Below are 230,686 nucleotides of genomic sequence, written 5' to 3'. Positions count from 1 at the left end.
CGCCGTCCTCTTACGCGAAAACAGCCGTCGTCACAACTCGCAAATCATCTTCTCCAACGATGAAGGCAAAACCTGGACCGCCCCCTGTGATCTTCCCGGTTCTCTCAACGGCGATCGCCACACCGGAAAATACGATCCCATCAGCGGTCGGCTGCTGATTTCCTTTCGCAGTAAAACTCCCAAAGGTCATACCGCTCCCACCGAAGGAGACTGGGTTGCCTGGGTCGGCACCTACGACGATCTTGTTAACGGCAAAGAAGGACAGTACCATGTGCGTCTAAAAGACAACACCAAAGGCGCCGACTGTGCCTACCCCGGCGTTGAAGTTCTCCCTGATGGTACTTTCATCCTCACCACCTACGGCCATTGGGAAAAAGGCAAAGCCCCATACATTCTCAGCGTACGTTTGAAACTTTCTGATATCGGCGCGATCTGGGCTAAGTCTCTTTAATCTCTTCATCCTCATCCGTTTCCACAACCAGAGTCTGAGCAGGGTCCACCCAGAGAGAGGCCACCCCCGCGATGAGGAACGCAATCGCACACGTCACAAAAGCCATGTTCCAGTGATGTTCCTCGCCAATCACCGCGATCATTAAGGAAGGAGCCACCGCCGCCCCCAGATTTCCCCACATATTTCCCCAGCCCAGAACCGACCCCACATGTTTGCCGGCAATGTCCTGATTGAAGGCCCACATTGCGGGCGAACCAAAATCAGTCGAAAACGCGACGATCGAAAACATGACTACCGCGGTCCAGGGAGAGATCTCCAGCAGACACACCAGATACGCGGCCATCGCCGTAAAACGGGAGATCGCAATCGGCAAAACGCGGCTCCAACGCAAGCTGATGCGTTTCATCAACCAGTCCGTCACTTTTCCACCAGACAATGTTCCAAACCAGCCCACCGCCAGTGCGATCGTGATCATCTTCCCGCGCTCTTCCAAAGGAACCTGATACGCCTCATCCAAGTAGCGCGGCAACCAGGTCACCAGAAACAGCCAACCCACGTTTGTGCAGAATTGCGATAGAGACAGTAGCCAAAGACTCTTATTCGCTGTGATTGCCTTGAAAGGAATTCCGCCGATCTGCTTGGAATGATCTTTGTCCTCTTCCAGACGCCCATCCTCAATCAGCTCCAGTTCCTGCTTGGAACAGGAGGGATGGGCACGGGGATAATCACGAATCACCCACCAGAACATCGCCGCGATCAGGATACCGACGACGCCATACGTCATCATCATTTTCCGCCAGCCTTTTCCCTGTACTTTACGTACATCGGAATAATAGCGGGCTTCAAACAACAGGCGGTTCAATCGGGAGGACTGCTCCAGACTCATTTCCCCGGGGTTCACATTCAATAATTGTTCCGCTTGCTGGTTCAGTTTCAATCCTGCATACTCTTGCGGGTGATACAGTGACTCTTTCTGTAAGATGGAATTCAGTTTCGCTATAAATTCCTCTTCCTCAGCGGTCCCCGTTTTCATGTCTGGATCGTCAACTGCCACTTTCAGATATGCTCTATCTCCCGGTGTCAGCTGTTCGTAGATCTTCGTTTCAAATTCCTGTTTTTCATTTACCCGCTCCAGGAAAGTCTCTGCCAGATTGTGTGGATTCATAATATCCCCGGACTTGAGATCCGAGGATTCTGACATCGGCACGAACAGGATAATCAGAAACGCGGTCAACACCGGCGCCAGTGCGCCACCAATCCGTCCACCGACGGTGACCATACTGCTGGCAAACCCGCGTTCCGTTAAAGGCATCCACTTGCTGACGATATTGGCACTCGTGGGATAGGCGCCGGCCTGGCTCAATCCAAACCCCAGACGAAATATTAACAGCATGATGAAGCCGGTCGCAAATCCTGTCATAGCCGTGAACAGAGACCACATCAGAATATAGAGCGTCAACATTTTCCGCGCCCCAAAACGGTCGCTGAACCAGCCGGAAGGGACCTGACACAATGCATAGGAAACAAAGAATGAACCGAGCAGGATGCCAATTTGATGATCGGTCAAACCCAGCTCATCTTTGATAAAGACCTCGGCGAAGGAAATACAGAATCGATCCAGATACAACAGAATCGCCATCAGCATGCAGGCAAAAATCACGCGATAACGCACGTACGATTTGGTCGGTTCCACACTGGCCATAAGTCTCTCAACTTTCCTTCAGGGTCGGTGAGCAAATTTTGATGCAGCAGTATAACAGCATACTGATATGAAAACGAGCGCCAACTCAAACCGACGGGAACCACGAAACAAATCGCGGTGCACAGCCGCTGAACTTACTTCCCGATCAACAGCTTGACAGGATGCTGACTCGAAATAAGCTATGCGGAGATAACGTCGGGCGCGCGAGACATAACATTCTTGCTTAATTTATCGCCCTCTGTTTTCAGCAGTTAGCTCAATTGTTTCAAATTGCTACACAAGCAGAGAAATCGATGGTAAACCCGTTTTCGACATTCGTTTGACTCAACAATGATAGAGTATACTCAAATTCGCCGCTCGCTATAGTTCACTCTATTCACCTCGCATGTTCGCTCGTTATCAAACGCCTTCGCAGTACATTCTATGGACATCATGAATGGTTTAAAGGACTTCATGAACGCTTCATAAGCGATCAAAGGGATGTAAATTCGGAACAGTACAAACTGAACTGGTCTCGAATTCTAATTTTGCTTACTATTTCGATGGTTCGAATCAAAGAATGTCCGCCCACCAAACGGAAAGGCTCCGGCATGCATCGTATTTGTCAGTATTTCCTGCTCTCCTCACTCGTATGGTCTATTGCCGACAATCTCGTATCTGCAGCAGAAACGCATCCTCTCACGATCGAGGAAATCAACCAGACCTGGAACCAGCGCCGCGAACGGCTGCAGGCGATGGAATTGAAACTCTCAGCCGATGTCACTTCCAATAAGCTCTCATTCATGAAATCCACATTCGATGATGAAGATGTATTGTTGACAGAAGCAGAAACACTTCGATACATGAAAGAAAAAATCACTTACCGAATGCAATATGCACTGCTGCTTGATTTACCTCGATTTCGCTGCCGGTTATGGGGACGCCGTCCTCTCCCTCAGTTAAAACAGATGTATAATCATGATCACACCAGGGTAACCGATGGCAAAACCGCAGTGAGTTCTTTTTTGTTTGAGGGAACTTCCCACATCACCATTCTCAATGATCCGAAATCACTGACGATCTCCCGCATTACGAATCTTGCCCCCTTGCGCTGGTCTCTACTGGCCGGGGATCCCATAGCTGGAACAACTCTCACCAGTTTCACTCCCCGTTCTCAGACGGAACAGATTCAGGGAATCGATTGTACGGTCTTGGAGAAATCAGACTCACGCGGACTCAAACGTTTGTGGGTGGCTCCCCGGGATCATGAGTGTGTCGTGATGAAATATGTACAACAAAGATCTGGTAAAACAGTCGTGGCTTATCAGTTTCAGTACGATCACAATGCCAACTTTGGCCGCATCCCCCAATCGTGGGACATCAAATGCTTTTATCAGAATCACCCACACTTTAGGTATGGCTGCAAAATCACAGTTGATTCCTTCAACTCAAAAGCAACCATCCCGTCAGAAGAGTTTGAGTTTGCGCTTCCCCTGGGGGCTCGTGTAACGGATTTACGTTTGCGGGATCCCAAAGGGGGAGAATTCAGTTTTGTCGTTCAACCTGATCAATAATATTTCTTAAAAAAGTGAGAAAAGTCTCACCATGCACACCAGAGCCGCCGTACTCTACGAAATGGAAAAACCGACTCCCTACGCCGAGACAAAACCGCTGGTTGTCGAAGAAGTCAAGCTCGCCGATCCCGGGCCGGGGGAAGTCCTCGTTGAAATGGCGGGCGCTGGTTTGTGTCATTCCGATCTCTCGACCATCGACGGCTCGCGTCCCCGCGTAATGCCGATGGTTATGGGACACGAAGCCAGCGGCATCGTCCGCGAAGTCGGCCCCGGGGTCCATGATTTAAAACCCGATGACCACGTCGTGTTCTCGTTCGTTCCCCTCTGTGGTCATTGTCTGCCCTGCGCCACCGGTCGTCCGGCGTTATGTGAACCCGGCGCCCAGGCCAACATCGCCGGCACCTTGCTCTCCGGCCGTCGTCCCTTCAGCAGTCTGTCCGGTCAGGAAATCAACCACCACCTCGGCGTCGCCGCCTTTGCCGAACACACGGTCGTTGCCCAGGAATCGCTGATCAAGATCGATTCGCAACTCCCCCTCAGCACCGCCGCCCTGTTTGGCTGCGCCGTGATGACCGGCGTCGGGGCCGTCGTCAATACCGCGAAAGTGGAACCCGGCTCCAGCGTCGCCGTCTTCGGTCTGGGTGGTGTCGGCTTAAGTACCATCATGGGTGCCCGCGCCGCCGGTGCCGAAACGATCTTCGCCATCGATCTGCTGCCCGAAAAACTCGAACACGCTGCGCAGGCAGGGGCAACACACCTGATTAACGCCGGTGAAGAAGACCCGGTGACCATGATCAAAGACATTACCAACGGCGTGGATTATGCCTTCGAAAGCGTGGGCAACGAACTGGTCCTGCAACAGGCCTACGCTGCTACCAAACGGGGCGGCACCACCATCACGATCGGGCTGCCGCATCCGAACAAAATGTTCTCGATCCCCGCCGTCAGTCTGGTCGCCGAAGAACGCACCATCAAAGGCTCCTACATGGGTTCGGCCGTTCCCCGTCGGGACCTGCCTCGATTCATCGCCATGTACGAAGCCGGTCTGCTCCCCGTCGATCAACTCCTCTCACGCACGATCCAACTCGACGAAATCAACGCCGCCTTCGACGCCCTCGCCACCGGTGCCGCAGTCCGGCAGGTCGTCACGTTTGAGAAATAAACAGGGAACGCCCTTCTAGATCAGTCAGTCGAATACGCGGGCGCAAGAATTTGCCACACCACCTCCGCCATATTCTGATGGCCTGCCTGCGAAAGATGAATACTGTCCAGCGTCGCACCTCCGCCAGCGATGATCGACAGAAACACCCGCTTCGGTACCAGTTTGACACCATGTTTCCGCGCCAGCGCACGCTGAATGCGGCCAAACTCATGATAAAACGGCGGCAGCGGCAGTTCCAGCATTACCAGCTGACGGCCCGGCGATGTCAGTTCGGATAACAGTGCATCCAGATTTTTTTCAAACTGCGCCGTCGTCGTCGAACCCAGAAGATCATTCCCGCCAATTTCCAGCAAAACCAGCGGCGATTCAATTTCGGTCTCCATCACCCGCTTCCGGGCTGCGCTAACCGTGTCCCCGACATGCGACAGGTCCTGCACCGCGATGCCGTGCGTCCGCTCCAGAATCCGCGGCCATGTTTCGGTCGCTTCATCTCCCAGACCGGCGGTCACCGAATCCCCAATCACCGTCAAACTGCGCGATGCGGCCGGCTTCACTCCCGGCGTCAGATGAGAAGGCACCTCCAGCAACAGACCAACAAGCCACACACCAATTACTGCATAAGCTGCCGCACGACGCGATTTCTTCACGAAACCGGAACAGAGCCAGACCAGCGTGACCACTCCCATAATCCCATACAACCACCAGGGCAGGGGAGTCGAAGAAACCGCCGCTGCGATCACTCCCAACAGGAACGAAAGCACCATCAACCGCCGTGCGAGGCGATGCTCACGCAACGACAACAGGGCCGCGAGGATGATCAACGCGACTCCCGTAAAGAAAGCCTGCCCCGAGGCAATGTGATAGACAATCGGATTCACTCGCGATTCCTAACTCTTGTAACCATATAAAGCCACTTTAGAAAGCGTTAACAAGTTTATCATTGATAGTCACACATCATCATCTCGCTGTAATGTACCATAATCTCGGCGGCGTACTAGGGTCGTTTCGACGAACTCTTGCTCATCCGATTTTGAAACGACTGTTTCCGCTCCCATTGGCACTGAAGCAATCAACGTCGAATTGATCACGCGGCGTTTGGATTCATCGGGAGTCCTTACCGTCGCCGTATGCAACGTGCCTTGCCAGACCGGTTTTTCCATCGAAAAGGGAGCGAAAGAATTATTGATACAGACAATCTGATAGTCGGTTTCAGAAAAGCAGGGGACCCGCGTCGTATAAGGGCGCAATATCTCGTATCCCGACTGAAACATCGGGTTATGCTTCGCCAGAAATTCTTGTGGCGTCAGCTCCATCTCAAATGCACATTTCGAGTAGTCAGAAATTTCAAACACACTCGCCACTTCGCTCGGCTCGTAACCCAGCATCAGAAAACATTCCTCAGGGCCACTATCCAGGTGCGGCTTCGTCGAAGTCTGCTGATCAAAGCGTCCCAGAGAAAGATAGTGGAATGTCTTTCCCGCGTCTGCTTCATGAATCGCCGCCATCTCCTGCTTGAGATCCACCATGATCCGTCGAAAGGTATGCGAATCGAGTGCCGACCCCAGATTCACCAGACAAAATCCCGGCTCGTGAAAATCGGTCCGACAAGTCCGTCGATAGACTTCCCGCGACAAAGCAGAAAGATCCAGAGATTCCGGATTCAGACAAATGGAATCCGCGGGCCATTCCAGGAAATCATCTTTCATCGCATTCTCTTTCTGTTCAATTTCGAGCAGCACGTTGAGCCACGCCTATCATATCACGATTTCACTCAAAAATGCCGCTCAGATTTACGAAATTCGAACTCAACTCCTATCTCATAGACCCAAGTCAGATTCAATGGTTCTGAAGCAGGGAAAAATTCTTCGAAAATAAGCAAAAGGGGTAGGCCCGAATGCAATTCGGGCCGAGCGCAGCGAGCAGGAGGTGACAGAATAACGACTCGATCCAGGAAAATCGGTCTTACAGCAATTGACTCCCATTGTAAAAATCGAGTTTCGCATGTTGTTACAAACCAGCAAGCATCATCCAAACCTCCTGTTGTCTATGACAACACCGAATTTCATTCGGTGCCACCCGAGGTCTATTTTACAATTCTATCACAACAAAAATTCGGCGCCCGGGGTGGCACTGGTGGCTTGCCACCAGTGAATGATCTATCGCTTTCCTAATCCGCAAAAAATCTAATCGTCACGCTCATCTATTCGTTTTTGTCTCTGTCCTGAAGATATTGACGATAGCTTTCTTCCCGATATCGTGTCACTTCATCCATGACCTCTTGAAAGGCCCCCTCACCAAAGGTCCGATCGATATACTCGCTCGTGATCTTGTTATACCCTCGCTCATAGGCGCGTTGCGATTCAGTTGAGATACATCCGACATGCTGTACGGTCACCTGGAATCGCTCTGCCATCAGGCGCGTAAGCAACTCCCCCCAGCTACCGCGGGTCCCCCAATACAATCGTGGACACCCCTGAGCAACATCCAGTTCACTCTGTCGTTTTCCCTGTTTATAAGCATCAGTCTCTGCTTCCATCGCGTTTTCTCCTTTTCTTTCAGTGACAACCGTAGCTACGCCTGCTAATATTTAAGTTACTTTATATATTAGCGTCCTCGTTCGAATTCCTTCCCCGTCAAGAGTGGGTCCATGCCGCAACTGTTTTGGAAACCGTTCACGCCATTACTACTAGTCTTCGGTCTGGCCGGCATGCTTTGCCCCCCGATATCGACCACAACGGCTGAGGAAAAAGCGAAACAGGAACGCATCGAATTCAATCGTGACATCCGTCCGATCCTCTCGGAAAAGTGTCTGCACTGTCACGGCCCCGATCCCGCCACCCGCGAAGCCGATCTGCAACTCGATGATCCGGCAGATGTAACAAAACCCCGCGACGGGTATACGATTATCAATCTCAAACAACCAGCCAGCAGCGAACTGCTCAAACGGCTGTTGACCACCGATGCCGACCTCAAAATGCCTCCCGTCGATTCGGGGAAAGAAATTTCTTCGCAGCAAATCGCACTCATCCAGCGCTGGATCGAACAGGGGGCCGAATACCAGCAACACTGGTCCTTCATCCCACCGCGCCGGTTGGAGCTTCCTGCAGTCAAAAAGCAAAGTTGGCCCCAGTCTCCCATCGACCGTTTTGTTCTCACCCGTCTGGAACGGGAAGGCCTCAAACCGTCACCCCGTGCCGACAAAGCCACACTTTGCCGCCGTCTTTCGCTCGATCTGACCGGCCTGCCACCGACACTCGCAGAGCTGGAACTATTTCTCAATGATGATTCGCCGAATGCGTATGAAAAACTGGTCGACCGTCTGCTCGCGTCCCCGCATTTTGGCGAGCACCGCGCCCGCTACTGGCTCGACGCCGCCCGCTACGCCGATACCAGCGGTTATTTCACCGACGACGAATGGCAAATGTGGCGCTGGCGGGACTGGGTCATCAACGCCTTCAACGACAACAAACCCTTCGATCAATTCACCATCGAACAACTGGCCGGCGATCTGCTGCCGAACCCGACGCAAGACCAGCTCATCGCCACCGGCTTCAATCGCAATCATATGACCACACAGGAAACCGGGATCATCGATGAAGAATACCGCGTTGAGTACGTCGTCGATCGTCTCGACACCACATCCACCGTCTGGATGGGCCTGACGATGGGCTGTGCCCGCTGTCACGATCACAAATACGATCCCATTTCCCAGAAAGAGTTCTATCAACTCTTCGCCTTCTTCAATAACACACCGGAAACCGGCAACACCAGAACCGCGGGCAACGCAAAGCCGCTTCTGAAAATCCCCTCAGAACAGTATCTCGCACGAGAACAACAGCTCAAAGATCAAGTGGCAGCGCTGGAGCAGCAACATAAACAACGCGAACAGGAACTGGCAAAACAGCAGCAGGAATGGGAACAACGCGTGCTCAATGACCTCACGCCTCCTGCACATGATCAGTTGCTGCTACATTACCCGCTCGACGATTTCATTCAAAACGAGGCTTTTAAACCAGTAGGTGAAGTCAAAACGATCCCCGCCTTCATCGGGAAGGGTGTGAAATTCGATGGCACCACGTTGCTCGAAAGCAGCGCGCCACTCGCACTGGATCGTGAGACGCCGTTTACCATCACCGCCTGGATCAACCCCGCATCCAGTGGGCCTTCCTGCCTGCTCTCTAAAAATGACGACCGCAATCAACTCCGCGGCTTCGACATTATGCTCCGCAAAGGAAAACTCGCTGTCCACCTGATTCACAAATGGAACAGCAACGCGATTCAGGTCGTCACCGACGAAATGATCAAAACCGGACAATGGCAACATCTGCTCGTCACTTATGACGGCTCATCCACCGCTGCGGGAATTCGCATCTATCTGAACGGCGCGCCGTTGACCACTTCCACAACCTATGACAGCTTGACCGGCAGCATCACGGTTGACGAACCATTCCGCATCGGCCGCCGCAGCACCAGTGCCTTTTATAAAGGATCGATTGATGACGTGCGAATATATCAGCGCACACTTTCAGCAGACCAGGCCCGCCAGCTTGCCGACTTTCAATTCCTGAGCAACACACTTTCCATCCCCGCTGAAAAACGAACCAATCAGCAACAACAGGCACTACGCAACTATTTCCTCAACACCGCCGCCCCTCAGGAATTTCGCACAGCAGAACGCGACCTGCAAACCATGCGCAGCAAACTTTCTGCACACCAGAAAAACATCCCCACCTCGATGATCATGCAGGAAAACGAAACACCCCGCGAGACCTTTGTCCTCCTGCGCGGCGTCTACAACAAGCACGGCGAACAGGTCACCCCCAGCGTTCCTGCCGCCTTGCCTGAGTTGCACGGTGATCTTCCCGCCAACCGACTCGGTTTCGCCCGCTGGCTGGTCAGCCTTCAACATCCACTGACAGCCCGCGTTTATGTGAACCGGCTCTGGCAACAGATGTTCGGCGTTGGTCTGGTCAAAACGGTCGGCGATTTCGGCTCACAGGGAGAATGGCCCAGCCATCCCGAACTGCTCGACTGGCTGGCCGTCGAATTCCAGGAAAGCGGCTGGGATGTGAAGCACCTCATCAAACAGATCGTCCTCTCCGCGACCTATCAGCAATCTTCCCGCGGCACCGACGAATTATTCGAACGCGATCCGGAAAACCGCCTTCTGGCCCGCGGCCCGCGGTTCCGCCTCGACGCCGAAACCGTCCGCGATAACGCACTCCAGATCAGCGGTCTGCTTGTCTTAAAGCAGGGGGGACCGAGTGTCAAACCGTATCAACCCGCCGGTCTCTGGGAAGCGGTCTCCTATGACGGCAACGTCACTTATCAACAGTCTACCGGCGACGGATTGTACCGCCGCAGTCTGTATACGTTCTGGAAACGTCAGAGTCCGCCCCCCGGTCTGATGGCTTTCGACGCCCCGACGCGCGAAACCTGCACGGTCAATCGCCCCCGGACGAACACGCCGCTCCAGGCACTGGTCTTGATGAATGACCCGACTTACCTCGAAGCCGCCCGCGTCCTCGCAAAACGAACGTTAAAAAAATATTCCACAGAACCCGAACGTATTCAGTTCGCGTTCCGCGCCACCACCAGCCGCACGCCCGACAAATTTGAACAGAACGTCCTAAACGAAATTTTAATTCAACAATTACATATGTTTCAAAACAATCCTGCAGCAGCCGAGAAACTGCTCCAGGTTGGCGATGCGTCTGTAGCTAAAACCATTTCCCCAGCTGAACTGGCGGCCTGGACGATTGTCACCAGCACGATTCTCAATATGGACGAAACCGTCACCAAACAGTAGTCAACGACCAGCAACAGGAATCCGCATGCAACTCGATCTGACCGCACTCCAACAGGAATTCACCCGCCGGCAGTTCTTCCGCCAGAACGCGACCGGCATCGGTGCTGCTGCGCTGGGCTCTCTGTTGAATCCCGGTCTCTTCGCCAATAAAACCCAGTCGAACAACGCTTCCACACAGCCGTCACATTTTCCGGGCAAAGCCAAGCGGGTGATCTATCTCTTCATGCACGGCGGCCCGTCGCAGATGGAACTCTTCGACTATAAACCCCGCCTGAAAGTGCTCAATTCGACGTCACTCCCTGATTCTGTTCGCGGCGATCAGCGGCTGACCGGCATGACGGCGAACCAGAAATCGTTCCCCATCGCCGCCCCCAATCAATTCCGCTTCCAGCAGCATGGCGAGAGCGGCACCTGGGTCAGCGACGCACTGCCACACTTTTCTAAAGTGATCGACGACGTCTGCGTGATCAAATCGATGCACACCGAAGCCATTAATCACGATCCCGCCGTCACGCTGATGCAGACCGGTCACCAGCAACCGGGCCGCCCCAGTTTCGGCGCCTGGTCGAGTTACGGCTTAGGCAGCGAAAACCAGAACTTGCCTGCGTTCGTCGTGCTCATCTCACACGGCAGTGCCTCCCGGCCCGCCGATCCCTTATACGCCCGCTTGTGGGGCACCGGTTTTCTGCCTTCGAATCATCAGGGGGTCAATTTCCGCAAGAGCGGCGACCCCGTGCTCTATCTCTCGAATCCGCCCGGTATCGACGCCGCCAGTCGCCGCCGCATGCTGGATGGGTTAAACCAGCTCAACCAGCGGCAGTTCGAAACGTACCGCGACCCCGAAATCCGCACCCGCATCAAGCAATACGAAATGGCGTATCGCATGCAGACCTCGGTTCCCGATCTGACCGACCTCTCTGCAGAGACCGACCAGACTTTTCAGTTGTACGGCGAAGCCTCCCACAAACCGGGCACGTACGCCGCGAATTGTCTGTTAGCCCGCCGAATGGCAGAGCGGGGCGTGCGGTTCATTCAACTCTACCACCGCGGCTGGGACCAGCATTATAACTTGCCCAGCGACCTCCGCCTGCAGTGCGGCGACATCGATCAACCCACCGCAGGCTTACTCACTGACCTCAAACAACGCGGCTTATTAGACGATACCCTGATTGTCTGGGGAGGCGAATTCGGTCGTACGATCTACAGCCAGGGTACCCTCACCAGCACCGATTACGGCCGCGACCATCATGGCCGCTGTTTCACGATGTGGCTGGCCGGCGGCGGCATTAAGCCGGGGCTTTCCTACGGAGCGACCGACGATTTCTGTTACAACATCGCCGAAAACCCGGTCCACATCCATGACTTGAATGCCACACTCCTGCATTGTATGGGCCTCAACCACGAACGCCTGATCTATAAACACCAGGGCCGCGACTACCGCCTGACCGACGTGCACGGGACCGTGATTGAGAAAATCCTCGCCTGAAAGATTTGCAAATCTGTATCTGCAAATGTAGGGGTCGCCCCATGTGTCGACCCCTGGTGTCGATGAGTTTTTTTGCAAGCGGTGGAATGATTGCTTTGCCCCAATCGAACGAGTATTCATTCACAAAACCTACAGGCGGGCTGACACATGGGTCAGCCCCTACGCATCATTAACCATTCTGTTGTGACCAATCAAGGACATTCCCTGACAGTTTCCCGTTGTCTCACGACAACACCGAATTGCATTCGGTGCTACCCGAAGGCTTTCTCAAAATCGATGTAATTCAATATAGGTCGCGATTTTCCGCACCAGTTTCTCCGCGGACTTCGTTTTCGCGACCACAATGTAACCTGACCAGAAATCCCATTCCAGGCCGATGACTTTTCTCTGGAGCCGGAACTCCTGAAACAGTTCATCCGGGCCAACCACCAGTTCCCCCACGGGTTCCAGCTGAAACTGATTCACAACGATTTGTGTAATCTTTTGATACGAGTCGGCTTCGATCTGAAAAAATTCAACCGTCAGTCGCTGGCTGGCATCCCGGTGTTTATGCATGGAGATTCTCTGGAATAATTCTGATTTTCTCAGGTCAAATTACCAGTCCGGATGCGTCTCATGAAGCCAAACGTGAACAATGTGATCTCGTTGCGTTTCCAGATTCTGGTCTTCCACGGGAAATTGTCCAATTTTTACAGGAGGGCTGCCTGCGACAATACAGAAGACCCCCATCACCAGATATGGTAACACAATATAGAAAAACAAGTCCGCCCAGTATAAATCCCCCATCAGCATTCCAGTAATCCAGATGAGCGCTGGAAAATAATGCACAATTTTCAATAACGTAGGAGTCCCTTGCATCTGTGCCGCTGCCAGGTTTTTTAACTTCTGGATATCATCCTCATTTCGAAACCGGGGGATTTCATTTTTAAATCTGAGGTATTGAGAATGTAAGTAAATCAGATACGGCATCACCAGAACAATGGGAGCCAACATGCCCCCGATCATTATTTCACGCATCAACGACTCCACTAAGCATTTTCAAAAGTTGAGAAGGGTTTACCTAATCGGCTTAAAAAACCATAAAATTACTCAGGCTCAATCACCACCGCGGTACCATAACATAGGACTTCGGTCGCCGAGCCTTTGCTGACGACTTCCGAGGCATCGTAACGCAAGCCCACAATCGCATTCGCCCCCAGTTCCCGAGCGTGCTCCAACAGTAAATCATAGGCCTGCTGCCGCGCCTGCTCGCACATCTGGGTGTAGGCACCAATCCGACCTCCCACAATATTTTTCAAGCCACCCATAAATCCCTGTGCGATCGTGGGTGCCCGCACAATGATCCCGCGGACCACTCCCTTGTACTCTTTGATCTGGTAGCCCTCAATTGTAAACGTCGTCGTAACCGGCATGCTCATGGGGGTTCTTTCTGATTCAGACTTTTATTTCAAGCTAACAAATCCAAGGTCACATTTTAGTGATCGAGCTTATCTAAGTACTCTTGAGATGCTGATGCCACCTGGTTGAATGTAACCTCGAATGGTTTCTCATTGATTTTGACTAATTCGTTTCGCTTGAGCCATTCCAACCCTTTCTCGGCAGACTGAAATAGTCCCCCTTTTGACTGGTAGGCACGCTCAATACTTTCGAGAAAACCAGAAGTGAGCCGGATTTGATTCTCATTACAAGTAATCACGCCATGCTGTGCCAGTTTTGTCAACGCCGTTGAGAGTTCTTGCTCTGTGGGAATGGCATGATTAAGTGCATCCGCTGCGCCAATAATGTCACTGAGTGCGCCGTCCGTTTTTTGGTTCGCTGCATAAACTGACATCAAGATCCAGCCATCGGTCCAGGTCCAAATCTGACTCATGATTCTGATTCCTCATTAGCTTTAGGCGGGAAACGTATCGTGTTGATATACTCGCGCATGATTGGTGGCAGTTTAATTATTTCGTCGGATACCATAAAGCTAACATGCCACCATTCACCATCCCGATCAATGTAGAGATCATAGATAGATTGTGCCGGATCATCGAATGAACCTTTACTTGTGACGATCAATCTTTCATAAGCTGGAAATCCCTGAATATTGACCTGTTTAAATTCCGAGAGATCTTCATTTTCATGTGGAGATGAGTCTATCCAAATAGAAAGATAAGATGGACGTCGCCGAAGTCTACATCGAGGCCAAATAAGCAACGAGTGGAATTTTGCCCACTCCTTACCATGCTTAATTTCCCAATTTGGCGGTAAAATTATAGATGGCCGTGCGGGATAGGTGAATCGATTTTCCTCACGCGGTGCTGTCACGGGAATCATTCTACCATTTGGTCCGTTGGGATCACGTATCTGCATCAATGCAGGAACCAGAACTGCGATCAATATCACACTGATCAACACGACCACCAGAAATTCGATCTTCGTGAACCCGTTTGACTTCATCACGATAAACAGCTTTCTGTTCTACATTGAATGATGTTTCCGATTTAGACATAAAAAGCTCACCGTGAAAATATCTGCCGTTTCCAGAAAGGCCAGGCTGTATTGAGGATCCCTGCGACCGTTAGTGCAATCGTCGTATGCAGAAAGAGAAAGAAGACTTTCCAGATCAATGGCTGGCCCCCGAAATACACGATCACGAGGGGGAAATCGTAGCGGGAATTCGAAAGCATTGCGTCTGTATCAAAAGAACAGAGCGGGATCATACAAATCAGGCCAAATACCAGACTGAACCAGAACCAGAACAGGGGAATGCGAACGTTGCCCAGTGATGCCAGAACCATCCCTGCCAGGACTGCGCTCCACATGACCAGTTCATGCGACTGTTGCAGCCGAAAAAAACCGCTGATAAACGAGCCCATCACATAACCGGCAGTACAACCAGTGATCAGACGCAGCAGAAAAAACACCGCTGATTTGAATTTCGGAGTCGGTTTATCTTTCTCAACACCCATGCTTTCGTCTCCTGGATCAGGCAGCTATCCCTGAGAAAGGGCTCAGACTTCTTCTCAAAAGACGAAATCGATGAAAACAATACCCCCCCAATAACATCAGCAGCGCAAAGGGAATGAGTAAGGAACAACGGAATGACCAGACGAAAGAGTCGTTGTCAAATCGAATGAAGTTGAAGTCGATTCCAGGTATATCCATCCCATAAACTCTGGTCGCAGTCGGCTCCAACAATGTGGAATTTTTTACAGATTCGATCATCTCCAGATTTGCCACGTGATCGCAGAAAGTCACAGCTCCCTGACGCGTAAAAGTTTGAACAATGGCACGTTGTTTACCGAACGAAAGCCCCAACATCTCTGAATCTGACAACAACGAAACAGACCAGAAAAGCAGGCAAACCAGTGAAAATACAATACAAAACAGACTGCACCACTCAAGAAAGACGCGTTTCATAAGTCACCTCGTCTGTGCTACTTTCACTTGATTTATCCTACCCAACGGAAACAGCGTATATCCTATCAGAAACTGAACATAGGATCAAAGGGATTCTTTCAGAGAAGAAAACGGTTCAGACCGCGTTCTCCCTCATAAAAAGCCATCATCTGTATTTAAAATACTATAAACCGCCCTTAGTTTACATTGTCACCAATATCATATATGATCGGCGAGACTGAAATCCGACCGAGGGACACCGATGCAGATTTTGACACTTACTAATTACATCAAAGCCGATCTGATATCCCGGTTGTCGCGCGCCGAGTTGCCGCCGGAATCGTTGACGCTGGCTGCGCTCTCGGATCATTACCAGGTAAGTGTCACCCCCATTTATCATGCCATCAATGAGCTGATCGAAGCGGGCTATCTCTACCGCGAAAAGAACCGGCGGTTGTACGTTAATCAGGACAAGATTGGCGACGCTCAGACCGCGGCTCAGTCTCATCAACCCGCACCACCCGAAGATCATTTCAAACGGATCACCGACGACCTGCTCGCGATGAGCCTGAACGGGGAATCGCTGTTTCTGCGCGAAGCAGCTTCCGCGAAGAAATACGGCATCAGCCGCACCAGTCTGCGGAACATATTCAATCGGCTGGCCGGCGATGGCGTGCTGGAACATGTGCCGCGGCGGGGCTGGAAGCTGCGGTCCTTCAATCAGCATGATCTCGACGCCTTTATCGAAGTCCGTGTCGGCCTGGAACTGAAGGCCCTTGATCTGGCAAAGGGGCGTCTAGACAGACAGGTGCTGGAAAAGATTCTCGCCGGAAATCAGGTGCCGGAAACTGTTGAGGAACCGCTGCAGATCGATAACAGCCTGCACGAATATCTGATCAAACAATCGGACAATTATTACATCATCAGCTTCTTCGATCGGCATGGCCGTTATTTTGATCTGCTGTTTCTCTGGGAATCGAATGATCGAAAAGCCGCGATCCAGGAGATCCAGCAGCATCAGCGCATCCTGAACGCACTGCTGAATGAAGACTGGAAGCTGGCCCGCAAAGAACTCGAACTGCATCTGCGCAGCAATCACCCGGTGCTCTCGCAATTGAAACGCTGAAGTCGTTTATTCTTCTTTCTGATGCGTCACGGTAACTGTGCTGCTGATGCCACCGCGAGGCGTGAACTCGGCTCGCAATTCGATCCAGCGGGGATCGGTGACAGCGACCAGATCATCCAGAATGCGGTTGGTCACGTCTTCATAAAACGCACCGACGTTGCGGTAGCTCTGTAGATACATTTTCAACGACTTGAGTTCGAAACAGACCGCATCCGGAATATAGGTGATGATCAATGTACCGAAATCAGGCTGGCCCGTCTTGGGACAGACAGAGGTGAACTCCGGGCAGACCGTTTCCATGACGTAATCACGGTTCGGGTGTGGGTTCTCAAACGTTTCCAGCAGATCGCGGGGAGATTCGGTTTCGCTCATGGTCGTATGTTTCTGTTTCAATTAGCGGTGCGTGACAAACTTGTGACCGTGTTCTATAAGGATTCCGCGGCCCGTTCAAGCACCAGCACGACAATTTGCCTCAAAACAGATCAAATCTTGATAAAGATTCGCTGCAGATACATCCACAGACAGATCAGCCACAGCACAAACAGGACCGTCGCGGAAATCGCGATCGGAGCGTAAGGACAATCCGTGCTGAACAGCGAGCCCGCCACCGACCAGCCCGTCGCTTCATCCAAGGTTGTCAAATGAATCTTGAGCGATTTCTGAACCCAGGGTCGAATCAACTGGGCCATACAGTACATGGCAATCGAATTCATGCCGACCACGACAAACGGAAAGGCCCACTTCTTATAGCCTTTGACGTCAATGATCCAGTAGAAGACCGCCAGGAACCAGAAGGCCCAGCCCGCACTGAAGATGGCCCAGCCGGGAGACCAGATCCGTTTGACTATCGGCACCAGATGCCATTCCCACTGTTCGATATTCACTGGCCAGATCGATGTATCAAGCAGCATGGATATCACAAAGCAGACGAGTCCCGCCTGCAGCAGCCATTTGACTTTCATCTTCTCCATGCGATTCGAAATCAGGAGTTGCCCCGCCATTAGACCAAACAGCATCGTCGCAATCGACGGAATGAAGTTCAGCGTCTGATAGCCGCCGTTATTCACCCAGAATTTCTGATCCCGGAACGGTTCTTCATAACGGGGGAATTGATTCAGTAATTGACGATCAACGGCGGCCGCCGCGTTGGTGTGTTTATTCCAGGCACTGCCAATCCCTTCAAACTGTGACCATTCGGCTGCGTCTTTGTGTTTGACTTCCGTGAGATAGGCTTTCACCGCCGCCAGTTCCTCTTCAACGGGCATGTACTGATAGAAAAAGAACCAGTAGCCGCCCAGAATCGTGACCACGCCGATGAGTTGCGTTACAAACGAACGGTTCACATAAAAGAAGACCACCAGATACCCCAGGCCGATCTGGCACAAGACATTCGCAAACGTAAAGTTGGTCTGTGGGCTGTATTGGGACGACAAAAAGACGCCCAATGCCACCAGCAGCACGGCCCGAAAGATCGCATGCCCCCAGATGCGGAGTGTGGAGTCACCCTTTTCTTTCCGTTTTCGGACCGAGAAGGGCATCGAGACGCCGACCATGAACATGAATGACGGTTGAATGAGATCCCAGAACGCGGTCCCCGTCCATTCCACATGACTCAGTTGATAGGACAATGTCTGCCAGAGGGTTTTCCACGACGATTCCCACTGCGTCCCGTTATATTGATCGAGAATTTCCGGTGAATTGCGCATCGCGCTCGCAATCGCCAGACCGCCGGACGCCATTGCCAGCATCACAAATCCGCGATAGGCGTCCAGTGAAACCAACCGCTGGTTCGAGTTTGGCTTCTTTTTCTGTTCCTGTTTTTCCCCCGTTTCCAGGGGAGGCGTGATCGGTTTTTCAGGGATCTTCTGCAACGGGATCGTTTCCGGATTTTGCGAGCTTGAATCGGGAGTATTTTGCGACATCTGATTTACCGATGATGAAAGAAAAGCTAAGGTATCAAAAGAAACATGCCTGCTGTGGGCACGAAAAGCCTGCTGTTATGGTACTCTGTTTGCGTTTCAGAGTAAAACACCAATCAAAGTCGATTTATCTATATTTTTTCGGGAATGCGTTCATGACAATTCTGGTGACGGGGGGAGCAGGTTATATCGGCTCCCATTGTGTGCGGCAGCTGATCGACTCCGGGCAGAAGGTCTGTGTGATCGATAATCTCTCCCGCGGCCATCGCTGTGCCGTCCCGGCGCAAGCGTCCTTTTTTCAACTCGATCTGCTTGAGACCGAAGCGTTGACCGACATTATGAAGTCCCAGCGGATCGAAAAAGTGATCCACTTCGCGGCCCTCGCTTATGTCGGGGAATCGGTGGCCGAACCGCTGCCGTACTACACCAACAATACAGCTGGCACGATTTCACTGTTACGCGCCATGCGGCAGTCTCGGGTTAGTCAGATCGTTTTCAGTTCATCCTGTGCCACGTATGGCATCCCCGTACAGATTCCGGTCACCGAAGCGAGTCCACAGCGTCCCATCAATCCTTATGGCTGGTCAAAGCTGTTCATAGAACAAATCCTCAAAGACTGTGCACACAGCTATCCCAACTTCAGTTTCATCGGCCTGCGTTACTTTAACGTCGCCGGCTGCAGTGAAGATGGCTCACTGGGTGAAGATCACCGTCCCGAAACACATCTGATTCCCAACTGCCTGAATACCGCACTTGGAAAACAGACGCAGGTCACCGTTCTGGGTAACGATTATCCCACTGCCGACGGCACCTGTATTCGTGATTATATTCACGTCGACGATATCTGTGCCGCGCATCTATTGGCGCTCGATGCACTCACCACGGAGTCACAGAAGTTTTATAACATCGGCCTCGGCAATGGTTTTTCAGTGCTCGACGTAATTAAGACAGCAGAGCAGGTGACCGGCGTAGAAATTCCGATTGAGTATCAACCCCGTCGTCCCGGCGATCCACCGGTATTAGCGGCTTCGAACGAAAAAATCACTCGCGAACTCGGCTGGTCTCCGAAATACACATCCCTGGAAGCGATCATTCAAACCGCCTGGAACTGGTTTCGTGATCATCCGCAAGGTTATCAAACTGAGACATCAGATTGACACGTTCCTGTATCATATTGCCGAAAAAATAACGGCAGGTTACACCCAAGCATAACCTGCCGCGATCAGCAGTTTCAGACAGCGGTTGCCGTCCGTTCTTCTTTACGACTCGATAGACTCGTCTCCACAACAGGAGTTCCCGCAAACACAAACGCCTGTTGCTCAGTGGTATCACCAGTCTGTTCTTGTTCAAATCGTACAACAACCCGTTGCTGCTCGAAAGAAAGCATTAACGTGGTTCCTTTTTCCAGAGACTGCGAGTTAATCACATCGGCAATCACCGGCGTGACATATCGCTCAATCGTCCGTCGCAAGAACCGCGCTCCGAAATACGGGTCGTAACCTTTTCGCGCCAACCAGTCCAGAATCGCCCGGTCGGGTTGAATGGTTAGCTTATGACGTTTCAAACCAATCCGATCCTGTAGCAGACGCAATTCACAGGCGGCAATTTTCCGAATATCGCTAGCAATCAACGCATGGAAATAGACAATCTCATCGAACCGATTCAAAAACTCGAATCGAAAATGATCGACAAGCTGACGGTGAACCGCCAGTTCCATTTCCTGACGGGAAGCAGCACCTTCAGAAAATCCGATCAGGCTTTTCCGATACAGTTCCGCACCCGCATTCGTCGTGGCGATGATTACCGTAGAACGGCAGGAGACCGACTCTCCTGTTCCATTGATGAAACAACCTTCATCGATCAACTGCATGAAACGATCCAGCACCGAAGGGGCACATTTTTCGAATTCATCCAGCAACAATACCGTAAACGACTGGCCCTGCAGACGCTGTGTCAGCAATCCCTGTCGCTTGGATAATGCGTATTCATCCGGATCGCCAAACAATAACCCCGCCGAATGTTCCGACTGAAAATCCGCCATATTCAGTCGCACCATGCTTTCGGACCGTCCCAGTAAGTACTCAGACAGCTTCTGCGCAATGTGCGTTTTTCCCACACCGGTGGGACCGGTAAACAGGAACGCCCCTAAAGGACGGCGAATATCACTCAACCCCGCTTTGACCGTACCAATCATCCGCACCACGGCATCTACCGCCTGATCCTGGCCCAATACAACCCGCGCAAACTGTTCGCGCACCTGCACCAGATCCAGTTTCTGCCTCGGATCGATTAACGACAGAGGCACCTTATAAACCTGATGAAACCGGTTGATCACATCCTGGCTATTCACTTTCCGCGCTTTGCTGCGCACGACCTGAACCTGTTTCAACAGATCCAAGACCTTGCGAGGCATGTTCAGTCGCGAAAGAAACCGGTGTGTCAACAGCAGCGCTTCATCCTGAGCCGATTCAGTAATCTTTACCCGCTCAGTCTGTAACTGACACTGTGACCATTGACGGACAATTGTCCGCGCCGTTGCTAAATCGGGTTCTTCCACCTTGAGCGCGACAAAGTGACTCTCCAGTTCCGGATAGTTTTCAAACATCGCTTCCACACTGTTCCGATTTCCCTCGGCCAGTAACGGTCGCTCTGTCTGATAGGCGTACGCTTGCAGCAATGGTTGCAGATAGTAATCGTTCATGATTTCCGCATCAGCGAAGAAGGGAACGATTTTTTCATCCGTCTCCAGCAGCAGCTCCAGCAGCTTCTGAAATTCGCCCCGCAGTTGATCTTCTTTTTTCAGGCTTGCCAACACCCGACGAAAAGAAAGTTTCAAAATGCGCGTTTCTTTCAAAATCTCCGGTCCTTCACCGGCGACGGACAGTGCCACCAGTTTCTGGAACACAGACGATTTCCCCACACCCGACCCACCATACAGAATGGGAAAGCGGCCTGCATTCAGCACGTCACTCACATCAGAGACCAGATCGTCCATCAGAAAGACGGGAGAGAGTGTTCCCGTCTCCGCTTCTTTGGTCAGATCCCGTTCCCGCCATTGCTTGAGAACGGTCTGCAGATTTTTTGTCTGTTTCGACATCAAAGTTCTCCTCGGTTCCGGTCTCCTGATGAATAATTGATAAAACTTCTTCAGCCCAGAAAACCAGACCGCTGAAAAAGATACGAGTTCCCTGATTGACGAACTTCTCACAATCGGGGTTCGCCTGGCCGCCTTGAATTCTTCAAAAATAGCAACATTCTCGCCTGAATTCTGCGATTCACTACTTACAGATGAACTGCGAATTGAGAGAAAACCGTCCTGATTGCTGACAACAGTCTCGGGCACTGGTACAATAATTAGCATTGTTAATGAACGACTCTCCTCAGTATCCCACCACCAAATCCAACAGGGCCAAATACAACAGGATTAACGATGACTCAGAAACCCCACCAAATATTAGTTCTCGCTCTAACATTAATCGCACTCTTGATTCAAACAGGCGGCTCTCAAGCAGCAAATCCTGTTCAGGACCGCCGCAAGGTCATTGGCACGACAGCAGCAGATGAGCGTCTGTCTGACTATTTCCATCACCACACCATGCGACTGGCCAATCGCAGTCTGAAGAACATTAAAGATCTTAAGACGTGGGAACAGAAACGAGTTCAATATCGCAAACAGCTCTTCGAAATGCTGGGGCTTTCGCCACTCCCACCGAAAACCGATTTAAAACCAGAGATCACCAACAGCCTCACCAGCGACGGCTTCATTGTCGAAAACATCACGTTTCAGTCACGTCCCGGTCTGTATGTGACCGGAAACTTGTACCGTCCGCTCAAGCAAGAAGGGAAAGTCCCCGCAATTCTGTATGTTTGCGGTCACGGCGGGGTCAAGAAAAACGGCATCATCTACGGCAACAAGGTGCACTACCAGCATCACGGAGAATGGTTCGCACGCAACGGTTATGTCTGTCTCACGATTGATACATTGCAACTGGGCGAAATCGAAGGCCTGCATCATGGTACCTACCGCGAAGGAATGTGGTGGTGGCTTTCACGCGGTTACACACCGGCCGGCGTGGAAGCCTGGAACTGCATTCGAGCGTTGGATTATCTGCAGTCCCGTCCTGAAGTGGATGGAGGCAAACTGGGTGTCACCGGTCGCTCGGGTGGCGGTGCTTACAGCTGGTGGATTGCCGCGCTCGACGAACGTATCAAAGCCGCCGTCCCGGTTGCCGGCATTACCAATCTTAAAAATCATGTGATCGACGGAGCCGTAGAAGGGCACTGCGATTGTATGTTTATGGTTAACACCTACCAGTGGGATTACGCCCAGGTCGCTGCACTCGTTGCACCAAGGCCGCTTTTGATTTCCAATACCGACAAAGACAGCATCTTTCCGCTGGATGGCGTGGTCGACGTGTATAATAAAACAATGAAAATATACGAACTGTATGGCGTGCCGGAAAATCTGGGCCTGCAGATCACAGAAGGGCCGCACAAAGATACGCAGGAACTGCGAATCCATGCCTTCCGCTGGTTCAACCACTTCCTTAAAGGCGACGATTCATTGATCGAGATGGCAGCGACGAAGTTCCACACGCCAGAAGAACTCAAAGTCTTCAAAACGCTGCCGGAAGACCAGAAAAACGCCAAAATCCAGGAAACCTTCGTCAAACAGGCGAAAGCCAAAGTCCCCGAAGATTCCGCCCAGTGGCATCAGATGCGGGAACAATGGAAAGATCAGCTAATGAAGAAATCGTTCCGAGGCTGGCTTAAGAAAAACGATTCGAAAACCAAAACAAAAATAGAAACGGCAACCAGAGACGGCCTCACGCTGCAAACCATTTCGTTTGACAGTCAGAAACATGTTCCCTTGAAACTGTTTGTCGTGATGCCCGAAACCACCAAAATGCCCCAGCAGGTTGAATTAGCCGTCTTGAATCAATCAGAATGGGACACCTGGCTGAAAGAATTAGCGTCTGTGTTTCCCGGAATGGAATCTACAACGCCGCTTTCTGCCCAAGGCGAGAAACTGTTTCAGGAACTCCGTAAAAACGTACTGGAAAACCAGACAGCCATCGCTTATTTCACTCCCCGTGGCGTGGGACTGGATGCCTGGAACCCGGCTGAGCGCAAGCAGACCCAAATCCGACGACGTTTTTATCTGCTTGGTCAATCATTAGAAGGCATGCAAATCTGGGACGTCCGCCGGGCGATTCAGGAACTGCAGGCCCAACCGGAATTTTCAAAATCAGATCTGAGGCTGACGGGTACCGGCCAGGCAGCCGCAGTCTGTCTGTATGCTTCTCTGTTTGAAAAGAACATCAGCGAACTCGACCTGACCGGCATGCCGGCGTCTCATCAGAATGGTCCCGCATTGTTGAATGTTCTCCGTTTCCTGGATCTGCCGCAGGCACTCGCGATGGCTGCCAGCCGGTCACGGGTGAAATTGAATCAAGCGAACCCCAAAGACTGGGCCTATACGTCACAAGTCGGCCAGAAGATGGGTTGGGACGAAAAACAACTCCAGATCAGGAAGTAATCAACCGAATCCACAAACGAGCCGACATCGGCTTCTGCTCCAGCGTTTGCTCATTCTCGTCGTTCAGCTATAATCAAAGCAGGTTCCCGGTCAGTCTACCGGGGCCGTCTGCGATATACGACTTTCCTTTATTATTGAACAAGGTGACCCGACGTGAACCGTCCTCCACATACTTCTGCGCCTCAACCTGATCCGACTCCCAACATGACCGAAGGCTGGCACTGCCTGCATTTGTACTACCGCGTTGATCAGGGAATCCTGAATCAAATCGACCAAAGCACACGTGCCGCCGGCCGCGAAGAACTTGCTGCTATTCTTGATCCAGAGCACGATAACGCCCCCATTCGCATCCAGACGTCCATTGTTTCCGGCCATAAAGCCGATCTGCAGGTGTTGATCATGGACACTGATCCGATCAAGATCGACAGCATTCAACAGGCCATCCGCTCTTGCGGCCTTGGCCCCGCACTCATTCCCACTTATTCGTTTGTTTCGATTACCGAAATTTCTGAGTACGTGCCGACTCTGGATCAGTATGCCGCCAAATTGAAGCAGGAAGGCACCGATCCGGAAAGCCCCGCGTTTCAAGCCAAACTCAAAGCCTACGAAGGGCGTCTGCCTGCGATGAATCAACAGCGGATCTACCCGGAATTCCCGGACTTTCCCGTCTGTACGTTCTACCCGATGAATAAATCACGCGTCCCGGGTGCGAACTGGTATATGGAGCAGTTCAGCAATCGATACAGCATGATGGCCGAGCACGGTTTGAGCGGCATGAAGTTCGCCGGTCGCGTCGTCCAGGTGATCACCGCTTCAACGGGCTTTGATGACTGGGAATGGGGCGTCACCTTATGGGGCAGGGCACCAGAGCCGATCAAAGAAATCGTTTACACCATGCGATTTGATAAAGCGTCGGCCAAGTATGCGGAATTCGGACCGTTCTATTTGAGCTATATCATGTCCCCACAAGAAGCAATCGCCCATCTCAAACTCTGATCGTTCGAGAAGGGCGATTTTTTGCTCATTCAATTTATTAAAAACGCGATCGCTTAGCGGCGAAAGCGGTAATCGGTGTTCTTGTCACTGAATTCCGTTGTTGCCAGTTCTGATTTCAGATTGATATCAGTGAAAGAGTAGGATTCAATCAGAGTTTTCTCATCCAGTTCTTCGGCCGAGGCACTGGCCAGACCATCTTCTGGCCAGCCAAAGCCGCGAACAAAAATCGGCAGACAGGTTTTGTGATCGATATAGATCACTGACTTACGATAGGATGGTGACTCTTTGGCGTTCGCGAAATGGGCAATGAAACAGTAGCAGTCTTTGCCGTCAAACTTCTGATTCGGCAGCATCACACATTCGGTATTGAGATTTTCATCGAGATCCTTTTTGCGAAAATCGATGATTGTTTCCGCCAGCGCTTTAATGCCAGCCTTGGTGATCGGATAGCGAGACTCCTGCATGGCCAGTGAGCCGTGAGGGTCCAGTTTCAAGGTTGGCATCAAGCGACCTTTCAGCCCTCCCATTTTCACCAGCATCTTTTCTTCGTTCTGCCCATCGACATATAACAGTTCCTGGCCTTTATCGCCGACAACCCATTTCATATACACGCTGAAGGGTTTGTGGCGACATTTGAAGTTGATCACCTGATTTTCTGTTAATGAACCGCCGACATATTCCTGCTTTGAAAACGTTGCGGTGTAATCGGGAACGGTCTCTAGATAACGGCAACCTTTTTCCAGCAGCAACATATTCATCAACAATGCCATTCGGCCAGTTAAGGTACCGTTCTGCTGAGGCGTTTGTGACGTTGCGGAATTCGCTTTGTCACCGGGCTTAGGCTGCGACAATTCCGTCGGCTTATAGGCGATGACCGGAATGGGAACCGGCTTTGTCGCAACAATTGCCATATCATTGGGGTCGGCGTCGGCAGGAGAGGGGTCATAACTGAAATACAGAATCCCGATGGCTGCGGAAAAGATCGCGGACGCCAGCATATTTGAAAAATGGTGTTGTGATCTAATTTTTAGCATGCGCATCATGCGGTACCGTTCCTTTTCGATAAGAAAATGCAAGGCACCGTCTTGTCTGAAGTGAATCCTGATAACAGAATCCATTCATCCGTGAAAAGACGTAAACCGGGCTTGCCCGTCGTGGTGATATGATGTGGCCAGCACACGAAAATCCCTTGGTGCGTCTGACGGATGTTTGTTTCCATATAATTAATTTGCTCTCATCTATCTGAAACGGAACGATCGGCGATCGAACGTTCCCACCTTTTTCAAACACGGAGAACAATTGGCTCACTGAGTTTTATTGATCAATCCAATACGTTTTTCTAATTCAACCTCACTGTTGAATAGGTATTGTGAAAAATTCAGGGTAGCTATGACTAAAAATTCGTCATTTCCATTAGCCCGAAATGAGAGAATCTGATGCCAGCTTTTAATCAGATCACTTCTCATTTCGATCCGGGTTCAGATTAGATCAAACCCGCATTCTCAACCTATTTTGCCAGATCGTAATTTTCCCAGTCTTCAATGAGATGTCTCCCCGGAAATCCACTCCAGACGAGAGATCTCCCGTCTTGGTTTTCTTTTTCTAAGCCACTTTTCTATAATTACTTAAGATGAATACCTTCAGAACGAGGCGTGAAAACATCGGTCACCTTTGATTTGAAACTGCGTAAAATGACCATTCTTCCAACAGAAAAGGGCAGCAAAATGGCTTTCGATCGGCGCTCCTTCCTCCAATACTCCAGTGCTGCCCTGTTCAGCGGCGCACTGACACAATTTGCCTCCGCGGGGGCCTCCTCACAAAGAAAAATGAAATTGGATCTCTCCTGTGGACGAATCGGCGTCCGCGCCGATCAAAAACAGGCCATAGATTACGCACACAAATACGGCTTCGAAGCAGTGGTCCCCGATGCCGGATATCTGGGAAAACTCTCTGACAATGAGTTGGCCGACCTCAAAGCCGACATGAAATCGAAAAACCTGGTTTTCAGTGCCGCTGGTATGCCTGTTGATTTTCGGAATGACGAATCGAAATTTCAACAGGGGCTCAAAGCACTTCCCGCGTCTTCAGCCGCATTGCAACGGGCGGGTGTCACACGCACCGGAACCTGGCTGATGCCCACCCATGCCGAGCTCACTTATAACGCCAATTTTAAGCGACATGCACGTCGGCTGAAAGAAGTCACACGGATCCTCGCCGATCACGGCCTGCGTTTTGGTATGGAATATGTCGGCCCAAAAACACTCTGGTCGAGCAAAAAATTTCCCTTCATTCACACCATGCCGGAAACGAAAGAGCTGATCGCCGCAATCGATGTGAAAGGTGTCGGACTGATACTCGACAGCTGGCACTGGTACACCGCTCATGAGACCAAAGATGATTTACTCACGCTCACCAATGACGATATCGTTGCCGTCGATTTGAACGACGCACCTGCGAGACTGGAAATCGACGAACAGATCGATCAGAAACGGGAACTGCCTATGGCGACCGGCGTGATTAACCTCGACACATTTTTAAACACGCTCAACAGCATCGGCTATGATGGTCCCGTTCGGGCGGAACCCTTCAATGCGGCTCTGAGAAAGCTGCCCGCAGACCAGGCAGTAGCTGCGACATCGACCGCGATGAAGAAAGCATTCGCGTTAATCAATTAAGCGACTATTTTTTCGCGAGCGAAATTTCAATCGTCACTGGCGTTCCACGGGGAGGAATCTTGTCCTGATTGGCTTCAAACAGCAGGTTTCCTTCCCCTGACGCGGAACTCGCAATATTGACGTCAATGATTGCGGTCGGAAAATTCGCGACACAAATCAGGTCGCCACTTTCGGCATGATAATATTTCTCACCCGTCATTTCGTCGACTGAAAAACCACTGCCGGCAAAGATCCAGTCTGCCTTCATCAGACGAGGCTGAGTCTCTTTATAGAATTTATTGATTGCGTCCCGAAACTCAGCATCGCGCGTCATTGACAGAAAGTCATCCCGCTCTTTTTTCGTCATCTGGCCGAACCAGATCAGTTCCTTGTATTTCTCGTCATACCGGAGCTCGCTCTTTTTATCGATCACTACTCCTTCCGGCAGCTTCTCTAACTTGGCAGAAAAATACCGGTTTGTCGCCGTACGTACCCAACTCTGGGCTGGCTCGCGGTGTAACTTTCCCTCTTTATCCTTCCACTGCAGGTAGATATTCAGTTTTTGTCCCTGAGGTGGCTGAAACTTTGGTGAAAACCGAACTGGCGAACCGACTTTCGCCCCAATCGCCAGTAAGCCGGCATGAATGGCTTTCGCCGGTGAGTCAATGGAAAGAATCGATTCGTGCTCTTTGGTCTGCTTTTTACAACAGAGCATCTCCAGCACGCCTTCCTGTAGACAGACCTTTGTCTTTAACAGCAGCCGCTTGCCTTCCAGATCCAGCAGCACGGTCTTTTGTTTGTTCAAAGGGACCAGGCCTTCGTCACTTTTTTTGGTTTCCGTTTTGGAATCAGTACTGGTTTTCTCTGTTGTTTCTGACTTCGGTTTGACCGGATCCACGGCAGAAAGCACTTGCCCTGCCAGTAACACGACAGTCAAAGTGAAGAGTGATAAGAGAGAGAAAGTTTGCCGATTCATAAATTTGTCCCATGTCATTAAGGGTCTGGAAAGCCCATCTGTTCTATACTGTTATTTTAGGTACTTCGATTTAAAAGTCTGCCCTGATTCAATAAGTTTTATGAGATCGGACGGGAAGAGTTCAAATCAGCTAACCAGTCAACGTAATCGATCACGATCTGCTCCCGATTTGGCTCAAATTCGAGCGTATGACGCGCTTCGGGATAGTGAATCAGCTGTTTTTGATCGGCGGCAATCCGCTTGAAACAGGCCTCCGTCGCCGCATTATCAATAATTTGATCCCGCCCCGCCAACTGGAACAACGTCGGACAGGAAATCTGACCAACTGCCTCGTCGACCATTCGGTCCAACGCCCGGTTCGCCTGCAGAAACGAAACCGTCACATCGCGTAATGCCAACGAATCCGTTCTAATAAAGTCCTGATATGCGGCTTCGCCCGTAAATAACGCAGGATCATTTAACGGAATCTCAACCCGTTTTTGTTTAATCCCCAATTGCGCCGCCAGTTTCAATTGAAACTTCTGAATAGGGGTCGGCTTGACCTTTGCTTTAATACCAGGGTACAGCAGTGCCAAACCATCAATCAGGTCAGGTCGTTGTGCCGCGATAATCACAGCCAGCTTGCCTCCCCAGCTCATGGCCTGCAAAATAATCGGACGCGGTTGCTGCGAAAGTTTCTGCTGATAGCGAATGCGCGTCAGTAACTGCACCACATCCTGCACGAGACGTCGCCAGTGCACAACATGCCCGCGCTGATTCTGATTCAGCCCCGAACCACGGCGGTCAAAAAAACAGACGCGATATCCCGCATCGCAAAGTTGACCGCAGGAATAGTCATACCAGCCGGAATGACTTTGAATCCCGTGCAGCACAACCAGCGTTGCTCGCAGCGGCTCCTCGACAGGTGACCAGACGCGTCCCTGCAGAAGATAGTTATCAGACGCCACAAATTCCTCAATCGCGGGTTCGCTCATGAATTCAAACCAGCATCGTTTCTAACACACGGGCATAACAACCAAACGTCCCCTGATCGAACAACACAAACCGGACCAGTTCCAGCGGGGTGGATGATTCCAGTTTCAACGCCACCGTGCGCAGCGCCACCTCCGCCGCCAGATCTACCGGATAACGATAGACTCCCGTACTGATCGAAGGGAAAGCCAGACTGCGGCACTGATGTTTTTCCGCCAATGCGAGGCACGTTTCGTAAGCTGACTGCAACTGTTCACGTTCTTTTTTGCCACCCCCTTGCCAGATAGGCCCGACGGCGTGAAAGACATACTGGGCCGCCATATTCCCCGCAGAGGTCTCAACGGCACTTCCCGTGGGACATCCATCCGGATAACGCCGCTCTAGCTCTTCCAGAACTGCGGGGCCGCCGGCATCATGAATCGCACCGTCCACGCCTCCGCCGACCGCCAGCATTGAATTGGCTGCATTAACGATTGCATCCACTTCTTGACGGGTAATATCTCCCAGAACCAGCTCAATCCGCCCGGATCCAAACTGTACGATCATCGGTTTTCGATCTATGATATGAAAAATTCAACCACTCAGAACCAGACATTGGCCTGTTTCTCGCAGTATAAAATACGATAGACTTTGTTCAAAGAGCGAACTCACTACATTTCCCAGCAACGATTGCGAATTATTCTACCGTGATAAAAGTCAGCCTTCTCATTCCGACACTGGACCAGTCCGGCGCAGAAAAACAGCTTGCCTTGCTAGCCACCTCGTTACCCCGTGATGAATTTGAAGTACAGGTCATCGCACTCACACGGGGTGGCCCTTATGAAAACCTGCTTAAAGAACACAATATTCCGGTCACGATCCTGAATAAGCGTTTCAAATTTGATCCACTCGCCTACCGCGCGCTGAAGAAAACGTTACAGAAACAACAGCCTGATATTCTACATACCTGGCTGTTCGCTGCGAATTCCTATGGCAGAATGGCCGTCAAACGACTGGCTGCTTCACAGAAAATCCCCAAAGTGATCGTGTCCGAACGCTGCGTCGACTCCTGGAAAAGTAACTGGCAGCACAATGTCGACCGCCGTTTACTGCCTCAGACTTCACTCCTCGTCGGCAATTCGCAGGGAGTCGTTGATTTTTATCGCGAGAAAGGTGTTCCCAATTCCATTCTCCGCGTCGTCTGTAACGGCATTCCCATTCCCGACACCAGTGTTTGTGAAGCCACGCGAAATCAATTATTCCAGGAACACGATATTCCCGAAAATGCAAGGCTGATCGCCTTTGTGGGACGTCTCGCCAGACAGAAGCGGATCGAAGACCTGCTCTGGGCCTTACAACTGGTCCGGCAGATGGATGAAAATATTATTCTGCTCCTCGTCGGCGACGGTCCCGAACGGGCCAAACTCGAAGAACTAACGCGGCAATATACTATCACCCCCAATGTCCGCTTTCTCGGTCATCGGCCCGATGTCAATAAACTCTTTCCCCTCTTCGAGCTGTTTCTACTCGCCAGTGATTTCGAGGGGCAGTCGAACAGTATCATGGAAGCGATGTCGTACGGAATCCCCGTCGTTGCCAGCGACATACCGCCCAACCGTGAACTGGTGATCCACGGTGAAACCGGATTTTTGACGTCCGTCGGCGATTGCACCGGCTTTGCGCAATATACAGAGCGCATCCTGGCCGACCCGGAACTGGCAAAACAACTGGGAACTGCGGCACAAAAACGAATGCAAGAGGAATTCAGTGTCGATAAAATGGTAAAAGGGTACGCCACCCTTTATCATGAAGTGCTCAAATAATCTAAGCCGCTTTCTGCTGCCCAGAAACTTCAATCAGAATCTTCGATCAGAGATAGAACCTGTTTCATGTGTGGAATTACCGGAATCGCGTGGACCGCGCGGGAGAAAAACATTTCGCCTCGTATACTGCGGCGCATGACTGATGTGCTGTCACATCGAGGCCCCGATGATTCCGGCGGTTACCACTCGGACATGCCCGGCAAATCCTTTCTGCTGAACGATCCAAATACCACCGCCGATTTCCAGCCCGTATCCGACATTGGTGCGGCACTCGGACATCGTCGGCTTTCCATCATCGACCTGGGAACCGGTCACCAACCGTTGTCCAACGAAGACGGCTCCGTCTGGATCGCCTTCAACGGCGAAATTTACAACTACCAGGAATTACGTAAGGAGCTCATCCAGCAGGGGCACCAATTCAAAACCGAATCTGATACCGAAGTCATCGTGCATCTCTATGAAGAGCAGGGTGCCGCGTGCGTAGAACGTCTACGCGGCATGTTCGCGTTTGCCATCTGGGACGAACGCCGCCAGCGACTGTTTCTGGCACGCGACCGTATCGGACAGAAACCCCTTTTCTATCGCGAAACAGCCGACTCGCTCAGTTTCGCCAGTGAATTGAAATCATTACTGCAACTCCCGGACGCCGGCAGAACCGTCGATCCGCATGCCATCGATCTGTTTCTCGCCTATCAATATGTGCCACATCCCTGGTCCATTCTGAAAGGATATCAGAAACTCCCGCCAGCGCACCTCGCCATTTATGAAGAGGGGAAACTTACTGTCGAACGCTACTGGAAGCCGCCGTACGAGCACCCGGCTTCCAACCCGCAGTTTCCATTCAAAACATCCCAGCAATGGTCAGACGCACTCCGCGAAACACTCACTGAGTCCGTCAAAATTCGCATGCGCAGCGATGTCCCGTTAGGCGCCTTTCTTTCTGGCGGCATCGATTCCACGATCATCGCCGGCCTCATGCAGAGTATGTCTGATCGCCCCGTGCATACGTTTTCAATCGGCTTCCCCGTGAAACAATTCGATGAACGCAGCTACGCGCGGGAAGCCGCCAAGATGCTGGGAACCGACCATCACGAATATGTCGTGGAACCTGAGGCGCTGGAAATGCTGCCGCGACTTGCCTGGCATTACGACGAACCCTTCGCCGACAGCAGCGCCATTCCCACAATGTACCTCTCCCAGGTTACGCGGCAGGAAGTGACCGTCTCACTATCAGGAGACGGCGGCGACGAACTCTTCGCCGGCTACGATCGCTATCGCGCGGTCGCACTCTCCCAGTGGTTCGATCGCCTGCCGACCGTGATGAGAAAAATGATGACGGCTTCCATCTGGCAAAAACTTCCGGCGTCGGTCGAACAAAAATCATTCCGCCGCCGCGTCAAACGTTTTCTCGCGGGTCTCGCTGTTCCCCCGGAACGACGCTATCTGAAATGGGTCGGCATTTTTGACACCGAACGTCGGCACGAAATGTATGCGCCCGAATTCCGGGAACAGTTAAATACATTCGACGCCGATCAGTTTCTGCTGGACGCCTATCAGCTCTGTCCCGATCGTGATTTTGTCACCCGCACCACAGCCACCGATGTCCTGACGTATCTGCCCTGTGATATTCTGACGAAAGTCGACATCGCCAGCATGGCTCACAGCCTCGAATGCCGCAGCCCGTTTCTCGACCATCATGTCGCAGAACTCGCCGCAGCCATGCCCCTCAATCTCAAAATGCATAAAGGCCGAGGCAAACAAATTCTTACGGACACCTTTTCCGATCTGCTCCCCGAATCAATTCAGACGCGCAAAAAAATGGGCTTCGGCGTGCCTCTCAATCATTGGTTCCGCAATGAACTCAAACCGCTGTTGTTTGATGTACTCATGAGCCAGCGTGCCCGGGATCGACAGATTTTTAATCCCGCTGCCGTCGAACAACTCATCAGCGAGCATCTGAAATTGCAATGGGATCACAGCGCCCGCCTCTGGTCACTCCTCGTTTTGGAAATGTGGTTCCAGACCTTCCTCGATCCGGCATCCATTCCCGATCATTTCCCCGAAACCGTACTCACATAAACGGGTGACGACCATTCCCGGCAATTCATACTTGAGCTTTCTCTCTCCATCGGCGAAAATATCGACTGATGTTGATTAGTTGATTTCCCAGGATCATAACCCGCCTGATAGCCCGCCAAGATGAGTTGACAATGCCTTCCATTCTCCGCCTGCTGACACTGATGTTGTTCTTCGCTCCTGCAGTTCTCCTGGCTGGAGAACCAGATCAGGACACAAAGAAATACAACACCCAATACGAGGAATGGCCGCAATGGCGCGGCCCGCGCGGCGATGGAACCTGGAATGGTCCCCCGATCAAAACAGAGTGGCCCGAAGCGGGTTTGAAAAAAATCTGGGAGCAGGAAATCGGCGGCGGCTATGGCGGAATTACGGTTGCCAAACGCCGACTCTTTGTCATGGATCGGCCGGCGGCCTCGAATGAGGAACAGAAAAAGGCCGCGGGAATACACAGCCATCGGGTCAAACGCAAACCAGTGGAACGCGTTCTCTGTCTCGATGCGATCACCGGAAAACAACTTTGGGTCCATGATTATCCCTGTGATTACAATAAGCTCGATTACGGCAATGGACCGCGGGCCGCTCCCACAGTGCGGGATGATTTTGTCTTTACGCTGGGAACAATGGGTGATGCCTTCTGCCTTTCCGCAAAGACAGGCAAGGTCGTCTGGCACAAACAGCTTGTCAAAGACTTCGGCGGCAAAGTCCCGCAATGGGGTTACGCGGCCGCCCCATATCTCATAGGCGAACTCGTCATCCTGATGCCCGGCGGCAAAGAGCAGGGGACCGCGATCATCGCCCTCGATCGAACAACAGGTGAGGAACGCTGGCGTTCGATTAAAGATAGTGCCGGTTACGCAACACCACTCTTAATTCACCATCAGGGTCACGATCAACTCATCGTCTGGTCTCCCAATCATGTCCACAGTGTTGTCCCGCAAACCGGGAAACATCTCTGGTCGATCCCCTATAAGGTCACCTACGGTGTGGCGATTGCCAGTCCGATTGAAAAAGAGGGGCTGATCTTTGTCGCCGGTTACTGGGAAGGTTCCAAAGCCATTCAGCTCGGCAAACAACCCGAACAGGCTGAACTGAAATGGGAAGACCGCCGCACGCTACGCGGACTGATGTCCCAACCACTCTACCGCGATGGCTATGCTTATCTGCTGGACAAACAATTCGGTCTGACCTGCTTTGAATACGCCACCGGAAAAAAGATCTGGGATGATGACAACAAAATGACCCCTGGAAACAGCAGAAATCCACAGGCAACGCTCGTCTGGCTCAATCAGTCAGCGCGGGCTCTAATCCTCAATTCCGAGGGAGATCTGATTCTGGCCGAATTAACTCCTGAAGGCTACAAAGAACTAACCCGCACCAATCTGATCAGCGAGACCTGGGCACATCCGGCATATGCGGAAACCCGCATTTATGCACGCAGCAATACCAGATTAGTCGCTTATGAACTGCCAGTCGACAAAGCGATTGGTGAATCCCCATAAAAGCAAACAGGCTGACCTGTAAAGTTCTTTGCCAAGTCGATAAAATACCGCTTAGCGTGTCTCCGGTTTAATCGTGGCGCCTGGGTTGAGTCTGGCCTATGGTGAATTCGGGGGCGTGCTGGCGTTTCACGCGGGTCGCCTTGCGTTTTTACTCGACGCGAATATTTTATCTTATTCATTTTCATCTGAAACGTTTTACTTAATATGAATTCAACATCGGAAAACCAATCCGAGGATGCCGGTTCAGGGACCGAGTTATTAGGACCGGAAATCTGGAATTTACCTAATCTGATCACCCTTAGCCGCCTGGTGCTGTCGCTGGTCCTGTTTGTGATGATCTACCTGGAAGGCTGGTGGAAAACCTCCGCCGCCCTGTTCATTCTCGCCGCGGCAACAGACTTCCTGGACGGCTATTTCGCACGAAAATACAATCAGGTCACGACTCTGGGCCGTATCCTCGACCCGTTCGTGGATAAAATCATCATCTGCGGGGCGTTTATTTTTCTGCTGGAACGCGGTCCTGCAACCGGCATCAATGCCTGGTTTGTGCTGATTATCATCGGTCGCGAAATGTTTATCACCAGTCTACGCGGCTTTCTCGAACGTCATGGACGCGACTTCTCTGCCAGTTGGAGCGGAAAAATCAAAATGGGCGTTCAGTGCGTTGCCGTCGTTTTGAGTCTGCTCTCATTGAGTCTGGAATCTCCCTTTAATACATCTGCCTTTATCCTTCTCAGGGATATTTCGATCTGGTCGGCTGCTTTGATTACATTATACAGCGGCATCGATTACGTATTCCGAGCAGCCCAAATGCTTCGACAGGCACCGCTCCGATAAACATCATGCGAAAGTACTGAATTCGGACATCTGATTTCAAGAGATAGACCAGGATAGAAAATTCTCCGAAATCGACGGAAAATCCCACTCATTTTTGTCAATCTTGCAGTATAAAATACGAATATCCGATCATTCGACTCTCATTTTTTAGATCTGGACTTATGTCTGACGAAAATATCCCTCAACCGCCCTCTGACAATATCATTATTGTGCAGCCGAGCGACTACCAGACTGAGGCCAATGATTTTTCTCATACCAGGCCCGTTCAACCAGTTCCCGCACGCGTACCACGCAGTCGCGTTCCGCTGGTTCTGTTCATATTCACCTGTTTAAGTACGATGATCGTGGGCGGCTCGAATCATCAACCCTTTATTCCCACTCCCCATGGTTTTTGGGATCTGTACGGTTTCATTCAACACGTTGGCTGGTCCACTTTTCTCACTAATGGATTTTCGTACGCCGGCCCGGTCATGCTGATTCTACTGTCCCATGAAATGGGGCACTACCTGCAATCAAAGCGTTATCATATCCCCGCTACGCGACCGCTGTTTATCCCCATGCCCATCAGTCCCTTTGGTACGATGGGCGCTGTGATCCTGCAACGGGGCGGCATCGCAAACCGCAAACAGATGTTCGACATCGCCGTCTCCGGACCGCTTGCCGGGCTCGTCTTCGCCATTCCGTTTGCCTATTGGGGCGTGCTGAATTCTGAAGTCATCACTGTTACCAACCAGGCGGGAACATACAGCTATGGAGAGCCTTTAATCCTGCAATGGATGGTTGAACTGGTCCACGGACCACTGGCAGAAAATCAGGATGTGCTGCTGAACCCCATGCTGTTCGCCGGCTGGGTCGGCATCTTCATCACCGCCTTAAACCTGCTCCCCATAGGCCAACTCGACGGAGGCCACATTCTTTACACCATGCTCGGCCCAAAAGCGAATCTCATCGCGCGACTGTTTCTGAGCGTGGGGATCATCTATATGATCTATTCCAACGATTACGGCTACTCATTGATCATCCTGTTGCTGGTCTTCTTCGGCATCACACACCCGCCGACCGCCGATGATTCCGTTCCGCTCGGCCCCATGCGAATTCTGATTGGCTGCCTGACCCTGGCTTTTTTCGTCATCGGGTTCACGATCACGCCAATCATTATTCATTAAATCAGTTGTGGTGAAGTGAACGCAGACCTATTTGATCTTCTCCAGGATCTGCTCTGCACGAAAGACAATTTCCAGGTCCTTATTTTTCGTCGCTTTTTGCAGTTGAACCTGGGCGGCTTTCCCGTATTCTTCAAGTTTTTTCTGCGCTTCATTCCGCTTCTCCCACTTGGGATCACCAAGCTGCACAATCAGTTGATCAATGCGTTTGAGCAATGCTGGGTCCGCATCCAACAGAATCACAATCGCCGTCCTGCGTACGACATCAGGAAAAGGCGTAATCTCCAATGGCAGGATTTTGTCGAGATAGCTTTCATCCATACAATAGACGATCGTCGCCTGATCTTCGCGGAACGCATGCTGTCCCAGAATTTTCAGGACATGTGTAATTTCAGGCTGTCCTAAATCCAGTGTCTCTAGCTTTTTCTCCCATTCCGCCAACACCTGTTCCCGCGAAAGAGGCGCTGCACTCTGGAACGGCACATCAACTGGTGGGGCCTTCCGGAGCGACGGAGTCGCTGATTTCTCTGCCGCTTTGGCTGCCGGAACGCTCACACTTGGCAAGACTCCTACTTCTTTTAACTTATTCCCCAAAGCCGCCAACTGCTTCGCTTTTTCTTTCGCCTGTTCCACTTTCGCTTTCTTCGTCAGGCTTTCATCCGATAAGGGGTCGCCTTTTTTAGTGCTCGCAGCTTCAGTTGGCTTGGCAACAGGCTTTTTTTCTGTTTTTTCAGGGCTGGGAACCAGGTCAACCGTCGCCAGTCTCCAGTCCGTTTTCTTGTCAGTCGGTTGCACCACCGTTACATTTTTGAGTGGAAACGCTTCTTGATTCTGAATTTGAAATCCGTCTTTCGTATGGCTCAATGTGATGCGCGGCGTATGATTGAGTTCCACATCATACAAAATAAAACGTTCGCATTTATCAATCCCTTTTACAAACAGGCGGTCCGCGGTTTGCAAATGGCTGAGCCAGTGCGACTCTGGAATCTGCATACTAAGCGTGTTCTCTTTTGATAAATTCTGAGCGCGCCAGTAGATCCGCTTTGATTGAATCCGTGCTGTAGGCCAATGTGACAAAAAGCGGCCGGAAGGAAATTCCACCAGCACATCAATATCTTTTACAGGCGGCCCTTCGAAGGTGATTAACCCCAGCGGGGCAGGCTGATCACTTTCACTTGCATCCGCACTCAACCTGCGCGACAACATATAGCCGGGCGTTGTCGAACGAAACAGGGCCGCATCGTTCAGCTTCTTGCCATGCGCTGAAACCAGAAATACGCTGACATCCCGCACGATCAAACGAGGCGCTGTTGGATCCTTTTGCTCTCCCGCGGTCAGATCGGGCATAAAAAACAGACCAACGAGACAACAGGCAAACACCAAGAGACTGCTGAGACGCCCGCGGAACCGCCCTGGGAAAATTGCATTCTGTTGAAATTGAGATCGACGTTGTCTTGTCATAGCAGAACCAAACCAATTCATATTACTTATCTTCATTCCGTTTTATTCGCCGTCAGTTCTTTTGGTGCGGCTCGAATCAATCGGGGATTGCCCCAGACAAAACGGTCGCCCACATCCTGACCTTTTCCAAAATCCACAATCAGAGTCAACGTCTGGCAACCTGTGACATCCAGATCTAAAGGTGCCTGCTTGGTCGTACTGGTAAATTCCGGTTGTTCATAAAGTGTTTTCCCGTCCGCAACGACTTTTACAGCCACGTTGCCAAGCTGTCCCGTTTCTGCTTGCAGCCCGGGAACCGTATAAAATTTTTCAAAATTCTTGTCTAGCGTATAAACCAGTTCTGTTTTCGAATGCACGCACAGCCCCTTCGAAAAGACCTGAGTCCCCACCTTGAGAGGTTTGCCGGCAAAAGACTGATTGACCCGATACGGATACAGCTGATTAAAAAAAGGAACTTGTGTCACCGTCTCAGGAGTCAGTTCGGTCAGCGCAACGGATCGGGCATTAACCGTTTTCACGGTCGCCAGATAGTCTCGTCTGAGTGTCAGTGATCCCCCCCAAGGCATCTTGACTAACACGGACGCTCCTTGATCTAACTGCACTTCACCTGGAATATGAGTGCCACCAATCAGCCCGACCAGACTCTGTAACGCCATGTTTGACTTTGTCTTGATACGCTTTTTATGTAGCACCAGACCTACCACACGATCCAGGTTCACTTCCCGTTGTTGTCCCTGATATTGAAACAGCAGACTGGTTTCATTCATCCCTACGACTTCACCAGTCACCCGCTGAATATTTCCGTCTTTTGTCGAAACATAGGCAGAATCTTCTGTCGCAGGCTCTCCCTTCCGATCCGGCTGTTTTGCTTTTTTCGGATCGGTCTGAATCTTCCATATTTCATGGAGCGATTCTGGTTTTAACGAGACCTCAACCGTTTTTTCAGCCGCCAGTATACTGAAGACAGCGCGCTCCTGATTCCACTCCTTGATATTTCCCAGGAGTTCACCCTGTTGTGAAAATGTCACTCGCCAGCCTGATTTTTGAATTGGCTTTGCCTGTTTGTACAGTTCCCGAGGGTAAGCCCCCACAAATAACTTGAATTTGCTGTTCTTATCTGTCTCGACTGAAAACGTATACTCTCCATCCCGCGGAATTTTGATGACACCTTCATACACAATCCCAAAATAGATCGCGCTTCTGCGGGTCAGCATCGCCAAACGAGGACTCGTCCCATATTTCTTGACGGGAATATATTTCAATTCATAAATGGAATTGACTTCCTGCGGTGGACTCCATTCCATCAATCGATAGGCAACCGCGCTTTCAGGTTTCTTGAGATTGATCGGCAACCGGTAGCCCTCTTTATCAACCTTATATTCCTGGGATGAAATCGCACGGACTTCTGTATTGACGCGAAACAACATCTCTTTCGGAATTTCAGCACTCTTCATGCTCGGACCCGAAAGAGTAATCTTCAGCTTAGCCAGTCCCGTCGTGTGATAGTAGGGGAATGAGAAACGATGAAACCCCTTCCGTAGTTTCACCTTGCCGGTTCGTGGGCCCGTCGCATAACTGGCCTTCTCTCCGTCGATCACGAGCTGACTTAAGTCCTGTGATAATGTCGGGGGAATAAACTGATACGAAGTCACATCAAACAGACTGACTTTCTGCGAAGTCTTGCCGGTTTGAATCGTCATCACGTTCGAGTCAATCGCACGAATTGTCCCTGTGATTTTTTTGCCGTCATACAGCGTGACCTCATCCGCGAAATTCACAGCGCAAACCAGCAGACTCAGTCCGCAGATCATCGCAGAGAGAAAAAACGTTCGTGTTGTGACAGCCATCTTCAAATGCTTCATCTTATTTTTGTTTCTCAGAAGTTGTTTGATTCTTTTCCACGCCTTGATTGCGGGCTAAACGACGAAAATAGTCAGCCAGAATATCTTCATACCCGGGAGGAAATCCTTCCGTACGAGACTGCAGAATTTTCTCGCGCTGCTTGGGGGTCAGGTCAGCCCAGTTGCGGCCTTTTTTGTCCGGTGCCCGTAATTTCCCCTGACCGCCGGGACCTTTTCCCAGTGTCGACTGATTCGCGGCCCGGGTCGGATTCCCACCTGCTGCTCCGCCTCCACTCTTACACTGCTTTTCCAGCATCTCCACCAGCAGATCCAGCCGCGAAATGATCCGTGGCTGTGTTGTTTTGACCGGTTGCTTCGTTTGTCCTTGATCAAAATCCGTAATGACGGACTTCACATCGGTCTGAATATTTTTAAACGGATCTTCCAGCCACGCGTCATCACGGATCATCGACAAATGATCTTTCTTTCCTGGAACTGTGATCGGTGCACCTTTCCCCGGCACAGCCTGAGGCTTGACGGCTTCAATGGCACTTTCCTTTGCCGGCGAGGCTTCCGTTTCTGCCCCATTGACGTGCTGTATGAGCAGCCCCGAAAGAATCTCTCCACAGGCAATCAAAACCAGAAATACGATTAGCATCGGTATTTTAAATGAGATACGTTTCATTATTCCCCTCCTGTCAGACAATCAGGACAGGTCATACTGTGTAACCGGGCGGTGATCGTATCGATCTCTCTTTGTCGCGTCGTCAGTAAATTAATCCGTTCCTGCAACGCCGTTTCCGAGATCTGCTTTTTATCGATCTGCTGATCTAATCTCTCTGTCCGTTGATGTACCGAATACTGCATCCAACGCAGCATTTTGACTTCGGCCAGCAATTTATTCCGATTACCTTTACAACCTTTACATTGACCGCCCCCTTGTTTATTCGAAGGCCGCGACGCTTCGATCATCGCATCCAATAGCGCCTGCAGATCTTTTTCAATCTGCCGTTGATCGTTGATCATCTCTTTGTCGGCTTTACTGTGCAGCAATCCTTCATTGACAAATTCCATCTGTTCCTGAACGGCTCCCAGTGCGATCGGCAGTACCAGGCTGAACTGAGTCAATTCACAAAGCTCAATCGCTTCCATACAGAGACCGATGATTTTTTCTTCCGACACCGACAAGCGTCTGACCGCTGCCAATGCCTGTTTCTGCTTCTGTGCCACACGGTCCTGCAGTTTGGTCGTCACATCTCGAATCTGCTTCTGCTGTGTGATCATATCCTGCAACTGGTCCATCACCCGCTGACGCACCAATGCCTCGACTTCACTGCGAAGCTGATCTTCCAGTTTTTTCGTTTCCAGCTGCGCTTTGCTGAGTTGCTCGATCGCTTTTTTCTGGTTCTTGGAGGCGGGCTTCGGCTTGGATGCTCCCAGGCTTTTGCAAGCGCCCCCCATACATTTACCGGCTCCCGCCAGCGAATTGCAGATCCCCTTGGAACCGGCGCCAAACTCGCGCAACTGCTGTTCCAGATTTTCAGCCGATTTCTGATTGCGTTGTTCGCTCGTTTCCAGTGCCTTCAGCTCTTCTTTGTTTCCTTCTTTCTTTTGCTGGTCCAGCGTACTGGAAAGCTGCAGCTCTTCCTTTTTGAGCAACTTATTCAAGGTCTCGCGCGAGTTAATCAGTTTCCGCAGTTGCTCCAGCTTCAGCTCCAGACCAATATCTGCTGTCAACAACAGTTTTTTCAACTCTTCCAGCAGGACCAGAATTTCTTTCTGTTCCTTGTTGGCCTGATCCAGCTTCAGATTGTCCAGCATCTTTGAAGCTTCGCCCATCCGGTCCAAAATCAGCTGTTCGCGTGCTTTGCGCAAGCCTAACAAGAGCCGTGCCGCATCTTCAGGCTGCGATTCCTGAATCAGTTTCGACAGCCGAAACATGCGTTCTTCCAGTTCCTGCATGTGGGCTTTGGCTTTGTCCTGCTCGAACTGAATCCGTTTTTGAGGCGCAATCTTCTCCGCTGATTTGCCTGCTTCTTTCGAGACAGTCTCTGTTTTATCTGCGGCATTCGCCGATAAGAGCAGTGTTGAACAGGCCACGAAGAACGCGAGTCCCATCACAGTCACGATTTGCCTTTTGTGCATTTCCCTCACCTCCATAACAGGGGGTCATTGAAACCAACGGCTGGTTTCACAAATTAATTATCGAAAATGGAATCGACCTGTTTCTTCTTAAGTTCTTCGGTCTTTTCTTTGACGAGTTGTTCTAATTTAATCACGGCGTTCAATTGGTTCACGACATCAATAAAGCTGTCCCACTGTGCCATGTTATTTAAGATTTTATCTAACGACTCCAATATCTGATCCTGACGCGATGTAATCTGCTCCATCGGGTCAGGGGACTCACTTCGTAATGTTTCCAGTGACTGCCTTTGCTGCTCCATTTCCCGCTGATGCAGACTTTCCAAAGGCTTGAGTACAGATTGTTCGATCAACTGGTATGTCTCTTCCCCTCCCAGTTTGTTCAATTTCATTTCTTCCACAGAGCCATTCAACGCATGGCTGACCTGCCCCACTTCGCGGCGGACCAGTTGATGTTGCCGCATCCACTCCGCCGCCTGTTCCAGACTCGTCGCCTGTTTTAAATTGTCTCTTAGCTGCTCTGCCTGATCCCGAGCTTTTCGTAAACGGGAACGCAGTTGTTGTTGTCGCAGTAGAATTTCACGAAACAGCTCTTCCGGTTTCACCACTCGAAAGACAAGTTGCCGTGAACTTGTTTTCTGAATTCCGGTATAACAATTATCTTCCGCATGGCTCTGAAACGTGATCACCGCGCCCGGCTTCAATTTCATCTCTGCAATCGAAACCTGTTGTTCGTCATCAATCACCGTCTCCACCGCGGGATCAGCGGGGCCATACACAGGGTATTTTTGTTGGTGCTCTGTTTTCGTGGGCGTCTTATTATCTGTCTTTTTCCCTTCCTGCTCATCTGGCTTGGATTCCGCCTCGGGTTTCTCTTTTGACTCGGTTCCGGAGAAAGGCAGCATTGATGTCATGCCCACCAGTCGAACCCCAAAATCATCACGGGCAATAATGGAAAACGGAATCGTCGCTTCGGGGGTAATTCGTTGCCGTACTCCTGAATAACGAAAACTCAATCGTGGACTACGATCCGGCTGCACACCGATTGATACAGGTCGGGGATGCGAATTAATTTCATGTTCTGCAGAGTGCAACGTCAGCTTGAAACTGACTGGCTTTTCATGCGTCCACGTTGTTTGAAAATGCGTATCATCTGTACTCTCCCATTGTAACGAAACGTCCTCAGAATCAACGTCAATCTGGCGGACTTTGACATTTGTCGTTAATTCCAGTGTGACTTCCGATTGAGGTAACAGCCTCACATTTCCCTCACTGGCAGAAAAATGTGACACAAATGGTTCTGACAGACGAGGATGCGTCGCTTTGATCTTCAAATCCGTAATCCGCGGACGATCAATGGGAACAATCTCAAACGACTCGGTCGCGGCATCGCCGCCCCAGGCATAGGCTTTCAGCGGTAACTGCAGAGGAGGCATTTCATACCGGAAATCACCGGCCTGAAAACGGTTCATCGTGATTGTTTCGCTCTCGCCGTCTTCGCTTTGCAGATGCAGCCACACGCTTTCCGTAGTTTCTTCTTCATCTTCCGCTTGCACCTGCAATGTCGCGGTTTCACCACGTGGAATGATCCACTGTCCCTCCTGAAGCCCCACCACCGTTAACTGGGTATTTCGCGGCCAGGGTTCATTCGAACCGAGCAACCATCGCTGTGTCCAGAGCCGCGCCGCATCAGGCAGCGCGACCACAATACAGACCGGAATCAAAATCGCAGCCAGTAGCGCCAGCAAACAGTACTTGGTATGCCGGGAATCAATCGATTCCTGGAATGGAAATTGACTGAGTCGCTGATAGTTTTCCTGTACCGCCCGCTTTATCATCGGTTCGGATTGTTTTGCTTCCGCGAGATGTATCGGCAGCTGTAACACGCTGGCGACACGCGGCGCAATCGCCTGTCCTGGTTCAACCTGCTTCGATTGATCGATTAAATTCGCAATTTCAATCGGCGTTAGTGAAACACGCAGAGGCAGATAGACATACTGATAGATCAGATAACCAACCACACCAACGCCCAACAGCAGATACAGTCCCCGCGCCACCAGGCTCAGTTCCAGCCACCAGTCGAACAGCAGTGACAAACAGCCCAGCCCCAACAGCGCCAACAAGATGCGGGCCGTCGCTTCGAGCAGTGTATGCCGGCGCAACGCACTCCCCACGGTTTCCAGTTTCCCGGAAATCGCGTTTTGCAATGCTTCGAACTCATTCGTCTGCTGAACGCGGGACATAAACAATTCACTCCAGTGACACGTCATAGCCGCTGTTAAATCAGGCGGCACCACTTCCTCAGAATCCACTCGGAAACCAGTAAACCAAAAATTAAGATATAAAATATCGGGGCATCCCAGATTTCCTGACGCTCTTCCAGTAAACGGGAAACCTGTTTAATTTTGAACGCATTGACGATTTCGTCTGCTTCCGAAATCTGATACACGCGGCCTCCCGTGGAAACCGCCATCGTCTGCAAAAACGCTTCATCCAGAGCCGGGTTTTCCAGCTCCTTGTTCGGAAATTCCACTTTGATCGGCAACGTCGCCGCTTTGACCGACGCACCGGCGGCTTCATCGCCTAACCAGACACGCACAAAATACGTTCCCGGTTGGGAAACCGGAAATGTTGTGGAAAAGTCACCGACTTTATTGCCGGCGGTCAACGTTAACGGAATTGGCTGATCGTCACCACGTTCTACTTCGCCATACAAACGCTGCAAACCCGACTCCATCTGTGATTCATCCAGAAAACGGGCCACGATCTTTGCCTGTCCCCCCGGCTGATAGGTCGCCTGGGGTGTGGAAAGCCGAAACGGATAATTTCCGCCTAACTGTTTACTGCGACCGGCACGATCAACCACACGCGCCCAGAAGCCATCAAAAAACTGCTCATCCATATAACGCCAGCGATAGGTACTGTCGAAACCGATAAAGATCGACCAGCCGGGTCCCACACGTTGTGACGCAATCAATACTTCCTGACCATATTCATTTCGCATCCGAGGATCTGCGTGCACCGCAAGCACCGTCGCCCCCGGCTTGGCTTTTGTGACCGGAAAATGCCAGAACATTCCAGGTAGATTCTCTAAAGCACGCTCATTCGCCTGCCGATCACTGGAAAAGGTAAAAATCGGATCCTGAAACCCCTGATCGGTCACATCCAGCTTCCAGGGAGAACGAGCACTCAAGCGAATTTGTACCTGCGACCGGAACAAGCCCGGTTCCCGGATCACAGGCAGCAGATTCAACCAACTGAGTGAAGGATCGGACTGACGATCGAACATCTGGGCCGTCTGCATTTCGCCGGCAATATACACCAGACCGCCACCTGCTTTGGTAACGAAGTTCGTCAACAAGTCAGGGAAGTTCACCGGCCACTGTGTCGGATCGGGATCGTACAAAATTACGCAGTCGTAATCATTCAACTCTTCCTGGGTCACCGGCAGGCGACGGATCGGTAAATCGCCCGGATGCTCATACGTCTTATCTGCAGCCATCAACCAGGAGGAGAGATTAATCTGTCGATCACGGAGAAACGTATTGCGCAGGAACTGCACTTCAGGAAACGTGGAACCGGCAATGAACAGCACATTCAATCGCTGACGGATCACGCGGACTTCAGCCGAGGCCAGATTATCATCCTGAGAAATTTCCGGACCGGTATTCATTAGTTTTGCACGAAACTCCAGCTTACCAGTTTTCGTTTCGCTGAATTGATATGTTTTGGGCTGTAACTGACCATCCAGATTCAGCACGATCTCTTCGCGTGCAAATTCCTGCCAGGGTCCGCCGTTGCGGCGTTGTTCAATCAGCAATGTCGCCGACTCGGCCTGCATGCCACGTGACTCAATATGCACGGTCAGTTCATTCGTATCTTGCACAAATACCACCGGGCTGGCTTCCAGTTGGCTGATCGCAGCGTTCCGCGGTCCATCGGTGGTTCCCACTCCGACCGTTACGAGAGGCACACCTTCATCGGATAACATCTGCAACACTTCTTCAGGCGGTTCCCCCGCCGTCGACTGACCATCGCTGATCAGCAACACTCCTGAGAGCGGCATTCCTGTATACGACAGCAGCGCCTGACGCAGCGAACTGGCAATCGCCGTCCCAGTACCGCCGGTCTTCCATTCTTCAGACAGCTTCAGTGATTCCGGATCAAACTTGTCCGAAAAGCCATGCAGGTGCACCGTCCGAGTGCCGTCAGCCGCAAGATCTTTGATAAATGGTTCATTGACTAGTTTCTGTGCCAGTTGCATCCGGTTCATTTGACGCAGCGCATCGGTATTGGCGGACATCCCTAGTTTCTGGGAGACGTCGATTGCCTTCTCTTCATCTTTCCAGGCATCTTTCAAGGACATCGAAAGCGAAGTATCGAGCAGGACCAGCAGATGCGAAGGAATCTTTTCTTCTTTACTCAGCACCAGAATCGGCTCCAGCAGCATCGCCACCACCAGCAGCAGGATCGAAATCCGAATCGCATACAACAGATAGCGACGTCCAGCGGGAACCTGTTGTGCATCCCGTTTGTAAAGCCACCAGCCACCAGCAACGAGCACTAGAATCCCGGCAATCAACAGCAGCATCCAGTCGCCCGTCGGCATCCCCACCCATTGCGCAGACCAGTGGCCGCCTTCGGTCCAGGACGAAGATTGAACGCCAAACAGGATTTCCAGAAACCTATTCAATTTCGAATCTCTCTATTTACCGCCGCCGACCAATCCAGGTCGCCAGCATACTTTCTGATATTAAACATCCCAGTAACACTATAGCCAAATAGCGCCACAGCTCGGTCCCATCTGTGGACAGGTCCATTTCTTTCCCCTGGTAGCGAATCAGTTTTAAAGGCATGCGTCCCAAAAACTGCTGCAGTGCCTGCTCATTCAGTTTTTTCTGCAGTGAATCTTCTACATTCGCGTTAATCGCAAATTTCTGTGACTGATCACCCAGCTGTGTATCCTGCCACGACGCTTCCACCACTCCCGCAAAGCGAATCGGGGGAGAGCTTAGCATCGTTTTTGTTTCATTGATTGATCCAAAGGTGATCTCACGCGGACTGAGCTCCCGATCCAGCCAGATCAATTCGCCTGATTGTGGCGCGGTGATTGTTTCGAGTTCAAAGTGAATCGGCTCGCCAGCGATTAAGTTCTCGCCACGCTGAATTTCCGCAGCGATCTCCTGTGCCGCGACGCGCATCGCCAGTACAAAACTCGCTTCCGCCGGCCAGTCACTCCAGCTTTTGTCTGCGGTAACGGTCCAGAACAACACACGTCCCTCCCCAAAGCGCTTCTCCAGCACCGCCGGCGACTGCTGCGCATCATTCCACCGTGCCAGCACACGTACCTGCTGCTGATCTGCGTTGGGATCCAGCACCACATCCGCAAAGCGACGAGGCCGGACCCGGCTCAACAGTTCCGGTGTGAGCCCTTTCAGCATCTCAATCGGCGAATCGGTAATCGGTTCGATTACCAGCCCTTGTGACGATAAATCTTTAATCTGATGGATCCGGGCGGGAAGGAGACCTTTGCCCCCTTTAAAAAGCCGCTCGTTATACAGTTCCAGATCACATTGATCGCCGGCAAAAATCATCAGCCCGGTTCCCAGAGAAACCAGTTCTTCGAGCTCTTTAACCCGTTCCTTCGACAATTGATCCACGTTTGCCAGCACAATCAAATCGGGAGCCGTCAGCAGTTGCGTCTTCCAGGTCGAACTTTCCGCCTGCGTGACCTGCCAGTTGGAATTCCCGGCGGAGAGTGCCAACGCCAGAAAGTCGGTCTCACTCTCAAAGGGATTCAACCCTGGCTCCCCATCCACCAACACCACATCCACCATTTGACGCACATTGATAATTTTATGCTGAATATTGTCTTCCAGAAGTTGATCGGCGGGAATACTTAATGAAACCACATGCTGCCCCGCCTGATCAAAGCGCACACTCACAGGAACATTGACGGTTTTCTCAGCCGGAATTTCCGGGAGGGTCACTGGCGTCACGTTCCCGTCAACGGTCAGCAACGCCTGCCCCGACTTCAACGGTTCGCCCCCCGCATTTTCAATCACCGCCGTCAATTTGACTTCCTGATCCACCAACGCAATCCGGCTGTCCAGTTCGAGCGAATGCAAAACCCGATTGCCCGCAGGTTCTTCTCCGATATCGATGAACCGTACGGTGACTTGCTCTTGCGACCAACGGTCAAACAGATCGCGAACTTCCACCGTCCAACCCGCCGCCCACAAATCAGTGACGATGATGACTTCTTTGACGGGAAACGTTGATTCACGTAATTGTCGGTCAATATCTTCCAATGTCGAAATCCAATGGCTGGCCATCTGACAGTTGGACAATTCATTGATCCGCGCGATCAATTTATTGCGTTCATTCTCTACCAGATGACTCATCCTTACCAGAGGCTGTGCCGGATTCGAAGCCAATACGACGGAAACCGAATCTTGGGGACCCAGTTGATTCAGCACCTGCCGGGCCGCATTTTTGGCCCGTTCAAACGCCGGCTGTTCGCCCGTCTGGTAGGACATACTCAAAGAATCATCAATCACAATCACCCGGCTGGCGCGACCTTCGACCGCCAGGAATCCCGCGAGATTCGTACCGGAACTGATCGGACGGGCGACAGCCAAAAACAGCGCCAGCACCGCCAGCGTTCTGATTGCCAGCAGTAACCACTGTTCCAACCTCAACCGACGTTTGTTCGTTTTCAACGTCAGTTTGAGATATTCCATCGGCGCCCAGTCCACGCGAATAAACCGTCGTCGGTTTAACAGGTGGATGATGATGGGAGCCGAAGCTAACACGGTTCCCGTCAATAACAGGGGGGCCAGAAATTGCATATAGGATCTCGAAATTCTCTTTCCGTCTTTGTGTTGTTTATTGATCAGGGGCAGGGGAGTTTGCAGTCACACTTTCTGTTTTATTATCATCACCAGACTGACTGCCCAAGGACGACATCCTTCCCCGGTGCGTTTTCGCGCCAGCAAACTGACGGTTATGCAAATAACTACTCAAGACGCCCCCCAGATTTTCGTCGGTCATAATCTGCAGATAATCAATGCCGCAATACTGACACCGCTGACGCGTTTCCTGGATGAACTCTTCCATCGCCGCCTGATATGCCTTATGAAAGGCCCAGGGTTCTGCGAAGATTTCTTCCTCGCCTTCGATGTCTTTGAAGATCACGGAATCTTTAAACTGCATCTCGACTTCATCGCGATGCAGTATATGCCCGACGATAATTTCATGGCCGGCGTGCTGCAGTTTTCCCAGTGCTTCATAAAAGGGATCAAGGGGCGTCAGCAGATCGGAAAGTACAACCACAACTCCGCGCCGGTGAATCTGATCGGCGACTTGCGATACTGCCGGCCCAATATCCGTTTCTCCCTGCAGTTCAACCTGCTGCAAAACTTCGATGAACTTTGCCAGATGCGAGGGTGTACTTCCGGTTCGCAAATCCTGCTGCACCCGATCATTCAGAATCGCCAGCCCGACAGCGTCTCTCTGTTTTAGCAAAACCGCAGACATCGAAACCGCAATTGAGGCCGCACAATCGAATTTGGAAAATGCGGGCCCACCATAGGCCATTGACTTTGAAGAATCGACGATAAACACCGCTCGCAGATTCGACTCTTCTTCAAAACGTTTGATATAAAATCGGTCCGACCGCGCGTACGCTTTCCAGTCCAGATTTTTCAAGTCATCGCCGGGCGTGTAACTGCGATAGTCGGCAAATTCCGGAGACAAGCCATGCAGGGGACTCCGATGCAAGCCCGCTATCGAACCTTCTACCGGCTGCCGTGCTTTGAAACCAATTCCTGCGATCCGCCCGACAATCTCAGGATTTAAGTATTCTTTCATACTGTCCATCCTTTCCTGCCGCACTCTGATGTAATGGGGTTTCTTCGATCAGTTTTTCGATCACGGTATCCGCAGTCTGACCTTCCGACTCGGCGTTGTAAGACAGCACAATGCGATGCCGCAAAACAGACTTCGCGACCGCCTGCAAGTCTTCCACAGTGACTTCCGGCCGTCCATACAGAGCGGCTCGAGCTTTACCTGCCAGAATCAGTGACTGACCGCCACGCGGGCCCGCGCCCCAGAGAACCCAGCGGTTGATAAATTCGGGAGCGTCATCACTATCGCGTCGCGTAGCACGAATTAAGTCCATTGTGTAATCCACCAGAAAATCGCTGATCGGCACGCGCCGGACCAGATGTTGCAGCTCCAGCACTTCTTCTCCTGTCAACGTTGATTCAGGTTCGATCTGATCATCGCCGGTCACGGTTTTGTAGATCAGCCGCTCTTCATCACGCGTCGGATATTTGACGATGATCTTCATCAGAAAGCGGTCCAGTTGCGCTTCTGGCAGAGGATATGTCCCTTCCTGTTCAATCGGATTCTGTGTTGCCAGCACAAAGAAGGGGCGGGGGAGTTGGTAGTGTTTGGTCCCCGCAGAAATGTTCTTTTCCTGCATCCCCTGGAGCAAAGCAGCCTGCGTTTTCGGTGGCGTCCGGTTGATTTCATCCGCCAAAAGCAGATTGGTAAAGATGGGACCTTCGATGAATTTGAACTCACGCGTCCCTGACTGCCGATCTTCATAAATGACATCGGTTCCCGTAATATCTGCGGGCATCAGGTCGGGAGTAAACTGAATCCGGCCAAAATCCAGCGAAAGGCTTTTGGCCAGTGTCGAAACCAGTAACGTCTTCGCCAGCCCGGGCACCCCTTCCAGAATACAATGCCCGCCTGCTAAAATACTGACCAGCAACTGCTCGACGACATCGTCCTGACCAATCACCACGGTGCGAATCTGTTCGCGAATTCGTTCCTGGGCCGCTCTCAATTTTTCCAAAGCTGCCATATCTGGGGCTGTTTTGATCTCTGACAAGATTCACTCCTCGTTCTACCCGCTTATTCGGCCGGTTACTATCGTTAGAAATTCATCGTTGATAAATCGGTAAATACTTGTAAGGCAGTTGCATGACAATGAGCGCCACGCTGGTCCCGAACACCGGTCCCACTCCGTCACCGTTCCAGCTTCCATTTGACGTCTGAGATTTAATCAAACTGTCCCGCTGGCCGGGAAAGTACGCATTCCAGTAGTCATCGCCTGCCTGATAAAACGCCTGCGCGGCGTAAAGGTTCAAATAAAAATAGTGCCCCGACTGAAACCCGTTTTTGCGGTTCTTAAACTGTCCGTAAACGTATTCCATACATTCTTCCGCCAGGGGAGATTCATATTCGCCCGCGGAGTACAGACAGGTAATCGCCGCCGCAGAAATCGGTAAGCGGGTATCATTTCCTGAATGATACGAATAGCGAATGCCGCCTTCCGGGGTCTGACAGAGTTCCAGATAACGAACGGCATTTTGAATCGTCCCCTTGGGGACAGTAAAACCGGCATTATGCGCGGCACGGAGCCCCTGCATTTGCGTCACGGTGACGCTCCCTTCATCACCTCCGCCGGGGGTGTAGATCCAGCCTCCCAGAGGACTCTGTCCCGATGAGGTTAACTGAATTCCATTTTTGACGACTTTTGCGATCCGTGCCCGCACCTTGGCATCGGTCTCCATGCCGAAGACACTGGAAAGGAAGAGCAGCGAGAACCCGTGCCCGTACATCGGACGTCCGTTTTCCGAACCGGCGGCGATCAGGCCGTTATCCTGTGCCTGACTCAACACATATTCCGTCGCTTTCCGCACCTGATCGGCATACGGACCGCGACTGGGCGTATTTCCGTTTGCGAGAAACGCGATCCCTGCCAATGATGTCATCGACACAGGGTAGGTACTCCCATCCTGGGTCGACTGAAAACTGCCTGAAGCGGTCTGCTGTTTGGCCAGATAATCCAGGCCGCGCTGAATTGATTTCACGGCAGTCGGCGTCATATGCCTGGGCAGAATTTCTTCCCCACTCACCATATGCGGAAAGCAAAGCGAAAACACGCACACAAAACAGAATGTCGACTGTCGATAATTTTTCATTTGACGCCCGTCATTTTTCGAAAAAGTCTCACTCGATTGCAAAGGTTACTTTCACGACTGCGGAAATGGGAACCGGCTTAAACAGGGTTGAAGGTTGCTCATCGCTCTCCTTCTCACTGGCGTTGGTGGTGCCTTGCGTGATTCCGTAGTTATAGACGACAGTTGACCCCCCTCTGGGAGTGCTCCCCTGTCCGTTGATCGAAGTCACTTTTCCCAGTTTGACTCCTGTCAATTGCGCCAGTTTCTCAGCCTGTGCCTTCGCATTCTCGATCGCCTTCTGGTAAGCAGCTTCTTTCAATTTTTGCACATTGGTGACCTTAAAGGTCGCCATGGTATTCCGGGCTTTGGAAGGATTATAAACTCCGGGAACTGAGGGTGTGGTATCATTACCAATCACAACGCCGGCATCTTTACCTGAATCGACGATACGTACAATGGTTTCCAGCAATTCCTGCGTGCTGAGTTTATCGATGCCCGTCAAGCGGAGCTTCAGCGTTTCCGAAACAGAGAGCTTCTGTGACGCCGTATTATTCACAGCCATGCCCTGCATCATGGCCTGCATCTGGCTGGCATTCAGCGAGGAATAAAGCGACATCCCGTCTTCCACGATGACCAGACCCGGAATCTTCAAATTCTTGAACGCGGTTTCGGCGCGGCGACGATTCCCATGAAATTTGGTAACCGCATCTCCGGCCAGTTGCCCCTGGCCAATCACCATTCCGGTGAGCTCTACAACGGATGGTTTGGCTTCCACGCTTCCGACTCCGACTACAGTAATGCCTTCTCCCTCTGCAGCAGAGACCGAACTCGCTCCCCAGCAAACGACCAGCGCCAAAGGGAGCAGAAAGAAACGTTGAATCAGATAGGCTAGACCACTCATACTAAATTCCATATTCCTGTTTTGAAGATCATTGCTGTTTTCAGGGACCTGATTTCGCTTTCCCCGATGGCGGGAGAGATTTGGCAGAACTGGAAGCGGGATAGGCGGTGACCGCCTGGTTCGATACACAAATCACCAGTCCCTTGCGCAGTTCAATGGCCCCTCCCAGAGAAGTCTTATCACTTCCCCGATAGATATTTAAGATGTCGCCATTTGTCTTCGAAATTTCAAATATTCCCCGACTGGTAAACACCCAGGCCTCTTCCGAGGCAAACAGGGCGCTCAAGCCACCAGCGGCAACGGGCAGGGAAACCGCCCAGTTTAATCGATGTGTTTTGCGATCAAGGGCTTCCAGTTCTTTTGACATAAGATACACATTTTTTTGATCGAGCCCGACGATTTGTGCCGATTTCTTGATTGGACGCTTCCATACCAACCGTTTCTCTACCAGATCGAGAGCATAAACTTCAGTCGCCCCCGCTTCCTTAAAGTAGACCAGATTCTGATCTCGAAACATCTGGCCTTCGCTGTGCAACTCGGTCTCTTCAGGAACGGGTGCATTATAATAATGCGTGTTCGACTGATTCACTTTATAGGGATATCGAAAAACCCAGTTGATGCTTTTGGTGGGAATCGAAATTTCAAACAAGGCGCCATTGTTCGTCAAAACCAGTAAGTTGTCTCCCTCTTTTTGCAACAGGGGAATCGGCATCTTCTGCATCCCGTTGACGTTGCTGGTCGAGACCGCAGCCCCCAGTTTGAGAGACCACTCTTTTTTTCCCGTCTTCAATGACAGACAGTTTAACGTGAGTGATTTATTGTTCTGCAGATGTGAGACCACATAAACATGATCTCCCTCTACCAGTGGCTTTGAAAGAAAACTTTCATTCGAAACATTGGAGGTCCAGAGTTGTTTCCCCGTTGCTCCATTGAAGGCATATAAGCGATAACGTGCCCGATAATGATTCATCTCTTTTTTGGGAATCAACGTCGCCAGTACAATATCATTCGTTACGCTGATCTGGTACTGAGCCGGATTCGAAGACTGATGAAAACTGTAATTGCTAAAATGTGTTCCCAGATCCTGAAATTTATCTGTTCTCCAGACTAATTTCCCGGTCTGCAAATCAACACAAAAACAAACGCCATAAAAATTGAAATACGCACGCTTCTCATCCACTGCCATGGGAGGCACAAAGGTCTCATAGGATTTACCGCGGCCGTAATAGTTTCGCCGGGAATTCTCAATCGCCTGCACCATCGCTTGATCCAGGTAGGATAACTGCCATTCTGGCTTGACATTTTCCGGAGCCAGATCCAACGGCTGCCGGAGGAGATTCGCAATTCTATTTTGTTGTGGAGTCGCAGGAGACTGAGTTGCAGCCCCTTGGGGAATCAATGCCTGTAAATAGGGAACCGGATTGACATCATCACCACCGAGTTTGATTTTTTCGTCCGGGAACTGCTGCGCAATGACTTGTATATTCGCCGCTGCCCGCTCAAGCTGACGGCTCCGAATTAAGGCCAGTGCAGATTTGACATTCAGTTCAATTTCGGAAAGATTGGTATCTGGATGATGATCCAGAATGGAGCCCCAGAAACGGGCTGCTTGACTAAATTCTCCGCGTTCAAACGCATCGTTTCCCAACAGGTCAGCAACATCATCGCCGATGGATGTCAAAAAGTATTGTGAATAAATCTGCTTCGCCTTATTGATTCGATCGGGCGTTATCAGCCCCTTTTGAGCTGAAAGCTCTTCAAACTGCTTCCGCGCTTTTCCATCAAAAAAAAGGCGAAATGCTTCGCGTCCTTCCGCGGGCATCGAAACCAGCGCCATAAAAATACGCTGTTCCGCATCGACCAGAAAACCGTCTTTCGTCGGTAGTAGCGGGGATGTAGACTTCGTCTCGGACAGCTCTTTCAGTGCGGTGAGTGCTTTTTCCCACATCTGATGGCGAACGTAGCGCTCGTAGTCATCAAGCAAATTGAGCTTCTTTTCATCTACCGAGATGCTAAAGCCCGGCATCTTGTGCGGCGAAGTACTGTCTCCCCCCGCATCAACGGTAACATCAGCGGCAGCTACCGCTTCCACAGCGAATACCTGTGCCTGTAACGCTGCTGGTATTCCCAATGTATAGCACAGGATCCCCACACAGAGACTCCCGATATAAAAGCGTCTCTGTTGAGTGTATTGTGAGTGCGCACCTGTAGTAAACATAATCCATCCTTAGTTTGGAATGGGCCTGTATCGTCGTAGGAATTCAATTGTGTTGGCGCGATCTACTGAAACATTAACCAGGATGTTTGTGGGGTGAAGTGAGTTCCCGGTTTCTTAATTTTTTTAGTCTGTTTTCAAACTTGTGTTACCTTGTTCAAACAGGCCTTTTGTCTATTTCAACATTGTACACCAAAGCCCATTGAATAATTCAAGCACTAATTGGAGGCTTTTCCATTTTTTATGAACTTTTAAACAACGTTCAAATGCCCCGTACGGTTCATTATTTTTGAAGTCAATTGAATTTAATCCTGTAACTCAAATTGACCGTCGACCATTTCCTGCCCATTCACAATAATTGCAATCTGGTGCCAACCCGGATAATACTTTCGCGTGCTAATGGGCTTAAACGAATGACGCCGGGAATAAGAACGGGAACTTTGGGAAACAGGACCTTCTGAAAGTTTGAAGACTTTTCGAGAAGAAGCGCCTTTCTGTCGGACAAAATCAATCGCATATTCGACGCGCAGCAGTCCCAACTCACTCGCATCGGAAACCAGGTCAAATTTAAACTGGATTTCTTTGCCCCATGCCACACCGGCTGGCGTCATTTCAAAGTTCTGCACACAAATATCAACTGGTGCCTGATAACCAAACAATGCCAGGACCTCGGGTTTCCCCTGCTTTAACAGTGTGCGACAGGCATGTTTGACGATCCACTGCGTTTCGGGGCTTCCCTTGATCCATTTCTGTGCGATATCAACGACCAGCTCCGGATGATCTTTGGAAATATCATTCAAATGATTCGCCACACTCCGCCGGACATATTCACTCGGATCCGCTTTCAGCTTCTCAAGCAGGGGCAGGGTGGGCGCGGGATCTTTTTTGAATTCCGGCAAAGCCATTGCCCAGGGTAATCGGGGACGGCTTCCCTCAGAAGCCAATCGGCGTACATGATGATTCTTCGACGCAGCCCAGCGTTTCATCTGTCGCATCATTCGCTTCTGATCCTGTAGAATGAAAGGTCTCACCGCAAATTCGCTACTGGAATATTCCGTAAAATGTTCCAGAGCCGGCAAAGACAAATCCCATTCATCCAGTCCAAATACTTCGACAAAGTCGGGAAAGAACATCGCTTCAAAACCACCAAACTGAGGTGCCGCCTGCATTAATACCTTAAGGGCCGTCTCATAATCTACCGGTAAAAATTCGCGCATCGCATAGGAAATGTGTCGCATCCGCTGCTTGAGTTCTCTTTGCTCCCATTCCGCATCAAACACAAACGACAACATTTTCCGTTTGGGAAACGACGGTTCGTGTTTTTGAATCTCGTCTGCAAGTCGAGAAAGATAATTGCGATCAAAATGATCTTTGAGCAATTTGGCCATATTAACGGGTTGTTTCAATCTGAGTTAAAACGGATGAATTGTCGTAAAAAAACGGGCCCCCTCTCAGATTGAAAGGGGGCCCGATCATAACAATTCCAGTCTCTCAGATTAACCCATCAGCTTGGTTACCGCCTGAGCTTTGACCAATTCACGGGGCTGGTTCAGGTGATTATACACAATCGTTTCCGGGTTGATGCCGAACGAATGGTAAATCGTCGCCAGCAATTCACGCGGGTGAACCGGATCTTTGCGGGGGCTGGAACCTGTTTTGTCAGATTCCCCATGCACGTAACCTCGCTTGATGCCCGCTCCTGCCATCAGTGAGGTGTAGCAGTAAGGCCAGTGATCACGTCCGTCATCACTATTGGAGTTCCCCGAAGTACTCACCCCCCGTTGCGGGCTTCTACCAAACTCACCGACGGCGACCACGAGTGTTTCATCGAGTGTACCCCGATCGTACAGATCGGAAATCAAGCTGGCGAGACCCTGATCGAACATGGGAGCCGACTGATTTTTCAGACGATTTGTGAGACCGGTGTGCACGTCCCAGGAATGGTTATTTGAGTTGGCGACTTTCGGCCAGACGACTTCAACCACACGAGTCCCCGCTTCCACCAGGCGGCGGGCGAGCAGCAGACTTTGACCAAAGGTATTCCGGCCATATTTGTCTCGCATCGCATCCGATTCCTGATCGAGGGCAAACGCATCACGGGCTCGTCCGGAAATCACCAGGTCCAGGGCACGCGAATAATATTTGTCGAGTTTATAATCCTCAACCGCTTTATTCAACTGAGGCATGCCTTTGTTGATCGTATCGCGCAGACTGGCGCGTCGCTGTAATCGCGATGTGTAAACATCAGGACGCAACTTGAGATCGTCTACACTGATCTTGTCCATTTTATTCATATCCATATCGTCTCCGGGTGGATACAGATAATAAGGATCATAGGCACGTCCCAGGAATCCAGCGGTTCCCGCTTTCCCCACAACATTACTTTCCTGAAGCGGGCGGGGCAGCATCACGAACGGCAGCATCGAAACATTGGGAGGCTGCAGCCGAATGATGTTTGAACCAAAGTTTGGAAAGTCCTTGGGACTGGGTGGTTCCAACTGACCGGACGGACTCACTTTGTCGGTCGTATAACCGGTAAGCATCTGGTAAATTGCAGCTGTGTGGTTGAAGAGCCCTTTGGGAGTGTAGCTCATCGAACGAATCATCGTAAACTTATCGTTGTTCTGCGCTAAGTTCGGTAACAGCTCCGTGAACTGGACTCCCGGCAGCTTTGTGGAAATCGGATTGAACACGCTCTTCACGTTATCAGGCACATTTTCCTTCGGGTCCCATAAATCGATATGACTGGGGCCGCCTTGCAGGAAGATCAGAATCACGCTCTTGGCTTTGGCCCAGCCGGGGCCGCCTCCCTCGTTTTTGTTGGCAGCCGCTTCCTGAAGCTGCAGCATTGAGCCGAGCCCCATTCCCATCATGCTGGAACCACCGACCCTCAATAGATCGCGTCTTGATATTTGACTGCGAGACTCACACACTTCCTTGCCGGGTTGACCTGGAATGATTAGCATTTCAGCATCTCCTCACTTCTGTTAGAGATCGGTTTGAGTATTGTATCCATCCGCGTGTTTACGTATTTCAAATCAGCTTTTAATGATTAAACAGAAACGCAGGGCTGTTGATTAACGCCCAAGTCAAGTCCTGAGCAGCAACTAGTCGATTCTGTTTCACCTGCTCGGCACTGAGCCGAACATCATTTCGCAAGCGCGTCAATTTCCGATCGACAGGGCGGACTGCCTGCATCGCTGTCAGATGATTTCGCAATTCCACCAGTTTCGGATCGGTCGGACGTGGCTTTTTACTCTCAGCAACTGCTTTCAGCTTTGCCTGTAATTGACTATCGGCTTTGCTATAGTATTCGAGCAGTTTCTTTTTCTCAGCCGCATTTCGCTTATCCGATTTCTTCTTCAGGATCGCCAAAATGTCCTTCGGATGCTTGTCCAGCGTAGTCGGTCCTGTCCCATTCGACACGGAAAGCCGGAACCGGCCAATCGAATGTGTATTACTGTTGAACTGCTGTTTGAGCACGAATGTCAGAATCGTGCCTTCTGCATCAGCGGCAACCTGCGACTGAATATCGAAGCTCGCTTTATGAGACTTCCCAGTTTGTGGTGCCACAGCCCAGCCATTCCCTTGAGGTTTAACCTGACCATCAATGGCGGTTTTCACATCATAGGTATTCTGACTAAAATCAGCCTGGGCATTGAACAGTGTTAACTTGGTCTTCTGGTCCGGTTTTGATTTCGGAGCAGCATAAACTTCGAATTCATTCAATACAAAGTTACCGTCCCCAGATCGCCCCGGGCCTTTTCGCGGCAGGGAGTCATCAGTCAGAACATCCAGACGGACAGCGGAAATTCCTTTCAGATTGGTATGAGCCACAATCTGGTAATCGCCTTTGCCATTTGGTCCCTTTGCCAGGATTGACAGATCCTTCTGCAGTTCTAAATTCGCCTTATTCGTCGCAGACATCGTCTCCGGCTTGAGTGGAATCCACTTAGTGCCTGTGGCTTCTGCTTTTTCCCAAGCTTCAATTTTGCCTTGCAACGATTTCTGATAGTCCGTCAATGCTTTCTGAAATCTGGCGGTACGTTCTTTCTGTTCGTTGTTTAACCAGGCTTCACGCGGGGCGATTGCCTGCTGGAATGTGGTCACCGCCTGCTGTGCATCCTGAATATTTTGGACGCGTTGATTTTCCTGTTGAATGATGTTCGCAGGCAAACCCTTTTCGTAAGCCGCCAGACGTTTGGTTAACGCCTGATGCTCGCTCTGAATTTGCTGTTGAATCAGTTTGATGCCCGCCTGCTTCTCTTCTTCAGTAGCCGGACGGTTGAGCACTCGCAGGAAAATGGAATCTATTAAAGCGACATCATCTTTTTCTTCCTGCACCAGCTTGTTCAATGCATTATTCGGGTCACTGATGGCATTGCCCACCGTGGGACCGCTGATCAAAGCCATTACCGGCCCTAACTGGACACCAGACGAGCGTTCACACTCACATGGACTCTCCCGTTGAGCACGACCAAACTTAGCCAGGAAATCGCTTTTCAATTTAAAGCCGACATCAGGCAATTCCGCAGCACGGGTTCCCGCGGGAACGCCGGGAATATTCGACAACGATCCCGTCACCCGGCACAGTGAGTCATACAATACTTCGGCAGGCAGGCGACGCGCCTTCGCGTGTGAGTAGTTAATCGTATCGTCTTCATTCCACTTGTTGGATTCAATGGAAAGCTGATACGTCCGCGACTGACAGATCACCCGCATTAAGTGGCGGATATCAAAATCATGCGACAGGAAGTCGGCCGTCAAGCGTTCCAGCAACTCCGGATTCGAAGGAGGATTGCCGGCGCGAATGTCATCAATGGGTTCAATCAAACCAGTTCCGGTCAGATATCCCCAAACCCGGTTTGCATACGCTTTCGCGAAATACTGGTTGTCGCGGGAGGTAATCCAGCGTGCCAGTGTTTCACGTCGCGACAAATCTTTCTGCTCTGCCTTGAATTCGGCAGGGTAGGGGAACTTGGGTGGTGCTTTTGCCCCGGTTCGCTCATGAATCATTTCGCCTTCTTTTTTGTCGAAGACGACTTCAAACAAAGGCTTCCGACCTTCAACGGCAGTTCCACCAATCGTACGTCCCTTACTCTCTGGTGCATTCTTTAAATCGAATTGTGCAAAGAAAGCCGAGGTCTCATAATATTGATCCTGGGTCCACCGTTCGAAGGGATGGTCATGGCACTTGTTACAATTGAAACGAATCGACAGGAACAGGTGCGTCGTGTTTTCCATCGTATCTTCAGGGGTTCGATGGATCTTGAAATACGATGCAGCGGGAACTTCTTTATTGGAACCACTGGCGGAAAGAATCTGGTAAGCAAACTGGTCGTAAGGCACATTTTCTGCCACCGATTTGCGAATCCAGTCTCGGAAGAGTTTTGAGCCTTCGGTTCCCAGATATTTGCGATTGACCTGCAACAGGTCTGCCCATTTATTGGTCCAATGTTCGACAAATTCCTTGCTGCCCAGCAGGCGATCAATCAATTCGTTCCGCTTGATTTTTGACTCCCGCTTGTCAGCCAAGAATGCTTTGACATCGTCAATCGTGGGAGGCAGGCCGGTCAAATCAATGTAAACCCGGCGAATGAATTCGGCATCGGTACATAAGCCAGAAGGCAGTGTTTTGGTTTTCTTGAGTTTCTGATCAACCAGTTTGTCAATGTAATTATGAACGGGAAGCTGCTTCCAGGCAAACTCGGAACGATCCCCCATCACTGTCACGGTGGTCGCAGCATACTTACCCTGATATCGGGCAAGCAGTGGTGCTTCACCACGTCTGAGGACTTCTGCGATACCGCCATGATACATTTTGGCGATCTCGATATTGCTGCAATCAATAAATGAGTCGGAAGTCACATCGCGGACTTCACCATTATCATAGGTGGCTAGCACACGAAACTGCTGCAGCAATCCGGCTCGAGGAACAACGGGATTTTCGGGAGTAATTTTGATGCTGGCGACGCGCGGCGCCTCCTTGTTCAATGGTGTCCCATCTTTGATCCAGGAAGAGACAATCTGGTAATGCGCATCGCCGGCAAGTGCGACCTGACCTCCCTTGTGCGGTACTTCGGCAATCGCTTTCAGTAAAATAAGACTTTGCTCAGGAGATGCCAGATTGACGCGGCGTGACTTGAGGTCATCTGTGAAAGCCCGTAAATCAAACAGGTCATCCGTCCCTCGCAGGGAGAGTTTGAATCCATCTTTCCCCTTGTTGGCACCATGACATAGCCCGGAATTACATCCCATTTTCGTAAATGCCGGCGCGACATCCCGCCAGTAATCAGGACTGTAATCTGCAGGAAACTCTGCTACGGTAATTTTGGCGGTTGCCTTGACCCCATGCAGACTGAAGCTCACGTCAGTGATTCCCGGCTGTAGTGCCCGCACTAAACCGGTGGGAGAAACATGGATCGTGTCTTGCTTATTGAGTGCCACCTTTACCAGGCGAGTGAGATCGGTTTTGGCTCCGGATTTTGTATGACCTGTTACCAGAAACTGGATCGTGTCATATTTTTTCGCGATGGTCGCTGTCGCAGGCTGTACTTCCAGTTTCACAAGCGGATCAGAATTGGAAAATTCCTCTTTCGGCAGCTTCTGCTGATTGACATCAACCAGCACCAGCTTCGACTTGGGTGCCGCCCCTTTTTTCTCTACCAATTCTGGCTGGTCTTTTTGGAGAGGAACGGGCACAAATGCGGTTTTCAATTTCCCTGTTTGAGATTCATACAGTCGAACCTGACCATCCTGGCCTGCAGTCGCAATGACATCCCCTTTAGGATCATAACAAACCGTATACAGCCCCGTCTCAGGTACTTTGACTTCACTCACCAGCTTGACCGACTTGGTCCGGCTTTCTGCGACCTGTTTTTTCTCTTCTGCACTTCGTGAAGCCACACGTTTATTCAGAATCTTCACCAGATCATCGGGAATCTTTTCTCCGATATCAAACGAAAACACCTTCAATTCGCCGGTGTGATTTAAACTACTGACAGCAACCAACTGCTTGCCTTGGGGGTGAATAGCCACACCAAAAATACGACCTTTGAGGGCAGGAAAGCTGCGTACAAGATTCGCATCGTCGCCGATCACCCGCTTGGATTGACGAAAGACCTGATAGAGCTTGGGCACACCATCTGCGCCTCCGACCAGAATCGTATCTTGCGTCGGATGCCGGTCTATCGCCGCCAGTCCCCCCGTTAATGCTTTGGGGGTAATTGAAGTAATATTATCGATGAATCGCTGAGTTTTCAGCTCGGCCAGTTTCGTGGTCCGGTCACGGCTGACTGAAATAATGTGGCTCCCATCGGTCGAGAAAACCGTATCCAGCACCCAATCATAATGGGCGTTCTGGTAAAAGACTTCTTTGCCGGTTTCGACTTCTATGGCGCGGACCGTATTGTCGGCACAGCCAAAGGCCAGCAGTTTTCCATCGGGTGACCAACTGGCTCCATATAGGGTGTCATAGGTCAGGGGAATGGATTTCTTCAATGTCTGTTTAGCCACATCCCAGATCTGGATCTCACCACGTTCGGCCGGTGTTCCGCCAGATACCGCCAGATATTTGCCATCGGGTGAAAACTGAACCGATTCAATCCGTTGCGATTTTCCAATCAACCGTCCTACCAGTTTGTTGCCTTCGGCGGCGTGGAGCAGCACTTCATGGAAACCGGCTACTGCCAGTAATTTTCCATCGGGAGAATACGCCAACGATGTAATGACCGGCGGGGCAGAGTAGGTCGGTGGGTTCTCTTTGTTAAAGCGATATTCGATTTTCTGGGGAGAGTCATCAATCGCCCCCTGTTGAATCCAGGTTCGAATCAAAGTGATTTGATCTTGTGAAAGCGGTGTTTTAGCTTTCGGCATTTCCGCTTCGTTGCCTTCAGGCGTAATCAGCTCGACCAGATAACTCTTGTCAGGCTGGCCGGGAACAATCGCCGTCGTTTCACTTTCGCCCCCTTTGAGTAAGTGCGAAAATTCTGTGACGACATAACTCCCTTCCGGATTTCGCGGATGATGGCAGCCGACACACTGGGCCTGAAGTATGGGACGAACCTGCTGATAAAAACTGACCTTACCTTTTGCTGCAGGTGGATTCGCAGCAAACAGGTGGGAGCAGGAGAAAACGCAGAAAACGGACGCGTAGAAAGCAAATGTACGGAACTTGTCGAAGGACATGAACCTCAACCCCCTTTTGGCAAACCTAAGTTAAAATAACTCTGGTGATGAAAAGAGGCAATCTCTTCTCATTGCCCCTGACTGATTCTGAGAGGGCTCTGAGTAAAGAGCAAGAAATCAATCCGGGTGAGAGTAGTGGAAGGATAAGTTTATATTGGACTGACTGTCGGCCCAGAACTTAAATTCTCTAATGCAATGATATATGTCTTATTATGAATATATCGTAATTCATCGTCGATGAAAATTTCTACTTTTTCATGAAATTTTTCAATATTTCTTACTGATAATTTCGAAAATCATCAGATTGTTACTGCCCCTTAGTAAGGTAACAATCAAAACGTTCGACTCACAAACTTGCTTTGAAACCCGCGTTTGAACGCACACGCATGCATTCCTTAACAACATTAGTAAAACCAACCGAACAAAAAGAAAAGAGGTGGCTGTTTCCAACCACCTCTCTTACTCAGGTAGAAAATCAACCCAAGCAGGCACGAATCAATACAAATTCGTTTGCCTTAGAAATCGCTCTCAGGGTCTGCCAGCAATTTTGCAGGCGGTACATTGGCAGCAATCTTACCAAAGGCGACCAGCAGTTGTGCCTGCATATCCTCGATGGTAGCGCCACCAGGAGCGTCAATCCAGATACCGTTGCAAGCTTTGGCAATAGCCTGCATCAGGTTTCGGTCGGCTCCCGCACCCACAGTCATCGTATGCACGGTATATCCCAGGTTAGCAGCTTCAACTGCCTGCCAGAACGCATACTGTTTATCGCGACTGCTGGTTGCATAGTCGGCTTGACCATCTCCATCGAAGTCGGTGACCTGATCCCAGTCCCAACTTCCTGGAAGTGACCAGTCAGAGGGAGAACGGTTTGCGTTCCCGTCTGTCATGACCAGAATCGTCGGACGGGCACCGGCACGACCATGAGACTCCAATAACTCTTTTGCATCACGAATCCCGTAACCCATACCAGTGTAGGGGGCATAGTGTGACGCCTGTTTGTGTCTCTGAATCGTATCGATATCGGCATAACGATTTGTGATCAGTTCATCCCCCAGATCAACGGTATCCAGGATACCGTCATCATTCAGAACGGATTCGACGCGTGAAGAATCGTCGTACGTTACGAGTCCGATATAATCGCCGAACTGCAAGCCATCGAGGAAGTCCGTGAACAACGTCACGCCTTCTTTCATGGCATGGAACGGATAGATCGGAGCCCGCCACAAGTCTTCAGACTGATTGTTTTTCTTTCGTTGTCCAACCAGATAACCCATCAATGTACGATAGCCGTATTTTTTACGGTATCCATAGTTGTTGACGGTGCTGTTTGTCCGAACCCATCTGATGTAGTTCTTCCACAAATTTTTGTTTGTGTAACCAGTCGGCTGGCCGTTTAAGTTTCCGTAGTAATTCTTCCCTTCCTGTGGGAATGGATACTTCAGGTTTCCACTCGAATCAACTTCATCCAGGTCTAACGCCTGGAAAATGTAGTCATCATCATACGAGCTGATGTAAGTTCCCTCAGCAGAATCGATCTTTCCATACCCGTCGGCCGGGAACTTCAGTTTACCCGTATCCGAGTAGGTTGCACCGGATGCAACCAAGGTATTCCAGATATCATCCAGATTAGCCTCAACAGCCGGTTTACCCATGCTGTATGACGACATGGCGCCGAACTCACTGTCGTAGCTCATGGAACCTGAATAGTCGAGCACCAGAACAATGTCACGTGCTTCAATGAAGGCGATCGCCGAAGTGGTCACTGCCGCTGTCTTGTCACTCATGAAGCCGGCAAAGAACAGTTGCAGTTTCGAATCCTGCTGACCTTCTGCTGGATTATCACGGCGGGCGATCACCTTGACGACATTATAAGGTTTCGCTGTTTCCCCCCAGACCATGTGAAAAGTCCCGGAGGCATCCTGATACCGTTTCCCGAATTTGACATCGGTTTCCGGATCAATATAGACCCCATTTAAGCGCGCCACCTTTTCTGCCATTGCCTTTGCGGCATCAACGGCAATCGAATTGGCATCCTGCACCGCACTACCGACATCCTGTCCCTGCTGAATATCATCAGCGGTAGTCTGCACAGCATCGGTAATCTGCTGTGCCGCAGCCAGAGCAGCGGCTTCAACCGCATTTCGCATTCTGGTCTTGGTCATCGTAATGACGGCAATGTCGATTCCGAACGCCATGAATCCCATCGTCGCGATCAGAAATGGCACCGCCATAACCATGAACGCACCGCGGCGATTTTGATCGCCCGGCAGATCCATTTTCTTTTTTTTACTCATAGGTGTCTGTTTCATGTTTCCCCCTCGTGCTCCCCAGAAGATTGAGCATCATACTCATAAAAAATATGTGTGTTCCTAGTTGACAATCTTTGTCGTGCCATTATTCAAAATTAAATCCCAGACAGGATCACCACTCATCGGCTTGGCCATTGATCCTTCCAGATTCATAATGTCAGTGAGTTTGGTACTTGTCGCACCATCAGGAATTTCAATTCCAATCCGGAATAACCGATTGCGATTCGCGGGATCACTCAAATCAAACTCAGTTCCATCACTGGGAGGATTTGGCATCGGGTCCAGTGGAACGCCTTCAGCATCATCCGCATGGGTAATGGTGACCGTCAGATTTGTTTCATCGTTTTCAATTCCGGACGCGCGCAGAAAATTGCGGACATCGAGAATGATTTTGTCATTCAACGTCATCCCGGAAGGCAGATTCAGATCGGCATCCATCGAAGCCAGACGCCCTGACTGAGCCAAAGCCGCATCCATAATTGTGGAAGTGTGCACAGCCTTGCGGACGGCAACCATTCCCAGAATTAACGCCAGGAAGACTGGTGCGACCAGGGCAAATTCAACGGCAGCCACACCTCTGCGGCTGGGCATTGCCTTTCCTGATTTCAGTCGTTTGTCTTGAATTACACGCATGAGTTTACTCCTGCAAACAATGAATTGATTTATTTCTGCTGTTTATTCGTGACGTCTGACAGTGTGCCCGGATAAGATCATGCTGTCCTCTTTCGCCGCAGCCTCAGCTGCTTTCACTGGATCAACAAAAAATGAACTCAGTAGCCGAACATCTTTGTAAGGAACTTCGACACGAACAATAAACAGCTGGGCTTTATCAGCATTGGATAATTCAATATCAGGTAGAGTCGAGTAATTAATCTGCTCTACATCGGTGCCGGGGGTGTCAAACGAACTGGCGTTTTTCACCATAATCGTCGCTAAATCTGAATCGAAAACCGTGTCTAGCAGACGTTTGACTTTGTCCTCGACCTGGGCGGTCGTGACATCCTCACAACGCCCCAGCTTGGCACCTTCCTGAGTCGCTTCCTGAATGATGTTTGAAACCATGTAGGCATAGCCAAATTCAAAAATGGCGTACACAAACACCAGGAAAACCGGAGTGACAAACGCCAGTTCCACCAGGGTGGCACCGGAACGTTTTGATTGCGTTTTCTGATTCAATGCCTGTCGGCTTCGCCGCGTAAACATCGCTTGCCTCTTGAAAGTAAAAATATCTGTCCCTCCTTGGTCATTTTTTGTTCTGCAAACCTGCAGAGTGCTGGGAGAACGGATTCAAGAGGGGAGGGTTTTATCCATTAAAACAATAGCTCAGGAATGGCGGTGTGCTGAGTTTTTTCTGCAAAAAAAAGGAAATCATCCTATGCTGTACCACCGCTACAGGATGTAAAACAGTTCCTTGAATCTTCACCAGACATGTTGTGAAAAAGCATCATCTGGCAGACGATTCCAGAAAAATTGTTAATTTCTTGTACGGGAAAGAGGGTTCTCCACCTGCTTCAATTGAAATTCATGCTGCTTTGGCGATACACTGTCGTCTGACGTGCCAGTTGGTTGCTTCTCAAAAATTAAAATAAAATATGTTTTGGTAGAATAAATTATGGGTAAAAAGGCTTCTTCAACTATCAAAGCAGGCTCAAATATTCGGGTAAAAGAAGGAGTCTGCGTTCCAGAATTTCCTGAAATCTGCTGCGAAGGCTGGACAGGAATGGTGGTCGAAGTCCGCGGCAAGAAAGTGGCCGATCGCACTTACATTCTTGAATGGGATGAAGAAACAGAACAGAAAATGCCCGAGGCTTATAAATCGCAGTGCGAAGAACAGGGACTGTTCTTTAAAATGGCCTGCCTGCCTGGAGATGCTTTGATACTGTCTGATTCTTAAAGCACGACGTCATGGCGGCGAATCAACAGGCCGCCATTTACAGCCTGCAGTTCATCGGCGATGTGCGCCAAGTCTCTTTCCAGGCCGGGAACACAATACTGGGGAGCCAGTTCCGCAAGCGGGACCGCCAGAAATACACGCTCCGGGATTTCCGGGTCCGGAATTATTCGATGCTCGAATCGCAACTGTTCGCGATTAAACAGTACCAGATCAATATCGATTGTTCGCGGCCCATTTTTATTCAATGGATCACGCACACGGTGCAGCTCATGCTCGATCTCGGGAATCACTTTCAGGCAGATTTCAGATACGTCCCATTCTGTTTCCAGAAGTACTGCCGCGTTCAAAAAATCATCTTGATCCGTATCCCCGACAGGCTTGCTCTGCCAAACGGAAGACCGACCGATGATGCGCCCCGATTCTTCCAGTAACCTGACCGCCTGAGGCAAATTTTCTTCCGGACAGATATTGCTGCCTAATGCCAGAAAGGCCTGATTCATTTCACACTCCGGAAAAATCGTCGCGCGTCCTCTCAACAGTCACTCCGACCGAACGGGCAAAGCGCAAGGCACCCGGCTTTTCAATCCTGATTGTCGTCTGCTGCACGCGATCATCTTTCAGACAGATTTTCGCTACTTCATCCGCCATTTTTTCGACCAGTTGAAACTGCGAATTCTCTACCAGATCAATAATCTCTTTCGTGATCGTTCGATAATTCACAGCATCACTTATTTCGTCTGAACGACCGGCTGCCCGCAAATCAACCTGCAGCGTCAGATTGATTAAGACGTCCTGCCTCTTGTTTCTTTCTTCCTCATTAATGCCAATAATGGTGCGTAGCAGTAAATCGGAAATATGAATTTGATCGGGCATATTTTTAAGAGAGGTTTAATATAGAGCAGACGTGGGTCGAATAAAGGTTACAATGACTAAAACCACTATAGTACGAGTCTACCCGATTGCACAGTTTAGAAGACTCATCTTATTGGTGGAAATGAACGATTTCTTTTAAACATTGAGCAGGCAGAATCATGAATCAACAACAAGATACAAACAGGCGAACCTGGCTAAAGCTGGCCGCTTGCCAATCTCTGGGAATCGCTGGATTCTTCAATAGCGGCTTGCTGCAACAACAGGCATTCTCTCAACCGGGAACAAAATCAGCAGATCGCCCCACGCTCCTGCTCCGTTCCGGCTGGCAGACGGTCAATATCGGTGACATCGGCCACTCGCCCGGTATTTTGAAACTGCTCGAAGTGTATGCCCCGGAATTTCAGATCATTCTCTGGCCGAACAGTGTCGATCGGGGTGTGGAGCCAATGTTGCAAAAACGATTTCCCGATCTGAAAATCGTCAAAGGCCGCCTCCGTCGAGATGGCAAATTAGATTCCAGCGACCTTGAACAGGCGTTCCAACAGGCGGATTTCTTTCTGCATGGTTCCGGCCCCAGTGTGGTTTCCCGCAGAGAACTGGCCTTCTGGAAACAATCGACCGGCAAACCTTACGGCATCTATGGCGTGACCGTCTCCAAAATCAATCCGGAATTACACGATCTGCTCTCTGGAGCCGATTTTATCTTCACTCGGGAAACCCATTCCCTGAAAAACCTCAAAGATGCCAAGGTCACCTCCGCGCACCAGGATTTCGCTCCCGATGCCACTTTTGCGATTGATTTAACAGACGATCCCAAAGCAGCACAATTCCAACAGCAACATCAGCTGGAAACAGGGAACTACCTCTGTGCGGTGCCCCGGCTGAGATTTACGCCGTATCACAAAATCCACAAAGGAATCCGCTGGTCAAAAGAGAAAATCCACGAAGTCGAATCGGTGAATAAACAATATCAGGAACTCGATCATGCAAAACTGAGAGCCGCCATTATCAAATGGGTTCGAACCACCGGGAACAAAGCCGTTGTCTGCCCGGAAATGACCTATCAAACCGAAATCATTCAACCACTGGTGATTGACCCACTTCCCGCAGATGTCAAACCGCGTGTAGTCGCCCATACCGATTATTGGCTGCCGGACGAGGCAGGTTCCCTCTATCGTGATGCCGCTGCTGTCGTCAGCATGGAGTGTCATTCTCCCATCATTGCCTGTGCATTTGGCACGCCCGGTCTTTATGTCCGCCAACCGACCGATACCATCAAAGGACAAATGTGGTACGATATCGGGCTCAAAGACTGGACCTTTGAAATTGATGAAGTCGATCAGCAACAAATTGCAGACCGTGTAATGGCTGTCGCTGGTCATAAAGAACAATCGCAAGCCAAGCTGAAATCAGTCATGCAATCAATTCAGCAACGCCAGAAACGGACCATGCAAACTGTGAAACAAGCCGTTCTCAAGTCGCATTCTACTTGAGCCAGCAATGTTTTCACTCAATCCCGGCTGAAAACTGTTCCCCTCCGGAAACCGTCAACACTTCGCCCGTCACAAAGTCAGAGCGCAAGAGATAAAGCAGGGCGTCACAGATTTCCTGGGGGTTTCCTGCGCGCTTCAAGGGGACTTTTTCAGCACGGCTTTCCAGATAGCTCGCATCCTGGCCGGGGGGCGGTAGAATCGCACCGGGTGCAATGGCATTCACCTGGACCTCGGGAGCTAATTCCAGCGACAAACATTCTGTTAACGTCACCAACCCGGCTTTGGTAATCCGATAGGGCAGGTGCCCCACACCGGCCCTCAATGCTCTCCAGTCAACGATATTGACAATCTGCCCACTTTGTCCCGGCTGAATTGCTGCTGCGAAACGCTGACACAAAAAATAAGGGGCCTTCAAATTGATATCGAAGTGGGAATCCCAGTCATGCTCGGTCGAAGTCCGCAAACTCTTATTTTCGAATACGGAAGCACTGTTAATCAGAATATCGACTTTTCCAAACTCAGCGACAGTGGCATCGATAATTTCGGAAGCCGCCTGCAGAGGCGCAGATAAATCAGCCGAAACTGCAATCGCCCGTCTTCCAAGTTGCTTGATGTCCGCACAGGTCTGATTTGCTTCCTGCTCTGAAGTGAGATAATGAATGCAGAGATCACAACCTGCTTCAGCTAATGCCAGCGCCATCGAACGCCCAATGCGAACAGCAGACCCGGTGATTACGGCTACTTTTCCTTCCAGATTCAACTTAGAGCTCCATTAAATAAAGTCACCATAATGAAAAAACCCCGGTTAAGAACCGGGGTCATTCAAAGCTCGCTAAAAAACAGCTTCATGTTATTTCGCAGAAGTCACTGCCTCTTTGACAACCGGCGTTCTTCCGAGTGCGCGCTCTATTTTGCCAACAAGAATCTGCTTTGTGAAGTCTGTTTTAAGAATATAGTCGCTCGCACCATGATTAAACGCCTGAATGATGGACGTTGTTGAACGATTTGAGGTCATTACCAGAACTTCAACATTACAGACAAAAGGAGACTCTTTAATGTATTTTACCGCTTCCGCATGACTGCCTTCACTGCCATCGATATCCAGCAGAATTAAATCAGGAACATGGATCGCTGCATCCATAAAGGCCTCTTCCACTGTAGCAGCACTCTCAACGGTGTAACGTTCGTGCAATAGCCCCTCGAATAAGGCGCGGTTCATTTCATCCGGGTCGATGATCATGACGCGTTTCTTATCTGCGTCCTCTTGGTCATAATCAATAATATCTCCCAGTTGACCGACAAAACCAAAATAGACAATGATCGGACCAATGCCTGTATTAAAAATACCACACTGAGATCCAGCTTCCGGAGGATATAATGTATCAATCTGCTCTGTTTCGATGACGGAAGGATGACCTAACAAAAACCCCATATGGTCAACTGCTTTTTTGGCCTGGCCTGCAATCATATTCGACAATTCACATGAGAAATCGGTCAGAACATGTTCGTCATCAGCCAGAGATTCATCGATCAGAAGTGAAACGGCTTTGGAAACCAGATCACGCGGTAAATTCACCACCACGATCCCTTTTCCAGGTCCATTCACTTCGATCGCAGAGCTCTTCTCATAACGAGGAGCCTCATGTACTTCGACAACTTTGACCAATTCGACAGTTGTACCAACAAAATATTTAAATACATCGAGCACTGAATTAATGACTGGTTCTGCAAACCGTCTGGTCAATGTTTCAGTCGTGTGGGTAGCTGGAATGAGAGACATAGCACAAACCCGTCTTTACAAACACTGCTTTATTTAAAAACTGCGATCGGCATGAAGTTGAAACTCATTCACGCCAAAACCTGACATCAGGTTCTCGCAACAACTTAAATTTGAATATTGATTGCCTAAACTATATGTCAGAAATCTCTATTTGCAGTTCCCCATTGATTGCGGAAGACCGTTCTCACCCGTCAGGAAACCACAAATTAGACAAAATTAGCACAATCCATCGACAATTTGGGATAGATCGTGTAAACCAGACAGACGAAACTAAAATGCTAACTCGTGCTTTCTTAACTAGATAACACCAAGAAACGTCCTCAAAACTCTTGTGGGCAATAAAGGAACCGGAAATGAAACCTCTGCCTTTACTTTTTCGCATTTTTTTCATCATATTGGTGACTTCACTTTTGCTCTTTCCTCAAAGTGAAGTATATACCTCCACAAAAGATACAGGGAAATCTGAGTGGACTGGCAAACAAGACGAATGGAATGGCTTTCAACGATTCCGCTTTCAGATTGCAGGACGCAACTGCTATGTAGTGACTCCCAGGAAAACCGCCCCCGGAAAACCCTGGGTCTGGCGCGCCCGATTTCCAGACTTCCACTATGAAATGGATATCGAACTCCTGAAGCAGGGATTTCATATCGCCTATATGGACGTGGCGAACCTGTTTGGATCACCGCAGGCAATCGAGTATGGCGATCAATTCTACGACTACTTGACAAAGCAACACGGATTTCAATCGAAAGTCGCTCTTGAGGGAGTCAGTCGGGGAGGCCTTTTTATTTACAACTGGGCTCTAAAAAATCCAGAGAAGGTCAGTTGCATCTATGCTGATACCCCCGTTTGTGATTTCAAAAGCTGGCCGGGCGGAAAAGGAAAAAGTCAGGGATCAGCGGCTAGCTGGAAGGCCTGTCTCAAAGCATACAAAATGACCGAAGCGGAAGCACTGGCATACAAAAACAATCCCATTGACCGCATCCAGATCATTGCCGAAGCCGGGATTCCTGTATTGCACATCGTCTCGGAAAATGATCAGGTTGTGCCTCCCGCTGAGAACACCTATTTGATGTTCAGCCGCGTACCGAAGAAAGATCGCAAGCACAACTTCCAGGTGATCTCGGTCAAAAAAGGGACCGAAAAATCAAAAGGGCACCACTTCCAACACCCAAAGCCGGAACAGGTTGTCTCATTCATCGTGAAACACAGCATGACACAAGAGAGTAACCCCCATTGAAGTAGCTTCTCAGAATTTGTTCATGGACGTTCAAATGAGAACATCAATAGCGAAAACATCGTTTCTCACCCGCTTTGATTTAGAAAAGAATTTTACCCGTTCAGGCAAAAAAAACGTGTTGTTCTCTTTTCATCTCCCCACTGCCAGAGAACAATAATAGAAGCAGGGATGTGATCTGATCCGAGGATAATTTAAAACCTGCCTTGAATAGAGTACTTCAAGTGAGTTCCCACCTGGTATCCGCAAAATCTGGCTTAAAGAATAGACCGCGACAAAATCGTCTCTCGCGGTCCGTCTGCGTCAACTTGCTATGCCTCTTCTATCTGATTTCCAATACCGGAATCGTTCCGCTTCTGGATCAAGGCAAACAATGCCATTGTGCCGTCGAGGTAAAAGCAGGATCAGGCTGTTGCTGCTTTAATCGTTCGCTGAAGAAAACAACAGTCTCCAAATCATGTTGCAAAATGAAAAAACAAGCGGCCCGCAGTTGCTGCTCCCAAAAGCAGAAAACATCTCCGCACTCTGAGTCAGAGAAATCGGAATCGAAACAGTGCCAGATCTCATCCCACTGCGGCTGTGGCAACTCTGCCAGCCAGGGGCTGGCTACAGCAGCTCCCCGAGATCTGAATGTACGCCCCGTTTTGAGCTCCGTGGATCACCCGGAGATCCCACTAATGATCGACAATGACCTGCCAGTCACTCTCGCGTTCTCACCAGAAACGCCGCCTCCGCAACAATTCACGTGGTAACTAACTTTGCGTTAGCAGTATTTCCGTGGTCAGTCTTTACTGTGCTTGTCCGCCGAATCTGCAGAAGCTCATACCCACCACGTAAATCGGCAAACGTCAATTCCAGCCACGTTCCCGATTGTTGATTGTATCGGATAAGGTAAACCTCCATGAAATCTTCAACACCATTTTTCAGACCACGAAGACGTGGTTTTACACTCATTGAACTCCTCGTTGTCATCGCGATTATCGCAATCCTGATCGCCTTACTCCTGCCGGCTGTCCAACAGGCCAGAGAAGCGGCCCGCCGTTCTACCTGCAAGAACAGCCTGAAACAGATCGGGCTGGCTTTGCACAACTACCATGACGTCCACCGCAGTTATCCCCCCGGATATATCGCACGTGGCGTTACTTTTGGTCAGGCCAGTAGTTTTGAAACCGGCTCTGGCTTCGCCTGGGGCACGATGGTTCTGCCCTTTATGGATCAGGCTCCGCTGTACAATCAGCTCAATCTGGACCTGGATGCCTCCGTCAGCCCAAATATTGAATTGGGCGATGAAGCCATTCCCATCTTTCGCTGTCCGAGTGACACGAATCAGGGAGTCTTTACCGTCTCCGATGGCTCAAATTCTTATATGCTCGCTTCGGCGAACTATGTGGGAATTTATGGCTACGGAAGTCTGACAGATGATCCAGGCGATCCAACTGATAAAGGAATCCTGTTTCGAAACTCGAATATCAAAATCCGTGATATTACAGATGGTTCGTCCAATACGATTGTTGTTGGCGAACGCTCGCACCAGCATCAATTCGTCGGCGCGTCGACGGTCGTCGAGGCCGATTCCACCTGGTACGCCGCCATTCCCAATGTCACACGTCCTTCCGGAATGATGATGATGCCAGTCGAAGGTTCTGCATCATTAATTTTAGGACACGTAGGGCAGGGAACTGGAATGATGAGCATGCAGCACCCACCAAATACGACCAACCATATCGCTAACTTCTCCAGTAAACATGAAGGGGGAGCTCATTTTCTCCTAGGCGATGGCGCCGTTCGATTTCTCAGTGAAAACATACACTACGAAACCTTTCGATATCTGGGAACGATTAGTGACGGGAATGTCATCGGAGAATTTTAAGAGAGTTCCACTGAGTTAACGGCCATCCTGATTGAGGCCGGGGTACCCGAGAGTATCCCGGCCTTGTTTTTTGGAGGCCCCCGATGTGTTATCTCCCACCCCCGCGACCAATGGGGATCTGAAAACAAAGGTGTCGTATTTCATTCCTGTAGATTTTGCGCATCCCGGCCTGAAAGGGGACTGGAAAACCAGAGCCATGCGGGGCCTTTCAAGACAATCGGAAGCCCAGAGTTTGCCAAGAGTTGGACCTCAAAGTCAGGGAAACAGATCCCCGGGACTGATTCCTGTTCTATTTTTGTAAATTCCACGCAAAATGGTGAATTTATTTCTTGTATTTTCTTGAGCGATCACATAATAATCTCGAACTTTTAAAAAAGCGTACCGATATAGGCATTACGATTCGAAATCGTCTCGAACAGTTTCATTAACAATCGGATGCCCATTTTTTCTGGCACCTCTAGTGGAGGGTTTATGAGTTGCATAAAGGAAGACATCTTCTCATTGATTGTCGTAATGTCCCGCGGGACGTTTGTCTAAACGACCAACTGGTACTTGAAGCCATGGCGCGGGGAGCAACACGCGCTGGTGCAACTGTGATTTCACAGGTTAGATATCACTTTGGTCATAATTCTGCACCGGGCTTCACAGCTATGTGCCTTCTAGATGAAAGCCACTGCTCAGCTCACTGCTATGCCGACTTAGGCTTAATCGCTCTCGACGTCTTCACCTGTGGCGAAACCGACCCGAATGACGTATTACGTTACATTCGGGAAGAAGTCGACCTAGGAGACGTCAGCATTCTTGAGATGCCCCGATTCCCCATCCCTAATGGGAGACCTGCTTTACAGGAACCAGCCGGTTCCCACACGGAAGCAGAACAGGTCGTCGCTCTATAAATTCTCATCCGATCAATCCCACCTGGAAAGACTCCTGAAACTGGTTCCAGTTCTCGATTTGAACCCAGTCTGGGTAATTTGACTGGTCTTGAATACTAAGATACCATCACAACACGCCAGGTGCGTTTCGATGTCTGTTGACAGTCACCGAACGCACCTGACGGATGGATCGATTCCAGGCAAACGATACTTCAAGCGACATCAATAGAAAGCAAAAAATGAGCGGAGAACGAGAATTCCACGATGGTCGAGGCGATGGCTTAAAGCCTTTGAAGAGCCTGGATCTTTCCAGCGTCAATTCCTTCTCTGACCTGCTTCAAGCCATGTCCGAAACGGCGTTCTCAGGGCGAAAGCTCGGTGTCGCATACGACATTCTACTGGAAATGTCACAAGATACAGAATGCAAAGCCATCCTGACACTTTCCGGCGCCATGACCGTCGCCAAGCAAGGCAGCATCATCTGCGATATGATCGACCGCGGTCTGGTCCGCGCAGTGGTCGCCACTGGCGCGCTCATCGCACACGGCTTGACCGAATCGATCGGGCTGGTACATTATCAGTACAACCCTGCCGATTCGGACGAAACCCTGTATAAAAAGGGCTACAACCGCATCTATGATACACTGGAAATGGAGTCCAATCTGAATAACGTCGAGCGACTGGTCCGTTCCGTGCTCAGAGAATCCCAACCCGAAGACGGCGTCTGGTCTTCAGCCCGACTCTGCCGTGCCTTAGGCAAACGTCTTTCCGAAATCGATGAAGGTCGAGGCATCCTCAGAAGTGCCTACGAACAAAATGTCCCCGTCTTCATCCCCGCATTTACCGACAGCGAAATCGGTCTCGATGTCTCCACCTGGGCCATGTCGGAATACATCGCCCGGTCGGGTAAAGCACTGGAAGACCTTGATCAGACCGAGATCCTGACAGCACTTCCCAGCTTCAACCCCTTTATAGACCTGCAGGAATACGCTCAACTGATGCGGGATGCCTCCACCCTGGGTATCTTCACTATCGGAGGCGGCGTCCCCCGCAACTGGGCACAGCAGGTCGCCCCGTATTATGAAATCGCCAATTATCGGCTCGGTACCGAGTGGAAAGAGCCCCGTTTCAAATACGGCATCCGCATCTGCCCCGAACCGGTTCACTGGGGTGGACTTTCCGGCTGCACCTATTCCGAAGGGGTCAGCTGGGGCAAGTTCGTCTCCCCGCAAGATGGCGGCCGCTTCGCCGAAGTCTACGCGGATGCCACCGTCGTACTACCGCTGTTAATGAAAGCCGTCTTCGAGAAACTGGACGAGCCCAGCTAGTCCTTCGGGAGCTCACTCTTTCCGGCCCAGCGCAGTGCATTATAGAACGCAGTTCGTGGTCCGGGGTAACGCTCACAGTGCGGACTAAACAGAAACACGCGGCCCTTTCCATGGTTACCACAAACAATCGCCGGAGTATCAGTTAGTTTCTTTTTGGATTTCCTGTCCTTCGGCTCGGTACGAAAATAAGCCAGGATTTTGACACTCTCATCGGCTTCGTTCATTTTTCTCACAGCAACCGGCCCCCCCGAAAACTTGGCAGGATGACTCCCTTTGACCCGAAGTTCTGCATCCGCTTCAAAGTCTAGCTGCACCTTGCCAATTCCTGAGGAACCAGACACATCGATCGGCAGCAGATGCAGATGCAAGTCAGAATCGGAACTGGCCAGGAACATGCCCGCGCAAATGCCGACATAACCACCTCCGGCTTTCACAAACTGAACGACCGCCGCACGTCCTTCAGGCCCCAACCCCTTGGACTGCCGATTGGATAGCCCTCCACCAATCAACAACACATCGAACTGAGACAAACCGCCCGATTGTATCTCAGCTGGTCCGATTAAAGCCGTTTGAAACTCAGGGAACGTTTTCAATGACTGTTGAATCCAGACCGGATCATGACCGCTGCTGCTGACCGCCCCCGGCCCCTGATAGATGGCCAGTCGAATCCGGCCCTTTTCCTGCTGCTGCGGCATCATATCATCCGCTGAAGCGGATTCAGGTCGCATTTTCAATTGGAACAATAACGAATGCACCGCGGCCCGCTGCTGACGCGTACGTAACCATAAGCGTCGCTTCTTCGGGTCCTTGGAGGAACTTACTATAGAAATGGTGGGATATGCGGCGTCACTCTCATTCAACAGTACCAACTTCCACAGTGGTTCCTCAGCGCCTCCCGCTGTCTGTGCAGCAGAAGCCATCGCGTTCAACTGCTTCTGAAGCTGCGGACGATTTCCACTACCAAAGATCGTGGCGCCATTCGCTTCGTGAATGATGGATTTGGCATCGAACGATTCCGACAGTTGAATCACTAAATCCGGCTTTACTTGATCGAGGACTTCTTGAACCGAATTCGCCCACCGGCTTTGATCGCCCAGACGGGACTGCTGTTGTTCATGAATCAGGGGACGCTCATTCCCCTGCAACAGAACCACCAGCGAGCCGCGGGAAACGTCCCAGTTCACAATTTGTGATGCAGCATACACACCGGCAGGCTCCGCTTCAGCAGCATAGCCAATCACAGCCACCGTCGGACCAGACTCCGCTGAAGTATGAATGCAATATTCAACGGGCTTCGCCCGGACCACTACTTGAGCCCCTAAAATCAACAGGACGAATAACAGACTCCGCACCAGATTCATCATTCATACCTTCCGCTGATATAATCGAAACCAGTAAATAAACAGATCTGGTCTTGATTATAAAAGTGGGCAGAGTCTCTTCAATTCAACCTTGACGATGGGTTACATCCTGTCACTTTGAACCGAAAACAGTTTCATCCCTGTTTCATAGTGGTTTTCAACCTCAAAAGAGCAGGGGACTATTTCAGTGTTGCATTCTGATCAATTTTCTTTGCAGAATCTTCATCAAAACTAAGCGCACCATCTGAAGTGACTACTCGGAAAGCTGGCGTGGGTCGGTCTTCAGATAACGAGCGATCCCCAGTCCCAACTGTCGGCCCACAGTCATATATCCCGCCGGATGACTATGCTTTGTATTCCAGCAGGTCTCCAGCGTAATCCCCACCACACACTCACGGGTTGCGCTGCGAACCCAGTTACTGGAGATTTCCTTCCAGCGTTGATCATACTTAGGTCCGGTCGACGGGGTATTCTGATCCAACTCCAGGGGCACTTTCATCTCATGCCGACAAGCGGCAATGAACGCATCCTGAAGCTGTTTTCGTTTTTTTGTCGCCAGTTCCGGGGGCGTGACATAAAAAAACGGCCGTTTGGAGTTCGAGCCTGGATTGTGCAAATCAACAAATAGTACCAGCCGCTTCTGCTGATCAAAGGCTTTCAAAGACCGCATCGCCGTTTTGACAGAATTCCATTGCGGCGTTTCTGACCAGTCCCGGTTATGATCATGTGGAACCTGATTTTTGCCCCCGTTTCCGGTCGCCACATTATCGATGTCCATGATCGGGACAAAATAAATGTCTGCTTTCTTTCTCAATTCCACGGCCTGTGGAGCATCACTGACCGCCCATTCAATGAACCCGCGACCGACCCAGCTGCCGCCTGACTCCCACGCATGCTGACGGGCCTGAACCCAGATCACCATTCGCGAATCCGTCTCGCTCTCGTCGTGGCTCACCACTAACGCGGGAACTTCGCGCCCCGCGCGTGTCTTGCATAACTCAAACGCCGCCACATCAGAATGCTCCCGGCTCAATCGTTCGACCAGTTTTTTCGCATCAGCGGGTACAAACGGCGGCCCCCAGGCAAACCATGCCTGATTCGCATCTACCTTCACCGACCACTGGCAAGTCCCATCAGATCTTACTCCGACGGGCGTTTGCAGCCAGTGTTTCTGATCGACACTGTAAGCAGCCTGTTCAGGCAGAGCCCAATTGCTGGACAGTTTCTTACCGTTCGCCTGCTTCATCTGACTGGCATCGACGGTGACGGTGATCTCTTCGCCGGGTTGAATTCCGGTCACTTGAAAATACCACCAGCAAGGCCAGCCAAACTGCGGATCTCCCGCAGGGCGTATTTTAATGGACCGTCCAGTCTGATCGATCTCCAGGACTTCCGCAGATCCTCCGTCAAACGCAGAAGAAACAGTAAGCTCACCAGCCCCTGCATGCGGGGCAGCAACAATGACTGACAGAATCAATCCGATCAAACCAATACGTCGCCCCAGCATACCTGCTCCTTAGATCATCGAACTTATTTCAAGATACCAGTCGCCACTTTTCCCTGGCCAGGCTCAACCAGCGCGACAGGCTGGGCATTATGTGCGTAGTTTAAGTCTTCGTAATTCAAACCAAATTGATGTAGCAGAGTCGCATGAAAATCATGCTGGGTGACCACATCCTTAACGGCTCGATGACCAAAGTCATCTGTCGCACCATGAATGTGGCCCTCTTTGATTCCGCCACCTGCCATCCAGATACTGAAACCTTCGGTATTATGATCGCGGCCCGGCTTCTTCCCTTTTCCACGATCCTGAATCACAGGCAGCCGTCCCATTTCGCCCCCCCATTGAACCATAGTGGAATCCAGCAGACCCCGATTTTTCAAGTCGGTCACAAGGGCGGCACATGGTTTATCACAGGAATCACAGCGACGCTGTAGCGATTCAAAGATATTTTCGTGCATATCCCAGGCATAATTCCAGATCTGCACAAAACGCACACCACGCTCGACAAACCGTCGCGCCAGAATACAGGCGTCGGCAAATTCTTTCGTCACCGGATCATCAACGCCATACATTTTATGCGTCGCTTCGGTCTCTTTGGTCAGATCCAACGCTTCTGTCGCAGCCGTCTGCATACGGGCCGCCAGTTCATAACTGGCAATCCGGGCCGCCAGATCGTCTTCGCCCGGATGACGTTTCAGGTGAATCTGATTCAACTCTTTCAACAGGTCCAATTGATTTGCCTGTGGCTTACCTCTCAATTCCCGGATCGGATTCAAATTGGCAATGCGAGGCTCTGATTTGCTGACTACCGTTCCCTGATAGATGGAAGGCAACTGGCGACTGTCCCAGTAAGGAGAACCAACGGGATTTCGGGGAATCGTAATCGCAACGAATGCAGGAAGATTCTGCGTCTCTGCCCCCAAACCGTAAGTGATCCAGCTCCCCAGTGAAGGCCAGCCTTCCCGTCCGCGACCGGTGGTCATCGCCCGCATGCCCGCGACATGATTCCGTATATTCGGCAGTTGCATCGAGCGGATCAACGTGATGTCATCGACGACTTCTCCCAAGTGAGGCAGCATCGCCGTGTTGATCTCCATCCCCGATTCACCGCACTTTTTGAACGTATCGGGCGCGGGCATGATGATCGACGTCGCCTGACCGGCGTTATCGTATTTGATCCCATCTCCGGGAAAGCGCTTACCCGCGTATTGATCAAGCATCGGCTTCCGATCAAACAAATCCAGGTGGCTCGGGCCGCCGCCACAGAAGATCGAAATCATCGACTTGGCCCGTGCCGGGTGACTCGTTTTCTTGGGAAGCAGATCGTATGTTTTCTCTTCCAGGGCAGGCTTTTCCGGGGCCGCCAGCAATTGCTCATCGTTTAACAGTGATGCCAGCGCCAGAGAAGAAACACCGAACGCACTCTGGGCTAGAAAATGTCGACGAGAACTGGCAGAGGTTTGATCAAATTGTTGTGACACAACTCACTCCCTTTGGAGATCAGGTAAACTATTTAGTATGCCGTGTAATTGTATTTACTCAACATAGAGAAACTGGTTGGTCCCGAACAGAACATGACAGATCGCAGCCAACGCTTCCTGCCGGGGTCCTTTGACTTTCTTTGATTCGTATTCTTTGAGCTGTAACGCGAAGCTTTTCTCCAGCGCCTGCATTTCTGCAGCCGAAGGCTCTGTACTGAGCGCCATCTTCCAGGCCGTTTTGATCAATATCGCATCATCAGCGTCTTTACCAGCACTCGTCAGCACCCGCTTCGCGAACGCCACCGACTGATTTCGCATAAACTCGCTGTTGAGCAACGCCAGCGATTGTGTGGCTACCGTCGAAAACACTCGACGTTCACAATTCGGTTCCATACTGGGAGCATCGAAGGCATTCAGCATCGTGACAGGTTGCGTCCGACGCACCTGGATATAGATCGACCGCTTCAACTCGCGCCGATCTTTGGAAATCTTCCCGGCACCCACGGTAATAATTCCACTGTCTGACAGCGCGACGGGAACCGGCACACCAAATTGATCCCGATTCAGATCGCCACTGACCGCCAGGATAGCATCGCGGATCGCTTCCGCTTCCAGCCGTCGCATGGTCATCCGCCATAACAGACGGTTGTCGGCATCGATCGCAGCCGCTTTCTCCGAATGCGCAGTGGAAGTCTGGCGGTACGCCCGCGAGGTCATAATCAGACGATGAATTCGTTTTAACTGCCAGCCATGCTCCATGAAATCAGCGGCCAGCCAGTCCAGCAATTCCGGGTGAGTCGGGATCGCCGAACGAGAACCGAAATCGCCCGTCGAATCGACAATCGCCTTCCCGAAATGATGCATCCAGAACCGGTTCATCAAGACGCGTGCCACCAGCGGATGCTTCCCGTTCGTCAAATAGCGGGCATACGCCAGGCGGCGTCCGGTGGTCGGCAATTCCGGATTATTAACGGGAAATACGTTCTCGGTTTCAGAACCAATCACCGTCAAACCACCGGGGGCAATCTTGTCTTCTTCGGGCGAAGAAATATCGCCACGATAAAAGACGAATGTTTCAGGCAGATGCTGTGGATCTTCGGTCGCGACTCGAATGTATTCCGGCTGGGGAATCCGGGCTCTGAGCTTATCCGCTTTTTCTTTGATATCTTCGTAGCGTTTTTTCAGCTCATTCCCATCCTTGTAACGCGCCAGAAACAAATGCAGTCGGCCCGGCACTAAAAGATCCAGCATCGGATATTTCTTCTTGAGAAACTCAGCCTGCTCTTTTGAGCGTTTCTTCACTTCCGTTTCGTAAGCCAGTTTGGCCTGTTCTCGCTCCGCGTCCGGAATTTCTTTCAAAACCCGCTCGGCTATCAGCTGCGTGACGTCTGCTTTGACCTTGTTGTGCTCGGCGTCGAGTTCCTTAACCTGAGCCGTTAGTTTGGCGGCCTTGGCTTTGTCTTCGGGTGACATCAACGCCGCCCGACGACTGGCAGGCTTTCGCCACTTCTCTGCGTCATACACGGGAGCAATTACGGCTCGTAACCGGTAAAAGTCTTGCTGCGGAATCGGATCAAATCGATGATGATGGCACTCAGCGCAACCAATGGTCATACCTAATAAGGACGACGACATAATTTTGACGGTCTCGGTAATCACCTGATTTCGCGCGATTGCCGGGTCCATCGGACTGGAACCGGTTCCGTCAGGTGCCAGTCTCAAAAAGCCGGTTGCGGTCAGCTTTTCACAAACAGCGGGATCCTGATCGACAAGTTTCTGAGCCGACGCGTGCGTCGCTTTCACGAGTTCGTCACCCGCCAACTGCTCTGTAATAAACTGATCCCAGGGCTTATCGGCATTCAGAGAGCGAATGACATAGTCCCGATAATGCCAGGCATCCGGGCGAATAATATCCTTGTCATTGTAGCCTTCCGAGTCCGCATAGCCGGCTACATCCAGCCAGTGCCGCGCCCAACGTTCACCGTAATGCGGGGAAGCCAGCAAGCGATCAATCATTTTTTCATACGCATCCGGCGACTGATCTGCCAGATAGACTTTGATCTCTTCCGGAGCGGGGGGGAGCCCAGTCAAATCAAAGGCAGCCCGTCGGATCAAAGTCAGTCGATCCGCTTCTTCAGAGAACCAGAGCCCGTTTGCGTTCAACTTCCGCGCGATAAACGCATCGACCGGATTGACATCGGTCTTGTTTTGTTCTTTTAGCAATTCCGTCACTTCGGGAACCGCTGTTTTCCTGATCGGTCGAAATGCCCAATGTGTGCGTTCATCTTCGGTAATCAGAAAATCGCCCGGCTTGATCTCTCCCTTCGGCTCGGGACCGGCCGAAGCGCCCTGATCAATCCACTTCGCAATCAACGCAACTTCTTCGGGCTTCAAACGCAGCTTTTCATCGGGTGGCATGTCTCCCGATTCCACGTATTGGAACAACAGACTCTCTGCATGTTTGCCCGGTACGATTGCCTCACCGGAATCGCCGCCCTTCATCAGCAGGCGACGTAAACGGACATCCAACGATCCGGAAAGTTCTTTTTCCTCGCCATGACAATGAAAGCAATAGGCTTTAAATATCGGACGAATCTCTTTCTCAAAGGTGACTTTGGAGTCAGCAGCGTTGAGAGAGACGCTCCAGGTAAGACAGGAAACAAATCCCGTCAGCAATAAAGTGATGGCTCGGTAGTACAAAGCATGGTTCCTTTTTGAAAGGGAACACGTTCAGGGCGGGAGTTAATTCACTTAAAAGCTGTGAAATTAACCATTTTGGTGAGGTTGCATAGTACCGTTTATCGGCAGCAAAGTCAAATTATTTAACTTTACTTATAAGAGCAGCTGTCTCTAAACAGAGATCGCTTAAAGCGGGCCGTCAATCCCGCACCAGCGTCTCTTCCGCCGGCTGGTCAATGGCTGCTTCTGATTCTTCCATCGCCGGAACTTGAGAACGCTTGGCATACTGAGCCAGTAACGCCGGCAGAAAGACCAGATCCCCGAACAGAGCAGAGGCAATCGTCAACCCGCTCATGATGGCGAAGATCCGCTGGTCGCGCATGTCGCTGAAGACCACCGTCGAGAAACCGGCCACCAGGATCACGGTTGTCATGATCAGCGCAGTCCCCACGCCGGTAAACGCCCGGCGGATCGCTTCTTCATCACTATCCACTAATAACTGCTCTTCGCGGAATCGTGTCAGGAAGTGAATGGTATCATCGACGGCAATTCCGAGGCAGACCGTAAACGCACAGACGCTGACGATCTCCAATGCCTGTCCAGTAAACACCAGAAATGCCCCAGTAACGGCCAGCGGAAACATGTTCGGGATAATCGAAATCAATCCCAGCCGTAAAGAACGAAAGGCAATTGCCAGCACAATCAGAATGATGATCGCCGCACTCCCCAAAGAGGCCGCGAGATCGACCACGATCTGGTACAGATTGCGCCAGCGCCAGACCGCTGAACCGGTCAGTTCAAATCGAAATTGCGGATGCTGAGCCGCGATCGCGTTCAATCCCTCTTCAATACGCGTGAAGGTGGGACCATATTTCGCAATCCCCAAGTCCTGCACGTGAAAACTGACTTCCGCCTGACGATATTCTGGCGTGTAAAATGCTCGCTTCAATGGAGGCGGCAACAGATCCATCATCGACATCCGCTCTTCAGGAGGTCCATCACCGGGTAACGCTGCCAGAATATTACGAATCGAAATCGGATGCCCGATTAGCGATTCCTGATTTAACAAATCGTCCACTTCGCTGATCGCGATTAAGACTTCGGGCGAATCGGAGGCAATTTGATCATTCCAGTAAACGCGCACGCGCGAATGTTCCAGCCCGCCCATCGCCTGATCCATATGATTCAACGCCGATGCTGCTTCCGAACCTTCCGGCAGCATATTCGCCCGCCGTTCATCCGGCCTGAGCGTTAATGAGATCAGAATCAAAACGGCAGTCAGGCTGATTCCCAGCGAACTGATCAGCTTTGTTTTTTTCAGAACCAGATCAATAATCACACTGATCCGTCCCAGATGACGGTCAATAATTCCTTTGCCGTATCCTTTATGAATGGAACGCCCCAGCCAGGTGCGACAGGCCAGCGGGATCACCGTGACGACCGCAATAAATGTCAGCAGCACACCAATCACACAACTGTAGCCGAACTCGCGTACGGTATCGTGATGCGCCAGAGAAAGCGAACCGAAGCCGATGGCTGTTGTTACCGAAGTCAGAAAACAGGCCAGACCCACTTCTTGAATTCCGCGGCGGGCCGCATCTCGACCACTCAAACCCGACGCTCGATGCTTCCTGATCTGGACCATCAGATGTACGCCATCGGTCAGACCGACCAGACTTAATAAGACTGGCAGCACCACATCGTTAAACGGGTTATCCTGAAAATCAAAGAATTGAATGATGCCCATCGTCAGGAAGACACCAAACATCGGCGCCAGCGCCACAATGATCACAGCAGAGATACCCCGAAACAGGATAATCGCCATCAACAGGATCATCCCGTAACCGATGACCTGGTATTTCACCTTGTTCGCATTATGCGTGCGTACCGCGGTCAGATAAATGGGCACACGGCCCGTTGTCATAAACGAAAATTTGACATCTGGATACTCGGCAGTAACTTTTTTTGCAACCTCTTTCAAACCAGTCGTACAAGCTTCATCGTCCAATACATACAACCAGTCAAATTTAATCATCAACAAGAGTGTCTTGCCATCGACTGAAAGTAACTGTCCGCCGACCAATGGATGATTGATCGTTTTCTCTCGGGCCGCATCCAATCGTTTCTGTGAAGCCCGTTCATTCGGAACGAGCGGCTCGCGCAAGCCGAAAATATTTAGATTGGGAATATCATCCAGCCAGAAGACGCTCTTCACATAATCCAGCGCTTCAATTTCTTCGACAATCGCTCGCAGTGCTTTCACGCCATCCGTTGTAAAAAACTGGTTGGAATCGATCACCAGAATCGTATCAGCGTCCGTCAGGCTGATCGGGTCGACATCCGGGGGCCGTTCCTGCTTCTTTGGGGGAGCGGCTGGACCTTGCTGGACCTGCTGGGGCGGAGCCGGTTTAAACCAGTCCCGCACTTGCTCAGGCATGGTATAGCCTAACATCGCAATCCCGCTGAGCAGCAGAATAAACAGGGTAACGAGCAGAGGATGGTCAACCATCCAGACCGAACAGCGATTAAACGTACGTGACACTCTCGATTCACTTTCTGTCAGTAGTCGATTTAAGAGTTGAAGTGGATTGAGATGACCGAACGCGAAATCTCAAACAAGACAGAGATCACTACCTGACAAGTCTTTCAATTTCTTCTCTCTGGATCACGCCATTTCCATCGCGGTCTCGTATTCGACCGTACCTCTGAGCAGCGAGCGGAACCTCATCCAAATCGACTTGCCCATCCTTGTTCTTATCAAATCGTTTCATGAACGCAGCCACAAATTTGTCAACACGCTGCTTTCGTTCTGCTTCAGTCGGTTTCTTTTGTCTCTTCGGCTTCTGCTTCGCTTTCGCCTTCTTCTTGCGAGGTTCGGCCACTTCAAAAAACGCAATCGCCATTTCTTCCCAGGTCTGATCGCCCCAGGTCACATATTCATTGGGATCAGGGTTAAACGGGTTCTCTTCTGAGTTATCAAACTTCACGGTAAATTCGAGCGAATCAATCGCGTCCAGCTTCATAGGCTGGCTTAACTCATAAATATGCTGCCAATTGAAATCATAATTCGGCACATCGAGCAGAATCTCAGACTTTTCTTTCTGCTTCATGAACAGTCGAAACGATTTTCCTCTTAAGTGCATGTGCGGGGCAATCGCCAGCAGTTCGGCCTGGGGTGGAATCCGGCGGACTTTCGCTGAGACCGGGAAATCTTTTGTATTTGGCGGAATCTCGAATTCCTGATCGATGCCAATCAGCGTGAAGACTTCGTGCGTGATCTCTTCGTCTTTTCCAAAAATCAGACCGACTTTCGAAACATCTTCCTGAACTGAACCAGTCGGCGTGTAGTGCATCTGGAACACCAGTTTCGAGCCGGCGGGAACTTTACGGCCGCGTCCCGGCGGCAACATATTGATCCGCTGCCCCGGCACATACGCCGTCAACCAGCCGATCCCCTGAAAATTCGATCCATCGGGCGGACGAATAAAGACAATCGCATGGTGCACCACCGACCGATTGCCGGGCAGGACCTGGGCTCCAGTGATCCATTTGTCTTCTTTGAATCCCGGATCGACTACGAAATACTGATATTCCACGACACCCTCTTTGGGAACGACAAAGGGTTTCTTCCGCATTTCATAAACGGCTTCTGGAATTTTTGGCAGATGCCAGCCTTTGCGGAATGACGGAGGCTTCGGCATATCTTTCACATCGCCGAACGGCATCCCACCTGCAACCCAGTCACGCAGGATTTTTTTCTCATCGTCAGACATAAAGCGTGCATTGGCATAATGACCATATTTCGGGCTCGCATGCCAGGGAGGCATCCGGCCGTCTTCAATGGTTTCCAGCATCGTATCGGCCCAGCCGCGGACTTCATCATAGTCGGTCAAACCAAAGGGTGCGATTTCACCTTTACGATGACATTCTACACAATGCCGATTCAAAACCGCCGCCACTTCTTTACAGAAGGTCAGACTGGTTGTCACCTCTGTCTCTTTCACACGCCCAATAAAACAGCCACTCGGTTTCGTACTGGCGACTTCCACCGGCTGGCCAGCCAATACCGCATCGAGGGCCTGTTTCAGATCGTGCGACGTCGTTTCCGCCCGCGAAATCCCCGGCAGATATTGATTATCAATTCGCCCGCGGTATTTCACGTCTAACTGCTCATCCAGGACAAACACTTCAGGAGTTCGCACTGCTGCATACTGATCGGCGACTTTGTTGTTATAATCCTTAGCCATCGGGAATCGGATCTCATAGCGTTTGACGTATTTTTTGACGTCTTCCAGCGAGTCCTGCTGATTGCTGTTCACGCCGATAAATTGAACGCCCTTTGACTCATATGCAGCCGACATTTCATTCAGTTTCGGGCCATAGAGTCGGGCCAGCGGGCACTCGGCTCCCAGAAAACAGACCACAGTTAGTTTCTGCTGCGGCTTTTCGGTGAGTTCGACAATCTTGCCCGCCACGGTCGGCAGTCGAAATGTTAACGTCCCCACTTTAACGGGCTCTGTTTTTTCATTCGCCCAGAGAGAACTGCCACAAACCAGAATCAGTAAACACAGAATTATTAAACTACTACGAAGCATGAAGTGATCCTTCTTCCAGAACCGATGACGACAGGGAATGCTATTCTATCAGCCGGTTGGAAAGCCCCGCAAGCCCTACTGTACGGATTACGGTTCTCCCACATTGATTGCCTACTTTCATTTGGATATACTCGACTTAACCTCTGATAGTTGCAGATTTTGTCTAAAGTATGAAAAATATTTGAAGACAAACGAAATACGGTTCACTGCAGTGTGCTCCTGATGAACAACAAAGGAAGGCGAAACGTGAAAGCTCCTCGTAGCGGCGGCGGTTGGAAAGCGATCAAATACAGTCTGACACTGGCAAATAAAGTGGGCTGGTGGAAACTCTGGAAAGCCATGCGGACCAAAAACGCCTGTAAGACCTGCGCCGTCGGCATGGGCGGACAGAAGGGGGGCATGGTCAACGAAGCAGGTTTGTTCCCGGAAGTCTGCAAAAAATCGTTTCAGGCGATGGCCGCCGATATGCAACCTGCGGTCGAAAGCGATTTCTTCTCGAAATATAACCTCGACCAGTTGCGTTCTTTCTCCTCCCGCAAACTCGAATACAGCGGCCGACTCACCGAACCTCTGTTACTCTCTCCCGGTGAAGCTCACTACAAACCAATTTCGTGGGACGCGGCGATCGACCTTGTCGTCGACCGTTTGAAGGCAGCCGGCCCCGAGCGCACCTTCTATTATGCCAGTGGCCGGTCTTCCAACGAAGCCGGGCTCCTGTTTCAGATGCTCTCCCGGTTAATGGGCACGAATTACGTTAATAACTGCTCCTATTACTGCCATCAGGCCAGCGGCGTCGGTCTTGGCTCCAGCGTCGGCACCGGAGCTGGAACGATTCGCCTCGAAGATCTGGAACATACCGACCTTTACATTCTGATTGGCGCCAACCCGGCTTCGAATCATCCGCGTCTGATGAAAGAATTCATCGACATTCGGCGGCGGGGCGGGAAAGTCATCGTCGTCAACCCCGTCAAGGAACTCGGGCTGGTTAATTTCCGAGTCCCCAGTGATGTCCGCAGCCTGCTGTTCGGTTCCGAAATCGCTTCCCTGTATGTGCAACCTCATATTGGTGGTGACCTGGCACTGTTAACCGGTATCGCAAAAGAAGTCCTCGAACGCAACGCGCATGATACCAGCTTCATTGCCGAACACACCGAAGACTTTGACGCCTTCAAACAACAGGTCGAGAACACCAGTTGGGACGACATCGTCCAACAGAGCGGAGTCGACAAAGCTACGATTCAGAAAATCGCCGATCAGTATATCAGTGCCAAAAACGTCGTCATCGGCTGGTGCATGGGCATCACACATCACCTGCACGGCACCAACAGTGTGCAAACCATCGCCAACGTCTCCCTGCTCAGAGGCATGGTCGGCCGCCGCAAGGCAGGCCTGATGCCCATCCGCGGGCATAGCAATGTGCAGGGCCTCGGCTCCGTCGGCGTCACCCCCGGCATGAAGCAGGCGATGCTCGAACGCTTTGAAAGTCGGCTCGGCATCAAAGTCCCCACGACTCCTGGCTATGACACGATGGCCTGCATGGAAGCATCGCACCGGGGAGAGATGGATTTCGCCTTCTGCCTGGGCGGTAATCTCTACGGCAGCAATCCCGATACGAAACACGCGATCGAAGCCATGAGCCGAATCAAAACTGTGATGTATCTCTCGACCACATTAAATACAGGTCACGTCTGGGGCACCGGCCAGGAAACCTTGATCCTACCCGTTCTTCCGCGCGATGAAGAGCCGCAATCCACGACGCAGGAATCGATGTTCAGCTACGTCCGCATGAGTGACGGCGGTAAATCGCGATTCGAAGGTCCGCGGAGTGAAGTTTCCATCCTGGCGGCCATCGGGCAAAAACTGTTTGCCGGCGATGATCGCATTGACTGGAAAAAACTCGAAAGCCATAACGCGATCCGCGAATTAATCGCCGAATTGATTCCCGGCTACGAAAACATGAAAGAGACGATCCAGTCCCACAAAGAATTCCACGTCACCGGCCGCGCTGTTGAGGAATACAAGTTCCCCACCGAATCAGGCAAAGCGAAGTTCCACGCGATCCCGCTGCCCGATCTGCCGACGGACGAAAATCAGTTGCGACTGATGACAATTCGCTCGGAAGGCCAGTTCAACAGCGTGGTCTACGAAGAAGAAGATCTCTACCGGGGTCAGGATCGCCGCGATATCATTCTCATGAACCGCGCCGACATCGACCGCCTCGGCTTCAAACCCGAGCAACGCGTCAAAGTCAAAAGCGAAGCAGGGGAGATGCCGTTCATCCTGGTCCGCGAATTCGACATTCGCGCGGGCAACGCATTAATGTACTACCCCGAGGCCAACATCCTCGTCCCGCACACCGTCGACCCGCTCTCGAAAACACCGGGCTTTAAAGGAGTGCCGATTACGCTCGAAGCAGAAGCCGGAGTGCAGGTTTGAATCGTTAGACCACGCTTCCCTGATTAGGATCGTACGCCACGAGAAACAATCGCCGAAACGGAAACAGTACTTTTCCATTCGCTTGAGTCGAATAGGCGTCCCGATATCGGGCCAGCAGTTCCGTCTCGAACCGAACCCGCTGGTCGTCATCGGGCAACGCTTCCAGGTAAGGTCTGAGCCCCGTGCCTCGAAACCATTCCAGAATCGCTTCTACACTCTCCATAATATGAATGTACTCGGTTTCCCAGAGATCGATTTGTGAAACCACTGGTGCCAGCAGGTCATAGTAAAATGATCGTGACTCCGTCGCCAGCCTCCGGCGCGCATTTGTAGTCGCCTCTTTCCATTCAGGAAGCTCGGAAACCTCAACCACACACTGGTGCAGGGGAGAACCAAAATGTGACGGCAGTTGTACCGCCAGCGCGCCTTCCGGCTTAAGAAAACTCACCAGCCGGGGAAAGATTGCTTGATGATCGGGAACCCATTGTAAAACGGCGTTCGAAAAAATCAGATCGTATTTCTCATCCGGCTCCCAAGAGGTTATATCCGCTTGAAACCAGTGGATCTCCCCGTTCGAAGCCCGCGCAGTCTCCAACATGTCAGCAGAACTATCCAAACCCCTAAGATCGGCTTCAGGAAAGCGCGACGCCAGCACTGCCGTACTGTTACCGGGGCCACAGCCGACATCGACAATTCTCTCGGGAGATTCCAGTCGCACGCGGGCTGCCAGATCGATGGCGGGTTGCGTCCGTTCCTGTTGAAATTTTAAATACTGATCCGCATCCCACACAGGCATTCCTGCATCTCCTCACTCGGCCATTGGGGTTCAGTCAGATTTTCCTTGTTCCGGCAGCCAACTCACCCAGAATAAACGGATGACAATTCTGATGGAACGCAGGTTCGTTCGCAGGACGCAGTGAAAAACAGAGCCGTAACGTGCCGCTTCCTGCCTGAGTTACGATTTTCAATTCACTTCTTGACACTGTCACAGCTATCCAGAACCGTTCGAATTTTCTGAGACAGAATCCCCAACTTGACCGGTTTCTGAACCACTTCGAGATGTTTTCCTTCGGTCGATTCAAGAATGTCCTCTGCCATGCCAGATAAATAGATGACTTTGATCTGAGGATCCAATTGTACTATCTGTTGTGCCAGTTGCTGGCCATTCATTTCCGGCATATTAAAATCGGTTAACAACAATGATATTGTCCCGAGATGCGAGGTGGCGATCCGAATTGCTTCTCGGGGTCCGCATGCTTTGACAACAGAATAACCTAGCGCTTCCAGCAGTGAAGCTACAACGGAAAGTACCATTTCTTCATCATCGCAGACAAGAATGGTCTCTGTTCCTCCCACAGTAAGATTCTGAGAAGAGGCGGTCTCCCCATTTTTTTCTGTAACGACGTTCCCTTGATCTTGAGGCAAGTAAATCCGAAACTCGGTTCCCTCACCCAACTGGCTCTCAACCGAGATAAATCCGCCGTTATTAGAAATATCTCTGAATACGGTTGAAAGCCCCAGTCCGGTTCCCATATCTGCAGGTTTGGTCGTGAAGAAAGGTTCAAAGATCTGCTCTACCGTTTCGGGTGACATCCCACAGCCAGTGTCCTTAACCGACAGCCGAGAATAAGAACCGGGGAGCGTGCCGTATTCGTTGGAAACATGGTCCTCGGAAAAAACAACATTTTGAGTACTAATGGTAAGGGTACCACCTGTGGCCATCGCATCGCGCGCGTTCACAACCAGATTCATGAGCGCCTGTTCGACCTCGGCTTCATCCGCCCAGGCAGGCACTGTATCCGGGTCTAAGTCCAGTTTGAGAGTGATCGTTTTGCCGAGAATCCGCTGAAGAATGTTCTTTTTTGCTGACAGCATCGCATTCAGATCAATCCAGGAAGTATTCGGTTCTCTCTTCCTTCCGAATGCAAGCATCTGCTTTACCAGCTCAGCAGCCCGTTCTCCAGATTTTACAATATCGTTTAATGGCCCCCGAAACTCTTCGGAAAATCGGTCTTCCGACGCCAACAATAACAGTTCTGCATTCAAATTGATTCCCACGAGAATATTATTGAACTCGTGTGCCACGCCAGTCGCCAGTTGCCCGATGGCTTTCATTTTCTGACTATGCTGAAGTTGAATCTGCAGCTGCCGGTTCAGTTCCTTGGCCTGTCGCTGTTCCGTGACATCCTTAAACATCACTAATAGCAATGGTTCCTCTGCAATCTCGATCAGGAAGGCAGAGCATTGACAGGATCGTTTTTCACCGTTTTTAATCCGCAACGTGGATTCCTGATCATATACCATCCCTTGCTGACGCACGATTCTCACGATTTCATCCCAGTACTCAGGATTCACATACAAGTTGATTTCATTCAGAGTTTTTCCAACGACCTCAGCGCGGGCATACTGAGTGCTTTTCAGAAAGGCCTCATTCACATCGATCAGTTTTGCGGTGTTCAAATTGAGAATCACCTTTCCCATAGGATTCAGGTGAAAAACCTTTGAAAAACGTTCTTCCGAAATTCGCAAGGCACTTTCGTTCTTTTTGCGAATGATCTCATTCCGATAGGCGCTTAATAATGTCCCGCCGGTCACCAGAAGTGGTTTTAAAAAAGCAACCTGTTTTTCGTCGTACCCGGATGACCGATTCGCAATACCTGCCACCCCAATCAGCTCCCCCTGAGAATAGATCGGAAGCCCCAGAAAAGAATTCAGCCCACTGTCCGAATAACGGGGCGAGAATCCACTCAGTCGCGGATCTTCTGCCGGCTGATTGGAAATGACCGCTTCTCCCGTGGCCAGGATGTGTTCAAACAGAGTTTCCGGAATACAATACTCCTGTTCCGGGGAGGACTGGTCTGACTGAAGTTGCTGCGATTCGTCCTTCTGGATTGTTTTCATCATCGCCCGTGTTTTTAAACGGGCTGATCCGGCTTCTGTCTGCAGGACCTCTCCAATGAAACCAAATTCGCTGTCTGAGATACTCAGCAATGTCTGTAACAGGTCTTCAAATACTTTGTCAGGATTTGAATCGGCTATGTAATGTGACAGTAGACTGCGAATGGATTCAATCAGATTAAGAGACGCGCGCAATTCCTGTTCGTATAATACTTGCTGAGTGATCTCAGTTCGAACCCCTGCAACTCCCCCTTCAGCCGTCTTTTGTTCTGAAATCAGCAGCCAGTGTCCGTTCCCCAGTTTTTGCCGATAGCTCCCCTCTGGATTCTTGTGTTGTGATAATCTTTCCTGAATCCATTCTTCTTCGCGTCCCACCGCCTCTGCAACCTGGCCTCGGTAAGCGGAGATTCGGATATGATCTTCAAACCGCTGGCCGGGATACAGCAGGTCGGCACTCTCGTTATAAAACTCACGGTATTTGGAATTGCACATCACCAGCCGGTCTTCGGCATCATACAGCGCAAACCCTTCAGTGAGAGATTCAATCGCCTCAGTCAACTGAACGCGTAATTGACGCGACTCCTGCTCGCTTTTATGCAGGTTCTCTTCAAATCGGGAATGCTCAATGGCGATCGCTGCCAGATAAACGGCCTGCTCGATCAGTTGCTTGTGAAATTCACTCGGCTGACAAGGTTTGTGGTAGTAGATTGCAAACGTACCCAGTACCGATCCCGTCGACGAACGGATCGGCGCCGACCAGCAGGCACGCAGGTCGTGCTTTAACGCCAGTTTTTTGTAGTTTTTCCACAATGGGTCTGTGGCAATATCTGTGACAATAATCTGTTGATTTCGAGAGGCGGCAGCACCACACGAGCCCTCGTTCGGGCCAATTTTTGTGCCATCAATACTTCGAATATAGTCTTCCGGAAGATTGGGAGCAGCGCCGTGCCGGAGTCGGTTTTCATCATCGAGTAACAGAATGGAGCAAACCAAATCTTCACTGTTTGCTTCAATATATTCAACCAGAGTTGTCAGGGTCTCCCGGAGGGAGCCGCCTTTGCTGATCAATTCCAGAATAATTTTGATATCGGGCAAGGCTTGGAATGTCTGCTGTTGTGCAAAAAACTCAATGCCGTTTTGCCCCATGAATCTATGTTCCCGTTTTATCATTGAGATAGACGAAACTGTCTTCCACTTGATCATTCATATTGGGAATTTCTCACGAATTTGAATTCTCCCAATTTCGCGTAGTCTTGTATATTATTTTAGCTTCAGGCGCATATAGTCCAATAGCAATTGGCTCCCTTTTATGAAATGAGTTCAACGGACTGTCTCCAGATGGAGGTATGTCACTTGCACCTCGACAACAATCTGCTTCAATTCAATTTCGCGGCTCTCAGACGAACGAGCAGGCTGCTCAGACCTTTTGAGCCGAACAGCAGAAACAGGCCCACAATCAGTTTGCAACACAGTCCAAAGATCTGTGCCTTGAATTCTATCGGCATCTGAGAGAGATAACTCATATTTTCCCACTGCGTCATCTGAAACAGAACACTTCCCACTTCAGGAACCGTCAACGACAATACCAGAATCCCAATCCCGGAAAAGATCACCGACTGTACCTGCAGTGCGGTCATGGAACTCAGCCCATTGTCGATCGTGGTTTCCGGCAGAAGATGATTCACAATCTTCGCTGCCCCGAACCAGAGCAGACAACCGGAGAGCACATAAAACACAAACGGCACCAGCTGGTAATAGATCAGACTGGATTCAGGAAACGTGCGCTCGACCTGTCCCGTTTTCCAGAAAGCAAAGAACAAGGTAAAGGAAGAGACGGCATAAATTGCATTTACAATAAAATACAGCCCCAGCAGTCGACAGCCGATAAAGGCGATTTCTTCTTTTTTCATCAGTCCTGTGTCCTATGGAAAAGGTCCGAGTTCTGGAGTGTTATCGAGTTTAGCAGATTCGTGCCGCTTCATGAACGGCGATCGTTTCCGACAGATCGCGGAAGGTCTTCAGGTCACCAAAATAAATATATGTTGGCCCCAATGCGGGGAAACAGAAGATACGAACGAGTAACAGCGGACAAAGGATCAAAGGAAAAACCAGAATCAGGGAATCGATCATCCCTAAGATCAGTCCCAGTAAGAACATATCAGCACCGATCGTAATGCAGGCTGTTTCCAGCGTCTGGCCGGGTGTTCTCACCAACCGGCAGGGAGGCAACGCTCCTGGAGCCAGCATGGTAAAGTCACCCCAGAAGAGCTCCCAGTGCTGCCGTGCATACTCTTCCAGAGAGGTGGAGGGCCGAATTTCCGACACATCGACGCCCGCTTCCTGCAGCATTGCGCGAATCGTGAGAAACACCGAAGCAGGGCGGCACGGTTTTCCAAAAAAGCTTTGTTCCCGTATGACCGGAACCTGCGCATGCTGCGCAATCAATTTACAGACTCCTGCCAGAGTTTTTTTCCGCATTGGTGCCAAAACCGTTTTCCATTCCCGAGCAGTGACCGAAATCTCCCAGACTTCGTTCAACCAGCGTGCCACGCTCCGCCAACTAATGAAATCGGCATCAAACAACCAGTCTTCGATTGTCGTCTCAAACGTCAAAAGTTCTGGCGGCTCTCTCAGATAATTCGCCTCATAATCCATTCGATGCCAGTCGTTGAAAACAGCCAGCACATATTCCGGCGTGACCGATTGTTTTAGAATGGTTGAATCCTCTACCATCAGCTAACCTCATTTAGGTATTGCACGCTCGTTCAAACGACTCATGATTGAAACTCGGCACGCGAGGCAAGCCGATTTGACAGATCGCGAAAGGTGCGTAATTCGCCGAAATCGACCCGGGCATTAGGAGCCTCCTCATCCCACCACGATTTGATGAGCAATACCAGATAGACCAGCAGAACAATCGTAAAATAAACAGGGGACAAAGTTTTAAACATAAATCCAATCAGCAATGGAATGCTCCAGAGTAGTTTGAGCAACTCTCCGCGCATCTTTCCCCCATCATCGATCTCAACATCCGGCAGAGAACCGGGCCCCAACATCGATATTTTCCCCAGAAACAGTTCCGTATGACGTCTCGTAAACTCATGCAGTGACGTTGATGGAGCGAGTTCGCGGACATCGGCCCCCGCTTCCACAAGAAGAGATCGTACGGCCAGAAAGACCGAAGCCGGCTGACAGGTCTTTCCGCAAAGTGAAACCAGGGTAATTTGAGGCATGGTTGCCCGCGAAGCGATCAGAGTACATAAATCCCGGGCCGTTTCCAGCTGCGTGTAAAAAAATGCATCAAACCAGTTTGTCCCCCACAGATCAAACCACTCCATCGTTGAATAATAGATATCATCACCATTCAAAAATTCACAGGCTTCCCAGAGTCGATCCACTGGTGAATCTAGCGTCACAGGCTCAATGGGGGCCTTTGCCCCCCATTCCTGCCTCGACCGATCCAGCAACACCGCCAGTACATACTCCGGCGTCGCCGGGACTTCTATGAGTGGGGAAGGAGCTTCCATATTCACGCCTTTGATTCATTTTTTGACTGAGGTGATTTCCAACCCCATTTCCAGATGACCACGATGGCCGCAACCAGCGCCAGTACAAAACTTCCTGCAATGATCACCAGAATCATGGTGATCGTTTTTTCCGGATCCTGTGGATACTTCGCGTTACTCACTTCCAGAATCGGTTGTTTGTAATACTTTACTCGGTACTCCCGGTCTAAATTTTTTCCGGCCGCAGCCCAGGCGATTTCATCGGCTTCAATTTCTCCAAAGAATTGGTCGGCCTGTTCGATCTCCTGCTGCAGTTCTTCCTCAAGTTGATTTAGATTCCTGGCAACCTGTAGATCCAGAATCTGTTCCGCTCGCTCACGATAAAGGGTTTTGGCAGGTTCACTCGCGACTTCATAAGAGGCCTTCAGGTAAGCCCGGGCCGCCAGTAGTTTGGAATCATCCTGCCAGTAAACGGCAACCAGCAAATCACCTAATGCTTCCAGCAATACCGGCGAGCGATAATTCCCGAATCGCATCATCCCCAGTATTCCTTTTGTCGCTTTCTGAAATTCCTTGTCCTCGTCTGCTTGCTTAATCTTTTGCTGTTTGACCAGAAATGCAGCAAAGCCGATCGGCCCCGGCCCATAGTCCTGACTTAAAGGCAAGGTCACACCGGCAGCACGTTTCTGAATGACATATTCAACCAGTAGCTTTTGATAGACTTCACGGCCAAAATGCGCCTCAGGATTCATCTCGATTGCATGATTGATATGCGGCAATCCCTCTTCCAGGCGACCGGCATGAATCAGAAACGTCCCCAGATTCGCTTCCGATTCATAACGTCGCTCTTCAGACCAGCGTTCGATTTTCTCCTCTATCGTTTCAATGGCTTTCTCATGCTGCCCCAGCTTGTCATAGGCCACCGCCAGATCGTCGTACTCGGCGGGTGTGCGTTCATCTGGCTTTTTCTTGCTGCGATCCACAATCCTCCACTCATAATACGCATCGGAGTGCCTCAGAAAATGACCGGTAATCAATTCCTGTGCATAGGGAAACCGCTGCCGCTCCATCTGGAGCGTATCATAGTCCCACATGCAGGCCCGGCAATGCACCGGCGTAATCAGTGAAAACGTCATCAAGAAAATGAATATGTTTCGCATACAGAATTGACCCTGACAGGCAATGATTTTGTTTAATATCGTTTGTCTACTATCACAGCCGCAAACCGGAAAGTCAATATGGATCCCTTCAGACTGGGCTCGCACCAAACTTACTACATTCAGAAATGCAGCTGTAGCCAGGGCATTGAAAGACAATTCTCGTCCTAGACCCGTCAGTCCGTATTCGCAAACAGAACATGAAACACCCGATCCCAGGGCTCATCACACAAACAATATTCATAGGGAGTAATGTGCGGCGGAAGTGGTTGTGAAAGTGCTTCTCGATCGAGAAATTGATAAATCGAATCATCGAACGCGTCTAAGATCGCATCTATCATCTCATTGTTTCCCTTAACAGGAGCAATGAGTGAATCGAGTTCTAAGGGATCGGCTGCGAACAGGTGCAGCGTGCTGATGATTGACGTGGTTCCAATTGCCCCCACCGGAGCCGTCAAACTGAGATACACATAGATTCCAGGACCATCATAGGGTTTGAAATGGTGCTTGCGAGTCGCTTCGTCTTTTGCGATCCCAGGACGAATGGCAATCGCATAATAATTGCTCATTCCGCTACTGCCAGTCTCTACGATATAACAATAACAGAGTCCTGATTCTTTTAAACGCGAAACGGCCGGCCCAATCCATTCTTCAGCCAACTCGGAAGCAGCCAATCGCTCATCGATCGGATTCCATTTTGCGATCTGTTCCAGTTGCTCTTCGGTAAAATGCATCATCCATCCTTGCGAGTTATCTCGGAAACAACACCATTTTCATAAATACAGTGGAACGTCCCCAGTGCTGCAATACAAGCTTTCTCCTTGATGGAATAGGAAATCTTCACAAACAGACGATCGCCTTCCCGACGTACGACATCTCCGTATATGAAGAGCGCGAGATCAGCCGACATCCCGTCTAACAGGGATTGACCACGTTCAATCCCTGGGAAATATTCATCATAAATGTGGTCCAGGCACTCTAATACTTCGCGCTGATATTTGCCTGTCAAATAAAATGATTTGAAGAATTGAAACACAATATCAGTCTCCCTTGGGGCAAGCCTATTGCGAGCGGAGACGAAGCAATCTCCTAATCGTCTTCGGCTGATTCAAGAACTCCGACACATCATTCACCACTCATAATCAAACGCCAGACGATCCCAGTCCAGTTGTTTCAAGGTTTGTAATATTTTGTCATTGATCGGCAGTGCATAGTCATCCTGATACCACACGATGGTCAGACAGGACCCATCCATCTTGGGATCACGTGCGGCTTTAATCGATTCAAAGTACCCGATACAGCAAATCAAAGGTAACCACTCCGGATCGCGTTCCCATTCTTTTGGATAATGAGATTTCTGCTCTCGAAGAACATCCATATCACCGGGTTCACGTAGATAATCTCGACGTTGCGGCGGTATGAGATAAGGTTCACCCACAATCTGTCCATCTCGCGCAGCTCTGCGCAGATCATGTTCGATTCTCCAGTCATTTGTCTTTTTGTTTGGAACACCCTCGATTAATCCAGCATAAGTCAATGACTGCTCCAGCCGTTTCATAGTCAACTTACGACCTGATTCCTGCTGGAGCTTACAAGTCACGTGATAACTGAGATCGTATTCCATAGAAAACATCTCTTCTTAAAATCAGGCAGGGGAGCTAATTCAACAACTGTGTTCTCTTCTTTCGATTTATAACTCTTTTGCGGAAACCATGCTTTCCTCATACTTTTTCCAAGCCTGATCCTCAGACCGTACCACAAATGTTTGATCTGCTTTATGATAGAGATAGACACAACCGCAGTGCGGACAGATCGCATCCATTGATCGAACCAGTCGCAGCCTGGTTCCTGAATCATTCTCGTCGATGATCTTCTTTACGATCTCAGACCAGCGTTCATCTGCCAGCCGTAGCGCCTCAACTCCAATGACTTCAACACATTCCAGACAGACAAATTGATCCGCCAGTTTTCGCATCTGTCGCTTTTCACGTTGAGCCTGAATCAGGGAAACAGGCACGATGATTGGTAAGAGCAGAATGAAGATCAAGACTATGAAACCATCGGTTAATTTCTTAAGCATGCTAGACCAAACTGATTTCAAATATCACCACACGAGTACAACAACAAAGAAATAGATTAACAAAATATCCCTGAGTCTGCAGCGAGAACATGCAAAGCCAGGAATTTTCACACTATCCCGCCCCTCGATCCTCCGAAGGGGGATGCCCCAGCACTTGCCGATATTGGGTTGAGAACTGAAAGACACTCGCAAAGCCCAGCAGGTGCGCGGCTTCTCCCACGCGCAGGCCTTCCTGCTGCATCAGCCGCTGCGCAAACTCCATCCGCGCCCGCCTGAGATACTGTTTCGGACTCATCCCCAGTTGTGTTCGAAACAGCCGGCGCAGGTGAGGCTCCGAGAGTCCCGCTGTTTCTGCTAATTCGGAAATCCGATGATTTCGATCCGGGGCGGCTTCGATCAGACGCTTCACTTTCTGCAATCGCACATCGAGCGCGGGACCGACGTCTTGCACCACCTCGGGGAACATCAGCCTTACCGCTGCTGCCAGCAGACAACCGTCCGGGTCGCCCCGTTGCACGTGGATCGTTTTCAACAAAGCAATCAGAGCCGTCCGCTGCGGGTCCTGCTCCTCAAACTCAACGGCCCGCCGGTCCGTCAGCCGCTCTGAAGACTGGAATTCTACAAACAGATACGAAACCGGCTTCGAATCCGAATAGCGGTTCTCTCGCAAACCGGGTGAAAGCAGTCCCAGCCAGTTGGATTGCACCTCAAACTCTTCTCCCGAGATCCGAAACTCACCGTGTCCCGTCTCCACAAACAGAAACCGATAATGGTTGACCCGCCGGGGCCGGAGGTGTAGTTCCTGATGAAAGCGTACCCGGTTACTGGATATATAGTGCAATGGCTGTCCCATAGAAGAACCTTTCCAAATGATCGTTTTTGACAAACAAATAAACGATTCCGACATTCCTTGCAAGTGAGACGAACGCTAGGATGATTCATTATGACAAATGCGCTCCTCGCTAACTCGGTCCACTTTCGCCCGCTTGATCTGGCAGCGATCGTCGTCTACCTGACGCTGATGGCGGGTATGGGGGTCTGGTTTTCGCGTCGCAATCAGTCGACGGAACACTATTTTCTGGGCGATCGCAACTTTCCCGGCTGGGCCATTGGCCTCTCCATGTTAGGCACGTCGATCAGCTCCGTCACCTTTCTGGCATTCCCGGCCGCGGCCTACGCACTCGACTGGCGCCAGTTGATTTCCAACCTGACACTGCCACTGGTTGCCGTGCTGGCGATCATTGTTTTCATCCCGTTTTTCCGTCGCGGCAATACGACCAGCGCGTTCGAATATCTGGGCGATCGTTTCGGCACCGTCCCACGACTGTATGGCACACTCAGCTTCATCTTGCTGCAACTGATCCGCCTGGGGAAGGTCCTGTTTCTGGTTTCGATCCCCGTCAGCCTGCTCACCGGCTGGGACATTCGGCTGGTCATCATAGGCGTGGGTATCTTCATCTCGTTCTACACTATCGCCGGCGGTATCGAAGCTGTCATCTGGACCGACGTCATTCAAACCATCGTTCTCTGGCTGGGCGGCATCCTCTGTTTCACGATCATCATGCTACAACTTCCCGGCGGACTGGGGCAGGTCTTCGAAGTCGGCTCGGCCCAAGGCAAATTCAACGTCGGCTCGTTCGACTTCAATCTCACCGAACGCACCTTCTGGACCGTCGCACTGTTAGGCATCATCAACTGGCTCACAATTTACTCCAGCGACCAGAACGTCGTCCAGCGCTTCATCGCCGCCCGCAGTCTTCGAGAAGCCCGCAAAGCGACCACCCTATATTCGATTCTCGCCGTTTTCACCTGGTCCTTTTTCTTCCTGATCGGCACCTGCGTTTTCGTCTTCTATCAGATCCATCCCGATCCCGCCGTCAAAGATCTCCAGGCAGACGAAATCTTTCCCTGGTTTATCCTGACGCAGGTTCCCGCGGGACTGGCCGGTCTGGTGATTTCCGGCGTGATGGCCGCCGCCATGTCGAGCCTCGATTCTTCGATCAACTCGATTTCGACCGTCATGACTGTCGACTTACTCAAACCCTGGCTCGCGCCGGGCCGCGATGATCGCTTCTATCTGCGGATGGCACGCGCAATCGCTATCCTTGCTTCAGCCTTGATGATCGCGGGTGCGATTTTCTTCAGTTCCATCGAAAAGGAGAGTATGAACGACCTGAGCTGGATCATCGCGTCCGTCTTCGGCGGCTGTCTGCTAGGCCTGTTTATGCTCGGCTTCTTCACCCGCCGCATTGATAATACCGCTGCTATCATCGGTCTGGCCGGCGCGATTGTCGTCAATCTCTATCTCGGTCTCAGCACCGGTGGCTGGCTGCCGAATCACTGGACGCTACCTATTCATTCCTACTGGGTCGGAATTCTCGTCAATCTGGCGTTTATCTTCATCGCGGTTGCCGTGAGCCTCTTCCGCGGAGCCAATCCACGTGAACTGCACGGCTTAACGGTCTGGACGCTGAAGGAGCAACCATGAACGCAGCACTGCAGACCGACATCGCAATTTTGGGCGGCACACCCGGCGGCATCGCAGCAGCCATCGCAGCGGCCCGATTGGGACGCTCTGTATTGTTGATCGAACCACAGCCCCACATCGGCGGCATGTCGACCAGTGGTCTCGGCAAAAGTGACGTCGAACGGCGCGATCTGATCGGCGGCCTGTTCCAGGAATTCACAAGCCGCATCCACCAATATTATCTCAACCAATATGGACCCGATTCGGAAAATGCATCCCTCTGTCAGAACGGCTACTATTTCGAACCATCGGTGGCTGAAACGATTTTCAAAGAAATGTTGGCAACCGAATCGCAAATTACGCTGCTCAAAAACCACCGGCTGCACTCCGCAACGACCATCGAACACCGACTGACGGAAATCACTGTTTCTGAATACGAAATGGGCGAACAAAAAAGCATCCAGGCCCAGACCTTTATCGACGCGACCTACGAAGGCGATTTGCTCGCTGCCGCTGGTGCCGCATTTCGCTTGGGACGCGAAGCCCGCGATGAGTTCCACGAACCGCACGCCGGTAAAATCTATTTCGACTACCAGCAGCAGACCTTTCTTCCCGACAGCACGGGCAGGGGGGACGATCGGCTGCCCGCCTACACCTATCGCCTCAGTTTGACGACCAATCCCGCGAATGCGGCCCCGCTGACCGAGCCGCCCGCTGATTACGACCGTGCCCATTATCTGGGATACTTCGACGATCTCGCCGCGGGACGACTGGCAGGACCGACCTCCTTCAAACCGGGCCGCGGTTATGAACCGGCTCACTTTAATACATTGGTTCGGGCGCTGAGTGTCACACCATTGCCGAATCAGAAAACCGACGTAAATATCAATCCACGTCCGCTCGGCTTTCCGTTTCCCGAAGAAAACCGCGACTATGTGACCGGCGATGTCGCGACCCGCGACGCTATCTGCACACGCATTCGCAATCTGACGCTCGGCCTGCTCTGGTTTCTGCAACACGACGAACAGATTCCCGCCGATCAACGGGAACTCGCTCTACAATATCATCTGCCGAAAGATGAATTCACCGACAATGGCCATTTTCCATACCAGCTTTATATCCGCGAGGCACGCCGGCTGGTGGGGGAATTCACGCTCACCGAACGTCACATTACGCATCAACCAGAGCAGGGGATTGACGCGAGTGAAACAGAACCGTTTCCCGATACGATCGCCATCGGAGAATTTCCGATCGACAGTTTTCCCTGTCGCAAGCAACAACCGGGTGATACGATCGTGCTCGAAGGCTATCTCGGTATGCTCGATCACATCACGCGGCCTTATGAAATCCCGTATCGGATCATGATTCCGCAAACGATTGATGGACTGATCGTGCCCGTCGCCGCTTCCACTACACACGTCGCGTTTTCTTCCATTCGTATGGAACCGACGTGGATGGCGCTCGGGCAGGCCGCTGGCGTCGCCGCACATCTGGCAATGCAACATCAATGCCGCCTGCGAAACGTCCCGATCCAAGAATTACAAACCCAACTGGTCCATGACGGCCAGATCCTGAAACATCAGCCTGTGATTTCCCAATAAAGGAACCCGACTCATGAGAAACGACGTTCAAGCAATGTTCACAATCTTGACACTCTTGTTTTTGCTCGCCCCCACCTATGCTGCCGACAAAGCTAAGTCTCCGGTTCCGGTTCTCATTCTCCCCGGTTCGGGCACCGATACAAGTGCCATCGATTATTCAAAACTGCCTGTCCTCAAGGGTCAGCATGCCATCATCAATCCTGCGGCCCTCGGTCCTTATCCCAAAAAATCAGACAAAGTCGATCTGCACGACTTGCGACTCAACCTGCACAATTATCTGATCTATCACGACGGCAAATTCTGGTGCATCTGGAGCGATGGTCCGCGGATCGAAGACGAACCGACACAGGAAATTAAATATGCGACCAGTGACGATGGCCTGCACTGGAGCAAAGCAAAGTCGGTCACCGGCACGCCTGAAAAGCCACACGCCTTTATCGCCCGCGGCCTCTGGATTCGCGAGGGGAAACTGCTGGCACTGGCAGCAAAGTACCAGGGCCACGGTGCCTTCGGTCCCCCCGACAAAAAACACCTGGAACTGGTCGCCTATCGCTGGGAACCCGCACAGGACAAATGGGTTTTCGAGGGAAAGTTGTACGACAATGCGATTAACAATTTCCCGCCACAAAAACTTCCTTCGGATAACTGGATCCTGACCCGCCGCGATTCTCGATTCAATGTCAGCGTGCTCATTGGCGGCGTGAAAGCACTCAATGACTGGCAGTCTTTCCCCGTTGTCGGCGTCAAACAGGTCAAAGGATTCCGACCTGATGAACCGATTTTCTGGGTCCTGCCCGACAACAGCCTGTATGCACTCTTCCGTGATAACGGTGGCTCACAACGGTTGTTCTTCTCAACCTCGAAGGACGAAGGCCGTACCTGGGCTCCCCCGGTCCTCTCCAATTTCCCCAACGCCAGCAGCAAGCTGTTTTCACTCTCAACCAGTCACGGCTATCGAGTGCTCGTGCTCAACGCACATCCCGCCGTTAACCGCCGCGAACTCTATCTGGCGGTCAGCCCGGACAATAAAATATTTACACGCCTGGCAAAGCTGGAAATCCCCTCACCAGCAGAGTTACCCGAAGCAGTTACCACTCTCAAAAAGAAATTCAGTGCCGGCATCGCCAGTCTGCAGTATCCACACGTCATCGAGCACGACGGTTATCTCTACATCGCCTTCTCGCGAAATAAGGTCCAGACCGAAATGTTTCGCGTGAAACTGTCTGATATTGATGCCTTACTGAAAGATAACGATAGCTGAAGATCAGCAGAACAGACAATGCCCGCCGAGCAGACAGTCAATCCCGTCGGTTGCCAGATGCCACAAGCAGCCGACGGCGACCGCCCGCCAGCGCCAGGAGGGAATCAACAGCAAGGCGGCATACACGGCGGCCGCCCACCAGGTATGCAAGGGATGAAAGCCGAGACTGCAGCGGTGTGGATCAAAGATCGGATCGGCCAGCAGGTGATCGACGTCGATCAGCATCGTCGCCAGCATAATCAGCCCCGCCTGTACCCAGTGTTCTTTCCAGAACAGCCGCGCAATCAGAAACGGAACGAGCAGGTGACACGAATAATGAATCAGATGTCGCACGACATCTGGTACAGCTTCCATTCTCTCAGTGAATCCTTAAATCGGTTTACTTTATGAAATCGATAATCTCTTGAGCTTTACGGTCCCAAATGGCGAATGAGGACTCACCTAAGAATAAACTACTTTGCATCATACCCGGGCAGGAACTTGACGACAAACACGCCTTTGCCCTGTTCTTCATGGCTCCAGCGCATCATTTCGGTCATGCAGTCCATCAATCGATCGTAGTCTCCTACAACATAGGTCGACGTCGAACCTGATGTCACTCGCAGATCGGAATAACTCTGCAGTTTAGCAATGAATTCCTTGATCAGGGGTTTATAGTTTTCCTGGAGCGGATACATGCTGATTTCGGCGGTACTGATCATCGTTGAAAGCTCCTTATATTTAAATCCTGTCATAAATCAGGATGTTCTATGACTCAGTTATATTGATGGTATCAGACAGAAACCAACTGTCAATTAGAGACTCTGAACGCGATAGAGGCAGCTCTACCTTTTTCACGCGCTCTCATCGTTTTGGAGCAAGACTTCACGACGCGCAGGAATGACGTATTCACAATCATCCTTACCGGGAACCAGTTCTACGCCCGCCTTCTGCAGAAAGCGGACAAACCCGGTTCCAAACTCTGTAATGGTATCTTTTGGCCCAACATGACCGATCAAATATAATCCATCATCACGATAACCAGCAATCGGCTGTGCAAGCTGTTCTAAAGGCATGTGATACCAGAGCACCACATGCCAGTCATTTTGATCAGAACCGCTGAGTGCCGTCGCCTGTCCCGTGCGCCAGTCGACCGATTCGATCAAATTCGTCGCGACTTGCAGATAATAAAAATCCCGACCGAATAGCGTGTAACCAATCTGGAGTCGCTCCCCGTTTTGCAGAGCAGGGACTACACGTACAAAATGATGTCGCGAGAATACACCAAGTCGATTGACAAAATATTGACGAACGCCCCCTTCGAACTTCAAATTCAAGGCAATCACTGTCACCACCAGCATCAGCCAGCAGAGACTTGCCAGTACTGTCAAAAAAGGAATCTGCTGAGCCTGCATCAGATTCCGAAGAACAATCACCAGCAGTCCCACTCCCAGTGAATAACCGATTATTGACAGCACCGCTGTCCCGGGAGCGGGCAGGCGGAACTCATGCATCTGATCCGAATGGGAAGCGACCTGTGTCATACACACACCTGAATTGGTTTGGGTGCAGAACCGCGAGCCATCGTATGACGCCAGCGGGCGAATTCATTTCTGGCATACCTGTGATCCATTGTAACATTTACGCAGCACTCGAAAACGATTTTCCAAACTGAGGAGTCAGGAGGGATAAGTCTCTTTCTGGTAACAGCTTTGCTACATCGAGTTCACATTACGCAAGCCGCAACAAATACACCGGTTACAGCAAATCTATCAAGGCTAGCCACCGCGACTGGGGGATTTCCCCCATATTGAACTAATTTCACCCGGTGTTCATGTCGATAGTAAGCTATTAATAAGAGGCAACACAATTTTTCTAAGTCTTGCCAGCAGGCACTTTATCACATCACACATATCAACTTAATTTGTAAAGATTTACCGATAAGAGAGATTAGAATGATTGTCCGGAAAGATAAGGCGTTTACTGCTGTAACGGATGCAGGGGAAACGATCAATATTACCAGCTACAAGAAAGTCCGTCACGAGTACGATCTGAGAGTCGGCTTTTATGAAGTCGAAGACGATACCCGCTTCCTGCTGGACGAGTCTGGCAGACCCGTCAACTGCATTGAAAGAGGGAATTACCAGATCATTGATGGAGACGTTCTCATCGGCGCTGTTTCCGCTGACCCGAATGCACTTTAATTCGAACAGATTTGCGACCTTGAAATGACCGGGCAGGACGTCTTGCCCGGTCATTTTTTCTAACTCAAAAAGCCGCTGATAATACCAGCGCACCATGATCAACTGGGGATTTTCATCCGATTCCCACATTCGGTGCCACCGAAGGCCAGAGGACATCCAGATGATACACTTTTTCAGGACATTCCTGTTTTCTTCTGGTCTAGAGACATTATTTTCTTAAAATGAAACAAATCGAACTGACTTAGCGTATCAAACAAAACAGGCTGCTTTCCTGGAGCAATTCTCGTTGAGAATTGAGATCCTTGCATTCGATCTCAGTAAGAGAAACGGAACTTGAAATGAGCGAACCTGTGGCTGCTATCAATAAACCGTCAACGAAATCTTGGATTCTGGAACATAAAGTCAAACTGCTGGGCAGTGTTATTTTTGTCACATTCGCGATTTTTTTCGTGATGATATCACAACGGTCAGCATCGAAACAACGTGCAGTGAACCATCTCAGAACGATTGGCCTCGCAACCATCAATTATAGCTCAGGGGCCGCATCGAATTTGCCGATGGGTGGTACAACCGACTCGGCGGGAAATCCTCAACATGGCTGGATGACAGCCATTCTGCCTTTTACAGAGCAACGCGAACTGGCAGAACAGATTGACTATGATAAGCCGTGGACTGATCCGGAAAATGAACGCGTTTTCAAAACCAGCATCCCCGCTTATCTCAATCCCAATATTCAATCCCCGAAAATAAGTCCAGCAGGCTATGCCCTGTCTCACTATGCGGCAAACTCCCAGCTACTGGGGATCAACAAGAATGCCACGATTGCTGCCATCGCTGCGGCGGGGCGGACGTCAAATACAATCCTGTTGGGAGAAATTAACGCAAACTATCCTGCCTGGGGATCAGCCCAAAATATGCGAGACCCTGCAAAAGGGCTGAACGGCGGCCCTGACAGCTTTGGCAGCCCCTCAGGTGAAGGAGCGACTGTCATTTTCGTAGACGGCAGTGGCAAATTTCTGAACAAGAATATTGACCCTGTTATCCTCAAAGCCATCAGCAACCCCACCGGCAAAGGGCCAGTCCCCTCGAATGCCTTTTGACAGGCTGTTTCAAAAAGAGACTCAAAAGCGAAAACAGGCAGCCTGTCGTTGCACCGTAATGATTCGACAACCTACCCATAAGCTGGTACGATACAATTCTCAATCATTCATCGGCTGCGCATTCAATCCTAGCGGCAACGAGCCATGTGATCGCACTTGATTTTACACAACGGCACAGGAATAAATATGAGCGACGAACCACAACCCTTAAACATGCGTTGGTTTATTCCGCTGATGATGATCTTCATGAGCGGGTACCTGTTTTTTAAGGGACCTGCAAGCAATAACGCCCAGTTGATTTTTCGCGTTGGCACACTCCTGGTCGGCGTCATTCTGTTGCTGGTCTTGAACCTGCCCAAATCTGATTCGGGGACAAAGGACTAAGCTGGCAAGAACCATTAACAATGAAACACCGGCGAAATGAACCAGACAATCCCTTTAGCGTTTACCGGTGACCTGCTGTGCCGCCAACCGCCACGAGGTATTGATGTCGACACCACGCTCGCTCACTTCGCCATCATCACCTGTCTGGTTGATCCCGAACTGGTCCGGCCGCAAATTCACCCCCGTTTCCACCTGGATCTCATTGAACACGAAGGGCGTGAATGGGCGTTGCTCTCCGTTGTGCCATTTGTCGATCAGGATTTTCGCTTTGTCAACGTGCCTTGGCTGAAGTGGCGCTTCGGCCAGACCAACTATCGCGTTTACGTCACCGATTCCGAAACCGGCGAGCACGTTGCCTGGTTTATCGGCACTTCGCTCGACTCCTGGACCGTTTCCATCCCGCATTATCTCTGGAAGCTGCCCTGGCATCGTGCGCGAATTCGATTCGACTGTTCATTCGACGCTGACGCTCAGTGTTACTCAACCTACCGCATGCAAACCAGCAACAGCTGGGCCGACGCCGAAGTTGAACTGACTGATACCGGTCAGCCTCCAACAGAGCTCACTGGCTTTGACGATCTCGAAACCGGCCTGGTGATTTTGACACACCCACGAAAAGGCTTTTACTACCGTCGGGACGGCAGGATCGGCTCCTACGCCATCTGGCACGACCGCCTGCAGACAACAGTGGGACATGTAAAAACCGCCCGCTTCAAACTGCTCGAACGTCTGGGAATGGTCAAAGCAGGTGAAGCACCTCCAATTCACAGCGTCCTGATTCAGAATCAAACCGAATTCACAATTTATCTGCCACCGAGAATTGTGGACAGGGGAAGGAAATGAGTTAAGCCCCCTTCATTTACAACATGGTTCATTTCGAACATAAAGATCTGTGAGTATATGTCAAAAAGCCACTTCGCTTTTTTCAGTCTAATCCCTCCATGCAGACGGCAACAGAGTAACCTATAGTTTAATATCCTCTCTGCTTAATAATCTCTGGCGGCATCTGGTTTGCTGCATTTATTTTTATCTTAGTAGAAGGTCTCATACCTGATATGGAAGATGAACCAAAAGAAGAACGGCCGATCTTAGCATGTCGTGTGCTGCTGGTGGAGGATTTTCCCGACAGCCAAAGACTGATCTCGTACCATTTGAAACAAGCTGGTGCAGAGGTTTTCTTTGCTGACAATGGTCAGATCGCATTAGAGCTTGCTTTGGAAGCGCGTGATCACGGTCTCCCGTTTGATATCATTCTTATGGATATCCAGATTCCGGTATTCGATGGCAATGAAGCAACAAAAATTTTGCGTGAAGCGGATCTGAGAATCCCCATCATTGCGATTACGGCTCACGATGACCTTTACAATCGTGATGAATGCATGCAAGCCGGCTGTGATGAATACTTAACCAAACCCGTCGATTCAGAAGAACTGATCGATACAGTGGCGCAGTATATGCAAACTCACGAAAAACTTCGCAATCGTGCGACTAATGTTTGAATCGAATTCGATGGACTCTCCAGCCATCCGTCACAAATTCAGCACATTGTCATCCTCAGCTTCGTCAGCGAAGTTTTCAAACACCTTCTTAAGTTCGTCCCATTCTTTTATCCCTGTCGTTTGATTCTTCATTTTCTTCCCCATGCAGAATGCCGGGGTCACTGGAACTGATGGTCCGTTAACGGCTTTTTTTATGCGGTTGTTTCAGGACGATGCTCTACGCAGCCTTGCCCATAATTAATCGAATCGAATTCGCGTGAGCCTGTCAGCGAACTCTTCAAATCGGCAGCCGCGTCCAGTGAGTCTACATCAAGAATCATTGTGACGCTGATCGAACCATTCGGTAAACGATATTCAGGAGGACGATCATCACAAAAGTAAAAGCCGATCTTTGCCCTGAGTGCTGGGATAAAGCGGTCCTGGAAATAGTTCGTGTCGTAAATCGCCGCCGATTTGTTGGCAGCCAATCCATAATCCTGATTTAACCGATTGAGTAACGTATCAAAACCGATATCGGGCGGAACGACGAATCCGATGGCGCATCGTCGGTAGCAATGAGGCCACGGATCGAAAAAGGGAAAGGAGTAATGTTGTCGCTGACAGTAATACTCGAACAAATCAGAGAGTGAGTCGCCGACTCGAAACACGGTATCGTCATCATGTGGCAACCCGAAGATCGTGGGGCCAAACCGCTCGCAGGTAACGTAGCTATAACCGTTGTCATCACCAGCAATAACCATACAGGTTTTGAGATCCGTTGGATTAATGATTTCGTCTTTCCAGCCACCCTGCTGCATGCCCTCAACCAGCAACTCAAATTTCGACGCTTCGGTCCAGTATTGAGCTCGGGTACCAGCTGAATGGACCGAGAGACCATCACAGAATGAGCCGACGCCATGTTGAGCGATAAACTCAACGTAGCCCTTCGGGTGCATCTCACGCGGATAGTTCGAATCAAACTCGATCTCACGCGGATGCAAAAGGTCCGTCACAAGTAATGGGTTTTTGCTGTCAGTGTTTTCCATCTTGCCAGTTCACTTACCTTTCACTTGTACGCCCACGTTCCAATTAAAAGCCGACGGGCAACGAAAACAGGATTTGGTTTGATTTAACGCGTCTTCATGAGAAAAAAAGTCCCAATATCGTTGGGCGAGGATGAACGATAACCGCCGGCAATTCGTGTAAACTCACTGTCTGCGGTGGATACATAATCGATTGTCTGCGCGCCACTTTCGGCCCCCGCTTTGAACTTGAAGGTCACTTGAGGAGGGAGAAGGACCGGGTCATCGGCATTATCTCCCGAGGTCGTTCCTGATGCATCGACTAGTCCTTCCATCTCCATCGGCACAAAACGTCCCATGCGATAGAGACTGGTAACCTTGTAATACACGAAGGCCTTTACCTTGAATGGCTCTCCTTTAGGCAAGGGGGAAGGAAGTTCGACCAGAATGCGTCCCGCCACGATTGGTACACAATGGCTCTTCCACGTACCTGCGTAATTACAGAGCCTGGCGTCCTTTGGCCTTCCCATAGCGAACCGGATTGAATCAACAATTCGAACCGCAAGCCAAAGTACGACGATCACAAGTGCGAGATAAGAAATAATACGGATCACCTTCTTCGTTTCTCTGGCAGAATCGGTTCTTCAACTGAATCGAATTGTCCTCGATGATGCTGAGCCTTCTGAACATGATATCAGCCACGAAGTACTTTTCAATCGATCGCGCTCTGACGTATAAAATAAAACAGACCAGGAAAAGAAATCAGAAGTGTCCGGGGAGCTTTAGTGGTAATGAGCATAGTAATACGCACGATTACTGGACCGGTCAAATGCAGCGTAAACACCACGATCTTCTTTCCTCCAACGATAGTACAAACCTTCCAATATCGTTACATAATCCGATCCATTCAAATCGGAACTAAGATTGTTATATCGACGAATGGAGAAGGGGGCAGTGATAGGCTGTAGTGAAACAGCTGCCGCCTGGGATTCAAAAGAACCGATTCCAGTATCAACCCATTTTATAAATGCGGCCTCATCGATTGTGAATTCGCAGGCAATCGTTCCCCGGCCCCCCTGACAGTACGATACGTTGCTGGCAGTTGCCGGGATTCTGCAAGGGACTCGGTTAGCGGGAACATTTTCCGCATACTGAGGCAGCGTCGATTGGATAAAATAGATTGTCATTAGAGTTACTGCAATGATTGCAATCAATCCAGCAAGAAGATCACGTAACAGAAAACGGGGTTTATCGACAGAGTCTGAATTCTGGGAATAGCTGCTTTTCATTTGCCGCGACCACCGTAAGTTAAACCATCCAAAAACCAAAGCCACCATTCCAAACAGGAGCGGTGGAATAAGGTACGAACCCCACGGTATTCCCAACGGATCGAAAAGCAGATTGCTTAACGTCACTCCGAAACAAAATAATGAAAACCCGCCTACAGCAAAAAGGATTTTAGCAGAGGTGAGTGCAGCTGACTCGTTTGCGTGAAATGTGCCTCGAAATTGATGGAAGCTCAAGACGACCGGAATGGGAAGTAAAATGGCGCCGCCGATAAGAGAGCAGGGGTTCCAGGTCACCGCAACCATCGCCGCGATCGATGCTGAGATCAGAACCAGGCAAGCGCCGAATGTTATTACAGAGCAGACAACCAACAGAATTGACGGCTTAGGTTTGAGAGCGTGATTCAATTCGAACATTCCGTCATCATTTTTCTTTAAATTATCATGAATCTTTTCGTAAAATCCCATTTTTGATACAAGATAATACCTATCACACTAAACAAATACACTGAATCACAAGAAGCGGATATTTGATGTGCAGAGTCAATCTGTCAGTCATTTTCAGGCAGAGTGAATCGGTCCCGGCCACTGTGGTTCCGCCTATTATAGTAGCTCCATATATTCCAGTATATGACAATAAATTTCTCGCTTCGCGCCGACCTCACGGTATCTTTTGACCGCTGTTTCTTTCGCCAGAATAGCACTCTCTCCGATTTTCAACCAATGGTTTGCATTTTTTTCTGGTCCTCCGTATAGTCTGAACGGCCTGATGCTCCAGCTACTGTTCATTGAATGGGGTAGTTGATGTCAGGTGTCCACCTGCGACTCATTGTGGACACCCGAATCAAGACAACAATTCGGGTTTTCGATACCAGAATCAGTTTATGTTGAAGCGGATTGTCAAGAATTACACCTGGAGAGGGATCAATGATATCTTGTCACGAAAGTCGGAAGCGGTTACAGCGTCGAGGCGGTTTCACACTGATTGAGCTCCTCGTGGTCATCGCGATTATTGGTATGCTTGTCGCGCTGCTCTTGCCTGCGGTTCAGCAGGCGCGTGCGGCCGCCCGTCGCGCTCAGTGCAAAAATCACCTCAAGCAATTAGGGCTGGCATTACACAATTTTGCCTCGACTTACGACGGCGACTTTCCGTTGATTGGAATTCACGCTGGTGACCCGGGTGAGTATCGCTCGTGGGCGGTCACGTTGTTGCCGTACCTCGAACAGGGCAACGTTTATGAATCCTTGAAACAAAACCCGACATTCGATCTGAGTACTGTCTCGGTCCCTGTTTACGGCTGTCCCGATGACGGCTCGGCATCAGGTGTACCGGGCCAATTGACCTACGTGGTCAATTTTGGTTATGCGGGCCGCAGTTCGATCAACGGGACCCCGATCGCACCCGGATTCATCCAAAAGCCTGGTTTTGTCCATCCGAGTGTTTCGTTTAGTGTCATCGCCACCAACCGCCATAATACGGAGACATCCGACGGCGGCTGGGTGACAGGAATGTTCTGGTCTGACAAGCATGTTAATATTTCGTACGTCAACGTAGGTGACGGTACGTCGAATACGGTGGCGATGACAGAGAATATTTATGCCGGCAATTTGGGAGAGTCTGTGATCTATCCCGGCAGCAGTCTTCCGGTCTCCGGAAATCCTGGTTTGTGCCAGGTTGCCTTCGGCATTGGTGACGACGGCATCTGGCTGGAAGGGGAGTCGTCGGCCGGTAACGACACAGCCTCTCCCACATCGCTGAAGATCGTCAGAACCGATCTGGAACGTTACGGAATCAACGCGGCCGTTTCACATTCCGCTGGCGGATCGGAAGGCTTGATGCCCGCTCCCAATTCACGGCACACCGGCGGTGTGAACATGCTGTGGGTCGATGGTCGCGTGACATTCGTGAGCGAGAACATCAACCAGGAAGTCTATGCAGAGTCACTGACGTGGAACGGTGGTAACCAGACCGGCGGGACTTCCAGGGAATATTGATCAACTTGTTTGCATTCCTTTCGCACGCAATTAATTCGCCATTCATCCCACATCACATTTGAATCATGTCCCGCGGCCGTGACTGCGCGCTGTTTGTCCTCGCGCAAACAGCCTCTGAAATTCATCGGCATAGGGGCAAGGAGTTCTGGTGATCCGTGAATCCCAGTGGTCATGCTGCGGGTGCAGTTATAGATAACGCCAATTGATAATAGACAGAAATCCTGATAGATTTAGCCAGGATGAAATTCTGTCTATCAAACGTTATCCGGCAAAGGCACAGCGACAACAACGATCACAAAGGAGACATTACCGCCCGGTGATCTTGGTCGTTAGAAAGCCTCATAAAAATCACGCAATAGACTCCTAAGGATATCTTATAAATGGCAGAGTCTTTCAATTACATTGAAATTGTTCTCTGGAGTCTGTTCGGATTTGTAATGCTACTTAAGTCACGAGACTCAAATCCGAACCAGATACACATATTCTATCTTTCCTCAATCGCGTTCTTTATATTTGCAATGAGCGACTATATCGAAATCCAAACGGGCGCATGGTGGAAACCATGGTGGTTATTTGCAATGAAAGCCTCATGTGTCATCACTTTCCTATTTTGTATTTTCAAATACTTTAAAACGAAATCAAAAGTATAAATCCATTCGCTTTCTAAGCAATCATTGCACCGGAACGGTCTCCGCTTCACTCCGACAAACTGGTGGATACCGTTCCCCTGGCAATTCCGTCGAAAAATTCGTACTCATCTATTGGGATCATGCATTCCTAGCTTTCGGATCTATCTTTATTTGGAATGACGACAGCAATCGGATTCGCTTCAGGAATATCGACGTTTCTCCCCCAGAGTACACAGACACATCAACCAGGAGTCGATCCGCAATAAAACCGGTAGGAAGTCTGACATTTCATCAATAAAAGTTGATTCTTTACGATCTCCCCTTAAGATATACACAAGACCAGGATGGATCAATTGATTTAGTTTTTCGTCGTTATCTTTGTATATAGATCAAGGAGTCCGCCGTCAGCTTCGATAGGTGGAAGAAGAATGTTGCGATGCATTAGTCGTATCGGTGTTCCCTGACGATTGCCGCAGTTAGGGACTGACCTTATTGCGAATGATTAAGTTTGTAACGGAATGCCGTACGCCGTCACCAGTAGCGGGGACTGCGTGCGGTGAGATTTCCTTCAAGAATAGGATCGAACGAATCATGAATCGAAAATGTTCTCAACGACACGTAATCTGGAATTGTACCGTCGTCATATTGGCGGCAACAGTGGTTTTGCCGTTGTCAGTTATGCCAGGCACGAGCAATGCGAAAGGAGACCAACCGTCTGAAAAGGCGAACGACACTTCCAAACCGCGTTCGCAAAATGCCGCTGCCCCTCAAACGAACCGAGAGGCGAAAATTGAAAAATTGACGCAGATTGAATTTCCGCGTGATGAGCCGAACAAATTCGATGGCATTGACCAAATCGAATTTTCGGCTGACGGCAAGTCGCTCTACGTTGCCGCTCATCGAGTCGGGAATCTGGGACTCCTGGGGCGCAAGCCGACATCATATTGGATCGAACACTGGGATGTATCGAACTGGAAGAAGCTGGCAACGTTGAAAGATTTTGCAGCGCCGTTTGCCACCGTGGGCGATAGCAAAACCATAATTGCTTTGCCGACACAGGATTCCCAGGGAGGTCCACCGTATGGACGTATTGGCAAGTTCGCAACTTACGACCTGAAGCAGGGTACGATTTCTCATACGTTTGATGTCAAATCGGGATATATCTGCGGGCTCGCCTGTTCCCCTGATGGACAATCTGTCGTTTCCTGTTCCAGAGCGGACGCAACCAATCCCTATCGTTGGATCAATGGCCATGTCATTTCGTGGAACATCAACGGTCGCCAACGGTGGGGACACCACTGGGATTCGGTTCATCTCTCAGTTGTGGATTGGTCATCAGAAGGAAGTTTCATTTTTGGCGTAGGGCCTGGTGGAGTTTTTGCGTGGCATACGGAATCGGGTGCGACCGCTTGGGAACGCAACGATCACAACAATAATGTTGAATCGCTCGCTTGTTCGGATGACGGCCGGTATGTGGTTACCGGAAGCTACAGCAATCCCGCGTTAGGTTTCGGCTTGTTAGGCCGATTGTATTCTGAGATCAAAATCAGGAATGCCAAAGACGGAAAGCCGATCCGCACTGTAAAACTCTATCACAAAGGAGTGGTACGCCCCCTGGATCTGGCCATCGATCCAGATAGTCGTTCGATCGCAGTGGCACTTGGTAGTTACAATCGTGGGCAAAAATGGGGAGAGGTGCGAATTGTCGATATTGAAAGCGGCGAGACGACGGCGACATTGTTAAAAAATCACCCGCAGCCGGTCACCTCGGTGGCCTACTCACCAAACGGTCAGTTGATCGCAGCCGGAACTGCCGACGGACTCCTTAAGCTATGGGAGATTCGGCCCAATGATCGAAATGTCATCGAGGGCGCGCTTGCGGATGAGCTCAGCGAGATTCTATTGGGTGACGACTTTTTGGACGGTTTAGGCGAAGCGATCACACAGGAACTCCGCGAGAAACTGGAACTGAATTCGGAGATGGAATGGAAGCTGTTTCAACGCGTGGACAACCATTTTCCGTCCGAAATATTCGTAACCGGCCCACAAAATACACCTTGACGTGTATCGTATTCTGCATGTGTTTTAACCACCAGCATATTCAGGAGCGAAAGCGATGCCCGCATCCCAGCCAACCCCGCGTGCCGACCAGCGACGGAACCCGAACCGTGAAGCGTTCTGGCGACAAACCCTTTCTGACCGACTGCAGTCCGGACTCTCGATCCGTGCCTTCTGTCAGCGTGAGGGACTCAGCGAACCAGCTTACCACTACTGGCGACGGGAACTGAAAAAGCGGGATGCCGAGACAACCGCTGCAGCTTCCTTTCTGCCCGTTGAAGTCCAACTCCCTGCCACGCCGATTGAAATCGTGTTCTCACAGGGCACCTCGGTTCGCGTCGGAAACGGCTGTGATCAAACCACGCTCGAAACCGTGCTCGCCGCGCTGGAGCAGCGCGCATGCTGAATCTGCCCACCCGCATTTATTTCTGCACGGTCCCCACCGATATGCGCAAAAGTTTTGACGGCCTCCTGCGAATGACCGAAGTCTACCTGCAGCAAAACGTACTCGACGGGGGACTATTTGTGTTTCTCAACAAAAAACAGGATCGGATCAAGCTGCTGTACTGGGACCACGATGGTCTGGCCATCTGGTATAAACGGCTGGAAGCGGGCACATATCAGCGTCTCTCCAGCCCGGAGGGCACACATGGCCTACAACTGTCCTCAATCGACCTGGGGCTCCTGCTGCAGGGCATCGACCTGACCAGCGTGCAGCGCAGAAAACGCTATCAGATTTCAGAAAAAGTATCGACTTCATAAAAAAACAGTTCCCGCCTGACAACGATTATGTTAAGACGTGGAACATGAACCAGAAACGATCCTCATTGCCGAACGACGTCCAATCCTGCCATGATATGATTCACCAGTTGGGTGAGACCGTGGGAGAGCAACAGCGGGAAGTCGAGCAACTCAAACATTTCATTGATCGGCTGCTGCGACAGCGGTTTGGCGCCCGTTCTGAAAAGATCGCCCCCAATCAAATGAGTCTGTTTGACGAACCCGATACTCCAGAGGAAGCGGCCGAGCCCGAGGACGATGAACCTCCTCCCACGACGGTTTCCGCACATCGCCGTCGTGGCGGTGGCCGTAACAAGCTGCCCGATCATCTGCCTCGGGAACGGGTAGAGCATGACCTGACCGAATCGGAAAAACGCTGTCCCTGCTGCGACCAGACACGGCAGCGGATCGGAGAAATCAGCCACGAACAGTTAGAATTCATTCCTGCCAGCCTGAAAGTGATCGAGCACGTACGTTTCAAATACGCGTGCCGGGAGTGTGAAGAGCATGTGGCGCTGGCTCCAGTTCCTGCCCGGCCGATTGCCAAAGGCTTCGCCGGCCCCGGCTTGCTCTCGACGATCCTGGTGGGGAAATACTCAGATCATCTCCCCCTGTATCGTCATGAATCCATTCTCAGCCGGAATGGCGTACAGCTTTCGCGGAGCACGATGAGCCGCTGGGTCCTGGAAACCGCAGAATTACTGCAACCGCTGATTGATCTGATGAAAAGCCGGGTTTTGCAATCCAGCGTCGTACATACGGATGATACGACGATTCCCGTCCAGGACCAACGGCTTTCCCGCACGCGGACCGGCCGGTTCTGGGTTTACTGTGGCGATGTCGCGCACCCGTATTCGGTCTATGATTTCACCCCGAACCGGGAACGCGCCGGTCCCCAGGCGTTTTTAGAACACTTTTGCGGTTATCTGCAGGCAGACGCGTATGCCGGCTACGAAGAACTGTACCGGTCAGGCAGAATTCACCAGGTCTTGTGCTGGGCGCATGCGCGACGCAAGTTTTACGATGCGCGGACGGTGCAGCCGGAAGCCGCTCACCGGGCATTATTGTTTATCCAGCAGTTATACGCGATCGAACGGGAAGCCGGCGTGTTGAAGTCGGATCTGCCACAGCCGGCGGACTGCGAACACTGGTGGAAACGCCGCTGGCAGTTGCGACAGAAACAGGCGCTACCGATACTGGAAAAGTTCTGCGACTGGTTGACGGAAACCGCGCGCAGTCTGTTACCGAAAAGTCCGGTGGCAGCGGCGATTCAATATCTGTTAAGCCGCTGGTCCGGGTTTACGCGGTATTGTACCGAGGGCATCCTGTCGATTGACAACAACCTGGCCGAACGCACCTTGCGTCCCTGTGCCCTCGGCCGGAAGAATTATCTGTTCGTCGGCAGCGACCGGGGCGGCCAGGCGGCCGCCGTGCATTACAGCCTGATGGCCAGTTGCAAAGCAAACGAAGTGGAACCGTTTGCCTATCTGCGCGATGTGTTGACGCGGATCACCGATCACGCCGCCGATCGCCTGGAAGAACTGCTGCCAGACCAATGGCTGAAGCAACACCCGGAAGCCCACTACACCCGCCGACGCTGAACCCGGCAGCGATTCAGTTCAGTCATTGATAGACCGTGTATTTGCTGAAACGGTTACAAATATTCGATGAAGATCGGGCTGTCTTATTCGTGCAACTTATACTTCCCTCGAATAAGCCACAAAGATCGAACACGATCATTCTGAACACGGCTGATGATTCAACTCCTTTTCTCAAGTTGACTCGATCTTACAAGTCAGTACCGCACCCGACCGCAATTCTGACAGCCATTGAATCCAGGCCCGACTCAAAGCGACCCGTATCGCACGAGGTATCGCTGATCTGGAAAGGTGGCCGATGGATAAAAGTCAAACGTGACACGATCGAGCGAACAATCGAATAGCTCGATTGACTAACTTGTTTGAAGAAACCTCAATGAAACGCAAGAACTGGATCAGCGTCTCTCCTGCACATGCTACCTCAGACCGTTTAGCATAATGACCGGGTAACGCACGTTACCTGGTCATTGTTAGCATGGGATGGCTCTGGTTGATGTCCGGTCTATATTTACTGAACTACTCACCAGATAACTATCCCTGCATCAGATTCCCTAGAAGTGGTTTCATAACTTATTAAGTAAGGTGAACACGCACGCGAGTTGTGCGAATCCTAAAAACAAATGACTGTATCTTTCATACCGTACTACCAGGCGACGAAAGTTGAACAACCAACTGATGGTGCGTTCGACTTTCCAACGGCGTTGATATCGCCGCAATGCACGCCCATCCTGCGTCGCTGGTTTTACACGGTTCTTGCGATGCGGACAGATCAGCTCTATCTTCCGTTCCGCCAATTGTGTGCGCAGGGGATCGCTGTCGGCCGCACGATCATAAATCAGGCGATCAGGGTCGCGTGGCAAAATGCGCTGGTCCAGCAGGGACTCAATCAACTTCACCTCTGCCGGCGAGGCACTGGTACGATCCAGAGCGAGAGGGAGTCCGTTCCCGTCGACCAGCAGCATAAGCTTGGTTCCCTTTCCCCGTTTTGTCTTGCCGACATCGGCGCCCCTTTTTTTGCAGGGCAAAATGTGCCATCCCCGAACGCTTCCGACCAGACTACCAGCTTCCGGCGATCGAGGTGTTCGAGTAATCGCTGCCACGCTTCCAGGAACACACCGTCTTCGGTCCATTCCTTGAAACGACGCCAGCAGGTGCTGGGCGATGGTAAAAATGTTGGTAAATCTTTCCATCGGGCACCAGTCCTTAATACCCAAAGGATTCCTTCGAGGCACTCGCGGGCAGCCACTCTGGGCCGCCCTCCGGCTGCGTTTGCCGGTGGTTCTGGAAACAGATCTTTGATCAGAAGCCATTGCTCGTCCGAGAGTTGTGGTTTTGGTTCCGTCCTGGACCCGGTTATGTTGCGACCTGTGGCAGGTCGGGACACGCGGGTCATGGTCATAATGAGACCTCCTTTCTGGGGAGGTACTCTTACAAATACTATACCAAACTGTTCACGTAATTTTGGGTTTTGAAACTACCTCTAGCAACTTTGATAGCTGCAAGGATATTTTGCATGCGGATAGTAATGACTTCTGAATCCTGCGGAAACTGGTCAATATTGCTGAGTAATGTTTCACATTCAGTATAGAGGCAACTCAGATCAGCGGGGGAAGTGCAATACAAATCTTGATGGGCTAATAGCGGGAGAAGGCGAAGCCCAAGCGAAATAGCTTGTCCAGCCCCGTATAACTCTTCTCTCCACCTTTCGAAACCGGCATGTTCTTTGTGTGGAGCAATTTCGATAAAGACCATTTCACCAGGCTCCCCTTTGAAAACATTCACTAGTAATGACACTTAGATACCCCGAACATTCATCTAAAGAGATTTTTAGTACCAAGGAATATAAATCATAGGTATTCATTCCGAAACTAATGACCGGGTAACAGGTATTACCCGGTCAACCTGTAGTTTTAGTGAATCTAACTTTTCACTGAGTTCGCAATTGTCTCAAGTTCCATTATGTGGGAATCCGTATGATTACACAGATCTGTCAAGTGTGAACCAATTTGGGTATTCCCTTCTTCATCGGTCACCGAACTGATCACAGATATCAACTGTTGTCTGGCGCGGAACAAACGGTCTAGTACTTCGGAATTTGAATGAATCTTCGCCCACCGAGCCTCTCGTTCGTTGTGAGTATCTGCATTTGGCCAGGGGGCGCCCGGAGCAATTTCAAGATCAGTCCCGCCGTACCATTCTTCAACAGGTATTTCGGTGCCACCACGCAATATGCTCCCAACGACAGGTAAGCTTGTTTCTTCCCAAAATGCTAAGTGGGCCAGCATCTCTTTCACTGTCCAGCCATCACGGATGCGACGATCGAGTCCCTCAGCCCCTAAGCAGTCTATCACTTGTTTGAGTCTATCCCAACTGGATTCCAGGCTAACAAGTTTCCCGCTTGCCCAATGGCCTTGAATTCCCATTATTAGTTCTCCCTCCAGCGGATTTTTTTAATTAGACTTCTCTAAATAGTGACCGGGTAATATGTGTTACCCGGTCATTCACTCATAGTTACAAACCATGCTTTGCGGTCCTCAGGCAAGAATTCGAGAAAATCATTAAAGCATTCTTCGACAAAAGTTTTAATTTCTTCACGGTCCCATCCTTTTAACTCATCTGGGATCAATATTCGAGTTGTAGTCAAATGAGCTAGACGCTTATGCAAGAGCTTCTTAAGTCCCAATGACTTGCCATTCGTCATTTTAATACAGATTTTATCCTTGTATTTTTGGAGTAGATTTTTGCGAATACGTTCCCAGGTACTATGCTTGGGCTGATCAACAAATTGACTCGCAACAATATCATCAGAGTACTTTTCAGTGCCAGTAAGAAAATCCAACAATACACGAGAGTGAAGCAAAAAAGATTCAAGAACTGCATTCCTTTCTATACCGAGTTCATCAAGAGTCTTTGATGTTCCATAAGTTTTTAAACCTTCAGTAACATCGTCAAAGACATCGTGATCATAAAGTGCATTCATCATCCTTAGCTCATAAGCAACATATTCAGCTATCTCTTTTTTACAATGTTCGTGTGACTGATCCATCGACTTATTTCTCCCGTATTGAATTGATCATCGCTCGAGTCACTTAAATGATATGTATTTCAGCACGCGAGAAATAGATTTTTAATGTGATATAGATCAGCTTCTTAAAAATCCCCTAATGACCGGGTAAACACAGTTACCTGATCAATACCGAATGGAAAACAGAACAAAGCAAATCAGAACTGTCACGCATCTAAGTGAATTCACGCCTTGATTCCGCAGAGGTCAGGAATCTTTGCATAGTCTATCGAACGAAAAAAGTGTCCCATTAAGCTTCCGATCGCAGGGCATGATCGCTGAACTTGGTTGAGATACTCATAGGTTCGTTTATCGACTTCAACACTGTCTGCATACAAAATCAGGGGGACAATGTACCCGTCACCAAAATCACTGCCAGAAACACGAGCAGCCTTTTCTTGGATTTTCGCTAGTCTCTGCTGAAGTACATATGATGGTAACGTATCAATTGGAACTTCTTGAACAGTTACTTTGGTCTGAGGGTGTATATTTTTGCTAATTAAATTTAGCTGCTTGACATAAACAGCAAGTTGCCCAATGTCTTCAACACTCATTTCATCGGTCACAAGATCTTGAGGTATTCCGTAATATTCGAACATCCGCTGAATTGGATCCCCACCTGCAGCCTCAAACTTCTGAATATCCTTAATCATATTATTAGCGAAGTCAAAAGCTGCCAGGTCTGTAGCTTCCAGTCTCTTGTCTCCATGCTGATCTAATTGCTTTTTCATAGTCGTAGCAAATTGTCGCGTAAATGAACCTCGTTCGGCTTTCGGACGTTTAGGCATTTTTTTTGAATCAGCAATGGTGAGACTTTTCACGTTGCCAGGATCTGTTCGAACGACTGAGGCAACGTACTGCCCGCGGCGCTGCAAGTTTTGAGCATACTCCTGTAACATACTCCAACCAAGATCATCGTTCACGAAGAGCTCACAACCTACTCCTGTTGCCCAAATATCAGTTCGAACATGATCTATAATAGATTGCCAATCACACTTTGCGGTATGAATCACTGAATGTAATTCATGCCGCAAGAGATCATGGATACTTCCAGGAAACTGAATTCGTCCATAAGGCCGAAGCCAAGCGATAAAGGGAAGACCTCTCAAGAACGAAATCCGATTTTTCACAAGCAGTTCGTCCTCGGGGCCCAAGAGTTCAATTATGTGTGTTAACGTTAATGTTATGAAGACGTTTCGATTTTGAAGATCTTTAACAAAAGTGCGTGCCTTTTCCCTGAGCTGCTTTTCCGGACTCCAAAAATCACGAGAGACCTTTCCTAAAGTGGAAGAATCTAGCGCAACGAAATGTGGGTATACTAAAGACATAAATGGATCCCATGCGAATTAACGTGTAGTCTATCACATCATTATAGAGAAACAGTCCCCAAAATAGTTCGCAGTCCAAAGAAATCTGTAACCGTGTAATGCTTATAACCCAGACATCCGTTGAACCAAGATCGCGCATAAAAAAGACCGGGTAACATCATTTACCTGGTCTTCAAGAAGTGATCTGGACATTAGCCTATAATCAAAGAGTAGACTTCTAAAGTCGTATTTATCTCGAAATCAACGCTCTTTGGGCGATTTCTATTTTCACGCGTTCGTATAACGTCCTTAAATCATTCAATGCGATTTCATTAGTTAATCGTACAAGAGGAGAATGGACATCATTTGGATCTTGAGATATCTGATTGTTGATGATGGCGATATCAGACTGAAGATTCGTAATTTTTACAGCGAGCATATCTCTTAACCTCGTCAACTCTGCAATTTGTACATTCGAGAGATCTGTACTTGAAGCGATTGAATTTGGAATGTTTGATTTTTTCAGCGGTGACTGCTGTGTATTGGCTTGCGATCCGGCCTGAGTAGCCGTTATGGAAAGGTAACTCACAGACCAAGGCGAAGAACCTTCTCTACAATGAATGTAGAATGCTGCTGAACCGGGCTGTGGAACTAAAGTGAACCGCGATACTTTAGACGTACCCAACGCAGTAGATCTATTTTCGACACGTCCCGAACCAAGATCATTTCCACCTGTAGGGTTGGTTGAGAAATTCACGGAAAAACTATGATCAGATTCGATCGAAATGTTGACCGGAGCACCAGTTTTCGCTGGACGAATCTCAATTATGTCTGGAACGTCAGAATTCCACGTTGATGAGTAAATGACTGGATCAGAACTAAACCAAAAAAATATTTCAGTGACGGTGACTAAAGCTATAATTGCAAATACTCTGGTTAGAAGCACTTGAACATCTGGCATGCTCCCCTTAACTTGATCCATTTGTTGTGAGAGTTTCCAATAGAGAAAACTAAGGAGACGATCATGACCAAACGACGTAAGAAACGACATACCCCGGAGCAGATTATCCGTAAGCTCCGTGACGCCGATACGATGCTGAATGCCGGCAAAACAATCGGCGAAGTCTGCCAGCAGCTGGAGATCAGCGAACAATCCTTCAATCGCTGGCAAACACAGTATGGCGGGATGAAGGCCGAAGAGGCCAAGCGACTGAAGAATCTGGAGCAGGAAAACACCCGGCTCAAAAAGCTGCTCGCCGAAGCGGAGCTCGATAAAGCGATGCTCAAGGAAATCGCGGAGGGAAACTGGTAAGCCCTTCTCGCAAACGCCAGGCCGTCCAGCATCTGCAGCAGACGTTCGATGTTTCCGAACGCAAAGCCTGTCGGGTTCTGGATCAGCCCCGTTCCAGTCAACGCTACCAGGCGGCTCCTCCTGATGATGAAGCCGCTCTGCTGAAGCAGATTCTGAAACTGGTACGCTGTTATCCCCGTTTCGGATATCGACGAATCGGCAGGATGCTGCAGGCGGCTGGCTGGAAAGTGAATCCCAAACGCATTTATCGTTTGTGGCGTCGAGAAGGGCTCAAAGTCCCCAGAAAACAGAAGAAAAAACGTGCGTTGGGTACGGGGGCGAATGCCTGCCATCGCCATCGTCCAGAAAGGAAAAACCATGTATGGTGCTGCGATTTTATTTTTGATCGAACAGAAACCGGGACCACGCTCAAGTGGCTCTCGATTATTGACGAGTATACCAGGGAGTGCCTAGCCTTGAAGGTGGACCGTCACATCACCAGCGAGGATGTGATCAACGTGCTGGCGGAGCTGTTCCGGACTCACGGCGTGCCGGAGCACTTCCGCAGCGACAACGGCAGTGAGTTCCTGTCCAAGGCGATTCGCAGTTGGCTGAAACAGATCGGCGTAGGAACGCTGTATATCGAACCGGGCAGTCCCTGGGAGAATGGCTACGCCGAGAGCTTCCACAGCCGTGTCCGGGACGAGTTCATGAACTGTGAGGTGTTTGAAAACCTGAGATCTGCCCGCCGGCAGACAGAGGCCTGGAAGCAACATTACAACGAGGTCCGCCCGCACAGTTCGCTGGGCTACCTCACCCCCAGACAATTTTCGCAGCAGTGTATCTCTTCCAGTCGGACTACGTCCGCCTTCCAGAGAAACACTGCTGTTACCCAAAAGTTCTCATAACAACTGGTACGGAAATGGGGGGCCTGTCAGTAAACATCGTTACCTGGTCATTATTTTAAAGAGCATCTCTTTCAAACGCATTTGAGAAAACGTTTGAGTATTTCGTACGAGGGCAAAAGAAATATCAACGATCACCGGGCTCCCGTGGTTGATCTTCCACGTGAAAACACGCAGTTGGCGGCTCCGCGTGCATCCCATTGATATGTGCGCGTAGCTTCGCTTTGCGGCAATTGTCAGTATAGATCACCAGAGCGACAGGCCAAATGGTGAATGCAAAAATAAAGATCATCTCGATAATTGTTGCAGCGCGTCCATCTGTGCGATAAAGCATATAAGCGCACGGTAACACTGCTACAGTTAACGCGAAGATACCGCGGGCGAACGTTTGAACCAGTCCACTTAGATCATGTTGAATCCGCTTCAGATCAACAAACGCTTGTCCTTCTCCGCTAATTGCGTCGGGTAGTGTTTCGCCAACATAGATCGCGGACCAACTTCGGAGCGGAATGATCGGTATCCAAAGGATGCTAAGCCATGACGTAAACTCAACCCTACCATCGCCCGCCCCAGACGATTGCACACGGTGTATTGTGGCACCGATACCGTAACAGGAGAACCATCCCATTTGCCAAATCCTGCGTTTTAAGTTTGAATTGGAGGGAATAACTATTGATAGACAAAATTTGATTCTGTCTAGATCTATCAGAAATTATGTCAGTGATCAATCAACACCACAATAACATGCGCTCATTACAAGAAACGATATCGATCATAATCTAACTGTAGCTCTCTTTCAGAAGTGCATCTCAAAAAACCAGCACATAAGGAATTTTATCAAGATTGGTATAAATAAAAAGTGACCGGTAAATAACCATGACCGCGAATAAAAATGACCGGGTAACATCATTTACCCGGTCAATATTCATTGATCCCACAATTTGTGACAAAAGCATCTACTTGACACGATTTTTCGTGTCTAGCAAAATACAAAACCATGACAGGAAAATGGAAAATTCTCTGCATAGTAATAAGGGAGCCTATAAGATGTGTATGAACTTTGATACAGGGCGAAATCCGACTGACGAAGAGATTCGTGAAGCTGAAAGAATTCTGAAGCAACGTCCGATTAAACAAAAGGACCATCCCTCAGCAGTAGCTGCTAACCATAAAAAACTATCCCACATAAACACTTATGGTGACCTTCCCAATTTTTATTTAGACCAACCATTTACATGTCGTCAGTGTGGGAAACGCGAAATCTGGAAGGCCAAAGACCAGAAGTGGTACTATGAAGAAGCTAAGGGACATATTGATGCAAGGGCGGTTGAATGTCATGCATGTCGCAAAGCTAAAAAATCAAGTAATAGCGATTGAATTCACTTACTATTAATAAGACAAAAATCAATGTCTGGGTAATGTTCGTTTCCCGGACATGTTGCGTTTATTTTTTTGCAAGATAGCCCCAAGTATTGCTAATTCAATAGTTCAATACTTAATCTTCATCTGGGCGATTATAGGGATGCACCGGGCATATGTTACCTTCAATCATACCAAAAAACGGATCGTCTAATTCTGTCAGTTCCCCATTGAGTAAGCGGTGAACTCGGAAAACATTATCATAATCCATCGGAGGATTCCGGTTGTAACCAGTTCGCTCCATAACGTCTTCGTCATCATGACAGTAAAATAATCCATAACTACCAGGACCGTTTTTAGAAATCCATTCGAGCATATCCCAAACAACCGATGATCTGTGATTCCGTGACACACAATATGTCAACAGGCCATGCTCATTATTGAGCCCTTCATATAGTTGCCATTTCAGAAATGATCCAGCAGACTGTTCCATCCATTCCCTAAAGTTCTGCCACAGTTCTTCATCCGCCTTATCTATTTCAGCATCTATTGAGACAGCAGTCGCTAACGTGGCTGTACTCAAGGGCGAACGGTTACTGCGTAGGTGGCACCAGCCAAAACCGAGCAACATGTGAAATCCCTTCAATCATTATCAATAAATAGGAGTGACTTCACAGAAGTCGTCAAGTCAGCATCTTTCCCTGTCAAAGAAATAATCATAACATCGTGAAATAGCTAGTCAACAATGGGTACCTCACGAGCAATGAGTGGGTAATCACCATTACCCGGTCATTTAGTCGGCCCTGGAAGAAATAGAGCAGGGCGGTTATCAACGCCCTCATACCGATCTGCAATTAGTGGCTGAACGACTTCGCCCATTGTTTTGCCAGTCACCGGATCAACAATGTTCGCCATAAATTCACGCTCAAAGATCGCATGGCCGGATTCGACATATTCTAACTTTGCTTTGATGATCAGGCAGAGAGCCCGGTAGATCTGACGGAGATCCTGTTCCCAGGCTTTGTTCTTTGATTGAGTATTGCGCTTGCGTCGTCCGCTGGGAGTCTCTGAATATTTCCGATCTGACTTGTCCGGATGTTCGACTGCAAAACGGACTTTTCGATTGTGAACGTAAAATTCAATTCCCCAGGCTGCTTGGGTTTGGTGAGTTGAAATCCCATCACAGCCGTAGCGATCGAGGACACCCATAATCTCAGCTCTTGATCGCTCAACTGGAACCGTTGTCTGACTTGCATAATGAGCCACTTTTCCGATTTCCTTTCAGTAACGTTCTTTAAAATAATGACCGGGTAACAACCCTTACCAGGTCATTCAAACATCAGTAAATTCAATCCGCGTCACCGGCGTCGACGGGACCACTTTATATTTCTTACAAAAGCAATTCACAAATTCTTTGCCGGACAGATGGGGGTAGCCTTCACGAGCTGCCTCCTGTTGACCGTATTCATGGTTGTGTTCCATTTTGCTCAGTGCTTCTTTTCGGACGGAGACGACGCGAATCACCTTGATCGTGACACCGAGTTGTCCTTGAGTCCTTACGGCCGCTTTGAGTAATGCACCTGGCTGCAGATCACGGAAACCAAAAGTCCGTCTCACATCTTTTGAAATCTTCACCGAAGGATCGGCCGAAACTGTGACACAGATCCCGATCACCGGCAATTTCCAGGAGTGCGTCATCGTTTCCACACCAGCGTCGTCACAGTGCTTTGCCCCTGATCGAGTGCCGCAATTTAAGTGGGCAAGAGTTTCTAAAACTGAGACCTGCTCCCTATACCACCTACGAAAATATTCCGTCCTTCTCAGTCGGTGTTTTCTGAGATGCGCCAGAGGACGCCGGTGGGGTCGGTCAGGATGAAGTCGCGCATGTTCCAGGGGCGTTGTTCGGGAGGTGAGAGTTGCACGTGGTACTTTTCGGCGAGCTGTTGGTTCTGGACGTGAGCCCACCAGGCATCGACGCTTTTAACGGAGAGATGCATCATAAAGTTTTCTGCATGCTGTTTCACATAAAATTTTTGCAGCAGGAACGTACAGTTCCCGTGATGAAGATAGGCCAGTTCATCGGACGACCAGGGAATTGTGAAGCCGAGGTCCTCGTAAAACTGTTTCGACAGCGCAAAGTCTCTTGCGGGAACAAATGCTTTCAGTTCGACGGTTTCCAGATCGTCCATTGATTTGCTCCTGTTACGGATTTAATAGTCAGAACTTTCAGAATGTCAGTCCGACGGCCCAACACAAACAAAGACAGGATTTAATAATCCGTTCGATCCTGCTGAGGTACGTTGCGCAACGCAGGCCATTCAGCAAATGCCAGGAAAAACAAGAGGACAATATTCAGAACCGGGAACAGGACAGCCAGGCTGATCCAGCCGGGGAAGCCTGCCTTGGAACAGATCATCCAAAATGGAAATATCGCAAGTCCCACTACAAGAATCCCGATGATGAGCATCTCAAAGAAGCCGGGCATGAAAAGATCTCCTATTGCTGAATTGATTAAAGTCAGAATGTAGCGCCGCATGATGACCTGCCTGTCGCTCGACAGTTGTGATCAGGTCAGATCTATTGTGATCGAGGGTATACCACAAATCAACAAAGACGCTTAAGTTGTCCAATTGGAATGAGTTCCAGGCAGAGCAGGGCGCACAAAAAAACGAGCGGGAACCGTAACTTTGATTCCTGCTCGTTTTTGATGTATTTGACACCAGGACGGGTGTGCCTGGAGAGATCCTTAAAAATGCCTGCTTTTTAAGGAGAATGGGCACGGGCGGGATCGAACCGCCGACACCAGGATTTTCAGTCCTCGTAACTCCGAGTACTGGAATAAGAATCCTGTTATGCTGGCTCAACAACCCGAGACTTTGAATAGCCTGGGCCAATCTAATGGGCTTGACCACTTGACTGTTTTACACCAGTTTGGTCCACTAGAGAGTTAGGGGTAACAAATTCAAATAAAAAGTATTCTCATGGAAACTCAGAGGTAAGTCTTTTAATTTGACACTTTAACTCCGTTGGAAATTTAAGCTTTATAAAGAAAGATTTTTTTAAATTTACCTATCTATTTACAGATAAATCTTTACTTACCGTACCTTTGTCGTGATTCCAAAAACGATTTTGATAATCGCTTATAAATTGAATCTACAAAATACTTAGACACCTAAATGACGGTTGATGATGAATAAATCCAATAAGTTTTTTGACTCCGAAACTCGTGAAGCACTTGTTCGACTGAGTCCTTATGTAATAATCATTCTCACCCTAATACCTGTACCTTTTATGGCAGCCATACCCGAAGTTTTTTCAAGATCTACAACAACATTCTACTTGTCGTTGGGTTCATTCAACATACTTTCAGCTTTTGGTATCTTGATGCTGAGATATCTAAAAACAAAACCAAAGGAATACCAACAACAAGCTAATTTATCACGCAAAGAACTCACTAACCAATTAAAATGTATTTCAGAAATTCACGATCTTGTTCGTAGAATTAAAACACAAACTGATATTTCTGAGCACGTCTCTTCTGTTTGGACGGACGTCGAACGTCAACAAGTAGTCTCTTTATTAAGTGACTCCATTAAAGATACTTTGTCAGGTTCTTTTCTGGAGTCTATAGAACAGAAATACGGCAAGACCATTTTCTCAAATTATCAAAATACTAGACTGAATGAGATTTGGGTTGACTCTAAATCTAGATTGCAAAATGAAATAGAATCGTTGTCTCTCCGTTCTAATATCAATCTCGTAATCGGTGTCAGCACTACATTACTAGCTGTGGTGTTACTCACATTTATTGTCCTTTCTGACGAGTTTAGTTCGACAGATATCGGAACAATTTTGATTCACTTTTTACCACGGTTATCAATAGTAATTTTTATAGAGACTTTTTCTTACTTCTTTCTTCGACTGTATAAGTCTGGTCTTTCCGACATAAAATACTATCAAAATGAGTTAACGAATGTCGAAGCTCGACAGTTAGCTCTTGAAACATCATTATTTGAAAATATTACTGATCGGTCACATTCTGTCATTACAGAGCTTGCTAAAACTGATCGTAATAATTGCATTTCACAAAACACATCTGATAGTATTAATTCTTCAGTAGACCTGAAAGACTTAGAAGTGATCGTACGAAAGTTATCTAATATAGTTAGCAAAGCATCATCGGAATAATTTCGATGGCTAGAATCAGAGATTTATTTAATTTTTAGGATAAGTTTTTGATCATCCCTTAACCAAGCGTCTGGATGCTTATCATCCAGACGCTAACGAAATAATCCATCAAACAGCTACAGGCCGTTCATACTTCATCAGCTCACCACGTTTCGCCGCTTCGATCCGCCGGGCCGCGATCTCGCAATATTCCTCTGATGCCTCGAAGCCGATCGCCTGGCGTCCTTCCAAAGCTGATGCGACCAAAGTGGTGCCCGATCCGCAGAATGGATCCAGTGCGATTCCGCCTTTCGGCACGCATTGGACTAGGCGTTGCATCAATTCGGTCGGCTTGCCGGTCATGTGGTGTTTGTCTTTCTGTAAAACCGGGATCGAATAACAGCCGTCGAATGGTCCCCGATCGGTTAGCCTGGGAACCGCTCCCTTGGTTCCCCAGGGGATATATTCGCATTGATGCCGAAAGAATCCTTTATGTGGAGCACGTGCACCGCGGCCTTTGTTCCAGCTGATCAATCCCTTGAAACAAAACCCGCCGGCCTGCAGGGCATCGATCATTGTCGACAGCTGTCGCCAGTCGGTAAATACCAGGCCGTAGGCTGTCTCTTTGCAGGCCCGTAATGCCTGGCCGATCCAAAGCGAACACCAGTATTTGAACGACCGCTGGTCGCGAAAATCACCACCAAACGAGGGACGTCCTAGCGTGTTACCGCTATGGCAGTACTTCTTGGACGGATCCGCGCCGACCGCGGTCCCGGCCGCTCCGGAGCAATAGGGGGGATCCGAGATCAAGGCATCGAATACTGAATGCGGCAGATTGCTTCCCAGCTCCAGCGAGTCACCTTGATAGATGGCAATTCCCTCTGATTCAAAAAACGGTTTACCTAGACTCAATTTCACCGCTTCTGCCTGCCGATACTTTTTAAGTGACAAATTCTTCCGTGTCATCACAAACATTCCTTGCGCGTACAACTGCGCGTTGTGACCTCTTACCAGGTCCGCTCGTAGTTCAGGGAGCGTCGACTGTTTCCGCAGCCGGCGTTCCCGTTTCAAAAATTATTCCACACAATCCTGATTCGTGGTCAGCTCCTCGACGTTGTCTTTGACGTAACGTTGCGTCGTCTGAATTGAAGAATGCCCCAAGGCCCGCGCCGTCGCGTGAATGTCTTTCGTTTTGGAATAGACCTGTGTCGCGTGTTCGTGTCTGGTCAGATAGAGGACCAGGTCATCGGCCAGATTGAGCCGCTTCCGGAGCCGGTAAAACGTTTTTGACAATGTCGCCGCCGTCCAGGGACTGCCCCGCGGACTGAGAAACAGAGGACCTTCCGTGCGATCGCCGATCGACGCGTCGATCAATGCTCCCAGCTTTTCCCCAACCGGGATACGACGTGCCTCGCCGGTCTTCTTGGCCGTCTTGTGATCGGAGAGAACGACCATCCGTGAATCGTCGAACGTTACCAGATCCGCAATCATGGCGCGTGCCATTTCATTCGGCCGGCAGCCGGACTGCCGGAGTGCTTTATAAACGAGCCGAAAGGCCGGACTCGCCGCCCGTAACAAGAGCTCCCGTTCTCGCTCATTGGGCAGGCGCTCCCGCCGCCGGCCTTTCGGTTTCTTCATCCGCGGAGCAACCCGCTCCTGCAGCTGTTTGTTTTCAATGCCCCATTTCTGCAGGTTTTCGAAAGCCGTCATCAACAGACGGATCGTGTCCGGAGCCTTTTCGGATCCATCCTGTTTCAGCTTGACCTGGTCGAAGTACTCCTCAATTTCAAACGGTTCCAGGTCGGAGAAACAGCGATTGTGGAATCGCTCCAGGAACGGTTTCAGATTCTTCGTATACGTTTTCAGAGTACTTGGACTCATGCCGGCTTTGACGTGCTTCAGATAGGCCGTCACGAATTCCTGAACTGTTTGTAGTTTGGCCATCCATGCCCCTTTCAGCAGTCATCCTCAACCACTTCACCCACTGTATAAAACTCTCCCGTCTCTTGATTGATGGCGATGTCGTGTTGCGTCCTCCGGATTTCATATTTCCAAATCACGTCGCCTTCCGGAGAGATCTTTTGCACATTCAAGGGAAGCTTTATAGAACTGACCTCGTAATGCCGACCGGCCAGATACAGATTGCCATCTGCGTCTGAATCGATCGACCGCATGTAAGGGAGTAAATCAGAATAATCATTGTCTTCATCGTCCCAGGTCACAATCGGCACACTCCAGACTTCAACACCATCGAGCGTGTATTTTCGGAGGGTTTGGTCGATTGCTGCGTAAACGTAGATGTGGTCATCGCGGTAATGAACTGGCTGATAGAAGGGGAACGTTGATTCTCCTAACGATTTAAACCACTGCAGCGCGCCCGACGAATTGAATTTCTGTAAGGTGCCGTAGCTTGTGCTGGTGTCGCTGTCATTCACAAAGGTACCGTTGGCGTAGATGTTGCCATCGTCGTCAACAGCCACACCGCGCACGTGAGAAAAGGTCGAGCCAGGCATATCAATAGCGCTTTGCTGGACCAGATCCAGATCATAAATCCAGATGACGGGATTCTGGTATGTCGTGTAAGAGTAACCCGGTACAACTCCCTGAGACTGAGTCCCGCAATAAATGCGATCGCCTTTTACAATGAGATGATTGATGGGGAAGGGAGCGTCGTCATCGTCAACGATTTTGACCAGATTCAAGTCGGAATCATATTTTTGTAAATTAAACCGGCTCAATCCATTTGGACTGGTCAAGAGCCAGGTGCCACCGACATAGACATTATCATCAGCATCCAGATCGAGTTGACGCGCTTCGCGCAACTTTTCGAGCGTTACCGTCGCGAGCACATTACCATAGGGATCGAATTTTAATAGCTCTGGTCGAACTTGTGTTTCGATTCCTTCAATGTCTTTGTCAGCCCAGTTATGGAGTGCAAACACAGCACCGTCCGACGCGACTTTTACACTCACGAACCCCTGTAGGACAGATTCATCAAGAGGCTCTGTAGGGGAATCGCGTTCTGCGAGATCCGAGTTTGCTCTGAAGACTCCGGGAATCGTGTAATGCCAGTGCAGATTACGGTCTGCATCAAACTTGCGAATGCTCATCAGAGTGCGACAATCCCAGCGTCCCCACCATCGGCCCCACCTCTTATAGCCTTCGATGATCTCCCCCTGGGGAACCCAGGTTCCCGTATAAACCAAGGCGAAGCGACTGCCGGCAGTCTGGGTGAGGTCATAAATCAGGTTATCTTCCTGATTGTCTTCTTCGATTTTAAACTCGCGCAGGTATCGGCAATACATTACATTGCAGCCATGTCCTTCAAGGGGATAGTTTCCCTCGTCGTCTGCCGCGGTGATGAACCAGGCTCGCTCTGTCGGTCGGCCTGGCTCATGAATTGATTTCTTCGGTCTAACCGTCAAGGACTTCACCCCCGACTTTCAGTTCGCGAGCGATGTACCACTGCTTCCCGATCCGCTCCCCGATCACAATCGCTTTTGAATTCGCGATCTTCTGTCCTCCAGCGAGATCGATCTCCCTGGTCGTAGTATCGAACGTCACTGCCTGTGGCTTTGTTTCCACGTCCTGAACTGTGAATTTGACATTGGAAAGCAGCGTCGCCTTGTAAACATAAATCTTGTCTGCCGTCAGCTCATCATAATTCTCTTCGTCGATGATTTCCGGCAATTGGAAGAAGTCGATCGAGTGAGGGGAATCGGTTTCATAGTTCGTTTTTTTAGGCCGGATACGGACATCATTCATCATTTGATCTCCGATTTTGGTTGTTCCTCTTTGAACGATTCCAGCAACAGCTCGGTCCGCTGTTCTTCGTTGTAGAACTCATTGATTCCGATGATCTGGGGTAGACGTTTCCCGGACTGGTCCGGATTCTTGGCATTGAGATCGAGGTTGCGGCCGTTGACCTGGTCAATCAGTTTGCCGAGCTCGTATTCTGGATGATCAACGCCCTCCAGAGTAAGCGAGCAGCTGAGCAGCGTTACATCCTCGATCGCGACTACTTTCTCGGAAAAAGCCTGAAGATCCGTTTCGTCGTCGGTATCGTTGTTCTCATGCAAGAGTTTGTCTTTCATGATCGACGGCTGGATCTGGTTTGATTCGGGAATCGTCCCCAGCAGCGAGATCACACGCCAGTGATATTGTGCTGAGAGATCCATGAACAAAGTCAAATCAGCCGCGTTGGGAGATGTATTCGTCCGATCGACTTCGACAACGCGGCGTTTGTCCCCCTCGACAACCGCCGTCACGCGCACGCGTGCCTTTGTTGGATCCTCATTCACCAGGGACCAGAGACCGTCCGGAGGCGTGGAACCTTCAAAGTAGATGCCACATTCTTTTTCTAAGACTGAAAACGGCCATTCCACCCGCTCCCACTTCCCATCGGGATTTTCATCATCGGCCAGATCCTCATTGAGCCACTCAACCACGACGCCATTTGATTCCCCGTCTGGATTTTTGGAAAAGCATTCTTTGAATTTGCGGCGTTTGAAATTATCAACTTCTGAATCATCTAGCCCCAGCTGGATGGCCAGTTCCTGGGCTCCGTCTCCGTCGATATCAGCTCGCAGCGAGTCGTGATCTCGCGCTTCGTTCAACATCCATTTACGACCGACATCACGCTTCGATTCGAAGAGGGAACCATCGCCCCCTTTTTCAAGTTGATGCAGGTCCAGGTCATCATCGTCTTCAGACCAGCCCTTATACAACTCGAATGTGGCTTCCAGTTCAATTGGAGATGTGACCGCGATGATCCGGTTGGCCAGGTCTCCAATATTAAAGGTTGCTCGATATTCATCGAGATTGGTCAACAAGTTGTTGATCGTCTCGCCTGGTCGATTCATATAAACCGAAACCGTGTCTCCCGATCCGCGTTTCGCAAATTCGATAAAGTGCAGTGTCTCATCCAGCAGATTGATTTCAGAGCGCACATACCAGAAATAACCGTAGGGATTGACCAGGAGGTCCAGGGCCTCGGGCAGAGGAGTTCCCATCGGAATCCGGATGTCGGATAGTTTCAGATCATCGTCAAACGTCTCCCGCAGATCTGCGATCGTCGGAAACTCGTAATAATCATTCGACCCGACGTGTTGGAATAGATAGAAGACCGCTTCGGCCAGAGTCCAGCGAACGGCTGTCGCCTCCTGGAACGCTTCTGCATCCGCTGTCCTGACGGATTCGGGATCGATGAAGGAAAACACCGGCGGATCGCTTTGAGAGGCCTGTGTCGGCTCTGCGCGGTTGTTTTCGGTCACATCATCGATGATCGGCTGGAACACGATGTCGGCGTGAATCGGATCCTCAGTATTCCACTGTTTAAAATGATAGATCGGTTCGCCGAAGAGCCACTCCTCCTGCCGGGCGATCAGCGTCACGTATTCATTGTTCTCCGTGATTGCCTGGCTTTGTTGTGTCACAACTCCCCAGGCTTTCACGATTGTGAGATAGCCCTCCGGATCATAGGCACGGACCTCCAGAATCCGATTGTGGCCGGTTGGCGTGGTGGTATCGATCAAACGACCGGTTTTACTCAGATCGTACGTGCAGACAATCGCGTCAACACGATCGCTTCCGCGGGAACGTTTGATCGATTCGAGCTGCAGCGTATCGACGCGATCATCGAGCGTTGGCTTGCTGCCATCGTTGGGACCGAGCAGAACGACATATTCGACGGCCGTTCGCTTGATCAGATCCGTGTCATTGGGAGGTGTAGAGACCATCAACAGCCCTCCGCTGTCAAACTACTGACCGCCGGCGGTCCCGCGGAGTCGGCCGTCGCTGTGGTCGTGTCCAGGACGGCCGTGGTGGAACCGTTCTCGGCGGTCAGTTGAAACGTGTATGCTGTCGCATCGGTCAAGCTGGGAACGTCCAGCTCATAAGACCGCTTGCCTGTGTGCGTGACAGCGACCGGATCCACTGATCCCGGCCCCGCCGTTTTTGTGATCACGAATTGCGACGGCTGCAGGCCGTCACGCACACTGTCGTACACAAAGCGGAAACGGAGCGTTCCCCCGTCTCTCTTCTCAACGCGCAGGAATCTTCCGCTCCCGCGGATTTCGTTGACTCCGTTTCCGCTTCCGTCTGTCTGTAAAGCTTGCGGCCGATAGATCGATTCGTTTTCGATATCACCCTCGTGTGTCCGGACCTGAAAATAAATCTCCTGGCCGTAATAGGCCGCGGGGATGGTGTAGGAGAATTGCGCAGTCGGGCTTTTGATCGTTTCGACGTACGTCGTCTTTTGTACGGAGGCCGCTCCGAAATCGATTTCGGAACCCCAGCAGAGAAAATCGCAACCGTTCAGAATCTTCGATCGGCGATATTGAATCGCCGTCGCACTCCCGATCCCGACATACAGCGCAGCACCCAGGCCGCCGGCAAATGGCCGATGATGGTAGACGTAGTTCATTGAGGGATCGTAGATTCGCATGATTAGGGGACAACAAAGAAAGGTTTTGTGACGGTCCAGGAAACGCCATTCTGAGTGATGGTGAATTTCGCCCGGTATTGGCGATCGTTCTCCAGAGCCGGATTGGAAAGGGAGTGTGTGAAAATGGATTGTGAGTTGACGTTACCAAAGTCTCCGGTCGTAATGCTCAACGCATCCGAGCCGGCATCGATCTGTCGGATCTGGCAGGCACACGTTGCCGCGGAAGTGAGCGCGACGACTTCGCCCTCGTCCGATTCCAGCCAGGCTTGCAGCTCCAAAACGACGCCGCTGGTTGTATCCGTCGAAACACCGCATTGAATCCGGAATTTGTTGAGTCCTTCCTTGCCAAACTGAACCGAAAATCCGTTCGGCTGTGACCGTGGTGTATCAGTTGCCGGAGCAGGGGAGCCGCCGGCCTGTTCAAAGGCAATCAAAGTACAATGCTCGATCGCGGCTGTGTTGTTGATCGTCGCCAGGTCTAACGAGGCGATGTACTGACTTTTCCCGGCCCCGCCGGCATTGGGATATTCAGTCGCTGCGAGGTAGGGTTTGACCGCCGCTCCCAGATTCGCAAACGCCAGGACACCGGCGTTGAAATCGAACACCTGGCCGACGTTGTTGAAGATCACGAAATAGATTGTTTTGCCGGAGTCATCCAACCGGACGAGAGGTTCCACACTCATAATCAAGTCCTAGTTCAGTTTTTGTAATTCCGTATCGTTTCGATGTTGAGCGAGTCCGCCAATGGAATGATCCGGCCCGTATAACTGGCGTTCAATGCTCTCTGCTGTCAGACGTTTGATCTCTTCGCGTAGATGGGAACCGTGGCCGCTGTTGACTTGATCATTCGAGAGAGACGGATTGTGGAGCCGTCGCAAGGCGATGACTTCCTGCATCGCTACTGCTTTGAAACCGGCTGTAATGCACCGTTGGTAAAACTCACTGTCTGCCCCCGCCGTCCAGGGAGCCATGCCATTACAGGCTTCATAGACCGATTTCTTCATGACGGCCGTCGAATTCACGATCGCCCCTGAAGGCGAGGCCGCATAGACCTTTCCGGAAAAATGATAGGGTTTCAACGTGAGTGCCTGTCGCATGCGTTCGCTGCCATCTTCATAAGCAACAAACTGTTCCATAGCACCACCGACAATGTCGAACCCTTGATCCAAAATCTGCAGGCTTTTATAGAGCCGCATCGGTAGGGCGATGTCGTCCGAATCCTGATTTGCAATGAAATCGTGTTCCAGATAATCAAACAGTCGGCTATACGTGATATAGGGACCGACCGGACCATCGACGTTTTTGTAGAGTCGCACGTTTTCCAGGCGTGCGTACTTCTGACCAACCGGATCCCGTTCCATTCCGTCATTGATCAAATGGATGGTGGTCGTAACAAAATTCTGATTGAGGATCGATTTAATGGCATCATCCAGATAGCGGTAATTCGGTCCGCTATAAGGGATGATCACATCGCAGGAGAACGATTTCCGATACTTGCTGGCTTCGACCGGACTGGTGATCTCCTGAATGATGGGGTGTTCTTTGATCTTTTTCGGTTCGGGAGCCGGGGGAGTGACTTCCTCCCAGTTATTAAAAAATGGAATTTCCTCAGGGAATCTCGCTTTGATCAGGCTGCTTGCTTCCGCTGCTGAATTCACGGGCATTGATTCGAACTGACGAGAGAAATCCGTCAAGACATCGCCTGGACGAACAAAGAGGATCGGTTGCGTGTAACCGGATTTCAGAGCCGCACGGAGCTGTGCTTCCGTGCGGCGACTGTTTCCGACTGTGAAAATTCCGACAACGGATTTTTTATTCTTGGTTAACATGGGAGCCTAACTTGAAATTCAGGAGATAAAGACGGGACTTAGAAACTGGAATAATCGACGAGGGTGATCGTTTTTGTCGTGACGCCGACGCGGATCTTGCACATCAGGTCTCCCTCGTCGCCGCTGTCCGTACCGTCACTGAGCCAGAGATAACCCTCGCCATCGACCGGATGCGGGTAAGGATCGGCTGATTGTGACGTTAATCGAATTGATGAAAGCTTCGCGATCCCTCGAATCAAGACATCATCCTCACAGACCATTGGTATTTGAGGTCCACATACACCTACGTCGAAACGAAACGTATCGATTCCGTCAATCGAGATACCGCAATTTCTTGTGTTCCCAAAATAGAAACCGGAATCTAAATAATCATTTCTCGTAATCTGTGGTGCAGCAATATTTGCCGCTTCAGCCAAACCGCCGCCGGGGATGTCGAAGACGAACTGTGCTGATTCATCAAAGTGATTTGATCCATCGGCAAGGATGACTCCATCAATCAGATTTCCATAGGTGATCTTTTTGTGAGCCGAAGCGGAGTCATCATAAAAGGCGAACAGGTCACCATTGGCGATGTCTGTTTCCGCTGTCAGCTCAGAAAAATTAAGATTTAAAGTTACATTACTTGAAAGTGTACCGCCTCCGGAGAGACCGACTCCCGCAATGACCTGAGTCGACGTCGGCACAAATCCCCCTGTGATCCCGTTAAGGAATTCGGACCGAGTCTGTTTGCGATGCGCCCCGGCCGAGGCGTCATAAATGGCGATCAAATCAGAATTGCCAGGCGTTGATTCGGCTGTCAGTCCGGTAATATCAAGATCGATCGTGCGATCAGCCCCCAGATCACCTCCTCCGGTAAGGCCGACGCCAGCCGTAATGGTCCTGGCTGTGGGAACGCCGAGACCGGCCAGAAACTGTGCGCGGGTCTGTTTGCGATGTGCAGATGCCGAGGCATCATAGATGGCGATGGTATCTGCATCGTTGGCCGTCGATTCGGCCGTTAATTCATCAATGGACAGATCAATCGTGCGATCGTCTGAAAGATCACCACCTCCGGAAAGGCCGATGCCGGCAGTGATCACACGTGTGGTTGGGACACCAGAGCCACCACTCACACCAGTCAGGAACTCGCCGCGCGTCTGTTTTCGCATCGCCCCGGCAGAGGCGTCATAGATGGCGATCAGATCAGAATCCGAATTACTGGATTCAGCGGTGAGTGAGTTGATATTGAAGTCCACCCCGGCCCCGTTTAGCTGAACCGGATCCAGATCGTCGGTACCGACAATGTCTTCGCCATAGTGGTTACTGATCAACCAGACGGTATCCGTGTTTTGTGTTCCCTGCTCAATGCAGAAAATGTGACCAGAAACAGAGAATCCGTCCTGGAAATCAATCGGACGTGTCCAGGCCCCCGGATCAGAGGCTGCGGCCGCGACCACATCCCAGGGACCGTTTTCTTTCTTATCCGTCTGACCGGCTAAAAAGACGCGTGCAGTATCGCCACAAAACACACCGTCGATGACCTGTTCGTCAGCGAGTGTCACATTGCTGGTTGCGACTGCGAGACAGGCCAGCTTATTGACAACGTAACCGGAGCCGTTTCCGGACTGCAGCTGCCAGTTGCTGCCGTCATGTTTCAGCATGACGAACCCGTTTGCCGTCAATTCGTGATCAGTTCCGCAGGGCGTCCGGATATTCCCGACGTCGTGCTGCAGCACGACAGCTCTGGCCGCGCTGGCTCGACTCAGTAGCAGAACGTCGCCGGCAGAGCCGCCATTGATCGTTGCCAGGTTATCCGTGACGGCGTCGGCTTCCGTGTCGATCGTGTGTACGGAATGAGTAATGGTCACCGCTCCGGAGTCGATGGTCAGTTCACCTCCGGGAGTAAGATTGAGTTGATCCATTTGCTCGACTGAGCTAGGTAGATCGATACATACTTTTACCACTTGTCCGCCTCCGTGCGTTATTGAATCTATTGAAATGAATGGGGGTGTGAATCGTTTACTGAGGTTACGTTCCCAACAGAAAAGCGATGATTCGCTCAGGGATCGTTCGAGCAGCCAGACGTTCTGCTTCCTTCTGACGTTCCAGTTCCTGATCGTGTTCTTCATCCACTTCCGCTTGAACTGCACGACGTTTTAAATCGATATAATCGAATGCCTCTTTAAAACTCCGTTCATCAAAGGTTTTTACTTCGTGTTCTAGAAACTGGCCTTTGACAGGATTGTCATTCTCGTCGATCACTTCGACGGCCGCTGTGTAAGTAACTCTTACCCGGACCTGTTTTTTGCACTGTGGTTTCTTTGGGTTCTGATCTACCATGATCTTCCTTTCCACTCCCTGTAATGAGGTTCCAAAAACTGGAGGCCATCAACATGATGAAGGCGGCGACCGTGCTCCAGTACAGTTTTTTCTTGCGGGCTTCCGAGCTTTTCAGCTGCTCAACGTCACCGATCAGACCGCGGTCCTTGGTGTCCTGGCGTGGATTTCCGTTTAACACCAGGTGCTGCGTATCGAGAAGTTGTTCAATTTGATACATGCGTCTTTCAGAAAGATCGTTCTGATGCTTCATATCGCGTTGCATCAGCTCAATATTCTTTGAGCATTCATTCATCGACTGCGCACAATCACTAACCGACGCCGCGCAATCGTCGGTTTTTTTTTCGATCAATTCGAGCCGCCGGTTGAGTTCGTCCATTATCCGCCCCCATAACTAAAATCAACGGTCACGACGGCCGACTCTTCAGCCAGCGTAAACCGGCTGCCGTCCGCATTAAACGCGACATCATCCGGAGGCAGCAGACTGTCGACCGTGACTTCCGTCGCCGTCCCCGCGTTACCAGCTGGTTCGCTATTATCGCGGGGCGTAATCTTGAATTTGTGCTGACCGGAGCCGTCCAGGTAGGGAGTCTCCCACTCATAATCGCCGTCGCCGACAAAGTGCAGCCGTTTGAGCACGTTCTCCGGATCCACTTCGCCGCCCGGCTCGGTTGATCCTGTGATTTCAAAGTGATCGGAGTCGACGGGATAGCCGCTGGCCGACCAGCGGAGCACGTACCGATTCGCCGGCAGCCGGCCGAACTGATCGCCGTAATCGACGGAACCTTCACCATCCGAGACCGCAGCCAGCATCAGAGTCGCCGGCGTTCCTGTTGTCGGGTTAAATTGAAACGTGATGCGACGTTCGGAAGCCTGTCGCGTATGACCGACCAGGCAGCGTCCCGCGTAGAGCTGATGCAAGCGGTCCGTGTAAATTGTGCCGAATTCGACCATCAAAGCCCGCCGGCCCGCCCAACCGATCGACTTAATCCAGACGCCATCCAGTAATACGCTCATGGTGTCAGCTCCTCAAAAATGAGTCGAATCTTCTTCCACCAACCTTTTTCGTAATCGTAAAGCGGCCCCTGTATCGGTTCCTGGCGAATGAATAGCACATCGTCGAATGTGGTCCCCAGGCTGTCGACCAGCGTTCCTTTGACTCCGATTTGTGCTGTGATCGCACGCAGCATCGTGTTTAACTGGCTGATATTTGAATAAGTATTATACAACCAGTGTTCACAGGTAATCTCCCGCGTCGCGATCCCGCCATCAATGACAGTCGCGCCTTTGACGCCGAAGATTTCGTTCTTCTGAGATTTCAAAACGGGGGTTCCGAAGATCAGATCTTGATGAATGCCAGGGAAAGTCAGACCGGCGTGGACCAGTGGTGCACTCATTTTGCCGGCCTCGCTAATGCAGATGAGGCCCTGGGACCGTTGGGAGCGGTTGACGTATCGGACGTCATTTTCACTTCAACCTGGACCGGTTTTTGAGTAGCCGCCGGTTTTTCGTTTTGCTGCTTCAGAGCGGCCGTGTTCTCTTCCAGGGCTTTGGTGAGACGATCGTTTGATTCCTGTTGCTTTTTGGGAACTCCTATGAAATCTTTAACGCCCTGGTCGTAGCTGCTGGTGTTGTAATTACCTGTGTCGAAACTATCAAAGTTCCACCAACTTCTACTTTTTCTAGCAGGCTGTGGAGGTCGGTTTCCATTTCCATATTGAGATGCAGGCTTAGATCGATCATCTACATTATCGTTGACTGCATCAGAAACAGATCCCCAACTCCAGGGATTGATAATATTTAAAGCTGTGTCTGAGTCGATCCCTAAGTATCTAGCAGTATTATACCCTTTTTCGTTGATATCTCTTCTTAAAGGGGACAAGCCTTCTCTTTCTGCGAGTTCTTCCAGTTCGAGTTTTTTTAAATCGTCCTGTTGATCCTGTTTAAAACGCCGCCTTTCCAAACGTACCTTTGCTCTCCGTGACGCAGCATTTCTTCCGGAGGTGGCTTCATCGACATCATCAAGAAACTGCTTTGTATTGTTCTGAATCGGAAACGAATCTTTGACTTTTTGGCGATCATTAATCAAAGCTTCTGCAGCCGCGATCGTTTTCTCACCAAAGATCTGATTCAAAACACCTTTGCGATCTTTTTCGGGTACTTTTTCTATACCAACTGCCAGGCGATCAAGAATGTCAGTAAAGCTTTCCCCGACAAAATCGACGTCTTCTTTCTGCAGTCCGAGTTTCTCTAACGCTTCAACCTTTGGTTTCTGATCTTCCGTTACAGTGCTCAATCGCAAGACGAAATTTCGAAAGCCGGTTTTCGCTTCTGCTGCGGGGATCTGGTCAACGAGAGTTGACATCCCGCCGAGCTGATCTTCAACCGTCAGCATGCCTTTAAATATCGATGATACTTTTGACAACTCTGTCAGGTCAGGGAGTTGCAAGTTTGTACCTCGGAACAACGCCTGAACTTTACGTCCCACTAATGCGACGTTCTCAGCGTTCTTTTCGAGTCCCTGGGATTGAAGATAGCTCGCTAGTGCTTTTGCCAACTCTGCCGGATCTACTTCTTTGCCAGTAATATTACTCGCATTCAGGATCCTCAGGAATTCTTCCAGAGATCCACCGGTAGCTTCTTTAGCTGTGAAACCGGACGAGACGAGTTGAGTAGATGCACCACTGGCCTGTTCTGAAGTAAATGCCTGGCGTTCGGCGATTTCAAGGACTCTTTCCTGTGCTTCCGTTCCCTGGATTCCTCGAAGCCCAGATTGAACACGCAATTTACGGAAGATCTCGTCAAACTTCTTGCCGACTTCTTCAGTCTGTGTGAGGATCTCCCTGTTTTTGTTCATCAGGATTCCAGCAGCTCCGGCGACCGAAATATAACCACCAACCATTCCAGCTAGACCACTACTCATTCCCCTGAAGAAACGACCAGACTGCTGTTTGTTTCGCGATTGCTTTCTTCCTATTTTATCCAGTTCTTCATTAAAGGCAGCGACCGACTGCGTACTCCGTCTCCAGGCAGAGAGCATCTGCGCCTCTTTCGCAGTTAGAATCGTTTCGACTTTATTCACCTGGAAACCTATTTTACAAACTGAAGTAGAACGTAATCAGAAAGTGTCGGATTGGCTACTTGACCGCGGGAGAATGCGACGGCGTGTAACCAGAGGGGATTCAGACTGAACTGTTTTTTTTTAACTCCTCGCGTATCTGAAATAATTGTTCGAGGTCAGTTGTTTTACACATCGCTCCAAACAGATTCTCATCATTGAACAGTTGCAACAAGGAAACGATCTGAGGACAGATCCGGTAATTAACGGCCAGCATTTCTACGACATAATTAAATGCAGCTTTCTCGTCTAATTCCTTTTCCTCTCGAAACACCGCTTCGGCATGCTCCAGAGCCCAGAGCGTCCGATCATAGAGCGGCTTGCAACTGGCAACTGGGAAGCGGTCCAACTCTCCGCGCTCATTCAGACCCATATAATGCGGCATGCGCAGGGCATTCGGAAGAACCCACGTATTCCCGTCTCCCAATTGCAATGGGAAGCCATCAAACGTGATCTTCGGCAGACGCATCAAATCGAGGGGTGTTGGTTTCTGTCCTTTGTTCGTTCCGATCCAATATCGTTCGGCCGGTAGATTGCGTGCGGGATCAGGTATCGCCGGAATCCAGTCCTGCTGCTCCGGAAGATACGCCAGGCCGTCACCCGTCCAGCTGATGATCTGGCCGGGTTTCCCGCCCGGACCCGTCCCGGCCAGATCAGCAAAGTGAGGGCCATCATCGCCCTCTCTCAGCAGCATTTCCAAACCGACCTCGCGTAAGTGGTCGGGATTCGATGCGTTTTTGTGCGGGATGAAATAACTAATCATGAGGGAGTGGCATCCTGTAAAGTTTTGATATGGAGAGTGGCGTCGCCTCCGCTGGCATTCGTGGCAAAGAACGCCGTCACATCGGTTCCGAGTGGGTTCGTGTAACCGCAGTCCTCGTGCCAGACGAGCGGCTTGCCGGCTTTGAGTGTGATCGTGTCGTCGGGAGTCGTACCGTCGTTGGTTTCGACAATCAGATCCTGATCACTGACCATGTAAAGCAGCTTGAGCGCCGAGACGTCGATCGCAAGATTGATGGCCAGGTCGGTTGATGAATCGGCAACTGCAATCTCGGCATTCGCCTCAGAATCGGCAGTAACTACAATCTGCCGGGACAAGGGTGGTAAATTGCCAGAAGACCAGTCCTGGTTGATGGTTTGGATTGGCATTATTCGCTCCTGTTAACTTGATGGGATGGCGGAAGTCAGACTGACGGAGATCGTCCCGACTCCTGAGACGGTTACTTTCTGATCGACCGAGTTTTCACCTTGGCCGGAAACGTCGGTCACTTCATAGACGCCGGAACTGAACGTAATGGCGATATGGTTATTCGACGCGTCGGCGTAACCAATGCGGCGGTAATACTGCGTGATACCGTTGGTCATCCCGACCAGCCCACCACCAATCGAGTTCAGCAGCTTCAGATTGCGGCCAGTGAATTCCATTTTCGGTTCACGTTTGGTGATCGATCCCGTCGTGGCTGCGATGTCTCCGGATCCGCGCCAGTGATTGAACGTGAGACCGAAGTCGGTACTCATGTCCTGAATGTCTAAGAGTAACGTGTTCTCAAAGACAATCGGCCCCTGTTTGTAGAGCACGTTGACTGCCGGCGCCCCAGTGAGCGTCTGATCTACATTCACCACAAACGGCGCATTCGAACCGACGCGGAATGGAATGTAGGACAATTCCAGAGAAGCTGCTTCCTGTGAGTCCTGGCTACTGCTAATCGTTCGCGGGAGCAGCATCCCCCGCGTTGAATTGAGCGTAACGTGCTCAGCCGTGGTTTTGTAAGTACCCCCGTCGGCGCGTTGCTGGAACTGGATTTCTCCTGAAGAGGTTACCAGAAGAGCGTTCGTCGGGGAGACCGCTGTCAATACAGTCCCGATATCCCCCGTCGACATCCGGATTTCGTTCTCGCGAGCGACTTCGGCGATCAGAGCAGGATCGGGACTCCCGCCGGCCATCGCAATCAGCTTCTGGATATTGGACGAAAATCCGATGCTGAGCATATGATTCACGGTCAATGAATCGAACACGGCTGGATAGATTACATAGTTCTGCATTGCGCCCAGTGTCATGATCTGCCTCCAAATCGTTTTCGTTTGCGGACGCCTGGCTTGTTCGCCTGCATCGCGTAATGTCTGTGAATTTCGCTGTTGATGGTGCGTTGTTCGTCAGGAGCAATCGTCTCGATTTCACTGATAATCTGCAGGACTACCTTTTGATTGACTGACAACTCACGTTGTCCGGGCTGCGTTCGGAACCGGCCGGTACCGCCGCGGAAGGGGAGTCGCATGATCAGCCGGCTGCGTTTTTGTGTCGCTGTGACTTGTCTCATTGTGGTGACCTGGCGTTGTGTCTGTCCGCCCGTCAGACGGGGAGAAACGAGCGGAGGCAGGCCGAGCCGGTTTTTGAGGTCCTGATACGATTTGCGACCGACAAACGATCGCCGTTTCGCATATCCATACTTGGCAGCCGCGAACGACTGGAAGTGACGCGGGATGTGGTGCCGATGGTGATAAACGGCCGCATGTCGATTCGCCTCGCGCAGAAAGCGACCGTGGTCGCGCTGATACAAAGCGGGATCGCGTGGATAATCGACAGTCACAGATACGGTAGGACCGGCCATTTAAACCCAATGAAAAGTAAACGCAGCATGCATCAGTGGTTTTGATGCATACTTGGGATCATCTAATAACAGGGGAGTGCTGGATTTCTCCCATTTCGTCACGTGCAGGTAACTGAACCCGTTAGTCGGGTTCGGTGTGTTTGATTTTTTCAGTACTTCTTTCAGGACTTCACCGAGTTTATTTCGAAAATCGAGAATCTGATTTTTGGGATCGTCCTCATAATCCGGATTTGGCTCAAAACAGAACGTCACCTGGAGCGAGCCTCCCTGATCCAGATTGCGATTCATGAACTGCTCTCCCCAGTCATCGTCGTTGATGATCACGCCAGGAATCGGCCAGTTATTGCCGTCAATTCCCTGGTCGTAGTAGGGAAAGTGAATCTTCTCTTCCATTTCTGAAACCGACGCCACACCGCAAGCAGTCCTTAATGTTAGACAGTCAGCGAGTAGAATCGCCGTCTGTGCAAACGGAATGGATAGTGGACCTGTTGGTGTGACGTCGGGCATGAGGGGCTCCTAAAAGTGAACGCGGCCTGTATTCCGTTTGATATCGCTGATCGTCAGGAGTACGGTTTGTACGTTGGCGTCCTTGCCTTGGAACCCATTAAAAGACCAGGTCTCTCCGTTAATCAGAAATCGCCAGCCGTTTTCCGGATTGAAAGCCGTGCCGTTGGCAACTCGAGGTAAATCGACAATTGCCATTCGAGGCTGTGATTCCGCATTCTTATCGACGCGCAGGCCTTCGGCATCATCTTCCAGGAAGTCCCCTTTGACCGTGAACGGGGATCCTGATTCGGGATAGACTTTCACGTCGTCGGCGATTCCGGACGCATCCGACAACACCAGGTCGGCATTTGCTTGCATTAGATCTTTGATGCCCACTTTTTGTTTCTCCTTCTTAAACCCGAGCTCGTCCGTTAATGCCCGGAGCGGGGAACTGCCTTTATTCCAGCAGCCGTCTGGCCAGGTGAATTGCGTGCCTCCCCGGTCCATGACCGCAGGAAATCCGGCGACGTCGATCAGCAGGACTTTGTAGTTCTTGAGTAACCACTTCGCCCGCTCGCTTCGGCTGACGACTTCCCCCTCGAATCGTTTGCAGGGAGCGCAGTCTTGCCTGGTGAGAATGTAAAGTGTGGGCTGTTTCTTCGCCCGAGCTGGTTGAGCAGCTGGTGAGGCCTGTACAACAGGCATTTTGAATTGATCAGAGTTGTTGTGCGCGTTCGATGGACTATCAATCAAACAGCAGACGCCGATCGCGATGAGTAGAGCTGGTAAAACGAGAAACGTTTTCATTGAGTCCCCTCCGTGGGTTGTGAAAGAAGTGAATGTGAGATTGAGAACCAGGTAACATCCGTGTCACCTGGTCAACCGGAATCATTCCGGCTAATTCAAAAGGTTTTAGCTCAGTTGAGCTTTGACAGAACTGCTCCAAAGACCATAACCAACGTTTCTGGTTGATTCTGCTGAGACCATGATTTCCTTGTTGAAATAGTAGTGGTCTGAGTCTTCTCCCAGGATCACCAGATCAAGCGGTTCTTCTTCCTGGCGAATATACGAACTGCCATCATCGATCGAAACAATCAGGTCAGATTCAAAAGTCAGTCTCGGATTCGGAACCACTTCCAGGCTGAACTCCGCATCTGGAAGCGGATTGTCTTGGTTACCTCCTCCGACCACTGCTAGATTCTTCGAAGTGATCGTGGTATAAGATTCCCCCCACATACTGATCGGAACGAATGCAATGAATTTCATTGCATCCTCATTTCGTGGTTCATTCTGGTCGTCTTTCAAACTGTAGAGATGCTGAATGCATTTCATAAATACTTTCATCAACTCGGCAGCAGTGGGATCGGTTGCGTCTGCCACATTCAGAGCAAGGTAATCTGATGCATCGATCAGATTGGACTGAACCGGGCTTTTGCCTTCCTGGTGATTCTTGGCAAAGTACATTTTCTTGTCATAACACTGAGCACTCTCTCCATTGATTTGCAGATTGGAGATCAATCTTGCCCAGTTTTTTTGACTTGAACCGGCCAGTTCATTCACGCGTTTTCGGATCAGACCAACCTTATCTCGCTTCATTTCATGTTTTTTGACACGAATCGTCGCATCGAAATCAACATTTCGAATCTCATAATTGAAGTGCGACAACTGTTCGGCGTTTCGTCCGTTCCTCGATTCACGCATCGCAGGAACATGTCCAATACCGTGATAGTCTTCTACTTCCTGATCTGAATCGTAGAGAGTAGATACACGGTCTACCCATCCGGTTTTCTGAAGTCCCTGCAGACCTTCATAAAAGAAAGCGCGGATCCCGCGTTCTCCCAGTTTGGCAACACCGCCTCTTGTCGGTGAGTGACTCATCTTTAATCTCCTCTATTATTTGAAATTCTCTGCCCGCTTTCGATAAGGGACAGAATTAGAACTATAGAACTGGTAAAAGATCAGACGCGCAGAGCAGGGATATACAGGATTTTGATATCCATCTCACCGGCCGTAATACTGCTGAAGTCATCCGCACCAGTAACAGTAACCCGAGGTGTCACCGCAGAAGCCAAGTATCCCTGATTGGCAGAAACGGCAGCCGCTGCAGTCCCCACCACATCTGCAGCGACACAGCTACTGTCTGGTTTCGCAGAGAATCGGTCGACGTTCCCTGATTCCCCTACCTGGACTACTGCTGTAGTATTGCCAGTGAAACCGGTTTTCACGTCAGCTTGCCAGCCTAAAACGAGTGATCCTTCAGGGATCGAATTTGAAAAATCGATGTACCCAGTCGCATCAACGTCCGTGAAATCTCCAAAAGCAACGGTCTCAGCGAGCACGTTAAATTGCGGATTCGTATCGAATTCAACCAGGGCCTTTCCGGAGCTCAGGTAAGCGACGACTTTTCCAATTCGGAAACCGGACCGCAAAGAAAGTGTTCCGGAGTCCTGAGCATAGACCGGAGCCTCGATCACAGCATCGGTTAAAGCGACACCAGAAAGAGATGCTTCCAGATAGAATTTGCCGCGCAAACAACAGACATTCAAATCACCATTGGATCCACTACTGTTGTTCCGACCTTCCAGCGTGATGCCGGCGAACTTATCGCCGATGACAAACGGGCGCGCATAGCCGCTTGTATTCAGGCCGACGATTGAGCCCTGATAAACCAGAGTGGATGCCGCCATAGGGAAATCTGCTTCATTTCCCAGTGACTCTATCCACTGTTTGTCTTCTGCTAATGCAGTCATGATCAATATCCTTATTGAAGAGAACTGTTAACCAGTTCCAGAATTCCTTTTCGAATACAACAAAACGAATCGTACAGAGAATTACTTATTCTGTTTGAATTCGTCCGGGTTCATTTTGTAATAAGCAAAGAATGCCGTTTTGACATTACCGAACTCGGCCTTCTCGGCTTGAGATAATTTGTTCCAGGCGTCGGCAGCAGCGTTCTCGATCGCTTCCGCCGAAAGTTCCTCATCAGGTGCCGAGCTGGTCTTTTCACCAGCTGGTGCAAACTTAATCTCCAGGTCCTCTGAATCCTGTTTGAAATTGGCGTTTTCTGCTTTCAGGTTCTGGTTTTCTTTGATCACAGCGTCGTAACGTTTCGCTTTGGCCTGTTCGACGCTGAGTCCTTCGGAATGGGCTGCGATCGCGAATTCCAGATCGTCGGAGAACGCTGCTTTCATTTCAGACAAAGCCTTCGCCGATTCCTTTTTGGCTTTGCTGGCCGCTTCTTCCTGCATTCGTTGAACGGCTTCCGGGTTTGACTTTTTCATTTGCTCAGCTGACAGCCCAACGGGAGTTCGCTCGACCAGTGTTTCCTGCTTGGCTCCTTCCTTGGGTTCGGCTTCAGCTTTCGATGAATCGGGCGTAGTAGTCGTCTTCGCCATGATTTTCGTCTCCATAATTAAAGGGTTGAGTATTGTTCGGTCCCGTTAATTCGGCGACCAGTTGTTTTAATGAACCGACACGATCTGCCAGTCCTACGTCTACGGCTTCCTGCCCCGTGAAAATTCGCGCATCAGCCATATTGTCGATCACGTCTTCAGCTGATGTTTTCCGATTTTCTGCTACGACCTGGATGAAGGTTTGATAGATGCGATCAGATCGGTTCTGCAAAATAGATTCGTATTCGGAATTGAACGGTACGGACGGATGAAAGGCCGCCTTAAATTTCCCGGACGTGATCACATTCGTTTTGATTCCCATCTCGGCTTCACGCTTAGACCAGTCCATTCGTTCCAGGATCACGCCGATCGATCCGGAGAGACTGTTTCGTGTGACAATGATCTCATCTGCACAGGAACCGAGATAAACGGCCGCCGAGGCCATCAATTCGTTACAGATGGATGTGATTGCGACTTGTTTCCGGACTTCTCTGATCCGTTCCCAGGCTTCATCCAGACCATCAACCACACCTCCGGGAGATCTCACGTCCTGAATGATGTGATCGATTCCCTCCCGTTTAGCCAGGGATTCGATCTTGCCGGCATATTCTTCTGTTGATGTGGCACCAAACCAGCGAGTCATCCAGTTTGAATGTCGAACCATTACCCCGTGCAGGGGGACAATCGCGACATTCTCAATGATCAGACAGTCCGACAAATCAACATCATCCTGTTCAGACTGCTCGTCAAGAAACGCTTCTTCTTTTTCTCGAAACATTTGCTGGAACTGCTGATGCATCACCAACAATTCATCGATGGCAGCCGGAAGCAGCAACCATTCTCCGGGAGGCATTGAGACGTCCATTACACGGCCCCCTGTGATTTGCTGGGTTGATTCTCTTGTGTGCGACGGCTGGGAGGCTCTACAGAGTCTTTGACCGGAATCGCTCTTTCAACCAGTTGCTTGTTCTCTTTTTCCAGTTCCTGTTCGACTTGGTCCTGGCTGACTCCCCGTTTCCGATTCCAGTCGGTTCGTGACCCGAATGCATACTGAATCGCTAACGCACAGGCCTGGGCATCCTGAAGCGGATTCGGTGACGGCCAGCCAGGGAAACCCCATACATGACTGAAAGGATTGGGACCGAGTTTGTCCCGATCGTAAAAACCACGTTCCATTCGCACCATCAGCCAGAGCTGATAAATCTTGAACATAAACCAGGAAAAATCATCCTGTTCAATCTCAAATCGGCGTTGTGCCTGGTTGAGTAACTGACGGGAGCTGGCAAAATTCACTTTGCTGAAATCAAGCAAGACCAGCTCCAGAGGCAGTCCCAGAGGAATCCCCACATACCGATTCAGGAGAAGAATAAACGATTCAAAGGTGTTGTTAGGACGATTACTTTGAATCGACTGGATCTCTTCACCGACGCGGAGATAATTCAGCGAAAGGGGATCAATTTCTTCCAGTCGTTCCTCCGATTGATCACGATCGGTGTAAATGGACTTCATCCACTCAGCAGCCCCAACCGGATTTTCCGTTTTGACCACCATGTTCTGAGACGCAGCGAGTTTTGCAGCCTGGCGTTCCCAGGCCAGCAAGTCATCAATATCGTCAATTTCCCGAATGAGGGGGGCACAGATCGGGATTCCGCGTCCCTGTGTGGTACGACGTGGAGAATAGATCTGAATGACTCGATCTGCACGAATCGCTTTTCCGTCTGAAGCAGGAACATAGGGGGAGGTCGGAGCCTTGTCAGCTACCCATAGATACTTTTTGACACCATCTTTTTTGGCGATCCCGTTGATGGTTTCGAGGCCGCCGATCGTCATCCCGGTCAACTGACCATTGGGATTCAACACTCGATCTCCTTCGAATCCCATGACCGAACAATTCCCTGCAGTACGGAACTGCAGGAAATAATCGCCGTCGCGTTTGTAGGAACGGAACACATTCCGCATATAGGACCAGCCACTAAATTCCCGGCAGGCGTCCAGCTCATGTATGAACCAGTAGGCGAAATCTTCCTTGATTCGCTTATTGGAATCATCGTGAAGTGTTTTTGGTCTCAACTCGAATCCCGTCGAACTAATCACGTTTTCCATGATGCGATCGACGATCGCCATAGCCAGACCGTTATTTCGGTCCAGGTCACGCGCCGTTTCACGGAGCGTCCACAAATCATAATGGTCGATATGATCGTCACCAGAACCGCCGTTCTGTTTACCGCCGCGGTCTTTGCTTCCGCGTTTCTTTTGAGCAGCGTCATAGCTTGCCAGAAAAGCACGAGCCTGAGCGCGTTTCAGCCCCCAGCTGGGAAACATGTAATCCACACAGCGATCGATGATAGGTTTCCCCATACTTTCAGTCTCTCCTGAAAGTCACAGGGTTACGTCGATAAGTACTGGTCCGAGTTGGCTCTACCAGTTGAGCGAGTTCTGTTTCTTCCCCTTTGAGTGAATTCAGATACTGCTGATTCACGGCGGAGACTGTGCTCGAACGTCCTTCAACGGAAATTGTACGCTGTGCGACTTCCTGAATGTGAAGTCGCAAGCGTGCCAAACGCGAACTGTTGTCCGTGTCGCTGATATAATCTGCATATTGCCAGGTCGTAGTCATGGCGTCGTACTTTGATAAGCACCGCTCGTTTTTTGCAATAGCTTTTTGCCAGATCCGGATAAAAAACTTTATGGAAGATGCATAACCTCTTTGTTGTTTTTGGGTTTGAAATTGCAGATTGAACAGGCAAGGTGCCGAATCCGACGTTTTCCGATGCGGATTGAAGAGAGAACAATATAGTTACCCGGACATTTTTTTCCGGATCCACATGGATCACCCGCATGAATCTGATTTTCTTTCACTGACACCGCAGTAGTTACCCGGACATTCTGTTCCCGTTTTTGTTCAGACTTCTTTTTTGGTGGAGTGGGCTTTGCTGGTTTCGGATCCGGATTCTGTTCCGGAGTTTTTTTCAGTTCAGTGACGTTCGGTTCCTCTTCTGGCTTCTTTTCAACCGGTTTGGTTTGTTCCACTGGAACTGATTGATTCTGTTGCAGGAAATCGGCGGCGGTAGGAGCTGACTCTTGTGGTTTTTCAGTTTTGCTCTGTTTCTGATTTTTTAACGGTTTCCGGGACATTGACGTCCTCCTCCTTGATAATGTGAAACTTTCCTCTTTCGTTTCCGTCGAGGCGTCCGTACCTCTTCGGTGACATTCGGCCGATCAGGTAGCAGATACCATTCCTGGCCATTGTTCGTGATGATTTGAGCTGCCGCCCAGTTGTAGCGGATCAAATCGCGTTGATCGTTGGGATTGCGTGTGCGACGTTTCCAGCCCCTGGTAAAGAAGCCATCAGGACCGAAGTCAATGTCCTGATATTCATTGAGCAGTTCTTCCAGGAAGGCCTCGTCATCGGCTAGTTCAGCTGGAATTGAGAAACGGTTGATCGCGTCCGCTTTAATCCGACCGTCCAGAATTCGTTGCAGCCAGAATTGCGATCGCATCGTGTTGACGAGGATCAGGAGTACTTCCCCATTGAGGAGCCGACGTTCTTTCGACTCAGTCTGTTTCTGTGATCGTAGATCATTGGAAATTTCAGAGAGGGCATAGTTTTTGGGGAACGATGTCGACGATCCTTTAAGAGGAAAGCAGAACGGACGGTTGTGACAGAATGCATAGACATCATCCGTTGAGTTACCATCTCCGGAGTCGATCACGTCGAACGGAACATAGAGATTCGGTCCGCCGTCCGCGTGGGGAAAGTCGCGACGGTTAAGCACTCCGGAGAGTTCATGGAATCCATAGGCTGTCCCTTTTGTGACAGTTCCACCGCGGCCACCTTCGCCCCAGGCACAGACCTGCCAGGGGAATTCATAACCGGCCGCTTTACTCTGTACATCGACGGCCCTGGTAATGAACCGTGACCAGATCGGACAGATTGCAATATGGTCCTCATCGCTCCGGAGGATCCTGGCGAGTTCATGGGGATCAACTTCTTCCGGAGCGGGATCATAGGGCAGAGCATCGGTTGAGTTCTGGAAGTCGCGGAGCTTGTCCGGATCATCGCCGCACCCCAGGAGTTCTGCGACGTATTGTCCCCAGCCGCTGATCAGTAGCGAATAGAGCGTAGAGAAGGGCCCGAAACAAACATAGGCCGAATCGACTGTCGGCTTCCCGTGAATTCGGCCCCGGCGATCGATGGTCTGACCTTCGGCCACCCACTTTCCGGCACGCATCATTTCGGCCCGGTCTTCGTTCAGAATGGCTCGACCGCAGTCCTCGCATAGATAGACGGCGGTTTCAGCGGCCAGAATCTGATCTGCTTCCGGATCTCCTTTTCCCTCCCACTGAAGCTGCTCACGTCTCAATGTTTGATGATGCAGACAGTGAGGGCAGGGGACATAGTACTCACGTCGCTGTGTCCGTTTTGCGTTCCGAAGTTTCCAGATCCGGGACGTAGAGATTTCCCCGGGAGTACTTTCGAAGATCGCCTTTGATTCGTAGGGATACCCCTTTGCACGCTGCGTGAAACTGTTGGCGGCCTGGGCTTCTGAGCTTTTCCGACGCGGCCATTTGTCCCATTCATTGCCAAACAGGAAACAGGCTGGATACCCGGCCACCGTTGCCGGCGAACCGCCGAAGGCTTTACGGCATCGGCATCGATCGAACACCACCATATCCGCTGGCCGTTTACCTTTGGGAGGGATCATGCCGGCCGTTGCTGTGCAGTTCTCCAGCATGGGATAGATCATCTCATCATATGTTCGATTCGTGGACGGCTCATCGCAGGAGCCAAAGGCCATCGGCTTCGGCCGGTTTACTGCGGCGTGCATCATCAGCCCGGTCATCGTGGTGGTTTTAGCCGACCTGGTTGCCCAGATCAGATAGATCTCACGAATGGATTCATCGTCAAAGGCACGGAAGACTTCTCGAGTATGGGGAGCCAGGTCATAATTACAATAACCTTCATACTCAGATCCCTTCGGCGTTTTGACATTCGCCGGAATCCAGTCTTCCGCATAAACTTTCTTCGGCGGAGCCCAGAGCGGTTTGATTCGATTTTTGATGGTAGTGGGCGCAATCACTCTTTGTTCGGCCCTTCTTTAATGACTGACAGGCGTTGCAGTGTCAGCTCAATCAGCTTTTGTAATTCAACCACTTTCGCCTGGCATTTCTTACAGAGGTGACGCCGCATCTCTTTAGGAACCGTCAGAAACTGGTCGCGGGCTTCGATTACACATTCTGCTGCAAACAGATCGAACTCCTCCCGGCTGACCAGGTTCCCTTTATCAATCTGTTTTTTGCGTTCCAGATCTTCTGTTTTCAGAATCTCTTGTTTCAGCTTCTCCCTTTTGAGTTGATCATTCAACTTTTTTGAGTCAGATGTTTCATTGTCGCTGAGATAGGATTCCACCCAGGGATCGCAGACAGAAAGATCAAAGACGTATTTGCGACCAGATTGGGAAACGGGCATTCCGTTCTGGATCCAGGTCTGAATAGTTCTATCAGATCTTCCCCAACGTTTGGCTGCTGCTGCTTTGCCATAAATGACATTGTCCGACTCCGAGGCCTTCGCCGGGGCTTTTTTTGTGGCTATTTTTTTCGATTTGGATGGGGAACGTTTTGAAGTGGCTTTTTTGGGCGATCGTTTCGGTGATTTTTTGCCCATAAATTTAATAGGAAGAAGAAGAAGTGCTCAAAAAATGCGTTTTGAAACAAAAAAATTGCGATTATGGAACCGCGCGCGGCCCCCGGGCCCCCCAGGGAGGACCCGAGAATTTTCAGCCGCCTGGCTCGTAGGCCGACGGCTTGACCGTCAACTTCTCTGATCCCTTGGTGTATTTCAAACCAAGTTGTTTCAGATGCGCAGTCGTCAGCCGTTTCTTTTCATACGCCTCTTTGATCTTGGCGATGCTGAGCTTCGGCTTCAGCTCGACGACTTCAGATAACAAGCGTGCTTCTTTGTTCGATCCGAAGATACAAATGGATTTCAACCAGGCGAGGATCAATTCGATCAACGTTGAATTCAAAAGTTTGTCGAGCAGCTTCATGCTGTCGGCTTCCTTGAGGCCGGCACGATACTCAACCTTGGCCGGCTGATCTTTGAAACTGACCGAACCATGGGGCAGCGTTCTGGTTTTCTTCTTACCGTCAAGCAGCTCTGATCGATGGGTTCGACAATAATCACAGACCAGAGCCGTCAGCTGCTCGATGCGGTCTTTGATGTAAACGATACGACCAGGTGGGAAGGGCAGCACTTTCTTTTTCTCGTACTGGCTTTTGAGGGATTCGATCTGCTCAGTACAACGGGCGTCGATCGAGCTGTCCAACGCTCCCAGAAAAGAAAGTTCATAGATGGCTTTATCGAGGTCCTCTACGGATTCGATCACGGGATCCACGCCCAGGCATTCAGCTGGTCGATCCGTTGCGCTCAGAGTCTTTGACATCGTCCTTGAAACCTTTCAGCATTTGAAAAGAAACATAAATCAAAACGATCAGAGCGAAACAAACGATGATCCATGTCCCTATATCGGACTCTGTCTGTTCGCTTTGATCTTCGTCCGGAATGATCACAGGCTCTAATTCCGGCTCTATAATCTCAGCCGCCCTGGGATCGGGGGCTGCTGGTTTTGGTAAGGGATCCACTTTCTCAATCATGTCCAGGGCATCATCGGCCAGGACTTCAGCGACGGCCGGCATGGGCGTCTTTTCCAATACCTCATCGACACGGACCGCGGCATCATGGATCGCAGGCCGGATCTTTTCGACGGGGCGCTCAGCTGGAGCAGGGGGCTCAACAAACGGCTGATACGTCCGCTGATCTGCCTGGCAGCCAGGCAAAGTGAATAAGAGCAGAACAAACGCGATGATCAGCACTATGAGCAAACAGATCGAATCGCGTAGCTTTGATTCTTCCGGATCCGGATAGATCGACATCATTCGTGGTCGCTCCCGTATGGCCCCTTTTGCCAGTGGGGGGCGTACTCATTGAAAAGAGGAGTGGAAAACAGCCAGCCATCAAAGGGAGCAGGCTCTCCCTGGTCGAGTTTGTTCGGGACCATCTGATCGGGAACCGTGATCACCTTTGGTTCCGGTTTGCGTTCGTAACGCTCGAAGAGATTACAGCCGCTTATTGTTGTCACGAACGCGAGCATGAGTACGCCAGCGATGAAACTGGGACTGAACCGCTTGTTCGTTTCCTTCACTCGCATCCTGTTGAATCCTTTCAACTTCTTCGAGTCGTTCATTTTGATCGCTGTGCTTTTTCTTAGTCCAGAAACAGAGCAGCTCCAAAACGATCGCAATGATCCGTAAGAGCCCGCCCATTAGACGTTGGTAGATTTGTCAATCTTGTGACCGATGGTAGTAATCCCCAGCGCGCCGGCGATTAACATCATCGCTTCATTGGTGGGCATGTCGCCAAGTAGAATTCCGCAGACCGCATAGATCACGGTGACGATGGCGACAACGTAAGTCTTCTTGCCATTAAGGGGGAGCTTATCCAGCATCGTTACGGCTTCCTTGCCAGGGAAAGAAATGTTATAAAGCGGAGTCACATCCATGCTCGTCCGCTCTTGAAAGTTACCGGCGATTCCCGTTCCATCAGTAGGCACCGGCTTTTTCCTTGCACATACAATTTCGCGTTGTATCGTTTCAAAAAGTCAAGGGCAGATTATGAAGAGAAAAACAAAGCCGGTTCAGATCGAACTCGATATCGAAGAATGGTGGCCGCTAAGTCGTTATGCGGCAAAAGAAAAAACCTCAATTCGTCGGCTCGCAAAACAGCAGCTGATGCCGTTGATCAATGAGCTGAAAAAGAAGTTCCCGCGCGAGCCAAACAAACCATCTTCCACGATCGACGATGTCCACTAATTGTTCACTGCCTCTGGACTTGCGACCGTCTGAGCCACTGTGAGGCTCCGTGTCGCGTTCTCCCACAGACACGGCCGTTCGGACTTAAACGGAAAAATATCGCGTCCTGTGGCCATCCATTAATGAAAAATGACTAATTAGCTCGCATCAAACAAGTTCACTAGGTACCATTATTACAGATATGATCAGTCGGCCTGATCACTTTTGGCAGTTAGGAACATGAATATTCTGGTGAAATCTCCTTGATTTCTCACATCTGTGCCTATTCATTTAACCCTTGCGCAAAAGTCAATGCAATATTTCTTATCAGGTAAAACAATGTTAGGAAACATGATGAAAAACAAATTTTTTTTACTCGCCTACTGCGTCTTTTTGGCTTTTTGGACATCGTCAGTTTTTGCAGATCAGCCAATTACGGTAGCAACATGGAACGTTGGTTTTATGGATCGAAATGTGACTGATTTGAAAATAGATGATTTTTTGAATGAAGTTGATTTTGATATTTTGCTGGTAAATGAGATTAAAACACAGGATGATCTTAATAGTTTGAAAGCAGCAATGGACCGTGAGGATTTTCATACGGCTATTTCATCGTTTACAAATGGTAACGGAAATTTAGAAGTAGGTATTATCTCCCGTTTTCCACTGACAGAAATTGTCGAGTATGATCGTTCCATAGATAACTCTGGAAATATTACAGAAAAAAAACTGGAGCGGGTCAATTTACCTGGTATTGCAAATGTGGGTGTGGGGCGTGGTTTTCTAGTTGCCAAAGTTCAATCGCTTAATTTATACGTGATTGTTTCCCATTTAAAGTCATCAAAAGGTCGTAGTGGTCAGCACGATCGTAGTAATGCACAGAAGCGTGAATTAGTAGCTGCTGCGATCGCAACTCATACATTAGAATTGCGGGAAGATCATCCAGAGTGTTCGGTTCTCTTTGGAGGAGATGTGAATGTCGGAGTTGCAGATAAGAAAAAAAATGGAGTTAATCTTATTGTCGATAATAATGACGGAACAAACACCGGAGTTGATGGATATGACGAAACGCACGCAATATTGGGTGGAGGATTGATTGACAGTCTTAAGATGAGATCGTTAGCTGAAAAAGTGAAAGGCACTTTTGTTGGTAATGATAATATCCCTGATTATCCTGGCACAGGTGCAATCGATGTGCTTTATATTACTGGACCATTGGAATCCAAATTTAAGCCTGCAGTCTCCGCCACAGATCGCCACGGATCGGATCATTTGTGTGTTTATTCTTCTACTGGTTCTGTAACACCAGATGGTCCAAATCTTCCTACCGAAAATAGTGTTGAAATCACTAATGCCCTTCCTAATCCAGATGGTGACGATAATGGCAATGAAAGTATTACAATTACTTATTCTGAAAATGGAACCGTTGATATCTCAGGGTGGACGATGCAAGATCGAGCTGGAAACATTTTTAAGTTTAAGAATGGAACAAAACTAAACTCAGGAGAGAATGAGATTGTACTGTCCCCGCATACCATGCCATTGAACAACTCTGGTGACACTATCATTTTGATGGATAAAAGCTCTGTGCAACGAGGGCCTGTTTTTAGTTATTCAAGGCAAGAGGTAAAATCAGGTCAACGGGTACGCTAAAATTTGTATTGCGTTATAGACTGGCGAAAATATAGATGGGCGAATCTTTGGTCCATCTGATTAAAGAATGTCCGGGTAACGGATATTACCCGGTCATTGTTGCTTTCTGAGCATTTTTCTAAAAACCCGTTAACGTTATTATTTTACACCTCAGACATGTACAAACGAGACGTTTCATGTTCTATTAAAGGCTAATATCTATTTCTGTTTTCTGACGAGATCGCTAGAGGTTTTGGTATGAGTGACAGCCTTCAACCAATTGTTCCTTTGAATCTATTTTATTCTTATTCCCATGAGGATGAAGAACTGAGGAATAAACTTGAGAAGCAGCTCAAGTTATTGAATCGAGAAGGCTATATTTCAGAATGGCATGACCGAAAGATATTATCAGGATCAGAAATCGACAATGAAATCAGTGACAAACTGGAACAAGCAGATATCATTCTGCTTTTAATCAGCGCCGACTTTATTGCCTCGGACTATTGTTACGAAATCGAGATGACAAGGGCGATGGAACGCCATCAATCCAATGACGCCATTGTTGTTCCTGTCATTTTAAGAACATGTGAATGGCATTCTGCCCCCTTTGGAAAACTGAGCGCATTACCCCGAGATGGAAAAGCCATAACCGGACCAGACTGGCATAGTGAAGATGAAGCATTTACTGATGTCGCGAAAGGCATCAGAAAGCTGGTTGAAAAAAAAAAGTAAACAAAATCTTTGATGTGCCATTCAAAGTGAACCCTGCCTTTACCGGTCGTAAAAATGAACTAAACGAAATTCGAACTCGCCTCACCTCCGGTGGTAGAACGGCTTTGACTCAGGCAATCCGAGGTCTGGGAGGCATTGGCAAAACACAAATTGCCGCCGAATATGCTTATCGATATCAGGCAGAATATGAATACGTTTTCTGGGTACAGTTGACCGATGACCAAGATTCTAAGCCGGTTGATCCCTCGCTATTGCTGTTAAACAGCTATGCAGGTTATTGTGAAAAATTAAAAATCCCGTTCGATGACACCAAAGCAGAGACGACAGTACCTGCCTTCAAACAGTGGATGGAACAACATCAAAACTGGTTACTGATCTTTGATAACGCAGATCAACCAGACTGTTTAGCCCCTTTCTTACCAATGCAAAGCCAGGTGACAGGCCCCCCATTTCTGTACCAGTTGCTATGAGAGTATTGGGGTCTCAGCAGTGTTTCTCTGGAAGGCGGACGTAGTCCGTCTGGAAGAGGAACACTGCTCTGAAAAATCTCTGGGCGTGCGGTACCCCAAGGAACTGTGTGGCCGCACTGTGTTGTATTGTTCTTTCCAGGCTGCTGTCTGCTTCCGGGCGGATTTCAGGTTTTCGAAGATCTCACAGTTCATGAACTCATCCCGCACTCGACTGTGGAAACTCTCTGCATAACCATTCTCCCAGGGGCTGGCTGGTTCGATATACAGCGTCTCCACACCGATCCGTTTCAGCCAGACACGTATCGCCTGGGAAACGAATTCACTGCCGTTGTCACTTCGAATATATTCTGGCACACCGTGCGTTTTAAACAGCTCAGCCAGAACATCGATCACATGCTCACTGGTGATGTGACGATCCACCTGCAAGGCCAGACACTCCCTCGTATACTCGTCTAAAATCGTGAGCCACTTGAGTGTGGTCCCCGTTTCTGTGCGATCAAAAATAAAATCCCAGCACCACACGTGGTTTTTCCTCTCAGGCCGACGGCGATGACAGGCATTCGCTCCCGTACCCAACGAGCGTTTTTTTCTTTGTTTTCTGGGGACTTTGAGCCCTTCTCGACGCCACAAGCGGTAGATCCGTTTCAGGTTCACCTTCCAGCCAGTCGCCTGCATCATCCTGCCGATACGGCGATACCCGAAACGGGGGTGTCGCCGTACCAGCTTCAGGATCTGTTTCAGCAAAGCGGCTTCACCATCAGGTGGAGTCGCCTGATAGCGTTGACTGGAACGGGGCTGATCCACCAACTGACAGGCTTTGCGTTCTGAAACCTCATATGTTTCCTGCAGATGCTGGACTGCCTGGCGTTTGCGAGAAGGGCTTAGAAGTTTCCCTCCGCAATATCCTTGAGCATCGCTTTATCGAGTTCGGCTTCAGCGAGCAGCTTCTTGAGTCGGCTGTTTTCCTGCTCCAGTTCTTTGAGCCGTTTGGCCTCTTCGGCCTTCATCCCGCCGTACTGAGTTCGCCAGCGATGAAAGGTCTGCTCACTGATTCCCATCTGCTGGCAGATTTCGCCAATTGTCTTTCCCGCATTCTGCATCGCCTCGGCGTCTCGCAATTTGCGGATAATCTGTTCCGGGGTATGTCGTTTACTGCGTCGTTTCGTCATGATTGTCTCCTATAAAAAGTCTATTGGAAACTCTCACAACAAATGGATCAAGTTAAGGGGAGCATGCCACAGGGGCATGTTCTGCTGACCTCCCGCGCTAGTTTGTTCGACATGCTAGAAATTCTGAAACCAATCGAAGTCGACAGACTACCTCCGGATCAGGCGACCAATTTCCTAATCAAACGAGTGGCGCGTGAGTTGAATGAATCGGAACAGGCCTTCGCGCTAGAACTGGCCAAAGAACTCGACGGATTGCCTTTGGCTTTAGAGCAGGCGGGTGCCTACCTTCATAAAAAGCAAGCCTCCACTTTCGAAAACTACCTGCATCGCTATCACGAGTCAAAATTGACGCATTTAGAAAAACAGAAACCGGTTTTCGGAAAGTATTCAAAATCCGTTGAAAGGACCTGGTTAATCAATTTTCAGGAAATAGAAGAAGAGGAGAAATCACAGGCTTCCGCTGATGTACTCCGTTTTTGTGCTTTTCTTGCCCCTGATTCCATCCCCATCGAATTGATCGCACAGGGGGCAGAATATCTGAGCGAATCGATTCAGCGTTTTTTGAAACAAACCGAAAATGATGTATCAGATCTACTCCAACCATTATTGAATTATTCTCTGATTCAGATGGTACCTGGAAAGAACGAATTCAGTATTCATCGTCTTGTCCAGGAAGTGATGAAATCAAGGATCAACTCACAAGATGAGGAATCGATCTGGCAGGAACGCGTTGTGAACTGTACCAATGAAATCTATCCTTGGCCTGAACATGGTAATTGGCAGGATTGCCGACGTCTTGCATCACAAAGTATGGTCGCCATCGATTACATTCAGCAGTCAAAGATTGAATCAGAAAACAGTGGATCATTGTTAGGTAAACAAGCCAATTTATTCTATCAGGTTGGTGAATACACAGAGGCCGAACCACTCTATCTTCAGGCAATGGAAACTCGTCGTACTGTCCTGGGGGAAAACCATCCGGACTTCGCGACCAGCCTCAACAACCTGGCTAGTCTCTATGAAAGCCAGGGGCGTTACGAAGAGGCCGAACCACTCTACCTGCAGGCAATGGAAATTCGTCGTACTGTCCTGGGGGAAAACCATCCGGACTTCGCGAACAGCTTCAACAACCTGGCTAATCTGTATCGAAGCCAGGGGCGTTACGAAGAGGCCGAACCACTCTACCTGCAGGCAATGGAAATTAGTCGTACTGTCCTGGGGGAAAACCATCCGAACTTCGCGACCAGCCTCAACAACCTGGCTAATCTGTATCGAAGACAGGGGCGTTACGAAGAGGCCGAACCACTCTACCTGCAGGCAATGGAAATTCATTGTACTGTCCTGGGGGAAAACCATCCGGACTGCGCGACCAGCCTCAACAACCTGGCTCTTTTGTATCGAAGCCAGGGGCGTTACGAAGAGGCCGAACCACTCTATCTGCAGGCAATGGAAATGCGTCGTACTGTCCTGGAGGAAAACCATCCGGACTTCGCGAACAGCCTCAACAACCTGGCTTTTTTGTATCAAAGCCAGGGGCGTTACGAAGAGGCCGAACCACTCTATCTGCAGGCAATGGAAATTCGTCGTACTGTCCTGGGGGAAAACCATCCGGACTTCGCGACCAGCCTCAACAACCTGGCTGGTCTCTATGAAAGCCAGGGGTGTTACGAAGAGGCCGAACCACTCTATCTGCAGGCAATGGAAATTAGTCGTACTGTCCTGGGGGAAAACCATCCGAACTTCGCGACCAGCCTCAACAACCTGGCTAATCTGTATCGAAGCCAGGGGCGTTACGAAGAGGCCGAACCACTCTATCTGCAGGATATGGAAATTAGTCGTACTGTCCTGGGGGAAAACCATCCGGACTTCGCGACCAGCCTCAACAACCTGGCTGGTCTCTATGAAAGCCAGGGGCGTTACGAAGAGGCCAAACCACTCTATCTGCAGGCAATGGAAATTAGTCGTACTGTCCTGGGGGAAAACCATCCGGACTTCGCGACCAGCCTCAACAACCTGGCTGGTCTCTATGAAAGCCAGGGGCGTTACGAAGAGGCCGAACCACTCTACCTGCAGGCAATGGAAATTCGTCGTACTGTCCTGGGGGAAAACCATCCGGACTTCGCGACCAGCCTCAACAACCTGGCTAGTCTGTATCGAAGCCAGGGGCGTTACGAAGAGGCCGAACCACTCTATCTGCAGGCAACCGATGTCTTTACCTCGACACTTGGACCGGAACATCCCAACACGAAGATTGTCAGGGATAATTACCAGCGCTGTAAAGAAGCTAATGCTGGGGACAACGAAGATTCAAAACAATGACCGGGTAACAGACATTACCCGGTCATTGATTTTTTTCATTTGCTCGTCTCAATCAAGCGAGAATTGTTTGCGTCTTAATGTCTGCTGGAATTACTCAATGAGTTTTAAGATCACTTTGCGCCTTATTGTGTTTTCTATTATCAATATCAGTAAGTAATTGATGTAAACATAAAAAAGACCAAAGTTTCAAATTGAAGATCAATTATCCATTGGCATTATGAACAGTGCTCTGGCATTATGTGACGTAGGGATGGTCTCCTTTACACGCGAAGCCAATTTAACTCCACAGGAATCAGTGACATGGGCATTCATGAACGATTGAGTCGAAAAATCGATGACTTTCTTGACAATCAGGCAAAGGAAAAAACGCAAGTTGATCCCGATATTAAAAGAAAGCAAGATGAGATGAAAACCGCAAAGAACTGGGCATCAGATTACGAGCACATCACCTCCACATTTGACGAAGAGGTCAATGGAATAATTTCCGCACTCCGCTTAATCAAGAAGGACAGTAAAGTCAAATACGGCCGCGGCTACAACCCAATTCACGAAGGGTACACTGCGACTACTTACGACGACTGCATGCATGCTCGATTCGACTACGTTGCAACCAGAGGAAAATACGGGGGTGGCGGAGGTAAAGCCCATCTTGAAATCAGTTTTGAAATAGGCCAGAAGCGAACACTTACGAGAAAGAATATCGTTGTACTCGGTTTGTCGTGGCGACTGTCGTACAAGCCCGAGCTCCTATGGGGCTTGTTTCATGATCCGTCAACAAAGGAATTCTCGATTGAAAATCACGTTCCGCCAGCAGCAATCAATTGGCTTGAAGAGAGAGCCGAGAAAGCAGCTTCAGAACTCTCCAGCAATGGCTACATCTGGTAGCGGGCGCATAACCATGCCTGCAGGTATATGACCTGGAGTTAGGATCGCTTCGACTGCAGCCTGACGCTCAGTTATCAAGTTTGTGTCTGTAGACGACACAAATACTTGCAGCCGTTTCTTTATGAATTCCATGGTACAAAGCCTTGCGATTGTGCCTTGGTGCAAACATTGCTTAGAAAGCATTTCGATCCCATAAGGAACTACTCTGCTACTAAATATTCCCGTCATTTTCTGAAACGAGAGATCTTGAAGTAGAACAAAATGTCCGGGTAATATGAGTTACCCGGTCATTCTTTCTCCGGTATACCATACTTTTCATATGCGGCTTCGCGTGCTTTTGTGAACGATCCCCATCTTGCAAGATATGGTCTTACCGAATACTTTCCATGTGAATTCATTCTGCGGTCTGATGGTGGTTTCCCAAATTGCTCATGTAACAAAATAATTTCCATGAGAAGTTCATCATCTGATATTATCGGTTCGCGATTGCTACCACCTGGGGGGTACGGCACTAACCCAGCAGCTTCGATAGCCTCATTCCAAGTTCCAAAGTGGTTCATGACTGTAGTTAAAGCAGATATTTCTCGATGCTCTTCGAAGTCATTCATTGAGACCTGTTTTACACCAAGTTTTTTTGCAATCCGTTTGAGCTCTTCAATGATCTCAAACTGTGCCTGAGATAGTTCATCACTCACAAAATCCACCTTAGTAAGTTAGATCCAGTTCGAATAAGTTCAGTAATTATAGATTGAAGAAGTCTAACTAAGATGTCAATAACCTTCCCATTTAAATGACCAGGTAAACACCGTTACCCAGTCATTCATTTTTTAGCTGTCTATGCATAAGATGCAGGTTCGATCAGATCTAATACCGCCAACAACTTTTCGCGGGTTATGTAAAGGCTGCAAATTTTACGCTCTACATCTTCCTCAGACATCGTCATGACATCAAGCTCGATGACTTCACCAAGATTAAGCCGCTGCGTTCCTTTAGACGAGAATTGAAGGGATCGCCTCGAAACAACACAAGGCACCTCAAAGTCTTTCTTATCAGTCATCTTTCTCCCCCCGATCCTTGGGCCGTCCGACAGATTGAGAATCAGCCAGTTCGGTGTTCGTGTTCATAGCTTTAGTTTTCTAATGGTTCAATTTTCGAACAGAGGTCCTGGTAATACTTGTTACCCGATCAATTAGCCACAGTCTGTAGTTGCCTTTGCCCCCAGTTTGACTCAAGGAAGAAACGCAGCGGCTGAATAGAATCGACATGTACGAATATCCTGGAAACTGCGGAGTGCCTTAAATACTACGGAAACCAGGTGGCGACACTACACAGATTATTTCCCATTTATCATATTGTAAATAATATTTCCAATAATAATCGCACCAACAATTGTAGAAAATATTCCGAACTGTTTTGCCGCAGCTGCTGCAGCCGTAAACACAATTATGCCTGCCACGAACCCCAAGAAGGGATGGATCATAAAACCGATGATCGCAAACGGAATTGCTATTAAACATCCAAACGCATTGTTGTATTCTTCGTCCGTCCACGTTGTATCCTCAATTGAACTTGCTTGTGACTTTACTTGAGTAGTAATCCTGGAATTAAATTTAGGGACATCAGATTGTGTTTCTTGTTCAGAGGCCGGGATCGAAGACGTTTTGGCATACTCGCAAACTTGTCTCTTTATAGATTCGAAGTCACTAATAGCCTGGTCAAACACATCATCCACAATCTGATAGGCAAGTTTGTTACGAAATAGTTTAATTGCCTTTTCTTGATCAAGAGCCTCTTGCCAATTAGTTGGTGGCGAGGTCAGCCTCAAGCCGCGAACGGCGAATTCTGTTGGAGTAGCAAAAAGCTTGTCGAGAGTAATTCGCACCAAATCCTTCGTCCCCTGACGTAGCAATGGTCCATCTCCAGAAGTCGAGTGAATCGTGGTAACGGCTTTTTTAGTTAGATACGCGCTGAGATCCAACCGAGCAGCACTTTCGTCGGTAACAGCAAACATATGACTTTCTTTAATTGCATCGACAAGTTTATCGATGCTCTCATGGCATGAATAAAGTGCGAAGTCGCGCTGAAGATCTGGGTCTTCGACAAGAGCTAGAGCAAGGTTGCTATCTTGTTCAGCAAGTGACGCATTATAGTGACAGTTGAAACATGAATTACCGTCCCAGCCAAAGGCCGTTGAGGCTCCACAGTTTGGGCAGTTGTCATTTGAGAATGTGGGCATGAAAGAAGTAACCTTTTTTTTGCTGCAATAACAAGATATATCATGAAACTAAACATGACCATAACACCACTACTGCTCAATTGCGCCTTCTTGAACTTTCAAAATAAAAATTAAGTCATTTTAGTCCATTTTCAGGCTCCTAAAGGTTTTGAAATTTAATGACCAAGTAATTGTCGTTACTTGGTCATTAACAGAATCGGGACCGCGCATAAAAAATGACCGGGTAACATCATTTACCTGGTCTTCAAGAAGTGATCTGGACATTAGCCTATAATCAAAGAGTAGACTTCTAAAGTCGTATTTATCTCGAAATCAACGCTCTTTGGGCGATTTCTATTTTCACGCGTTCGTATAACGTCCTTAAATCATTCAATGCGATTTCATTAGTTAATCGTACAAGAGGAGAATGGACATCATTTGGATCTTGAGATATCTGATTGTTGATGATGGCGATATCAGACTGAAGATTCGTAATTTTTGCAGCGAGCATATCTCTTAACCTCGTCAACTCTGCAATTTGTACATTCGAGAGATCTGTACTTGAAGCGATTGAATTTGGAATGTTTGATTTTTTCAGCGGTGACTGCTGTGTATTGGCTTGCGATCCGGCCTGAGTAGCCGTTATGGAAAGGTAACTCACAGACCAAGGCGAAGAACCTTCTCTACAATGAATGTAGAATGCTGCTGAACCGGGCTGTGGAACTAAAGTGAACCGCGATACTTTAGACGTACCCAACGCAGTAGATCTATTTTCGACACGTCCCGAACCAAGATCATTTCCACCTGTAGGGTTGGTTGAGAAATTCACGGAAAAACTATGATCAGATTCGATCGAAATGTTGACCGGAGCACCAGTTTTCGCTGGACGAATCTCAATTATGTCTGGAACGTCAGAATTCCACGTTGATGAGTAAATGACTGGATCAGAACTAAACCAAAAAAATATTTCAGTGACGGCGACTAAAGCTATAATTGCAAATACTCTGGTTAGAAGCACTTGAACATCCGGTCGACTCCAATTTTCGTTGAAAAAGACCTTCGAACGAAAAACTGTAAATCCGAATGCAATTAGCCAGCAAAAAAACAATATCCAGAAGAGAAGCAAGTAAACTTCTTCATCGGATCTAGAATCAATATACCAGCGTCCAAAGACACCTTCATTAAGACCAAATTTTAAAATAGAAAAGAATGCCAGAGAAGCGGCGAGAAGCAGTAGCACAAGTTTGGCTCGATCCCGACTTAGAGTGAAAAGCCAAATAAATGGACCTAGTAGAATGGACAAGAGTACGATTCGCCATTTAGGAAGTGACTTTTTTGATTGTGTTGTCCCAATGGATTTTTCCACAATAGTTTCCTTTCTTTAGCATACCCTTTAAACGCGAACCCGATGTCTACACTCATCAGATCATACGGACACTTCCCAAAGTGCACACTATCCATGCTTACAGACTCCTCTGCAATGATACCAATCAAGAGTAACATTTCAAACAATAGCTTGTCGGAGCTTATGGTTTTTCAATCAGTCAACTGCAGATCGAATTCAATGCAGCGTAGCAGGCTCAATCCAGCGCACAAAATAATGTCCGGGTAATAACGGTTTACCGGACACTTCTGACAGCTAGGACTAGTCTTTTGAGTTCGCAGGTAATAGTTCATTTGACACAGCCAGTTTTTTGAGGGATAGATAATGATTTCTTTTTTCCCCTCGATATTTTAAACTGTATCTTCTAAATTTTGTCACTCATGGGTAAGCCAAATGTCAAAGAACAGGAAACCTGTAGTTACTTTTGCAAGTAAAATCTTTTTCCGTCTGTCCAGTCTACTTTTCTTCTTGATAGTGATTTATGTGCTAATTTCGGGCCCTATCTTTGCAATTGCCGTGCATCATCCAGAATTAATTGTTGTGATCGAAGACGAAATATTTGCCTTCTACGCTCCATTGATCTGGGTTGCCCAAAACACTTTTGTGGGTCCATTGCTCAGGGCTTATCTCGATCTATGGGCTGGACTTCCTTTCTAAAATAAAAATTGATGGGTGGGTAATCACCATTACCCGGTCATTGCTGTTGATTGGTTTGAAAGCGGCTTTTTGAAATACGGCCGGCCATTGGCTTTGTCCAGCTCTATCAGCTCGATGGTCATTTCACAGTTATCAATCAGCCCTTTAAGGCCCGCCATGATTCCATCTAGATCATCAGATTCGTATAGATCGATGGTCGCTTTCACCATCCTCCTTCCGCGCACATCGAACCAAGCGAAGTCTTCTTTGATCTCAGTTAAAACACCGCGATCAAGGCAGCCATTTTCCAAGATATAGACTACTTCCTGTCCTTCTTTTGGATTCTCAATCATCGTTTCGACTTTCTTAAAATGGTTTAAAATAATGGGTGGGTAATTAACCTTACCCGGTCATTCCGTCGGTCCTGGCAAGAATAAAGCAGGGCGGTTATCAATGCCTTCGTACCGATCTTCAATCAATGGCTGAACGACTTCGCCCATTGTTTTGCCAGTCACCGGATCAACAATGTTCGCCATAAATTCACGTTCGAAAATTGCGTGACCGGATTCGACGTATTCTAATTTCGCTTTGATGATCAGGCAGAGCGCTCGGTAGATCTGACGCAGGTCCTGTTCCCAGGCTTTGTTCTTTGACTGCGTGTTTCGCTTTCGTCGGCCACTGGGAGTCTCTGAATATTTCCGATCTGACTTGTCCGGATGTTCGACAGCAAAACGGACTTTTCGATTATGAACGTAAAATTCAATTCCCCAGGCTGCTTGGGTTTGGTGTGTTGAAATCCCATCACAACCATAGCGATCGAGAACGCCCATAATCTCAGCTCTCGATCGCTCAACTGGTACCGTTGTCTGACTTGCGTAGTGAGCCACTTTCCCAATTTCCTTTCAGTAACGTTCTTAAAAATAATGACCGGGTAACAACCCTTACCAGGTCATTCAAACATCAGTAAATTCAATCCGCGTCACCGGCGTTGCCGGGATCACTTTGTATTTCTTGCAAAAGCAATTCACAAATTCTTTGCCGGACAAATGGGGATACCCTTCACGAGCCGCCTCCCGTCGACCGTATTCATGGTCGTGTTCCATTTTGCTCAATGCTTCTTTTCGGGTAGCAACAACGCGAATCACCTTGATCGTGACACCGAGTTGCCCTTGTGTCCTTACTGCCGCTTTGAGTAATGCACCTGGCTGTAGATCACGGAAACCAAAAGTCCGTCTCACATCTTTTGAAATCTTCACCGAAGGATCGGCCGAAACTGTGACACAGATCCCGATCACCGGCAATTTCCAGGCGTGCGTCATCGCATCCACACCAGCGTCATCACAGGACATCGCCCCCAGTTCAAGCGCTTTGTTCCGCTGTGATTTGTTCAAGCGATAATGTGGAATTGCTCCCGTCGTCTTGTATGCGGATCCCGGGAGATTAAGAGACTCTGCAAAAGAGTGCAGTTCATCCAGTGGGGTTTCCGGATCGACGAACAGATGACTGCAATCTTGATAGTGATCAACATATACCAGAGACTCCGTTTGCTCTGGGAATTCTGTTTCTAAACCATCGAATAAAGTTTGCTGTTGTAATTGCATAACACCTCTTCCTAGTTCCTCGAAGGCTGTTTCATTTTTTCTTTGCGAGCAGTCATCTCGATCGAATTCGAAAGCGTATTCAGCGCCGAGCAGATCGCTTTTGTTTGCATTGCAACCAACGGATGCGGAACTGTCTGTCCGATTTTCTGAGTGACTGTAGAGCCTCGTTTGATAAAAGCACAAAGATCGTTGGCAGATAAATAGACCTCTCCATCGGAACCAATCATGGTTTCGATGTTGCGTTCAACGCTGGATGTAAATTGTTTTTGCATCTTGACTCCCTCTCGTAATGGGTTTGATTCCGATTCGTATCGGTTAAACGGTTTGTTGATTTCTCAGCTTCCGGACTTTGTAAGTTTTCACCATCACGCCAGGCGTTGCCGGCCGGCGATAGGATCGACCTCTCACAAACAGCGTCGCGCTTCGGCCGTATCCGTAATTCGGATCCACTTCGCGTGCTTCGATGTAGACGCGTTTCCCGATTTGAAACGCATACAGAAACTCAAACGTCCCGCGGTGACCGAGCCGGCGTTTGTCCCGATAGATGGGACCGCCTGAGACTCGAAATAGATCGCCCCGTTTCAGCTCGCCGCGGGGAGAGTAACGAAACGTGGACTCCATTGATTGAATCATCTTCTTTCACTTTCATTCCACGAACGCAGGTCCCTCTACGTCCGCGGAGGTCGAGTTCACCAGGCATTCCGCTTGCCGGGCTTTGAGTTTGGTCAGCAGGAACAACCGGAAGTCACCAGACTGGAATGCTGCTGGATCCCGATTCATTTTCTGGAACACAATCGGCCCGCATTCGCGAGCCAGGTCGCTTAGTTCTGCTTTGCTCAAACGATCCAGGAGCGGCCCGAAATTACGTTCCAGCGTTTCCCTGGCTTGCTGGTTGGCTTTTCGCCGGGACTGGATTTCAGCCACTCCCTGAGCGCCCTGGGAACGTTCGTGTTGCGCTTGCTGTTGTCGCTGGTCTTTCTGGTATTGGGGATCTTCCGGAGGCCATCCCTCGGCGGGATCTCTGCCTGGAAAGGCTTCGGTAACGCGTCTGCAAATGGCACCAGGACCGTACGCGCCCGGCTTTGATCGAGCGTAGGCAATCAGTCGCTGGATTTCTTCAGCAGAGCAGCCGCGGTCCTGGGCCGACGCTACGGCTTGCACCGCACGCCCCACTCCCAAAGATCTCAAATCATGTTCCACCACCAACCACGTAGGGTTATGGGAGGGTGGATGGTTATTAATATTAATCAACGGGTATATAGAGGCCTGATCATGGTGATCAGGGGGGGGCTGATCACTGTGAGCAGGGGGTTGATCATCATGATCAGGGGGGTGATCACAGTGATCACCCCCTTCTTTAAGGACTTGCGTCAATTCCTCGTCCAGGACAGGAGCTGGAATCTCGGAATTGTCGACCGTGAATTCAGCCGGAACAGGAGCCGGCTCAGTTAACGGTTCTCCATCGTTGACGATCGCGTCTAAATTCGACCAGACAATCTGGTAGGAATTCGCCTGCTGACCGTAACTGGTGACGATCTCTTTTTTGATAAGCAGGTTGTGTTCCATCAGATCAGCAATCCCACGTCGGGCCGTGGGAACGCTCATCCCGTCATAGGAGGCGATCTGGCGATGGGTAAGCGTGACCGTTGATTGATCACGCGCAAATTGCCAGTGTCGTTCGTCAATGGCTCTCAGGACACGCGTCATACGCGAGTGAGGCATCAGAGGGGCAATCTCTCTGAGGATGTGGAGCTTGTTCCCCCGTGTGAAATTGAAGTAGCCTTGTTGCTTAGAACTCATTTCGAACATTCCTTGTTCGCGATTTTATGCGGCTTTAGCCTGTGGTTCCTCGTCTGTTGGTTGATCGCGAAGTTCAGATCGAATCACCTGAATTTCGCGAGGCGCCTCGATACCGACGCGAACCTTGCCGCCTCGCATCTGGATGATGCGAATTACTACCTGGTCTCCGACGTGGATTGATTCATTCAGCTTTCTGCTCAATACAAGCATGACGATTCCTTTCAATTAGAAACAAAAGAGTAAAAAGTGACTCATTCAGTCACTGTGAAATTTTGGTATCCTTCGACGTACTGCTTTTCATTGCAAACCCAAACAACCCAATCGAGCAGGCCATATCGACGAGCAGCTTCCCGACGAGCTTCGTCTTCATTTGCAGCACGAATTTCGACGGTCTTCAGTTCCTCAAGATTTGCTTTACGATGTAGCAACACGTCGTAATTTTTCATGAGATCAGCTCCTTAAAAAGTGGAAGCGTTTTTTAGCTTCCGGAGTTCAAAAAAATGACTTCCAAAAATAGATTGCTGAAACGCAACACGCCCGCCAACCGAATGTTCGGTCGACGGGCGTTTGGGTAACTAGTGCCGATGCTGGATTGAAAAACACGACGCGGCCACACGCACAGTTCTGAATGAGTAAACTGGGTGATTCGTCTGGCAAACAGGATTAACGACCTACGCGTCGTGTCATGTGTTATTCCAGAATCGAATAAAACGAATCTGGTTGTTCTAAATTTTCGACAGCCTGGATTACTTCCGGCGTCGGATTGTGATAATACGTTTCGTTGACTCCCCGCGGACCATGACCGAGAACCCACTTGCCCGTATTCGCACCTGGATTGGCGGCGTTCAAATTCGAGTTGCAAGTCTCTCTGAGGTCGCGAAAATCGATGTGCTCCTTGATGCCGGCAGCATCCTGTATTGCTTTCCATTGCCGATACAAAGAACGTTTGCATTTTGTAATGGAAAATACAAACTCTGAATCTTCTTGAAATACCGATTCGAAATGCATGGCTACGATGTCTTGGAAAGGGATGCCTTGCAGTTTGGATGTTTTTTGAGCCAGGAAAGAAACACGTTTTAATTCCAGATCCACATCTTCCCATCGTAAACGAAAAAAGTCCTGGGTTCGTGGTCCGCAGTTGTAGAACACAACTACGGCAAGTCGCCAGAGCAGGGTAGGGCAGGCCGAAGTGTAGGGCCACTTGGCAACGTCGCAGGCTGCATAAACGGCGTTGATCTCTTCGTCGGTCACGATTCGAGGTAGCTTTCGGAATCGTTTTTTGGGAGGTGCCATGTACGGCACGCGTTCGATAATCGACTCCCCAAGTGGATTTCCCTGTATCGGTGGACCTACGCGCCGAAGAATCCGGCGGATATGTCGCCAATATTTTTTTACGGTCTCTGGAGAATAGTTCTCTTTCAGGAAACTCTGTTTGAATTCCCGTAGAACTTCGTTTGTGATTTCTCCGACCGGAGGATTTCTGGTCCGTGCCTCCCAATGATTTAAAGCAGTCAGATAAATTGATAGTGTTCCTTCTGGGGAATCCTCCATATCTGGTAATACATATTGCTCGAAGCAGTCTCTTAGACTTAATATAAATTTCAGTTCGTTTCCGCGAGCCACTAACTGATTGGGGAATTTGATAACTGAAGTAATCATAATTGCAGGTCTCCGCAATAAATTGATTTCGCCCATACGAGGAAACAGTGCCTGCTAAGCGTTCCCCGTCCTCAATCCCTTGTGCCTCCCTGTGAGCATCTTTTGTTAGCTCCTGTAACGTGAATGAACAAACGCGTTCCGTCTCAGGAAAAACTATCCATTTTTCCACCGCCTCTCCAAGGCATAAAGACATGTTTCACCTCCTCAAACAGAAACGCGCGTACGTTTAGCGCAACGATTCTGGTCGTGATTTTTCGGAGGATTGAGAAAAGCGGGCCGGTTGATCAGCGCTTAACGCGCACGATCAACCGGCTGTATTAGTTCTTGAAATTAGGCAGCACGCCGAAGAACCCCGCATAGAACTCAACTCCAAAGACCGGCAAATGCCCAACAGACAAGGGCCGACCTAACAAACGAATTTCTAATTTAGACGTTCGTAAGGTCTCGATCTTCTTTGAGCTGAGATAACGGCTTTAAAGAAGGTGATAAGAATTCTCACGCGCGTCTGTTAATGTTTTGCGAGAGTCAGTTTGCGCATGGAGAATTCAAAAAGTCAATCCTGATGAAAGGAAAATACCAAGATATTGGAAAGAGAGGCGCATAGAGCGAACCCAAAACAGCAAAAGCGATTGCTGAAAAGAAAACGGAGTACCGGACTATTCTATTGGCCCGTAACACCGGGATTAAATTTAAAAACGCTGACGCGAGAGAATTTGCAAAACATAACAGACGAAAGCGACTCAGGAGAGCCTGCTCGCAGAATTAGTTTTCCAGCCCTTACAGCGTGGAGTTTCATCCCGCACCAACGTTTTTATACTTTGCTACCAGGACTTTTAGTCCCGGTAGAATGTCCAAAAAATGCCTGCTTTTTTAGGACTAAGTGGGCACGGGCGGGATCGAACCGCCGACACCAGGATTTTCAGTCCTGTGCTCTACCAACTGAGCTACATGCCCTTCGTTTCCGGCGATGACTTCAAGAGCGTTAACTCCCTGTGAAATCGTCGCTTAATGGAAGCGAGATGGAAATATAAGCCATTCCCCGTTCAGTTTCAAGCAAAACCGGCCATTCCTCGACAGGATTCGTCAGTTTTCCTGAATCCGGTAGAGTTCCGCCTTAAATACAGGCTCAGAGAGGGTTTGGACCAAGAGGAATCTACGTATTTTAACGATCAGATCAACTTAAATCTGACCATCGAACAATTCTGACGAGAGATCAATCTCATCTTTCCCGGGCGTTGGTAGAGCCTGATCGATCTCATGATGGCTCTTGTTCAGATCGAGAATGTTATCCGGATCCATTGGATCGGCGGCTTTCCCGTCCGCCGTCTGAATGATCTGCACGATCGGGCTCGTGTAAAGATTCTGATTCCGCCGAATGACGCGTGCGGCACTACCATCGGTTAACGTCACGAAACTTCCTACCGGGAACAGTGACAGCAGATTGAGCAGAGCTCGCATTGGAGCCGAATCGATGGTTTTGTCGTTCGTTTGTCTTAACAGGTATTCCATCGCTGCATACGGCATCAGAGCAGGGCGGTCTTCTCGAGACGTCGTCAAAGAGACATAACAATGCGCGACATTCAAAATCCGCGCGAACATATGAATCATATTTTGGGTACGGTTTCGTGGATATCCCAGTCCGTTCGGTTGTTCATGCACCTGATAGCAAACAACGGGAACCACGCTGGGAATACCTGCGACATCTTCCAGCATTTCGAGTGAGAAAATGGGATGCTTCTGCACTTCCATGCGGTCAATGGGATTCAGTTTACGGCGCCAGGAGCCTATTTTATCCTGTACGCGGACCATGCCCCAGTCATGCACGAGTCCACAGAGTCCAATATTTCGGACGTTGGTTTCATCTAAATTGAGTTCAGTACCGATGGCCATGCCTAATAGCGACATCTGCAAACAGTGTTGAGAAAGCGTTTCGTCCTTTCCTGCTTCTGCTGCTGCCGAAATCACACTGTCGGCATCCGCCGTCAGTTGAGTCAGATAACTGGCCGCCATGCCGGCAATTTCTGATCCCTTGGGAACATCTCCATTCAGCGCACCGCGCATCATTCCATCCAAGGATTCGCCGAACTCCTGTTGTTGCTCGAATAACTTTTCCCGGTGCTCCTGGTCATAACCTTTACAACCATGAATGACCATCGAATCCCGCACCGCAGGCCCGGTATTGGCGACAAACATCGAACCGGATTCGATGAGTTTATCTAACTTTTCAGTCAGCTCCGTCGAAAAGATTCCCTGTCCGGGATCCAAAGCCGAGTCACCTGAAAATGCGGCACTCAGACTGACTGCAGCCGCATCCTGGTTGTGAATATTGACGTCAGGCATATTCCGATCGCGCAACAGTTGTTTAAATCGCGAATTGACCACCGAACCGGCAGCCAACAGCAACACGCCATTGGAATCATAGATCGGATTATTGATTTTTCGACCGACGATCAGATCTTCGACGCGAATCGAAACGGTTTCCTGATTCTCGTCCTGTGCTTCGTCAGTCTGGTCTAATTTTTCTTTAATTTCTGTTGTCATTCTCACAACCTGAAACGTGCCTGTTTCTCTTTAATTAAGAGAAATGTAGACAACGCCTATGATGAACGGGAACATGACTTTTGGCTCCCAAGGGGTTAAGCTCACCTCAAGACTAGGTTAAAAAAAACTCAATCTAGACTGAGGAGGGATATCTGATACGAAATATCAACAACAATTTTGACGATCATTCCGATTAAGAGGATCAGCGAATTCCGGCAGGAGGGGAATGACTGTTGCTATTGCGTTTAAGCCCGTTTCAATTGCGCACTGATCTCATTGAGCACATCGGCTTCGCTGGGCAAATCTGTGGGCAAATAGCCACGTAAAGGAATGGGAGTCCCATCCAGGCGGTAAATCACTCCGGGGAAATGGATGCCGGAGATGCCTGTTGGTAGAAAGGCTTCTGTTTCCAACTGCTCTTGAACAGCCGGGCCGGTCAATATGACGGGAATCTCAGCCAGACGCTCGAGGGCCAACTCGGACAATCCTGAGAGTGGCTGTGCTCCGACCAGAATACACAGGTCGGTTTCTGTCTGTTCCAGCATTTGATTCGCTGAATACTCGCGGGGTGAATAGCGGGGGTAGCCTGCAGCAAAATTCACACTGGCAGCGTAACCGGTCTGCCAGGCCAACACGGTTTCGGCGCCTCTGGTCTCGCCGACTCCGGGAATGTTCAGAGTATGACAACGACGTTCGGCTTGAATTTCTCGGACCAAGAGCGACAAGGCTTCGATGTTATGATGCGCGAACGGTCCCTGCTTAAACTCCGGTCCAAAAAAGAAGACGATGTATTTGCTCTGACGAATCAGGCTGACCAGACTCTGCAGGTCAGTTGTTGAAAGTCCTGAGGCAGCATTCTGTTCCAAATCGATGTCTTTTAAGAGCGCTCTCAGACACCAGATCAGTTCGAGTTCGTTACCCGGCGCTAATACAATCGATTGATCGACGTTGTCACTGTCATCGGTTTTCTCTCCGCTGATCGTCACGATTTTGCGAGATGAAACAGACTCTCCTTGATTCATGTTATTTCTGTGACACTCAGTACTCCGAAATGCATCAGCGCCCCAGTAAATGATTAAATCAGCACGACTGCGTACTTCCCCTAACGTACAGGACGCTTCACCTGCCTGTTGGAGTGCCCGCGTCGCGGAGGCAGCCCCCGTATCAATGGTCGCCCCGATCTGATCAGCCAGACTAATGGCAGCCCGTTGTGCATCGGTGGCAGACTGATACATCCCGTAGATCAGGGGAGACTGAGCCTGTTGAATCAGTTCGGCAGCCCGCTGGATCGCTTCCGTATGCGAAACTGCTGTCCCCCTGATTGAAGGTTGCAGAAGCGCTGACTGGGGAGACCAGTCAAACCAGGCCTGCCCCTGAGGACAGGTGGTTTGTACTTCGGTAATCTGCTGTCCGTCGGTTGTCACCCGGGCATCATCGCAGACGCAACAACAACTGGCACAGGCAACATCTTCGATCACATTTTTCACAGACGGTCTCCGAAACCGGGTTTAGCCGATCCGATTTTTCAGTTCATTTAAGAGAGAAACGGCTTTTCCGATATCCGCTTTCTGCTGTTCCCGGTCTTCCGGTATTTCGCGTTCGATCGTCAGTGGGCCGGTATAACCGATGTCATCGAGAGTTTGCAGGTAAGTTCCCATCCCAACATCGCCTTCACCCAGAGGAACTTCCGCGCCCCACTCGATACCGCGTTTGCCTTCTGCTGCCCAGGTTGCGTCTTTACAATGCACACTGGCAACCAGATGACCAACACGTTTCAAGGCGGCAATAGGATCGCCCGTACCATATAGAATCATATTGGCAGGATCAAAGTTAATCTTGAGGTTATCGCGTCCCACGTCACTGATAAAATCGAGCAGGTGATCGGCGGATTCCTGTCCGGTTTCCAAATTCAGCTGCTGTCCATTTACTTTGACGTGATCCAACAGCTCCTGAGTCACTTTGACCAGTTCCTTATAGTCGTCTGATTCACGGTCTTCAGTGACGAATCCGATATGCAGGGCAACAGTGTCTACGCCCAGCAATTTGGCGAAATCGGAAATGTCTTTCATTTCTTCAACACGTGCGGCGCGGGTTTCTGCAGGCACCAGACCGACGGTCTTCTTTGTGGTCGGAATGTCAGCGTAGCTTTCCCCATCAAAACCACCAAACACGCAGGTCAACGTAATTCCTGCCGCGTTACAACGGTCCATAAATTCTTTCGCAACTTCGGGAGTTCGGGTTTGCTTGTGAGGTGCATGAATCTGAATCGTCGGAATTCCCAATTCCTGGACGACGTCAAAATGCACTCCCAGACCTGCGTCTACTGAAGCAAATACACCAATAGGCCACTTTTCCATTTTTCCTGCCTCCACAAAGTGTTCGTTTATCTTTTTCGATTGTTCTGAGTTCAATACTGACGCTCCCTTACCTGAGAGGAGCACTATTTATCATAAGGAGATTTCCTGTGTTTCACAAACGAGGACCTTCATTTCTTTACAAAATAAAGAAACACATAACTGAATGTAGTAATGCAACTTGCCCCGTCTATTGTTTCCCGCCCAACTCCTCTTATAATGGATTCTTCCTGCGAAGATCGCAATTGCAGAAGGCCTTGAACGTAAAAGAGGAATCACCATGATAGAAATCAAAAAAATCCTGTTACCCACCGACTTTAGTGAGCCAGCACAAGAGGCAACCCAGTACGCTGTGGAACTCGCCAAAAAGTTCAATGCCAAGCTGTATCTGCTGAACGTGATCGAAGACCCGGTCGTTTATATGCCGATGTTTGAAAGTTATGCATTGCCTCCCAAAGAAGACTTTGAGGAATTTGCGAAGACCCGGCTCGACAACTGGATTCTCGATGAAGACAAAGGCGATCTGGAAATCGAAACCCACTGGGTTCACGGCAATCCCTTCGTCGATATCCTGAAATTCTCGAAGCGGGAAGAAGTCGATCTGATTATCGTGGGCACACACGGCCGTTCCTTAGCCGCCCATTTATTGCTCGGCAGCGTGGCAGAGAAAGTCGTCCGCAAGGCATCTTGCCCGGTGTTAACCGTTCGACCAAAGGGGCACCAGTTCATTCACCCGGAATCAGAGGAATAAATAATTCTCGATTCTGTTCTCTTTCATCGCTCATTCTCTATTTTGCATTTTGAATGAGACACTCATTCTGTAAATCAGGAATTCCCTTTTCGTGATTGGCGACTCATCACATCCTGCGGAAAGCCGCATTCCCTTTTATGGGAAGCTGTTCAGCATCATCGCCTTCCTGGTGATCTTGAACCTGCCGACGCCTTCTGACATGACCGCGTCGGCACAACGGTTGGCCGCGGTCACCGCGCTGATGGCGATTCTCTGGATGACACAGGCCCTACCGATCGCCGTCACCAGTCTGATTCCTCTGGCGCTGTTTCCAATTTTCGGGATTCAGGATCCGAAAACGGTCAGCCAGTCCTATATCAATCAGAATATTTTTCTGTATATGGGCGGCTTTATGATCGCATTGGGGATCGAAAAGTGGGGCGTGCATCGACGGATTGCCCTGCATACGATTAGAGTCATCGGCTCCAGCCCCCGGCGGGTTGTCTTAGGTTTTCTGTTTGCCACCGGTTTCCTGTCGATGTGGATCAGCAATACCGCATCTACATTACTGATGTTGCCGATCGGTATGGCTATCATTGGATCGATTTCAGAACTCACCCAACTTGAATCTCCCGAAGATTCCTCGGAAAGCATCCGCCATTTCTCAGTCGCATTGCTCTTGGGAATCGCCTATTCCGCCAGCATTGGTGGTGTCACGACGTTAATCGGCACCCCCACTAATATCGCCTTTCAACAAATCTGGCTCTCTCAGTTTCCACAAGGGCCTGAGTTATCAGCGGGTGAGTGGATGGTGATGGTGGTCCCGTTTGGCATCACGTTTTTACTCATCACCTGGGTGGTGCTTTGCTGGAATATGCCACGTTTATCGAATTCCAAAGAATCATCCCAGGCCATTATCAACGATCACATCCGGCAACTGGGTCGTGCCTCACGTCCCGAAATTCTGATGCTGATTATCTTCATTACAACTGCTATTTTATGGGTGACGCGGAAGCCGCTCATCTTTGGAGAATATGAATTACTGGCCGGCTGGGAGCAGTTTCCGATTCACTTTCTCACACAGTGGGGAATTTCCGTCGAAAGCGCCTCTGGCTGGGTACATGACTCCACAGTGGCGATGGGAATGGCGATCCTGATGTTCGCGATTCCCGCGCAAAAAACAGAGCAGGGCACGACCGAATATCTGATGGATTGGGATACGGCGGAACGACTTCCCTGGGGCGTCCTTCTGCTCATCGGTGGCGGCTTTGCAATTGCGGGTGCTTTTCGCACAACGGAATTATCGGGTTGGGTGGGTCATGTTTTCTCGCAAGTCATCGCCGACTGGCCTCCCTGGGCTCTGGTATTAGCCGCTTGTCTGATGTTGACCTTCCTGACCGAATTCACATCGAATATCGCGACCGTGAATACCGTGCTCCCCATTCTGGCGGCGACGGCAGTCAGTCTGGAAATCGACCCACGACTGATCATGATACCGGCGGCGATCTCTGCCAGTTGTGCATTCACGATGCCGATCGCAACACCGCCGAATGCGATCGTCTTTGCCTCGGGACAAATCAAAATGTCCGACATGCTGAAGTACGGAATCATCCTGAATCTGATTGGCGTTTTCCTGCTGACGGCATTTATGTTCTTCTACTTCATTCCGCAACTCGGAATTGAATTTGGAACCATTCCCGATTGGATTCATGAGCACAATCCCTGACGGGACGCTTATTTACCGATGCAGAATTTACTGAAGATGCGGTCCAGAATATCATCGGTATAAACCTGGCCAACAATCTGCCCCAGATGCTGTAGCGATTCGCGAATTTCAATCGCGACGAGTTCTTCTCCCAGTCGCAGTGAGGCTGCTTCTTCCGCAGCTTGCAGCGACAGCCCGGCGGATCGCAGGCTTTCTCGACAGCGGGAAGCGGTAGAACCAATCAGCAGTTTGCTGCCACGACGGTATTCCGTCAGTCTCGATAAAACCAGCGTCTTTAGATCTTCCAGCCCCTGACCAGTGGCAACTGACAACCTTACCTCACAGTCTCCCTCCAACTGGTTTGCGGATGGAGCAGGGGAGAGGTCGCATTTTGTCATAATATGCAGTAGATGTTGCGATTCCGAAAGCTGGCTCCGCTGCAGACGATCGATGTCTTCCCACTCCGGTTTCAGATCCGCAGCCGTGCACCAGATAACCAGATCGGCCTGGGCTACCTGTTGCGCCCGAAACTGCTGCGCACTGATAGAGATCTCATGCTCCCCCGACTCCATCCCCGCCGTATCGATTAATTGAATTGGCTGACCCTGCCAGTTTAATGTGGTCGCCAGATAATCGCGTGTGGTCCCCGCAACCTCCGAGACCAGAGCAGCATCCGCGTCTTCGACCAGTTCATTATATAACGTACTCTTGCCTGCATTCGGCAAACCGGCCAGAACGATAGAAAGACTGCCCGTCGATTCCATTCGTGTCGAAGAATCTTCGTAAAGTCGTTCACAAAATATACGAATCTGTTGCAGTCGGGAAACCAGTGTCTCACGATCAATAAATTCGATGTCTTCTTCGACAAAGTCCAGTCCCGCTTCCAGTTCGGAAAGCAGTTCCAGCAAATCCACGCGGGCTGCTCCGATGCGCGTTGAAACGCCGCCTGCCAGTTGGCTGAGTGCCAGATTGAGTTCAGCATGATCGTGGGCATCAATCACTCCGAGCACGGCTTCCGCCTGCATCAGGTCTACCCGTCCCGCGAGAAAAGCCCGCAGGGTGAATTCGCCTGGCCGCGCCATACGGGCACCGTGGGCGGCTAGATTTTCAATTGCCGCTTCGAGCAGGGGAGGCGCACTGATTGTATGAAATTCCGCCAAAGGCTGTCCGGTAAAGCTACGTGACGTCGGCCAATAGTAGAGTGCTCCCGGAAGAGACTGCGTAGATCCTGCCAGACGTAATTGTCCCGGATGACGTTCTGAACGGCTGGACTTCTGCCAGGCTTTATCGGAATGGAAGCAGGACGAAAGACAAGGCACGATCTCGGTACCACTGATACGGATCATACCGGCCGCGGCCCCTCCGGGGGCTGACGCCAGTGCTACAATCGTATCGTCAAACTGCAAATTCATGCTGAGCCTCGCAGGAAACCATCGCTACCGACGTTTCTTAGGCTTCTTCCCCGTGCCTTTGCCGCCGCGGCCGTTTTGCTGCTTCTTTTCATTGAGAGCGGCTTGGGCCTGTGCCTGATCTGCGATATCCTGCAGCCGGGCAAACCAGCCTTTTTTCGCAGGCTCCTGGCTTTCGGAAGTCTCTTTTTTATTTTTTGTTTTCTTCGACTCTGCTTTGATTTCAATCGTTTTGGAGTCTGTCGTCTCACTTACTTTGGGAGCACGCTTTGACTGAAAGTCCAACAGTTTCCGTTCACAGATACCCCAGAGGCTGGAAGCAATAAAGTAAACGCAGAGACCGGCGGGAACACGATAGAACATGAAGCCCATTGCGATCATCATGTAGTTCATGATTTTATGCTGCAGTTCCTGGTCTTTGTCGGTGGGTGGCGGCATGAATAATTTCTGCTGCACCACAAACAGTCCCACAGTCACCAGAGGCAGCAAGTTGAAGTTATCTCCCAGGAACGGTAGAGAGAAAGGCAGCTTGAATAGAGCATCGGGCGCTGCCAGGTTATCGACCCAGAGGAACGGAGTTCCCCGAAGTTGAACCGCGTTATTCAAAGCCGTATATAAGCCGAAGAAAATCGGCAGCTGCAGGAAGATCGGCAGACAACCGGCCAAGGGGTTATAATTGTTTTTGCTGAACAACTCCATTTGCGCCCGGCCGAGCTTCTCGCGATCATCGCCGTATTTCTTTTTGATCTCAGCGATCTGCGGCTGCAACTCTTTCATCTTCTGTGCGCCAACGGCCTGCTTGCGCGAGAGCGGATACAGGCTGCCTCGCACCATAATTGTCAGACCGATGATAGCCAGCCCGTATGACAGACCAATTCCGTGCAGTGTATTCAAGAGCCACAACATCAGTTTGGCAACAGGCCCGAAGAAGCCGAAATCCATGATCTCGGTGGCTTTCAACGGTGGGCCGAGTAGTGACTCGCGTTTCGGGCCGGCATACAAGGCATAACCGTGATCTATTTCGCCGCCCGCGTCCAGTTCAATCTCATTGGAATTGATCTGAATGGTTGTGCGGCTCTGTGATTCATTTTTGAGATCCTGCTGAATGAGGACCGGCTCAATACTGGCAGAATAGTTCGAACGCATTTCCCCGTTCACCAGCTTCGGCTCGTAATTTTTGCCATCCGGTGTTAACAGGGCAGCAAAATATTGAACATCCACTCCCGCAAACTGAAACGCACGCGTGTATTTCTCGACATTCTTAGCCTGAACTGCTTCGATGATATCCGCCGCGTAGAACGTTTCGGTATCAACGCTGAGATCATCTTGCAGAAACCCGATGCGAACATCGCGAAACTTGCGTGTATTGTCGGCATTTTCCAATGGGATTCCAACGGGCCCCAGTAGATGATAATCCAGTTTCTGTTGTTCGGTGCTTTTGTTAATGACCTTGATGTCAAAGTGAATCAGGTAACCGGCCTGTTCTTTATTTCGGAACTCGCGGAAATCCTGATCTTCCGGAACAGGATATTTCTTGAGACCAAACTCCTTTTGTACTTCAATGCTGCCATCCGGCGCTGTCAGCCCCAGTCGAACCGACTGAATGATCTTGGGGTTGTCCGGGTCTTTGATCTGTTCCAGTACTTTCCAGTTGACACGGCGCGTGTCTGTGAGCAGAGGCGCCAGTTTCTGATCCAGCTGTTCGATCTCGACTTCCAGAGATCGAATTTTAGCTTTCCCTCCGCCGTCAAACTCATCGAGGACTTTTAACGGATCTTTTTGGTTATTGAGATCGCGATACAGGGGATCGTTGAGAAAGGCATCGATGACCGCAGCCCCCTGCGTGGAGATCGAGGCCTGCATGAAGTAGCCGCTCTCCGGATCAAGTGAACCGAGCACGATTTTCTTGCTCGGGTTCTTGAGCAAATCGGCCTGTTTTACTTGTGGCTGCTCAACTGGCTTGATTTCTGCGTCTTTGGGCTCATCCGGTTTTTTTGCTACCAGGGGCGCATCATCATCCTTTGCTTCCGCTTCTTGAGCGACCTGCTGTGGCACAGGTTTGGGAGGAGCAATAACGGGCATGACGAACAACTGCCAGAAAAACAAAACAGTCGCAGACAGAGTGACGAAGAGTAAGAGTCGTTTTTGTTCCATTGTTATCGACCATCTCGCAGACGGTCGCCCAAGAAGTTATCTAAATCAGAAATTTCGTAAATCTTTTCTGCGGTAGCTGTAAAATCGTAGTCGACTCTGCAGAAGGTCACTTTTTCATCATCAATAATGACATAAGAAGAGCGATTGTCCGCATCACGCGGTTGCCCGACCGAACCGACATTCACCAGAAATTTTTCCGGACCAAACGGATACACGTTTTCCACTTCCTCTGGTGAAAGGAAATTCATACTCTCGGTAAATACACCGGGAATATGCGTGTGACCTTGAAAACAGTATTGATCCACCAGTCCGAAAATGCGTTCCATTTTTCGCTGGTTATAAATGTCTTCCGGAAAGACATATTCATTGAGTGGATTACGAGCAGAGCCGTGCACAAAAAGAAGTTTGTCTTCGCGAATCATGCGGGGAAGTTCCCCCAGAAAATCCCAGCGATCCTGATTCTTAGAGGCATCGCCTGTTTCCAGCATGCGTCGCGTCCAGAAAATCGCCCGTTCTGCGCCTGCGTTGAACCCTTCCGGATCGAACAAAGCTGCCTGATCGTGGTTTCCCAGCAGAGATTTCTTGCAGCGCTTTCGAACCAGATCGATACATTCCCGTGGATTCGGCCCATAGCCAATGATATCACCCAGGCAATAAATCTCACTGATTTCACGGCGGTCAATGTCAGCCAAAACAGCTTCCAACGCTTCAAGATTACCGTGAATATCACTAATGATCGCTCTTAACAACGGACAACTCCCACTTTCTTTTACCGGGACCAGCTTATAAACAGGCAAACTCCGGCCATAATCACGATGAGGAGCCTGTACTAGAGAGGCTATCTTCTGTTAACAAACACCCTGAATATAGGGAAATACACTCGATAATTCGCTTCCGGGACACAAAACACCCTTGATCCCGGCTCGAATTTCAGCCGACGGTACCGCGACTTAGAAGCCTTCCGATCTCTCATCCTCAATCGAAGGCCGGCCGAATCCCGTAAGATCGTCTGGAATCGTTCATCCAAAGTCCCAATAGTAGCAGTACAGGGACACCATCTCAAGGCTCTGTTTACAGTTATCATTCGCTATCTGATGGTAAATCTTCGCTCGCAAAGCTAATTCTCAGCGAAAAACCAGAGCAAGCTCCCCATTTGCCTTATCTGGAAGCAACTTGGGCGCTGTTGAGCACAATCCTCCGTTTGAATTTTATCAGCGTCTTCCCCCACGACTCATTGAGCCAATTCCGGTGAAACTCGGCAAAACGGGGGATTTGCTGTCGTTCGTAGCAAATATGTCCTATCTGCTCCTGGTAACGAATATAGCAACCATTCAGCGCTGCCCCACACTGTTAACAGAGTCGTACGACCCTTGAAATCGGTATAAGCCGGTTCTTAAGCTGGTTTCAATCGGAATTCTGAGGCCTTTTTACCTCTTTCAACAGCGCGTCACGCGGAAATCAGCAACATCTGATTCTCAAAAACAACAGTCCTTGTCGTTCGCATGTTGCCTGTTCGAAACTTGTGTCCTATGTTTTCAATATCCCTTCATTAATGTTTGCCTCCCAGTTTGATTGATGGGCGAGGGCGTTTACCGATCAGGTAGCAACCTTGTCTGGCATGAAAGCGCGGATCGGTTTCCTCATTTGTATTGAGGAAAAAACGCATCCGGCATTTTGCTCCATCAAAATCAATGATTGATTTTGTGAAGCATACTAAGCAGATTTTCAATTTCATTATTGTGAATCCAAGAGACACAACACTGATTATTCACAACCAACACAAGCTGTACGACGATTGCAGCATTACATGGACACTTTGGGCGAGACATATTCAATGAAGACAAATTCTGGTTCATTACTGGTAGTTGACGACGATCAATACATTCTGGAAGCAATGGCCGACTATTTGCGTAGCCTGGGGCATCGCACCGAAACATCGCTGACTTGCCTGGATGCGATCGAACGTTTAAAAGAATTCCCTTTTCAGGTAGTCGTCTGCGATGTCAACCTGCCAGACCAGGATGGCTTTCATCTGCTCGAATGGGCGAAAGAAAACGCACCAGACACAGCCGTGATCATGCTGACCGGTTATGGAACTATCGAAAGTGCCGTCGAAGCCATTCGTCTGGGCGCGTTTGAATACCTGACCAAACCGGTCATCGACGAAGAACTCAGTCTGGCGATTGAACGCTGTCTGGACCAGAGACAGGTCGTCGAAGAAAACAAAACACTCAAAGCGCAACTCGATCAGCGTTTTGGACTGGCAAATATTGTCGGCCAGGACTACAAGATGCAGAAAATGTTCGACCTGATCGAGAGTGTGGCTGATACGCGAACCACCGTTTTAATTCTGGGTGAAAATGGAACCGGAAAAACGATGACCGCGCGAGCCATTCATCAACTCAGCGACCGCTGTAACCAGCCCTTTGTGGAAGTCGCTTGCGGTGCACTTCCCGACAGCTTACTGGAAAGCGAACTGTTCGGACATAAAGCCGGCTCCTTCACTGGCGCGACACACGATAAAATTGGTAAATTTCTGCAGGCAGACGGCGGCACGCTGTTCCTGGACGAGATTGCCACCGCTTCTCCCAGTCTGCAGGTGAAATTACTGCGCGTTTTACAGGATCATGAATTCGAAGCGGTCGGCGATAACAAAACGCACACCGTTGATATTCGACTCATTTTGGCAACCAACCAGAATCTGGAAGATATGGTCGCCAAAGGAGAGTTCAGGCAGGACCTTTACTACCGGATCAATGTCATTACATTGACACAACCTGCTCTCAGAGAACGCATGAGCGATATCCCGCTTCTGATCGAGCACTACCTCAAGGTTTACAACGAACAAATTGGCAAATCAATCAAAGGTTTTGATGCCTCTGCGATCCAGGCCATGCTTAAATATTCCTGGCCCGGTAATGTGCGCGAACTGATCAACGTGATCGAGCGCTCGGTCGTGTTGACCAAAGGGGAGTACATCCGAGTCCATGATCTGCCCGAACAAATTCGACAGGAACAAGCCTATGCACTGTCAGCAGACAATCGCATGGGAACGGGTTCCCTGAAAACGGCGCTGGCCAATCCGGAACGTCAAATCATTATCGAAGCACTGGAAGCGAATGGCTGGAACCGCCAGAATACAGCCAAGGCACTGGGCATCAATCGCACCACGCTGTATAAGAAAATGAAAAAATACGATATCGATTTTGAAAAGCAGCTGATGCACTAATCAGTTGTCCTCAAACTTGAACCCAAACCCTATGCACGTCGACTCGACGTGCATTTTTTTATGGACGGCTCTCTCATGCAGTATTTCCATTCAATTACGAAAAACAAATAAACTTCAGCTTATACACCTATATTCACAATTTGGAATGGCCGATATGTATTGAGAGAGGAACGGAATCTTCTCATCACAGGCGAAAAAACGCTCAAACATCTCATTTCCAGGAGGGGGAATACATGAGGTTCGCGCCGATTGTACTGATCACAGTTTCGTGCAGCCTGATTAATTCGGCAATTTATGCCGCAGGACCTGCAGAGCCTCAGACGCTTTCTGACGTCTTCTCCAATGGAGTCTATGAAGGAGAAGCGGCACCCGCGCCTCCTGCTATCGATCCTCCTGACACCCTGAATTCTGTCACCGAACCAGAGACTCAATTCATCCAGACACCAACGGGAGAGCAACCAATTTCTCTCCCTGCACAGCAGCCATGCTCGTGTCCGACGTGCAGTGCGCAGGCATCGGCCTGTAACTGTCAGTCATGCGATTGCAATGCCTGTACACTCTGTGATCGAATTCCGCTCTTGAATAAGTTTCCCAGCGATCGGTGTTTTGATGACTTTGTCATGCCTGTCAGCAATCCCGTCTGGTCAATTGATCCGCGCTCACTGACTTACGTGAGAGGCATCTTTATCAATCAAATGATTGACTCCCAAACACCCGTACTTGGTGCAGGGGACCTGCAGGTTTACGCCCTCCAACTTGGAATCGCTTTAAACGAACGACTCTCTGTGATTGCCGTGAAAGACGGCTACAATACACTGCAAACCCGGGGTGTTGGTAATTCCACAGGCTGGTCCGACATCGGCCTGGGGCTAAAATACGTGCTGATCCGAGATGTCGAAAATCAGTTCCTGCTCTCAGGTGGCCTGATTTACGAAGCCACAAATGGAAGCAGCCGCGTCTTTCAGGGAAATGGCGACAGTGTCTGGACACCGTACCTCTCTCTGGGTAAACAGATTGGCTGCGGGCACCTGATTGCTTCCACCGGTTACCATGTCCCCGGCGACACTGCCGAAGAATCACAATCCATCTATTATAGCGTGCACTACGATCACCCTATCACAAGCAAGCTGTCAGCCGTCGCTGAGCTGAACGGCATCGTCTACACCAAAAGCGGTCAGGCACTGCCCCTGAATATTGAAGGGGGAGACTGGATCAACCTGGGTTCAACGAATGTCGCTGGCAACAACTTTATCTCGACTGCCTTTGGAGCGAACTACCGCATGAACCGTTGCCTGTCGGTCGCCGGTGTCTGGGAATTTCCCATCACAGGTCGCAAAGATCTGATGGACAGCCGCACGACGGTAACATTGACACTCCAGTTCTGATCTTCAGAACCCGAAAATAAATCATCAATGTGATTCTGAGTTGATCCGAGAACGAACAAGCTGCTCCAGTTGATCAATCACTTCATCGATTGTCAAACGGGACGTATTGATCTCAACCGCATCGTCGGCCGGTTTTAACGGGGCGACGGTGCGTTGTTCATCGCGCTGATCACGTTCATTGATTTGCTGCAATATCGCCTCTAAGGTAATCTGCTTCCCCTGTGCCACCAGCTCTTCATGTCTGCGACGAGCCCGCTCCTCAGGATCGGCGATCAGGAACACCTTGCAGAATGCATCCGGGAACACCACGGTTCCCTGGTCCCGACCTTCGCTGACAATATCCACGCCCTCTGCAGCCCGCTGTTGCAGACGTACCAGTTCCTGCCTCACCGCAGGATACTGCGCAACCACCGAAGCAGCGTCTGTCACATCGGGAGTGCGAATCGCCGCTGAGACATCTTCTCCGTCGAGCAGCACCCGATCACCTGAAAACGTAATCTTGATCTGCTGACTGACGTGCGTCACTGCCTGCTCATCCGCCGGGTCCACATTTTTCTGCAGTACTCCGCAGGCAACGCAACGATACATGGCGCCGGTATCAAGAAACTCAAACCCCAGACGCTTGGCTAAACCGCGGGCCGCAGTACTTTTTCCCGATCCTGCAGGGCCATCAATCGTCACGATCATCGGTTACGCTTGCTCCTCGAACAGGATTTCAATTTCGGCAATCTCATACTGTGACATCTCGACCAGAACCGCGTCCTCTTCAATGGGAAGTTCAACAACGGTCTTCCCGTGAAAATCGCGCTGACGGGCACTGACGGGAGATTTATAACAACGTAATTTTACAGAGCGATGCATGCCTTCGGTTTCCATCAGACGCACGGCAAAACCACTTTTAGCTCCAGACGCTTCGTTCGACGAATCTCCTTCCGGAGGTAACAAGTCCAGCACACGTGTCAGTTGGACATTACTGGCTGAAACATGAAACAGCCATCCCTTTTCGCCCATTCGCGGAGGGCCGACCTGACTGGAAACCTGTCCTGCAGGCACCATGACATTCCGGGCCAGCTGCATCGGGAAATTCTGATTCACGGCAATCGAAAAGGAAAACTCCCGTTTCGTTTCGCCTTCCACAACCAGCATGCTATCGAGCATCCGTGGCCCGGTTTTACGATGAAACGGCAGCCCATGATTCAAAATAGTCACCCGTTCTTCGCCTTCTGCAATCTCAAAATAATGCGGGCTTTCAAAGCGTTCCCCCTGAAAGGCATGCGCACTTTCCAAGAGAGACCGTGTCAGAGAGGCTGTACTGTCGCCCCAGGCAAAGCGCGCTGCATAATAGTGATCCCAGGGGTTCCCGTCAGGCATGGTCTGCACATCCAGCTCGATTTTTACATCTAGAATCGGACGCCCGCGCCAGAGCTGATATGTCTGACGGAACGATGCCAGCGTCGTGTCGCTGACCTGGTCATAAATTTCGCCGGTGGTTACGATTTCTCCCATGCCGGGCCCCGCACAGGCGAGCTCTGCATTGACATTCCGAATCGCAGAGTAGGGGGTCTTCTCTTCGAGGTCGCCCAAGGCACCGGGAGTAGAAATCGTGCGTTGATAGGGAAAACGATAGGCTAACTGCTGGCTGAGACGGTTCGGCTTTCGACCATATTCTTTGATCTGGGCAATGCCCCCGGTCTCTTCATGAATATGCACTTCAAAGAATTCGTTCCGCAGCAACAGAGGCTCCGCAATAGGAACATGACTTTTGGCTGGTGCTGCCGGAGACGTACCAGGCTGAAGCCAGATAAACCCGGCACCAGGTATTTCCACGACCGCTTTCTTATGTCGCTCATCGAACTGTGTGGCTTTGACTGCATCCTGAGCAACTGGTTCATGGGGAAATTCGGGCAGATCAACGACCACTTTTCTGGAAAACGAAAGCGAGTTCAATAATAACACTCCGCTCTGCTGTGCGGCTCCCTGAAGAATGATTTCCGCGAGCTTTGCTTCGCCCGCCTGGCGAAATCCTTCTAGCGCGGTCACCGCACTTTGAATCTGTTCCGCTTCCGCATCCGGGTGTCCCTGTTCCACATCCCGCTCAACTTTTTGCAATGCTTCGTCTTGAATGGCTTGTCCGTAGATGGCTTTGGAAACGGAATGAAACCAGAGCCCCGCCGTCAATTCATCGTGCCTCTGATAGTGTGCGATAAAACGGCTGAGTGGATTCGGCTTTCTCATCGCCACAAGTTGACTCAGAAAGGGAGACAGGTATTCCCGCGCATCATAGGAAGAATGCCGACCTGACGACTCTGTATTTTGAAAAAAGTCATTTAACAAAACAAAGCTGCCCAGCACCGGGGCATAGCGATGAATGCGTTTAAAGTCTTCAAAAAAGGGGGATTTCACATCAGGCCAGTGGGCAAACATCAGCGCCCCGACCTGATCTTCTTCCATCGATTCTGCCATCCGCTGCGGAAACCGCAGATAACCGGCTGAACCTTCCGCCGACATGGGGATTCGGGAAAACGCATCCAGAATCGTTCCGTCTGCACCTTCCCAGTGAATTTTACTCTGCTCATAATCGGGATAAATACCATCATCCAAAACCAGATGCAGGGCGGAATGGAAGCCGAAGCGATGCAGTAACATTGGCAGAATGGAAGCCAGACCAAAGCGACGCCGCGCCCAGGTCGTCGGAGTGCGACCGGTGAGTTCCTGAATTTTGCGTGTCCCTGAATTCAACTGCCAGATCAACGACTCTACAGGAACAACCGGTGTGGCAATTTGATCCTGCTCACCCCCGATGACTTCGGTCTCCTGATTCTGACAACTTGCTTTCAGAATTTCCGTCAACTCAGGACGTTCCTGGGAGATCGTTTCCAGATCGTCAGCGGTGAGCAGCAAGTTAAGAGGTTGTTCATCCGCAATCGCCGCCTTGAGCGCATCATTGGCCCACTCCGGGGTGACCAGACACAAGTCAATTAAATAACAGTCGATGGGATAAAACCGCTCACGATTCTCAAGCAGGACTTCGAAGCATCCTTTGAGATGGGCTCGGGCGGCTTCGTTATCATTGGCCAGCGCCGCGTCAGCGGCCGCGATCGCTTCCCGTTGTATGGTCGCTTCATCCAGACTACTGAAATGATGCATGCACCGCGTCAATAACTCTAATTGAATGTAACACAGGCCAAGCGCATAAAAGTCAGCAACCAGTTCGGCTGATAACTCCGATTCAGAAGCAGATTCTGCCTCCGCGTGCAACGGTTCTAACGCCGCGGCAGCCATCTCGTCCCGGTGAATCTTGCCACTGACAACGGTGGCCCCATTAGACTCCGCTTCTTCAATCCAGCCGTAAGGCAGCCAGTCTTCGGAGGTTTTAGGAACCAATAATAAACGGTCCGCCAGAAACTGGGGAGGCTCATCGGAGCGATGCCAGCTCGGAATGACTCGCGACGAGGCCAAAAGTTCAGGATGCCAGGCCACTGCAAAAGCATTCAGCAGGCTCTCGGCGTCTTTTTCTTCCAGTTCCGTCGGGAAATCTTCAAGACTGTGGCAGGGGATCAAAACAACTATATCATTGTATGTCATTGTGTCACAATACTTTAGAAACGTAATAACATTCAATCTGTACGTGTGAGAAAGAGTCCGGTTCCTTCTCTGACTCAGTTTAGCATAAGCAAACTCGGACTGAGTATCTATAGCGCGGTATCCCACACCCTCCAGAAATCACAAATCACAGGGTAACTTATACTTAGTCAAATCCGGTTTTGAACGCAGGACAATAAACACACGAACAGATATCTATAAAAAACTAATTGAAGAATCCATCAAAAAAACTGATAAAACCGTAATAAAAAGTGACTTAGTGGGAACTGATTGATTTTGCCGCTCGTCCAATTAATTGAATGAGCTCAAAACGGATAGGATTGCGGCAGGAAATCACAGGGTAAAAACCAATTGAACAGACAAAAAGGGAGCGAGTGGCTCATTAATTTTTATGAAGTCGTTTTCAAACATCCACTATTTCATTGACTTTATACGAAATCCTGTGATAGCCTTATGTTAGCGGATTGTGTAATCTGAAATAATTCCCTTAGCCTATCTAACTGCGACTAATAAAATCTGATACAATTTCGCGAGTCTGAATCGATTCCGGTCAGTCAGCGTAACATCATCTCGTTCATTAAACTTCGGAAACATTTCCGGTTCAATCTGGTAAGCACTGATTCAGGTATTTCCAGAAAGTAGGAGTGACCAGTCACATGGCAGAAAATCAAGCTGTTTGGGGCATTGAAATTGGGCAGGCCGGCTTAAAGGCCATTCGACTTCGCTATGCAGAAGCCGCTGATCAGGTGATTGCTGTCGCGTTCGATTATATTCCCCATCCCAAAATTCTCAGCCAGCCCGATGCAGTCCCGGATGAATTAATCAGTCAGGCTCTCGATACCTTCCTGTCTCGTAATGAAACCAAAGACGATCTGATCGCCATCAGCGTTCCAGGACAGACCTCCCTGGCACGCTTTATTCAACTGCCCCCGGTTCAATCCAGCCGCGTTCCTGAAATCGTCAAGTACGAAGCCAAGCAGCAAATTCCGTTTGCGCTGGAAGACGTGATCTGGGACTACCAGCCTCTGGGTGGCGGCGTGGAGGAGAGCGGTTACATGCTGGATGCCGAAGTCGGTATCTTCGCCATGAAACGCGATCAGGTTTTGAAAACACTCCAACCTTTTGTCGACAGAAAAATTGAAGTGGAGTTGATTCAGATTGCTCCCTTAGGTCTATATAACACACTCTGCTACGATTCGCTCGGAATGCGTGTCGGCGAGGAATTCGAAGGAAACCCGGAAGAGTCTGCGATTGTGGTTGATATGGGTGCCGACAGCACCACATTGATGGTCACCAACGGCAATAAAATCTGGATTCGTAACGTTCCCATCGGCGGCAATCACTTTACCCGCGCGTTAACCAAAGAGATGAAGCTCACTTTTGCGAAAGCAGAGCACCTCAAATGCAATGCGACACGCTCAGAAGACCCCCGCGCCGTCTTCCAGGCCTTGCGACCTGTGTTCAATGAATATGTTTCTGAAATCCAACGCTCGATCGGCTACTTCTCCAGTGTGAATCGCGATGCGAAAATTTCAAAGGTCTATGGTACTGGTAACGGTTTCAAACTTGCCGGCCTGCAGAAATTCCTGCAACAAAACCTGCAGTATGAAGTCGAACGGCTTGATGACTTTCAGTCCTTAGTCGGCGATGCCGTTTTGAACGAACCTCTGTTCCAGGATAATATTCTCACATTCACGGTTCCCTACGGGATCGCACTGCAGGCCTTACAACGGACCTCCATCCGTACCACACTACTGCCGCCTGAAATTGCTACGGCTCGTAAAATCCGGCGTAAAAAACCCTGGGCCGTTGTTACTGCAGCAGCCTTACTGGTGGGGCTTTGCATTTCGACAGTCGGTTTTAGCAACGTGGCCAACTCGGTCAGCACTGATCGCTTCGGAAGTGTGGAAAGCAAAGTCAAAAATCTGACCACACAGATCTCCGGCTACCAGACCAGTTACTCCAATGCTGAAGGGGAGTTCAAAGGCCTGCTTGAAAAGGGAGACAAACTCGTCTGGAATCTCGATACACGAGATGACTGGCTTGAAGTTTATAAAGCCATCGATGAATGCCTGCCCCGCGACGTGGACGATGAACTCGACAACGAACAGATTGAAAAACGGAATCGAATCAAACTGCCTGGGATTACCGTAGAGCATTATTCCGATTTATCTCAATGGTTTGAAAAACTCACTCCTCAGGCCAAATTACTCCTCCCGAAAATCGATCAGGAGAATCCACCTGAAGGAGAAGGGTTTGTGTTTACCCTCAAAGGAGTGCACTACCATCACGATGAATCACAGGGAAACGCACATATCGGCGTCTTGTATGTCCACGAAACACTCATGAAGAATCTACAGTCCTGGACCGTCAAGAATCAGGATTCGGCTCCTGTCGATGTCCGCAAAATGGGCATCACACATGCAACGGTTTTGACCGACTCGCGAGATCCCTTTAAGTTCTACCCCAACGGTCGACCACGTGGAATGCAAAGAGGCGGCGAAGGACGATTTGCTGGCCCTGGTGGCTTTGGTGGTTTAGGTGCCGGCCCGATGCCTGATGTAGGTTTTGCCGAAGCGGCAGGAGGGATACCCCGTCGCCCCCGTGTCGGCGCCAATCGCCCTGAAAAAGAACCCAAAGTAATGGTCATTCAAAGAACAACATTCGAATTGCAATTTGTCTGGAAGCCAATTCCCGTACTTGAACGGCAGGAAAACCCACCGGAATCACCCACTTCCGAAGGGGAAGAAGCGACTGCGGAAGCTGGCTGATCAAAGTATTTCGGACAGACAAGACTGAAAAACACGACTCACTTTAAAATTGATTACGCGACTTTATACCTCTTGGGAAAAGAGCAGAGGACAACCCGATGGACAAATTAAAACCGATTCTTGTTCATAAATTCTGGATCATCCTGTTTATTGCTCTGCTGCTGCCTGTCATCGGCTGGAGCATGGCGACCGGCAGTCTGGCAAAAGAGATCGATGAGCGAAAATCCGCAATCGATAAAGCGTTCACTGACGCTCAGGTTGCTCCCAATCCACCTAATGAAACCTGGTCGACTGCTCTGAAAGAGATCAACAAGGAAAAGGAAAAATACATCGGCCAATCCCATAAATACCTCTGGGATAAACAAAAGAGCTTGTTCGTCTGGCCCTCAAATATCGCGCCCCTGATGAAGAACACGCCTTATCGTGGTGATATTTCGCGTGTTCCCCGCAACCTCTACCGAAGTGCCTACAAATTTGAAATCATGCGTGCCCACAAACTGGCCAATCCATTCAACCTGGAAGATGGAACCGGGACTGTTGATATCAGTCTGAATACCATCCCCCATGTTCCCATAAACAAATGGAAAACACTCCCTCCCACCTCAGAAGAAATGTGGGATGCGCAGGAAGATGTCTGGCTCGTCAGTTCCATCCTGAAAGCCATTGCAGAAGTCAATAAAAGTGCTGCCAATATCAGCGAAGCGCCCGTCCGACAGATCACAGTGCTTGAACTGCGCGGCGGTACGGTCGGTGATGACGGAAGCGCTCCCGCTGGCGACGGCGGTATGAGTGGCATGGACGGCATGGGCGACATGATGGGAGGAGGTCCTGGTGGATTCGGTGGAGGCCCTGCACGCGCCGGAGCGATGGGAGATGGTAGAGGCGGCACGATGCAAATTGATGTCGACATGGACCTGACCAAGATCTTTGGGAACGACGTGGATGGTTCTGCCGGAGGCGGTGACGATGGCATGGACGGCATGTCCATGGATGGTCCCGGTATGATGGGTGGTGGTTTTGGAGGCGGTCAGGGCGCACAAAACCTCAAACGTTACTACCATGATGATGAAGCACTTCCCTACAAAACCCGTGCTTTTTATCTCAAAGCCGTGATTCAATCTTCAAAACTCCCGCATCTACTGGCCCAGTTATCCAGTATGCCTTGGCCCGTGGAAATCGTCCGCGTTCAACGCGCAGACCTGTTTGATGATGACAAGAACCCTATTGCCACTCTACAGGGTGGGGGCAAAGGACGCCGAGGTGGTGCTGGCGGTATGGGAGCCGGCGGTGACTTTGGCACTGGCGGTGATTTTGGTGCAGCTGACTTTGGAAACCCTGCAGGGGGTGGTTCCGGATTTGCTGAAGAAGCTGGAGGACTACCGGGAATGGGACAGACACCAGGTCTCGGAAATCAAGGCCTGCGTGACGCCGCTTTAAGTGACCCGGAACTGGCAGTGGTGACCATTGCCGGACTCATGACTTTGTATAAACCGTATGTTCCTCCAGAAGGGGACATGATGGCGGAAACAGCAGGCGGTAACCCGCCCCCGGGTGAACCTGCTACGGATGCTTCCGCAACACCCGCTGATGGCACTAACGCCACTCCAGCCCCCGCCGCAGGAACAGAAGCAAACCCGGTGGAACCGGCCAACACTCCGGCTCCGGCAGCAGAAAATCAGCCTGCCCCCGCAGGTGATACTCCTGAACAACCAACAGAACCTGAGACACCAGCAGCAGGTTCCAATGCAGATAGCCCACAGCCTCCTCCGACCGAAGTAAAGTCAGAGGAACCGGCTAACCAATGATACAGGCTTACTGGAAACTGAATGTAATCAGCTAAAGTAAATTTTCATTAAACGGAGAAAGTCCCGTGAAGAACTTGATGTCCAATCTCAAAGGAATGAATTACAAAGAATTCGCAGTGAACCATGGCGAAAAGATCGTCCTGGGATTCGTTGCCTTGTTTGTAGTCTTTGCCATCTTTACGTCAAAGTGGACAACCGAAAAACGGACTCCGCTTGAATTAACTCAAAAGGTCGAGACCGCACAAACGCAGGTCAAAAACAGTCAATGGCCGGAAGAACAGCGGAAAGAATTTCTCAAAGACGATGATCTACGGGAAAAAGTTTCCGAGCTGATTGACAAAGGAATCGAAGTAACGAACTATCGGTTCTCGACCCCTCTTTCTGGACCAATCTATGCAAAGAAAGAACGTGCTAAAGAAGTCGACTGGTTAGCTGTAGAAAATCTGAAAGCGGACTACGACCGATTTATCATGATGACCCGGCCAATTAACGCGGCAATGGAAGAAGGAGCCGAAGGCTCTGGATCTGGTACTGGAGAAACCGAACCAGCTAAACCTGAAGAACCAGAATATGACCCCTTCAAAAAAAGAACCTCCGTTGCCGGCGCTGGCATGGGAGGCCCTGGCGGTTCAATTGCAGGCATGACCTTTGGCGCCATGCCGGAAGCAGAAATGATGGCCCCCGGTCCGGGTGGTTATGATCCCGGTGGTATGCCCCTTCCTGCTGAATTTGGAGCAAGTCCAGATGGGGCCATGATGGAAATGGGCATGAGCGGCGGCATGGCGGGACCAGCCCGTGAAGGGCGCGGCTTACGATTCATCGCCGTGCGAGGTGTCTTCGATCTGGCAACACAACAAGACAAACTGGAACGCTCCCTGGGTGATGCCGTCTCGCTGCAGAATATTCAGACAGGCAAAATTCTTGAGTTCCTCGATTTTGAATTACAACGCAAAAAAGCCATCCCTGGAAACGATCCCTGGGCCGGCGAGTGGGAAGACGTTGATATCGAAACTTCGATTGAGATCTTAAAAGAAAGTGCCGACTTCGACCCCGAAGTCGTCAACACCGGAATTACCGATCGCGTTTTCACAATGCCACTGCCCAGCCGAATCGCCGGGTTCTGGTATAAAGTCGCCACGCACCCACGCGTAGAAAATTTCACTCTCAGCCAGGAAGAAATTGAGCAGGAACTCGAATTCAACCAGCATATTCTGGATCAATACAAAAAAACCCATGCTAATGAGAGAGTCTTTAAGGAAAAACAAAAAGGATTTTCTACTTTGCAGTTGGGCATGCGTGAAATCCGCAACGACCTGATGTCCAGCGGACAACCAGAAGAAATGGACTCCGTCTACAATAACATGGCAAGTTCCATGCAGCAGATCAGACCTGGCGAAGAGCTGGATAAAAAGAAGTTCATCCAGAAATTGAAAGATAACGCCTCAGCTGCCGGCCGACTCCTGTTGTTCCGCTATTTTGATTTTGACTTGAATCCGGGTGAGACCTACAAGTATCGCGTCCGTCTTGTCGTGCGAAATCCGAACTACCAGCGTCCGATCGAAGAAGTGGTACTCCCTGCGGTCGCCGAAGGAGAAACACGAACCACTCCCTGGAGCAATGAAACGGCCGCCGTGACCGCCGAACAGGACGTCCACTATTATCTGCAAAATGTTCGTCCTCCTCGTGGCATCAACGGGACTACGGCTCAGTTTGAAGTCTTCCAGTGGTACCCGAAAACAGGGACCACAATCCACTCTGAGCTGAAAACAGCCGTGGGAGATGAAATTGGCGGAGAACAGTCTACAGAACTTTATGATGTTGCAAAAGAAGAATATGATGAGAAAGCAACAGTCGAGTTTGATACAGAAAACTACCTGGTCGATGCGATCCCTTCACCTTCCATCCGACTGGAAGATCATCCGGACTTGGACCTGCCAGCAAATACGCGGGGTCACTTACCGATTGATGCGGAAGCCATTATCGTAGACAATCTGGGTAACCTGAAAGCTTCACTTCCCCCAGCGGCTTCTCAATCTTACACACAAGCTAAGACCAAGTTTGATCGTGAACGCCAGAGTCTGGCCTGGGTCAAAGAAGCAGCAGAAGCGAGAGCCAGTGCCCCCACCGATGGTTTTGGCTTCGGCCCTGAAGGTGACGCTGCCTCTTCTGAATATTATGGGATCGACGCTGAAATGATGGGGCCCCCGAAAAAAGGCAAGAAGGGCAAACGTAAAAAGAATCCCATTCGCGTAGGACCATAATTACTGATTTGATAGAACCAGAAGGGAAGGGTAACTGTGGTTACTCTTCCCTTTTTTTACGTATTGCACAATCAGAGTTTCACGTTTTACCAGGCTGTCGACGCGCGACTTAGCAGGACTCGGTGAGCAAAGCTTCGTCAGTGGCGCCTAACAGGAGTTCGCGCATTTCCGCAGCAATAAAAAAGGAACCAGTGACACAAATCAAGGTCTCTGAGTTCGAACTCTCCCTGGCCCGCAACCAGGCATCAGCAGGACTGGTAGTGGAAATCACTTCGGTTGTGCTGCCTGATCCCTGTTGAATCGCTTGCGTAATCTCAATCAGTTCACCCACGGGAATACGGCGTGGATTAGAAAGATACTGAGTGAGAACGACTGTCTGAAAATGAGGCAACAGAGCCCCCAGCATTTCGTTTACATCTTTTTCTCGCGTCGCCGCAAAAATGAGCAACCGATTCTGCTGCGGGAAGCAGTCATCAATCGTTTTGATCAATGCATTGATCGAAGCGCCATTGTGCGCCGTATCAATAATCACTGTTGGATTCTTCTGCACGACTTCAATCCGTGCCGGCCATTTCAAATCAGCCATCCCTTTTCGCATTCGTTCGGTCTCGAGCGGGGTCCCCTCATGCCGAACATAGTCCAACGTTGCGACAGCCAACCCGGCGTTCGTCGCCTGATGCGCCCCCAGTAAACTGACTGGCATTTCTTCGATCACAGACCAGGGAGTCGTCACCGTTATACTTTGAGATGGCGTTTTTTCGATACAATGACTTGCGTCTTCCAATGTCGACTGCTTTCGCGTCGCTCCGCACGGTTCATAGAAAAAGTCCCGATTGAGCAGATAGAGTGGTGCCTGTCTTTCTTCGCATACCTCTTCAAGAACGGCAATCGCTTCTGGCTGAGTCACGCCGCTCAAGACTGGAATTCCCGATTTGATAATCCCGGCTTTCTCACGTGTGATCTTCTCAATCGTGTTGCCGAGCAGGGCGGTATGGTCGTAGCTGATATTGGTAATCACAGTCGCCAGTGGTTCGCAAACATTCGTCGAGTCCAGACGTCCGCCCAGCCCCACTTCCATCACTGCAAAATCGACCTGATTCTGCTTGAAATGCATCCAGGCTAATGCGGTGGTCAACTCAAAAAATGTGGGGATCATGTCGCCTACACCAAAATCAACCTGCATTTGATCCACCGCCTGCGAGAGCACAGTGACTTGATCAACCAGCTGCTCTGGTGCGATCTGCTTCCCGTCAATCAGAATCCGCTCTTCATACTTAGTGACATGCGGCGATGTAAACAGCCCCGTCCGATATCCCGCGGCAGACAACATTTCCGCAACCATGACTGAGGTAGAGCCTTTGCCTTTCGTCCCGGCAATATGAATCGTAGGCACACTGGACTGAGGATTCCCCAAGGCTTTCAGCAGCGCCTGCATTCTTCCCAACTTGAAGTCTTTGGTAGAATACTTGGTACTCCCCATGCGTTCATAATTGAGACGGCCAAAGAGAAAATCCAGGCTGTGTTGATACATTTCTGCCGAGACTCCCATGTCAGGCAGTTCCTTATATAATTGATGGATGATGCGATCGATTAACTGTCAAATGAGCCCGTCCAGCGAAATAGAGGACAATCTTCAGGCCAATTCGCGGATATTATAGCTAAGCACTTTTCGGATGTAGACCGTGAGATATACAATCAAGCAAAGATTTTCACAACTGTCAGAATCATTTAGCCACCTAAGGTGAACAGGTAATATGAGCATTGATACCGCGACCATCGGCCAGCTGCTGGAATTGAATCGAACGATGACATTGAAATTACTCGATGAAATCCAACAGTTTGATGACCCACAAAGTGCCTTGGCATATCGCCCCGGCCCTCAAAGGGCGCATATCGCCTGGCAAATCATGCATGTCGCGATTACCGAAGAATTGTTCGCCACAGACCGCCTTAGAAAAACCACTTCCCATCTGACAGAATGGTTCCCAGTCTACCAGAAAGGAAGTATCGCAGGCGAGGCGATTCCCACGGTTGAAACTATTAAATCCGTCCTGTCGGAGTCGCGTACCAATTTGCTGGATGCGATTTCTCAAATCGATGCAGCCGAGATGGAACAAATTCCCGCAGGGCTCCAGGAACGTGGCTGGACGAATCAAATGGCGTTACAAATTGTCTGCTGGCATGAACCCCACCATCAGGGGCAAGCTCATTTACTGCTGAATTCGTGGAAAGCAGAACAGTAGAAAAAAGCCTCCGTGAGACCTGTAATTACACATGCAGGGAGATCGCTCTTGACATTTTTTCAGCTTCGCCCAAAATATCCATTTCCTACATGAATTGAGCTGCCGCTTCAGACGTTCAACCTGACTTTAACAGTAAACAGGTACATCCGCTGAAGGATCTGTGATTATGAGTTCAATCAATCCCGGTTCTGTAAATCTCGCCAGTTCGTTTGCCGGTGCTCAACGAAGCGATGCCAGCGCAGACAAACAGAAAGCTGAAGCAGCGCAGCAGAACATGGCCATCGACCAGAAAGCGATGACCGACCATCAGCTACACGACGTTGGCGATGCAGACAAAGCGGGCGACAGGGACGCTGACGGCCGCATGCCGATGGGACACGATGAGGAAGAAGGACGCGGCGCCCAGGATGAATCGAACGAACAGGAAGCTGAAGAAGAACACCCCAAAGCCCCCGATGCAGAAGGAACACTAGGCACTCATCTTGACCTTGATGCCTGAAGGTCAGGGGAGCACCCCAGGTTCTTATTTGGAATTATTCAAGAATCCAAACAGGCTCTTCTTTTTTCGTGAGACGGAATCATCGCTCACCGAAACCGGTTCGCCGCCAACACTGCTCGCCAGTTCCATAATTGTTCTGGTCAGTTTCGCTTTTGGCGCCTGCATAACCAGTGGAACACCATTATTGCGTGATTCGACCATTGTGGCATAGTCATTCGGTATCTGGCAGAAGATATCGCGACCAATGGTTTCCAATGCTTTACTGATACTGATTTGAGTATCTTCCAACCCCAGACGATTCATCACCACTTTGATTTTATCAGATACGTATTCATTATTGTCAAAGAACTGGGAAAGACGAACGACATTTCGCAAGCAGGGCAGGTCCAGTTGTGCTGTCAGCAACACGGAATCTGAAAGCTCCATCGCCGCCATGTCGAGGCTGTTATACGATTTGCTGACATCTATCACCAGATGCGTGAATGTCGCTCGTAAGAGTGCGATAATTCGCTTGAGCACTTCGGTGGTGATCTGCACCGACATATCCATTTGAACGGGGCGGGGCAATAGAAACGCACCACAGCTATGTTTGGTTAATGATCGCTTCAATAAAGAATAGTCCAGTCTTGAAATATTTTCGGCGACATCCTGAATCGTATAATCCGGGATAATATCCAGCCAGACATCCGTATCACCCAATGCGAGATCCAGGTCGATGACGGCTACGCTGTTTCGCTCGTTGTTTGCCAGACAACAGGCCAGATTGATAGCCAGTGAAGTACAACCAACGCCTCCACTCACACCTGCCACCGTGATCACCTGACTGGAGCGAGGTGCACCGGGGTCGCCTTCGGCTTTCCCCGAGGTCATCTGAATTCGATTTAATGCAGCCAGGAAATCTTCCAGAACCAGCGGATAACCTAAAAATTCCTTAGCACCATTTCGCATCGCCTTTAAGATCAGGCTGCCTTCCTGCGAACTGCTGACCACAATCACATTGCAGGTCGGCAAATCACGAGTCACTTGCGCAATCAGGTTCAAGGCCATCTCCGGATTCGCATCCAGAGAAATCAAGGCGATATCAGGCTGGGTCTGTGAAACAACTTCCGTGAAGAATTCGTAACGACTACATTCTGCCTCAAGCCAAACCATATCGACACCAATCAGCATGTTCTTCAGCTCATTGCGGGTCGATTCATTCGGATCGATGATTGATAATCGAACTACTCCACTCATTAGATGATCACTTATTCTTAAGGTTTAAATAGTCTCTATTGTATTTTACTATTATCGAATCAGATCATGCCGACTTTTAATTTTTTTCTAACCACCCGGCGCAATTAGACCCGGGCGATCTCCGATTGGTTTACTCACGCTACTGGTCTTCTGTTTTTTCGGCTTGGGACTTGCAGGTTTCTGTTTTGCCTTCCACTCTTTTTTGGGAGGACTCGACAGATCGGGAACTTTTGTATTCACGGGAGTCTGAGCAGGCACCTTATTCAGTTTCTGCTGTTCCTGTAAATTTCTTACGTTTTCCGGTGATAAAGAAGGTTTCTTGATCACTTCAGAATGAATCGTTGGTGCTGGAGGTGCCGGCGGGATTTGTGATGCTGAGGCAGGGGGTAACACATTTTCCATATTCATCATTGCCTCAGGTCCAATCGGCCCTGGAACTGAATAGCGACACTCAGGACAATCGCTGCCGTAGCTGGGAACCTCCAGAACGCCATCCAAGTAGAGTTCGCGATCTGTTGGTGTCGCTGTAAATTTTCCGGGACCACCTGGAGGCAGTTGACCGGACTTCAAAGGCGAGACCAATTCGGGTGTAACCATAATAACCAGTTCCGTTTCACCTTCCGTGTATCGCACACGACGGAAAGCAGCTCCAATCACAGGTAGCTCTCCCAGGAAGGGGGTTTTCGAAGTCTCTGCTGTTTTCCGGCTGGAAATCAAACCGGCAATCACCATCGTTTCACCAAAGTTCATTTCGACGGCGGTATTCGCACGACGCACGGTTAACCCGGGAACGGTTGTCCCCGCAACCTGTACGGCATTGGAAAAATCGCGTTCACTGACTTCAGGCTGCACTTCCAGTCGTAAACGACCATTGCCCAGCACAATCGGAACCGCTTCCATCCTGACACCAAATTCACGCCATTCGATGGTCACTGTACCTAAACTTTGGGGAACCAGAATCGGAAATTCACCACCAGACAACAGGTTAGCAGGGCGACCGCTGGTCGTCACCAGTTCCGGCTCAGCCAGAATTTTCAATAAGGCTTCCTGTTTTAATGCTTCGATGAATGCCTGAAAGATACTCGAACTGTCGACCAGACCAAAACCGAGTGAAGTTCCGCTGATCAGGTTCTGCGAAGCAGTCACTGCCGGAGGTCCACCGAAGGGAACCGTAATCCCCGTAATCGGAACCAGAGTTCCGGGAGTACTGTAAGCATACCCGGACTGATTCAGGAACAACCAGTTGACGCCTAATTGACGAATCTTGGATCGCTGAACTTCCATGATCTTGACTTTCAGCAGCACCTGCTGCACACCAGCCAGCTTCATCTGATTCAACACGCCATTGGGGAAGAACTGCTCAGCAATTTCAACCATTTCCGTAATGGCTTCGGGCTCTGTAACCCAGCCACGCAGGACGACAGAATCCTGTACCTTAATCGCAGTTACGGAAGACTTGGGAAACAGCTCACGAAGATACGCCTGCAGGTGGCGTGCATCACCACTTACAAATGTCTCAACCGAAAAGACTTTACTGTCTTCATCAGTAATCACCAGCGTGGTCACGCCCGGAACCAGAGCCTGAACCCGGATCTCTCTGGGAGTGAGGGCAGTAATCCCCAGCACGGTGGGATCGAAACCATCCACGCGTTTGATCTTACCGGGAAACTTAAGAATCTTGGAAAACTTTTCCGTGATTTCCAGCTTCATCCTGTCCGCTGTAACCTGAACGATCGGCTCGCTTGCTCCGGGGGGAGCAGGCTGCTCTTCCTGCGAATACCCTTTTGCATTGATGAGACTGCAGACCAATGCGAAAAACAAAGGCAGACGATTCATTCTTAAGCAATTATCTAAGGCCAGCATCCTTGCCCCTTACTTTTTTAACAGTTAAGCCATTGAAGTTCGGAAAAACCATGCTCCAATTCACTTATTTAATTACATGATCCCATTCCGAGTCGGAATATTTTGTTCTGGCCCGCCCGCTGATTCTGCATTCGCCACAAGGGCAGGGCAGAATCAGTTAATCTTCTCTTTCTCTTTTTTGTTCGTAAACACTTCCCACAAATCTTTTAATGCCTCTTTTTGATCTTCCAGTTCTTCTTCAATCAGTTCGACTTCCTGGACGATCTTTTCTTCCCCGGCATAAACCTCAACCTGCCACATCGGCTTGACTTCTTCCAGCTCTGGCTCCACTTCTGTAGAGGTCATTTCCTGCGGCCCCTGTTCTTCGTCCAGAAACTTTTTGGCTGAGCCGCCTTTGTCTTTTTGAGCCAGTCTTTCAGGTTTGTCTTGTTTCACATCTCCTTCTGAGTTGTCTTTGTCCTCATCCAGATACTCGCTGCCTTCAATTGAAAATACTTCCGCCAGTTCATCATCGTCAAATTGAACGTCTTCCGTATCCGAATCATCAGAGGCAGCTCTCAAAGCCAGATGAACCTCCCCCTTTTTCTCGGCCAGCTTCAGAATCGCTCCTTCTCTGGGAGAAAGTAACAAGGAAATATTCTTGGATTTCACCTGGTTACTGTCTGTCCCCCCCACATCTGTTAAATTGTCTGTCGCAAAAATCTTAACGCGTTCCAGAATGACTTTGGTAATCGTTGACATTCCCCCCTGTGGCTTTCGTGCCGTGAATGTCACATAAACGTCAACAAAGTCCCCCGGAAGGATTAACCCACTGTGCGTTTTGGTCATATCCACTGATGTCGTAAAGACCCGTTTCCCATCTGGAATCTCCACAGATGCCCCACGCACCCCTTGTTCACTGAGCTTGGCTTTCATCACGATTTCGCCAGGAACAGCCCGGGTTTTAATAGAGCGATCTTTATACTCTTCCAGTTTGGTAACAGAGCCTTCCGGCACCTGGTCGATTGGCCATGACTTGAATTTCACGTTGGACTCAGTCAGAGGAGTACCAGGAGCGATCTCTGCAATTGTCATCAGAACATTTGCAGTCTTGACCGGTTCCTTTTTTCCATCTTTACTGAGAACTTGCCTTACGCCCAACATCGCAACCAGACCACAGCCGACTGCAACTACCAACATCATTAACGACTTAGCTTTCATATCTGTCACCCGTCAAAGAGAAACAAATCAAGTGACTCTCCTGTCGGAAAACAGCCTTACCTCTTCTTAGAGACAACTGCTGTTTACTGAAGTGCCAGACCTGATTTTGTCCTGATCTCTCAGGGTTAACAGAAAGAAAATTCTGCCATCATAGTCAACATCGGCACTTCGAGAGTACTTGCTTCAATTTATAACGATTTTATCGTTTGGAATAATAATTCTGGTTACGGCGCCCCGAAGGGCGCCATAACCGATAACCCGCACTTGTTGTATTTTTTCTATTTTCCCATTAAACTTATTCGATCCGAGCCTTACTTACAGTAAGCCGGCATAGAAAAAGTAGGCAATGGATCCAATGCAGATGGGAATCCCATAAGGCAGAAGATACATGGTCGGCTTTCGGTCTTTTGCGATTCGAGACAGTTCACGTGGATTCTTGACAGAACGCCATTCATCCAGAATCATGATGGCCTGCCCCAGGTGTTTGTAAAAGCTCTTACGGTAGAGCACCATGCCTACAGCCATAATTGCCCCCACGACAGTCGTGACACAAAATGCATAGAAGGTAATTTTCACACCCAACCAGGCACCGATGCCTGCCATCAGTTTGACATCACCGGCTCCCATACCACCCACGCTGTACAAGGGAAGTAACGTTGCCAGTCCGACAACCATGCCGAGCAATCCCCAACCCAGGCCTGCCAGCCCGCCGGTCCAGGTCATATAGACCAGTCCGGAAAGGACCATCGGGTAGGTAATCCAATTTGGAACCCGCAGCTCTTTTCCATCGATGTAAGCAGCGTAAATCAAGACGATGGAAACAAACTTAACATGCCAATTCTCGAGAAGTATCTGTTGCCAATCCATCAATCTGGCCTTTCTTATTCAATCTTGTTGAAATGCGTTTCGTTGCATTTCCTTGGGGATGTTTCTTGTATGAAGTCATAATTCAGGACTGGTTCAGAATGCGGAAAGAACCAAGACGACCAGAGCTGAATCATTTTACTTTTGTATTCTTATTATTCAGTTTAGGTCACAAGCAGAGCAGAGCAGGGAATATCTTGCAAAATTATGCGTTTTTATGACAACCCGGTTAAAGCACTCTGGGTTGTGTATAATTCCGGCGTCATCTGTCTCAGACAGACTAGTGGAATATCCATTTTTAAATTTCGGATTAATGGATATCATGAGAGTGCGACAACGGAGCACGTAAACAACACTCCCCCCTCAATCTCCAGCTGGACGAAGCACTAGCAGCGGCTACATGTTAGAAGCGATGTAAACCAGGCAATGACGGGAACGATCAGCATGATCAGCTCCAAAATCGCACTCGCCGGGGCATCAATGCAGAAAGGAAACATTCTGCTCTCTCCTCTAAAATAAACAGTGATATGAAACACGCTTCGGGTAATACCAGGAAATCAAAATTTTGCAACTCGTCGTTATCGAATCGATTACGCGAGAAAACGCCCAGCCGAACGGTTCGACTGGGCGAATTACACGCAATTTTGTTGCGAGGCAACTAACCACTATTAGGTCAATGCATCACGAACAGCTTCGAATTTCGCATTCGCGTTTGTACCGACAGCCTGAATAGCAGTCAGACAAACAATCACGATCAGAGCAAGCATCACAGCGTATTCAACAGCTGTAGGACCATCTTCTGAAACCAGGAAATTCTTGATGCTCTTTGTCAGATTCTTCATTGTTGTTGCTCTCTTTCTTTCCAATTGGAGTCGACTCATGAACCACATGTATCGACACAAAACAACCAAGCTATGGAAGAGGTAACACAGCGTGCCCGCATCTTCTCACAACTCACCCGAAACATTTGCTTCTCTGAGTTACATCCTCAAATGAAGCGACCAATATGCCCCCTCTTTAGTAGAGCAAAATTCCTGCACTCCCATCAGAACTGCAGAAAAGGTATTGGAGATCTTAACGTTTCATAAAAACGGAACCGTGTTCCGAAATAATGTTTTTAAATTGCTAGCACACACTCATTTGATGTTTCTCAATGTCATGTGCTGACACATAAAAGTAGGTCACGGGTTGAGACAGTCAAGGAGAGATACAAAAGATTTTTTGATAAAAATGACGCGTTCTGAAAAAGAAACACTCAAGTGCCCGCAAACTCTATGAAATCCGAGAACTGAAAGCATGATGCAAAAAAACAACATCCCCTTTTTTTCACGACGTCCCATCCAAAAACAGCAGACGATGCACAGGCTTGTGTATTCTGAGCACTCAAACAACGTCTTTTGCAAGAGAAATTCTGCGCAGTCAGAGCGGAATAACGGGGGATCAAAGCGTCCCGTTTATTTCAGGCGTTCCCATTCCTGAATCTTCTGTTCCATTCGCTGACGATCCAGTTCATCAGGATTCGTATCCCGCAGCGCCCGCTTGATGATCGCAATTGCGCGCTCCGATTCGCCCTGGCTGTGATAGCTGTTTGCCAGTTGAATCTGTACGACAGGCAGCTGAGGCACCTGCTGCGACGTGTAGCGCCATAACGAAAGGCCGTCCTTCCAGATCGTCAGGTAACGCTCTGTCAGCAGACTGTACCTGGTTAATAAAAACAGAACCAGCACACCGAAAATACCTGGAACGAGGTATCCCGAAATGGGTTTGGGACTCAGCAGAGGTTTCAGGATTCGTACCCGCAGTAATTCCAAAAGCTGCAAACACGCACTAAACAGAAGCGCAAAAAACGGAATGCAGGGTAGATAGAGATAGCGATCATTCATCAATGTAGTGATCGGAAATAAGTTGAGTACCGGGATCAATAACAGCACAAACGTGGCACCCGCAAACAGAATCAAAGGCTGCCGCTTGCCCATCCGCACGAACAGTACAGCTGCTATCAGCCAGACACCAAACGAAATTATGATATTCAGACTGATTCCTGAAGTAGGCGGATCGTAGAGAACAGATCGCGCTTCAGGCCAGAGCAGCATCTGGATGTATTTCGACATGATCACGGTATCAACCGAGAGGATTTCCAGCTTGCTCATCCCGAAGTGATCGCGTACGCCTCCCAGTTCGCTGGTTTGTGCCAGCATGGTGATCACCAGCAATAGCAGGGCACAGCAACCGGGAAAGATCTGCCGTTTCACTGCTTCCCGGAACGGCACTTTTGCCACCCAGTAATCAAAGCAGAAGACAATCGCAGGCACGATCACCGCAAGTGCTTTGGAAAGTAGTGCAAAAACAAAGCAGAGAAACCCACAGGTATTCTGCTCTAAAGTGCGATCTTTCCGTAGCCAATACCAGAGTGATGCCAGAATAAATGCACCGGACAACAGGCCTTTACGCGAGGAAATCCAGACTACAGTTTCGACCTGGACCGGGTGAATCGCAAATACTGCTGCCGTGGCCCAACCAATCAGACGATTTTGAGTCAACCGGGTGACGAGCAGGAAGACCAGGATCGAATTCACCAGATGCAGAAGAATATTCGTCAGATGGTAGCCGCCGGCCCACATCCCGTACAAACTATGATCGACCAGAAATGAGAACACCGTCAGCGGTGCGTAATTCCGGGTGACCACCTGAGTTGCAATTTTCTGCAGATTATCCGGATCCCAACTCTTCACCAGGGGATTGTGAATCACATACCAGGGATCATCCCAATTGACGAAATCAAAGCTGATCGCAATTCCAAAACTGATCAACACCGTCAGCCCCAATGAAATAATGGGAACTTTCTGGTTCCTGATCGCCTGAAATAATTGCCAGGGCAATGTTTGCTGGTTTTGATTCGTCATAATTCTGTTCCATTTTCTCTCAGGGCGAAACAAAAAGAGCCCTGCGTATTCTTAACATAGGTCGTAGATGGATTTCCGCTGATTCTTTGGAACGATTGATGATTAATTGAAACATCTATCACAGAACCAGACACGATAGTCGACACAATCGTTCCAATCGGAATCAGTGTGAAATGAGATCAGGCTTCCCCATTCTCCTTGTGGAATCAATTGATTCTCTGTTTCGTTCTGTAAGCTAGTCTTTTCGATATCGATTACCGATCGACAACTCAAAGAATCAACAACTTGAATTATTTCCCGGAGACTGCCGTGCTGGAATCCATATCACCAAGCTCGAATTACCAATTAGCTGAACCTGTCGTGGCCCCTGATAGTGCGGAGGCCATGTCACAAGTTCGAAACCTGGAGCCATTGCTTGAGGAAATCGAACGTGCCAGTGCGCCAGTGGGAAAGACCATCGTGGTAATGCCTGCCTATAATGCAGCACCGACTCTTTTGAAAACTTTGTCCGACCTGCCGAGTGATGTGGTGGATGAAATTATTCTGGTGGATGACGGCAGCACCGATGGCACCGTTGACCTGGCTTTGCGGGAAGGGCTCACCGTCATTCAGCATAAGCAGAACCGAGGCTATGGCGGTAACCAGAAAACCTGCTATGAATATGCACTGAATCACGGAGCAGAGTATGTTGTGATGCTGCATCCCGACTATCAATACGACAGTCGTGTCGTGGGTATCGCGGTTCAGTTACTCAAGCTGGGCATCTGCGATGTGGTGATGGGATCGCGCATTCGAACCCGCCAGGAAGCACTGGCTGGAGGCATGCCGGCCTGGAAATACATCGCCAATCGCTTGTTGACGATCACAGAGAACGTCGCGCTTGGCCAGAATCTGGGAGATTTCCACAGCGGATTTCGCGCTTATCGCAGAGAAGTTCTGGAAACCATCCCGTTTGAACAGAATTCAGACGACTTTGTGTTCGACAGCCAGTTCCTGGCACAATCGGTTTACTTCGATTTCCGTGTCGGCGATATTCCCGTGCCGGTCCGTTATTTCCCGGAAGCATCGAGTATCAATTTCCGACGCTGTGTCAAATACGGTCTGGGAACCCTGTCTGTCCTGGTACGCTACTGGGCACAACGCCTTCGAATTCGTCCTTCGAAAATTTTCTTCAGCAAGAAAATCGAATCCGAAGCCGATAATCGCGTGCAACTGCAATAATCGCATTTACCTGCGGTATCGAGATTTCGAATCAGTCTGCCTGCGTGTCAGAGGAGTGATTCCCACCGGCCATCCGCATGAAATGCACGATAAGCGCCAGTCCAATAAACGTGCCCAGTGCGATGAATCCATACATCGCAAACGGGCTGGACTTGATACTCCAGACACAACCGAATGTCGCCAACAGTGTCGAAATCCCCATCGCCAGGTTCCAGGCGATACGTTTTCCGCCTTTGGGAATCCGATCTCCCAGAATTTTCGGTGAGTTCATCATGAAGAAGAAGGTCGCATAAGCGATCGGCAACAGCACCATCCCGAACATGGATGTCGGCACGGCTAACCAAGCCTTGGCATCCGAGTCACCCCAGATAAAGGGCCCTGCAACTCCAGTAAGCGCCGGCATAAAACAGCCAATACGGTGGAATTTTCCCCGCGGTTCAACCCCCAGCATTTCGCAGAATACAAAGCCGTTGATCAACATCAGAATGATGATCGTCGAAATGGCCATCGCGACCACGCCAAGACCGAAGACAACCTGTGAAACCGTGGCACCCGCCAGTGGCTTCAGTGCCGCTGCCAGTTGAAATGCATCCCGGTTGACCAGCATCGCTGCCAGCGTTCGTTCGGGCAGAGGCAGTTCGTTCCGTTTTGCCTGCAGGGCTGCCGCATTGTCAGACTGCGCTAATTCGCTCCATTCTTCAGGAGAGACTTCCGACTTAATGCGGCTGTCGAGTAATTTGTTGAATTGTCCGAGCAAACCAGGGTCGGCCTCAACGACCTCGCCTTCGGCATTCACAATCTGGCCTTGCGCATTGGTTTCACCCACCAGTCCGACGGCCGGTTTCGCGTGGAACTGCGAGGCTGCTGCGATCACAACACAACTGGTTGCCAGCAGGAAGGGAATGAACAGCCCGGTCGCCAGGTCGAACATCGCCAGTCCGCGGAAATCTTTGTCCCAGCCTTTGGCCCGCATGGAATAGGGCAAGAGGAAGGTCATATTGATTCCCACTGCGGTCGCAGCAGCGGTAATCATCACCTGCTGTTGTTTTCCGACAATCAGGTTCTTCCAATACTCGGCGTAACCGCCGGCCTGTGCCAGCACATCGGAGAACTCAGGTGAAGGATTGGCAAACAGACTGAAGTTCGGAATGTAGCCGGCGAGAATTTTTCCCCAGTCCAGATCATTCGTGGAGAAACTCATTTTGAGAACCACGCCGAAGAAACAGAGCACGACGATCCCCACCAGGATTTTCAAGATCGCCTCAAACAGCTTGATGCCCCACCCACCGGAATCGTAAAACCAGATGACAATTGCCGAGATCACAAACAGGACTGCTACCGCTGAGATGAGACCATTCTTTGCGTCACCAAATAATTCGGGCGCCAGATTCTGCTGCAGGGCTGCTGTCCCTAACGCATACTGAGGCATAATCCAGACCAGATTCGCCATCAGAGTCGCAATCGCCCAACCCCAACCCAGGACCGGGTTGATGTGAGTATTGATTGAAGCGAAGGGGCGTTCCTTCGTTGATAAAGCTACATAACCAATGGCACTCAGCATGATCACGCCCATGATCATCGCAATGGGCTGCAACCACATCAGGTGATAACCCGAGAGAATCCCCAGATAAAGACCGCCGGCCAGGGAACCCCCGCCAAGCGTAATCGCACTCTGCAACCATCCGGGCCCGGAGAGCTTCGTGTACGCGGCAATCTTTGCCCCCGTACCACGCTGTTTGGCATCCAGGATGAGTTGACGGTCTTGTTCAATTCGAGAATTTGCTGCTTCGTCTGTCATTACAAACTCTTGCTATACCAATAGTTATTGGATATGTTAAATAAAGATTAAGTCTGAGATACAGGAAGAACCAAGGTAACCAGTTATGGGCTGAGAATCAAGCATCGCTCCTCGATCCAGCGTGAGAATCGCTTAACTCAAATAAAGCGTGAACGAGTGCTGCTGTTCTCGCGTTCGAACGGCTTGACAATTTACAAGCGCACAACATATCCAGATCACAAACACTGCTAATCAAGTTCCTTTAGAAATCAAAACCATGAGCTTCAAATCGAACTTAAAAAAAGCAGTCTCCCGAATCATTCAAGTCGATTTCATCTGGAATATTCTGGACGTCACGTTTCTGCATCTGGCACGTTTTATGGAGTGGGAACACCGCGTTCAGAAACAACGGTTGCAGGGCATTCCGCTGGAAGTGTCAGCCATCGAACGCTTCTGCCCGGACCTGACCGTCAAACACGGTCCGTTTCAAGGCTTAAAATACCCGGCCGATGCAATTCGCCGCGGAACCATTAAGCAGGTCACGTATGCCGAAATCAATCCGATGTGCGGCAATCTGTTTCCTAAATTGATCGGCTCGTACGAACGCGAACTACATCCGATCATCAACACGTTGAACGACCGGGATTATTCAGAGATCATCAACGTCGGCTGTGCGGAAGGCTTTTATACTGTCGGCTGTGCATTGAAATTCCCGGAAGCCAAAGTCTACGCCTACGATCTGATTCCATCAAAACGAGAATATTGTTACCAGCTCGCACAACTCAATCAGTGCGAGCAGAGCATTCAGATTCACGACTCCTGCGATCCGGAAACGCTGATCTCCATCCCGATCAAGGGCAGGGGGCTCATTGTCTGCGACTGTGAAGGCTACGAAGTAGAACTCTTTACCGCAGAGGTTGTTCCTCACCTGAATCAATGCGACCTGCTGATTGAATTACATGATTTCATCGACATGACGATCTCCGAAAAAATCAAACAGCGGTTTGCAAGTACACATGAAATCACGATGATTCAAAGTACGGACGACAATGAAAAAGCACGCACGTATCCGATCGAAGAACTGGCAGACTACGATCTGAATCAGCGGCGAGAGTTATTGCGCGAAAACCGCGCGTCCCTGATGGACTGGATCTTCCTGACGCCGAAGAAGTAAAAAGACTTATTCCGCAGCGACGCGCTCAAAGAGTGCTTCCAGCTTCCCCATCACGCCCCCCGCATCAAACATCGTTTCCACACGCTTCCGCGCTTCAGGCACAAGCGACTGCCAGGCTTCATAATTGGAAACGGCATCAGAAATCTGGTCTGCCAGCGCGTCTGCATTGGCGGGCGGAACCAGACGTCCATATTTCCCGTGCTCCAGAATTTCAGCAGGGCCACTGGGGCAATCCGTCGCGAGTACGGGAATCCGACACGCCATCGCCTCCGCCAGCACCAGGCCAAATCCTTCATACAGGGAAGGCAGGCAGAACAATTGTGCCTCGCGATAATATTGAAACGGGTTGTCCTGAAACCCTTCCAGCACAACAAATTCGCTAAGCTGACGCTGTTTGATCTCTCGCTGTAACTCTTCCCGACTCGGACCTTCTCCCAGAATATGAAAGCGTAAATCGGTCAAGCCGTTCTGATAAATCAGTTTTTCAGCCGCTTCCAGTAAAAAACCAAACCCTTTTTGCGGATGCAGCCGCCCGCAACTGACGATATGAAATTTGTCGGGGTCCAGACGCAAGTCTCCCTGAGCGTAGAGCGCATCAATGCGTTCCAAGTTAATCGGATTATAGATTGTCTGCACGAGCGCGGGATCTAAATCGTAATATGTAATCGCCGCCTGCCTTACTCCTTCAGAAACAGAAATCACGCTATCCGCCGACTGATATGCCTGTTGCAACAGACGTTTTTTGAAGAACAGAAACCGACTTTCGCTGTTGGTGAGATCCTGTTCCGGATCACAAACGATTAACGAGACTCGCGGGGTCTTCGTTTTTCTGGTGGCAGGGCCTGCGATCAATGTCATATGAAAGGTATGATCGAAGACCAGATCAACCTGCTGTTCCCGAATGACAGACGCCAGATCAGAAACCAGTTGGCGATGAATTCGCCCCGGCCAGTTCCAGCGCGGTGTGTCATTCCGTGAAGCGAAGGCAAACACAGGCACATCTTTGGGAAGCTCTTCCAGCAGCGAACCAGAATGCGATACCAGATACAACAGCGGCGTAAACTTGTCGCGGTCTAATCGGGCCAGTTGATCCAGCAGCACACGTTCGGCTCCCCCTCCTCCCAGGCTTCCAATCGCAAAAAGAATCCGTATCTTTTTTGTCATCGAATGCTCAATAGCAGGCCATCAAGAGGAACCGAACTTCTTGTACTCCATTTCACTGGAACAAACCAGCTTACTCTTGGCTCTTCAAACTGCCGGAAACAACAATAATCAGATTTTCCGGGTGAATGTACTTGGCAAACGCCTGTTGCGCCGCGTCAGCAGTCACCGCATTGATTTTCTGTTCCAGCTCTGAGTAATAGGTCATATTCCGATCGGCGAACAGATTCGTAGTCAGAATTGACGCCAGTGAAGCATCGCTGGTCCGCGAAACTTCCTGCTTCTCCAGATATCCTTTCTGGGCATTCGCCAACTCTTCTTTCGTAATCCCTTTGGAGATCAACAGTGCCAACTCTTCTTTGATGGCGGTTTCAACTTTCTCCATGTTGTCGGGGTTACAGCTGGCATAAAGGGAAATCGAGCCTCGCATATCAATCGTGTCAGCATGAATGAATGCACCCACGCCGTAAGCGAGTCCTTCTTTCTGTCGCACCCGGTCACCCAGTCGAGAAGAGAGTCCACTCGAACCGAGTACCGAACCAGCGACAATCAGATCCGGATAGTCGGGAGACGTGCTGTTCATCGGAAAAGTCAGACCGCCAAAATAGAAGGCATTTGCTTTATCGGGAATGATGATTTCTGTCAGCTTTCCAGGAATGTCGTGTGCTTCTGCCGGGATATGAGCATAGGCGGCTTCCGATTTCCAGTTTTCCAGAACAGACCCCAGTTGTGAATAGACTTCCTCTTCAGAAAAATCGCCGACAACCGCAATTTCACCAACGGACGCACCGAGATAATTCTCGTATAACGACTGTAGATCACTTTGCGAAAGTGATTTGACGCGCGCAATTTCCTGATCAATATCAGGCACGTAACGCGGATCTTGCTCACTGTATGGCCTGAGCTGACGCCGTACTGACAGAATCGCCCGCGACTGCGGATCGGTTTTCTGTTTCTCCAGCATCGCAATTTGCTGAGTCTTCAAAAGTTCCAGCTCTGATGCGGGCAGAGTTGGCTCGCGGAGAATCTCTTTAAGGATTTCCAGTACTTTCCCCAGACTCTCTTTGCGGGTTTTGATGCCCACATTAACTTCACCAGCCGATCCGGAAAGACTTAATTGCGCACGCAGCTTATTCAGTTCGTCTTCAATTTCCTGGCGGGTTTTATTTTTCGTTCCCCGCTTCATGATCACAGGTAGAAATTCGCAGGCAGTCCGTTTGCCTTGCAGGTTTTCCAGACTACCATATCGCAGGGTCATTCTCAGATTCACTTCTTCGCCGCGAGTTTTCTTCGCAAGTAAAGCGACTTTAACGCCGCCCGGCAAGGTTTTGACGGTCGTGCGTTTGTCAATGTTCTCGGGAGACACATCAAAGTCTTCTCCCATCGCTACGCCTTCACGCCCCTTGTAGTCGCCAATCATTTTCTCGATGTCGGCAACTTGTGGAATTGCCACTTTCTGGCTTTCCTTAACCGGTTCGAAGATTCCAACCGTCCGGTTGTTTGCTCTCAGATATTCGTCTGCCACGCGTTTGACGTCTTCGGGAGTGACTTTTTCCAGTGCATCCCGATACAGGAACCGCAGCCGCCAGTCTCCCATCGCCACCCATTCAGACAACTCGACTGCCAGACGGGAACTGTTATTCTCAGCCTGTTCGTATTGTTTGAGCAGTTTTTCTTTGGCACGCGCCACATTCTCAGCGGAGATCCCTTTATCGCGGACTTCTTGCAGCGTATCAAACAGAATCCCCAGAATAACCTGCGGATCGTTGCCTTTGACGATTTCCACCATCAGGCGTAATACACCCGGATCGTGTAATGCGAAGATCGACCCCGAAACACTTGAGGCTTTCTTGGTTTTCACCAGTGCCTGATAGAGAACGCCGGATGGATCATCGGTCAGCGTTGATTCCAGCACATCCAAAGCCGCCATATCTTTATGGGCGGCTGCCGGAATGTGATACACCACGCCGACCGAAGGAACTTCACCAATTCGGCGCAGAGTGAGGATACGCTCGCCTTCCTGGGCGGGCTCTTCCGTATAAGTTTTGTCCAGTTTTCGCTCGGGGCGGGGGATCGTGCCGAAATATTGGTTGATCAGCTTCAATGCTTCGGCCTGATCGAATTTTCCCGCCACAATCAGCACGGCATTATCCGGCTGATAATATTTCTTGTAAAACTTTTTTAGTCGATCGACGGGAACCCGCTCGATATCAGCCCGGTTACCAATGGTCGATTTCCCGTAATTGTGCCATTCGAAGGCAGATGCCATCACTTTCTGCATCAACATTCGTGAAGGACTGTTTTCGCCGCGTTCAAATTCGTTTCGCACGACGGTCATTTCGGAAGCCAGATCTTCCGCCTTGACGTAACTGTTCATCATGCGGTCGGCTTCCATCTTCAGCGCGAACTCCAGATTGTCCTCGCTAGCGGGCAATGTTTCGTAATAGTTTGTACGGTCATACCAGGTGGTCCCGTTAAACTGGGCACCGCGGGACTGCAGGTCCTTGGGAATATTCTGATGCGTAGGCGTTCCTTTGAACAACATGTGCTCCAGAAGGTGCGCCATGCCGGTCTCGCCATATCCTTCATGACGGGACCCGACCAGAAGTGTCAAATTGACGGTCACCTTGGGACTGGAAGCATCGGGAAACAGCAGCACTTTCATGCCGTTTTCCAATGAATACTCGGTAATGCCTTCTACCGTTCTGATTTTTTCAGGAGGAGCAGGATCCCCCGCTGCTGAAAGAGAGGTGTGGGAAGCAAAGCTCATTACTAAAAATACCCCTGCGATTAAACTCCATTTTTGTCGATTCATCATCCGAAATCTCGCTCCACTTGAGAGGGTCAGCAATATTGATGGTCCTTAACTTAATCGTCTCTGTCGACTTCTGTGGGAATTATAGGCGATTCTGTAAACGTCAACAATCACCGTCTGTCAGAAATCGCTCAGTTCACCTTGATTTGCCGGCTTGCTTTAAAAACGACGCTCCGATGCCGATCACCATACCTGTTCCCAATCCGAATCCATGCGCCAGATTAGCAACATTCCCGACCAGGCCGGTCATGCACAGAAAAAACCAGCCGATCAGAATAAACACCATATTGGGTGGAATATAAAAATTCGATCTCGGATCAAACTGGCTCTTCATCCACATATAACCAAACATGCCATACACCACCCCTGATAAACCACCAAAGCCGGGACCAGACCAGTAAAACTGTGCGAGATTAGAGGGAACGGCCGTCAATAACACTAACAGCGCCAGCCGGGTACTGCCGCGATTCATTTCAATCGCGCCCCCCAGCTGATAGGTCATGATTGAGTTAAACAATATGTGAAACACGCCAAAATGAATAAAGATCGGAGTGATCAGTCTCCAGACTTCCCCATCGCGTACATCAACCAGACGGGTATCGTAGCTGATCATGTTGCCTGATGTTTTGAAGGTGCAGATACTCAAGGCCTGCCTGACCTGGTTTTCATATTCATTTGACTGCATGAATAAAAACACAACCACACTCACGCCGATCAGCAAAGAGGTGACCGGGCAACGACTGGTAAAGGGCCGATTCCAGGTCTCGCGCACATCAACCCGGTTTTTGACGTCCTCGCGTACTTTTTTGATTCGCTCATCTCGAATCGCATTCGCCTGCAGCCGTGCACTCAGATATTTTTCGGCTTCTGGATTCCTGGAAAACTCGGCGAGTTCCGCTTTGGACTGTTCGACCTGATCTTCATCTAACACCCAGATCGTCCATTGATCGCCGGACGACTCTACATTGATGTCGACTCCCTGCGCCAACAGATAATCCGCTAAATGCCTTGCCTGCTGCTCGGATTCGAGCGAGCCAATTTTTCTCATTGTTAAAATCAATCCATGCTTGGACAACAAAGCTGATTTCGATCCTGAAATCAGCTCATTCCGGGAAGATGTTGTCGAAATTATTTTTGTGCCAAAGCAGATAACTGTGTTTGAATGGAATGCTGCAATGTGCCGTGATCGGTCCAGGGCGCATAATGTGCCCGCATGACAAAGCCGTAAGCCTCACCCACTTTATAATTGGGAATAAACCACTGAAAATCCCAGGCGGGATTCTGCTTGCCGCCTCCCGTAGGAGACTGGGCAAACCAGATCTGATCACGCTTACGAAACATCTGAGTATAGGAATATTTCTGACGAATACCATAGAACCATGGCTGTGAATAGACATACCGCGAAGGATGGTTCACCAGAGTCAGTGGAAATTCAGCCGACACATTCGGGAAAAACGTGGCATTATCAGGAGGATGCGTGCTGTCAACTCCATGCGCGGGTGTTCGGGCGGCAATTAAAGATTCACCATGATTCAAAGCCGACTTTGCTTTTCCGTAAAAATAAATCCGGCGATCTTCCGGTGCCTGCATGTAGCTGGCCCAAAACAGACCTATATAACCCTTTTTGAACAGAGCCGCACGCGGTATGCATTCAAACGTATATTCAATCGTGCCGTCATCCAGTAACTGATAACGACCACAACTTTCCAGTTTCCAGTTTGGCGTCGGCGACTGATACAGTTCGACCGTGTCGTCAGATATAATCCGCAATTGCATCGGATGTTTGCGGGGTTCGAATTTTTCCTTCAGCGCGGGTGTGCCATCGTGAATGTGTTCGAAATTCAGACCCGCGACCGCGGGTACAAACAGATTCTCAGTCTGCCCCTCGTATTTCAGCGACGCGACTCCATTATAACCGGCACGATGACCGGGAAGCTGCCCGGTATTAATGGCCGCGTTATCCACAATGATTGCGGTCACTTTACCTCGTTTTAAAACAACCGCATGTTGGTCTGTCAGCTTATACTTCACACGGGGATTGGTCAGACTGGTAACGCCGGGCGCAGAGTAGGGGTGTGCTCCCATCGAGATGGTCACATTGACCATCAAAGCCGACAAGATCAGAAACTGCTTCACCAAATTCATGCGACGTCTCCACCTTCAATTTGAAACCGCCAGAACAACATACTCTATTCCGACTGTTTGACCGTCTCCAGATAATTTCGGAACTCATGAATCCGACGCAGGTCAAAGCCCTCGGGAGATTTTTCCAGCAGATAGTCGGCGTCCGCCATCGCTTCCGAGATCCGCCCGGTTTGATAACGCAGCACCGCCCGCAACCAGCGTTCCTGCAGCAACTCGTCATCAATGGCAATCATCGTCTCCACATAGCGCAACATCGCCTGCACATCTTCACTGTCCCGCGCCAGATTCAACAGATTCCGCAGCATGCGTTTGATAATTTCCCGCTTCGGCTGTGCTTCCAGAAACGATTCATCAAACCGGCCGCTGTTGGCAGAGACAATCATGACCTTGGCGGCTTCATCGCTTAACGTCGCGCCACTTTCAAACACATCAACCAACTGGCCTTTCTCGGCGGTCGAGTTCACGCGAACGACAAAATGGCCGGGCAGACCAACGCCCTCGATATCCAGTCCCAGGCGGCGTCCCAGTTCCATATACAGAATTGCCAGAGTTATCGGCAGCCCTTCTCGATCTTCGATCGTCTCATTTATATAACTGTTGGAGCGACTGTAATAATTGGTGCGGCTGCCATGAAAACCGGTTTCATGAAACAGATATTGATTCAATGCCTTAAGCTTTACTTTCGCATTCGCATCCGCCGGCAGCGTCTTCTGGATCTCATTCACCATGCTGGAGACCTGATCCAGATAGACCTTTACTTCGACTTCCGAATTATCCAGTCGTGCCACCAGCAGGGCCGCAGATAACAAATCGATGTCTGCTTCTTTCTTATCGGTAAACAATGCCCGCAGTTCATCCCGCACTGCACGCTCATGAATCGACTGCGCCAGCTGCTGCAGACGTTCCGCCTGTTTTTTGAGTAATCGTGCCCGTTCCTGCAATGCCTGTTGCGCCCGTTTTTGATCCGTCTCTTTGACGACTTCTTCAATCAACGCTTCCTTCGGCGGCCGATCTACCCGCAGGTCTTCGGTCAGATCCAGAATTTTCTGTGCGGTTTCTTTGGAAGGCCGATAGGGGGCAATTTCTGACGCCACCTGAAATCCCCGAAAGGAGGCGACCGTATTGCGAAATTTCGCCAGCCCCACTTTGCCTTGGGTATAACGTTGGTCCTTCACCTCAAAAACCTGCTCATCATTAACGAAACATAAAATGCGATCGGCTTCGAGACGGACCTTCAACTGGTTCCACTCGCCATCCCGATAGAAATTGCTTTTCTTCTCTTCCAGTACACGCCACAAAAACACATCCGGCCCGTCAAACCGGCTGATGCGTAAACTTTTATTGCTGGGATAAAAACCGTAATGCTTCGTGTTTTCATCGGAATAAAAAATCAGACCAGCGGCCCCGGCTTCATCATCCAGCTTGACCTCGACCGCGATTTCATAAGGCAACTTCGGCAGTGCTTCCTGAGAAACGCATAACGAACGGCTGCCCAGACCGGAACCAAAGCCATCCACCATGATTCGGCCCGCTCGCTGTCGCCAGCGCGAACCGAACAACGGCTTCCAGAGCCGCTCATCCAGTGTCCCGATCGTGAGCCAGCGATTGATGGGCACAGGATTCGGTTTGTCCAACAGTTGCTTCAGGGCACTGATATTGACGGCATAACCCAGGTTCCTGGTGACCGCGGATTTCAATGTCACAATTCCCTGAACGCGTCCCAGAGAATCCAGCACGGGGCCGCCACTATTACCCGGTTCAATGGGAATCGCCAGTTGGATCATCGGCTTACCATCGATCTCCCGCGTTCCTGAATTCACCCCTTTGACCACACTGTAGCGCAGACCTTGCGGATTTCCAAGCACAACAATATCCGCCCCTTGTTTTAACGTATCAGGCTCTGCCAGAGGCAGAGGCGTTAAATCTTTGGCGTTGATTCTTAACACTGCCAGATCCATCTGCCGATCCGTCGCATACACTTCTTTGACGTCATATTTCTCGCCATCGGAAAGCTGTACCGTAATCGGCCGTGCTTCCCCAATCACATGCAGGTTCGTGGCGATCAAACCATCTGCGGAAATGACAAAACCGGTTCCCAAACCGGCCTGCCGTCCATCTCGCCCCGCAAAGGAGACGGAGGCCACCGATTCTTTGGCTTTCTCGGCTAACTCTTCCACCGTCAGAATATGATTCGAATCAGGCTGACTGACAACTGGACGCTTCGCGACAATCGGCTGGTCCGAATCAGCTTCCGCCGCAATGGTCATCGGAATCAAACAGAGCACAATCAAGCCAGACCATATCGAGAATCCATACCGGCGTTTGTATTGCACAAACTGATTTTGAGGTTTGACCATTTGAAGAGATCCCACTGGAAGGAAAAAGAGGAAAGCGCACTTCGTAGTCCTTATTGTATTTTCTTCCGCCACAGAATGCAAAAAAGAACACCCGGATTCGCATTCTTCCCCGCAGAAAACGAGAACACTTGACGCGTCCCTTATCAGATGACAAGCTGGAGGCCTGAACTGATTCGAATTCTAAACAATCCTTGAGGCAATTCCCATGCGCTACCTTCTGATCACATTTGTCTTACTGCAGTTTTTCTTCCGTCTGGGACCCACTCAGACGGAAGCGGCTTCCCAGCCGAATATCCTGTTCATTTTCACCGATGATCAGGCTCCCTGGGCATTAGGAAAGTCCGGGCACCCGCATGCGAAAACGCCGCACATCGATCGGATCTTTCAGGAAGGTGCGTACCTGGTCAATTCCTTCACCACAACGCCGGTCTGCAGTCCCTCGCGTGCCAGCCTGGTCGCCAGCCGCTACGGATCGGAACTGGAAATCACCGATTGGATTCACCCCCGTACGGAACCCAAGCATGGCTTAAAACCTGATACCGTGACCTGGATGAAACTCCTGCAAGATGCCGGCTATCGCACCGGTCTGATTGGGAAATGGCATCTGGGCCTGCTCGACAAGCATCATCCCACGCAATTTGGCTATGACTATTTCATGGGCTTCCGCAGTGGAGGCAACGTGCCCAAAGATCCCACACTCGAAGTGAACGGCAAAGACACGAAACTGAAAGGGCTGCTCCCGGACATTCTGGTGGATGATGCAATTCGATTTATCAACAAAGAGCAGGGGACGCCGTTTATGCTGTCGCTGCACTTCAGAGCCCCGCACGCCCGCTGGCTGCCGGTCGCCGATGAAGACTGGACGCCGTTTGAAAATCTCGATCCGCAAATTCCCAACCCGGACTATCCTGATTTGAATGTGAAACGTGTCAAGAAAATGACACGCGAATACCTGGCCAGCGTCGCCAGCGTGGACCGCAATGTGGGACGCCTGCTTCAAGAATTAAAAGAAAAGCAACTGGATCAGAACACGGTCATCATCTTCTCCAGCGACCATGGCTATAACATGGGACATAACGGAATCTGGCATAAAGGCAACGGACACTGGGTGCTTAACAAAAATCCCAAACCGACTCCCAATATCCCCGCGGGGCAGCGTCCTAATATGTATGACAATTCGCTCAAGATTCCCACCGCGGTCCTCTGGCCGGGCGTGACGCAGCCCAATCAGATCGTCAAACAAACCGTCTCCAATCTGGACTGGTTTCCGACACTGCTCGAAATGGCACAGGTTTCGCGGCCAGCTAATATGACCATTCGGGGTCGCAGCATCGTTCCCTTACTGAAAAAGGAATCGCAGAACGAATGGGACAATGATTTCTACGCGGAATACAGCACCAAACATCAGTCAAAAACCCACATGCGGATGTATCGCACGCCGGAATGGAAGCTGATCCGAGACTTCTTAAACCCAAGTCAAGACGAACTTTATCACCTCACTGAAGATCCTGCAGAAACAAACAATCTGATCAACTCAAAAGACCCCCAGGTCATCAAAATCCGTAAGCAACTGCACCAGAAAATCCTCGCCCGGATGAAGTCGATTAACGATAAAGTCCTGTCTCAAAAGGAGCAGGGGACCTAGCTCAAAAAAATTTTGTAAAAAAGTAAAAACTGCTCTTGCCAAAAAACGCGGATGGAGGTAAATTTCGCGCCAGCAATCAACAACTTGCCCGGCAGGAGCCGGCCGCATGCTCGCCGCTGGAGGAGCGAGCCTTTCAAAAAATTGAGATACGCGACAGCAATATTTTGCTGAATTGAGCTGCACAACTAGTTCAATCGTATTTTTTGGTTGCCTTTGTTTCTGAGCCCGCATTTTACAGTGGCTGGCTAAACAACCGAATTCATCGTTCCCTTGCAGAATTAGATGACTTCACCCCACACCGGCGATCCAAAAGATTGTTCCACACACACCATCCACATTGCAAGAAGGAGTCTTCAAATGTTGGTCTTATCCCGCAAAGTCAACGAAACAATTCAAATTGGCGACAACGTTCAAGTCACGATTCTGGAAACTCGAAAAGGGACCGTCCGCATCGGTATTGCGGCCCCCCGGGAGATTCAGATCTCCCGCCCCGAGCAGGTCAAACAGACCGTAACACAGGAGCCTGCTGCACAAGAAGGGACACGAGAGAATTCCCAATTCTCTCTCGCCTTCTGCGGCAGTATTTCCTGAGGAAAACGTCATTTTCGCGATACGCCGGAGAGCTCATCGCAGCACTCCGGCGTCTGTCAGCACTGCATTTCCTTGGATATTTAAAAAATCTCAAGCAGCCCTCTGACTCTGTCTCACCGTTCACGAAGGTGTTTTTGAATTGCTCTTCACACGGTCCGCCAGGCTTTGAAGATCGTTTCCTCGCAAGGCGCCTTCAACCAACTCAGGAAGCTTCCCAGGTGTGCAACCGAAACAGGGAATCCCTAACGCCGTGAGCTTACGAGCTAACCCTTCATCATAACTGGGAATCCCACTGTCAGATAACGCCAGTAAACACAGAACCCGCACTCCCGAGGCAACCATTTCCTGCATCCGCCGCACCAATTGTGCCTGATTGCCTCCTTCGTAGAGATCGGTCAGCAGGATGAATAAGGTTTCTCCCGGTTCACTGATAAACTGCTCACAATAGGCCACCGATTTATTAATATCGGTCCCACCGCCCAATTGAACGCCGAACAGCATATCGACTGGATCATCGCCGCACTTTTCTGTCAAATCGACGACTTCCGTATCGAAGGCCACCACGTGGGTTTTCAATGCCGGTAGACTCGCAAAAATCGAACCAACAACCGCGCCGTAAACTACAGAGTCAGCCATTGACCCACTCTGATCCATGTCGACAATCACCGTCCAGTTATTGGTGCGCTGCGCACGCGAATAAAAGTAAACGCGTTCGGGAATAATTCGTTTCAGGCCGGCATTATAATTTTTCAGATTCCGGCCGATCGTCCATTTCCAGTCGATGCTGTTTACGTGCGGAATCGGGGAATGTTCGTTGCGATTGAGTGCCCCGATCACGGCTTGCCGAATTTTCTGTTCGAGTGTCATTTTGATTTTGTCGACGACGGCCCGCACCACCATCCGCGCTGTTTCTTTGGTTCGCTCGGGAATTTGGCCGCTGAGGCTCATTAATGTCCCCACCAACTGGACATTCGGTTGAACATTTTTCAGCATTTCTGGTTCGAACAACAGCTGGTCCATGCCTTTTTTCTCAATCGCATCCTGCTGGATCACTGCCACAACATCTTCCGTAAAATAAGTCCGTATATCTCCCAGCCACTTTGCCAGACGCGGAGACGACTTTTCCAGACCTGCAGAACGAGAGCCTCCCGAGGCGCCCTCCGTTTCGTCATAAATGGCGGCCAGTGCCTCATCCATTAATTGTTGATCCGATGTTAATTGCAAACCGTCATTACAATAACTGCTCAATTGATCCTGAGAATGCTTTCCCAAAATCATCCGCCAGCGACCAAGCTGATCAACATTTATAGACTTACTCATATTTAAAACTCATCAAAATCGAAATCATTTAAATCGTTCAAGGACTCTTCTT

Annotated in this window: 203 protein-coding genes, 2 tRNA genes and 1 pseudogene (2 of these 206 running past the window's edge); 58 read left to right on the top strand and 148 right to left on the bottom strand. The window is 49.9% G+C overall.

Features of this window, described 5'->3' with window-relative positions; genetic code table 11:
• Positions 1–451: the end of a sialidase family protein gene (locus tag Enr17x_RS14505; RefSeq protein ID WP_145309876.1), read on the top strand. 734 nt of this gene lie to the left of the window's left edge; the window shows 451 of its 1,185 coding nt (coding positions 735–1,185); the start codon falls outside the window, past its left edge; the stop codon is at positions 449–451.
• Here the strand turns inward: Enr17x_RS14505 and Enr17x_RS14500 are convergent.
• Positions 438–2,153 carry an MFS transporter gene (locus Enr17x_RS14500; RefSeq protein WP_145309875.1) on the bottom strand — a complete coding sequence of 572 codons (1,716 nt, stop codon included), beginning with the start codon at positions 2,151–2,153 and terminating at the stop codon, positions 438–440. The two genes, Enr17x_RS14505 and Enr17x_RS14500, sit on opposite strands and share 14 nt — an antisense overlap.
• 590 nt (positions 2,154–2,743) lie before the next feature.
• On the opposite strand from Enr17x_RS14500, the gene Enr17x_RS14495 reads away from it, so the two are divergent.
• Complete coding sequence (locus Enr17x_RS14495) at positions 2,744–3,706, top strand: hypothetical protein (RefSeq protein WP_145309873.1); 963 nt, start codon at positions 2,744–2,746, stop codon at positions 3,704–3,706.
• A gap of 31 nt (positions 3,707–3,737) precedes the next feature.
• Entirely contained in the window at positions 3,738–4,868 is a 1,131-nt protein-coding gene (locus tag Enr17x_RS14490) for a zinc-dependent alcohol dehydrogenase family protein (RefSeq protein WP_145309871.1), read from the top strand.
• A gap of 20 nt (positions 4,869–4,888) precedes the next feature.
• On the opposite strand, the gene Enr17x_RS14485 is transcribed toward Enr17x_RS14490, so the two are convergent.
• The 3 genes from Enr17x_RS14485 to Enr17x_RS14475 form a co-directional block, all read right to left on the bottom strand.
• Complete coding sequence (locus Enr17x_RS14485) at positions 4,889–5,746, bottom strand: SGNH/GDSL hydrolase family protein (RefSeq protein WP_145309869.1); 858 nt, start codon at positions 5,744–5,746, stop codon at positions 4,889–4,891.
• 69 nt (positions 5,747–5,815) lie between these two features.
• The gene (locus Enr17x_RS14480) at positions 5,816–6,574 is read right to left on the bottom strand and encodes a cupin domain-containing protein (protein ID WP_145309867.1); all 759 of its coding nucleotides are present in this window, start codon (positions 6,572–6,574) and stop codon (positions 5,816–5,818) included.
• A 494-nt stretch (positions 6,575–7,068) separates the two neighbouring features.
• Positions 7,069–7,404, bottom strand: a complete 336-nt coding sequence (locus tag Enr17x_RS14475) for a hypothetical protein (protein ID WP_145309865.1) — start codon at positions 7,402–7,404, stop codon at positions 7,069–7,071.
• 111 nt (positions 7,405–7,515) lie between these two features.
• Between Enr17x_RS14475 and Enr17x_RS14470 the strand changes: the two genes are divergently transcribed.
• Positions 7,516–10,677 carry a DUF1553 domain-containing protein gene (locus Enr17x_RS14470; RefSeq protein WP_198001159.1) on the top strand — a complete coding sequence of 1,054 codons (3,162 nt, stop codon included), beginning with the start codon at positions 7,516–7,518 and terminating at the stop codon, positions 10,675–10,677.
• Positions 10,678–10,702: 25 nt separating this feature from the next.
• Positions 10,703–12,163: a DUF1501 domain-containing protein gene (locus Enr17x_RS14465; protein WP_145314025.1), complete on the top strand. Its 1,461-nt coding sequence runs from the start codon at positions 10,703–10,705 to the stop codon at positions 12,161–12,163.
• Positions 12,164–12,430: 267 nt separating this feature from the next.
• Here the strand turns inward: Enr17x_RS14465 and Enr17x_RS14460 are convergent, their stop codons facing one another.
• From Enr17x_RS14460 to Enr17x_RS14435, 7 genes are all read right to left on the bottom strand, one after another.
• Positions 12,431–12,718, bottom strand: coding sequence for a hypothetical protein (locus tag Enr17x_RS14460; RefSeq protein ID WP_145309864.1), 288 nt, complete (start codon positions 12,716–12,718; stop codon positions 12,431–12,433).
• Between the two features lie 39 nt (positions 12,719–12,757).
• Positions 12,758–13,180 (bottom strand): hypothetical protein, encoded by a 423-nt coding sequence (locus Enr17x_RS14455; RefSeq protein ID WP_145309862.1) that lies wholly within the window; start codon positions 13,178–13,180, stop codon positions 12,758–12,760.
• Between the two features lie 68 nt (positions 13,181–13,248).
• On the bottom strand, positions 13,249–13,581 hold the full coding sequence (locus Enr17x_RS14450; protein WP_145309860.1) for a YbjQ family protein: 333 nt from the start codon (positions 13,579–13,581) through the stop codon (positions 13,249–13,251).
• Between the two features lie 56 nt (positions 13,582–13,637).
• Positions 13,638–14,033, bottom strand: a complete 396-nt coding sequence (locus tag Enr17x_RS14445) for a hypothetical protein (RefSeq protein WP_145309858.1) — start codon at positions 14,031–14,033, stop codon at positions 13,638–13,640.
• Positions 14,030–14,518 carry a hypothetical protein gene (locus tag Enr17x_RS14440; protein ID WP_145309856.1) on the bottom strand — a complete coding sequence of 163 codons (489 nt, stop codon included), beginning with the start codon at positions 14,516–14,518 and terminating at the stop codon, positions 14,030–14,032. The genes Enr17x_RS14445 and Enr17x_RS14440 overlap by 4 nt, the downstream gene beginning before the upstream one ends.
• The gene (locus Enr17x_RS29615) at positions 14,505–14,657 is read right to left on the bottom strand and encodes a hypothetical protein (protein WP_198001158.1); all 153 of its coding nucleotides are present in this window, start codon (positions 14,655–14,657) and stop codon (positions 14,505–14,507) included. The genes Enr17x_RS14440 and Enr17x_RS29615 overlap by 14 nt, the downstream gene beginning before the upstream one ends.
• A gap of 7 nt (positions 14,658–14,664) precedes the next feature.
• Positions 14,665–15,117, bottom strand: coding sequence for a hypothetical protein (locus Enr17x_RS14435; RefSeq protein WP_145309854.1), 453 nt, complete (start codon positions 15,115–15,117; stop codon positions 14,665–14,667).
• A 692-nt stretch (positions 15,118–15,809) separates the two neighbouring features.
• Between Enr17x_RS14435 and Enr17x_RS14430 the strand changes: the two genes are divergently transcribed.
• The gene (locus Enr17x_RS14430; RefSeq protein ID WP_232101055.1) at positions 15,810–16,673 is read left to right on the top strand and encodes a GntR family transcriptional regulator; all 864 of its coding nucleotides are present in this window, start codon (positions 15,810–15,812) and stop codon (positions 16,671–16,673) included.
• Positions 16,674–16,679: 6 nt separating this feature from the next.
• On the opposite strand, the gene queF is transcribed toward Enr17x_RS14430, so the two are convergent.
• Positions 16,680–17,045, bottom strand: a complete 366-nt coding sequence (queF, locus tag Enr17x_RS14425) for a preQ(1) synthase (RefSeq protein ID WP_145309852.1) — start codon at positions 17,043–17,045, stop codon at positions 16,680–16,682.
• A 110-nt stretch (positions 17,046–17,155) separates the two neighbouring features.
• On the bottom strand, positions 17,156–18,595 hold the full coding sequence (locus tag Enr17x_RS14420; RefSeq protein WP_145309850.1) for an acyltransferase family protein: 1,440 nt from the start codon (positions 18,593–18,595) through the stop codon (positions 17,156–17,158).
• Between the two features lie 152 nt (positions 18,596–18,747).
• Between Enr17x_RS14420 and galE the strand changes: the two genes are divergently transcribed.
• Positions 18,748–19,749: a UDP-glucose 4-epimerase GalE gene (galE, locus tag Enr17x_RS14415; RefSeq protein WP_145309848.1), complete on the top strand. Its 1,002-nt coding sequence runs from the start codon at positions 18,748–18,750 to the stop codon at positions 19,747–19,749.
• A 74-nt stretch (positions 19,750–19,823) separates the two neighbouring features.
• Here the strand turns inward: galE and Enr17x_RS14410 are convergent, their stop codons facing one another.
• On the bottom strand, positions 19,824–21,689 hold the full coding sequence (locus tag Enr17x_RS14410) for an AAA family ATPase (RefSeq protein ID WP_198001157.1): 1,866 nt from the start codon (positions 21,687–21,689) through the stop codon (positions 19,824–19,826).
• A gap of 333 nt (positions 21,690–22,022) precedes the next feature.
• On the opposite strand from Enr17x_RS14410, the gene Enr17x_RS14405 reads away from it, so the two are divergent.
• Both Enr17x_RS14405 and hemQ read left to right on the top strand, forming a co-directional pair.
• Complete coding sequence (locus Enr17x_RS14405; RefSeq protein ID WP_145309844.1) at positions 22,023–24,131, top strand: alpha/beta hydrolase family protein; 2,109 nt, start codon at positions 22,023–22,025, stop codon at positions 24,129–24,131.
• A gap of 153 nt (positions 24,132–24,284) precedes the next feature.
• Positions 24,285–25,127: a hydrogen peroxide-dependent heme synthase gene (gene hemQ, locus Enr17x_RS14400; protein WP_232101054.1), complete on the top strand. Its 843-nt coding sequence runs from the start codon at positions 24,285–24,287 to the stop codon at positions 25,125–25,127.
• A 53-nt stretch (positions 25,128–25,180) separates the two neighbouring features.
• On the opposite strand, the gene Enr17x_RS14395 is transcribed toward hemQ, so the two are convergent.
• On the bottom strand, positions 25,181–26,170 hold the full coding sequence (locus tag Enr17x_RS14395) for a DUF1571 domain-containing protein (protein WP_198001156.1): 990 nt from the start codon (positions 26,168–26,170) through the stop codon (positions 25,181–25,183).
• A 681-nt stretch (positions 26,171–26,851) separates the two neighbouring features.
• Between Enr17x_RS14395 and Enr17x_RS14390 the strand changes: the two genes are divergently transcribed.
• Complete coding sequence (locus tag Enr17x_RS14390; RefSeq protein ID WP_145309840.1) at positions 26,852–27,802, top strand: sugar phosphate isomerase/epimerase family protein; 951 nt, start codon at positions 26,852–26,854, stop codon at positions 27,800–27,802.
• A gap of 4 nt (positions 27,803–27,806) precedes the next feature.
• Here Enr17x_RS14390 and Enr17x_RS14385 read toward each other — a convergent pair whose 3' ends face one another.
• From Enr17x_RS14385 to Enr17x_RS14375, 3 genes are all read right to left on the bottom strand, one after another.
• Entirely contained in the window at positions 27,807–28,757 is a 951-nt protein-coding gene (locus tag Enr17x_RS14385; RefSeq protein ID WP_145309838.1) for a YdjY domain-containing protein, read from the bottom strand.
• A 98-nt stretch (positions 28,758–28,855) separates the two neighbouring features.
• Positions 28,856–29,731 (bottom strand): alpha/beta fold hydrolase, encoded by an 876-nt coding sequence (locus Enr17x_RS14380; RefSeq protein ID WP_145309836.1) that lies wholly within the window; start codon positions 29,729–29,731, stop codon positions 28,856–28,858.
• Positions 29,732–29,735: 4 nt separating this feature from the next.
• Positions 29,736–30,275, bottom strand: coding sequence for a macro domain-containing protein (locus Enr17x_RS14375; RefSeq protein ID WP_145309834.1), 540 nt, complete (start codon positions 30,273–30,275; stop codon positions 29,736–29,738).
• Positions 30,276–30,415: 140 nt separating this feature from the next.
• Between Enr17x_RS14375 and Enr17x_RS14370 the strand changes: the two genes are divergently transcribed.
• The 5 genes from Enr17x_RS14370 to Enr17x_RS14350 all read left to right on the top strand — a co-directional run bounded on the left by Enr17x_RS14370 (position 30,416) and on the right by Enr17x_RS14350 (position 37,112).
• Entirely contained in the window at positions 30,416–31,531 is a 1,116-nt protein-coding gene (locus tag Enr17x_RS14370) for a glycosyltransferase (protein ID WP_232101053.1), read from the top strand.
• A gap of 66 nt (positions 31,532–31,597) precedes the next feature.
• Positions 31,598–33,610, top strand: coding sequence for an asparagine synthase (glutamine-hydrolyzing) (asnB, locus tag Enr17x_RS14365; RefSeq protein WP_145309830.1), 2,013 nt, complete (start codon positions 31,598–31,600; stop codon positions 33,608–33,610).
• Positions 33,611–33,741: 131 nt separating this feature from the next.
• The gene (locus Enr17x_RS14360; RefSeq protein WP_145309828.1) at positions 33,742–35,109 is read left to right on the top strand and encodes a PQQ-binding-like beta-propeller repeat protein; all 1,368 of its coding nucleotides are present in this window, start codon (positions 33,742–33,744) and stop codon (positions 35,107–35,109) included.
• Positions 35,110–35,313: 204 nt separating this feature from the next.
• Complete coding sequence (gene pgsA / locus Enr17x_RS14355) at positions 35,314–35,946, top strand: CDP-diacylglycerol--glycerol-3-phosphate 3-phosphatidyltransferase (RefSeq protein ID WP_145309826.1); 633 nt, start codon at positions 35,314–35,316, stop codon at positions 35,944–35,946.
• Positions 35,947–36,107: 161 nt separating this feature from the next.
• Complete coding sequence (locus Enr17x_RS14350; protein ID WP_145309824.1) at positions 36,108–37,112, top strand: site-2 protease family protein; 1,005 nt, start codon at positions 36,108–36,110, stop codon at positions 37,110–37,112.
• Between the two features lie 27 nt (positions 37,113–37,139).
• Here the strand turns inward: Enr17x_RS14350 and Enr17x_RS14345 are convergent, their stop codons facing one another.
• The 18 genes from Enr17x_RS14345 to Enr17x_RS14260 form a co-directional block, all read right to left on the bottom strand.
• On the bottom strand, positions 37,140–38,591 hold the full coding sequence (locus Enr17x_RS14345) for a hypothetical protein (RefSeq protein WP_198001155.1): 1,452 nt from the start codon (positions 38,589–38,591) through the stop codon (positions 37,140–37,142).
• 11 nt (positions 38,592–38,602) lie between these two features.
• Positions 38,603–40,417, bottom strand: coding sequence for an NPCBM/NEW2 domain-containing protein (locus Enr17x_RS14340; protein ID WP_198001154.1), 1,815 nt, complete (start codon positions 40,415–40,417; stop codon positions 38,603–38,605).
• A 16-nt stretch (positions 40,418–40,433) separates the two neighbouring features.
• Positions 40,434–41,096 carry an OadG family protein gene (locus Enr17x_RS14335; protein WP_145309819.1) on the bottom strand — a complete coding sequence of 221 codons (663 nt, stop codon included), beginning with the start codon at positions 41,094–41,096 and terminating at the stop codon, positions 40,434–40,436.
• Positions 41,096–42,556, bottom strand: coding sequence for a hypothetical protein (locus Enr17x_RS14330; RefSeq protein ID WP_145309817.1), 1,461 nt, complete (start codon positions 42,554–42,556; stop codon positions 41,096–41,098). The genes Enr17x_RS14335 and Enr17x_RS14330 overlap by 1 nt, the downstream gene beginning before the upstream one ends.
• Positions 42,557–42,609: 53 nt before the next feature.
• Positions 42,610–44,796: a hypothetical protein gene (locus tag Enr17x_RS14325; RefSeq protein ID WP_145309815.1), complete on the bottom strand. Its 2,187-nt coding sequence runs from the start codon at positions 44,794–44,796 to the stop codon at positions 42,610–42,612.
• A gap of 35 nt (positions 44,797–44,831) precedes the next feature.
• Positions 44,832–47,246: a vWA domain-containing protein gene (locus Enr17x_RS14320; RefSeq protein WP_145309813.1), complete on the bottom strand. Its 2,415-nt coding sequence runs from the start codon at positions 47,244–47,246 to the stop codon at positions 44,832–44,834.
• A 16-nt stretch (positions 47,247–47,262) separates the two neighbouring features.
• Positions 47,263–49,404: a BatA domain-containing protein gene (locus tag Enr17x_RS14315; RefSeq protein WP_145309811.1), complete on the bottom strand. Its 2,142-nt coding sequence runs from the start codon at positions 49,402–49,404 to the stop codon at positions 47,263–47,265.
• 37 nt (positions 49,405–49,441) lie between these two features.
• Positions 49,442–50,425: a DUF58 domain-containing protein gene (locus Enr17x_RS14310; RefSeq protein ID WP_145309809.1), complete on the bottom strand. Its 984-nt coding sequence runs from the start codon at positions 50,423–50,425 to the stop codon at positions 49,442–49,444.
• Positions 50,403–51,428 (bottom strand): AAA family ATPase, encoded by a 1,026-nt coding sequence (locus Enr17x_RS14305; protein WP_145314022.1) that lies wholly within the window; start codon positions 51,426–51,428, stop codon positions 50,403–50,405. Before Enr17x_RS14305 ends, Enr17x_RS14310 begins: the two co-directional genes overlap by 23 nt.
• Positions 51,429–51,507: 79 nt before the next feature.
• Entirely contained in the window at positions 51,508–52,551 is a 1,044-nt protein-coding gene (locus tag Enr17x_RS14300) for a prenyltransferase/squalene oxidase repeat-containing protein (RefSeq protein WP_145309807.1), read from the bottom strand.
• A gap of 28 nt (positions 52,552–52,579) precedes the next feature.
• Positions 52,580–53,431 (bottom strand): SIMPL domain-containing protein, encoded by an 852-nt coding sequence (locus Enr17x_RS14295; protein ID WP_198001153.1) that lies wholly within the window; start codon positions 53,429–53,431, stop codon positions 52,580–52,582.
• A 40-nt stretch (positions 53,432–53,471) separates the two neighbouring features.
• Positions 53,472–55,649 (bottom strand): PQQ-binding-like beta-propeller repeat protein, encoded by a 2,178-nt coding sequence (locus Enr17x_RS14290; protein ID WP_145309803.1) that lies wholly within the window; start codon positions 55,647–55,649, stop codon positions 53,472–53,474.
• A 302-nt stretch (positions 55,650–55,951) separates the two neighbouring features.
• Positions 55,952–57,034 (bottom strand): DNA alkylation repair protein, encoded by a 1,083-nt coding sequence (locus Enr17x_RS14285; RefSeq protein WP_145309801.1) that lies wholly within the window; start codon positions 57,032–57,034, stop codon positions 55,952–55,954.
• A 108-nt stretch (positions 57,035–57,142) separates the two neighbouring features.
• Positions 57,143–58,612 carry a DUF1501 domain-containing protein gene (locus Enr17x_RS14280; RefSeq protein ID WP_145309799.1) on the bottom strand — a complete coding sequence of 490 codons (1,470 nt, stop codon included), beginning with the start codon at positions 58,610–58,612 and terminating at the stop codon, positions 57,143–57,145.
• 79 nt (positions 58,613–58,691) lie between these two features.
• Positions 58,692–63,833, bottom strand: a complete 5,142-nt coding sequence (locus Enr17x_RS14275; protein WP_145309797.1) for a DUF1549 domain-containing protein — start codon at positions 63,831–63,833, stop codon at positions 58,692–58,694.
• A gap of 515 nt (positions 63,834–64,348) precedes the next feature.
• Positions 64,349–66,145, bottom strand: a complete 1,797-nt coding sequence (locus tag Enr17x_RS14270) for a vWA domain-containing protein (RefSeq protein ID WP_145309795.1) — start codon at positions 66,143–66,145, stop codon at positions 64,349–64,351.
• Between the two features lie 60 nt (positions 66,146–66,205).
• A complete protein-coding gene (locus Enr17x_RS14265) occupies positions 66,206–66,778 on the bottom strand; it encodes a TadE/TadG family type IV pilus assembly protein (RefSeq protein ID WP_145309793.1) in 573 nt (190 codons plus the stop codon).
• Positions 66,779–66,820: 42 nt separating this feature from the next.
• Complete coding sequence (locus Enr17x_RS14260) at positions 66,821–67,348, bottom strand: TadE/TadG family type IV pilus assembly protein (protein ID WP_145309791.1); 528 nt, start codon at positions 67,346–67,348, stop codon at positions 66,821–66,823.
• A gap of 409 nt (positions 67,349–67,757) precedes the next feature.
• Here Enr17x_RS14260 and Enr17x_RS14255 point away from each other — a divergent pair, with 409 nt between their 5' ends.
• Positions 67,758–68,039 carry a hypothetical protein gene (locus Enr17x_RS14255; RefSeq protein WP_145309789.1) on the top strand — a complete coding sequence of 94 codons (282 nt, stop codon included), beginning with the start codon at positions 67,758–67,760 and terminating at the stop codon, positions 68,037–68,039.
• Here Enr17x_RS14255 and folK read toward each other — a convergent pair.
• Together folK and folB are read right to left on the bottom strand one after the other, a co-directional pair.
• Positions 68,036–68,539, bottom strand: coding sequence for a 2-amino-4-hydroxy-6-hydroxymethyldihydropteridine diphosphokinase (folK, locus tag Enr17x_RS14250; protein WP_145309787.1), 504 nt, complete (start codon positions 68,537–68,539; stop codon positions 68,036–68,038). The two genes, Enr17x_RS14255 and folK, sit on opposite strands and share 4 nt — an antisense overlap.
• Before the next feature lies 1 nt (position 68,540).
• Positions 68,541–68,912, bottom strand: a complete 372-nt coding sequence (folB, locus tag Enr17x_RS14245) for a dihydroneopterin aldolase (protein ID WP_145309785.1) — start codon at positions 68,910–68,912, stop codon at positions 68,541–68,543.
• A 158-nt stretch (positions 68,913–69,070) separates the two neighbouring features.
• On the opposite strand from folB, the gene Enr17x_RS14240 reads away from it, so the two are divergent.
• Positions 69,071–70,405, top strand: a complete 1,335-nt coding sequence (locus Enr17x_RS14240) for a polysaccharide pyruvyl transferase family protein (RefSeq protein ID WP_145309783.1) — start codon at positions 69,071–69,073, stop codon at positions 70,403–70,405.
• A gap of 13 nt (positions 70,406–70,418) precedes the next feature.
• Here the strand turns inward: Enr17x_RS14240 and Enr17x_RS14235 are convergent, their stop codons facing one another.
• Entirely contained in the window at positions 70,419–71,165 is a 747-nt protein-coding gene (locus Enr17x_RS14235) for an SDR family oxidoreductase (RefSeq protein ID WP_145309781.1), read from the bottom strand.
• A 90-nt stretch (positions 71,166–71,255) separates the two neighbouring features.
• A complete protein-coding gene (locus Enr17x_RS14230) occupies positions 71,256–72,185 on the bottom strand; it encodes a response regulator (RefSeq protein ID WP_145309779.1) in 930 nt (309 codons plus the stop codon).
• Positions 72,186–72,538: 353 nt separating this feature from the next.
• Between Enr17x_RS14230 and Enr17x_RS14225 the strand changes: the two genes are divergently transcribed.
• The 5 genes from Enr17x_RS14225 (at position 72,539) to Enr17x_RS14205 (ending at position 77,496) form a co-directional block, all read left to right on the top strand.
• Positions 72,539–73,426 carry an alpha/beta hydrolase family protein gene (locus Enr17x_RS14225; RefSeq protein WP_145309777.1) on the top strand — a complete coding sequence of 296 codons (888 nt, stop codon included), beginning with the start codon at positions 72,539–72,541 and terminating at the stop codon, positions 73,424–73,426.
• Between the two features lie 464 nt (positions 73,427–73,890).
• A complete protein-coding gene (locus Enr17x_RS14220; protein WP_145309775.1) occupies positions 73,891–74,175 on the top strand; it encodes a hypothetical protein in 285 nt (94 codons plus the stop codon).
• 149 nt (positions 74,176–74,324) lie between these two features.
• The gene (locus Enr17x_RS14215; protein WP_145309773.1) at positions 74,325–75,293 is read left to right on the top strand and encodes a DUF1559 family PulG-like putative transporter; all 969 of its coding nucleotides are present in this window, start codon (positions 74,325–74,327) and stop codon (positions 75,291–75,293) included.
• A gap of 476 nt (positions 75,294–75,769) precedes the next feature.
• Positions 75,770–76,189 carry an S-adenosylmethionine decarboxylase family protein gene (locus Enr17x_RS14210; RefSeq protein WP_145309771.1) on the top strand — a complete coding sequence of 140 codons (420 nt, stop codon included), beginning with the start codon at positions 75,770–75,772 and terminating at the stop codon, positions 76,187–76,189.
• Between the two features lie 218 nt (positions 76,190–76,407).
• Positions 76,408–77,496 (top strand): deoxyhypusine synthase family protein, encoded by a 1,089-nt coding sequence (locus tag Enr17x_RS14205; protein WP_145309769.1) that lies wholly within the window; start codon positions 76,408–76,410, stop codon positions 77,494–77,496.
• Here Enr17x_RS14205 and Enr17x_RS14200 read toward each other — a convergent pair.
• The 6 genes from Enr17x_RS14200 to Enr17x_RS14175 all read right to left on the bottom strand — a co-directional run bounded on the left by Enr17x_RS14200 (position 77,493) and on the right by Enr17x_RS14175 (position 89,116).
• Positions 77,493–78,860, bottom strand: a complete 1,368-nt coding sequence (locus Enr17x_RS14200; RefSeq protein WP_145309767.1) for a BPL-N domain-containing protein — start codon at positions 78,858–78,860, stop codon at positions 77,493–77,495. The two genes, Enr17x_RS14205 and Enr17x_RS14200, sit on opposite strands and share 4 nt — an antisense overlap.
• 250 nt (positions 78,861–79,110) lie before the next feature.
• Positions 79,111–80,364 (bottom strand): M14-type cytosolic carboxypeptidase, encoded by a 1,254-nt coding sequence (locus Enr17x_RS14195; protein ID WP_145309765.1) that lies wholly within the window; start codon positions 80,362–80,364, stop codon positions 79,111–79,113.
• Positions 80,365–80,387: 23 nt separating this feature from the next.
• A complete protein-coding gene (locus Enr17x_RS14190) occupies positions 80,388–81,842 on the bottom strand; it encodes a DUF1501 domain-containing protein (RefSeq protein WP_145309763.1) in 1,455 nt (484 codons plus the stop codon).
• A gap of 54 nt (positions 81,843–81,896) precedes the next feature.
• Positions 81,897–84,542, bottom strand: a complete 2,646-nt coding sequence (locus Enr17x_RS14185; protein ID WP_145309760.1) for a DUF1553 domain-containing protein — start codon at positions 84,540–84,542, stop codon at positions 81,897–81,899.
• A gap of 178 nt (positions 84,543–84,720) precedes the next feature.
• Positions 84,721–87,063, bottom strand: a complete 2,343-nt coding sequence (locus Enr17x_RS14180) for an efflux RND transporter permease subunit (RefSeq protein ID WP_232101052.1) — start codon at positions 87,061–87,063, stop codon at positions 84,721–84,723.
• Between the two features lie 88 nt (positions 87,064–87,151).
• Entirely contained in the window at positions 87,152–89,116 is a 1,965-nt protein-coding gene (locus Enr17x_RS14175; RefSeq protein ID WP_145309758.1) for a redoxin domain-containing protein, read from the bottom strand.
• A 246-nt stretch (positions 89,117–89,362) separates the two neighbouring features.
• Between Enr17x_RS14175 and Enr17x_RS14170 the strand changes: the two genes are divergently transcribed.
• Positions 89,363–91,552 (top strand): FdhF/YdeP family oxidoreductase, encoded by a 2,190-nt coding sequence (locus tag Enr17x_RS14170; protein WP_198001152.1) that lies wholly within the window; start codon positions 89,363–89,365, stop codon positions 91,550–91,552.
• A gap of 4 nt (positions 91,553–91,556) precedes the next feature.
• Here Enr17x_RS14170 and tam read toward each other — a convergent pair whose 3' ends face one another.
• From tam to Enr17x_RS14115, 11 genes are all read right to left on the bottom strand, one after another.
• Positions 91,557–92,348 (bottom strand): trans-aconitate 2-methyltransferase, encoded by a 792-nt coding sequence (gene tam, locus Enr17x_RS14165; RefSeq protein WP_145309755.1) that lies wholly within the window; start codon positions 92,346–92,348, stop codon positions 91,557–91,559.
• A 173-nt stretch (positions 92,349–92,521) separates the two neighbouring features.
• Positions 92,522–95,596: a GAF domain-containing protein gene (locus Enr17x_RS14160; protein WP_198001151.1), complete on the bottom strand. Its 3,075-nt coding sequence runs from the start codon at positions 95,594–95,596 to the stop codon at positions 92,522–92,524.
• A gap of 230 nt (positions 95,597–95,826) precedes the next feature.
• Positions 95,827–96,360 (bottom strand): hypothetical protein, encoded by a 534-nt coding sequence (locus tag Enr17x_RS14155; RefSeq protein WP_145309751.1) that lies wholly within the window; start codon positions 96,358–96,360, stop codon positions 95,827–95,829.
• A 49-nt stretch (positions 96,361–96,409) separates the two neighbouring features.
• Positions 96,410–97,183 (bottom strand): hypothetical protein, encoded by a 774-nt coding sequence (locus Enr17x_RS14150; RefSeq protein ID WP_145309750.1) that lies wholly within the window; start codon positions 97,181–97,183, stop codon positions 96,410–96,412.
• 41 nt (positions 97,184–97,224) lie between these two features.
• Positions 97,225–97,977, bottom strand: coding sequence for a hypothetical protein (locus Enr17x_RS14145; RefSeq protein ID WP_145309748.1), 753 nt, complete (start codon positions 97,975–97,977; stop codon positions 97,225–97,227).
• A gap of 2 nt (positions 97,978–97,979) precedes the next feature.
• Positions 97,980–99,116, bottom strand: coding sequence for a hypothetical protein (locus Enr17x_RS14140; RefSeq protein WP_145309746.1), 1,137 nt, complete (start codon positions 99,114–99,116; stop codon positions 97,980–97,982).
• A 173-nt stretch (positions 99,117–99,289) separates the two neighbouring features.
• Positions 99,290–99,850 (bottom strand): hypothetical protein, encoded by a 561-nt coding sequence (locus tag Enr17x_RS14135; protein WP_145309744.1) that lies wholly within the window; start codon positions 99,848–99,850, stop codon positions 99,290–99,292.
• Positions 99,847–100,149, bottom strand: a complete 303-nt coding sequence (locus Enr17x_RS14130; protein ID WP_145309742.1) for a hypothetical protein — start codon at positions 100,147–100,149, stop codon at positions 99,847–99,849. Before Enr17x_RS14130 ends, Enr17x_RS14135 begins: the two co-directional genes overlap by 4 nt.
• A gap of 93 nt (positions 100,150–100,242) precedes the next feature.
• Positions 100,243–100,737: a hypothetical protein gene (locus tag Enr17x_RS14125; protein ID WP_145309740.1), complete on the bottom strand. Its 495-nt coding sequence runs from the start codon at positions 100,735–100,737 to the stop codon at positions 100,243–100,245.
• A 66-nt stretch (positions 100,738–100,803) separates the two neighbouring features.
• Positions 100,804–101,193, bottom strand: a complete 390-nt coding sequence (locus Enr17x_RS14120; RefSeq protein WP_145309738.1) for a hypothetical protein — start codon at positions 101,191–101,193, stop codon at positions 100,804–100,806.
• A gap of 112 nt (positions 101,194–101,305) precedes the next feature.
• Positions 101,306–102,046 (bottom strand): AraC family transcriptional regulator, encoded by a 741-nt coding sequence (locus Enr17x_RS14115; protein WP_198001150.1) that lies wholly within the window; start codon positions 102,044–102,046, stop codon positions 101,306–101,308.
• A 90-nt stretch (positions 102,047–102,136) separates the two neighbouring features.
• Here Enr17x_RS14115 and Enr17x_RS14110 point away from each other — a divergent pair, with 90 nt between their 5' ends.
• The 3 genes from Enr17x_RS14110 to Enr17x_RS14100 are packed head-to-tail and all read left to right on the top strand — an operon-like array spanning position 102,137 to position 106,522.
• On the top strand, positions 102,137–103,681 hold the full coding sequence (locus Enr17x_RS14110; RefSeq protein WP_145309734.1) for a sodium:solute symporter: 1,545 nt from the start codon (positions 102,137–102,139) through the stop codon (positions 103,679–103,681).
• Positions 103,678–105,261 carry an FAD-dependent oxidoreductase gene (locus Enr17x_RS14105; RefSeq protein WP_145309731.1) on the top strand — a complete coding sequence of 528 codons (1,584 nt, stop codon included), beginning with the start codon at positions 103,678–103,680 and terminating at the stop codon, positions 105,259–105,261. The genes Enr17x_RS14110 and Enr17x_RS14105 overlap by 4 nt, the downstream gene beginning before the upstream one ends.
• A gap of 13 nt (positions 105,262–105,274) precedes the next feature.
• Complete coding sequence (locus tag Enr17x_RS14100; protein WP_145309729.1) at positions 105,275–106,522, top strand: exo-alpha-sialidase; 1,248 nt, start codon at positions 105,275–105,277, stop codon at positions 106,520–106,522.
• A gap of 3 nt (positions 106,523–106,525) precedes the next feature.
• Here Enr17x_RS14100 and Enr17x_RS14095 read toward each other — a convergent pair whose 3' ends face one another.
• The 3 genes from Enr17x_RS14095 to Enr17x_RS14085 form a co-directional block, all read right to left on the bottom strand.
• Positions 106,526–106,876, bottom strand: a complete 351-nt coding sequence (locus Enr17x_RS14095) for a DUF6122 family protein (RefSeq protein WP_145309727.1) — start codon at positions 106,874–106,876, stop codon at positions 106,526–106,528.
• A gap of 98 nt (positions 106,877–106,974) precedes the next feature.
• Complete coding sequence (locus tag Enr17x_RS14090) at positions 106,975–107,223, bottom strand: histidine kinase (protein ID WP_145309725.1); 249 nt, start codon at positions 107,221–107,223, stop codon at positions 106,975–106,977.
• 132 nt (positions 107,224–107,355) lie between these two features.
• A complete protein-coding gene (locus tag Enr17x_RS14085) occupies positions 107,356–108,045 on the bottom strand; it encodes a hypothetical protein (RefSeq protein WP_145309722.1) in 690 nt (229 codons plus the stop codon).
• A 411-nt stretch (positions 108,046–108,456) separates the two neighbouring features.
• Here Enr17x_RS14085 and Enr17x_RS14080 point away from each other — a divergent pair, with 411 nt between their 5' ends.
• The 5 genes from Enr17x_RS14080 to Enr17x_RS14060 all read left to right on the top strand — a co-directional run bounded on the left by Enr17x_RS14080 (position 108,457) and on the right by Enr17x_RS14060 (position 111,688).
• Complete coding sequence (locus Enr17x_RS14080) at positions 108,457–108,705, top strand: hypothetical protein (RefSeq protein WP_145309720.1); 249 nt, start codon at positions 108,457–108,459, stop codon at positions 108,703–108,705.
• A gap of 338 nt (positions 108,706–109,043) precedes the next feature.
• Positions 109,044–109,805: a DUF1559 family PulG-like putative transporter gene (locus Enr17x_RS14075; RefSeq protein WP_145309718.1), complete on the top strand. Its 762-nt coding sequence runs from the start codon at positions 109,044–109,046 to the stop codon at positions 109,803–109,805.
• A gap of 186 nt (positions 109,806–109,991) precedes the next feature.
• Positions 109,992–110,189, top strand: coding sequence for a hypothetical protein (locus Enr17x_RS14070; protein WP_145309716.1), 198 nt, complete (start codon positions 109,992–109,994; stop codon positions 110,187–110,189).
• A 36-nt stretch (positions 110,190–110,225) separates the two neighbouring features.
• A complete protein-coding gene (locus Enr17x_RS14065; RefSeq protein WP_145309714.1) occupies positions 110,226–111,032 on the top strand; it encodes a DUF2071 domain-containing protein in 807 nt (268 codons plus the stop codon).
• A gap of 212 nt (positions 111,033–111,244) precedes the next feature.
• The gene (locus Enr17x_RS14060) at positions 111,245–111,688 is read left to right on the top strand and encodes a response regulator (protein ID WP_145309712.1); all 444 of its coding nucleotides are present in this window, start codon (positions 111,245–111,247) and stop codon (positions 111,686–111,688) included.
• Positions 111,689–111,879: 191 nt separating this feature from the next.
• Here the strand turns inward: Enr17x_RS14060 and Enr17x_RS14055 are convergent, their stop codons facing one another.
• The 3 genes from Enr17x_RS14055 to Enr17x_RS14045 form a co-directional block, all read right to left on the bottom strand.
• Entirely contained in the window at positions 111,880–112,713 is an 834-nt protein-coding gene (locus Enr17x_RS14055; protein ID WP_145309710.1) for a hypothetical protein, read from the bottom strand.
• Positions 112,714–112,796: 83 nt separating this feature from the next.
• Complete coding sequence (locus Enr17x_RS14050) at positions 112,797–113,150, bottom strand: hypothetical protein (protein ID WP_145309708.1); 354 nt, start codon at positions 113,148–113,150, stop codon at positions 112,797–112,799.
• 321 nt (positions 113,151–113,471) lie between these two features.
• A complete protein-coding gene (locus Enr17x_RS14045; protein ID WP_145309706.1) occupies positions 113,472–114,281 on the bottom strand; it encodes a hypothetical protein in 810 nt (269 codons plus the stop codon).
• A gap of 621 nt (positions 114,282–114,902) precedes the next feature.
• On the opposite strand from Enr17x_RS14045, the gene Enr17x_RS14040 reads away from it, so the two are divergent.
• The 5 genes from Enr17x_RS14040 (at position 114,903) to tnpC (ending at position 121,038) form a co-directional block, all read left to right on the top strand.
• Entirely contained in the window at positions 114,903–115,970 is a 1,068-nt protein-coding gene (locus tag Enr17x_RS14040) for a DUF1559 family PulG-like putative transporter (protein WP_145309703.1), read from the top strand.
• Between the two features lie 1,220 nt (positions 115,971–117,190).
• Positions 117,191–118,660 carry a WD40 repeat domain-containing protein gene (locus tag Enr17x_RS14035; RefSeq protein ID WP_198001148.1) on the top strand — a complete coding sequence of 490 codons (1,470 nt, stop codon included), beginning with the start codon at positions 117,191–117,193 and terminating at the stop codon, positions 118,658–118,660.
• Positions 118,661–118,715: 55 nt separating this feature from the next.
• Positions 118,716–119,063, top strand: coding sequence for an IS66 family insertion sequence element accessory protein TnpA (gene tnpA / locus Enr17x_RS14030; protein WP_145305627.1), 348 nt, complete (start codon positions 118,716–118,718; stop codon positions 119,061–119,063).
• Positions 119,057–119,419 (top strand): IS66 family insertion sequence element accessory protein TnpB, encoded by a 363-nt coding sequence (gene tnpB, locus Enr17x_RS14025; RefSeq protein WP_145305628.1) that lies wholly within the window; start codon positions 119,057–119,059, stop codon positions 119,417–119,419. Before tnpA ends, tnpB begins: the two co-directional genes overlap by 7 nt.
• A gap of 44 nt (positions 119,420–119,463) precedes the next feature.
• On the top strand, positions 119,464–121,038 hold the full coding sequence (gene tnpC / locus Enr17x_RS14020; RefSeq protein ID WP_232100793.1) for an IS66 family transposase: 1,575 nt from the start codon (positions 119,464–119,466) through the stop codon (positions 121,036–121,038).
• 560 nt (positions 121,039–121,598) lie between these two features.
• Here the strand turns inward: tnpC and Enr17x_RS14015 are convergent.
• From Enr17x_RS14015 to Enr17x_RS13990, 6 genes are all read right to left on the bottom strand, one after another.
• Positions 121,599–122,428, bottom strand: a protein-coding gene (locus Enr17x_RS14015) for an IS5 family transposase (protein ID WP_390622553.1) whose coding sequence is annotated in 2 segments (ribosomal slippage) — positions 121,599–122,038 and positions 122,038–122,428 — 831 coding nt in all. Because the reading frame shifts where the segments join, the coding sequence is not laid out codon by codon here.
• Positions 122,429–122,472: 44 nt separating this feature from the next.
• On the bottom strand, positions 122,473–122,787 hold the full coding sequence (locus Enr17x_RS14010; protein WP_145309700.1) for a hypothetical protein: 315 nt from the start codon (positions 122,785–122,787) through the stop codon (positions 122,473–122,475).
• Positions 122,788–122,954: 167 nt separating this feature from the next.
• Positions 122,955–123,458, bottom strand: coding sequence for a DinB family protein (locus tag Enr17x_RS14005; protein ID WP_145309698.1), 504 nt, complete (start codon positions 123,456–123,458; stop codon positions 122,955–122,957).
• A gap of 74 nt (positions 123,459–123,532) precedes the next feature.
• Entirely contained in the window at positions 123,533–124,081 is a 549-nt protein-coding gene (locus Enr17x_RS14000; protein ID WP_145309696.1) for a hypothetical protein, read from the bottom strand.
• Between the two features lie 203 nt (positions 124,082–124,284).
• Positions 124,285–125,427, bottom strand: a complete 1,143-nt coding sequence (locus Enr17x_RS13995) for a hypothetical protein (protein WP_145309694.1) — start codon at positions 125,425–125,427, stop codon at positions 124,285–124,287.
• A gap of 229 nt (positions 125,428–125,656) precedes the next feature.
• Positions 125,657–126,388, bottom strand: a complete 732-nt coding sequence (locus tag Enr17x_RS13990) for a hypothetical protein (RefSeq protein ID WP_145309692.1) — start codon at positions 126,386–126,388, stop codon at positions 125,657–125,659.
• 42 nt (positions 126,389–126,430) lie between these two features.
• Between Enr17x_RS13990 and Enr17x_RS13985 the strand changes: the two genes are divergently transcribed.
• Positions 126,431–127,605, top strand: a protein-coding gene (locus Enr17x_RS13985; protein ID WP_232100907.1) for an IS3 family transposase whose coding sequence is annotated in 2 segments (ribosomal slippage) — positions 126,431–126,704 and positions 126,704–127,605 — 1,176 coding nt in all. Because the reading frame shifts where the segments join, the coding sequence is not laid out codon by codon here.
• A 124-nt stretch (positions 127,606–127,729) separates the two neighbouring features.
• Here Enr17x_RS13985 and Enr17x_RS13980 read toward each other — a convergent pair.
• Positions 127,730–128,230 (bottom strand): hypothetical protein, encoded by a 501-nt coding sequence (locus Enr17x_RS13980; protein ID WP_145309690.1) that lies wholly within the window; start codon positions 128,228–128,230, stop codon positions 127,730–127,732.
• Positions 128,231–128,610: 380 nt separating this feature from the next.
• Between Enr17x_RS13980 and Enr17x_RS13975 the strand changes: the two genes are divergently transcribed.
• Positions 128,611–128,979 carry a zinc-ribbon domain containing protein gene (locus tag Enr17x_RS13975; protein WP_198001146.1) on the top strand — a complete coding sequence of 123 codons (369 nt, stop codon included), beginning with the start codon at positions 128,611–128,613 and terminating at the stop codon, positions 128,977–128,979.
• Between the two features lie 118 nt (positions 128,980–129,097).
• On the opposite strand, the gene Enr17x_RS13970 is transcribed toward Enr17x_RS13975, so the two are convergent.
• The 6 genes from Enr17x_RS13970 to Enr17x_RS29610 all read right to left on the bottom strand — a co-directional run bounded on the left by Enr17x_RS13970 (position 129,098) and on the right by Enr17x_RS29610 (position 131,831).
• Complete coding sequence (locus tag Enr17x_RS13970; RefSeq protein WP_145309688.1) at positions 129,098–129,592, bottom strand: Imm7 family immunity protein; 495 nt, start codon at positions 129,590–129,592, stop codon at positions 129,098–129,100.
• A 158-nt stretch (positions 129,593–129,750) separates the two neighbouring features.
• Positions 129,751–130,227 carry a hypothetical protein gene (locus Enr17x_RS13965; protein ID WP_145309686.1) on the bottom strand — a complete coding sequence of 159 codons (477 nt, stop codon included), beginning with the start codon at positions 130,225–130,227 and terminating at the stop codon, positions 129,751–129,753.
• Between the two features lie 66 nt (positions 130,228–130,293).
• Positions 130,294–130,659, bottom strand: coding sequence for an ASCH domain-containing protein (locus tag Enr17x_RS13960; protein WP_145309683.1), 366 nt, complete (start codon positions 130,657–130,659; stop codon positions 130,294–130,296).
• Positions 130,660–130,781: 122 nt separating this feature from the next.
• Complete coding sequence (locus tag Enr17x_RS13955) at positions 130,782–131,150, bottom strand: VOC family protein (RefSeq protein WP_145309681.1); 369 nt, start codon at positions 131,148–131,150, stop codon at positions 130,782–130,784.
• Positions 131,151–131,230: 80 nt separating this feature from the next.
• Positions 131,231–131,446, bottom strand: coding sequence for a hypothetical protein (locus tag Enr17x_RS13950; RefSeq protein ID WP_145309679.1), 216 nt, complete (start codon positions 131,444–131,446; stop codon positions 131,231–131,233).
• Between the two features lie 288 nt (positions 131,447–131,734).
• A tRNA-Ser gene (locus Enr17x_RS29610) sits at positions 131,735–131,831 on the bottom strand.
• Between the two features lie 316 nt (positions 131,832–132,147).
• Between Enr17x_RS29610 and Enr17x_RS13945 the strand changes: the two genes are divergently transcribed.
• Entirely contained in the window at positions 132,148–133,149 is a 1,002-nt protein-coding gene (locus Enr17x_RS13945; protein ID WP_145309678.1) for a hypothetical protein, read from the top strand.
• A 108-nt stretch (positions 133,150–133,257) separates the two neighbouring features.
• Here Enr17x_RS13945 and Enr17x_RS13940 read toward each other — a convergent pair whose 3' ends face one another.
• The 33 genes from Enr17x_RS13940 to Enr17x_RS13780 all read right to left on the bottom strand — a co-directional run bounded on the left by Enr17x_RS13940 (position 133,258) and on the right by Enr17x_RS13780 (position 160,933).
• A complete protein-coding gene (locus Enr17x_RS13940; protein ID WP_145309676.1) occupies positions 133,258–134,094 on the bottom strand; it encodes a DNA-methyltransferase in 837 nt (278 codons plus the stop codon).
• Positions 134,095–134,202: 108 nt separating this feature from the next.
• Positions 134,203–135,072, bottom strand: coding sequence for a tyrosine-type recombinase/integrase (locus tag Enr17x_RS13935; protein WP_145309674.1), 870 nt, complete (start codon positions 135,070–135,072; stop codon positions 134,203–134,205).
• 11 nt (positions 135,073–135,083) lie between these two features.
• The gene (locus Enr17x_RS13930) at positions 135,084–136,553 is read right to left on the bottom strand and encodes a ligand-binding sensor domain-containing protein (RefSeq protein WP_145309672.1); all 1,470 of its coding nucleotides are present in this window, start codon (positions 136,551–136,553) and stop codon (positions 135,084–135,086) included.
• Positions 136,543–136,896: a hypothetical protein gene (locus Enr17x_RS13925; protein ID WP_145309670.1), complete on the bottom strand. Its 354-nt coding sequence runs from the start codon at positions 136,894–136,896 to the stop codon at positions 136,543–136,545. The genes Enr17x_RS13930 and Enr17x_RS13925 overlap by 11 nt, the downstream gene beginning before the upstream one ends.
• Positions 136,893–138,866, bottom strand: a complete 1,974-nt coding sequence (locus Enr17x_RS13920; protein WP_145309668.1) for a hypothetical protein — start codon at positions 138,864–138,866, stop codon at positions 136,893–136,895. The genes Enr17x_RS13925 and Enr17x_RS13920 overlap by 4 nt, the downstream gene beginning before the upstream one ends.
• Positions 138,866–139,552 carry a hypothetical protein gene (locus Enr17x_RS13915; RefSeq protein ID WP_145309666.1) on the bottom strand — a complete coding sequence of 229 codons (687 nt, stop codon included), beginning with the start codon at positions 139,550–139,552 and terminating at the stop codon, positions 138,866–138,868. The genes Enr17x_RS13920 and Enr17x_RS13915 overlap by 1 nt, the downstream gene beginning before the upstream one ends.
• Positions 139,553–139,575: 23 nt before the next feature.
• Positions 139,576–140,256 (bottom strand): hypothetical protein, encoded by a 681-nt coding sequence (locus Enr17x_RS13910; RefSeq protein WP_145309664.1) that lies wholly within the window; start codon positions 140,254–140,256, stop codon positions 139,576–139,578.
• Positions 140,257–140,265: 9 nt separating this feature from the next.
• Entirely contained in the window at positions 140,266–141,402 is a 1,137-nt protein-coding gene (locus Enr17x_RS13905) for a glycosyltransferase (RefSeq protein ID WP_145309661.1), read from the bottom strand.
• A gap of 38 nt (positions 141,403–141,440) precedes the next feature.
• A complete protein-coding gene (locus Enr17x_RS13900) occupies positions 141,441–143,345 on the bottom strand; it encodes a hypothetical protein (RefSeq protein WP_145309659.1) in 1,905 nt (634 codons plus the stop codon).
• A 64-nt stretch (positions 143,346–143,409) separates the two neighbouring features.
• Positions 143,410–143,643, bottom strand: coding sequence for a hypothetical protein (locus Enr17x_RS13895; RefSeq protein ID WP_145309657.1), 234 nt, complete (start codon positions 143,641–143,643; stop codon positions 143,410–143,412).
• Positions 143,627–144,097: a hypothetical protein gene (locus Enr17x_RS13890; protein WP_145309655.1), complete on the bottom strand. Its 471-nt coding sequence runs from the start codon at positions 144,095–144,097 to the stop codon at positions 143,627–143,629. The genes Enr17x_RS13895 and Enr17x_RS13890 overlap by 17 nt, the downstream gene beginning before the upstream one ends.
• Entirely contained in the window at positions 144,097–144,735 is a 639-nt protein-coding gene (locus Enr17x_RS13885; protein WP_145309653.1) for a hypothetical protein, read from the bottom strand. The genes Enr17x_RS13890 and Enr17x_RS13885 overlap by 1 nt, the downstream gene beginning before the upstream one ends.
• Entirely contained in the window at positions 144,732–145,115 is a 384-nt protein-coding gene (locus tag Enr17x_RS13880; protein WP_145309651.1) for a hypothetical protein, read from the bottom strand. The genes Enr17x_RS13885 and Enr17x_RS13880 overlap by 4 nt, the downstream gene beginning before the upstream one ends.
• Complete coding sequence (locus tag Enr17x_RS13875) at positions 145,112–146,800, bottom strand: phage tail tape measure protein (protein ID WP_145309649.1); 1,689 nt, start codon at positions 146,798–146,800, stop codon at positions 145,112–145,114. Before Enr17x_RS13875 ends, Enr17x_RS13880 begins: the two co-directional genes overlap by 4 nt.
• Before the next feature lie 100 nt (positions 146,801–146,900).
• Positions 146,901–147,599: a hypothetical protein gene (locus Enr17x_RS13870; protein ID WP_145309647.1), complete on the bottom strand. Its 699-nt coding sequence runs from the start codon at positions 147,597–147,599 to the stop codon at positions 146,901–146,903.
• A complete protein-coding gene (locus Enr17x_RS13865; RefSeq protein WP_145309645.1) occupies positions 147,596–147,985 on the bottom strand; it encodes a hypothetical protein in 390 nt (129 codons plus the stop codon). The genes Enr17x_RS13870 and Enr17x_RS13865 overlap by 4 nt, the downstream gene beginning before the upstream one ends.
• Before the next feature lie 12 nt (positions 147,986–147,997).
• Complete coding sequence (locus tag Enr17x_RS13860; RefSeq protein WP_145309643.1) at positions 147,998–148,894, bottom strand: hypothetical protein; 897 nt, start codon at positions 148,892–148,894, stop codon at positions 147,998–148,000.
• Positions 148,891–149,445, bottom strand: a complete 555-nt coding sequence (locus tag Enr17x_RS13855) for a hypothetical protein (RefSeq protein ID WP_145309641.1) — start codon at positions 149,443–149,445, stop codon at positions 148,891–148,893. The genes Enr17x_RS13860 and Enr17x_RS13855 overlap by 4 nt, the downstream gene beginning before the upstream one ends.
• Positions 149,446–149,952: a hypothetical protein gene (locus tag Enr17x_RS13850; RefSeq protein ID WP_145309640.1), complete on the bottom strand. Its 507-nt coding sequence runs from the start codon at positions 149,950–149,952 to the stop codon at positions 149,446–149,448.
• Positions 149,953–149,961: 9 nt separating this feature from the next.
• Positions 149,962–150,738, bottom strand: coding sequence for a thioredoxin domain-containing protein (locus Enr17x_RS13845; protein ID WP_145309639.1), 777 nt, complete (start codon positions 150,736–150,738; stop codon positions 149,962–149,964).
• A gap of 105 nt (positions 150,739–150,843) precedes the next feature.
• A complete protein-coding gene (locus Enr17x_RS13840; RefSeq protein ID WP_145309638.1) occupies positions 150,844–151,809 on the bottom strand; it encodes a Mu-like prophage major head subunit gpT family protein in 966 nt (321 codons plus the stop codon).
• A gap of 80 nt (positions 151,810–151,889) precedes the next feature.
• Positions 151,890–152,681: a hypothetical protein gene (locus Enr17x_RS13835; protein WP_145309637.1), complete on the bottom strand. Its 792-nt coding sequence runs from the start codon at positions 152,679–152,681 to the stop codon at positions 151,890–151,892.
• An 81-nt stretch (positions 152,682–152,762) separates the two neighbouring features.
• Positions 152,763–153,326, bottom strand: coding sequence for a hypothetical protein (locus Enr17x_RS13830; protein WP_145309636.1), 564 nt, complete (start codon positions 153,324–153,326; stop codon positions 152,763–152,765).
• Positions 153,286–154,188, bottom strand: coding sequence for a S49 family peptidase (locus Enr17x_RS13825; protein WP_145309635.1), 903 nt, complete (start codon positions 154,186–154,188; stop codon positions 153,286–153,288). Before Enr17x_RS13825 ends, Enr17x_RS13830 begins: the two co-directional genes overlap by 41 nt.
• Positions 154,188–155,681 carry a phage portal protein gene (locus Enr17x_RS13820; protein WP_145309634.1) on the bottom strand — a complete coding sequence of 498 codons (1,494 nt, stop codon included), beginning with the start codon at positions 155,679–155,681 and terminating at the stop codon, positions 154,188–154,190. Before Enr17x_RS13820 ends, Enr17x_RS13825 begins: the two co-directional genes overlap by 1 nt.
• Before the next feature lie 4 nt (positions 155,682–155,685).
• Positions 155,686–155,940, bottom strand: coding sequence for a hypothetical protein (locus tag Enr17x_RS13815; protein WP_145309633.1), 255 nt, complete (start codon positions 155,938–155,940; stop codon positions 155,686–155,688).
• A gap of 68 nt (positions 155,941–156,008) precedes the next feature.
• Positions 156,009–156,458, bottom strand: a complete 450-nt coding sequence (locus tag Enr17x_RS13810) for a hypothetical protein (protein WP_145309631.1) — start codon at positions 156,456–156,458, stop codon at positions 156,009–156,011.
• The gene (locus tag Enr17x_RS13805) at positions 156,440–158,404 is read right to left on the bottom strand and encodes a terminase gpA endonuclease subunit (RefSeq protein ID WP_145309629.1); all 1,965 of its coding nucleotides are present in this window, start codon (positions 158,402–158,404) and stop codon (positions 156,440–156,442) included. Before Enr17x_RS13805 ends, Enr17x_RS13810 begins: the two co-directional genes overlap by 19 nt.
• Entirely contained in the window at positions 158,401–158,793 is a 393-nt protein-coding gene (locus Enr17x_RS13800) for a hypothetical protein (RefSeq protein WP_198001145.1), read from the bottom strand. Before Enr17x_RS13800 ends, Enr17x_RS13805 begins: the two co-directional genes overlap by 4 nt.
• 307 nt (positions 158,794–159,100) lie before the next feature.
• The gene (locus Enr17x_RS13795; RefSeq protein ID WP_145309626.1) at positions 159,101–159,766 is read right to left on the bottom strand and encodes a host-nuclease inhibitor Gam family protein; all 666 of its coding nucleotides are present in this window, start codon (positions 159,764–159,766) and stop codon (positions 159,101–159,103) included.
• Positions 159,729–160,259 carry a hypothetical protein gene (locus tag Enr17x_RS13790; RefSeq protein ID WP_145309624.1) on the bottom strand — a complete coding sequence of 177 codons (531 nt, stop codon included), beginning with the start codon at positions 160,257–160,259 and terminating at the stop codon, positions 159,729–159,731. Before Enr17x_RS13790 ends, Enr17x_RS13795 begins: the two co-directional genes overlap by 38 nt.
• A complete protein-coding gene (locus Enr17x_RS13785; RefSeq protein WP_145309622.1) occupies positions 160,256–160,531 on the bottom strand; it encodes a hypothetical protein in 276 nt (91 codons plus the stop codon). Before Enr17x_RS13785 ends, Enr17x_RS13790 begins: the two co-directional genes overlap by 4 nt.
• Before the next feature lie 114 nt (positions 160,532–160,645).
• Positions 160,646–160,933 (bottom strand): hypothetical protein, encoded by a 288-nt coding sequence (locus Enr17x_RS13780; protein WP_145309620.1) that lies wholly within the window; start codon positions 160,931–160,933, stop codon positions 160,646–160,648.
• Positions 160,934–160,994: 61 nt separating this feature from the next.
• On the opposite strand from Enr17x_RS13780, the gene Enr17x_RS13775 reads away from it, so the two are divergent.
• The 4 genes from Enr17x_RS13775 (at position 160,995) to Enr17x_RS13760 (ending at position 164,005) form a co-directional block, all read left to right on the top strand.
• Positions 160,995–161,192, top strand: coding sequence for a hypothetical protein (locus Enr17x_RS13775; protein ID WP_145309618.1), 198 nt, complete (start codon positions 160,995–160,997; stop codon positions 161,190–161,192).
• Positions 161,193–161,450: 258 nt separating this feature from the next.
• Positions 161,451–162,824: a lamin tail domain-containing protein gene (locus Enr17x_RS13770; protein ID WP_198001144.1), complete on the top strand. Its 1,374-nt coding sequence runs from the start codon at positions 161,451–161,453 to the stop codon at positions 162,822–162,824.
• Positions 162,825–163,061: 237 nt separating this feature from the next.
• A complete protein-coding gene (locus Enr17x_RS13765; protein ID WP_145309615.1) occupies positions 163,062–163,535 on the top strand; it encodes a toll/interleukin-1 receptor domain-containing protein in 474 nt (157 codons plus the stop codon).
• Between the two features lie 14 nt (positions 163,536–163,549).
• Positions 163,550–164,005, top strand: a complete 456-nt coding sequence (locus Enr17x_RS13760; RefSeq protein ID WP_145309613.1) for an NB-ARC domain-containing protein — start codon at positions 163,550–163,552, stop codon at positions 164,003–164,005.
• On the opposite strand, the gene Enr17x_RS13755 is transcribed toward Enr17x_RS13760, so the two are convergent.
• Positions 164,000–165,174, bottom strand: a protein-coding gene (locus Enr17x_RS13755) for an IS3 family transposase (RefSeq protein ID WP_232100921.1) whose coding sequence is annotated in 2 segments (ribosomal slippage) — positions 164,000–164,901 and positions 164,901–165,174 — 1,176 coding nt in all. Because the reading frame shifts where the segments join, the coding sequence is not laid out codon by codon here. The genes Enr17x_RS13760 and Enr17x_RS13755 overlap by 6 nt on opposite strands.
• A 42-nt stretch (positions 165,175–165,216) precedes the next feature.
• On the opposite strand from Enr17x_RS13755, the gene Enr17x_RS13750 reads away from it, so the two are divergent.
• Positions 165,217–167,493 (top strand): tetratricopeptide repeat protein, encoded by a 2,277-nt coding sequence (locus Enr17x_RS13750; protein WP_198001143.1) that lies wholly within the window; start codon positions 165,217–165,219, stop codon positions 167,491–167,493.
• A gap of 300 nt (positions 167,494–167,793) precedes the next feature.
• Positions 167,794–168,378: a hypothetical protein gene (locus Enr17x_RS13745; RefSeq protein ID WP_145309610.1), complete on the top strand. Its 585-nt coding sequence runs from the start codon at positions 167,794–167,796 to the stop codon at positions 168,376–168,378.
• A gap of 12 nt (positions 168,379–168,390) precedes the next feature.
• Here Enr17x_RS13745 and Enr17x_RS30390 read toward each other — a convergent pair.
• The 18 genes and pseudogenes from Enr17x_RS30390 to Enr17x_RS13655 all read right to left on the bottom strand — a co-directional run.
• Positions 168,391–168,501, bottom strand: a pseudogene (locus tag Enr17x_RS30390) (DUF4062 domain-containing protein); the annotation flags it as partial.
• 164 nt (positions 168,502–168,665) lie between these two features.
• Entirely contained in the window at positions 168,666–169,073 is a 408-nt protein-coding gene (locus Enr17x_RS13735) for a homing endonuclease associated repeat-containing protein (protein ID WP_145309608.1), read from the bottom strand.
• 140 nt (positions 169,074–169,213) lie between these two features.
• On the bottom strand, positions 169,214–169,435 hold the full coding sequence (locus tag Enr17x_RS13730) for a hypothetical protein (protein ID WP_145309606.1): 222 nt from the start codon (positions 169,433–169,435) through the stop codon (positions 169,214–169,216).
• Positions 169,436–169,711: 276 nt separating this feature from the next.
• Entirely contained in the window at positions 169,712–170,614 is a 903-nt protein-coding gene (locus Enr17x_RS13725) for a hypothetical protein (protein WP_145309604.1), read from the bottom strand.
• Positions 170,615–170,915: 301 nt separating this feature from the next.
• Positions 170,916–171,959 (bottom strand): hypothetical protein, encoded by a 1,044-nt coding sequence (locus tag Enr17x_RS13720; RefSeq protein WP_145309602.1) that lies wholly within the window; start codon positions 171,957–171,959, stop codon positions 170,916–170,918.
• A 704-nt stretch (positions 171,960–172,663) separates the two neighbouring features.
• A complete protein-coding gene (locus Enr17x_RS13715; RefSeq protein WP_145309600.1) occupies positions 172,664–172,966 on the bottom strand; it encodes a hypothetical protein in 303 nt (100 codons plus the stop codon).
• A 57-nt stretch (positions 172,967–173,023) separates the two neighbouring features.
• Positions 173,024–173,500 (bottom strand): hypothetical protein, encoded by a 477-nt coding sequence (locus Enr17x_RS13710; RefSeq protein ID WP_145309598.1) that lies wholly within the window; start codon positions 173,498–173,500, stop codon positions 173,024–173,026.
• A gap of 66 nt (positions 173,501–173,566) precedes the next feature.
• A complete protein-coding gene (locus tag Enr17x_RS13705; RefSeq protein WP_145309596.1) occupies positions 173,567–174,214 on the bottom strand; it encodes a DUF4031 domain-containing protein in 648 nt (215 codons plus the stop codon).
• An 11-nt stretch (positions 174,215–174,225) separates the two neighbouring features.
• On the bottom strand, positions 174,226–174,486 hold the full coding sequence (locus Enr17x_RS13700; RefSeq protein WP_145309594.1) for a hypothetical protein: 261 nt from the start codon (positions 174,484–174,486) through the stop codon (positions 174,226–174,228).
• Positions 174,487–174,529: 43 nt separating this feature from the next.
• A complete protein-coding gene (locus Enr17x_RS13695) occupies positions 174,530–174,847 on the bottom strand; it encodes a hypothetical protein (protein ID WP_145309592.1) in 318 nt (105 codons plus the stop codon).
• A gap of 12 nt (positions 174,848–174,859) precedes the next feature.
• Positions 174,860–176,014 (bottom strand): hypothetical protein, encoded by a 1,155-nt coding sequence (locus tag Enr17x_RS13690; RefSeq protein WP_145309590.1) that lies wholly within the window; start codon positions 176,012–176,014, stop codon positions 174,860–174,862.
• A 24-nt stretch (positions 176,015–176,038) separates the two neighbouring features.
• On the bottom strand, positions 176,039–176,224 hold the full coding sequence (locus tag Enr17x_RS13685; protein ID WP_145309588.1) for a carbon storage regulator: 186 nt from the start codon (positions 176,222–176,224) through the stop codon (positions 176,039–176,041).
• A gap of 41 nt (positions 176,225–176,265) precedes the next feature.
• A complete protein-coding gene (locus Enr17x_RS13680) occupies positions 176,266–176,460 on the bottom strand; it encodes a hypothetical protein (RefSeq protein WP_145309586.1) in 195 nt (64 codons plus the stop codon).
• A gap of 244 nt (positions 176,461–176,704) precedes the next feature.
• Complete coding sequence (locus Enr17x_RS13675) at positions 176,705–177,673, bottom strand: tyrosine-type recombinase/integrase (protein ID WP_198001142.1); 969 nt, start codon at positions 177,671–177,673, stop codon at positions 176,705–176,707.
• 881 nt (positions 177,674–178,554) lie between these two features.
• Positions 178,555–178,627: transfer RNA gene (locus Enr17x_RS13670), tRNA-Phe, on the bottom strand.
• Positions 178,628–178,852: 225 nt separating this feature from the next.
• Positions 178,853–180,214, bottom strand: coding sequence for an HD-GYP domain-containing protein (locus tag Enr17x_RS13665; RefSeq protein ID WP_145309582.1), 1,362 nt, complete (start codon positions 180,212–180,214; stop codon positions 178,853–178,855).
• Positions 180,215–180,459: 245 nt separating this feature from the next.
• Entirely contained in the window at positions 180,460–181,701 is a 1,242-nt protein-coding gene (locus Enr17x_RS13660; protein WP_145309580.1) for a hypothetical protein, read from the bottom strand.
• A 21-nt stretch (positions 181,702–181,722) separates the two neighbouring features.
• The gene (locus tag Enr17x_RS13655; RefSeq protein WP_145309578.1) at positions 181,723–182,571 is read right to left on the bottom strand and encodes a sugar phosphate isomerase/epimerase family protein; all 849 of its coding nucleotides are present in this window, start codon (positions 182,569–182,571) and stop codon (positions 181,723–181,725) included.
• Between the two features lie 277 nt (positions 182,572–182,848).
• Between Enr17x_RS13655 and Enr17x_RS13650 the strand changes: the two genes are divergently transcribed.
• The gene (locus tag Enr17x_RS13650; RefSeq protein WP_145309576.1) at positions 182,849–183,319 is read left to right on the top strand and encodes a universal stress protein; all 471 of its coding nucleotides are present in this window, start codon (positions 182,849–182,851) and stop codon (positions 183,317–183,319) included.
• A 91-nt stretch (positions 183,320–183,410) separates the two neighbouring features.
• Positions 183,411–185,024: an SLC13 family permease gene (locus tag Enr17x_RS13645; protein WP_145309574.1), complete on the top strand. Its 1,614-nt coding sequence runs from the start codon at positions 183,411–183,413 to the stop codon at positions 185,022–185,024.
• Between the two features lie 8 nt (positions 185,025–185,032).
• Here the strand turns inward: Enr17x_RS13645 and Enr17x_RS13640 are convergent, their stop codons facing one another.
• From Enr17x_RS13640 to Enr17x_RS13630, 3 genes are read right to left on the bottom strand one after another with little or no spacing between them, the layout of a single operon-like run.
• Positions 185,033–186,415 carry a tRNA modification GTPase gene (locus tag Enr17x_RS13640; protein ID WP_145309572.1) on the bottom strand — a complete coding sequence of 461 codons (1,383 nt, stop codon included), beginning with the start codon at positions 186,413–186,415 and terminating at the stop codon, positions 185,033–185,035.
• Positions 186,416–186,439: 24 nt separating this feature from the next.
• Positions 186,440–188,566, bottom strand: coding sequence for a YidC/Oxa1 family insertase periplasmic-domain containing protein (locus Enr17x_RS13635; RefSeq protein WP_145309570.1), 2,127 nt, complete (start codon positions 188,564–188,566; stop codon positions 186,440–186,442).
• 2 nt (positions 188,567–188,568) lie between these two features.
• Positions 188,569–189,315 (bottom strand): metallophosphoesterase family protein, encoded by a 747-nt coding sequence (locus Enr17x_RS13630; protein ID WP_145309568.1) that lies wholly within the window; start codon positions 189,313–189,315, stop codon positions 188,569–188,571.
• A 1,085-nt stretch (positions 189,316–190,400) separates the two neighbouring features.
• Here Enr17x_RS13630 and Enr17x_RS13625 point away from each other — a divergent pair.
• Positions 190,401–191,795 carry a sigma-54-dependent transcriptional regulator gene (locus tag Enr17x_RS13625; protein ID WP_145309567.1) on the top strand — a complete coding sequence of 465 codons (1,395 nt, stop codon included), beginning with the start codon at positions 190,401–190,403 and terminating at the stop codon, positions 191,793–191,795.
• A 233-nt stretch (positions 191,796–192,028) separates the two neighbouring features.
• The gene (locus tag Enr17x_RS13620) at positions 192,029–193,180 is read left to right on the top strand and encodes a hypothetical protein (RefSeq protein WP_145309565.1); all 1,152 of its coding nucleotides are present in this window, start codon (positions 192,029–192,031) and stop codon (positions 193,178–193,180) included.
• A gap of 24 nt (positions 193,181–193,204) precedes the next feature.
• Here Enr17x_RS13620 and cmk read toward each other — a convergent pair whose 3' ends face one another.
• Positions 193,205–193,867: a (d)CMP kinase gene (gene cmk, locus Enr17x_RS13615; protein WP_145309563.1), complete on the bottom strand. Its 663-nt coding sequence runs from the start codon at positions 193,865–193,867 to the stop codon at positions 193,205–193,207.
• Positions 193,868–193,870: 3 nt separating this feature from the next.
• Positions 193,871–196,765, bottom strand: coding sequence for a glycoside hydrolase family 38 N-terminal domain-containing protein (locus Enr17x_RS13610; protein WP_145309561.1), 2,895 nt, complete (start codon positions 196,763–196,765; stop codon positions 193,871–193,873).
• Positions 196,766–197,439: 674 nt separating this feature from the next.
• On the opposite strand from Enr17x_RS13610, the gene pilM reads away from it, so the two are divergent.
• From pilM to Enr17x_RS13595, 3 genes are all read left to right on the top strand, one after another.
• On the top strand, positions 197,440–199,554 hold the full coding sequence (gene pilM, locus Enr17x_RS13605) for a type IV pilus assembly protein PilM (RefSeq protein WP_145309559.1): 2,115 nt from the start codon (positions 197,440–197,442) through the stop codon (positions 199,552–199,554).
• A gap of 98 nt (positions 199,555–199,652) precedes the next feature.
• Positions 199,653–201,359 carry a hypothetical protein gene (locus Enr17x_RS13600; RefSeq protein WP_145309557.1) on the top strand — a complete coding sequence of 569 codons (1,707 nt, stop codon included), beginning with the start codon at positions 199,653–199,655 and terminating at the stop codon, positions 201,357–201,359.
• Positions 201,360–201,436: 77 nt separating this feature from the next.
• Positions 201,437–203,620, top strand: coding sequence for a hypothetical protein (locus tag Enr17x_RS13595; protein WP_145309555.1), 2,184 nt, complete (start codon positions 201,437–201,439; stop codon positions 203,618–203,620).
• A 109-nt stretch (positions 203,621–203,729) separates the two neighbouring features.
• Here Enr17x_RS13595 and Enr17x_RS13590 read toward each other — a convergent pair whose 3' ends face one another.
• Entirely contained in the window at positions 203,730–205,169 is a 1,440-nt protein-coding gene (locus tag Enr17x_RS13590; protein WP_145309553.1) for a bifunctional folylpolyglutamate synthase/dihydrofolate synthase, read from the bottom strand.
• Between the two features lie 205 nt (positions 205,170–205,374).
• Here Enr17x_RS13590 and Enr17x_RS13585 point away from each other — a divergent pair, with 205 nt between their 5' ends.
• Together Enr17x_RS13585 and Enr17x_RS13580 are read left to right on the top strand one after the other, a co-directional pair.
• Positions 205,375–205,863 carry a DinB family protein gene (locus Enr17x_RS13585; RefSeq protein WP_145309550.1) on the top strand — a complete coding sequence of 163 codons (489 nt, stop codon included), beginning with the start codon at positions 205,375–205,377 and terminating at the stop codon, positions 205,861–205,863.
• 166 nt (positions 205,864–206,029) lie between these two features.
• On the top strand, positions 206,030–206,362 hold the full coding sequence (locus Enr17x_RS13580; RefSeq protein ID WP_145309548.1) for a hypothetical protein: 333 nt from the start codon (positions 206,030–206,032) through the stop codon (positions 206,360–206,362).
• 24 nt (positions 206,363–206,386) lie between these two features.
• On the opposite strand, the gene Enr17x_RS13575 is transcribed toward Enr17x_RS13580, so the two are convergent.
• The 6 genes from Enr17x_RS13575 to Enr17x_RS13550 form a co-directional block, all read right to left on the bottom strand.
• The gene (locus tag Enr17x_RS13575) at positions 206,387–207,598 is read right to left on the bottom strand and encodes an AAA family ATPase (protein WP_145309546.1); all 1,212 of its coding nucleotides are present in this window, start codon (positions 207,596–207,598) and stop codon (positions 206,387–206,389) included.
• A gap of 87 nt (positions 207,599–207,685) precedes the next feature.
• Positions 207,686–209,461 carry a type II and III secretion system protein family protein gene (locus Enr17x_RS13570; protein ID WP_145309544.1) on the bottom strand — a complete coding sequence of 592 codons (1,776 nt, stop codon included), beginning with the start codon at positions 209,459–209,461 and terminating at the stop codon, positions 207,686–207,688.
• Positions 209,462–209,614: 153 nt separating this feature from the next.
• Positions 209,615–210,661, bottom strand: a complete 1,047-nt coding sequence (gene cpaB, locus Enr17x_RS13565) for a Flp pilus assembly protein CpaB (protein ID WP_145309542.1) — start codon at positions 210,659–210,661, stop codon at positions 209,615–209,617.
• A gap of 315 nt (positions 210,662–210,976) precedes the next feature.
• Positions 210,977–211,528: an A24 family peptidase gene (locus Enr17x_RS13560; protein WP_145309540.1), complete on the bottom strand. Its 552-nt coding sequence runs from the start codon at positions 211,526–211,528 to the stop codon at positions 210,977–210,979.
• Between the two features lie 665 nt (positions 211,529–212,193).
• Entirely contained in the window at positions 212,194–212,367 is a 174-nt protein-coding gene (locus Enr17x_RS13555; protein WP_002649391.1) for a Flp family type IVb pilin, read from the bottom strand.
• 612 nt (positions 212,368–212,979) lie between these two features.
• On the bottom strand, positions 212,980–214,428 hold the full coding sequence (locus Enr17x_RS13550; protein WP_145309539.1) for a tetratricopeptide repeat protein: 1,449 nt from the start codon (positions 214,426–214,428) through the stop codon (positions 212,980–212,982).
• Positions 214,429–214,812: 384 nt separating this feature from the next.
• On the opposite strand from Enr17x_RS13550, the gene Enr17x_RS13545 reads away from it, so the two are divergent.
• Positions 214,813–215,649: a glycosyltransferase family 2 protein gene (locus Enr17x_RS13545; RefSeq protein ID WP_232101051.1), complete on the top strand. Its 837-nt coding sequence runs from the start codon at positions 214,813–214,815 to the stop codon at positions 215,647–215,649.
• A 31-nt stretch (positions 215,650–215,680) separates the two neighbouring features.
• Here Enr17x_RS13545 and Enr17x_RS13540 read toward each other — a convergent pair whose 3' ends face one another.
• Positions 215,681–217,447 (bottom strand): divalent metal cation transporter, encoded by a 1,767-nt coding sequence (locus Enr17x_RS13540; protein WP_145309537.1) that lies wholly within the window; start codon positions 217,445–217,447, stop codon positions 215,681–215,683.
• 256 nt (positions 217,448–217,703) lie between these two features.
• Between Enr17x_RS13540 and Enr17x_RS13535 the strand changes: the two genes are divergently transcribed.
• The gene (locus Enr17x_RS13535) at positions 217,704–218,600 is read left to right on the top strand and encodes a hypothetical protein (RefSeq protein ID WP_145309535.1); all 897 of its coding nucleotides are present in this window, start codon (positions 217,704–217,706) and stop codon (positions 218,598–218,600) included.
• Between the two features lie 6 nt (positions 218,601–218,606).
• Here the strand turns inward: Enr17x_RS13535 and Enr17x_RS13530 are convergent, their stop codons facing one another.
• The 5 genes from Enr17x_RS13530 to Enr17x_RS13510 all read right to left on the bottom strand — a co-directional run bounded on the left by Enr17x_RS13530 (position 218,607) and on the right by Enr17x_RS13510 (position 227,078).
• Positions 218,607–219,764, bottom strand: a complete 1,158-nt coding sequence (locus tag Enr17x_RS13530) for a glycosyltransferase (protein ID WP_145309533.1) — start codon at positions 219,762–219,764, stop codon at positions 218,607–218,609.
• Positions 219,765–219,834: 70 nt separating this feature from the next.
• Positions 219,835–222,531: a M16 family metallopeptidase gene (locus Enr17x_RS13525; RefSeq protein WP_145309531.1), complete on the bottom strand. Its 2,697-nt coding sequence runs from the start codon at positions 222,529–222,531 to the stop codon at positions 219,835–219,837.
• 181 nt (positions 222,532–222,712) lie between these two features.
• The gene (locus Enr17x_RS13520) at positions 222,713–223,624 is read right to left on the bottom strand and encodes a rhomboid family intramembrane serine protease (protein ID WP_145309529.1); all 912 of its coding nucleotides are present in this window, start codon (positions 223,622–223,624) and stop codon (positions 222,713–222,715) included.
• 80 nt (positions 223,625–223,704) lie between these two features.
• Entirely contained in the window at positions 223,705–224,721 is a 1,017-nt protein-coding gene (locus Enr17x_RS13515; protein WP_145309527.1) for a hypothetical protein, read from the bottom strand.
• Between the two features lie 44 nt (positions 224,722–224,765).
• Positions 224,766–227,078 (bottom strand): transglutaminase family protein, encoded by a 2,313-nt coding sequence (locus Enr17x_RS13510; RefSeq protein ID WP_145309524.1) that lies wholly within the window; start codon positions 227,076–227,078, stop codon positions 224,766–224,768.
• A 205-nt stretch (positions 227,079–227,283) separates the two neighbouring features.
• On the opposite strand from Enr17x_RS13510, the gene Enr17x_RS13505 reads away from it, so the two are divergent.
• Together Enr17x_RS13505 and csrA are read left to right on the top strand one after the other, a co-directional pair.
• The gene (locus Enr17x_RS13505) at positions 227,284–228,723 is read left to right on the top strand and encodes a sulfatase family protein (protein ID WP_145309522.1); all 1,440 of its coding nucleotides are present in this window, start codon (positions 227,284–227,286) and stop codon (positions 228,721–228,723) included.
• A 357-nt stretch (positions 228,724–229,080) separates the two neighbouring features.
• Complete coding sequence (gene csrA, locus Enr17x_RS13500) at positions 229,081–229,314, top strand: carbon storage regulator CsrA (RefSeq protein ID WP_145309520.1); 234 nt, start codon at positions 229,081–229,083, stop codon at positions 229,312–229,314.
• A 120-nt stretch (positions 229,315–229,434) separates the two neighbouring features.
• On the opposite strand, the gene Enr17x_RS13495 is transcribed toward csrA, so the two are convergent.
• Positions 229,435–230,634: a VWA domain-containing protein gene (locus Enr17x_RS13495; RefSeq protein WP_145309518.1), complete on the bottom strand. Its 1,200-nt coding sequence runs from the start codon at positions 230,632–230,634 to the stop codon at positions 229,435–229,437.
• A gap of 2 nt (positions 230,635–230,636) precedes the next feature.
• Positions 230,637–230,686: the final stretch of a DUF5682 family protein gene (locus Enr17x_RS13490; protein ID WP_198001141.1), read on the bottom strand. It continues 2,317 nt past the right edge of the window; 50 of the gene's 2,367 nt are visible here — the last part of the coding sequence; its start codon lies off the right edge, out of view — the gene reads right to left on this strand; the stop codon is at positions 230,637–230,639.

This window comes from Gimesia fumaroli, from assembly GCF_007754425.1.
Taxonomy (GTDB): Bacteria; Planctomycetota; Planctomycetia; order Planctomycetales; family Planctomycetaceae; genus Gimesia; species Gimesia fumaroli.
This window is presented reverse-complemented; position numbering and strand designations above follow the sequence as displayed.

What these genes read in the sequence shown, in the direction of transcription:
- Enr17x_RS14500 (WP_145309875.1), bottom strand. Translation starts at nt 2,153, where the DNA reads ATGGCCAGTGTGGAACCGACCAAATCGTACGTGCGTTATCGCGTGATT.
- Enr17x_RS14495 (WP_145309873.1), top strand. Translation starts at nt 2,744, where the DNA reads ATGCATCGTATTTGTCAGTATTTCCTGCTCTCCTCACTCGTATGGTCT.
- Enr17x_RS14490 (WP_145309871.1), top strand. Translation starts at nt 3,738, where the DNA reads ATGCACACCAGAGCCGCCGTACTCTACGAAATGGAAAAACCGACTCCC.
- Enr17x_RS14480 (WP_145309867.1), bottom strand. Translation starts at nt 6,574, where the DNA reads ATGAAAGATGATTTCCTGGAATGGCCCGCGGATTCCATTTGTCTGAAT.
- Enr17x_RS14475 (WP_145309865.1), bottom strand. Translation starts at nt 7,404, where the DNA reads ATGGAAGCAGAGACTGATGCTTATAAACAGGGAAAACGACAGAGTGAA.
- Enr17x_RS14470 (WP_198001159.1), top strand. Translation starts at nt 7,516, where the DNA reads ATGCCGCAACTGTTTTGGAAACCGTTCACGCCATTACTACTAGTCTTC.
- Enr17x_RS14465 (WP_145314025.1), top strand. Translation starts at nt 10,703, where the DNA reads ATGCAACTCGATCTGACCGCACTCCAACAGGAATTCACCCGCCGGCAG.
- Enr17x_RS14460 (WP_145309864.1), bottom strand. Translation starts at nt 12,718, where the DNA reads ATGCATAAACACCGGGATGCCAGCCAGCGACTGACGGTTGAATTTTTT.
- Enr17x_RS14455 (WP_145309862.1), bottom strand. Translation starts at nt 13,180, where the DNA reads ATGCGTGAAATAATGATCGGGGGCATGTTGGCTCCCATTGTTCTGGTG.
- Enr17x_RS14450 (WP_145309860.1), bottom strand. Translation starts at nt 13,581, where the DNA reads ATGAGCATGCCGGTTACGACGACGTTTACAATTGAGGGCTACCAGATC.
- Enr17x_RS14445 (WP_145309858.1), bottom strand. Translation starts at nt 14,033, where the DNA reads ATGAGTCAGATTTGGACCTGGACCGATGGCTGGATCTTGATGTCAGTT.
- Enr17x_RS14440 (WP_145309856.1), bottom strand. Translation starts at nt 14,518, where the DNA reads ATGCAGATACGTGATCCCAACGGACCAAATGGTAGAATGATTCCCGTG.
- Enr17x_RS29615 (WP_198001158.1), bottom strand. Translation starts at nt 14,657, where the DNA reads ATGTCTAAATCGGAAACATCATTCAATGTAGAACAGAAAGCTGTTTAT.
- Enr17x_RS14435 (WP_145309854.1), bottom strand. Translation starts at nt 15,117, where the DNA reads ATGGGTGTTGAGAAAGATAAACCGACTCCGAAATTCAAATCAGCGGTG.
- Enr17x_RS14430 (WP_232101055.1), top strand. Translation starts at nt 15,810, where the DNA reads ATGCAGATTTTGACACTTACTAATTACATCAAAGCCGATCTGATATCC.
- queF (WP_145309852.1), bottom strand. Translation starts at nt 17,045, where the DNA reads ATGAGCGAAACCGAATCTCCCCGCGATCTGCTGGAAACGTTTGAGAAC.
- Enr17x_RS14420 (WP_145309850.1), bottom strand. Translation starts at nt 18,595, where the DNA reads ATGTCGCAAAATACTCCCGATTCAAGCTCGCAAAATCCGGAAACGATC.
- galE (WP_145309848.1), top strand. Translation starts at nt 18,748, where the DNA reads ATGACAATTCTGGTGACGGGGGGAGCAGGTTATATCGGCTCCCATTGT.
- Enr17x_RS14410 (WP_198001157.1), bottom strand. Translation starts at nt 21,689, where the DNA reads ATGTCGAAACAGACAAAAAATCTGCAGACCGTTCTCAAGCAATGGCGG.
- Enr17x_RS14405 (WP_145309844.1), top strand. Translation starts at nt 22,023, where the DNA reads ATGACTCAGAAACCCCACCAAATATTAGTTCTCGCTCTAACATTAATC.
- Enr17x_RS14395 (WP_198001156.1), bottom strand. Translation starts at nt 26,170, where the DNA reads ATGATGCGCATGCTAAAAATTAGATCACAACACCATTTTTCAAATATG.
- Enr17x_RS14390 (WP_145309840.1), top strand. Translation starts at nt 26,852, where the DNA reads ATGGCTTTCGATCGGCGCTCCTTCCTCCAATACTCCAGTGCTGCCCTG.
- Enr17x_RS14385 (WP_145309838.1), bottom strand. Translation starts at nt 28,757, where the DNA reads ATGAATCGGCAAACTTTCTCTCTCTTATCACTCTTCACTTTGACTGTC.
- Enr17x_RS14380 (WP_145309836.1), bottom strand. Translation starts at nt 29,731, where the DNA reads ATGAGCGAACCCGCGATTGAGGAATTTGTGGCGTCTGATAACTATCTT.
- Enr17x_RS14375 (WP_145309834.1), bottom strand. Translation starts at nt 30,275, where the DNA reads ATGATCGTACAGTTTGGATCCGGGCGGATTGAGCTGGTTCTGGGAGAT.
- asnB (WP_145309830.1), top strand. Translation starts at nt 31,598, where the DNA reads ATGTGTGGAATTACCGGAATCGCGTGGACCGCGCGGGAGAAAAACATT.
- Enr17x_RS14360 (WP_145309828.1), top strand. Translation starts at nt 33,742, where the DNA reads ATGCCTTCCATTCTCCGCCTGCTGACACTGATGTTGTTCTTCGCTCCT.
- pgsA (WP_145309826.1), top strand. Translation starts at nt 35,314, where the DNA reads ATGAATTCAACATCGGAAAACCAATCCGAGGATGCCGGTTCAGGGACC.
- Enr17x_RS14350 (WP_145309824.1), top strand. Translation starts at nt 36,108, where the DNA reads ATGTCTGACGAAAATATCCCTCAACCGCCCTCTGACAATATCATTATT.
- Enr17x_RS14345 (WP_198001155.1), bottom strand. Translation starts at nt 38,591, where the DNA reads ATGAATTGGTTTGGTTCTGCTATGACAAGACAACGTCGATCTCAATTT.
- Enr17x_RS14340 (WP_198001154.1), bottom strand. Translation starts at nt 40,417, where the DNA reads ATGGCTGTCACAACACGAACGTTTTTTCTCTCTGCGATGATCTGCGGA.
- Enr17x_RS14335 (WP_145309819.1), bottom strand. Translation starts at nt 41,096, where the DNA reads ATGAAACGTATCTCATTTAAAATACCGATGCTAATCGTATTTCTGGTT.
- Enr17x_RS14330 (WP_145309817.1), bottom strand. Translation starts at nt 42,556, where the DNA reads ATGCACAAAAGGCAAATCGTGACTGTGATGGGACTCGCGTTCTTCGTG.
- Enr17x_RS14325 (WP_145309815.1), bottom strand. Translation starts at nt 44,796, where the DNA reads ATGTCCCGCGTTCAGCAGACGAATGAGTTCGAAGCATTGCAAAACGCG.
- Enr17x_RS14315 (WP_145309811.1), bottom strand. Translation starts at nt 49,404, where the DNA reads ATGCAATTTCTGGCCCCCCTGTTATTGACGGGAACCGTGTTAGCTTCG.
- Enr17x_RS14310 (WP_145309809.1), bottom strand. Translation starts at nt 50,425, where the DNA reads ATGAAAGAATACTTAAATCCTGAGATTGTCGGGCGGATCGCAGGAATT.
- Enr17x_RS14305 (WP_145314022.1), bottom strand. Translation starts at nt 51,428, where the DNA reads ATGGCAGCTTTGGAAAAATTGAGAGCGGCCCAGGAACGAATTCGCGAA.
- Enr17x_RS14300 (WP_145309807.1), bottom strand. Translation starts at nt 52,551, where the DNA reads ATGAAAAATTATCGACAGTCGACATTCTGTTTTGTGTGCGTGTTTTCG.
- Enr17x_RS14295 (WP_198001153.1), bottom strand. Translation starts at nt 53,431, where the DNA reads ATGAGTGGTCTAGCCTATCTGATTCAACGTTTCTTTCTGCTCCCTTTG.
- Enr17x_RS14290 (WP_145309803.1), bottom strand. Translation starts at nt 55,649, where the DNA reads ATGTTTACTACAGGTGCGCACTCACAATACACTCAACAGAGACGCTTT.
- Enr17x_RS14285 (WP_145309801.1), bottom strand. Translation starts at nt 57,034, where the DNA reads ATGGCCAAATTGCTCAAAGATCATTTTGATCGCAATTATCTTTCTCGA.
- Enr17x_RS14280 (WP_145309799.1), bottom strand. Translation starts at nt 58,612, where the DNA reads ATGCTAATCATTCCAGGTCAACCCGGCAAGGAAGTGTGTGAGTCTCGC.
- Enr17x_RS14275 (WP_145309797.1), bottom strand. Translation starts at nt 63,833, where the DNA reads ATGTCCTTCGACAAGTTCCGTACATTTGCTTTCTACGCGTCCGTTTTC.
- Enr17x_RS14270 (WP_145309795.1), bottom strand. Translation starts at nt 66,145, where the DNA reads ATGAAACAGACACCTATGAGTAAAAAAAAGAAAATGGATCTGCCGGGC.
- Enr17x_RS14265 (WP_145309793.1), bottom strand. Translation starts at nt 66,778, where the DNA reads ATGCGTGTAATTCAAGACAAACGACTGAAATCAGGAAAGGCAATGCCC.
- Enr17x_RS14260 (WP_145309791.1), bottom strand. Translation starts at nt 67,348, where the DNA reads ATGTTTACGCGGCGAAGCCGACAGGCATTGAATCAGAAAACGCAATCA.
- Enr17x_RS14255 (WP_145309789.1), top strand. Translation starts at nt 67,758, where the DNA reads ATGGGTAAAAAGGCTTCTTCAACTATCAAAGCAGGCTCAAATATTCGG.
- folK (WP_145309787.1), bottom strand. Translation starts at nt 68,539, where the DNA reads ATGAATCAGGCCTTTCTGGCATTAGGCAGCAATATCTGTCCGGAAGAA.
- folB (WP_145309785.1), bottom strand. Translation starts at nt 68,912, where the DNA reads ATGCCCGATCAAATTCATATTTCCGATTTACTGCTACGCACCATTATT.
- Enr17x_RS14240 (WP_145309783.1), top strand. Translation starts at nt 69,071, where the DNA reads ATGAATCAACAACAAGATACAAACAGGCGAACCTGGCTAAAGCTGGCC.
- Enr17x_RS14230 (WP_145309779.1), bottom strand. Translation starts at nt 72,185, where the DNA reads ATGTCTCTCATTCCAGCTACCCACACGACTGAAACATTGACCAGACGG.
- Enr17x_RS14225 (WP_145309777.1), top strand. Translation starts at nt 72,539, where the DNA reads ATGAAACCTCTGCCTTTACTTTTTCGCATTTTTTTCATCATATTGGTG.
- Enr17x_RS14220 (WP_145309775.1), top strand. Translation starts at nt 73,891, where the DNA reads ATGAAAAAACAAGCGGCCCGCAGTTGCTGCTCCCAAAAGCAGAAAACA.
- Enr17x_RS14215 (WP_145309773.1), top strand. Translation starts at nt 74,325, where the DNA reads ATGAAATCTTCAACACCATTTTTCAGACCACGAAGACGTGGTTTTACA.
- Enr17x_RS14205 (WP_145309769.1), top strand. Translation starts at nt 76,408, where the DNA reads ATGAGCGGAGAACGAGAATTCCACGATGGTCGAGGCGATGGCTTAAAG.
- Enr17x_RS14200 (WP_145309767.1), bottom strand. Translation starts at nt 78,860, where the DNA reads ATGATGAATCTGGTGCGGAGTCTGTTATTCGTCCTGTTGATTTTAGGG.
- Enr17x_RS14195 (WP_145309765.1), bottom strand. Translation starts at nt 80,364, where the DNA reads ATGCTGGGGCGACGTATTGGTTTGATCGGATTGATTCTGTCAGTCATT.
- Enr17x_RS14175 (WP_145309758.1), bottom strand. Translation starts at nt 89,116, where the DNA reads ATGCTTCGTAGTAGTTTAATAATTCTGTGTTTACTGATTCTGGTTTGT.
- tam (WP_145309755.1), bottom strand. Translation starts at nt 92,348, where the DNA reads ATGCCTGTGTGGGATGCGGATCAGTATTTAAAATTTCAACAGGAACGG.
- Enr17x_RS14160 (WP_198001151.1), bottom strand. Translation starts at nt 95,596, where the DNA reads ATGGGGCAAAACGGCATTGAGTTTTTTGCACAACAGCAGACATTCCAA.
- Enr17x_RS14155 (WP_145309751.1), bottom strand. Translation starts at nt 96,360, where the DNA reads ATGAAAAAAGAAGAAATCGCCTTTATCGGCTGTCGACTGCTGGGGCTG.
- Enr17x_RS14150 (WP_145309750.1), bottom strand. Translation starts at nt 97,183, where the DNA reads ATGGTAGAGGATTCAACCATTCTAAAACAATCGGTCACGCCGGAATAT.
- Enr17x_RS14145 (WP_145309748.1), bottom strand. Translation starts at nt 97,977, where the DNA reads ATGGAAGCTCCTTCCCCACTCATAGAAGTCCCGGCGACGCCGGAGTAT.
- Enr17x_RS14140 (WP_145309746.1), bottom strand. Translation starts at nt 99,116, where the DNA reads ATGCGAAACATATTCATTTTCTTGATGACGTTTTCACTGATTACGCCG.
- Enr17x_RS14135 (WP_145309744.1), bottom strand. Translation starts at nt 99,850, where the DNA reads ATGATGCATTTTACCGAAGAGCAACTGGAACAGATCGCAAAATGGAAT.
- Enr17x_RS14125 (WP_145309740.1), bottom strand. Translation starts at nt 100,737, where the DNA reads ATGGAATACGATCTCAGTTATCACGTGACTTGTAAGCTCCAGCAGGAA.
- Enr17x_RS14120 (WP_145309738.1), bottom strand. Translation starts at nt 101,193, where the DNA reads ATGCTTAAGAAATTAACCGATGGTTTCATAGTCTTGATCTTCATTCTG.
- Enr17x_RS14115 (WP_198001150.1), bottom strand. Translation starts at nt 102,046, where the DNA reads ATGGGACAGCCATTGCACTATATATCCAGTAACCGGGTACGCTTTCAT.
- Enr17x_RS14110 (WP_145309734.1), top strand. Translation starts at nt 102,137, where the DNA reads ATGACAAATGCGCTCCTCGCTAACTCGGTCCACTTTCGCCCGCTTGAT.
- Enr17x_RS14105 (WP_145309731.1), top strand. Translation starts at nt 103,678, where the DNA reads ATGAACGCAGCACTGCAGACCGACATCGCAATTTTGGGCGGCACACCC.
- Enr17x_RS14100 (WP_145309729.1), top strand. Translation starts at nt 105,275, where the DNA reads ATGAGAAACGACGTTCAAGCAATGTTCACAATCTTGACACTCTTGTTT.
- Enr17x_RS14095 (WP_145309727.1), bottom strand. Translation starts at nt 106,876, where the DNA reads ATGGAAGCTGTACCAGATGTCGTGCGACATCTGATTCATTATTCGTGT.
- Enr17x_RS14090 (WP_145309725.1), bottom strand. Translation starts at nt 107,223, where the DNA reads ATGATCAGTACCGCCGAAATCAGCATGTATCCGCTCCAGGAAAACTAT.
- Enr17x_RS14085 (WP_145309722.1), bottom strand. Translation starts at nt 108,045, where the DNA reads ATGACACAGGTCGCTTCCCATTCGGATCAGATGCATGAGTTCCGCCTG.
- Enr17x_RS14080 (WP_145309720.1), top strand. Translation starts at nt 108,457, where the DNA reads ATGATTGTCCGGAAAGATAAGGCGTTTACTGCTGTAACGGATGCAGGG.
- Enr17x_RS14075 (WP_145309718.1), top strand. Translation starts at nt 109,044, where the DNA reads ATGAGCGAACCTGTGGCTGCTATCAATAAACCGTCAACGAAATCTTGG.
- Enr17x_RS14070 (WP_145309716.1), top strand. Translation starts at nt 109,992, where the DNA reads ATGAGCGACGAACCACAACCCTTAAACATGCGTTGGTTTATTCCGCTG.
- Enr17x_RS14065 (WP_145309714.1), top strand. Translation starts at nt 110,226, where the DNA reads ATGAACCAGACAATCCCTTTAGCGTTTACCGGTGACCTGCTGTGCCGC.
- Enr17x_RS14060 (WP_145309712.1), top strand. Translation starts at nt 111,245, where the DNA reads ATGGAAGATGAACCAAAAGAAGAACGGCCGATCTTAGCATGTCGTGTG.
- Enr17x_RS14055 (WP_145309710.1), bottom strand. Translation starts at nt 112,713, where the DNA reads ATGGAAAACACTGACAGCAAAAACCCATTACTTGTGACGGACCTTTTG.
- Enr17x_RS14045 (WP_145309706.1), bottom strand. Translation starts at nt 114,281, where the DNA reads ATGGTTGCGGTGACCTGGAACCCCTGCTCTCTTATCGGCGGCGCCATT.
- Enr17x_RS14040 (WP_145309703.1), top strand. Translation starts at nt 114,903, where the DNA reads ATGATATCTTGTCACGAAAGTCGGAAGCGGTTACAGCGTCGAGGCGGT.
- Enr17x_RS14035 (WP_198001148.1), top strand. Translation starts at nt 117,191, where the DNA reads ATGAATCGAAAATGTTCTCAACGACACGTAATCTGGAATTGTACCGTC.
- tnpA (WP_145305627.1), top strand. Translation starts at nt 118,716, where the DNA reads ATGCCCGCATCCCAGCCAACCCCGCGTGCCGACCAGCGACGGAACCCG.
- tnpB (WP_145305628.1), top strand. Translation starts at nt 119,057, where the DNA reads ATGCTGAATCTGCCCACCCGCATTTATTTCTGCACGGTCCCCACCGAT.
- tnpC (WP_232100793.1), top strand. Translation starts at nt 119,464, where the DNA reads ATGAACCAGAAACGATCCTCATTGCCGAACGACGTCCAATCCTGCCAT.
- Enr17x_RS14010 (WP_145309700.1), bottom strand. Translation starts at nt 122,787, where the DNA reads ATGGTCTTTATCGAAATTGCTCCACACAAAGAACATGCCGGTTTCGAA.
- Enr17x_RS14005 (WP_145309698.1), bottom strand. Translation starts at nt 123,458, where the DNA reads ATGGGAATTCAAGGCCATTGGGCAAGCGGGAAACTTGTTAGCCTGGAA.
- Enr17x_RS14000 (WP_145309696.1), bottom strand. Translation starts at nt 124,081, where the DNA reads ATGGATCAGTCACACGAACATTGTAAAAAAGAGATAGCTGAATATGTT.
- Enr17x_RS13995 (WP_145309694.1), bottom strand. Translation starts at nt 125,427, where the DNA reads ATGTCTTTAGTATACCCACATTTCGTTGCGCTAGATTCTTCCACTTTA.
- Enr17x_RS13990 (WP_145309692.1), bottom strand. Translation starts at nt 126,388, where the DNA reads ATGGATCAAGTTAAGGGGAGCATGCCAGATGTTCAAGTGCTTCTAACC.
- Enr17x_RS13980 (WP_145309690.1), bottom strand. Translation starts at nt 128,230, where the DNA reads ATGGGATGGTTCTCCTGTTACGGTATCGGTGCCACAATACACCGTGTG.
- Enr17x_RS13975 (WP_198001146.1), top strand. Translation starts at nt 128,611, where the DNA reads ATGGAAAATTCTCTGCATAGTAATAAGGGAGCCTATAAGATGTGTATG.
- Enr17x_RS13970 (WP_145309688.1), bottom strand. Translation starts at nt 129,592, where the DNA reads ATGTTGCTCGGTTTTGGCTGGTGCCACCTACGCAGTAACCGTTCGCCC.
- Enr17x_RS13960 (WP_145309683.1), bottom strand. Translation starts at nt 130,659, where the DNA reads ATGACGCACTCCTGGAAATTGCCGGTGATCGGGATCTGTGTCACAGTT.
- Enr17x_RS13955 (WP_145309681.1), bottom strand. Translation starts at nt 131,150, where the DNA reads ATGGACGATCTGGAAACCGTCGAACTGAAAGCATTTGTTCCCGCAAGA.
- Enr17x_RS13950 (WP_145309679.1), bottom strand. Translation starts at nt 131,446, where the DNA reads ATGCCCGGCTTCTTTGAGATGCTCATCATCGGGATTCTTGTAGTGGGA.
- Enr17x_RS13945 (WP_145309678.1), top strand. Translation starts at nt 132,148, where the DNA reads ATGATGAATAAATCCAATAAGTTTTTTGACTCCGAAACTCGTGAAGCA.
- Enr17x_RS13940 (WP_145309676.1), bottom strand. Translation starts at nt 134,094, where the DNA reads ATGACACGGAAGAATTTGTCACTTAAAAAGTATCGGCAGGCAGAAGCG.
- Enr17x_RS13935 (WP_145309674.1), bottom strand. Translation starts at nt 135,072, where the DNA reads ATGGCCAAACTACAAACAGTTCAGGAATTCGTGACGGCCTATCTGAAG.
- Enr17x_RS13925 (WP_145309670.1), bottom strand. Translation starts at nt 136,896, where the DNA reads ATGATGAATGATGTCCGTATCCGGCCTAAAAAAACGAACTATGAAACC.
- Enr17x_RS13920 (WP_145309668.1), bottom strand. Translation starts at nt 138,866, where the DNA reads ATGGTCTCTACACCTCCCAATGACACGGATCTGATCAAGCGAACGGCC.
- Enr17x_RS13915 (WP_145309666.1), bottom strand. Translation starts at nt 139,552, where the DNA reads ATGAACTACGTCTACCATCATCGGCCATTTGCCGGCGGCCTGGGTGCT.
- Enr17x_RS13910 (WP_145309664.1), bottom strand. Translation starts at nt 140,256, where the DNA reads ATGAGTGTGGAACCTCTCGTCCGGTTGGATGACTCCGGCAAAACAATC.
- Enr17x_RS13905 (WP_145309661.1), bottom strand. Translation starts at nt 141,402, where the DNA reads ATGTTAACCAAGAATAAAAAATCCGTTGTCGGAATTTTCACAGTCGGA.
- Enr17x_RS13890 (WP_145309655.1), bottom strand. Translation starts at nt 144,097, where the DNA reads ATGGACGAACTCAACCGGCGGCTCGAATTGATCGAAAAAAAAACCGAC.
- Enr17x_RS13885 (WP_145309653.1), bottom strand. Translation starts at nt 144,735, where the DNA reads ATGAGCGTATTACTGGATGGCGTCTGGATTAAGTCGATCGGTTGGGCG.
- Enr17x_RS13880 (WP_145309651.1), bottom strand. Translation starts at nt 145,115, where the DNA reads ATGAGTGCACCACTGGTCCACGCCGGTCTGACTTTCCCTGGCATTCAT.
- Enr17x_RS13870 (WP_145309647.1), bottom strand. Translation starts at nt 147,599, where the DNA reads ATGATTAGTTATTTCATCCCGCACAAAAACGCATCGAATCCCGACCAC.
- Enr17x_RS13865 (WP_145309645.1), bottom strand. Translation starts at nt 147,985, where the DNA reads ATGCCAATCCAAACCATCAACCAGGACTGGTCTTCTGGCAATTTACCA.
- Enr17x_RS13860 (WP_145309643.1), bottom strand. Translation starts at nt 148,894, where the DNA reads ATGACACTGGGCGCAATGCAGAACTATGTAATCTATCCAGCCGTGTTC.
- Enr17x_RS13855 (WP_145309641.1), bottom strand. Translation starts at nt 149,445, where the DNA reads ATGGCCGGTCCTACCGTATCTGTGACTGTCGATTATCCACGCGATCCC.
- Enr17x_RS13850 (WP_145309640.1), bottom strand. Translation starts at nt 149,952, where the DNA reads ATGCCCGACGTCACACCAACAGGTCCACTATCCATTCCGTTTGCACAG.
- Enr17x_RS13845 (WP_145309639.1), bottom strand. Translation starts at nt 150,738, where the DNA reads ATGAAAACGTTTCTCGTTTTACCAGCTCTACTCATCGCGATCGGCGTC.
- Enr17x_RS13840 (WP_145309638.1), bottom strand. Translation starts at nt 151,809, where the DNA reads ATGAGTCACTCACCGACAAGAGGCGGTGTTGCCAAACTGGGAGAACGC.
- Enr17x_RS13835 (WP_145309637.1), bottom strand. Translation starts at nt 152,681, where the DNA reads ATGACTGCATTAGCAGAAGACAAACAGTGGATAGAGTCACTGGGAAAT.
- Enr17x_RS13830 (WP_145309636.1), bottom strand. Translation starts at nt 153,326, where the DNA reads ATGGCGAAGACGACTACTACGCCCGATTCATCGAAAGCTGAAGCCGAA.
- Enr17x_RS13825 (WP_145309635.1), bottom strand. Translation starts at nt 154,188, where the DNA reads ATGGACGTCTCAATGCCTCCCGGAGAATGGTTGCTGCTTCCGGCTGCC.
- Enr17x_RS13820 (WP_145309634.1), bottom strand. Translation starts at nt 155,681, where the DNA reads ATGGGGAAACCTATCATCGATCGCTGTGTGGATTACATGTTTCCCAGC.
- Enr17x_RS13815 (WP_145309633.1), bottom strand. Translation starts at nt 155,940, where the DNA reads ATGACTACGACCTGGCAATATGCAGATTATATCAGCGACACGGACAAC.
- Enr17x_RS13810 (WP_145309631.1), bottom strand. Translation starts at nt 156,458, where the DNA reads ATGTCCCGGAAACCGTTAAAAAATCAGAAACAGAGCAAAACTGAAAAA.
- Enr17x_RS13800 (WP_198001145.1), bottom strand. Translation starts at nt 158,793, where the DNA reads ATGCCCGTTTCCCAATCTGGTCGCAAATACGTCTTTGATCTTTCTGTC.
- Enr17x_RS13795 (WP_145309626.1), bottom strand. Translation starts at nt 159,766, where the DNA reads ATGTCAAAGACTCTGAGCGCAACGGATCGACCAGCTGAATGCCTGGGC.
- Enr17x_RS13790 (WP_145309624.1), bottom strand. Translation starts at nt 160,259, where the DNA reads ATGATGTCGATCTATCCGGATCCGGAAGAATCAAAGCTACGCGATTCG.
- Enr17x_RS13785 (WP_145309622.1), bottom strand. Translation starts at nt 160,531, where the DNA reads ATGCGAGTGAAGGAAACGAACAAGCGGTTCAGTCCCAGTTTCATCGCT.
- Enr17x_RS13775 (WP_145309618.1), top strand. Translation starts at nt 160,995, where the DNA reads ATGAAGAGAAAAACAAAGCCGGTTCAGATCGAACTCGATATCGAAGAA.
- Enr17x_RS13765 (WP_145309615.1), top strand. Translation starts at nt 163,062, where the DNA reads ATGAGTGACAGCCTTCAACCAATTGTTCCTTTGAATCTATTTTATTCT.
- Enr17x_RS13750 (WP_198001143.1), top strand. Translation starts at nt 165,217, where the DNA reads ATGGATCAAGTTAAGGGGAGCATGCCACAGGGGCATGTTCTGCTGACC.
- Enr17x_RS13745 (WP_145309610.1), top strand. Translation starts at nt 167,794, where the DNA reads ATGGGCATTCATGAACGATTGAGTCGAAAAATCGATGACTTTCTTGAC.
- Enr17x_RS13730 (WP_145309606.1), bottom strand. Translation starts at nt 169,435, where the DNA reads ATGACTGATAAGAAAGACTTTGAGGTGCCTTGTGTTGTTTCGAGGCGA.
- Enr17x_RS13725 (WP_145309604.1), bottom strand. Translation starts at nt 170,614, where the DNA reads ATGCCCACATTCTCAAATGACAACTGCCCAAACTGTGGAGCCTCAACG.
- Enr17x_RS13715 (WP_145309600.1), bottom strand. Translation starts at nt 172,966, where the DNA reads ATGATTGAGAATCCAAAAGAAGGACAGGAAGTAGTCTATATCTTGGAA.
- Enr17x_RS13705 (WP_145309596.1), bottom strand. Translation starts at nt 174,214, where the DNA reads ATGCAATTACAACAGCAAACTTTATTCGATGGTTTAGAAACAGAATTC.
- Enr17x_RS13700 (WP_145309594.1), bottom strand. Translation starts at nt 174,486, where the DNA reads ATGCAAAAACAATTTACATCCAGCGTTGAACGCAACATCGAAACCATG.
- Enr17x_RS13695 (WP_145309592.1), bottom strand. Translation starts at nt 174,847, where the DNA reads ATGATTCAATCAATGGAGTCCACGTTTCGTTACTCTCCCCGCGGCGAG.
- Enr17x_RS13690 (WP_145309590.1), bottom strand. Translation starts at nt 176,014, where the DNA reads ATGAGTTCTAAGCAACAAGGCTACTTCAATTTCACACGGGGGAACAAG.
- Enr17x_RS13685 (WP_145309588.1), bottom strand. Translation starts at nt 176,224, where the DNA reads ATGCTTGTATTGAGCAGAAAGCTGAATGAATCAATCCACGTCGGAGAC.
- Enr17x_RS13680 (WP_145309586.1), bottom strand. Translation starts at nt 176,460, where the DNA reads ATGAAAAATTACGACGTGTTGCTACATCGTAAAGCAAATCTTGAGGAA.
- Enr17x_RS13675 (WP_198001142.1), bottom strand. Translation starts at nt 177,673, where the DNA reads ATGATTACTTCAGTTATCAAATTCCCCAATCAGTTAGTGGCTCGCGGA.
- Enr17x_RS13665 (WP_145309582.1), bottom strand. Translation starts at nt 180,214, where the DNA reads ATGACAACAGAAATTAAAGAAAAATTAGACCAGACTGACGAAGCACAG.
- Enr17x_RS13655 (WP_145309578.1), bottom strand. Translation starts at nt 182,571, where the DNA reads ATGGAAAAGTGGCCTATTGGTGTATTTGCTTCAGTAGACGCAGGTCTG.
- Enr17x_RS13650 (WP_145309576.1), top strand. Translation starts at nt 182,849, where the DNA reads ATGATAGAAATCAAAAAAATCCTGTTACCCACCGACTTTAGTGAGCCA.
- Enr17x_RS13640 (WP_145309572.1), bottom strand. Translation starts at nt 186,415, where the DNA reads ATGAATTTGCAGTTTGACGATACGATTGTAGCACTGGCGTCAGCCCCC.
- Enr17x_RS13635 (WP_145309570.1), bottom strand. Translation starts at nt 188,566, where the DNA reads ATGGAACAAAAACGACTCTTACTCTTCGTCACTCTGTCTGCGACTGTT.
- Enr17x_RS13625 (WP_145309567.1), top strand. Translation starts at nt 190,401, where the DNA reads ATGAAGACAAATTCTGGTTCATTACTGGTAGTTGACGACGATCAATAC.
- Enr17x_RS13620 (WP_145309565.1), top strand. Translation starts at nt 192,029, where the DNA reads ATGAGGTTCGCGCCGATTGTACTGATCACAGTTTCGTGCAGCCTGATT.
- cmk (WP_145309563.1), bottom strand. Translation starts at nt 193,867, where the DNA reads ATGATCGTGACGATTGATGGCCCTGCAGGATCGGGAAAAAGTACTGCG.
- Enr17x_RS13610 (WP_145309561.1), bottom strand. Translation starts at nt 196,765, where the DNA reads ATGACATACAATGATATAGTTGTTTTGATCCCCTGCCACAGTCTTGAA.
- pilM (WP_145309559.1), top strand. Translation starts at nt 197,440, where the DNA reads ATGGCAGAAAATCAAGCTGTTTGGGGCATTGAAATTGGGCAGGCCGGC.
- Enr17x_RS13600 (WP_145309557.1), top strand. Translation starts at nt 199,653, where the DNA reads ATGGACAAATTAAAACCGATTCTTGTTCATAAATTCTGGATCATCCTG.
- Enr17x_RS13595 (WP_145309555.1), top strand. Translation starts at nt 201,437, where the DNA reads ATGTCCAATCTCAAAGGAATGAATTACAAAGAATTCGCAGTGAACCAT.
- Enr17x_RS13590 (WP_145309553.1), bottom strand. Translation starts at nt 205,169, where the DNA reads ATGGGAGTCTCGGCAGAAATGTATCAACACAGCCTGGATTTTCTCTTT.
- Enr17x_RS13585 (WP_145309550.1), top strand. Translation starts at nt 205,375, where the DNA reads ATGAGCATTGATACCGCGACCATCGGCCAGCTGCTGGAATTGAATCGA.
- Enr17x_RS13580 (WP_145309548.1), top strand. Translation starts at nt 206,030, where the DNA reads ATGAGTTCAATCAATCCCGGTTCTGTAAATCTCGCCAGTTCGTTTGCC.
- Enr17x_RS13575 (WP_145309546.1), bottom strand. Translation starts at nt 207,598, where the DNA reads ATGAGTGGAGTAGTTCGATTATCAATCATCGATCCGAATGAATCGACC.
- Enr17x_RS13570 (WP_145309544.1), bottom strand. Translation starts at nt 209,461, where the DNA reads ATGCTGGCCTTAGATAATTGCTTAAGAATGAATCGTCTGCCTTTGTTT.
- cpaB (WP_145309542.1), bottom strand. Translation starts at nt 210,661, where the DNA reads ATGAAAGCTAAGTCGTTAATGATGTTGGTAGTTGCAGTCGGCTGTGGT.
- Enr17x_RS13560 (WP_145309540.1), bottom strand. Translation starts at nt 211,528, where the DNA reads ATGGATTGGCAACAGATACTTCTCGAGAATTGGCATGTTAAGTTTGTT.
- Enr17x_RS13555 (WP_002649391.1), bottom strand. Translation starts at nt 212,367, where the DNA reads ATGAAGAATCTGACAAAGAGCATCAAGAATTTCCTGGTTTCAGAAGAT.
- Enr17x_RS13550 (WP_145309539.1), bottom strand. Translation starts at nt 214,428, where the DNA reads ATGACGAATCAAAACCAGCAAACATTGCCCTGGCAATTATTTCAGGCG.
- Enr17x_RS13545 (WP_232101051.1), top strand. Translation starts at nt 214,813, where the DNA reads ATGTCACAAGTTCGAAACCTGGAGCCATTGCTTGAGGAAATCGAACGT.
- Enr17x_RS13540 (WP_145309537.1), bottom strand. Translation starts at nt 217,447, where the DNA reads ATGACAGACGAAGCAGCAAATTCTCGAATTGAACAAGACCGTCAACTC.
- Enr17x_RS13535 (WP_145309535.1), top strand. Translation starts at nt 217,704, where the DNA reads ATGAGCTTCAAATCGAACTTAAAAAAAGCAGTCTCCCGAATCATTCAA.
- Enr17x_RS13530 (WP_145309533.1), bottom strand. Translation starts at nt 219,764, where the DNA reads ATGACAAAAAAGATACGGATTCTTTTTGCGATTGGAAGCCTGGGAGGA.
- Enr17x_RS13525 (WP_145309531.1), bottom strand. Translation starts at nt 222,531, where the DNA reads ATGAGCTTTGCTTCCCACACCTCTCTTTCAGCAGCGGGGGATCCTGCT.
- Enr17x_RS13520 (WP_145309529.1), bottom strand. Translation starts at nt 223,624, where the DNA reads ATGAGAAAAATTGGCTCGCTCGAATCCGAGCAGCAGGCAAGGCATTTA.
- Enr17x_RS13515 (WP_145309527.1), bottom strand. Translation starts at nt 224,721, where the DNA reads ATGAATTTGGTGAAGCAGTTTCTGATCTTGTCGGCTTTGATGGTCAAT.
- Enr17x_RS13510 (WP_145309524.1), bottom strand. Translation starts at nt 227,078, where the DNA reads ATGGTCAAACCTCAAAATCAGTTTGTGCAATACAAACGCCGGTATGGA.
- Enr17x_RS13505 (WP_145309522.1), top strand. Translation starts at nt 227,284, where the DNA reads ATGCGCTACCTTCTGATCACATTTGTCTTACTGCAGTTTTTCTTCCGT.
- csrA (WP_145309520.1), top strand. Translation starts at nt 229,081, where the DNA reads ATGTTGGTCTTATCCCGCAAAGTCAACGAAACAATTCAAATTGGCGAC.
- Enr17x_RS13495 (WP_145309518.1), bottom strand. Translation starts at nt 230,634, where the DNA reads ATGAGTAAGTCTATAAATGTTGATCAGCTTGGTCGCTGGCGGATGATT.